The 227,134-nt window shown below is 70.9% G+C and carries 191 protein-coding genes and 3 pseudogenes (2 of these 194 only partly in view); 95 read left to right on the forward strand and 99 right to left on the reverse strand.

Annotation, left to right across the window (positions count from 1 at the left end; all coding sequences use genetic code 11):
• The 4 genes from murC to ACIBLC_RS01200 form a co-directional block, all read left to right on the forward strand.
• Positions 1-1,184 carry the 3' portion of a UDP-N-acetylmuramate--L-alanine ligase gene (gene murC, locus ACIBLC_RS01185; RefSeq protein ID WP_399208497.1) on the forward strand. 211 nt of this gene lie to the left of the window's left edge, so the window shows 1,184 of its 1,395 coding nt (coding positions 212-1,395); its start codon lies beyond the left edge, outside the window; the stop codon is at positions 1,182-1,184.
• Positions 1,185-1,209: 25 nt separating this feature from the next.
• Positions 1,210-1,617, forward strand: coding sequence for a peptide-methionine (R)-S-oxide reductase MsrB (gene msrB / locus ACIBLC_RS01190; protein ID WP_399208498.1), 408 nt, complete (start codon positions 1,210-1,212; stop codon positions 1,615-1,617).
• Positions 1,618-1,857: 240 nt separating this feature from the next.
• Complete coding sequence (locus tag ACIBLC_RS01195; RefSeq protein ID WP_399208499.1) at positions 1,858-2,814, forward strand: MHYT domain-containing protein; 957 nt, start codon at positions 1,858-1,860, stop codon at positions 2,812-2,814.
• Between the two features lie 208 nt (positions 2,815-3,022).
• Positions 3,023-4,363, forward strand: coding sequence for a pectate lyase (locus ACIBLC_RS01200; protein WP_399208500.1), 1,341 nt, complete (start codon positions 3,023-3,025; stop codon positions 4,361-4,363).
• Positions 4,364-4,447: 84 nt separating this feature from the next.
• Here the strand turns inward: ACIBLC_RS01200 and ACIBLC_RS01205 are convergent, their stop codons facing one another.
• Positions 4,448-5,413 carry a sugar ABC transporter substrate-binding protein gene (locus ACIBLC_RS01205; protein ID WP_399208501.1) on the reverse strand — a complete coding sequence of 322 codons (966 nt, stop codon included), beginning with the start codon at positions 5,411-5,413 and terminating at the stop codon, positions 4,448-4,450.
• A gap of 368 nt (positions 5,414-5,781) precedes the next feature.
• Entirely contained in the window at positions 5,782-6,822 is a 1,041-nt protein-coding gene (locus tag ACIBLC_RS01210) for a YbhN family protein (RefSeq protein WP_399208502.1), read from the reverse strand.
• A 408-nt stretch (positions 6,823-7,230) separates the two neighbouring features.
• Between ACIBLC_RS01210 and ACIBLC_RS01215 the strand changes: the two genes are divergently transcribed.
• Positions 7,231-8,520, forward strand: a complete 1,290-nt coding sequence (locus ACIBLC_RS01215; protein ID WP_399208503.1) for a YhgE/Pip domain-containing protein — start codon at positions 7,231-7,233, stop codon at positions 8,518-8,520.
• 31 nt (positions 8,521-8,551) lie between these two features.
• On the opposite strand, the gene ACIBLC_RS01220 is transcribed toward ACIBLC_RS01215, so the two are convergent.
• On the reverse strand, positions 8,552-9,493 hold the full coding sequence (locus ACIBLC_RS01220) for a helix-turn-helix domain-containing protein (RefSeq protein ID WP_399208504.1): 942 nt from the start codon (positions 9,491-9,493) through the stop codon (positions 8,552-8,554).
• A gap of 213 nt (positions 9,494-9,706) precedes the next feature.
• Here ACIBLC_RS01220 and ACIBLC_RS01225 point away from each other — a divergent pair, with 213 nt between their 5' ends.
• The 4 genes from ACIBLC_RS01225 (at position 9,707) to ACIBLC_RS01240 (ending at position 13,250) form a co-directional block, all read left to right on the forward strand.
• Complete coding sequence (locus tag ACIBLC_RS01225; protein ID WP_399208505.1) at positions 9,707-11,062, forward strand: ATP-binding protein; 1,356 nt, start codon at positions 9,707-9,709, stop codon at positions 11,060-11,062.
• Entirely contained in the window at positions 11,059-11,472 is a 414-nt protein-coding gene (locus ACIBLC_RS01230) for a roadblock/LC7 domain-containing protein (protein WP_399208506.1), read from the forward strand. Before ACIBLC_RS01225 ends, ACIBLC_RS01230 begins: the two co-directional genes overlap by 4 nt.
• Complete coding sequence (locus ACIBLC_RS01235; protein ID WP_399208507.1) at positions 11,469-11,828, forward strand: DUF742 domain-containing protein; 360 nt, start codon at positions 11,469-11,471, stop codon at positions 11,826-11,828. The genes ACIBLC_RS01230 and ACIBLC_RS01235 overlap by 4 nt, the downstream gene beginning before the upstream one ends.
• A gap of 69 nt (positions 11,829-11,897) precedes the next feature.
• Positions 11,898-13,250, forward strand: coding sequence for a cytochrome P450 (locus ACIBLC_RS01240; RefSeq protein WP_399208508.1), 1,353 nt, complete (start codon positions 11,898-11,900; stop codon positions 13,248-13,250).
• 61 nt (positions 13,251-13,311) lie between these two features.
• Here the strand turns inward: ACIBLC_RS01240 and ACIBLC_RS01245 are convergent, their stop codons facing one another.
• Positions 13,312-14,247, reverse strand: coding sequence for a lytic polysaccharide monooxygenase (locus ACIBLC_RS01245; protein ID WP_399208509.1), 936 nt, complete (start codon positions 14,245-14,247; stop codon positions 13,312-13,314).
• A gap of 487 nt (positions 14,248-14,734) precedes the next feature.
• Between ACIBLC_RS01245 and ACIBLC_RS01250 the strand changes: the two genes are divergently transcribed.
• From ACIBLC_RS01250 to ACIBLC_RS01290, 9 genes are all read left to right on the forward strand, one after another.
• Positions 14,735-16,534 (forward strand): S8 family peptidase, encoded by a 1,800-nt coding sequence (locus ACIBLC_RS01250; protein ID WP_399208510.1) that lies wholly within the window; start codon positions 14,735-14,737, stop codon positions 16,532-16,534.
• 88 nt (positions 16,535-16,622) lie between these two features.
• Positions 16,623-17,240 (forward strand): hypothetical protein, encoded by a 618-nt coding sequence (locus ACIBLC_RS01255; RefSeq protein ID WP_399208511.1) that lies wholly within the window; start codon positions 16,623-16,625, stop codon positions 17,238-17,240.
• Entirely contained in the window at positions 17,233-18,411 is a 1,179-nt protein-coding gene (locus ACIBLC_RS01260) for a damage-control phosphatase ARMT1 family protein (protein ID WP_399208512.1), read from the forward strand. The genes ACIBLC_RS01255 and ACIBLC_RS01260 overlap by 8 nt, the downstream gene beginning before the upstream one ends.
• Before the next feature lie 144 nt (positions 18,412-18,555).
• The gene (cyc2, locus tag ACIBLC_RS01265; RefSeq protein WP_399208513.1) at positions 18,556-20,739 is read left to right on the forward strand and encodes a germacradienol/geosmin synthase Cyc2; all 2,184 of its coding nucleotides are present in this window, start codon (positions 18,556-18,558) and stop codon (positions 20,737-20,739) included.
• 246 nt (positions 20,740-20,985) lie between these two features.
• Positions 20,986-21,615 carry a PDZ domain-containing protein gene (locus ACIBLC_RS01270; protein WP_399208515.1) on the forward strand — a complete coding sequence of 210 codons (630 nt, stop codon included), beginning with the start codon at positions 20,986-20,988 and terminating at the stop codon, positions 21,613-21,615.
• A gap of 52 nt (positions 21,616-21,667) precedes the next feature.
• Complete coding sequence (locus ACIBLC_RS01275; protein ID WP_399208516.1) at positions 21,668-21,940, forward strand: hypothetical protein; 273 nt, start codon at positions 21,668-21,670, stop codon at positions 21,938-21,940.
• Positions 21,941-22,071: 131 nt separating this feature from the next.
• Positions 22,072-23,643: an MFS transporter gene (locus tag ACIBLC_RS01280; protein ID WP_399209242.1), complete on the forward strand. Its 1,572-nt coding sequence runs from the start codon at positions 22,072-22,074 to the stop codon at positions 23,641-23,643.
• Positions 23,644-24,026: 383 nt separating this feature from the next.
• Positions 24,027-25,142 carry an aminopeptidase P family protein gene (locus ACIBLC_RS01285; RefSeq protein ID WP_399208517.1) on the forward strand — a complete coding sequence of 372 codons (1,116 nt, stop codon included), beginning with the start codon at positions 24,027-24,029 and terminating at the stop codon, positions 25,140-25,142.
• Positions 25,143-25,216: 74 nt separating this feature from the next.
• A complete protein-coding gene (locus ACIBLC_RS01290; protein WP_399208518.1) occupies positions 25,217-26,146 on the forward strand; it encodes an aminoglycoside phosphotransferase family protein in 930 nt (309 codons plus the stop codon).
• 12 nt (positions 26,147-26,158) lie between these two features.
• Here ACIBLC_RS01290 and treZ read toward each other — a convergent pair whose 3' ends face one another.
• Positions 26,159-27,904, reverse strand: a complete 1,746-nt coding sequence (gene treZ / locus ACIBLC_RS01295; RefSeq protein WP_399208519.1) for a malto-oligosyltrehalose trehalohydrolase — start codon at positions 27,902-27,904, stop codon at positions 26,159-26,161.
• Between the two features lie 212 nt (positions 27,905-28,116).
• Here treZ and ACIBLC_RS01300 point away from each other — a divergent pair, with 212 nt between their 5' ends.
• From ACIBLC_RS01300 to ACIBLC_RS01310, 3 genes are all read left to right on the forward strand, one after another.
• The gene (locus ACIBLC_RS01300) at positions 28,117-28,668 is read left to right on the forward strand and encodes an FHA domain-containing protein (protein ID WP_399208520.1); all 552 of its coding nucleotides are present in this window, start codon (positions 28,117-28,119) and stop codon (positions 28,666-28,668) included.
• A gap of 205 nt (positions 28,669-28,873) precedes the next feature.
• A complete protein-coding gene (locus tag ACIBLC_RS01305) occupies positions 28,874-30,199 on the forward strand; it encodes a M14 family zinc carboxypeptidase (RefSeq protein WP_399208521.1) in 1,326 nt (441 codons plus the stop codon).
• Entirely contained in the window at positions 30,196-30,618 is a 423-nt protein-coding gene (locus ACIBLC_RS01310) for an SSI family serine proteinase inhibitor (RefSeq protein WP_399208522.1), read from the forward strand. Before ACIBLC_RS01305 ends, ACIBLC_RS01310 begins: the two co-directional genes overlap by 4 nt.
• A 1-nt stretch (position 30,619) precedes the next feature.
• On the opposite strand, the gene ACIBLC_RS01315 is transcribed toward ACIBLC_RS01310, so the two are convergent.
• Positions 30,620-31,879, reverse strand: coding sequence for a M14 family zinc carboxypeptidase (locus tag ACIBLC_RS01315; protein ID WP_399208523.1), 1,260 nt, complete (start codon positions 31,877-31,879; stop codon positions 30,620-30,622).
• Positions 31,880-32,220: 341 nt separating this feature from the next.
• Positions 32,221-32,712 (reverse strand): hypothetical protein, encoded by a 492-nt coding sequence (locus ACIBLC_RS01320; protein WP_399208524.1) that lies wholly within the window; start codon positions 32,710-32,712, stop codon positions 32,221-32,223.
• Here ACIBLC_RS01320 and ACIBLC_RS01325 point away from each other — a divergent pair.
• Positions 32,681-33,841: a cytochrome P450 gene (locus tag ACIBLC_RS01325; RefSeq protein WP_399208526.1), complete on the forward strand. Its 1,161-nt coding sequence runs from the start codon at positions 32,681-32,683 to the stop codon at positions 33,839-33,841. The two genes, ACIBLC_RS01320 and ACIBLC_RS01325, sit on opposite strands and share 32 nt — an antisense overlap.
• Here ACIBLC_RS01325 and treY read toward each other — a convergent pair.
• Both treY and glgX read right to left on the reverse strand, forming a co-directional pair.
• Complete coding sequence (gene treY, locus ACIBLC_RS01330; protein WP_399208527.1) at positions 33,801-36,203, reverse strand: malto-oligosyltrehalose synthase; 2,403 nt, start codon at positions 36,201-36,203, stop codon at positions 33,801-33,803. The genes ACIBLC_RS01325 and treY overlap by 41 nt on opposite strands.
• A gap of 194 nt (positions 36,204-36,397) precedes the next feature.
• Complete coding sequence (gene glgX, locus ACIBLC_RS01335) at positions 36,398-38,506, reverse strand: glycogen debranching protein GlgX (protein WP_399208528.1); 2,109 nt, start codon at positions 38,504-38,506, stop codon at positions 36,398-36,400.
• 180 nt (positions 38,507-38,686) lie between these two features.
• Between glgX and ACIBLC_RS01340 the strand changes: the two genes are divergently transcribed.
• The 4 genes from ACIBLC_RS01340 to ACIBLC_RS01355 all read left to right on the forward strand — a co-directional run bounded on the left by ACIBLC_RS01340 (position 38,687) and on the right by ACIBLC_RS01355 (position 43,110).
• Positions 38,687-39,499: a Tat pathway signal sequence domain protein gene (locus tag ACIBLC_RS01340; RefSeq protein WP_399208529.1), complete on the forward strand. Its 813-nt coding sequence runs from the start codon at positions 38,687-38,689 to the stop codon at positions 39,497-39,499.
• Between the two features lie 74 nt (positions 39,500-39,573).
• Complete coding sequence (locus ACIBLC_RS01345; RefSeq protein ID WP_399208530.1) at positions 39,574-40,920, forward strand: copper amine oxidase; 1,347 nt, start codon at positions 39,574-39,576, stop codon at positions 40,918-40,920.
• Between the two features lie 115 nt (positions 40,921-41,035).
• Positions 41,036-42,274, forward strand: a complete 1,239-nt coding sequence (locus ACIBLC_RS01350) for an SAV2148 family HEPN domain-containing protein (RefSeq protein WP_399208531.1) — start codon at positions 41,036-41,038, stop codon at positions 42,272-42,274.
• 113 nt (positions 42,275-42,387) lie between these two features.
• Positions 42,388-43,110 (forward strand): 3'-5' exonuclease, encoded by a 723-nt coding sequence (locus ACIBLC_RS01355; protein ID WP_399208532.1) that lies wholly within the window; start codon positions 42,388-42,390, stop codon positions 43,108-43,110.
• A gap of 39 nt (positions 43,111-43,149) precedes the next feature.
• Here the strand turns inward: ACIBLC_RS01355 and ACIBLC_RS01360 are convergent, their stop codons facing one another.
• The gene (locus ACIBLC_RS01360; protein ID WP_399208533.1) at positions 43,150-44,013 is read right to left on the reverse strand and encodes a phosphotransferase enzyme family protein; all 864 of its coding nucleotides are present in this window, start codon (positions 44,011-44,013) and stop codon (positions 43,150-43,152) included.
• Between the two features lie 204 nt (positions 44,014-44,217).
• On the opposite strand from ACIBLC_RS01360, the gene ACIBLC_RS01365 reads away from it, so the two are divergent.
• The 4 genes from ACIBLC_RS01365 to mgt are packed head-to-tail and all read left to right on the forward strand — an operon-like array spanning position 44,218 to position 48,525.
• Complete coding sequence (locus ACIBLC_RS01365; RefSeq protein ID WP_399208534.1) at positions 44,218-45,153, forward strand: carbohydrate ABC transporter permease; 936 nt, start codon at positions 44,218-44,220, stop codon at positions 45,151-45,153.
• Complete coding sequence (locus tag ACIBLC_RS01370; protein WP_399208535.1) at positions 45,150-45,983, forward strand: carbohydrate ABC transporter permease; 834 nt, start codon at positions 45,150-45,152, stop codon at positions 45,981-45,983. Before ACIBLC_RS01365 ends, ACIBLC_RS01370 begins: the two co-directional genes overlap by 4 nt.
• Positions 45,983-47,260, forward strand: coding sequence for an ABC transporter substrate-binding protein (locus tag ACIBLC_RS01375; RefSeq protein ID WP_399208536.1), 1,278 nt, complete (start codon positions 45,983-45,985; stop codon positions 47,258-47,260). The genes ACIBLC_RS01370 and ACIBLC_RS01375 overlap by 1 nt, the downstream gene beginning before the upstream one ends.
• A gap of 56 nt (positions 47,261-47,316) precedes the next feature.
• The gene (gene mgt, locus ACIBLC_RS01380; protein WP_399208537.1) at positions 47,317-48,525 is read left to right on the forward strand and encodes a macrolide-inactivating glycosyltransferase; all 1,209 of its coding nucleotides are present in this window, start codon (positions 47,317-47,319) and stop codon (positions 48,523-48,525) included.
• Positions 48,526-48,571: 46 nt separating this feature from the next.
• Here mgt and ACIBLC_RS01385 read toward each other — a convergent pair whose 3' ends face one another.
• Positions 48,572-50,836, reverse strand: a complete 2,265-nt coding sequence (locus ACIBLC_RS01385; RefSeq protein WP_399208538.1) for an MMPL family transporter — start codon at positions 50,834-50,836, stop codon at positions 48,572-48,574.
• Between the two features lie 264 nt (positions 50,837-51,100).
• Between ACIBLC_RS01385 and ACIBLC_RS01390 the strand changes: the two genes are divergently transcribed.
• Positions 51,101-51,658 (forward strand): DUF1697 domain-containing protein, encoded by a 558-nt coding sequence (locus ACIBLC_RS01390; RefSeq protein WP_399208539.1) that lies wholly within the window; start codon positions 51,101-51,103, stop codon positions 51,656-51,658.
• Between the two features lie 4 nt (positions 51,659-51,662).
• Here the strand turns inward: ACIBLC_RS01390 and ACIBLC_RS01395 are convergent, their stop codons facing one another.
• The gene (locus ACIBLC_RS01395; RefSeq protein ID WP_399208540.1) at positions 51,663-52,508 is read right to left on the reverse strand and encodes an aldo/keto reductase; all 846 of its coding nucleotides are present in this window, start codon (positions 52,506-52,508) and stop codon (positions 51,663-51,665) included.
• Positions 52,509-52,633: 125 nt separating this feature from the next.
• Between ACIBLC_RS01395 and ACIBLC_RS01400 the strand changes: the two genes are divergently transcribed.
• Positions 52,634-53,236, forward strand: coding sequence for a TIGR03086 family metal-binding protein (locus tag ACIBLC_RS01400; protein WP_399208541.1), 603 nt, complete (start codon positions 52,634-52,636; stop codon positions 53,234-53,236).
• Between the two features lie 11 nt (positions 53,237-53,247).
• Here the strand turns inward: ACIBLC_RS01400 and ACIBLC_RS01405 are convergent, their stop codons facing one another.
• From ACIBLC_RS01405 to ACIBLC_RS01475, 15 genes are all read right to left on the reverse strand, one after another.
• Complete coding sequence (locus tag ACIBLC_RS01405) at positions 53,248-53,985, reverse strand: sirohydrochlorin chelatase (protein ID WP_399208542.1); 738 nt, start codon at positions 53,983-53,985, stop codon at positions 53,248-53,250.
• A 7-nt stretch (positions 53,986-53,992) separates the two neighbouring features.
• Positions 53,993-54,898 carry an ABC transporter permease gene (locus ACIBLC_RS01410; RefSeq protein ID WP_399208544.1) on the reverse strand — a complete coding sequence of 302 codons (906 nt, stop codon included), beginning with the start codon at positions 54,896-54,898 and terminating at the stop codon, positions 53,993-53,995.
• The gene (locus ACIBLC_RS01415; protein ID WP_399208545.1) at positions 54,885-55,673 is read right to left on the reverse strand and encodes an ABC transporter ATP-binding protein; all 789 of its coding nucleotides are present in this window, start codon (positions 55,671-55,673) and stop codon (positions 54,885-54,887) included. Before ACIBLC_RS01415 ends, ACIBLC_RS01410 begins: the two co-directional genes overlap by 14 nt.
• 36 nt (positions 55,674-55,709) lie before the next feature.
• A complete protein-coding gene (locus ACIBLC_RS01420) occupies positions 55,710-56,816 on the reverse strand; it encodes an aliphatic sulfonate ABC transporter substrate-binding protein (RefSeq protein WP_399208546.1) in 1,107 nt (368 codons plus the stop codon).
• A gap of 230 nt (positions 56,817-57,046) precedes the next feature.
• Positions 57,047-58,402, reverse strand: coding sequence for a sulfate adenylyltransferase subunit 1 (locus tag ACIBLC_RS01425; protein WP_399208547.1), 1,356 nt, complete (start codon positions 58,400-58,402; stop codon positions 57,047-57,049).
• A 2-nt stretch (positions 58,403-58,404) separates the two neighbouring features.
• Positions 58,405-59,340 (reverse strand): sulfate adenylyltransferase subunit CysD, encoded by a 936-nt coding sequence (cysD, locus tag ACIBLC_RS01430; protein WP_399208548.1) that lies wholly within the window; start codon positions 59,338-59,340, stop codon positions 58,405-58,407.
• Positions 59,337-59,900, reverse strand: a complete 564-nt coding sequence (gene cysC, locus ACIBLC_RS01435) for an adenylyl-sulfate kinase (protein ID WP_399208549.1) — start codon at positions 59,898-59,900, stop codon at positions 59,337-59,339. The genes cysD and cysC overlap by 4 nt, the downstream gene beginning before the upstream one ends.
• Entirely contained in the window at positions 59,897-60,607 is a 711-nt protein-coding gene (locus ACIBLC_RS01440; protein WP_399208550.1) for a phosphoadenylyl-sulfate reductase, read from the reverse strand. The genes cysC and ACIBLC_RS01440 overlap by 4 nt, the downstream gene beginning before the upstream one ends.
• On the reverse strand, positions 60,604-60,783 hold the full coding sequence (locus ACIBLC_RS01445; RefSeq protein WP_383683959.1) for a hypothetical protein: 180 nt from the start codon (positions 60,781-60,783) through the stop codon (positions 60,604-60,606). The genes ACIBLC_RS01440 and ACIBLC_RS01445 overlap by 4 nt, the downstream gene beginning before the upstream one ends.
• Positions 60,780-62,471, reverse strand: coding sequence for a nitrite/sulfite reductase (locus ACIBLC_RS01450; protein WP_399208551.1), 1,692 nt, complete (start codon positions 62,469-62,471; stop codon positions 60,780-60,782). The genes ACIBLC_RS01445 and ACIBLC_RS01450 overlap by 4 nt, the downstream gene beginning before the upstream one ends.
• A 134-nt stretch (positions 62,472-62,605) precedes the next feature.
• Positions 62,606-62,689, reverse strand: coding sequence for a putative leader peptide (locus ACIBLC_RS01455; RefSeq protein WP_309500612.1), 84 nt, complete (start codon positions 62,687-62,689; stop codon positions 62,606-62,608).
• 162 nt (positions 62,690-62,851) lie between these two features.
• On the reverse strand, positions 62,852-63,424 hold the full coding sequence (locus tag ACIBLC_RS01460; RefSeq protein WP_399208552.1) for a GNAT family N-acetyltransferase: 573 nt from the start codon (positions 63,422-63,424) through the stop codon (positions 62,852-62,854).
• 107 nt (positions 63,425-63,531) lie between these two features.
• The gene (locus ACIBLC_RS01465; protein ID WP_399208553.1) at positions 63,532-64,920 is read right to left on the reverse strand and encodes a hypothetical protein; all 1,389 of its coding nucleotides are present in this window, start codon (positions 64,918-64,920) and stop codon (positions 63,532-63,534) included.
• Between the two features lie 393 nt (positions 64,921-65,313).
• Complete coding sequence (locus tag ACIBLC_RS01470) at positions 65,314-66,621, reverse strand: GAF domain-containing protein (RefSeq protein ID WP_399208554.1); 1,308 nt, start codon at positions 66,619-66,621, stop codon at positions 65,314-65,316.
• 285 nt (positions 66,622-66,906) lie between these two features.
• Positions 66,907-68,541 carry an acyl-CoA dehydrogenase family protein gene (locus ACIBLC_RS01475; RefSeq protein WP_399208555.1) on the reverse strand — a complete coding sequence of 545 codons (1,635 nt, stop codon included), beginning with the start codon at positions 68,539-68,541 and terminating at the stop codon, positions 66,907-66,909.
• A gap of 17 nt (positions 68,542-68,558) precedes the next feature.
• Between ACIBLC_RS01475 and ACIBLC_RS01480 the strand changes: the two genes are divergently transcribed.
• On the forward strand, positions 68,559-69,731 hold the full coding sequence (locus tag ACIBLC_RS01480) for a YihY/virulence factor BrkB family protein (RefSeq protein ID WP_399208556.1): 1,173 nt from the start codon (positions 68,559-68,561) through the stop codon (positions 69,729-69,731).
• Positions 69,732-69,747: 16 nt separating this feature from the next.
• Here the strand turns inward: ACIBLC_RS01480 and ACIBLC_RS01485 are convergent, their stop codons facing one another.
• Complete coding sequence (locus ACIBLC_RS01485) at positions 69,748-70,596, reverse strand: NAD(P)H-binding protein (RefSeq protein ID WP_399208557.1); 849 nt, start codon at positions 70,594-70,596, stop codon at positions 69,748-69,750.
• Between the two features lie 80 nt (positions 70,597-70,676).
• Between ACIBLC_RS01485 and ACIBLC_RS01490 the strand changes: the two genes are divergently transcribed.
• Positions 70,677-71,612 (forward strand): AraC family transcriptional regulator, encoded by a 936-nt coding sequence (locus ACIBLC_RS01490; RefSeq protein WP_399208558.1) that lies wholly within the window; start codon positions 70,677-70,679, stop codon positions 71,610-71,612.
• Position 71,613: 1 nt separating this feature from the next.
• Positions 71,614-72,339: a helix-turn-helix domain-containing protein gene (locus ACIBLC_RS01495; protein ID WP_399208559.1), complete on the forward strand. Its 726-nt coding sequence runs from the start codon at positions 71,614-71,616 to the stop codon at positions 72,337-72,339.
• Positions 72,340-72,349: 10 nt separating this feature from the next.
• Here the strand turns inward: ACIBLC_RS01495 and ACIBLC_RS01500 are convergent, their stop codons facing one another.
• Positions 72,350-72,751, reverse strand: coding sequence for a VOC family protein (locus ACIBLC_RS01500; protein ID WP_399208560.1), 402 nt, complete (start codon positions 72,749-72,751; stop codon positions 72,350-72,352).
• Between the two features lie 116 nt (positions 72,752-72,867).
• Between ACIBLC_RS01500 and ACIBLC_RS01505 the strand changes: the two genes are divergently transcribed.
• A complete protein-coding gene (locus ACIBLC_RS01505) occupies positions 72,868-73,500 on the forward strand; it encodes a hypothetical protein (RefSeq protein ID WP_399208561.1) in 633 nt (210 codons plus the stop codon).
• 77 nt (positions 73,501-73,577) lie between these two features.
• Positions 73,578-74,231 (forward strand): ThuA domain-containing protein, encoded by a 654-nt coding sequence (locus tag ACIBLC_RS01510; RefSeq protein WP_399208562.1) that lies wholly within the window; start codon positions 73,578-73,580, stop codon positions 74,229-74,231.
• On the opposite strand, the gene ACIBLC_RS01515 is transcribed toward ACIBLC_RS01510, so the two are convergent.
• A complete protein-coding gene (locus ACIBLC_RS01515) occupies positions 74,209-75,261 on the reverse strand; it encodes a LacI family DNA-binding transcriptional regulator (RefSeq protein WP_399209244.1) in 1,053 nt (350 codons plus the stop codon). The genes ACIBLC_RS01510 and ACIBLC_RS01515 overlap by 23 nt on opposite strands.
• Positions 75,262-75,675: 414 nt before the next feature.
• On the opposite strand from ACIBLC_RS01515, the gene ACIBLC_RS01520 reads away from it, so the two are divergent.
• Positions 75,676-77,274 (forward strand): carboxylesterase/lipase family protein, encoded by a 1,599-nt coding sequence (locus ACIBLC_RS01520; protein ID WP_399208563.1) that lies wholly within the window; start codon positions 75,676-75,678, stop codon positions 77,272-77,274.
• Positions 77,275-77,337: 63 nt separating this feature from the next.
• Here ACIBLC_RS01520 and ACIBLC_RS01525 read toward each other — a convergent pair whose 3' ends face one another.
• The 3 genes from ACIBLC_RS01525 to mmuM form a co-directional block, all read right to left on the reverse strand.
• Positions 77,338-78,909, reverse strand: a complete 1,572-nt coding sequence (locus ACIBLC_RS01525; RefSeq protein ID WP_399208565.1) for an amidase — start codon at positions 78,907-78,909, stop codon at positions 77,338-77,340.
• Entirely contained in the window at positions 78,906-79,190 is a 285-nt protein-coding gene (locus ACIBLC_RS01530) for a hypothetical protein (RefSeq protein WP_399208566.1), read from the reverse strand. Before ACIBLC_RS01530 ends, ACIBLC_RS01525 begins: the two co-directional genes overlap by 4 nt.
• Before the next feature lie 116 nt (positions 79,191-79,306).
• A complete protein-coding gene (gene mmuM, locus ACIBLC_RS01535; protein WP_399208567.1) occupies positions 79,307-80,230 on the reverse strand; it encodes a homocysteine S-methyltransferase in 924 nt (307 codons plus the stop codon).
• Positions 80,231-80,492: 262 nt separating this feature from the next.
• Here mmuM and ACIBLC_RS01540 point away from each other — a divergent pair, with 262 nt between their 5' ends.
• Positions 80,493-81,275 carry a class I SAM-dependent methyltransferase gene (locus tag ACIBLC_RS01540; RefSeq protein ID WP_399208568.1) on the forward strand — a complete coding sequence of 261 codons (783 nt, stop codon included), beginning with the start codon at positions 80,493-80,495 and terminating at the stop codon, positions 81,273-81,275.
• Positions 81,276-81,317: 42 nt separating this feature from the next.
• On the opposite strand, the gene ACIBLC_RS01545 is transcribed toward ACIBLC_RS01540, so the two are convergent.
• From ACIBLC_RS01545 to ACIBLC_RS01555, 3 genes are all read right to left on the reverse strand, one after another.
• Positions 81,318-83,354 (reverse strand): autotransporter-associated beta strand repeat-containing protein, encoded by a 2,037-nt coding sequence (locus ACIBLC_RS01545; protein ID WP_399209245.1) that lies wholly within the window; start codon positions 83,352-83,354, stop codon positions 81,318-81,320.
• Between the two features lie 227 nt (positions 83,355-83,581).
• Positions 83,582-84,346, reverse strand: a complete 765-nt coding sequence (locus ACIBLC_RS01550; protein WP_399208569.1) for a PIG-L deacetylase family protein — start codon at positions 84,344-84,346, stop codon at positions 83,582-83,584.
• A gap of 60 nt (positions 84,347-84,406) precedes the next feature.
• Positions 84,407-84,787 carry a winged helix-turn-helix transcriptional regulator gene (locus tag ACIBLC_RS01555; protein WP_399208570.1) on the reverse strand — a complete coding sequence of 127 codons (381 nt, stop codon included), beginning with the start codon at positions 84,785-84,787 and terminating at the stop codon, positions 84,407-84,409.
• 127 nt (positions 84,788-84,914) lie between these two features.
• Here ACIBLC_RS01555 and ACIBLC_RS01560 point away from each other — a divergent pair, with 127 nt between their 5' ends.
• Positions 84,915-85,322 carry a RidA family protein gene (locus ACIBLC_RS01560; protein ID WP_399208571.1) on the forward strand — a complete coding sequence of 136 codons (408 nt, stop codon included), beginning with the start codon at positions 84,915-84,917 and terminating at the stop codon, positions 85,320-85,322.
• A gap of 595 nt (positions 85,323-85,917) precedes the next feature.
• Positions 85,918-87,327: an RICIN domain-containing protein gene (locus ACIBLC_RS01565; protein ID WP_399208572.1), complete on the forward strand. Its 1,410-nt coding sequence runs from the start codon at positions 85,918-85,920 to the stop codon at positions 87,325-87,327.
• A gap of 7 nt (positions 87,328-87,334) precedes the next feature.
• On the opposite strand, the gene ACIBLC_RS01570 is transcribed toward ACIBLC_RS01565, so the two are convergent.
• Positions 87,335-88,999 carry a rhamnogalacturonan lyase B N-terminal domain-containing protein gene (locus tag ACIBLC_RS01570; protein ID WP_399208573.1) on the reverse strand — a complete coding sequence of 555 codons (1,665 nt, stop codon included), beginning with the start codon at positions 88,997-88,999 and terminating at the stop codon, positions 87,335-87,337.
• Positions 89,000-89,189: 190 nt separating this feature from the next.
• Between ACIBLC_RS01570 and ACIBLC_RS01575 the strand changes: the two genes are divergently transcribed.
• The 4 genes from ACIBLC_RS01575 to ACIBLC_RS01590 all read left to right on the forward strand — a co-directional run bounded on the left by ACIBLC_RS01575 (position 89,190) and on the right by ACIBLC_RS01590 (position 93,961).
• Positions 89,190-90,236, forward strand: coding sequence for a rhamnogalacturonan acetylesterase (locus tag ACIBLC_RS01575; protein ID WP_399208574.1), 1,047 nt, complete (start codon positions 89,190-89,192; stop codon positions 90,234-90,236).
• A gap of 128 nt (positions 90,237-90,364) precedes the next feature.
• Complete coding sequence (locus ACIBLC_RS01580; protein WP_399208575.1) at positions 90,365-92,083, forward strand: DUF2264 domain-containing protein; 1,719 nt, start codon at positions 90,365-90,367, stop codon at positions 92,081-92,083.
• Positions 92,084-92,230: 147 nt separating this feature from the next.
• A complete protein-coding gene (locus tag ACIBLC_RS01585; RefSeq protein WP_399208576.1) occupies positions 92,231-93,064 on the forward strand; it encodes an isocitrate lyase/phosphoenolpyruvate mutase family protein in 834 nt (277 codons plus the stop codon).
• A 30-nt stretch (positions 93,065-93,094) separates the two neighbouring features.
• A complete protein-coding gene (locus ACIBLC_RS01590) occupies positions 93,095-93,961 on the forward strand; it encodes a GyrI-like domain-containing protein (RefSeq protein WP_399209246.1) in 867 nt (288 codons plus the stop codon).
• Between the two features lie 24 nt (positions 93,962-93,985).
• Here ACIBLC_RS01590 and ACIBLC_RS01595 read toward each other — a convergent pair.
• The 3 genes and pseudogenes from ACIBLC_RS01595 to ACIBLC_RS01605 form a co-directional block, all read right to left on the reverse strand.
• Positions 93,986-94,555 (reverse strand): annotated as a pseudogene (locus ACIBLC_RS01595) (TetR/AcrR family transcriptional regulator); the annotation flags it as partial.
• 122 nt (positions 94,556-94,677) lie between these two features.
• Complete coding sequence (locus tag ACIBLC_RS01600; RefSeq protein ID WP_399208577.1) at positions 94,678-96,222, reverse strand: carboxylesterase/lipase family protein; 1,545 nt, start codon at positions 96,220-96,222, stop codon at positions 94,678-94,680.
• 124 nt (positions 96,223-96,346) lie between these two features.
• Entirely contained in the window at positions 96,347-96,808 is a 462-nt protein-coding gene (locus tag ACIBLC_RS01605; protein WP_399208578.1) for a MarR family winged helix-turn-helix transcriptional regulator, read from the reverse strand.
• A 227-nt stretch (positions 96,809-97,035) separates the two neighbouring features.
• Between ACIBLC_RS01605 and ACIBLC_RS01610 the strand changes: the two genes are divergently transcribed.
• From ACIBLC_RS01610 to ACIBLC_RS01630, 5 genes and pseudogenes are all read left to right on the forward strand, one after another.
• Positions 97,036-98,004, forward strand: coding sequence for an alpha/beta hydrolase (locus tag ACIBLC_RS01610; RefSeq protein WP_399208580.1), 969 nt, complete (start codon positions 97,036-97,038; stop codon positions 98,002-98,004).
• 189 nt (positions 98,005-98,193) lie between these two features.
• Positions 98,194-98,370 (forward strand): annotated as a pseudogene (locus tag ACIBLC_RS01615) (ATP-binding protein); the annotation flags it as partial.
• A 337-nt stretch (positions 98,371-98,707) separates the two neighbouring features.
• Entirely contained in the window at positions 98,708-100,432 is a 1,725-nt protein-coding gene (locus ACIBLC_RS01620; protein ID WP_399208581.1) for a PHP domain-containing protein, read from the forward strand.
• Positions 100,429-100,944, forward strand: coding sequence for a hypothetical protein (locus ACIBLC_RS01625; protein WP_399208582.1), 516 nt, complete (start codon positions 100,429-100,431; stop codon positions 100,942-100,944). The genes ACIBLC_RS01620 and ACIBLC_RS01625 overlap by 4 nt, the downstream gene beginning before the upstream one ends.
• Before the next feature lie 264 nt (positions 100,945-101,208).
• Positions 101,209-102,363 carry a low temperature requirement protein A gene (locus tag ACIBLC_RS01630; protein ID WP_399208583.1) on the forward strand — a complete coding sequence of 385 codons (1,155 nt, stop codon included), beginning with the start codon at positions 101,209-101,211 and terminating at the stop codon, positions 102,361-102,363.
• A 47-nt stretch (positions 102,364-102,410) separates the two neighbouring features.
• Here the strand turns inward: ACIBLC_RS01630 and ACIBLC_RS01635 are convergent, their stop codons facing one another.
• The 8 genes from ACIBLC_RS01635 to ACIBLC_RS01670 all read right to left on the reverse strand — a co-directional run bounded on the left by ACIBLC_RS01635 (position 102,411) and on the right by ACIBLC_RS01670 (position 114,737).
• Entirely contained in the window at positions 102,411-104,753 is a 2,343-nt protein-coding gene (locus ACIBLC_RS01635) for a hypothetical protein (RefSeq protein WP_399208584.1), read from the reverse strand.
• Positions 104,754-104,930: 177 nt separating this feature from the next.
• Positions 104,931-105,668: a DUF6333 family protein gene (locus tag ACIBLC_RS01640; protein WP_399208585.1), complete on the reverse strand. Its 738-nt coding sequence runs from the start codon at positions 105,666-105,668 to the stop codon at positions 104,931-104,933.
• Between the two features lie 316 nt (positions 105,669-105,984).
• A complete protein-coding gene (locus ACIBLC_RS01645) occupies positions 105,985-108,861 on the reverse strand; it encodes a glycoside hydrolase family 2 TIM barrel-domain containing protein (RefSeq protein ID WP_399208586.1) in 2,877 nt (958 codons plus the stop codon).
• Positions 108,862-108,887: 26 nt separating this feature from the next.
• Positions 108,888-109,763 carry a carbohydrate ABC transporter permease gene (locus ACIBLC_RS01650; protein WP_399208587.1) on the reverse strand — a complete coding sequence of 292 codons (876 nt, stop codon included), beginning with the start codon at positions 109,761-109,763 and terminating at the stop codon, positions 108,888-108,890.
• Positions 109,760-110,725 carry a carbohydrate ABC transporter permease gene (locus ACIBLC_RS01655; protein ID WP_399208589.1) on the reverse strand — a complete coding sequence of 322 codons (966 nt, stop codon included), beginning with the start codon at positions 110,723-110,725 and terminating at the stop codon, positions 109,760-109,762. Before ACIBLC_RS01655 ends, ACIBLC_RS01650 begins: the two co-directional genes overlap by 4 nt.
• Positions 110,726-110,745: 20 nt before the next feature.
• Positions 110,746-112,011, reverse strand: a complete 1,266-nt coding sequence (locus tag ACIBLC_RS01660) for an ABC transporter substrate-binding protein (protein ID WP_399208590.1) — start codon at positions 112,009-112,011, stop codon at positions 110,746-110,748.
• Positions 112,012-112,173: 162 nt separating this feature from the next.
• Entirely contained in the window at positions 112,174-113,370 is a 1,197-nt protein-coding gene (locus ACIBLC_RS01665) for an ROK family protein (protein WP_399208591.1), read from the reverse strand.
• A 104-nt stretch (positions 113,371-113,474) separates the two neighbouring features.
• Positions 113,475-114,737, reverse strand: a complete 1,263-nt coding sequence (locus tag ACIBLC_RS01670; protein WP_399208592.1) for an FAD-binding protein — start codon at positions 114,735-114,737, stop codon at positions 113,475-113,477.
• A 194-nt stretch (positions 114,738-114,931) separates the two neighbouring features.
• Between ACIBLC_RS01670 and ACIBLC_RS01675 the strand changes: the two genes are divergently transcribed.
• The 4 genes from ACIBLC_RS01675 (at position 114,932) to ACIBLC_RS01690 (ending at position 119,990) form a co-directional block, all read left to right on the forward strand.
• Positions 114,932-115,939 (forward strand): hydroxyacid dehydrogenase, encoded by a 1,008-nt coding sequence (locus ACIBLC_RS01675; RefSeq protein ID WP_399209247.1) that lies wholly within the window; start codon positions 114,932-114,934, stop codon positions 115,937-115,939.
• Positions 115,940-116,128: 189 nt separating this feature from the next.
• Positions 116,129-116,788 carry a pyridoxamine 5'-phosphate oxidase family protein gene (locus ACIBLC_RS01680; protein ID WP_399208593.1) on the forward strand — a complete coding sequence of 220 codons (660 nt, stop codon included), beginning with the start codon at positions 116,129-116,131 and terminating at the stop codon, positions 116,786-116,788.
• Between the two features lie 97 nt (positions 116,789-116,885).
• Positions 116,886-118,220 (forward strand): radical SAM protein, encoded by a 1,335-nt coding sequence (locus tag ACIBLC_RS01685; protein WP_399208594.1) that lies wholly within the window; start codon positions 116,886-116,888, stop codon positions 118,218-118,220.
• Positions 118,221-118,502: 282 nt separating this feature from the next.
• On the forward strand, positions 118,503-119,990 hold the full coding sequence (locus ACIBLC_RS01690; protein WP_399208595.1) for a cellulose binding domain-containing protein: 1,488 nt from the start codon (positions 118,503-118,505) through the stop codon (positions 119,988-119,990).
• Positions 119,991-120,039: 49 nt separating this feature from the next.
• On the opposite strand, the gene ACIBLC_RS01695 is transcribed toward ACIBLC_RS01690, so the two are convergent.
• A complete protein-coding gene (locus tag ACIBLC_RS01695; protein ID WP_399208596.1) occupies positions 120,040-120,285 on the reverse strand; it encodes a hypothetical protein in 246 nt (81 codons plus the stop codon).
• A gap of 317 nt (positions 120,286-120,602) precedes the next feature.
• Between ACIBLC_RS01695 and rsgA the strand changes: the two genes are divergently transcribed.
• A complete protein-coding gene (gene rsgA / locus ACIBLC_RS01700; RefSeq protein ID WP_399208597.1) occupies positions 120,603-121,694 on the forward strand; it encodes a ribosome small subunit-dependent GTPase A in 1,092 nt (363 codons plus the stop codon).
• Positions 121,695-121,845: 151 nt separating this feature from the next.
• Here the strand turns inward: rsgA and ACIBLC_RS01705 are convergent, their stop codons facing one another.
• Positions 121,846-122,214 (reverse strand): PPOX class F420-dependent oxidoreductase, encoded by a 369-nt coding sequence (locus tag ACIBLC_RS01705; RefSeq protein WP_399208598.1) that lies wholly within the window; start codon positions 122,212-122,214, stop codon positions 121,846-121,848.
• Positions 122,215-122,364: 150 nt separating this feature from the next.
• Here ACIBLC_RS01705 and ACIBLC_RS01710 point away from each other — a divergent pair, with 150 nt between their 5' ends.
• Positions 122,365-123,615 (forward strand): SGNH/GDSL hydrolase family protein, encoded by a 1,251-nt coding sequence (locus tag ACIBLC_RS01710; RefSeq protein WP_399208599.1) that lies wholly within the window; start codon positions 122,365-122,367, stop codon positions 123,613-123,615.
• A gap of 111 nt (positions 123,616-123,726) precedes the next feature.
• Here ACIBLC_RS01710 and ACIBLC_RS01715 read toward each other — a convergent pair whose 3' ends face one another.
• Both ACIBLC_RS01715 and ACIBLC_RS01720 read right to left on the reverse strand, forming a co-directional pair.
• On the reverse strand, positions 123,727-124,209 hold the full coding sequence (locus ACIBLC_RS01715) for a DUF456 domain-containing protein (protein WP_399208600.1): 483 nt from the start codon (positions 124,207-124,209) through the stop codon (positions 123,727-123,729).
• A gap of 36 nt (positions 124,210-124,245) precedes the next feature.
• Positions 124,246-125,226, reverse strand: coding sequence for a helix-turn-helix domain-containing protein (locus ACIBLC_RS01720; protein ID WP_399208601.1), 981 nt, complete (start codon positions 125,224-125,226; stop codon positions 124,246-124,248).
• A 529-nt stretch (positions 125,227-125,755) separates the two neighbouring features.
• On the opposite strand from ACIBLC_RS01720, the gene ACIBLC_RS01725 reads away from it, so the two are divergent.
• From ACIBLC_RS01725 to ACIBLC_RS01735, 3 genes are all read left to right on the forward strand, one after another.
• Positions 125,756-127,339, forward strand: coding sequence for a protein phosphatase 2C domain-containing protein (locus tag ACIBLC_RS01725; RefSeq protein ID WP_399208602.1), 1,584 nt, complete (start codon positions 125,756-125,758; stop codon positions 127,337-127,339).
• 64 nt (positions 127,340-127,403) lie between these two features.
• Positions 127,404-129,146 (forward strand): pyruvate dehydrogenase, encoded by a 1,743-nt coding sequence (locus tag ACIBLC_RS01730; protein WP_399208603.1) that lies wholly within the window; start codon positions 127,404-127,406, stop codon positions 129,144-129,146.
• Between the two features lie 426 nt (positions 129,147-129,572).
• Positions 129,573-129,971, forward strand: coding sequence for an ATP-binding protein (locus ACIBLC_RS01735; protein WP_399209248.1), 399 nt, complete (start codon positions 129,573-129,575; stop codon positions 129,969-129,971).
• 110 nt (positions 129,972-130,081) lie between these two features.
• Here ACIBLC_RS01735 and ACIBLC_RS01740 read toward each other — a convergent pair whose 3' ends face one another.
• On the reverse strand, positions 130,082-131,146 hold the full coding sequence (locus ACIBLC_RS01740; protein ID WP_399208604.1) for a DUF2637 domain-containing protein: 1,065 nt from the start codon (positions 131,144-131,146) through the stop codon (positions 130,082-130,084).
• A gap of 311 nt (positions 131,147-131,457) precedes the next feature.
• Positions 131,458-132,300 carry a (2Fe-2S)-binding protein gene (locus tag ACIBLC_RS01745; protein ID WP_399209249.1) on the reverse strand — a complete coding sequence of 281 codons (843 nt, stop codon included), beginning with the start codon at positions 132,298-132,300 and terminating at the stop codon, positions 131,458-131,460.
• A 193-nt stretch (positions 132,301-132,493) separates the two neighbouring features.
• Here ACIBLC_RS01745 and ACIBLC_RS01750 point away from each other — a divergent pair, with 193 nt between their 5' ends.
• The gene (locus ACIBLC_RS01750; RefSeq protein WP_399208605.1) at positions 132,494-133,375 is read left to right on the forward strand and encodes a GntR family transcriptional regulator; all 882 of its coding nucleotides are present in this window, start codon (positions 132,494-132,496) and stop codon (positions 133,373-133,375) included.
• A 429-nt stretch (positions 133,376-133,804) separates the two neighbouring features.
• The gene (locus ACIBLC_RS01755) at positions 133,805-134,116 is read left to right on the forward strand and encodes a hypothetical protein (protein ID WP_399208606.1); all 312 of its coding nucleotides are present in this window, start codon (positions 133,805-133,807) and stop codon (positions 134,114-134,116) included.
• Between the two features lie 24 nt (positions 134,117-134,140).
• Here the strand turns inward: ACIBLC_RS01755 and ACIBLC_RS01760 are convergent, their stop codons facing one another.
• Entirely contained in the window at positions 134,141-134,914 is a 774-nt protein-coding gene (locus tag ACIBLC_RS01760; protein WP_399208607.1) for a hypothetical protein, read from the reverse strand.
• A gap of 135 nt (positions 134,915-135,049) precedes the next feature.
• Positions 135,050-136,723, reverse strand: coding sequence for a PucR family transcriptional regulator (locus ACIBLC_RS01765; RefSeq protein ID WP_399208608.1), 1,674 nt, complete (start codon positions 136,721-136,723; stop codon positions 135,050-135,052).
• Between the two features lie 354 nt (positions 136,724-137,077).
• Here ACIBLC_RS01765 and ACIBLC_RS01770 point away from each other — a divergent pair, with 354 nt between their 5' ends.
• From ACIBLC_RS01770 to ACIBLC_RS01795, 6 genes are all read left to right on the forward strand, one after another.
• A complete protein-coding gene (locus ACIBLC_RS01770; protein ID WP_399208609.1) occupies positions 137,078-137,968 on the forward strand; it encodes an FAD binding domain-containing protein in 891 nt (296 codons plus the stop codon).
• On the forward strand, positions 137,968-138,579 hold the full coding sequence (locus ACIBLC_RS01775; RefSeq protein ID WP_399208610.1) for a (2Fe-2S)-binding protein: 612 nt from the start codon (positions 137,968-137,970) through the stop codon (positions 138,577-138,579). The genes ACIBLC_RS01770 and ACIBLC_RS01775 overlap by 1 nt, the downstream gene beginning before the upstream one ends.
• 2 nt (positions 138,580-138,581) lie before the next feature.
• On the forward strand, positions 138,582-140,966 hold the full coding sequence (locus ACIBLC_RS01780; protein ID WP_399208611.1) for a xanthine dehydrogenase family protein molybdopterin-binding subunit: 2,385 nt from the start codon (positions 138,582-138,584) through the stop codon (positions 140,964-140,966).
• Positions 140,967-141,201: 235 nt separating this feature from the next.
• Complete coding sequence (locus tag ACIBLC_RS01785) at positions 141,202-142,659, forward strand: NCS2 family permease (RefSeq protein ID WP_399208612.1); 1,458 nt, start codon at positions 141,202-141,204, stop codon at positions 142,657-142,659.
• A 72-nt stretch (positions 142,660-142,731) separates the two neighbouring features.
• Positions 142,732-143,889, forward strand: a complete 1,158-nt coding sequence (locus ACIBLC_RS01790; RefSeq protein ID WP_399208613.1) for an XdhC family protein — start codon at positions 142,732-142,734, stop codon at positions 143,887-143,889.
• A 302-nt stretch (positions 143,890-144,191) separates the two neighbouring features.
• Positions 144,192-145,361 carry a glycoside hydrolase family 6 protein gene (locus ACIBLC_RS01795; protein WP_399208614.1) on the forward strand — a complete coding sequence of 390 codons (1,170 nt, stop codon included), beginning with the start codon at positions 144,192-144,194 and terminating at the stop codon, positions 145,359-145,361.
• 81 nt (positions 145,362-145,442) lie between these two features.
• Here the strand turns inward: ACIBLC_RS01795 and ACIBLC_RS01800 are convergent, their stop codons facing one another.
• From ACIBLC_RS01800 to ACIBLC_RS01850, 11 genes are all read right to left on the reverse strand, one after another.
• On the reverse strand, positions 145,443-145,883 hold the full coding sequence (locus tag ACIBLC_RS01800) for an SRPBCC family protein (RefSeq protein ID WP_399208615.1): 441 nt from the start codon (positions 145,881-145,883) through the stop codon (positions 145,443-145,445).
• Positions 145,884-145,973: 90 nt separating this feature from the next.
• Positions 145,974-148,778, reverse strand: coding sequence for a beta-L-arabinofuranosidase domain-containing protein (locus tag ACIBLC_RS01805; RefSeq protein WP_399208616.1), 2,805 nt, complete (start codon positions 148,776-148,778; stop codon positions 145,974-145,976).
• Positions 148,779-148,816: 38 nt separating this feature from the next.
• Complete coding sequence (locus ACIBLC_RS01810; RefSeq protein ID WP_399208617.1) at positions 148,817-150,262, reverse strand: family 43 glycosylhydrolase; 1,446 nt, start codon at positions 150,260-150,262, stop codon at positions 148,817-148,819.
• Between the two features lie 29 nt (positions 150,263-150,291).
• Entirely contained in the window at positions 150,292-151,779 is a 1,488-nt protein-coding gene (locus tag ACIBLC_RS01815) for a family 43 glycosylhydrolase (protein WP_399208618.1), read from the reverse strand.
• Between the two features lie 183 nt (positions 151,780-151,962).
• Positions 151,963-152,796: a heme ABC transporter ATP-binding protein gene (locus tag ACIBLC_RS01820; protein WP_399208620.1), complete on the reverse strand. Its 834-nt coding sequence runs from the start codon at positions 152,794-152,796 to the stop codon at positions 151,963-151,965.
• Positions 152,793-153,860 carry a FecCD family ABC transporter permease gene (locus ACIBLC_RS01825; RefSeq protein ID WP_399209250.1) on the reverse strand — a complete coding sequence of 356 codons (1,068 nt, stop codon included), beginning with the start codon at positions 153,858-153,860 and terminating at the stop codon, positions 152,793-152,795. The genes ACIBLC_RS01820 and ACIBLC_RS01825 overlap by 4 nt, the downstream gene beginning before the upstream one ends.
• 537 nt (positions 153,861-154,397) lie before the next feature.
• Positions 154,398-155,072 (reverse strand): heme oxygenase (biliverdin-producing), encoded by a 675-nt coding sequence (locus tag ACIBLC_RS01830; protein WP_399208621.1) that lies wholly within the window; start codon positions 155,070-155,072, stop codon positions 154,398-154,400.
• A gap of 208 nt (positions 155,073-155,280) precedes the next feature.
• The gene (locus ACIBLC_RS01835; RefSeq protein ID WP_399208622.1) at positions 155,281-155,415 is read right to left on the reverse strand and encodes a hypothetical protein; all 135 of its coding nucleotides are present in this window, start codon (positions 155,413-155,415) and stop codon (positions 155,281-155,283) included.
• A 113-nt stretch (positions 155,416-155,528) separates the two neighbouring features.
• Positions 155,529-156,257 (reverse strand): FAD:protein FMN transferase, encoded by a 729-nt coding sequence (locus tag ACIBLC_RS01840; RefSeq protein WP_399208623.1) that lies wholly within the window; start codon positions 156,255-156,257, stop codon positions 155,529-155,531.
• Between the two features lies 1 nt (position 156,258).
• Positions 156,259-156,711 (reverse strand): FMN-binding protein, encoded by a 453-nt coding sequence (locus ACIBLC_RS01845; RefSeq protein WP_399208624.1) that lies wholly within the window; start codon positions 156,709-156,711, stop codon positions 156,259-156,261.
• Positions 156,712-156,721: 10 nt separating this feature from the next.
• Positions 156,722-158,059 carry a ferric reductase-like transmembrane domain-containing protein gene (locus ACIBLC_RS01850; protein ID WP_399208626.1) on the reverse strand — a complete coding sequence of 446 codons (1,338 nt, stop codon included), beginning with the start codon at positions 158,057-158,059 and terminating at the stop codon, positions 156,722-156,724.
• A 151-nt stretch (positions 158,060-158,210) separates the two neighbouring features.
• Between ACIBLC_RS01850 and ACIBLC_RS01855 the strand changes: the two genes are divergently transcribed.
• Together ACIBLC_RS01855 and ACIBLC_RS01860 are read left to right on the forward strand one after the other, a co-directional pair.
• On the forward strand, positions 158,211-158,900 hold the full coding sequence (locus ACIBLC_RS01855) for a response regulator transcription factor (RefSeq protein WP_399208627.1): 690 nt from the start codon (positions 158,211-158,213) through the stop codon (positions 158,898-158,900).
• Positions 158,897-160,321: a sensor histidine kinase gene (locus ACIBLC_RS01860; protein WP_399208628.1), complete on the forward strand. Its 1,425-nt coding sequence runs from the start codon at positions 158,897-158,899 to the stop codon at positions 160,319-160,321. The genes ACIBLC_RS01855 and ACIBLC_RS01860 overlap by 4 nt, the downstream gene beginning before the upstream one ends.
• Positions 160,322-160,401: 80 nt before the next feature.
• On the opposite strand, the gene ACIBLC_RS01865 is transcribed toward ACIBLC_RS01860, so the two are convergent.
• Both ACIBLC_RS01865 and ACIBLC_RS01870 read right to left on the reverse strand, forming a co-directional pair.
• Positions 160,402-162,717, reverse strand: a complete 2,316-nt coding sequence (locus ACIBLC_RS01865; protein ID WP_399208629.1) for an ABC transporter permease — start codon at positions 162,715-162,717, stop codon at positions 160,402-160,404.
• Entirely contained in the window at positions 162,714-163,460 is a 747-nt protein-coding gene (locus ACIBLC_RS01870; protein ID WP_399208630.1) for an ABC transporter ATP-binding protein, read from the reverse strand. The genes ACIBLC_RS01865 and ACIBLC_RS01870 overlap by 4 nt, the downstream gene beginning before the upstream one ends.
• 139 nt (positions 163,461-163,599) lie before the next feature.
• Between ACIBLC_RS01870 and ACIBLC_RS01875 the strand changes: the two genes are divergently transcribed.
• Positions 163,600-164,508: a sensor histidine kinase gene (locus ACIBLC_RS01875; protein ID WP_399208631.1), complete on the forward strand. Its 909-nt coding sequence runs from the start codon at positions 163,600-163,602 to the stop codon at positions 164,506-164,508.
• Positions 164,505-165,227, forward strand: a complete 723-nt coding sequence (locus tag ACIBLC_RS01880) for a response regulator (protein WP_399208632.1) — start codon at positions 164,505-164,507, stop codon at positions 165,225-165,227. Before ACIBLC_RS01875 ends, ACIBLC_RS01880 begins: the two co-directional genes overlap by 4 nt.
• An 8-nt stretch (positions 165,228-165,235) precedes the next feature.
• Here ACIBLC_RS01880 and ACIBLC_RS01885 read toward each other — a convergent pair whose 3' ends face one another.
• Positions 165,236-166,408, reverse strand: coding sequence for a PucR family transcriptional regulator (locus tag ACIBLC_RS01885; RefSeq protein WP_399208633.1), 1,173 nt, complete (start codon positions 166,406-166,408; stop codon positions 165,236-165,238).
• Between the two features lie 186 nt (positions 166,409-166,594).
• Here ACIBLC_RS01885 and ACIBLC_RS01890 point away from each other — a divergent pair, with 186 nt between their 5' ends.
• The 6 genes from ACIBLC_RS01890 (at position 166,595) to ACIBLC_RS01915 (ending at position 175,952) form a co-directional block, all read left to right on the forward strand.
• Positions 166,595-168,382 (forward strand): FAD-binding dehydrogenase, encoded by a 1,788-nt coding sequence (locus tag ACIBLC_RS01890; protein WP_399208634.1) that lies wholly within the window; start codon positions 166,595-166,597, stop codon positions 168,380-168,382.
• Positions 168,383-168,814: 432 nt separating this feature from the next.
• Positions 168,815-170,104, forward strand: coding sequence for a glycosyltransferase (locus ACIBLC_RS01895; protein ID WP_399208635.1), 1,290 nt, complete (start codon positions 168,815-168,817; stop codon positions 170,102-170,104).
• A 17-nt stretch (positions 170,105-170,121) separates the two neighbouring features.
• A complete protein-coding gene (locus tag ACIBLC_RS01900) occupies positions 170,122-172,380 on the forward strand; it encodes a glycosyltransferase family 39 protein (protein WP_399208637.1) in 2,259 nt (752 codons plus the stop codon).
• 45 nt (positions 172,381-172,425) lie between these two features.
• Positions 172,426-173,169, forward strand: a complete 744-nt coding sequence (locus ACIBLC_RS01905; RefSeq protein WP_399208639.1) for a response regulator transcription factor — start codon at positions 172,426-172,428, stop codon at positions 173,167-173,169.
• Complete coding sequence (locus ACIBLC_RS01910) at positions 173,166-174,704, forward strand: sensor histidine kinase (protein WP_399208640.1); 1,539 nt, start codon at positions 173,166-173,168, stop codon at positions 174,702-174,704. The genes ACIBLC_RS01905 and ACIBLC_RS01910 overlap by 4 nt, the downstream gene beginning before the upstream one ends.
• A 291-nt stretch (positions 174,705-174,995) precedes the next feature.
• A complete protein-coding gene (locus tag ACIBLC_RS01915) occupies positions 174,996-175,952 on the forward strand; it encodes an expansin EXLX1 family cellulose-binding protein (RefSeq protein WP_399208641.1) in 957 nt (318 codons plus the stop codon).
• A gap of 136 nt (positions 175,953-176,088) precedes the next feature.
• Here the strand turns inward: ACIBLC_RS01915 and ACIBLC_RS01920 are convergent, their stop codons facing one another.
• The 5 genes from ACIBLC_RS01920 to ACIBLC_RS01940 form a co-directional block, all read right to left on the reverse strand.
• Positions 176,089-177,267 carry a serine hydrolase domain-containing protein gene (locus tag ACIBLC_RS01920; RefSeq protein ID WP_399208642.1) on the reverse strand — a complete coding sequence of 393 codons (1,179 nt, stop codon included), beginning with the start codon at positions 177,265-177,267 and terminating at the stop codon, positions 176,089-176,091.
• The gene (locus tag ACIBLC_RS01925; RefSeq protein WP_399208643.1) at positions 177,264-178,244 is read right to left on the reverse strand and encodes a glycosyl hydrolase family 32; all 981 of its coding nucleotides are present in this window, start codon (positions 178,242-178,244) and stop codon (positions 177,264-177,266) included. Before ACIBLC_RS01925 ends, ACIBLC_RS01920 begins: the two co-directional genes overlap by 4 nt.
• Before the next feature lie 84 nt (positions 178,245-178,328).
• The gene (locus tag ACIBLC_RS01930; protein ID WP_399208644.1) at positions 178,329-179,153 is read right to left on the reverse strand and encodes a carbohydrate ABC transporter permease; all 825 of its coding nucleotides are present in this window, start codon (positions 179,151-179,153) and stop codon (positions 178,329-178,331) included.
• Positions 179,150-180,142, reverse strand: a complete 993-nt coding sequence (locus tag ACIBLC_RS01935; protein ID WP_399208645.1) for a carbohydrate ABC transporter permease — start codon at positions 180,140-180,142, stop codon at positions 179,150-179,152. The genes ACIBLC_RS01930 and ACIBLC_RS01935 overlap by 4 nt, the downstream gene beginning before the upstream one ends.
• The gene (locus ACIBLC_RS01940; RefSeq protein ID WP_399208646.1) at positions 180,139-181,521 is read right to left on the reverse strand and encodes an ABC transporter substrate-binding protein; all 1,383 of its coding nucleotides are present in this window, start codon (positions 181,519-181,521) and stop codon (positions 180,139-180,141) included. The genes ACIBLC_RS01935 and ACIBLC_RS01940 overlap by 4 nt, the downstream gene beginning before the upstream one ends.
• A gap of 256 nt (positions 181,522-181,777) precedes the next feature.
• Here ACIBLC_RS01940 and ACIBLC_RS01945 point away from each other — a divergent pair, with 256 nt between their 5' ends.
• Positions 181,778-182,806 (forward strand): LacI family DNA-binding transcriptional regulator, encoded by a 1,029-nt coding sequence (locus tag ACIBLC_RS01945; RefSeq protein WP_399208647.1) that lies wholly within the window; start codon positions 181,778-181,780, stop codon positions 182,804-182,806.
• 54 nt (positions 182,807-182,860) lie between these two features.
• On the opposite strand, the pseudogene ACIBLC_RS01950 reads toward ACIBLC_RS01945, so the two are convergent.
• Positions 182,861-183,043: pseudogene (locus tag ACIBLC_RS01950) on the reverse strand (CorA family divalent cation transporter); the annotation flags it as partial.
• Positions 183,044-183,381: 338 nt separating this feature from the next.
• Here ACIBLC_RS01950 and ACIBLC_RS01955 point away from each other — a divergent pair.
• Positions 183,382-184,389, forward strand: coding sequence for a hypothetical protein (locus tag ACIBLC_RS01955; protein ID WP_399208649.1), 1,008 nt, complete (start codon positions 183,382-183,384; stop codon positions 184,387-184,389).
• On the opposite strand, the gene ACIBLC_RS01960 is transcribed toward ACIBLC_RS01955, so the two are convergent.
• On the reverse strand, positions 184,367-185,527 hold the full coding sequence (locus tag ACIBLC_RS01960) for a magnesium and cobalt transport protein CorA (RefSeq protein WP_399208650.1): 1,161 nt from the start codon (positions 185,525-185,527) through the stop codon (positions 184,367-184,369). The genes ACIBLC_RS01955 and ACIBLC_RS01960 overlap by 23 nt on opposite strands.
• A 236-nt stretch (positions 185,528-185,763) precedes the next feature.
• Here ACIBLC_RS01960 and ACIBLC_RS01965 point away from each other — a divergent pair, with 236 nt between their 5' ends.
• On the forward strand, positions 185,764-186,873 hold the full coding sequence (locus tag ACIBLC_RS01965; protein ID WP_399208652.1) for a winged helix DNA-binding domain-containing protein: 1,110 nt from the start codon (positions 185,764-185,766) through the stop codon (positions 186,871-186,873).
• Positions 186,874-186,899: 26 nt separating this feature from the next.
• Here ACIBLC_RS01965 and ACIBLC_RS01970 read toward each other — a convergent pair whose 3' ends face one another.
• The 4 genes from ACIBLC_RS01970 to ACIBLC_RS01985 form a co-directional block, all read right to left on the reverse strand.
• On the reverse strand, positions 186,900-187,547 hold the full coding sequence (locus ACIBLC_RS01970; protein WP_399209251.1) for a LysE family translocator: 648 nt from the start codon (positions 187,545-187,547) through the stop codon (positions 186,900-186,902).
• Positions 187,548-187,781: 234 nt separating this feature from the next.
• Positions 187,782-188,573 (reverse strand): S1 family peptidase, encoded by a 792-nt coding sequence (locus ACIBLC_RS01975; protein ID WP_399208653.1) that lies wholly within the window; start codon positions 188,571-188,573, stop codon positions 187,782-187,784.
• 264 nt (positions 188,574-188,837) lie between these two features.
• Complete coding sequence (locus ACIBLC_RS01980) at positions 188,838-191,672, reverse strand: AAA family ATPase (protein WP_399208654.1); 2,835 nt, start codon at positions 191,670-191,672, stop codon at positions 188,838-188,840.
• A 153-nt stretch (positions 191,673-191,825) separates the two neighbouring features.
• The gene (locus ACIBLC_RS01985) at positions 191,826-192,635 is read right to left on the reverse strand and encodes a response regulator transcription factor (RefSeq protein ID WP_399209252.1); all 810 of its coding nucleotides are present in this window, start codon (positions 192,633-192,635) and stop codon (positions 191,826-191,828) included.
• A gap of 131 nt (positions 192,636-192,766) precedes the next feature.
• Here ACIBLC_RS01985 and ACIBLC_RS01990 point away from each other — a divergent pair, with 131 nt between their 5' ends.
• Positions 192,767-194,446, forward strand: a complete 1,680-nt coding sequence (locus ACIBLC_RS01990) for an AMP-binding protein (RefSeq protein WP_399208655.1) — start codon at positions 192,767-192,769, stop codon at positions 194,444-194,446.
• Positions 194,443-196,050 (forward strand): AMP-binding protein, encoded by a 1,608-nt coding sequence (locus tag ACIBLC_RS01995; RefSeq protein WP_399208656.1) that lies wholly within the window; start codon positions 194,443-194,445, stop codon positions 196,048-196,050. Before ACIBLC_RS01990 ends, ACIBLC_RS01995 begins: the two co-directional genes overlap by 4 nt.
• A gap of 9 nt (positions 196,051-196,059) precedes the next feature.
• On the opposite strand, the gene ACIBLC_RS02000 is transcribed toward ACIBLC_RS01995, so the two are convergent.
• Positions 196,060-196,854 (reverse strand): hypothetical protein, encoded by a 795-nt coding sequence (locus tag ACIBLC_RS02000; RefSeq protein ID WP_399208657.1) that lies wholly within the window; start codon positions 196,852-196,854, stop codon positions 196,060-196,062.
• A 283-nt stretch (positions 196,855-197,137) separates the two neighbouring features.
• On the opposite strand from ACIBLC_RS02000, the gene gcl reads away from it, so the two are divergent.
• Positions 197,138-198,922, forward strand: coding sequence for a glyoxylate carboligase (gene gcl, locus ACIBLC_RS02005; RefSeq protein WP_399208658.1), 1,785 nt, complete (start codon positions 197,138-197,140; stop codon positions 198,920-198,922).
• A gap of 22 nt (positions 198,923-198,944) precedes the next feature.
• Here the strand turns inward: gcl and ACIBLC_RS02010 are convergent, their stop codons facing one another.
• The 5 genes from ACIBLC_RS02010 to ACIBLC_RS02030 form a co-directional block, all read right to left on the reverse strand.
• The gene (locus tag ACIBLC_RS02010; protein ID WP_399208659.1) at positions 198,945-199,313 is read right to left on the reverse strand and encodes a hypothetical protein; all 369 of its coding nucleotides are present in this window, start codon (positions 199,311-199,313) and stop codon (positions 198,945-198,947) included.
• Between the two features lie 178 nt (positions 199,314-199,491).
• On the reverse strand, positions 199,492-199,734 hold the full coding sequence (locus ACIBLC_RS02015; RefSeq protein WP_399208660.1) for a hypothetical protein: 243 nt from the start codon (positions 199,732-199,734) through the stop codon (positions 199,492-199,494).
• A gap of 499 nt (positions 199,735-200,233) precedes the next feature.
• Positions 200,234-201,691, reverse strand: coding sequence for a catalase (locus ACIBLC_RS02020; RefSeq protein ID WP_399208661.1), 1,458 nt, complete (start codon positions 201,689-201,691; stop codon positions 200,234-200,236).
• Positions 201,692-201,884: 193 nt separating this feature from the next.
• Complete coding sequence (locus ACIBLC_RS02025) at positions 201,885-202,802, reverse strand: 2-hydroxy-3-oxopropionate reductase (protein ID WP_399208662.1); 918 nt, start codon at positions 202,800-202,802, stop codon at positions 201,885-201,887.
• A 44-nt stretch (positions 202,803-202,846) separates the two neighbouring features.
• Positions 202,847-203,686, reverse strand: coding sequence for a TIM barrel protein (locus ACIBLC_RS02030; protein ID WP_399208663.1), 840 nt, complete (start codon positions 203,684-203,686; stop codon positions 202,847-202,849).
• Positions 203,687-203,863: 177 nt separating this feature from the next.
• Here ACIBLC_RS02030 and ACIBLC_RS02035 point away from each other — a divergent pair, with 177 nt between their 5' ends.
• The 7 genes from ACIBLC_RS02035 to ACIBLC_RS02065 all read left to right on the forward strand — a co-directional run bounded on the left by ACIBLC_RS02035 (position 203,864) and on the right by ACIBLC_RS02065 (position 209,799).
• The gene (locus tag ACIBLC_RS02035) at positions 203,864-204,115 is read left to right on the forward strand and encodes a hypothetical protein (RefSeq protein WP_399208664.1); all 252 of its coding nucleotides are present in this window, start codon (positions 203,864-203,866) and stop codon (positions 204,113-204,115) included.
• On the forward strand, positions 204,112-204,480 hold the full coding sequence (locus tag ACIBLC_RS02040; RefSeq protein ID WP_399208665.1) for a helix-turn-helix domain-containing protein: 369 nt from the start codon (positions 204,112-204,114) through the stop codon (positions 204,478-204,480). The genes ACIBLC_RS02035 and ACIBLC_RS02040 overlap by 4 nt, the downstream gene beginning before the upstream one ends.
• A gap of 174 nt (positions 204,481-204,654) precedes the next feature.
• Positions 204,655-205,227: a 2-oxo-4-hydroxy-4-carboxy-5-ureidoimidazoline decarboxylase gene (uraD, locus tag ACIBLC_RS02045; RefSeq protein ID WP_399208666.1), complete on the forward strand. Its 573-nt coding sequence runs from the start codon at positions 204,655-204,657 to the stop codon at positions 205,225-205,227.
• The gene (gene uraH / locus ACIBLC_RS02050) at positions 205,224-205,622 is read left to right on the forward strand and encodes a hydroxyisourate hydrolase (RefSeq protein ID WP_399208667.1); all 399 of its coding nucleotides are present in this window, start codon (positions 205,224-205,226) and stop codon (positions 205,620-205,622) included. The genes uraD and uraH overlap by 4 nt, the downstream gene beginning before the upstream one ends.
• Before the next feature lie 5 nt (positions 205,623-205,627).
• Positions 205,628-206,575: a factor-independent urate hydroxylase gene (gene pucL / locus ACIBLC_RS02055; protein WP_399208668.1), complete on the forward strand. Its 948-nt coding sequence runs from the start codon at positions 205,628-205,630 to the stop codon at positions 206,573-206,575.
• Positions 206,576-206,707: 132 nt separating this feature from the next.
• Positions 206,708-208,096: an 8-oxoguanine deaminase gene (locus ACIBLC_RS02060; protein ID WP_399208669.1), complete on the forward strand. Its 1,389-nt coding sequence runs from the start codon at positions 206,708-206,710 to the stop codon at positions 208,094-208,096.
• Between the two features lie 359 nt (positions 208,097-208,455).
• Positions 208,456-209,799 (forward strand): nucleobase:cation symporter-2 family protein, encoded by a 1,344-nt coding sequence (locus tag ACIBLC_RS02065; RefSeq protein WP_399209253.1) that lies wholly within the window; start codon positions 208,456-208,458, stop codon positions 209,797-209,799.
• 143 nt (positions 209,800-209,942) lie between these two features.
• On the opposite strand, the gene ACIBLC_RS02070 is transcribed toward ACIBLC_RS02065, so the two are convergent.
• Both ACIBLC_RS02070 and ACIBLC_RS02075 read right to left on the reverse strand, forming a co-directional pair.
• The gene (locus ACIBLC_RS02070) at positions 209,943-210,758 is read right to left on the reverse strand and encodes a chitosanase (protein ID WP_399208670.1); all 816 of its coding nucleotides are present in this window, start codon (positions 210,756-210,758) and stop codon (positions 209,943-209,945) included.
• A gap of 113 nt (positions 210,759-210,871) precedes the next feature.
• Positions 210,872-212,362: an MFS transporter gene (locus ACIBLC_RS02075; protein WP_399208671.1), complete on the reverse strand. Its 1,491-nt coding sequence runs from the start codon at positions 212,360-212,362 to the stop codon at positions 210,872-210,874.
• Between the two features lie 66 nt (positions 212,363-212,428).
• Here ACIBLC_RS02075 and ACIBLC_RS02080 point away from each other — a divergent pair, with 66 nt between their 5' ends.
• The gene (locus ACIBLC_RS02080) at positions 212,429-212,830 is read left to right on the forward strand and encodes a winged helix-turn-helix transcriptional regulator (protein ID WP_399208672.1); all 402 of its coding nucleotides are present in this window, start codon (positions 212,429-212,431) and stop codon (positions 212,828-212,830) included.
• Between the two features lie 53 nt (positions 212,831-212,883).
• On the opposite strand, the gene ACIBLC_RS02085 is transcribed toward ACIBLC_RS02080, so the two are convergent.
• The 4 genes from ACIBLC_RS02085 to ACIBLC_RS02100 all read right to left on the reverse strand — a co-directional run bounded on the left by ACIBLC_RS02085 (position 212,884) and on the right by ACIBLC_RS02100 (position 216,013).
• Positions 212,884-213,306: an acyl-CoA thioesterase gene (locus tag ACIBLC_RS02085; RefSeq protein WP_399208673.1), complete on the reverse strand. Its 423-nt coding sequence runs from the start codon at positions 213,304-213,306 to the stop codon at positions 212,884-212,886.
• 76 nt (positions 213,307-213,382) lie between these two features.
• Entirely contained in the window at positions 213,383-214,021 is a 639-nt protein-coding gene (locus ACIBLC_RS02090) for a hypothetical protein (protein WP_399208674.1), read from the reverse strand.
• 22 nt (positions 214,022-214,043) lie between these two features.
• Complete coding sequence (locus ACIBLC_RS02095; protein WP_399208675.1) at positions 214,044-214,694, reverse strand: histidine phosphatase family protein; 651 nt, start codon at positions 214,692-214,694, stop codon at positions 214,044-214,046.
• Between the two features lie 110 nt (positions 214,695-214,804).
• Complete coding sequence (locus tag ACIBLC_RS02100) at positions 214,805-216,013, reverse strand: pyridoxal phosphate-dependent aminotransferase (RefSeq protein ID WP_399208676.1); 1,209 nt, start codon at positions 216,011-216,013, stop codon at positions 214,805-214,807.
• Between the two features lie 85 nt (positions 216,014-216,098).
• On the opposite strand from ACIBLC_RS02100, the gene ACIBLC_RS02105 reads away from it, so the two are divergent.
• Positions 216,099-216,725, forward strand: a complete 627-nt coding sequence (locus ACIBLC_RS02105; protein WP_399208677.1) for a winged helix-turn-helix transcriptional regulator — start codon at positions 216,099-216,101, stop codon at positions 216,723-216,725.
• A gap of 127 nt (positions 216,726-216,852) precedes the next feature.
• Here the strand turns inward: ACIBLC_RS02105 and ACIBLC_RS02110 are convergent, their stop codons facing one another.
• The 3 genes from ACIBLC_RS02110 to ACIBLC_RS02120 form a co-directional block, all read right to left on the reverse strand.
• Entirely contained in the window at positions 216,853-217,683 is an 831-nt protein-coding gene (locus tag ACIBLC_RS02110) for a hypothetical protein (protein WP_399208678.1), read from the reverse strand.
• Complete coding sequence (locus ACIBLC_RS02115) at positions 217,683-218,948, reverse strand: VWA domain-containing protein (protein ID WP_399208679.1); 1,266 nt, start codon at positions 218,946-218,948, stop codon at positions 217,683-217,685. The genes ACIBLC_RS02110 and ACIBLC_RS02115 overlap by 1 nt, the downstream gene beginning before the upstream one ends.
• A gap of 84 nt (positions 218,949-219,032) precedes the next feature.
• Positions 219,033-220,544: an IucA/IucC family protein gene (locus ACIBLC_RS02120; protein WP_399208680.1), complete on the reverse strand. Its 1,512-nt coding sequence runs from the start codon at positions 220,542-220,544 to the stop codon at positions 219,033-219,035.
• Positions 220,545-220,687: 143 nt separating this feature from the next.
• Between ACIBLC_RS02120 and ACIBLC_RS02125 the strand changes: the two genes are divergently transcribed.
• Positions 220,688-222,178, forward strand: a complete 1,491-nt coding sequence (locus ACIBLC_RS02125) for an IucA/IucC family protein (protein ID WP_399208681.1) — start codon at positions 220,688-220,690, stop codon at positions 222,176-222,178.
• Positions 222,179-222,209: 31 nt separating this feature from the next.
• Here ACIBLC_RS02125 and ACIBLC_RS02130 read toward each other — a convergent pair whose 3' ends face one another.
• Entirely contained in the window at positions 222,210-223,622 is a 1,413-nt protein-coding gene (locus tag ACIBLC_RS02130) for a hypothetical protein (RefSeq protein WP_399209254.1), read from the reverse strand.
• Positions 223,623-223,902: 280 nt separating this feature from the next.
• On the opposite strand from ACIBLC_RS02130, the gene ACIBLC_RS02135 reads away from it, so the two are divergent.
• Positions 223,903-224,817 carry a HipA family kinase gene (locus ACIBLC_RS02135; RefSeq protein WP_399208682.1) on the forward strand — a complete coding sequence of 305 codons (915 nt, stop codon included), beginning with the start codon at positions 223,903-223,905 and terminating at the stop codon, positions 224,815-224,817.
• Between the two features lie 5 nt (positions 224,818-224,822).
• On the forward strand, positions 224,823-225,146 hold the full coding sequence (locus tag ACIBLC_RS02140) for a SelT/SelW/SelH family protein (protein WP_399208683.1): 324 nt from the start codon (positions 224,823-224,825) through the stop codon (positions 225,144-225,146).
• 3 nt (positions 225,147-225,149) lie between these two features.
• Here ACIBLC_RS02140 and aceB read toward each other — a convergent pair whose 3' ends face one another.
• Positions 225,150-226,784: a malate synthase A gene (aceB, locus tag ACIBLC_RS02145; RefSeq protein WP_399208684.1), complete on the reverse strand. Its 1,635-nt coding sequence runs from the start codon at positions 226,782-226,784 to the stop codon at positions 225,150-225,152.
• 187 nt (positions 226,785-226,971) lie between these two features.
• Positions 226,972-227,134: the 3' end of an NTP transferase domain-containing protein gene (locus tag ACIBLC_RS02150; protein ID WP_399208685.1), read on the reverse strand. Its footprint extends 437 nt past the window's final position; only the last 163 of its 600 coding nucleotides appear in the window; its start codon lies beyond the right edge, outside the window; it ends in the stop codon at positions 226,972-226,974.

Below are 227,134 nucleotides of genomic sequence, written 5' to 3' on the forward strand. Positions count from 1 at the left end.
GCTGCGTCGTCGTCTCCTCCGCGATCCGCACGGACAACCCCGAGCTGGCCCGCGCGGCGGAGCTCGGCATCCCAGTGGTCCACCGCTCGGACGCCCTCGCCCGCCTGATGGACGGGCTGCGTCCGATCGCGGTCGCGGGCACCCACGGCAAGACGACGACGACCTCGATGCTGGCCGTGTCGCTCTCCACGCTCGGCCTGAAGCCGTCGTACGCGATCGGCGGCGACCTCGACGCCCCCGGCTCGAACGCCCTGCACGGCGAGGGAGACATCTTCGTCGCCGAGGCCGACGAGTCGGACCGCAGCTTCCACAAGTACGCGCCCGAGGTGGCGATCATCCTCAACGCGGAGCTGGACCACCACGCCAACTACGCGTCCCTCGAGGAGATCTACGAGTCCTTCGAACGGTTCGTGGAGCGTGTCACCGAGGGCGGCACGCTGGTGATCTCGGCGGACAACGAGGGCGCGCGCGAGCTGACCCGGCGGGTGCGGGCCACCGACGTCGAGGTGGTGACGTACGGAGAATCCGCGGACGCGGACGTCCGGGTGCTCTCCGTCGTCCCCCACGGGCTCAAGAGCGAGGTGACGGTACTGCTGGACGGCGCCGAGCTGACCTTCGCGGTCTCGGTCCCCGGCCGCCACTACGCGCACAACGCGGTCGCCGCGCTGGCCGCGGGCGCCGCGCTCGGTGTCCCGGCCGCCGAGCTGGCCCCCGCGCTCGCCTCCTACACGGGCGTCAAGCGCCGTCTCCAGCTGAAGGGCGAGGAGGCCGGCGTCCAGGTCGTCGACTCCTACGCCCACCACCCGACCGAGATGACGGCGGACCTGGAGGCGATGCGCGCGGGCGCCTCCGGGCGCATCCTGGTGGTGTTCCAGCCGCACCTGTTCTCCCGGACCCAGGAACTGGGCAAGGAGATGGGCCAGGCACTGTCGCTGGCGGACGCCTCGCTCGTCCTGGACATCTACCCGGCCCGCGAGGACCCGATCCCGGGCGTCACGAGCGAGCTGATCATCGAGGCGGCGCGGGCCGCCGACGCGGAGGTGACGCCGGTGCACGACAAGGCGGACGTGCCGTCGGTGGTCGCGGGAATGGCGAAGCCCGGTGATCTCGTTCTCACCATGGGCGCGGGCGATGTGACGGATCTCGGTCCCGAGATCCTGGCGCGCCTGTCGAAGCAGCCGTAACCGTTTGTGCGAGGGGTTGAGCATCATGTCGTACGACATCGAGAAGCCGGACGAGCAGTGGCGCGCGGAGCTGACCCCGTCCGAGTACACCGTGCTGCGCAAGGCGGGCACCGAGCCCGCCTTCACCGGTGAGTACACCGACACCAAGACGACAGGGGTCTACTCCTGTCGTGCCTGCGGCGCCGAGCTCTTCACCTCCAAGGAGAAGTTCGAGTCGCACTGCGGGTGGCCGTCCTTCTTCGACCCGAAGGACACCGACGCGGTCGAGCTGATCGCGGACCGGTCGCACGGGATGGTGCGGACCGAGGTGCGGTGCGCGCGGTGCGGGTCGCACCTCGGACACGTGTTCGAGGGTGAGGGGTATGCGACGCCGACCGATCAGCGGTACTGCATCAACTCCATCTCGCTGCGTCTGGCGCCTGACGAGGGCTGACGTCCTGCGCTCGGACGTCCGACGCCTGGCGCCCGGGCGCTCGGGCGCCTCGCGCTCGGGGCCGCGCCGGCCGGACCGTGATCTTGGGTCTGTGACCGGTGCGGCTGTCTGTGCTGTTCTGCGCGAGACGGCCGTGACAAGAAGTTAATCGTGATTCCGGTCGAAACGTCTTGCCCCCACACACCGATGGCAAGTACACAGGGTCTCCACAATGGCCATGGTCCGGGGGGATGCTGGCGTATGCAGGGGACAGTCGACGGGTTCAGTTACGGCATGGTCACACCGGTGACCGCATATGTCATGGCATGTCTGGGGGCCGCGCTGGGTCTGCGGTGCATCACGCGATCGCTTCGGACCGAGGATTCCTGGAAGCCGGGCTGGCTCGCGCTCGGGGCGGCGTCCATCGGGTGCGGCATCTGGACGATGCACTTCATCGCCATGATCGGCTTCCAGGTCCAGGAATCGCGTATCCGCTACGACGTCGGCCTGACGATCCTCAGCCTCGCGGTGGCGATAGCCGTGGTCGGCATCGGGGTCTTCGCGGTCGGCCACTTCGGGTCCGGCCCGGTGGCCCTGCTCGTCGCGGGTACGTTCACCGGTCTCGGGGTCGCGGTCATGCACTACGTGGGCATGGCGGCCATCCAGGTGAACGGAAGTCTGCGCTACGACGCGGTCACGGTCGGGCTGTCGGTGGCGATCGCCGTCTTCGCCGCGACCGCCGCGCTCTGGGCCGCCGTCAGCATCCGCGGGTTCAGGGCGAGTCTGGGGGCCAGCCTCGTCATGGGCGTCGCCGTGACCGGCATGCACTACACGGGTATGGCAGCCGTCAGCGTGCACCTTCACAGCGGGTCGGGCACCGCCTCGACGGGCGGTTCCGCCTACTCGCTGCTGCTTCCCATGCTCATCGGACCCGTCACCTTCCTGCTGCTGGCGGGGGTGGTGGTGATGTTCGACCCGCTGCTGGTTCTGGGTGACGGGGAGTGGAGCCGTCCCGCGCCGGGGCGACGCGAGGTCGCCGATCCGGTGCGACGGGGTGCGGCCGCTTCGGGCCGACGGGACGGCGCGGCTCCTGGGCGACGGGATGGCGCCGCTTCGGCCGGGTCGGCGTCGGCACAGTCCGGTTCCTTCTTCGGGGCGCCGGACGACAACCGCCCGCGTACCTATGACCCGGGGCCGAGGCCGCCGCGTCAGTGGTGACGAGCGGCGATCTCCGGTGACCACCTGCGACCGGTGCTGAACCGCCGCCTTCGTGGAGAAACGTTTGGGCTGCCCGGCAACCTCTGATCGTCCGGTGACGACAGAAGGGCAGCCCGAACTTCCGAACGAGAGTGACGACGTGAGCGAGAGAGCAGAACCGCGCCGGTCGCGGCGCAGGAGAACGAACCGCCGTCGAGGTGTCCTGGTCGTGGCCCTGGCAACGGCGTTGACCGGTGGCGCGATCACGACGGGGGTCCTGATGTCGGCCTCCGCGGCCGGTCCCGGCGCCGGGACGTACCGGATCGTCAACGGCGCCGACGGCAACTGCCTGACGGTGCCGTCGGGCGGTACGCAACTGGTGGCCACGGAGTGCGCGGACGGCGCCGCGCAGACGTGGGAACTCGCCGACACCGAGGGCGGGTTCACCGTCACGGCCGCGGCGGGTGACCTCTGCGTCGGGGTCAAGGGCGCCTCGACGTCAGCGGGCAAGGCCGTGCAGCGGCAGGACTGCGACGGCAGCGACTCCCAGGTGTGGAAGCTGAGCGAACTGGGCTCCGCTTTCCACCTCGTGAACGCCGGGAGCGCCAAGTGCCTGGCTCTCAAGGGTGAGTTGGCGCAGCAGAACTCCTGTGACAAGGCGAGCGGCAAGAGCTGGACCCTGGAGGCCGCGGACGCCTCCGCCGCACCGGCCGCGTCCGCATCGGCCTCCGCGTCGCGCACCGCTTCCCCGAGCGCCTCGCCGTCGGCGACGTCATCGGCCTCCGCGTCGAAGGCGCCCTCGGCTTCGGCCTCGGCGTCGGTCTCCGCGACCAAGTCCGCCACCGCGTCGGCGACTTCCTCTACCACGGGCGGCACGCTCGGAGCCTGGCCCACGGTCACCGGCGGCAAGGCGGTGACCGCCACCATCGCGGTCTCCGGCACCTATGACGGAGGCCTGGGGCGCTTCTACGGCTCGGGCGACCTCGGCAGCGCCGGTCAGGACGAGGACCAGGGACCGCTGTTCGAGCTCGCCGACGGCGCCGTGCTGGAGAACGTCGTCCTCGGCGCCCCGGCCGCGGACGGCGTGCACTGCCTGGGCAGTTGCACCTTGCGGAACGTGTGGTGGGAGGACGTCGGCGAGGACGCCGCCACCTTCAAGGGGAAGTCGGCCTCGGCCGCGTACGTCGTCGACGGCGGTGGCGCGAAGGGCGCGGACGACAAGGTCTTCCAGCACAACGGCGCCGGCACCCTGACCATCAGGAACTTCCAGGTCGCGGACTTCGGCAAGCTCTACCGTTCGTGCGGCAACTGCAAGACGCAGTACGAACGCCATGTCGTGATCAGCAACGTCAGGGCGACCAGCCCCGGCAAGGTGCTGGCCGGCATCAACTCCAACTACGGTGACACGGCCAGCATTTCGGGCGTGACCATCGTGGGTGACAGCGGCAAGAAGATCACCGTGTGCGAGCGCTTCCAGGGAAACAGCACCGGTGCCGAACCGGCCGCGCTTGGCAGCGGGCCGGACGGCACGTACTGCCGCTACAGCGCGGCGGGGATCACCTACTCCTGACCCGCTCCGGTCGTCGTGCGTGACGTGGGCCTTCACCGGGTTCCTGGCGGTGAAGGCCCACCGCCTCCGAGGGGCGGGGCCTTCTCAGTCGTCCTCCGGGGCGCAGTACATCGGGGCGAGGTCGGTGTTGTCCTTGGTGATGAGACGGATGGGCAGATCCGTGATCTTGTCGACCTGTTTGTACTCGCGGAGCAGGTCGACCGTGTTCTCCATGGCTAACTCACCGATCTTCATGGCCGAGTTGGTGACCGTCGCGGAGAAACGGCCGTCCTTGAGCGCGGCCAGGCCCTCGTCCGTGCCGTTGACCGTCGCGATCCGGACGTCCTCGGCGCCGGCCGCGTCGAACGCCTTGCGGACGCCGAAGGCCATCTCCTCGTTGGCGACGAACGCGTACCGCAGGTTCGGATGCGCCTCGATCATGTCCGCGGCGACGGCCTGTGCCTTGACGGGGTTGAACATGCCCGGCTCGTTCGCCACCACCTTGGCGTTGGCGGGCAGTTCCTCGGTGAACCCGGAGGTGAGCAGGTCGGAGGCGGCTCCTGGCGCTCCGGCGATGACGCCGACCTCCACCTTCTGTCCCGCGGCGTCCCTGGCGAGCCAGTCGGCGTCCAGTTTCCCGACCTGCTCGAGGTCGACGACCACCGCCCCGAGGAGGTCCGACGTGTCGTCGGGGGCGAAGGACGTCAGGAAGATGGGTATCTTCGCGCTCCTGGCCTTGGCGATGTCGTCCTTGAGGGCGTTGACGTCGACCGTCTGCACGATGACCGCGTCGACGTCCTTGGCGATCATGTCCTCGATGTTGGACAGCTCCGTCGCCGGGTTCTGGCGGGAGTTGGCCGTGTAGAGCTCGACGCGCTGGGCGGTGGCCTCCTCTTCGACCGCCTTGTGCAGACAGGTGTGGAACGCGGTGTCGGCGCCGTTCACGAACCCGATGGTCATGGGGCCGGAGTCGATCAGGGACTGCGGCTGTGTTCCACAGCCGCTCAGCACCAGGGCGGTGCCGACGGCCGACGCGGCCAGCGATCTTCGGGGCCGGTGGGACAGAGGCATGGATGTGGCGCCTTTCGTGGCGGACGGGAAGCGGCTCGATTCGCGACAGCCCGGATGCCTGCCGTCCGGTCACGCGAGAGGGAAGCCGTGCGACGGCGGCTGACGGTACCGGCGGGTGGCCGAAGCTCACCCCTCGCGGAACGCAAGGTGATGTTGCGCGATGAGTAACGGACGGTGGTGCGGGGGCTGGTGATGTCACCGGGCCCCGCACCACCGTCCGTTACCGCCGTCGGTATGTCTCCGCCGTGACCGGGCGGACCGCTCCCAGTACGTGCGAGTCAGGGGCTCCGGCGCCTCGGAGCATCGAGGGGGCTGCCCTGGGCGGCGCCGTTTTTCACAGTGCCTGGCCTTTCACAGCGCCGCCCGCTTCACAGCACCTTGCGGCGGACCAGCGCGGAGAGCACGATCGCGCCCGGCAGCAGGGGCAGCCAGACGGTCAGGACGCGAAAACCGATGACGCTCGCCGTGGCGAGTGTCATCGGCGCGCCGAACACCACCAGGGCGATCACCAGCGCCGCGTCCACCGGCCCGATGCCGCCCGGGGCGGGTACTGCTCCGCCCACGGCGCTGGCCGCGAGATACGCGAAGACCACGTGCGGCCAGGGCAGCGGCATTCCGAGCGAGGCCCCGACCGAGGCGAGTACGCCCGCCTGGAACAGGGGGAAGGCGGCCGCGCCGCCCCACAGGGCGAGTACCCGGCTGGGCCGGGTGTGCAGGATCCGCGCGTCGGTGAGGGCGGTGCGGAGGAACTCCAGCAGCGGGCGCCGCACCCGGCGTACGACCGTCACCAGCACGGCGGTCGCGGTGAGGGCGACGAGCAGGCCCGCGCCGGCCAGCAGCAACGTCCGCCGGTCCGGGATGACTTGGCCGATCTGGAGCGTGCCGGGGAAGGCGAGCAGGAACGCGAGGATCAGCACCAGCTTCGCGATCGGTCTGACCAGCGAGTACAGGGCGAGCGAGGCGGTGGCCCGGGCGAGGGATATGCCGCGGCCCTGGAGGAAGCGCAGGGTGACGGCGTGCGCGCCGATCCCGGCCGGCAGTACGTGGTTCGCGGCGCCGGCGGCGAACTGCGACGCGAGCAGGGGGCCCGGCGGAAGCCGCTCGGGGATGGCTCCCTGCCGGGTCACGGAGGCGCTCACCCAGCACAGGCAGGTGAACACCAGTCCGGCCAGCAGCCACCAGGGGTCGGCGGAGGCCAGCCGCGCGGTCCCGTCGTGCATCGCACGCCAGTCAACCGCGGCCCACGCGCCGATCAGCAGCAGCGGGGCCAGGCTGAGCGCCGGCCGGAGGTGGCGCGTGGGGGAGAGGGCGGGGGAGGAAGGGGTGGCGGGGGAGGGGACCGGGCAGGGGGAGGGTGCGAGCGTCAGGGTGAGCGGCCCTGACAACTCGTCGATCCGGATCTGGGACACGTCGCACGTCGTCCTTCCGCGTCGCGTCCCGCGGGGTCACGGGTCGGACGGATACAAGGCGAGGCAAGAGGGGGACGCGGGGAGCGTTCCCCGCCCGCGTGACCACAGGGTGTCCGGAAACCGACGCGGCGTCGGAGCCTGGGCGACTTGGCCACCCCAACCTGTCAATCACGGTCACCACCGCCTGCCGCCGCCCGCTGTCACGGGCCGGCTTCGACGGCTTCGCGTCCCGCCCCGGCGGGTCCGGCCGGCCCGCATCGAGTGGGTGACGGCGGCGCGTCGCTCCGTCGCGTGGCGGCGCGCAAGCGTGGTGTGTGGCGGTCGGCGGCGCGTCGCTGGGCGGGGGGCGCCGGGAGACCCCACATTCTGGCCTGACGCACTCGTGCCGCCCAGAACCCAGGGAGAACCATGGCCGACGACAGCGGACAGCCGCTCCGTGAGAACCCTGCGCAGGCGCGGGCCGGCAGGCTGCTGCGCCTCCCCAAGCTGTGGCTGGTGCCCACCGTGCTGACCGGGCTGCTCGCCCTGCTGCTGTCGCTGCTCTACATGGGCGGCATCGTCAATCCCAACCGTTCCCTGCACGACCTGCCCATCGGCATCGTCAACGCGGACCGGGGCGAGCCGCTGTCCGGTCAGCAGGAGAACCTGGGGACGACCCTCACCAGGTCGGTCACCGAGGGCACCTCCGGAACGGTCGACTGGCACCGGCTCACCAGCGCGCAGGCGCGGGACGAGCTGGCCTCCGGGAAGATCTACGGCGCCCTGGTCGTCCCCGCCGGCTTCACCGACTCGGTCGCCGCGCTCACCACCGCGGACGCCAGGACCCGGCCGACGATCACTGTGCTCACCAACCCCGGCATGGGCAGCTTCGGATCGTCGCTGGCGAGCAGGATCACCCAACAGGCCGCCCAGCAGGCCTCCTTGAACATCGGCAAGGAACTGGTGGCGGCTCCGGCCACGGCGCGGGCCGGCTCCACCGAGCGGCTGCTGCTGGCCGATCCGGTCGGTGTCACCATCAAGGTCGGCCACCCCATCGGCCAGAACACCGGCCTCGGCCTGACCGCGTTCTACTACACCCTGCTGCTCGTGCTGGCCGGCTTCATGGGCGCCAACATCATCGGTACGGGCGTCGACAGCGGCCTCGGCTACGCGGACACCGAGATCGGCCCCTGGCACACCCGCCGCCCGACCGTGCCCATCAGCCGTACCCAGACGCTGCTGCTGAAGATGGCGATGACCGCCGGACTCACCGTCCTCACCACCACCCTGATCATGGTGGCCACCGTGGCGATCCTCGGCATGGACGCCTCCCACCTGCCCCTGCTGTGGATCTACTCCTACTGCGCCAGTCTCGCCGTCGGGCTCGGCGTCCAGGCCATCAACGCCGCGTTCGGCGGGATCGGCCAGCTCGTGGCCATGTTCGTGTTCATCGTCCTGGGCCTGCCGTCCTCCGGAGCCACCGTCCCGCTCCAGGCCGTCCCGGGCTTCTACCGCTTCCTGTCCGTCTTCGAGCCCATGCGCCAGCTCAGCGACGGCGTCCGCGCCATCCTCTTCTTCGACGCACGCGCCGACGCCGGCCTCACCCGCGCCTGGCTCATGATCGTGGTCGGCTCCGCCGTCGCGCTGCTCTTCGGCTTCGCGATGACCCGCTACTACGACCGCAGGGGCCTGCACCGCCTGACTCCGCAGCCCGCCTGAACTCCCGCCGGGTAGTAGTCCTCGCCGCCGCTCACGCCCGCCGCCCGGCGTGCCGCATCTCCCGTGGGCTCACCCCGAAGCGCTGCCGGAACGCCGTGCTCAGCGCGCTGGCCGAGGAGAAGCCGGAGGCGTACGCGAGATCGGTGATCGTCAGGTGTTCGCAGTCGCCGCACCGCAGGCGCTCGCGGACCAGACGCAGGCGTTCCTCCCGGATCAGGTCACGGGGGGTGGTGCCCACGCGTTGCAGGGCCAACTGGACCTGGCGGAGGGACCAGCCGAGGGTACGGGCCATGGACGTACCGGTGAGCGCGGGGTCGGCGGCGTGCTCGCGCACGAAGCGGCGGACCATCGTCTCCACGTCGGTGAGGTGTCCGGGCGCGTCCGGGCGGTCGTCGGAGGCGGCGAACAGGCAGAGCAGCTCGACGACCCGGTCGGCGACGGCGTCGAACTGGAGGTCGGTGAGGTCGTCGCGCTCCGCGTGCAGGTCACTCACCATGGAGCTCACCACGCGTCCGAGGCCGCTGCTCAGGTCGAGGCTGGTGGCCAGCGGTGATCTGCGGTTCAGCGGGCCGTCCAGCTCGCGGGCCGGGATGGTGAGGACGAACGCCTGCGCGGAGGCGTCCTGGAGGCACTCGAAGGGCGCCCCGAAGGAGACGAGCGTGCCCGTTCCCGGTGTCAGCCGGGTCTCCCGGTCGCTCTGCCGGACGACGATCTCGCCGGTGAGCGGGAGCAGTAACCGGTAGCCCTCGTCGGGGTCCTCCCGGACCTGCCGCGCGGTCCTGCTGTACTCGATCTCGTCCGACCGGACGCGGACCAACTGGTAGGCCCCGGTGTACTGACGGACCGTCTCGCCGCGGAAGTTGTCGGTGCGTGCGTAGCGGTAGCCCATCCGGGGTTCATAGGACCCGATGTGCTCGCTCCAGAAGTGGGTCCGCTCGCGCGGGTGCACTTCACCGGTCGTCCGCGATTCCACGACATAACTTCCCGCGGACAACGACGACACCATCAACTCCCGCACAAAAGGCCGTAGTTACTCCTGTTCAGGGTAGTCCACCCGGTCGGTGCGTATGGCGGAAACTTCCGTGCGCGCGGGCACAAGCGCGGGCGTGGGAGCGGGGCTAGCGTTGGGCGCCACGTCACTCGCGCCTCAACCGACTCACGTACGTCTTCAGAGGACTTGAGCCCCATGAGCGAAGCGATACCGGAGGCGGCGTTCTGGTGTCTTGCCGTCGGCCTGCTCGCCGTCAGTGTGCTGTGGGTGCGCCAGCGCGGGATGACTTCGCGGCAGCGTGGCCGGGCCGCCGAGCTGGCCGACGGACTACGGGCCCGGGACGAGGAGTTGCGCCATCTGGTCGAGGTGCGCCTGCCGGCGCTCGCAGACTCCCCGGAGCGGTCGCCGCTGGCCGTCGGTCCGCTCGACGGCCGGCTGGCCGACACGGACTTCGCCAAGTGTCTCGACGGCGTCCTCGACAGCTTCTCCGGTGCGGTGGAGCGCGCGCGGTCCCGTGCCGACCGGTCCGCGAAGGCCAGAACGAAGGCGTCGATGCGCTCGGTCCAGGCGCTGGCCAACGAGCAGCAGGTGTCCATCTCCGCGATGCAGGACCGTCACGACGACCCCGACGTGCTGCGCGGCCTGCTCGAGATCGACCACAGCAACGCCCAGTTGAGCCGCCGCGCACAGGCCGTCGCCGTGCTGTGCGGCTCCTGGCCCGGACGGCAGCGGGAGGCCTCCCCGCTGGTCGAGGTCGTCCGCGGCGCGACCTCACGCATCCGCGACTACCGGCGGATCCGGATCGTCGGGGAGGCCGACCTCGCCGTCGAGAGCCGGGCGGTGGAGCCGGTGGTCCTCGCCGTCGCCGAACTCCTGGACAACGCGGCCCGCCACTCGCGGCCCGGAGCGACCGTCGAGGTCGACATCAGGTCCACGCACAACGGCGCCCGCGTGATCATCGACGACGCCGGGGTCGGCATGGACGTCCGGGCGACGGAGCAGGCCGCCGAACTGCTCTCCGGACGGCAGACGGTGGACGTCACCGGGCTCGGCGACCCGCCCCGCTTCGGCCTGGCCGTCATCGGCGTGCTCGCCGCTCGCTACGGGTTCACCGTCTCCGTGGACACCCGCTCGCCGTACGGAGGCGTCCGCGCGGTCGTGTTCGTACCGGACACCCTGCTCACGCACCTCGACGCGGCCACGGACTCGAACACAGCGACGGACGTGGCCAAGATGCGGGAGTCCCCGGCCACGGTCGAACCGGCGCGTGTGTCCCCTCGTACGGCCGAAGCCGTGTCCGGTGGCGTGACCACCGCCGGGGGTCTGCCCAGGCGGCGGCGCCGCGCACCCCGGGCGGCGGCGACCGCCGAACCCGCGACCGGCACACCGTCCGCACCGGAGGCCGAGGAGACCGAAGGCCGTTCGGCGGCGGAGAAGGCCCGGCGCATGGGCGCGTTCGCCCGCGGTACCCGTTCCGGCCGGGCCGCGCAGGACACCTCCGGCATACCCGAAGAAAGCCCCCACCCGGACGAAGGGAAGACACAGGGATGACCGTTCCCATGGCCAACGAGCTGGGGTGGATGCTCGACGAGGTCCTGAAGGTGCCCGAGACGCGGCACGCGATTCTGCTGTCCGCCGACGGCATGCTCCGCGCCCACTCCGTGGACATCGGCCGCGACGACGCCGAACGGATGGCCGCGGGCCTGTCCGGGGTCCAGGCGATCAGCCGCGGCACGGCCGAGTTCTGCGGCAGCCCGCACACCCCGTGGCAGCAGACCCTGATCGAGTTCGCGCATGGCTACGTCTTCCTCGTCGCCGCCGGTGAGGGCGCCTACCTCGCGGTGTCGACGACCGAGAACGTGGACATGGAGGCGGTCACCTACCGCATGTACAAACTGGTCGACCAGCTCGGCAAGGAGCTGACGAGCCCGGCCCGACAGGACACCGGCAGCCCGGCATGACGCCCGGGCGCCGCTCCGGAGGGCGGCTGGTGCGGCCGTACGTCGTCACCGAGGGCCGCTCCCACCCGTCCCGCAACACCCTGGACCTCGTCACCCTGCTGATCGCCGCCGACGGTCCGCGGCTGACCGGTCTGAGCCCGGAGAAGCGCCGGCTGGTGGAGCTGTGCCTGCCCGGAGCACTGTCCGTCGCCGAGGTGGCCGGGCATCTGACGCTGCCGGTCAGTGTCACCAAGGTGCTGGTCGCCGACCTGATGGACAGCGGTCACCTCGTCACCCGCGCGCCCATTCCCGCCGCGCGGCCGACGGACACCCGCGTCCTCCAGGAGGTGCTCGACGGGCTCCGCGGCCGCCTCTGAACCCATGTGCCCACCTGAGCGGCCTCGGCGGGAGTGTCCGCCGACCCGCACCCGTGAACTGGAGCACGCGTGACCGACGTACCACCGCCCGCTCCGCCACGGGGCTGTCCGTTCCACGAACCGCTGCACGGGCCGGAGTTCGCGGCCGACCCGGCCGCCGTCTACCGGCGGCTGCGCGAGGCGGGACCGACCGCGCCGGTCGAGCTGGCGCCCGGTGTGCGGGCCACCCTCGTCATCGGTTACGACGCCGCACTGCACGTCCTGCGCAGTCCCGAGACCTTCTCCAAGGACGCCCGTCGCTGGAAGGACCTGGCCGACGGCACGGTGCCGGGGAACAGCCCTGTCGTGCCGATGATGGCGTACCGGCCGAACGCGCTGTTCGCCGACGGCGCGGAGCACCGCAGGCTGCGCGGGGCGGTCGTGGACAGCCTGGCCCGCGTGGAGGCGGGCATGCTGCGCGGATATGTGGAACGCAGCGCCGACACGCTCGTCGACCGGTTCGCGCCGCTCGGGACCGCGGATCTGCTCGCCGAGTACGCGCAGGTCCTGCCACTGCTCGTCTTCAACCACCTCTTCGGCTGCCCGGCGGCCCACGGAGTCCGGCTGGTCGAGGGCATGTCCGGGATCTTCGACGGGGTGGACACGGAGAGGGCCGACGAGCTCGTCACCAGCACCCTGCTCGACCTGGTCGCGCTGAAGCGCGCCGAGCCGGGCCAGGACGTGACGACCTGGCTGATGGAACACCCCGCCCGGCTGACGGACGAGGAGCTGGTCCACACCCTCGTCCTGCTGATGGGCGCGGCCACCGAACCCCAGCAGAACCTGATCGCCGGCAGTCTGCGCCTGCTGCTCTGCGACGAACGCTTCGCGGACGGTCTGTCCGGCGGCAGCCTGCCCGTGGACGACGCCCTCGACGAGCTGCTGTGGACCGACCCGCCCCTGGCCAACTACGCCGTGCACTTCCCGAAGCGCGATGTCGAGTACGCGGGCGCGCTGCTACGCGCGGGCGAGCCGCTCGTCGTCAGTCTCGCCGCCGCCAACACCGACCCTGCCCTGACGGAGCATCAGCGGCGCGGCAACCGCGGTCACTTGGCGTGGAGTGCGGGTCCGCACAACTGCCCGGCGCGGGAGCCGGCCCGGCTGATCGCGGGGGCCGCGGTCGAGAAGCTCCTCGACCGGCTCCCCGATGTCGAACTGGCGGTTCCCGCGGCGGAGTTGGTCTGGCGTCCCGGACCGTTCCACCGGGCGCTCGCCGCGCTGCCCGTGCGCTTCCCGCCGACCGCGGCGCTGGTACGGACGAACGGTGCGCGGCCGTCGTACGGGAGCGCCGTACCGGTGGTGAAGGATGAGCCGGCCCCAGGGGTGCCCGACCGGCCGGAAGGTGGCTGGGGCCGACTGGCGGTCTGGTGGCGGGGGGAGTGACCTTCGGGGGTGGCAACTCGCCAGCGTGTGCTGGCAAGTTGCCGGGCTCCACCCGGCCCGGTCAGCGGCGGCGCCAGAGGGTGAGGGCGACGCCCGCAGTGAGGAGGAACGCGGCGGCTCCGCCCGCGACGAGGGGGAGTGTCGTGATGCCTCCGGAGTCGCTGTCGGCGACGGGCGTGAGGTTGTCGGGCGCCGTTTCCCGGGCCGGTGCGAGGGGGGTCCGGGTGGGCGTCTGCTCAGCCGGAGAAGTCGTCTTCCGCGGCTCCGGGGTCTTCGACGCGCTGGGCGAAGGCGTTCGCCGGGCGGCGGCGGCGGAGGTCGTCGGCGCGGCGGGCCCGCCCTTGTCCCCTCCCGTGCTCTTCGTCGGGAAGACCACGTCCGAGCAGGAGTAATAGGTGTCCGAGGTGCTGGAGTTCTGCCAGATCGTGTAGAGCATCTGACGACCGCTCCGGTCGGACGGCAGCGTGGCCTTGACACGGTAGGCGCCGTCGACGAGAGCCGGATCGGTGGCGGTGGCGAAGGGCTGCGCGGGCAGGTCCGACCACTTCAGTGGCTGCTTCGGGTCGTAACCCGGCTTGGACAGAAACAGCTTGAAAGTCCCCGTGTGCGGGATCGTCGAGCTGTACCTGAGAGTGAAGGAACCGCCGGGAGTCAGGCGGGTCGAGGGCCAGTCGGCGCGCGCGAGGTCGAGGCCCTTGTACTCGGGGAGGCCCCCGCTGCACAGCTTCCCGTCGGGGATCACCTCGCGGTCGCGGCCGTTGACACCGGCGACGCGCAGGTTGTCCCAGGCCGTGAAGGGCGCGCCGTTCGCGGCGATCGCCGCCGCGCAGGCCGCCGTGCCCGTGTTGCCGCCGCCCATGGGGGAGCACGCCGCCACCCTGCTGACCGGATCCGTCGGCGCGCCATGTGCGTGGGCGGGTCCCGCCGACAGGGCGGTGAGCAGCAGGGGCAGCCCCACGGCGACGGCGGCCGCGGTGGCGGTGCGGTGTGCGGTCATCCGGTGGGTCTCCTCGGCGGATACAGGAAAGCGGGTGAAGCGGGACTGCGGGTGCCACGGGAAGCGGGCCGAGCGGAAAGCGGGTGAAGCGGGGAGCGGGTGAAGCGGGAAAGCGCGGCGGGAAAAGCCGGTGCGGCCGCACCGCATCACCTGAGCGGCCGCACCCGCACTGTGAAGTACGGGAACCAGGCGCCCCGTGTTCAGATCCACAAGAGTGGTGTAACGCGACATTCGCGGCCAACTGTCTGTATGTGAGGGTCGGTTGTCGGCCAGATCGAGGGTTTCCCCTGTATCTCCCTCACCTGCGGTTTGCCTATTGTTCGACCACAGCCACCCCACAGGAAACCCCTGACCGGGTCGCTCGCGCATGGTCGGCCCCCGCGCCGCTTTCTGGTTTCGCACCCCCCGCCGCTTCGACGACGAAGCGAATCGACCGCTGCTCCGCGTCGCGTCCCGTCGCCCGGAGCCGGCTCCGAAAGGCAAACCCTTGCGTACCTCCCACTCCCGTGACGCCGGACGGAAGCTGATATCCGTCGCCGCGATATCCGCCGCCCTGCTGGCCGGTACGACCACCTCGGTCGCCGTCGCCCAGACCCCCGCGGCCGGTGTTCAGGCCACCCCCGCCGTGCCGGCCGCCGCCCCGGCGGAGCGCCTGATCGTCGGCTACAAGTCCGGTGCCGCCGAGGCCGGTTCCGACAAGGCCGCCGACGCCGACGCCCGGGCCAAGGGCGAGCAGGCGGGTGAGGACCTCGACTTCCAGCGCCGCCTCGGCACCGGCGCGGCCCTCGTCGACCTGGGCGCCGAGCTCGGGAAGGCGGACGTCGCCGACGTCATCGCGCGGTACCGGGCGGACCCGCAGGTCGCGTACGTCGTACCGGACCGCCTCAACAAGCCGCAGGCAGACCCGAACGACACCGAGTACACCAAGCAGTGGGACCTGTTCGAGTCCACCGCGGGCATGAACGTGCCGGGCGCCTGGGCCACTTCCACCGGCAGCGGTGTGACGGTCGCCGTCATCGACACCGGTTACGTCACGCACTCCGATGTCGCCGGGAACATCGTCGCCGGCTACGACTTCATCTCCGACACCGCGGTCTCGGTCGACGGCGACGGGCGCGACAGCAACCCGGCCGACCCGGGCGACTGGTACGCGACCGACCAGTGCGGCACCGGCACGGGCTCCAGCGACTCGTCCTGGCACGGCACGCACGTCGCCGGCACCATCGCCGCCGTCACCAACAACGGCAAGGGCGTCGCGGGCATCGCGTACAACGCGAAGATCTCCCCGCTGCGCGTCCTCGGCAAGTGCGGCGGCTACGACTCCGACATCATCGACGCGATCACCTGGGCGTCCGGCGGCACCGTCTCCGGCGTCCCCGCCAACGCCAATGTCGCCAAGGTCATCAACATGAGCCTCGGCGGCTCGGGCGCCTGCACGTCCGCCACCCAGAGCGCCATCACCGCCGCCGTGAACCGCGGTACGACGGTCGTCGTGGCCGCGGGCAACGAGAACTCCAACACCTCGGGCTACTCCCCGTCGAGCTGCAACAACGTCGTCAACGTCGCCGCGACCAACCGCACCGGCGCCCGCGCCTCGTACTCCAACTACGGCACCCTCGTGGACATCGCGGCCCCCGGCGGCCAGACCAGCACCGGTACCGCGAACGGCATCCTGTCCACGCTGAACTCCGGTACGAAGACGCCGTCCACGGAGTCGTACGCGTACTACCAGGGCACCAGCATGGCCGCCCCGCACATCGCGGGCCTCGTCGCGCTGATGAAGTCGGCGAACTCCTCGCTGACCCCGGCCCAGATCGAGTCGGCCATCAAGACCAACGCCCGTACGCTGCCCGGTACTTGCACCGGAGGCTGCGGCGCGGGTCTGGCGGACGCGACCAAGACCGTGCAGGCGGTGAGCGGGTCCGGCGGCTCCACCGGGGGCACCACCTTCAGCAGCACCTCGGCCGTCGCCGTCCCGGACGCCGGTTCCGCCGTCGAGTCGCCGATCACCGTCAGCGGCCGCACCGGCAACGCGCCCGCCGCCCTCCAGGTCGCTGTCGACATCACCCACACCTACCGCGGTGACCTGGTGATCGACCTGGTCGCCCCCGACGGATCGGCGTACCGCCTGAAGGCCGCCAGTTCCTCGGACTCCGCGGACAACGTCAGCGCCACCTACACGGTCAACGCCTCCAGCGAGACCGCGAACGGCACCTGGAAGCTCCGTGTCCAGGACACCGCCGCCCAGGACACGGGCACGGTCAACAGCTGGAAGCTGACCTTCTGACAGCCGGCTTCCGTCGTACGGTGCCCTGCGGCGCCCCGGGTTCCGGGGCGCCGCGAGGCCTTCGCGCACGCCGGATAGTGTGACGGGCATGGCGAACGAGGCGGCCCAGGGGGCGGTTGGCGTGGTCTGTCCGGGCTGCGGGGGATCATCGGTGCGGACGGTCGAGCGGACCTGCGCCGAGGAGAGAGCCGGCGAGAAGGACGACTGGCGGACCGGCGGGAAACCGCAGCGCGGCAGTCTCTCCGACCGGCTGGCCGCGTCGCCCGGAGCCACGGACACCTTCGACTCGTTCCTGCACTTCGTCGAGGGCCTGGTGATCGCCGGGCTTGGCCTCGGCCTCGCCTACACCGGTACGCAACAGGACAAGCCGCTCTACACGGTCGGCGGGGTGCTGTGGGCGGTCCTTCTGTTCGTCGCCACCATCAGCGTGATCCGCGGCGAGGCGCGGGAGAGGGATGTCGTGAACGTCGGTGAACCGCGCGCCCAGCGGATGTGGCGGGCGGCGTACTACTGCTCCGGTTGCGAGTCGGTCTGCTGTCCGGACGGCTCGGAGTGGCAGGGGGTGCTGACTCCCGAGCAGTTCAAGAAGCTGATGTGGACCAAAGCGGGGTACGCGGACCGGCTTCTCCATGACGACAAGGCCAAGGAGGCTACTGTGCCTGCCGAGGCCTTGCCCAGCCACGGAGGACCGCACCCCCATGCCTGAAGCCGATTCCGATCGCGCGGCCGAACCTGTGATCCTCAGCGACGTGCCGGGTTCGTTCCCGTGGAGCGTGCTGGCCGAGCGGCATCCGGCGCTCATCCGGAAGGTGCGGGACGCCTTCCCGTACGGCCCGGAGCGGCAGCGCGCGCTCGACGCCCTGCTGGAGAACTGCGCCGAGGGCGTCATCGAACCGCTCGGTGCGCGGGCGGCCGACCGTGAGCGCTGGGAGGCGTGGGGCCGGGAGTACTTCGGCCGGTCCTGGTTCGAGGTGCCCTTCCTGTGGTCGGAGAGCTACTTCTACCGCCAACTCCTCGAAGCCGTCGGGTACTTCGCGGACGGCCCGTGGAAGGGCGTCGACCCCTTCCGCCCCTTCAAGCTCGCCGAGCTCGACACTCCGGAGGCGGCCGAGGAACTCGCCGCCCTCGACGAACTCGCACACCGGCCGGTCGAGGAGCAGGAGTCGGCCCTGCTGCACGGCTCGCTGTGGGGCAACCGCGCGGACCTCGGATTCCGCCTGGCCGCCACCACCGCCGGTGAACCGGCCGGCACCTCGCAACTCGTGGCCGACGACAGCGAGTCGCTGCGCTCCCTGTTCGCCGGAGGCACCGTCTGCGTGGTCGCGGACAACGCGGGCCGCGAACTGATCCCCGACCTCCTCCTCGTCGACCATCTGCTGCGGCACGGCCGCGCCGGGCGGGCCGTCCTGCACGTGAAGCCGTACCCGTACTACGTCTCCGACGCCACGACCGCGGACGTGGTCGACGCCCTGCGCCACCTCGTCGCCGCGAAGGGCGCCGCCGGCGAGTCCGGTCACCGCCTCTGGGATGCCATGACGGAGGGCCGTCTCACGCTCCGGGCACACCCCTTCTCCTGCGCGCCGCTGCCGTACGCCGACATGCCGGACGACCTGCGCGAGGAGTTCGCCGGGGCGGACGTGACGATCATGAAAGGCGATCTGAACTACCGCCGCCTCATCGGCGACAGGCGTTGGACCGCCACGACACCGTTCGCCGCCCCCACCGCGTACTTCCCCGGCCCGGTGGCCGCCCTGCGCACCCTCAAGTCCGACGTGACCGTCGGCCTCGACGCCCGCACCGAGGCCGCGCTCGACGCCGCCGAGGAACAGCGCTGGCGCACCGGCGGCACGCACGCGCTGATCCAGGTAAGACGCTGAGCGGGCGGGCCTTCCGACGACGCGCACCGTGACGTCACGCACGACATCGCCGGTGTGCCGTACGTTCTCCCGACGATTCACGCGATGGTGTGATCATGTCCGGGCCGGTGGATGCCCCCGGAGGGCCATGGGTAGGGCCCGGCCATGACGCAGCCGTTCGAACTTCCGCACTTCTACATGCCGTATCAGGCGCGGCTGAACCCGCACCTCGACGAGGCGCGGGCCCACACGGTCGAGTGGGCCCGGGGCATGGGCATGCTGGAGGGCTCCGGCATCTGGGAACAGTCCGACCTCGACGCGCACGACTACGGGCTGCTCTGCGCGTACACGCACCCCGACTGCGACGGCCCGGCACTCTCGCTCATCACCGACTGGTACGTGTGGGTGTTCTTCTTCGACGACCACTTCCTGGAGACCTTCAAACGCAGCCAGGACCGTGACGGCGGCAAGGCCTACCTCGACCGGCTGCCGCTCTTCATGCCGCTCGACCTCTCGACTCCCGTGCCGGAACCGGAGAATCCCGTCGAGGCGGGACTCGCCGACCTCTGGGCACGCACGGTGCCCTCGATGTCCCTGGAGTGGCGCAGGCGGTTCGCTGTCTCCACCGAGCACCTGCTGAACGAGTCGCTGTGGGAGCTCTCCAACATCAACGAGGGCCGGGTCGCCAACCCTGTCGAGTACATCGAGATGCGCCGCAAGGTGGGCGGCGCCCCCTGGTCGGCCGGGATCGTCGAGTACGCGACCCGTGAAGTGCCCGCGGCCGTAGCCGAGTCGAGGCCGCTGCGGGTACTGATGGAGACGTTCTCCGACGGCGTGCATCTGCGCAACGACCTCTTCTCCTACGAGCGCGAGGTCGGGGACGAGGGCGAGCTCAGCAACGGGGTCCTCGTCCTGGAGACCTTCTTCGACTGCACGACCCAGGAGGCCGCCGACATCGTCAACGACGTGCTCACCTCCCGGCTCCACCAGTTCGAGCACACGGCGTTCACCGAAGTGCCCGCGCTGGCCCTGGAGAAGGGACTCACCCCGGACGAGGTCGCGGCGATCGCCGCGTACACCCAGGGACTCCAGGACTGGCAGTCCGGCGGACACGAGTGGCACCTGCGGTCCAGCCGCTACATGAACAAGGGGGCCCTGTCGCAGGGCGAGCGCTTCGGAGCGGCCGGGTTCGGGACGTCCGCCGTCGACGTCGGCGCGCTGCTCTCCGCGGCCGGTGCCGAGCGGCTTCGCTCGTACACCCACGCCCCGTTCCAGAAGGTCGGGCCCTCGCAACTCCCCGACTTCCACATGCCGTTCCAACTGACGCTGAGCCCGCACCTGGCGGGCGCCCGAGACCGGCTCACCGGCTGGATGGACGCCATGGGCATGCTCCGGGAGGGCGTCTGGGACGAGGACAAACTCCTCGCCTACGACCTGCCGTTGTGCGCGGCGGGCATCCACCCGGACGCGGAAGCGGAGGCCCTCGACGTCAGCTCCCAGTGGCTCGCCTGGGGCACCTACGGCGACGACTACTACCCGCTGGTCTTCGGCAACCGCCGTGACCTGGCCGCCGCCAAACTGGTCACCGAGCGGCTGTCGGCCTGCATGCCCATCGACGGCGAGGCGGTCCCCGTCCCCGCCAACGGCATGGAGCGTGGCCTCATCGACCTCTGGCAGCGCACCGCCGCGGACATGAACACCGACGAGCGGCGCCAGTTCCGGGCCGCGGTCGACGTGATGACGGAGAGCTGGCTGTGGGAGCTGTCCAACCAGATGCAGCACCGCATCCCCGACCCGGTCGACTACCTGGAGATGCGCCGCGCCACCTTCGGCTCCGAACTCACCATGAGCCTGTGCCGCATCGGCCACGGCCGGAAGGTACCGCCGGAGGTCTACCGCAGCGGCCCCGTCCGGTCGCTGGAGAACGCCGCGATGGACTACGCGATGCTCCTGAACGACGTCTTCTCCTACCAGAAGGAGATCGAGTACGAGGGTGAGGTGCACAACGGCATCCTCGTCGTGCAGAACTTCTTCGGCTGCGACTACCCGACCGCGCTCGCCGTCATCCACGACCTGATGACCCAGCGCATGCAGCAGTTCCAGCACGTCGCCGCGCATGAACTGCCCATCCTGTACGAGGACTTCAAGCTCTCGGAAGAGGTGCGCGGGATCATGCGGGGCTATGTCGTGGAGCTGGAGAACTGGCTTGCCGGCATCCTGAAATGGCACCAGGACTGCCACCGCTACGGCGCCGCGGACCTGGCCCGCCGCGCCCACGGCTTCGTACCGGACCAGGCACCCGCGCTGCCGTTCGGCTGGTCGGGGAGTCAGGTCTCCGCGTCCGTCTGAGCCGCACACCCGCCGCCCCGGAGAAGCTCGCGGAGCTCTCCGGGGCGGCTTCGGCTGCTCCGGACCCACGTCCAAGGGCGGCTTCGGTCGCGCTGGGCCCGGCTTCGGTCGCGCCGGGCACAGCGTCGCCGGCGGCCTGCCATAGAACGCGCGTGGCAGTCTCACTCGTTCGTGAATCGTCGTGCGGCCGGGCGCCGGGTAGCAACAGCCGGGGGCGATCCACAGAGCATCCGCCGGAGGCGATCCATGGAACAGACCGCGTTGCGTCCCAAGCCGATGCCCGGTCAGGAGCCGGGCGGCGGCCGACCGGGCGCCGGCACTCGGCGTCCGCACGCCGCGCGGCGGCGCGGCAAAAAGCTGATGACCCTCCTCTTCGGGCTCTTCGTCGGGACCGTCCTGGTGCTGTCGGGCGTCGGACTCGGCACGTTGGGTGCCACCGTGATCGGGATGAGCAAGCTGGCGGACCTCCAGAAGCAGACCGCCGGGGCCGCGCCGCCGAGCGGATCCAAGTCGGCGCCGGGCGCCGGGCGCTCGACCCCGGCGAGGGAGCCGGAAGCGAAGGAGCCCCAGGGGAAGCAGCCGCAGGAGCGACCGGAGGAGGAGTCCGCGCGGGCGACGCTCGGCGTCGAGGCCGTCGACGTCCCCGAGGGCACCGGCGCGCTCGTCGTCGGCGTCCACGTCCCCGGGCCGGGTCACACGGCGGGCCTGGTCCGCGGCGACGTCCTGCTCGCCTACGGCGGTACCCGCGTCGACGCGGCCGCCGACCTGGCACGGGCGGTCGCCGCCGCGGAGCCCGGAACCGCCGGCACCCTCACGGTGCGGCACGCGAACGGCGACCGGCAGCAGCTTTCGGCGACTCCCGGGGTCGTGACCTAGTAGTGCTTCGTCGGGTCATGGCGTTTGCGCTGATCAAGAGCATGCCGGGTACGTGGATGCGCCTGAAGTCAACCGATTCAAGCGCGGCCTGGGCCACGTCGAGGGCCGCACCTGGCGCGGCCGGCACCACCACGCCACCCTCGTCACCGCCGCCCAGGCTTTCCTCGCCCTGCGGCGCATGGGAGGCGCTGAACCCCTGATGCCGGCTACCGATGGACCTGGCCGTCCGTGGCGCGACCGGCGGCAGGTGAGCGGTTCGCCCGGGGAGCTACGGAGCCAGGGCTCGCGCGGGCCGCCGCCGGACCCGGAGGCCACCCGGGGGTGAGGGACCGCGCTGGGGATGCGATGCCCGGAGAAGCGGCTGAAAATGAATGAGTGAGTGGCACTCAAGCGGCGCGGGGCGCGGCCGCTGAACCGGCGCCCAGGACTGCGAACCAGACGCTGACTCTGGCGGTCATGCTCTTCGCGGTGTCGATGACGTTCATCGATCAGACAATCGTCTCGATCGCGGCTCCGGACATCGTCAACGAGCTGGGCCTGACCGCCTCGGGCATGCAGTGGGTGGTGAACGCCTATCTGCTGTCGCTAGCGGCGTTCTTCGCCCTCGGCGGTCGCCTGGCGGACCTCTTCGGGCCACGCCGGGTCGTCATCATCGGCACCCTCGTCTTCGTCATCTCCTCCGTGCTCTGCGGCTGCGTCCCCAAGGGGGACTTCGCCCAGACCTGGCTGATCATCTTCCGGGCGACACAAGGGCTGGGAGCGGCGCTCCTGTTCCCGGCGGCCCTGGCCGTGGTGGTGGCCGTATTCCAGGTGGAGCGGCGGGGCAGGGCCCTGGCGTTGTTCTTCGGCCTGTCCGGGGCGCTGACGGCCATCGGACCACTGCTGGGCGGCTGGCTCACGTCCTGGACCTGGCGGTCGATCTTCTGGGTGAACGTGCCCGTCGCCGTCGTGGCCCTCGTCCTGACGATGATGGCGCGCGTCCAGGACCGGCGGCGTGACGAGTCGCTGGACGTCGTCGGTGCCGTCCTCATCGCGGTCGGCATGGGCGTGAGCGTGCTCGGTTTCCAGCAGGCCGCGACCTGGGGCTGGGACAGCGCGGCGACTTGGGCGTGCATCCTGGGCGGTCTGGCGGTGCTCGTCCTGTTCTGGCGCTACGAACGGGGCAGGCGGCACCCGCTGGTCAACCTGGCGGTGTTCCGTGACAAGGCGTTCACCGTGGACGCGCTGGTGCTGTTCTTCGCCATGCTGGCCTTCGTCCCGGTGTTCTTCTTCGCCTCGGTCTACGCCCAGGTCTCGCTCAGCGCTTCCCCCAACCAAGCCGCGCTGTACCTGTTGTACTTCTTCGCGGGCTTCGCGATCGCCTCCCAGTGGGGCGGGCGCATGCTGGACAAGCAGGGAGCCAGGGGACCGATGAGAATCGGCACGGCTCTGGGCGCCGTCGGATTCGCCCTGTGGGCCAACAAGCTCACCGATCTGTCGATGCACGACCAGTGGCCCTACGTGGCCCTCGCCGGCGCCGGCATCGGATTCATCCTGGCGCCCGCCTCCACAGACGCCGTCAACCGGGCGATCGGTGCCTCCTACGGCGAGGTCACCGGCATCACACAGACCGTGCGCAACTACGCGGCGTGTGTCGGCCTGGCCGTCCTCGGGACGATCCTCACCCACCGGACGACCGAGAACGTCGTGTCGACGCTCACCTCCCGCGGGGTGTCGCCGGACACCGCGAACGGCGTGGCGAAGGACATCGCCGAGGCGGTCACAGGTAACGGAGACGCCCGCCTGCCCACCGGTACCGGGCCGGCCGCGAGCGCCGCACGCGACGCGATGCCGAGCGTGCGGATGGACTTCGCCGAGGCCAACCAGTGGGTCTTCTACGGCATGGCTATCGCGCTCGGCATCGGATACCTCGTCGCCCTGCGCCACCCGGGGGGCAAGGGCACCCCGGCGGTCACGGAGGGAGAGACCGAGGCGACCCCGACCGTTCCGGCGTCCCCCTCCGAGGGCGAGCACCCGATGCGTGCCTGACGCGACAACTCGGCCCACCTGCCGTGCGGTGCGGGTGGGTCGGTTCGGCCGGCGCCGACGCGCCGCCCCACTTCTTGCCGGCGCGTCGAGCACGACTGCCGCGAACTCGAACACGGCCTGGGCCCAGGCCACTTCAAAAGGACCTGCGTGTCGTTCGGATCAGCCCGGGCCTGCGATGCACCGCACCAGACGCCGCGGCCTGATCCGGGCCGATCCGAACGGCCCCCCAGGCGACAGCGCCTGGGATCGCGCACTATTGGATATACGTGACCCAACCATGAGAAAGCCGACGCGACGGCGTCAACCGGCTCGCGCCCGCCCCGCCGGAGGGGCAGGATGCTGCCCGTAACCCCCTGGGGAATCCGGGACAGACGGAGGCATGAATGACCGGCACGCCCGCGCCCTTCACCAGCGGCGACTACGAGGCCCGTATGCGGCACGCGGCCGAGGCCGCCGCGGAGGCGGGGCTCGACGGCGTCCTGGTCGCGCCGGGGCCCGATCTGGTGTGGCTGACCGGATACCGCCCCGTGGAGACCGAACGGTTCACCGCGCTGGTGCTCAGGCCCGGTCAGGATCCCGTCCTGGTCGTGCCCACCCTGGAGGCCCCGGACGCGGCGGCGGCGGCCCCCACCCTGACCCTCCGCGACTGGACCGACGGCAAGGACCCGTACGAGGTCACCGGCGCCCTTCTCCCCGACTCCGGCAGTCTCGGCGTCAGCGACAACACCTGGGCACTGCATCTGCTCGGCCTCCAGAAGCGGCTGCCGGCCACCCGCCAGATCGCCCTCACCGAGGCCCTGCCGATGCTGCGGGCCGTCAAGAGCGCGGCGGAACTGGACCGGCTGGCAGCGGCCGGCGCCGCCGCCGACGCCACGTACGAGGAGATCAGGAAAGTTCCCTTCGCGGGCCGCGGGGAGACGGACGTGGCCGCCGATGTCGCCGCCCTGCTGCGGCAGTTCGGACACTCCCAGGTCGACTTCACCATCGTCGCCTCGGGCCCGAACGGAGCCAACCCGCACCACGAGGCCGGCGACCGCGTCATCGAACACGGCGACATGGTCGTCCTCGACTTCGGCGGCCTCAAGCACGGCTACGGCTCCGACACCTCCCGCACGGTGCACGTCGGCGAACCGGACGCCGAGGAGCGCGAGGTGCACGACATCGTGCGCGAGGCGCAGGAGGCGGGCTTCCGGGCGGTGCGGCCGGGCGCCGCCTGCCAGGACGTCGACCGGGCGGCCCGCGCGGTCATCACCGGGGCCGGGTACGGCGAGTACTTCATCCACCGCACCGGGCACGGCATCGGCGTCACCACCCACGAACCGCCGTACATGATCGAGGGCGAGGAACTGCCCCTCGTACCCGGAATGTGCTTCTCCGTGGAGCCGGGCATCTATCTGCCCGGCCGCTTCGGGGTGCGCATCGAGGACATCGTGGCGGTGACCGAGGACGGCGGACGCCGTCTCAACACCACTTCCCGTGAGCTGGTGATCGTCGACTGACCGGCAGTCTCTCTCCCCGGCCGGGAGTTCCGTCCCGCCCGGCGCCCATATCCCCGAACGACAGCGGCGCGACCATGAACCAGGCACCGACACCGACCGCGGACGCCGTCCGCCGACTGGTCCGTTCCCTGCTCGCCGACGCCCGTGCGGACGGCCCGGGACCCGAGGTCCGGCCCGTCGCCGAGGGCGGCGAACACTCCACCTGGTGGGTCGGCGGCCGCCATGTGCTGCGGCTCGCCCCGGACCAGGAGGCCTCCGCGCGACGACGCCGCGAACTGCGGCTGCGTGACCTGGTCCGCCCGCACGTCGGGGTCGCGGTCCCGGTGAGCGTCGCGCACGGCGACTGGGCGGCCGGGCTGGGCTACACCCTCGACACCAGACTGGCCGGCGTCACCGGCGAGGAGCAGGACGTCTCCGCTCTCGGCGAGGCCGACCTCGCCGCGCTGCTCACCGGGCTGCGCGAGGTGCCCGTACGCCAGGCCGAGGCACTCGGCGTGCCGCGCGCCGCGCCGCGCTCCCTGGAGGCGCTGCGGACGTCCGCCGAGCCGGCCGCCGCGCGGCTCGGCGCCGCCGACGAGTTCGACCCCGCCCGGCTCACCCAGCTGACCGCGGCCGCCGCCGTCCAGCTCGGCGCCCAGCCCGGTACCGCCGTCCTCGTGCACCACGGCCTCAGGGGCGAACACCTGGTCGTCAGCGCCGACGGCCGGGTGCGCGGCGTCCTGGACTGGGCCGACGCGGTGGTCGGTGACCCCACCGAGGACATCGCAGGGCTCGCCGTCGCCGTCGGCGCCCCCGCGGCCGTACGCGCCGCCACCTTGTCCGGGTACGGCGCCCGCCCCTGCCTGCGCGGCCTGTGGCTGTCACGCTGCGACACCGTGATCCGCCTCGCCGACCGCCTCCAGGGCCGCGGCGACACCCCCGTCGCCCTGCTGCGGATCCAGCTGCGCCGCGCCTGGGAGGCGATCCTGCTGGAACGGGTCACAGAACTGACGGGCGACGACTGAGCCGCCTCGGGCTCACCCCTGCCGCAGCACCACACACGACTCGCCCGGCACATTCAGCACCCCGTCCTCGCCCGGCGCGCCCACCGGTTCCCAGGCGGCCAGCACGCGCGCGTTGCGGACGCCGAGCGGGATCGCCGCCGTCTCCTTCGCGAGGTTCACGGCCACCCGGACGTCACCGCGCCGCAGGGCGAGCCAGCGGCCCTCCTCGTCGTAGGCGACCTTCACCGCGGCGAGATCGGGGTCGGAGAGGTCGGCCTGGTCGCGGCGCAGGGTGATCAGGTCGCGGTACCAGGCCAGCACGCGCGCGTGGAGTGCCTTCTCGGGCTCCGACCAGTCCAGACAGGAGCGGTCCCGGGTGGCCGGGTCCTGCGGGTCCGGGACGTCCTCCTCGGCCCAGCCGTGCGCCGCGAACTCCCGGCGCCTGCCCCGCCGTACGGCCTCGGCGAGCCCGGGATCGGTGTGGTCGGTGAAGAACTGCCAGGGTGTGCCCGCCGCCCACTCCTCGCCCATGAACAGCATCGGAGTGAAGGGCCCCGTGAGCATCAGCGCGGCGGCGCACGCCACCAGCCCGGGGGAGAGGGAGGCCGACAGCCGGTCGCCCTGGGCGCGGTTGCCGATCTGGTCGTGGGTCTGGGTGTAGCCGAACAGCCGGTGAGCCGAGACGCGCGTACGGTCGAACGGGCGGCCGTGGGCGCGCCCGCGGAAACTCGAGTACGTGCCGTCGTGGAAGAAGCCCGACGTCAGCGTCTTCGCGAGCGCCGGGAGCGGGGCGCGCGCGAAGTCCCCGTAATAGCCCTGCGACTCACCCGTCAGCGCGGTGTGCAGGGAGTGGTGGAAGTCGTCGTTCCACTGCGCGTGCAGTCCGAGGCCGCCCTCCTCGCGGGAGGTGATGAACCGGGGGTCGTTCAGATCCGATTCGGCGACCAGGAAGAGCGGCCGGCCCAGATCGGCCGAGAGGACGTCCACAGCCGTCGACAGCTCCTCCAGGAAGTGCAGCGCACGGGTGTCCCGCAGCGCGTGTACCGCGTCCAGCCGCAGCCCGTCGAGACGGTAGTCGCGCAGCCAGGCCAGCGCGCTGCCGACGAGATACGCGCGCACCTCGTCCGAGCCGGGCGCGTCCAGATTCACCGCCGAGCCCCAGGGCGTCTGGTGGGTGTCCGTGAAGTACGGCCCGAACGCGGGCAGATAGTTGCCGGACGGGCCGAGGTGGTTGTGCACCACGTCGAGGACGACACCGAGGCCGAACTCGTGCGCCCGGTCGACAAAGCGCTTCAGCGCCTCCGGGCCGCCGTACGGCTCGTGCACGGCCCACAGCGACACGCCCTCGTAGCCCCAGCCGTGCCGCCCAGGGAACGGGCAGAGCGGCATCAACTCGACGTGGGTGATGCCCAGTTCCCGGAGATGACCGAGCCGCTCGGCGGCCGCGTCCAGAGTGCCTTCACGGGTGTACGTCCCCACGTGCAGCTCGTACAGGACCGCACCCGGCAGCGGTCGTCCCGCCCACGGGACCCGCCAGTCGTACCGCTCGGGGTCGACCACCGCGCTCAGCCCGTCGGGACCGTCCGGCTGGCGGCGCGAGCGGGGATCGGGCAGTACGGGCCCGTCGTCCACCGCGAAGCCGTACCGCGTCCCGTCCCGGGCCTCCGCGTCACCCGTCCACCAGCCCACCCGCTCGGGATCGCGCTCCAACGCGCGGGTGGCACCCTCGCAATGGAGTGTCATCCGGTCGGCCTGCGGTGCCCACACCTCGAACCGCACAGACGGTTCCCCCTTGTCCGCTCAACCGTGGTCTGCTCAACCGTTGTCTGCTCACCGTGACGTAGCTCGTCCATGGTGCTTGACGCGAGATCAATTCGCTTTCCAATCCACCCTTTCACCGCGTGTTCGCCATCCGAAACGGTATGTCCGGACGCAGTCACCGTTTCCGTGGTTTCTGGACACCTCGCCCGCGCTGCCCGACAATCACGAGCGTGACGTCGTCCTTCGAGTTCCACACGTACCCCGCGCGACTGTCCGACGCGGAGCGCGACCGGGCGCTGAAGGTGCTCCGTGACGGCGTCGCCCTCGGGCGCCTCTCGCACGACACGTTCATCCGCCGCATGGAGCTGGCGCTCACCGCCCGCAGGTCCGACGAGCTGGCCGTGCTCACCGCCGACCTGCCCACCCAGAACCGCTGGTCGAAGGCGCTGTTCGGCAGCGTCGAGGCGGTGTCGGGGTTCTCCGCGCGGCTGCGCAGGGCCTGGCGGGCCGAGCGGCTCCCGAAGCTGCTGCTGCCCCACCCGGCGGGCATGTACCCCCTGCGGATCGGCCGCGACCCCGGCAGCGGTCTGCGGCTCAACCACGAGACGGTGTCCCGGGTGCACGCCGAACTGAGCAGGCAGGGCGGCTTCTGGGTGCTGCGCGACCTGGGCTCGACGAACGGCACGACCGTCAACGGACGGCGCGTCATCGGCGCCGCCGTCGTGCGGGACGGCGACCAGATCGGCTTCGGACGGATGACGTTCAGGCTGTCGTCGGACTGACCGCCCGGAGGGCCTTCCGGGTTCGCCTCCGTCCGACCTCTGGCCTGGGTTTCGCACACCGTTTTCCTCGACTCTCCTTACCTTCCACGGTGTTGACGTACCTCCACGGGCGTGACTGACTGTGCGTACACCATGCACATCAGGTGAACCGACGGCACCACGTAGGTGGAGGTGTGCCCTGCCGCCGCTCCCTCGCTACCCGACCGTGGACGAGCTGGGAGCCCGTGCGGCCGCGCTCGTCGCCCGCCGTCCCCGCGACGCCCGGCTGCGCCGCGTGGGCACCTCGCGGGCGGGCACGCCTCTGTGGCTCCTGTCCGTCGGGCACGGCAGCCGGCAGGCCCTCGTCGTCGCCGGACCGCACGCCAACGAACCGGTGGGCGGCGCCACCGCCCTGCGGCTGGCCGAACGGGCGCTCGCCGACCCCCGGTTGTGCGAGGGCGCGGACGCCACCTGGAACCTGCTGCTCTGCCTGGACCCCGACGGCTCGCGCCGCAACGAGGCCTGGCTGTCGGGCCCGTACACCCTCGGCAACTACTTCAGGCACTTCTTCCGGCCCGGCTTCCTGGAGCAGCCCGAATGGCTGCCCGAGGGCGCGGACGGCGCCACCCTGCCCGAGACCCGCGCCCTCCTCGACCTCCAGGACGAACTGCGGCCCTTCCTCCAGTGCTCCCTGCACGGCGTCGACGTGGGCGGCGCCTTCGTGGAACTCACCCACGAACTGCCCGGAATCGCCCAGCGCGTCGCGCACTCCGCGACCCGCCTGGGCATCCCGCGCGAACTCGGCCCGTACGACACCCTGTACTGGCCGACGCTCGGCCCGGCCGTCTACCGCATCCCGCCGCCGCGCCGGGGAGACCTCGCGGCCGCCATAACGGAGGCGGCGGTCGAGTCCACCTGGTTCCACCCCCACCCGTACGGCACCGTGACCGCGGTCGTCGAGGCGCCCATGTGGGGCGTGGCCGCCGTGGAGGACGCCACGCCGCCCGCCGACGCCGACGCGGTGCTGCGCGCCGTCAGCCACACCCTGCGCCGCGACACCCGCCTCCTGGAGGGGATCCTCGCGCGCGTGCGGCCCGTTCTCGACGGCTCCCCGGACGTGGCCCGCCTCCTCGCCCCCGTGGACGACTATTTACTGGTCGGCCCCGGTCTCGCCGACTCGTGGGACCCCGACCTGTACGACGGCGGAGCGCGCCCCCTGCCGTCGCTCGACACCGCCCGCCTCACCGCCCTGCGCCTCGCCGGACGCCGGGTCGCGCTGCGCACCGCCGGACTGCTCCACCAGCTCGTCACCGGCTCCGGAGCCGACCCGCGGGGAGTCCTGCCTGAGCTCGACCGGCTGATCGACGAGTGGTGCGCCGACTACCGCGACGGCTGCGGGGCGCGCTGGATCCCCGTCGCACGTCAGGTCGAGTACCAGGCACGCGTGGTGCTCGCCGTGTTCGAACTCGCCGGGCGGCACGCGCGCGTGGGCTCTCGTTCGGGTGAGACGGGGTGGGGTTCGCAGGCCGCGGTGCCGATGCACCGGGAATGACGAAAACCTCTCAAGCGGTACGGAGCGGTCTGCTCGCGGCGGTCGCCCTCCTCACCGTGGGCGCGGCCCCGGCCCAGGCCCAGGTGATGCCGCGGCACGCCGTACCGGGCAACTGGCTGTACGTCACGGTCACCACCGGCGACGCCCGCTCCAGCGACACACGCGGCACCCTGCTGCTCTGCGACCCGCCCCAGGGACACACGCACGCGGCACAGGCCTGCGAGGAACTCCGCGCCGCCGAAGGTGACATCGGGCGGATCCCGGTCAGGGCCGAAGTCCTCTGCCCGATGATCTACGCACCGGTCACCGCCTCCGCGCGCGGCGAGTGGAACGGCCGGCCGGCCGAGTACACCCACACCTTCTCGAACACCTGCATGATGGGCGTCGAGACGGGATCGGTGTTCGCCCTCAGGGGCTGACTCAGGCCGACGTGCCGTGGGCGTCCCGCGCGTGGCGGGCCGCCGCGATCACCGTACGGGTCTGGTGCTCGACCTGATGGTCCAGAGGAACCCAGCGGGCCCGGAAACTATCGGCGAAGGCGTCGCTCCAGGCGGCGACGAGCCGTTCCAGGCGCGGTGCGTCGCGGTCGTCGGCCTCCCCGAGGACCCGCAGCAGCATCGCGGCGGCCCGCAGCGGCAGCCGGCGGCCGAACGCGTCGACACTGCCGACGTACGCCATCGTCGTGTTCGGCGGCGGTATCCGGACCCAGTCTTCGGCCAGGCCGGGCACCAGTTCCAGCGCCCACCTGGCGGCGCGCAGGAGCGGCCCTTCGGTGCCCTGGAGCCGGGGCAGCGTCCCGGTGAGCACCGCCTCCACCTGGAGCGTGTCCCGCAGCAGCCTGCGCGCCAGCCGTCGCATCGCCGCCCCGGGGGCCGGGTGCGGCGTCGGGTCGTCCACCAGGTCGCCGGCCCACATCGGCACCTCGACGATCGCGGTGAGACCGCCGTAGCGGTGGGCGTGGTACCAGGTGCTGTGCCGCGCGTCGTCCGGCAGGCTCGGGTACGCCGCGTCCAGGCCGGGAGCCGGCATCACATGCACCCCGGGCCCGGAGGCGGGCCAGCCCGCGGCGTCCGAGGCGGCCGTCTCCACCGGGATGTGCAGTTCCGCGGCGGACTTGGCGAACGGTTCGGCGAGACCGGGGACGTCCTTGGTCAACTGCACCCAGCTACCGCCCAGATCGGTTCCGTGCAGGCTGACCTGGAGGTAGGGCCGCACCTCGTCGATCACCCGGGTGAGGACGCGGGTCTCCGGCGGAAGCCGGTCGGGCGGCAGCACGGACGGGGACCACTCCGGCTGTTCGGGCCCCGCCGGGCGGAAGAAACCGAGGTGGTAGTCGAGCAGGGTGCGCGGCGCCGGTGTCACATGGAGGCTCGCCCCGTCCGGGTCCGCGCAGAGCAGGAAGTGCCAGGAGGTGTCGGCGCGCAACTCCCGCTCGTGCAGCACCCGTTCGGCCACCGCGAGGACGGTCGAGCCGCCGATCGGCTCGTTCGCGTGGGCGCCCGCCACGACGAGGACCGCGCGCCGTGCGTGGCCGATGGACAGCAGCCGCAGCGGTCTGCCCGCGCGCGAGACACCTACCTGGCTGAGCCGGCACAGGCCGGGCCGGTGAGCTGCCAACGCCCGGGCGGACGAGACCGTTTCGGTCACAGTGGGGTAGCGCAACTCCGGCAGGAGACTCACCCCCGACTTGTCCGCCCTGCGTCGCCTTTCGCAGTACTCCACTTACCGAGTGAACTGTCAAGGAGATGAAGGGGCGGCTCCAGGGGGCGCCAATGGGCATTTACCGCTGGCAGGGGGCGTGCACCGACAGATGGCGAACACGGCGCCTGTGCAGGTTGCGCCCGGCTATGGGTGGTGTCGTCACGCCGGGGACCGACTTCACTCGTACGGGTGAGCGCGGCCTGCGGTACGGGCGCCGCGGTGGTCGGCTTGAGACCAGTCGCGCGCGGATCCGGCGCGCGGAACCGAGGCGGGAGGCCGACGGTGCTGTGTCCTCACGGTCCGCCCGGTATTCCCGGTGCTCACGTTCTGCCTGGCGAAGGCACGTCGACGACCCTCCCGGGCGGGCCGGCACGTGCGGGCGGGGCGGGGCCTGAACCCGGGCCGGCCCCTGCGACGGAGCCGGCGCCGACGACAGGATCGGCACCTGTGTCCGGACCGCCGTCCGTGTCCGGACCTCTCCCCGCGGCCGGGTCCGGTGCCGGGCCCGCGCCCTGGAACCCGTGGCCCGCGATCTCCGCCGAGTCACCGGGCCACTGGGCGGAGAGCGCGTGCACACTGACGAACTTGCCGCCGTGGAACAGCCCACCGCCGTGGACCAGCCCGGCGACGAGGACGGGGCTGCCGACGAGGACGGGGCTGCCGACGACGATGGCAGAGGTGCCGGAGACTGCCGGGTCACCGGAGACTGCCGGGCCACCTGAGACGTCGGGGCTACCGGCGACCGCGCCACCGGAGTCCGCCGCGCCGACGGTGACCTTCGTGCCACCGGAGTCCGCCGGGTCACCGGCCACCACCGCGCTCCCCGCCCCGCCCCCGCCGACAGGACCGAGGCCACCACCCCCCAGCCTCCTCGCCCCCGGCACCCAGCGGGACCCGTACCCGCTCTACCGTGTGCTCCGCGAGCGGCACCCCCTGGTGTACGACGGGCGGTTCGGTGCGTGGCTGGTGAGCAGGTACGTCGATGTGCGGGCCGCGCTCGCGGATCCCCGGCTGGTCGCCCTGCCGCCGGGACGCACCCTGGCCCACCTGGAGGGCGGTACGCACAGCGCGCACCGGGCGGTCGTCTCCCCGGCGTTCCGCGGGGCCGCGCTGGCCGCCCTGACGGCCGGTGTCGCCCGCACGGCGTACGTCCTGGCCCGTCGTCTCGCCGCCCGCCAGGAGGCCGACCTCGTCGCCGAGTTCTGCCAGTGGCTGCCGACCGCGGCGGTCGTCGCCGCGCTGGGGCTGCCGTACGAGGACACCGCGCGCGTGCACGCGTGGTGCCGGACCGGCCTGGACCATCTCGGCGGGCACCACCCCGAACTCGACGCCTTCCTGCGCCCGTACATCGTCCGTCGCCGCGCTCACCCGGGCGCCGACCTGTTGTCCGCCCTGTGCACGGCACAGGCCGACGGACGTCCGCTGTCGGACGACGCCGTCGCCGGGCTGGCGGGGTCCCTCCTCGGCGCGGGCGGCGAGGCGACCGCGCGGGGACTGGCGTCGTTCCTCGCCAACCTCCTCGACCACCCCGGCCAGTTGCGGATCGTCCGCGCCCGGCCCGCCCTCACGGCCGGTGCCTGGGCGGAGTCGCTGCGCCGCGATCCGCCGATGCACATCGTGCTGCGGCGGGCCGTCGAGCCGGTCGGCGCGATACCCGTGGGCGCCGCCGTGGCGTGTCTGCTGGGCTCCGCGGGCCGCGACCCCGCACGGTTCGCCGACCCGGACCGCTACGACGCCTTCCGCACCGATTCCGGGCAGCTCGCCCACGGTTCCGGACGGCACTTCTGTCCCGGAGTCCTGCTCGGCCGGCTGACCGCGGAACACGGCCTGCGCGCCCTGCTGACGGTTCTGCCGGACCTCCGGTGGGTTCCGGGCTTCCGGCCCGTCCCGGAGGGACTGGTCAGCCGATCACCGCGGAGCCTCCGGGTGCGTCTGCGCTGACCCGTTCGAGCAGCACCACGGGCACCTGCTCGAAAAGCTCCGCCACGCGCGCGTGCCCGCTGAACTCCCGCCCCGGGGTGAGCACATCGGCCCACCGTCCCTCGGGGAGGACGAGAACCGTGTCGCGCCAGCCGCCCGCCTCCGCGAGCCGCAGCGACAGCCGCGTGACAGCCGTGACCACTTCCCCGGAGCGTACGAACGCCACACAGTGCGCGGCGCCGGGGCCCTCCGCCACCAGCGGCGCGTACGTCGCCGAGTCGCCGAAGACGGCGGGGCGCCGCCCGCGCAGCCGCAGCGCCCCCGCGGTCAGCGCCGCCTTGGCCGAAGCCCGCTCCTGCGGTGCGAACGGCCGCCGGTTGTCCGGGTCCACCAGCGCCAGGTACTCGCCCTCGGTGCCCTGGTAGACGTCGGGAACCCCCGGCATCGTCAGATGGACCAGAGCGGCCCCCAGGACGTTCGCCCGCACATGCGGAGCCAGAGCGGCCCGGAAGTCGGCCACGTGCCGTCCAGGAGCCCCGCACGGCCCCTCCGCGACGAACGCCGCCACCGCTTCCTCGTAGGCAGGGTCCTGCTCGGTCCACGCGGTGTGCAGTCCGGCTTCGCGGATGTGCTTCAACAGGGCCCCCTGGACCCGCTCCGGGTCGGACGGGCCGAGCCCGAACACCGTCTGCCACGCCGCCCACGCCACCTGCGGGTCCGGCACGCCCGCGCCGTCGCGGGTCACCTCGGTCAGCACGTCGGCCCACCGTCCGGGGCACTCGGTGAGCACGGAGAGGGCGGCCCGTACGTCGGCGCTGCGTTTCGTGTCGTGCGTCGACAGGGCGGTTCCGGTGGCAGGCCAGTCGCGCTGCACGCGCGCGCAGTAGGCGTGGAAGTCCTCCCGGGACACGGCCGGGCTCCCCGGGTTCCCGCCCACCTCGTTCGCCGAGAGCTGGGGCACATAGCGGTAGAACGCGGTGTCCTCCATGGACTTGGCCCGCATCGCGGACGAGGTCTGCGCGAACCGGGCCCGGAACTCCGCGTGCCCCGGCCCGTCACCGGCCCGCCCCAGCACCAGATCCCGTACGACGTCCACGGCGTGCGCCTCCTCGGGCACCGTGAAGACCGCCCGGGCCTCGGCGGCGGCCTCCTCGGTGACCACCAGGGCGGCGTCCGAGGAGGGGTAGGGCCGGTACACCTCGAGGCGTACGAGGAGTTCCCGCAGCGCGGCGCCGAGTGCCCAGGGGGCGTGGTCGCGCAGCCCGGGGTCCGGGGAGGCGTCGCACAGCCGGCTCGCCTCGCGCGTGAGGCGTTCGACCTCGGTGGCCAGTTCGTGCGTGACGACCTTGTACGCCGCCCGGCGCACCGTCGCCTCCCACTGGCCGCCCCGGTCGCTCTGCGGGGCCGCGAAACGCCGGTACTGGCCGAGGAGTTCGCCCGCGCCCGCGGGGTCCGTGAAGATGCCGTCGACGTGCCGCAGGGCGTCGTAGCCGGTGGTGCCCGCCACGGGCCACGCGGCGGGCAGCGGTTCGCCGTCGGCGAGGATCTTCTCGACCACCGTCCAGCGTCCGCCGGTCGCCTCGTGCAGCCGGCGCAGATACGCGTCCGGGTCCGCGAGCCCGTCCGGGTGGTCGATGCGCAGCCCCTCCACCACGCCGTCGTCGAGCAGCTCCAGGATCTTCGCGTGGGTCGCCGCGAACACCTCCGGGTCCTCGACGCGCACCCCGATGAGCTCCGAGATGCTGAAGAACCGGCGGTAGTTGAGCTCGGTACGGGCCAGCCGCCACCACACCGGGCGATACCACTGGGCGTCGAGCAGCCGCGGCAGTGGCAGGCCCTCGGTGCCCGCACGCAGCGGGAACACGTGGTCGTGGTAGCGCAGCACGTCGCCGTCCACCTTCAGGTCACCGGTCTGCGTGCCCAGCCGGCCCCCCAGCACCGGCAGCAGCAACTGTCCGCCCTGGGCATCCCAGTCGATGTCGAACCAGCGCGCGTAGGGCGACTCGGGCCCTTCGCGCAGCACCTCCCACAGGGGGCGGTTGTGTCGCGGGGACATCGCCATGTGGTTCGGCACGATGTCCATGACCAGACCGAGACCTTGTTCCCGCGCGGTGCGCGCCAGGGCGCGAAGTCCGTCCTCCCCGCCGAGTTCCTCCCGCACGCGCGCGTGGTCCACGACGTCGTAGCCGTGCGTCGAGCCCGGGACGGCCTCCAGGACGGGGGACAGGTGCAGATGGGAGACGCCGAGCGAGGCCAGATACGGCACGGCGGCCTCGGCGGCCCCGAAGGGGAACTCCGGCTGGAGCTGCAACCGGTAGGTGGCGGTCGGCACGACGGTGGGCTCGGGCTCGGGGAGTACCGGTTCTGGACGCTCAGGTGTCATGGAAACCTACGTACCCGCCCCGCCGCCTTTCGTGTCATCGGAGCACGCAAACGGGCACGCGCGAGCGTGCCCGTGGTCGAACGTGGTTCGGCCGCCGCGCCGGCCGCGCCCCCTCACCGGGGGCGCGACCGACGACGTACGACCGCGAAGACCCGCCACGCGCGCGTGCCCCGAAAGAGCCGCGACCGGGCCGGTCAGGCAGGCCGCTGCAACACCGTCATGCTCCGGTCGACCAGGGGCAGCCGGTCCCCGGCCTCGACCTTCGCGCCCGTTCCCGGCGGCACTCCCTCCGGGAGTGCCGTGTCGACGACCACCTGCCACTGGCGCCCGTGGTCGACCGGGACCACGAACTCCAGGGACTGCGGCGAGGCGTTGAACATCAGCAGGAAGGAGTCGTCGGCGATGCGTTCCCCGCGCGGGCCGGGTTCGGAGATCGCGTTGCCGTTGAGGAAGACGGACAGGGCGCGCGCCGTCGCGGAGCCCCAGTCGCGCTCGGTCATCTCCCCGCCCTCCGGGGTGAACCACGCGATGTCGGACAGTTCGTCGTGCGTGCCCTGGACGGGGCGTCCGTGGAAGAACCTGCGGCGCCGGAAGACCGGGTGGTCGCGCCGCAGCCACACCATCGCGCGGGTGAAGTCCAGCAGTTCGCCGTCCTCCTCCGGCCACGGCACCCAGGACACCTCGCTGTCCTGGCAGTAGCCGTTGTTGTTGCCGCTCTGGGTGCGCGCGAACTCGTCGCCGTGGCTGAGCATCGGCACACCCTGGGAGAGCATCAGCGTGGCGATGAAGTTGCGCTTCTGGCGTCCCCTCAGGGCCAGGACGCCGTCATCGTCGGTCTCGCCCTCGACCCCGCAGTTCCAGGAGCGGTTGTGGCTCTCGCCGTCGCGGTTGTCCTCTCCGTTGGCGTGGTTGTGCTTGTTGTTGTACGAGACGAGGTCGTTCAGCGTGAACCCGTCGTGGCACGTCACGAAGTTGATCGAGGCCAGGGGGCGGCGGCCGTCGTCCTGGTAGAGGTCGGACGAACCCGTGAGCCGGGACGCGAACTCCGCCAGCGTGCGCGGCTCGCCCCGCCACATGTCCCGTACGGTGTCGCGGTACTTGCCGTTCCACTCGGTCCACAGGGGCGGGAAGTTGCCCACTTGGTAGCCCCCCTCGCCGACGTCCCAGGGCTCGGCGATCAGCTTCACCTGGGAGACCACCGGGTCCTGCTGCACCAGGTCGAAGAACGACGACAGCCGGTCCACCTCGTGGAACTGCCGCGCCAGCGTGGCCGCGAGGTCGAAGCGGAACCCGTCGACGTGCATCTCGGTGACCCAGTAGCGCAGCGAGTCCATGATGAGCTGGAGCACGTGCGGGGAGCGCATCAGCAGGGAGTTGCCGGTCCCCGTGGTGTCCATGTAGTAACGGGGGTCCTCCGTCAGGCGGTAGTACGAGGTGTTGTCGAGGCCCCGGAAGGACAGCGTCGGCCCCAGGTGGTTGCCCTCGGCCGTGTGGTTGTAGACGACGTCCAGGATGACCTCGATGCCGGCCTCGTGCAGCGCCCGGACCGCCGACTTGAACTCCAGGACCTGCTGGCCGCGGTCGCCCCAGGAGGCGTACGCGTTGTGCGGGGCGAAGAAGCCGATCGTGTTGTAGCCCCAGTAGTTGTTGAGGCCCATGTCCACCAGGCGGTGGTCGTTCACGAACTGGTGCACGGGCATCAGTTCGAGCGCGGTGACGCCCAGTTTGGTCAGGTGTTCGATGATCGCGGGGTGGGCGAGTGCCGCGTACGTGCCGCGCAGCTCCTCCGGCAGCTCCGGATGCTGCATGGTGAGGCCCTTCACATGGGCCTCGTAGAGCACGGTGTGGTGGTATTCGGTGCGCGGCGGCCGGTCGTCGCCCCAGTCGAAGTACGGGTTGACCACCACCGACGTCATCGTGTGCGGCGCCGAGTCGAGGTCGTTGCGCTTGTCGGGCTCCCCGAAGTGGTAGCCGTACACCTCCTCGCCCCACTCGACCGCGCCGCTGATGGCGCGCGCGTACGGATCGAGCAGTAGCTTCGCGGAGTTGACGCGCTGCCCGCGCTCGGGCGCGTACTGCCCGTGCGCACGGAAGCCGTAGCGCTGCCCGGGCATGATCCCGGGCAGGTAGGCATGCCGGACGAACGCGTCGCTCTCGCGCAGCTCCACCGCAGTCTCCGAGCCGTCGTCGTGCAGCAGACACAGCTCTATACGGTCGGCGGCCTCCGAGAAGACCGCGAAATTGGTACCGGCACCGTCGTACGTGGCACCGAGTGGATATGCCTCTCCAGGCCAGACCTGCATGGATGTGACTCTTCCAGTAGTGCCGTGCCCCTGGGGGCTGCTCCGTGCGGAGTCTCCCCGAAAGTGAGGGAACCTCCTATGACTTACGTCCCTCTTACCCAATGACCAGGCATACCTCGTGTGCCGAACCAGCAGGGCTCGAAACACTCCCGGACTGACCAAGGGGGAGTAGGGGGAAATGTGCGCAACATAGTGCACCGCCATCTCGGCAAGGTAGTGGCGGGTGCGGCCATAGCGGTGGCCGGTACGGCCGTCATGGTCGGTATCACTCTGCCGGGCACGGCGGGGGCCGACGACTCGGGCGGAGCCAAGGGAAGCGCCGGCGGCCAGACATCGCAGGTGGCGGGTCAGCAGGGCTCGGCGGACGTGCAGCCGGGCGTCGTCGAGGAGGCGCCCGACGAGGGCGAGAAGGGCACGGGCCGCGACCCGTTGACCGACGACGAGACCGAGCGGGTCGAACGGATCGCGCTGAACCGGCAACTGCGCCTGTCCTCCGAGGACGTCGAGGGGGAGACCGGCCCGCAGCGGATCGGCGTCGACCTCGCCGAACCCGCCGAGGACGAACTGGACGACCCGAACGCGCCGCGCCGCGCCGAGGTCCGGTTCTACGACTACAAGGACGACACGCTCGTCACCCGGACGGTCAACCTCGACACCGGGAAGGTCGAGCGGACCGACACCCAGCACGGTGTCCAGCCGCCCATCAGCCGCGACGAGATGACCGAAGCCGCGCAGTTGCTGATCGGCGACCCGCTCGGCGCGGGCCTGCGTGCCGACTACAAGGACGCCACGGGCAAGGCACTCACCTCACCCGGCCAGCTGATCCTCAACAGCATGGTCTATCGCGCGATCCCGGGTGTGCCCGCCGTGCTCGCGGACTGCGGCACGCATCGCTGCGTAAGGCTCTTCCCCAAGGTCACGAACGGGCCCTGGATCGACAGCCGTGACGTGATCATCGACCTGAGCGCCCGCAAGGTCGGCAAGGTCGGTTGACCGGGGCTCCGGCCGCTGTCGGTTCCCGTATCCCACTCACCTCCTTTTCCGCGTTCGCAGGGAGTCTCTTCGTCATGCCCATCAAGACCTCGCTCAACGGCCTCCGGCCGCTGGGAACCAGCCGTGCCCGCAGCCGGACGGCGGTGGCCCTCTCGGTCGCCGCGCTGACCGTCGGAGCGGCCACCATCGCGGGACCGGCGGTCGCCGAGCCCCAGGCGGCCCCCGCGGCCGCCGCCACCTGCGGTTTGTCCTACCGGATCGAGCAGAGACTCTCCACCGGCACCACCTGGCGGATGTGCTGGCACTACGAGAGTGAGGCCGGGCTCGTCCTGGAGAACATCTCGTACCAGCCCAAGGGGGAGGCCCGCCCGATCAAGGTCCTCACCAGCGCGAAGCTCGCCCAGATCCACGTGCCCTACGACGACGGCAAGGCCGAGTACGACGACCTCACCGGCGCCGGCTTCGGCCAGGGGCTGATGAACCTGGCCCCCGGCGAGTGCCCCGGCGGCACGATCAAGAAAGTCAAGATCCCCAACGCCTGGGACCCGGCACACCCCACCGCCAACGGCCTGTGCACCACGACCCGTACGCGTGGCCACGCCTACCGCATGCAGGGCGACACGGCGAACAAGGTCTATCAGACCCAGGGCAAGGACCTGCTGGTCTACACCGTCAACCAGGTGGGCTGGTACGAGTACATCACCGAGTGGCGTTTCCAGGACGACGGCACCGTCAACATGAACGTCGGCGCCACCGGCAGCCTCTCGCCCGGTGACTACGACGCGGGTGACGGCCGCGGCTGGCCGATCGGCAAGGGTGCCAAGTCGTACGCCACCAGCCACAGCCACAACGTGTTCTGGCGGCTCCAGTTCGGCCTGGACGGCTCGTCCAAGAACAAGGTCGAGCAGTACGACTCCGTGGTCACCCCGCCCGCGAACGGCAACGAGGGGCCGACCAACAAGACCACCCGCACCAAGATCACCAAGGAACTCGCGGGCGACGCCAAGAACATGCGCTGGTGGCGCGTCGTCAGCGACATCGGGAAGAACAAGGACCTGCACGCGCGCTCGTACGAGATCGTCCCCGGCGCCACCACCAAGTACCCGGGGCGCAGCTTCACCAAGCACGACCTCTACTTCACCGAATACAAGAAGTGCGAGCAGTTCGCCAGCAACAACCCGGCCAACTGCGGTACCGGCGCGGGCAAGTCCGTCGACAAGTGGGTCAACGGACAGACCCTCACCCACCCCGTCGCCTGGGTCAACGTGGGCTTCCACCACGTCGCGCGTGACGAGGACCAGCAGCCCATGCCGGTCCACTGGCAGGGCTTCTCCATCGCCCCGCGCGATGTCACGGCTATGAATCCCCTCACTCCGCCGGCGCTCGCCAATCAGAACGGGCAAGTGGAAAACGGTAGTTGAGAAACGACCTGTCCATCGGGCTGCACCGCTGACCGCTCCCGGAGTACCCTTCCTTGATCGTTGAGTGGGGGCTTGCTCCACGCGAGAGCTCGGGGGAGCGGAAGGCGGTGCGCGGGTGGGCTCGGGAGGGCTGGAGTTGCCTCCTGGTGACGAGGGTCACGAGGGGAACTCCACAGATGTCCCACCCGGTGCGGTGTCCCTGGCACGGCCGATGGAAATGGGATCGATTGGACCGGAACTGGACTGGGGCGCCGACGCCTGGAGCGAGGTGCGTACGCGCGCCCAGCGGGCCGGGCGTGCCTACATCTGGCTGAACCTGGTCGAGCAGCGGCTGCGCGCGGTCGTGGCCGCTGTTCTCCGTCCCATCTACGAACCCGTCCACGGCGACGAATGGGTGGTCGCCGCCGCCGGACCCGCGGGGCAGGAGTGGGTGCAGCGCGCCGTCGCCGTACGCGAAGTCAGCCGCCGCAAGGGGTACTTGCTCGACCCCGCCGACGACAACGTGCTCAGTTTCCTGACCCTGCCGCAGCTCCGCGAGCTGATGGTGCAGCACTGGCCGTGCTTCGAGCCGTACTTCGACGAGCGCCGGGACGTCGAACTCGCCCTGGACGAGCTGGAAGTCACCCGGAACGTGGTCTCGCGCAACCGGGCCCTGTCCGAGGCGGTCCTCGCGCAGGCCGAGCGGGCCGCGTCGAAGCTCCTGGAGATACTCGGCGCCGGCAGCGACGTGCCCTCCGCGCGCAGGCTGCCCGTCGACGCCGTCGAGAACCTGGTCGGCGACCGGTACGCGGACGTGGTCGGGGTGCACTCGGACCGGGTGCGGCTGCTGCGCCAGTTCCCCGCCGAGGACCTCTTCGGCGGCGCCCGCCGGCTCGACGCCATCGGCATCGGCCTGAACCTGCTGGTGCAGAACTTCTCCGGCCGGCGGCTCGTGCGGCTCGCCGAGTCGGGCTGCCGGGTGCGGCTGTTGTTCCTGAACCCCGCGTCCAGCTCGGTGAAGCGGCGCGAGCGGGAACTCGGCATCAAGCGGGGTGAGTTGAGCCGTGCCGTCGAGATGAACATCCTGCACATGCGCCGCGTGCGATCCCGGCTGCGCGACCCGGGAGCCTTCGAGATCCAGGTCTACGACGAGACGCCCCGCTTCACCGCCTACCTCGTGGACGGCGACGGCTCGGACGGCGTCGCGGTCGTGCAGTCCTATCTGCGCCGTACGCGGGGCATGGAGGCGCCGGTGCTGGTGCTGCGCGGCGGAAGCCGGGTGGTCAAAGCGGACGAGATTAACGAAGAGGGGCTTTTCGCTACATACCGCGAGGAGTTCGAGGTGGCCTGGGCGGATTCCCGGCCGGTGTCCTGACGCTCCGGCACGCCGGGAGCCGACCGAAGCGGAACGCGGCCCTCGGATTGTCAGTGGTGCATGGGATCGTGGAGACCACTGGGGGAAAGCACCACACAGAAGGGGGGCCGCCCATGGGCTGGCACCGGGAGCTGCTGATCGGCTTCGACCTGGAGACGACCGGGACGGATCCGCGCGAGGCGCGCATCGTCACGGCGGCCGTGATCGAGGTCAAGGACTCGGAGTCCATGGGGCGCCGGGAGTGGCTGGCCGATCCGGGCGTCGAGATTCCGGCGGACGCGGTGGCGGTGCACGGCATCTCGAACGAACGGGCGGCCTCCGAAGGCCGGCCGGCCGACCAGGTGGCCGACGCGATCGCGGGCGTCCTCGTCACCTACTGGAAGGCGGGCGTGCCCGTCGTCGCCTACAACGCGGCCTTCGACCTGACCCTGCTCTCCGCGGAGCTGCGGAGATACGGTCTGCCGTCGCTGCGCGACCGGCTGGGCGGCGTGGATCCGGCACCCGTCATCGACCCGTACACGATCGACCGCTCGGTTGACCGTTACCGCCGCGGCAAGCGCAACCTCGAAGCGGTCTGCACGGAGTACGGGGTGTCGCTGCACACCGCCCACGACGCCTCGTCCGACGCGCTCGCCGCGGCCCGGCTGGCCTGTGCGATAGCCGACCGCCACCCGAAGGTCGCCGCCATCGGCCCGGCGGAGCTGCACCGCCGCCAGATCGAGTGGTATGCCGAGTGGGCGGCCGACTTCCAGAGCTTCCTGCGTCGCAAGGGCGAGGCGGACGCGGTGGTGGACGGCACCTGGCCGCTGCGGGACCTGGCGGACGAGCGGGTCTGAGCCCGCCTGAGAGGGCGTCGGTTCCAGGGAGGACAGCTTCTAGAAGGGGTGCCAGCGCACGCCTTCGTCGCCGTCCCGCAAGGACGCCACCCTGCGCTCGAACTCGGCCAGGGCCTTGGGGTTCACCGGCGCGTGCTGCGCGACCCAGGCACAACTGGCGGTCTCCCGTGCTCCCCGGAGCACGGAACAGCCCTCCCACTCACGGACGTCCCAGCCGTACGCCTCGGTGAAGGAGCCGTACGCCTCGGCGGGCAGGCCGTAGCGGTCGCGGGACAGGGCCATGACCACCAGATCGTGCTCGCGCAGATCGGCGGAGAAGGTCTCCAGGTCGACCAGGACCGGGCCGTCGGGGCCGACATGGACGTTGCGGGGCAGCGCGTCTCCGTGGATCGGCCCCGGCGCCAGGTGTGGGGTGAGCGCCGCGGCGGCCGTCGCGAAGCCGTCGCGCCGGGACCGCAGATACGCCGCGTCCGCGGGGTCGATCGCGTCGCCCGCCAGCCGCAGCCAGCGCTCCACACCGCCCAGCAGCTCGCGGGGCGGCAACGCGAAGGAGGGGGAAGGCAGCGCGTGCACCACCCGTAGCAGTTCGGCCAAATCGCGGGGCTCCGCGGGGCGTACGGGATCGGGAAGCCGGTGCCACACCGTCACCGGGTGACCGTCGACCAGCCGCGCCTCCGGCTCGGCAGCCCGCACCGCCGGGACGCCCGCGTCGGCGAGCCAGGCCGCGATCTCCACCTCCCGCCGTGCGCGGTCCAGGAGTTCGGCGTCGCGCCCGACCTTGACCACCAGGTCGCCGGCGGCGAACACCGCGTTCTCGCCCAGGGCGAGGAGAGCCGCCTCCCGCACCGGCCCTGGCAGCACCTCCGCGGCGGCCAGCACGTTCCGCGCCTGTGCCTCGTCCATCCCGCGCCTCCCACGGTTCCCGCCGGTTCCCGGCACCCGACGTCACGATCACGCCATTCACGTCGGTCAGTGTGGCATCCGCACAGGTAGGGCGCTCAGGAAGGGGCTGCGCGCTGCCTTGACGCGGAGTCGGCCCCTCAGCACGATGACGGGGGCCGCCTGGGCGGCCAGACCCCTACGAGCCGCCCAAAAGGAGCCGAATCAGTGACACTGGCGACCGCGACGAGGCGGCCGGCGAAGCGTGCGTCCGGCACGGGCGGAGAGCGCCGTCCCGCCGACCATGGCGCCTGGTTCCTGGTGCTGCCCGCGCTGATCCCGATCCTGGTGCTCAGCGTCGGACCGCTGCTGTACGGGATCGCGCTGGCGTTCACCGACTCGCAGTCCGGGCGGACGAGGTCCACGCAGTGGATCGGGGTGCTCAACTTCCAGGACCTGCTGCACGACACGCTGTTCTGGGACTCGTTCCGGATCGGGCTGCTGTGGGCGGTGGGGGTGACCGTGCCGCAGTTCCTCCTCGCGCTGGGACTCGCTCTCCTGCTCAACCAGGAGCTCCGCCTGCGCTGGCTCGCACGCGCCCTCGCGATCGTGCCGTGGGCGATGCCCGAGGTCGTCGTCGGCGTGATGTGGCGGCTCGTCTACAACCCGGACGCGGGCATCCTCAACGAGACGCTGCGCGACCTCGGTCTCGGGGACGGCCGTGACTGGCTGAGCGGCCTGGCGACCGCCCTGCCCGCCGTCATCGTCGTCGGTGTCTGGGCCGGCATGCCCCAGACGACGGTGGCCCTGCTCGCCGGCCTGCAGAACACCCCGCGCGAACTGCACGAGGCGGCCGCGATGGACGGCGCGGGCGCCTGGCGCCGTTTCCGCACGGTCACCTGGCCCGCGCTGAGGCCCGTCGCGCTCGCCGTCACGGCGCTCAACCTCATCTGGAACTTCAACTCGTTCGCGCTGGTCTACGTGCTGACCAACGGCGGCCCGGGCGGCCGCACGAGGCTGCCCATGCTCTTCGCCTACGAAGAGGCTTTCCGCTACGGCCAGTTCGGCTACGCGGCGGCGATGGGCTGCGTGATGGTCGCACTGATCTCGGTCCTCCTCGCCGTCTTCCTCGTCGGCCGTCTGAGGGGAGGTGCGGACGCATGAGGACAAGCAAGGGCGCCCGCGCGGGCCAGTACCTCGCGCTGCTCGGCTATCTCGTCTTCCTCGCCTTCCCCTTCCTCTGGCTGATCTCCACCGCCTTCAAACCCCCGCGCGAACTGGCGAGCCTGCACCCCACCTGGATCCCCAGGAACCCCACGCTCGCCAACTTCCGGCAGGCCTTCGACGAACAGCCGCTGCTCCAGGCCGCGTTCAACTCGCTGATCGCGGCGTCCTGCGCGGCGGTCGTCGCCGTACTGATCGCGACGCCGATGGCGTTCGTCATGGCACGCCACCGCACCCGGCTCGCGAAGGCCGCCACCGGGTGGGTCGTGGTCAGCCAGGCGTTCCCGTTCGTGCTCGTGATCATCCCGCTGTTCCTGGTCCTCAAGAACCTCCGACTGATCAACTCACTGGCGGGACTGGTGATGGTGTACGTGGTGTGGGCGCTGCCGTTCGCGCTGTGGATGCTGGTGGGCTATGTACGGGCCGTGCCCACGGAGTTGGAGGAGGCCGCGGCGGTGGACGGGGCGGGCCGGGTGCGCACCCTGGTGTCCATCACGGCGCCGCTGCTCGCGCCCGGCATCGTGGCGACGGCGCTGTTCGCGTTCATCAGCGCGTGGAACGAGTTCTTCTTCGCGCTCGTGCTCCTCAAGACCCCGGAGAAGCAGACGCTTCCCGTCGTCCTCACCCACTTCATCGGGGCCGAGGGAGTCGCCGACCTCGGCCCGCTCGCCGCCGCGGCGTTCCTCGCGACACTCCCCTCGCTGGTCATCTTCGCGATCATCCAGAAGCGGATCACGGGCGGCATGCTCACCGGGGCGGTGAAGAGCTGATGCGTACGCGCTGGATCCTCGCGCTGGTCATGGGGCTGCTGCTCACCGCCTGTTCGTCGGACGACGGCGCCTCCGACGGAAGGATCACCCTCCGGTTCCAGTCGCTCGCCTGGCAGCAGGAGTCCGTCGACGCCAACAAGGAACTGGTACGGGAGTGGAACGCGGCGCACCCGGACGTCAGGGTCGAGTACGTGCAGGGGAGTTGGGACAGCGTCCACGACCAGTTGCTCACCTCCTTCGAGGGCGGTGAGGCGCCGGACATCATCCACGACGCCTCGGACGACCTGGCGGACTTCGCGTACGGCGGCTACCTCGCCGACCTGAGCGAGCTGCTGCCCGCGCGGCTGAAGTCCGACATCCCGGAGCGCAGTTGGGAGACGGCTACCTTCGGGGGCCGGGTCTACGGAGTGCCGTTCCTCCAGGAGCCGCGCGTCCTGATCGCCAACGCCGAGTGGCTCGGGGAGTCGGGGGTCCGCGTCCCGACGCCGGAGGACCCGTGGACGTGGGAGGAGTTCCGCTCGATCGCGAAGGAGTTGAGCGGCGGGGGGAAGTACGGGGTCGCCTGGCCGCTCAAGGAACCGGTGTCGGCGACGCTCAACCTCTCCCTCTCCACCGGCGGGCAGATGTTCCACCGGGGCGCCGACGGCAAGGTGACGGTCCGTTTCGACGCGGCCGACGAGGTGGTGCCGAGGACGGTCCACGACGGGGTGAACACGGACGGGAGCGCGTCGAGCGTGACGCTCGGCATGGGCGGCTCCGACACACTGCCCGGCTTCTTCGGCGGCAAGTACGCGATGGTCCCGCTCGGCTTCTCCTACCGCCAGCAGATCGTGCAGCAGGCGCCGAAGGGCTTCGACTGGCAGGTGCTGCCCGCTCCGGCCGGCGCGGACGGCCTCACCCAGGGCGTCAGCCCGCAGACCCTCTCCGTCGCGGAGGACAGCCCGCACAAGAAGGAGGCCGCCGAGTTCATCGGCTTCCTGCTCCGGCCGAAGAACATGGTCCGGCTCGCCCTGGGCGACTGGATGCTGCCCACCGGCACCGAGGCCCTCAAGGATCCCGCCCTGCACACCACCGAGGACGACTGGGCGACCGGCACCGCGCTCGCGGCCCAGCTGCGCTCGGCGCCCGCCCAGTCCGTGCGCGGCTATCCGGAGTGGAAGGACAAGGTCGCGACCCCCGCGTTCCAGGAGTACTACAGCGGGGCGATCGATCTCGACGAGCTGAGAAGGCGGCTGGTGGAGGACGGGAACCTGGTGCTGGCCCGCTATCAGAGATGAGGTGCCGGCACCATAACCGATTGCACGAGACGTCTCGTCTCGTTTAGGGTCGTCGCATGACCACTCGACGCGCCCATATCGCCATGTTCTCCATCGCCGCCCACGGGCACGTGAACCCGAGCAGCGAGGTGATCCGGGAGCTCGTCGCGCGCGGGCACCGCGTCACGTACGCGATTCCGCCGGTCTTCGCCGACAAGGTGGCCGCGACCGGTGCCGAGCCCGTTCCCTACACGTCGACGCTGCCGTCGCCCGACGACGACCCCGAGGCCTGGGGGACCACCCTCCTCGACAACGTCGAACCCTTCCTCGCGGACGCGATCCAGGCGCTGCCGCAGCTCGTGAAGGCTTACGAGGGGGACGAGCCGGACCTCGTGCTGCACGACATCACCTCGTACCCGGCGCGGGTCCTCGCGCACCGCTGGGGCGTCCCCGCGGTCTCCCTGTCACCGAACCTCGTCGCCTGGACCGGGTACGAGGAGGAGGTCGCCGAGCCGATGTGGGCGGAGCCGCGCCGCACCGAGCGCGGACAGGCCTACTACGCGCGCTTCGAGGCCTGGCTGGAGGAGAACGGGATCGCGCAGCACCCCGACCCCTTCACCGGCCGTCCCGCTCGTTCGCTCGTGCTGATTCCGAAGGTGCTCCAGCCGCACGCCGACCGGGTGGACGAGACGGTCCACACCTTCGTCGGCGCCTGCCAGGGCGACCGGTCGGCACAGGGCGAGTGGCGGCGGCCCGACGGCGCCGAGCGGGTGCTGCTCGTGTCGCTCGGTTCGAGTTTCACCAAGCAGCCCGGGTTCTACCGGGAGTGCGTCGAGGCGTTCGGTGATCTGCCGGGCTGGCATGTCGTGCTCCAGGTCGGGAAGTTCGTCGACCCCGCCGAACTGGGTGAGGTGCCCGGCAACGTGGAGGTGCACCAGTGGGTGCCGCAGCTCTCGGTTCTGGGCCAGGCCGACGCGTTCGTCACCCACGCCGGGGCGGGCGGCAGCCAGGAAGGGCTGGCGACGGCGACGCCGATGGTCGCCGTACCGCAGGCCGTCGACCAGTTCGGGAACGCCGACATGCTCCAGGCGCTGGGCGTCGCCCGGCACCTCCCGATGGAGGAGGCGACCGCCGAGGCCCTGCGGGAGGCGGTGCTCGCGCTGGCGGACGACCCCGAGGTGGCGCGGCGGCTGACGGAGATCCGGGACGGGATGGCGGCGGAGGGCGGAACGGGGCGGGCAGCCGACCTCATCGAGGCCGAACTGCCCGCCGCCGGTCACGTGTAGCCGTACGACACGGTCACGTGTTGTCGTGCGCGACGGTCACGTGTGTCTACACGCCCACCTTCTCGCCCTCCACGGCGGGCGGCTGGGGCGGTGCCGCGGCCTCGGCGGACTCGTCGTGGGTGAGGTCGGGGAGGCGGTTCATCCACTTCGGCAGGTACCAGTTGCGCTCGCCGAGCAGGGCCATCACGGCAGGCAGCAGCACCCCGCGGATGATGGTCGCGTCGATGAGCACCGCCGCCGCCAGGCCCACGCCCATCTGCTTCATGGACTGCATGGACAGCGTTCCGAAGATCGCGAAGACGGCGACCATGATGACCGCGGCGCTGGTGACGACGCCGGCCGTGGTGACCACGCCGTGCCGGATGGCGTCCGTGGTCTCCAGGCCCCGCAGCCGTGCCTCGCGGATCCGCGAGACCACGAACACGTGGTAGTCCATCGAGAGCCCGAAGAGGATCACGAAGAGGAACAGCGGCAGCCAGGTGATGATGGCGCCCACGCCCTCCGCACCCACCAGCGACGCGCCCCAGCCGTGCTGGAAGACGCCGACCAGGATGCCGTAAGCGGCGGCGACCGACAGGAGGTTGAGGACGATCGAGGTGATCGCGATGGTCAGCGAGCGGAACGAGAGGAGCATCAGCAGGAAGGCGAAGACGACCACGAAGGCGAAGACCGGGGTCACCGAGCCGACCAACTGCTCGTTGAAGTCGGCCGATCCGGCGACCTGTCCGGTGATCGGCGCCTGCACACCGTCGACCTTGCCGAGCGTGTCGGGCCGTACCGTGTCGCGCAGCAGCGTCAGGCTCTTCTCCGCCCTCTCCTGGTCGGAGCCGCCGACCAGCGGTACGTAGACGAAGGCGACGTTCTGCGCGTCGTGCACCTTGATGTCGACCGGGCCGAGCGAGGCGCCCGAACTGATCGCCTCCGTACGGAAGTCGGCGAGCGCGGCCTTCACGTCGGCGGCGTTGATGTCGTTCGCCCTGACGACCACCTCGGCGGGCTCGGAACCGCCGGGGAACGCGTCGTTGACCCGGTTGTACGTGCCCACGATCGGCAGCGAGTCGCCGAACTCCTGGTCCAGGGTGAGGTTTTGGGTCTTCATGCCGAGGGCGGGAGCCGAGATGGCCAGCAGCGCGCCCGCGGCGACGACCAGCGCGAGCGCGGGCCTGGCGAGCACGACCTTCAGTACCGCACCCCAGAAGCGGCTCTCGCCGTTGCCCTTGGGGCCGTTGCCGCGTCGCTTGGCGCGGTGCAGGAACGGGACCCGGCCCTTCTCGACCCGCTCGCCGAGCAGCGAAAGCAGCGCCGGCAGCACGGTCACGGAGCCGACCATGGCGACGGCCACGACCATCAGCGAGGCCAGGCCCATCGCCTCGAACTCGGCGAGCCCGGTGAAGAGCATGCCCCCCATCGCCACGCACACCGTCACACCCGAGACGATGATCGCGCGGCCACTGGTGGCGGCGGCGATCCGCAGCGCGGTCTGCGCGTCCCGGCCCGCCTCGCGCTCCTCGCGTTCACGGCGGAGGTAGAACAGGCAGTAGTCGACGCCGACCGCCAGACCGACCAGCAGCATCACGGAGTTGGCCGTGTCGCTCATCGGCATCACATGGCTGACGATGCCCATCAGGCCCATCGTCGCGATGATCGCGGTGACCGCGAGTGCCACCGGCACCAGCGCCGCCACCAGCGCGCCGAACGCGATCAGCAGGATGCCGAAGGCCACCGGCACGGCCGAGATCTCGGCCCGCTCGAAGTCCTCGCCGAACGCGTCGTCGAAGGTCTTCATCATGCTGGCGCCGCCGATCTCCTCGATCCGCAGCTCCGAGTGCTCCTTCTGCACCCCCTCGACGGCCTTCAGGACCGGCTCGACCCGCTCGCCCGCGGTGTCCGAGGCGCCGCGCATGTCGAACTGCACGAGGACGCTGCGGCCGTCCTTCGAGATGGTCTGGGTGTCGTACGGCGATGTCACGTCGGTGGCCTCGCCGGTGCCCTCGACCGCCTCGACGACGTCCGCGACGGCGCTGCGGAACCCGGCGTCCGTGGCCTTGGTGTCCGCGTCCTTCGCCTGGATCAGGACGCTCTCACTGGCCGGCTCCTCGATGCCGGCGTCCTCGACTATCTTCGCGGCGGTGTGCGTCTCGCCCTTGAGCTGATCGCTGTCCTTGACGTCGACGCGGCCCGCGGCCGAGCCCAACCCCATCGCCAGGACGACGAACAGCACCCAGATTCCGACGGCCGCCCATCGGTGGCGGGCGCTCCAGCCACCCGCTCGGGCGGCGATCCCCCGCACCCTTGTGTCTCCGTTCCGCATGACGGGCAAGCCCCCTCGTCTGTGGTGACAGCCACCTGCCGTCACCTCGCACTTCGAAGGTATGGCTCGGATAAGAGCGTCTCGTCGTGCTGCCCGGTGAGCCGCCGACGCCCGTACTCCTCCGCTCGGACCGGAGGGCCTCCGCACTGCGGAGGATGAGGGCCCCTTACATATATCCGGGCCTCTCGGGGGTCGTGATCAGGGTCGCCGACCTTCCCGCCTCATCGAGTGCGGATCTGCCGTGGCCGGACCTATCGTGAGCGGATGACGACCTATGCGGCGCTGCTGCGCGGAATCAACGTGGGCGGTAGCAAGAAGGTGCCGATGGCCGAGCTGCGCACCCTGCTGGAGGGGCTCGGACACGGTGGCGTTCGCACGTATCTCCAGAGCGGCAACGCCGTCTTCACCGCAGGTCACGGGGACGAGGAATCCCTCGCCGCCGAGCTGGCGGCGGCGATCGAGAGGCACTTCGGCTTCAGGGTGGGCGTCCTGGTGCGCGACCACGCCCACCTCAGGGCCGTCCGCGAGGCGTGCCCGTTCCCGGCCGCCGAACTGGAGGCCAAGCAGCTGCACGTCACGTACTTCTCCGGCCCCGTCGACCCCGAGCGCTTCGACCCGGTCGACCCGGCGGTCTTCCTGCCGGAGGAGTTCCGCCTCGGCGACCGGGTCCTCTACCTGTACGCCCCCGACGGCCTCGGCCGCTCCAAGCTCGCGGAGGCCCTGTCCAGGCCGAGGCTCCTCAAGGGCGTCACGGCCACCACCCGCAACTGGAACACCGTCGTCAAGCTGGAGGAGCTGACCGGTACCGCTGCCGCGGAGTGACCTTTCATACGCCGCCCAGCGCGTCCAGGCGGGACATGTCCTCGTCGGTGAGACGGACGGCCGCCGCGTCGAGGTTCTCCTCCAAGTGCGCGAGCGAGCCGGTGCCCGGCGTCGGGCAGAGCACCGGGGAGCGGCGCAGCAGCCAGGCCAGTGCGACCTTGCCCGGAGTCGCTCCGTGCGCCGCGGCGACCTCGGCGCAGACCGGGTCGGAGGTGAGCGAGCCGTTGCCGAGCGGGAACCACGGCAGGAACGCGATCCCACGCGCCTCGCACAGCTTCAGCAGGGACTCCGAAGCGCGGTCGAGCAGGTTGTAGCGGTTCTGCACGGCGGCGATGTCGGTCGACTCCAGTGCGGACGCGAGCTGTTCGGCGGTGACGGTGTCCAGTCCGATGTGCCGGATCTTGCCCTGGGCGCGCAGTTCGTCGAGTGCGCCCAGCTGTTCGGCCACCGGCACCTCCGGGTCCAGCCGGTGCAACTGGTACAGGCCGATCGTGTCCAGTCGCAGCCGCCGCAGGCTCGCCTCGCACATCGCCGACAGTTGCTCGGGCCGTCCGGCGATGTGCCACGCGCGGTCGCTGGTACGGACGACCCCGCCCTTCGTGGCGATCAACAAGCCCTCGGCGTAGGGGTGCAGAGCCCGCGCCACCAGTTCCTCGGCGATCGACGGACCGTAGTTGTCGGCGGTGTCGATCAGCGTGACCCCGCGCTCGACGGCCCGCCGGAGCACGGCCACCGCATCCTGCGGGTCGCCGCGCGGCCCCCAGTAGCCGGGTCCGGTGAGCTGAGCGGTGCCGAAACCGAGCCGACGTACCGGCGGATCTCCGCCGATCCTGATTCTCTCCTCGACCATTCGGTGGAGGGTACACGCGACTCGGTCGGCGGAGTCCGGCACCACGCGCCGGGCTGTGCGGGTCGCCGACGAGGCTGTCGCGTTTGTTCAAGAGCGGGATGCGGCGCGTCCCTAGCGTGGGGCGTATGAACCAAGAGAGCGTGTACCCGTACATGATCGAATGCGCCGCGGAGGCCGCTCGGGTGGCGCGTGGCGCCACGGCCGGCCGGCTCGCCGGTCCCACCCCTTGCGCGGACTGGGATCTGCGGACCCTGGTCAACCACTGGGTCCTCTACACCTCGCACGGACTGGAACACCGGGCGCTGCGCGAGCAGCTCTCCGAGGAGCTCACCGGCCGGGACTTCGCGGCCGATCCCGGCTGGGCGCCGGCGTACGCCGAGCAGCTCGACCGGGCCGTCGCCGCCTGGGCCGACCCTGTCGTGTGGGAGGGCGAGGTCGACCTGGGGACGGCGAAGATGCCGGCCGGCGAACTCGCCTCGATGATCGTCAAGGAGATGGCGGTGCACGGCTGGGACGTCGCCAAGGCGACCGGCCAGGAGTTCCGGGTCTCGGACGGCGCCGGACGGCTCATCCTGGACGTCGTCGAGACGCACGGCGACCTCTACCGCCAGTACGACGGGTTCGCCGATCCGCTGGCCGTGCCCGCCGACGCTCCCGCCTTCGAACGGGCGCTGGCCGCGAGCGGACGCGATCCGCGACGGGCCCCCGCGGGCCACGTGGAGAGCTGACGCCGCTCGGCTCAGCCCGCCGCCGCCAGGGCGGGCAGCGAGGCCTCGTCGTACCGCTCCAGCAGCACCCGTGCCACTTCGGGGGCGGGACCGAGCACCTCGGCGAGTACGTCCGCCTCGGCGGCGCCCCGAGCGATGCGGTCCGGCAGGAAACCGGGCGCGAGGACGTAGCGGGCCACCGCGACCCGGGCGCAGCCCTGTTGGCGCAGCTCCCGCACGGCGTCCTCCGTGCGGGGCAGCGCGGCGGAGGCGAACGCGGGTCGCACGGCGCACCAGCCGGTCTGCCGCCACTCCCGCGCGAGGCCGGCGATCACCGCGATCGCCTCCGGGTCCGAGGACCCGGCCGAGGCCAGTACGACCCCGGTCGAGGACTTGTCGGCGGGCGTCAACCCGGCCTCGTACAAACGCCGTTCGAGGGCCGAGAGCAGCAGCGGCGAGGGGCCGAGCACCTCCGCCTGGCGGATGCGGAGCTGTCGTGGTGCGGCGCGCAGCACCGCCGGGATGTCCGACTTCGCGTGGAAGGCGCGGGTCAGGAGCAGCGGGAGGGCGACCACGTCGCGTACGCCCTCGGCCGCCAGGGACTCCAACACCCCGTTCACCGACGGGATGTTGAAGTCCAGGAAGCCGGTCTCGACGCGGACGCCGGGACGCTGTGCCCGTACCCGCCGCACCAGGGCGTGCACCGTCGCGGCGTGCCGCGGGTCGCGGCTGCCGTGGGCGATGACCAGAAGGACCGGCTGATGGCGCATGACCGGCTCAGCCCTTCACCAGCAGGCCACGGCTGCGGAGCACCCACCGCTCCACCGGGCTGAAGATGAGCAGGTCGATGGCGATACCGACGAACAGGATGAGCAGGATGGCGAGGAAGACGGTCGCCATGTCGCTGTTGTTGCGGCCGTTCTCCAGCAACTGGCCGAGGCCCACGCCGAGATCGGGGAAGCTCGCGATGATCTCGGCAGCCATCAGCGAACGCCAGGAGAACGCCCAGCCCTGCTTCAGTCCCGCCACATAGCCGGGCAGTGCGGCCGGCATGACCACGTGCCAGGTGCCGCGCAGCCCTGTCGCTCCCATCGTGCGTCCGGCTCGCAGGTACAGCGGCGGCACCTGGTCGATGCCCGAGACCAGGCCGTTGGCGATCGAGGGGACCGCGCCGAGGAGGATCACCGCGTACATCATCGAGTTGTTCAGGCCCAGCCAGATCACGGCCGGCGGGACCCACGCCACCGAGGGGAGAGACTGTAGGCCCGACAGAATGGGGCCGATCGCCGCACGGACGAACTTCACGCGCGCCACCAGGAGCCCCAGCGGGGTGCCGATGACGAGCGCCAGCACGAAGCCGGCCAGGCCGCGCGAGACGCTCGTCCAGATGTAGCCGAGCAGCTTCCCCTCCAGCCAGGCCTGCTGGATCTGGTCCCAGACGGCGCCGGGTGAGGGCAGCTTGCTCGGGTCGGTCACGATCTCGAACGAGACCAGTGCCTGCCACACCACCAGCACCAGCGCGATGGCGATGACCGGCGGCAGGATCTTCTGTACGAAGGTCTGCCGGAAGGGAGTCCGGCCCGTGTGGGTCGTCGTCTCCAGGGCGTCGAGGCCCGCCTCCAGACCGGAGAGGTCGTGCCTGTCCCTGACGACCGCGTCGGTCCTGGTCTCAGTGCTGGCCATGACGGCGGATCTCCCCACGCAGTTCTTCGGTGATCTCGACGGACAGCTCCGCCACGGCGGCGTCCTCGATACGGCGCGGCTGCGGGATCTCCACCGTCCACTCGCGCGCGATCCTCCCGGGGCGGGAGGAGAGCAGGACGACGCGCTCGGCGAGCCGGACCGCCTCGCGCACGTTGTGTGTCACGAACAGCACCGACACGTTCGTCTCGCGCCAGATGCGGGTCAGTTCGTCGTGCAGCACGTCCCGCGTGATGGCGTCGAGGGCCGCGAACGGCTCGTCCATCAGCAGCAGTTGACTGTCCTGCGCGAGAGCGCGGGCCAGCGCGACCCGCTGCCGCATACCGCCGGACAGCTCGTGCACGCGCTTGCCGTACGCGCCGTTCAGGCGGACCAGGCCGAGCAGTTCCTCGGCCTTCTCGCGCCGTTCGGTCTTCGCCACACCCCGCAGACGCAGGGCGAGTTCGATGTTCTTGCCCGCGGTCAGCCACGGGAAGAGGGCGTGTTCCTGGAACATCAGGGCCGGGCGGCCATTCGTCGAGATGCTCCCGGCGGACGGGGCGTCGAGCCCCGCCACCAGGTTCAGCAGCGTCGACTTGCCGCAACCCGAGGCCCCCAGGAGGGTGACGAACTCACCCGGCGCGACATCGAGCGTGATGTCGTCGAGGACCAGTTGCTGCCCGGCGGGCCCGGCGAAGGACTTCGAGACATGCTCGATACGGGCGGCATGCTCCACCGCTTCGGTGCTGTCGGCAGCCTTGGCGAGTGTGGTGGCCATGGTCGTCACCTCCTGGGAACTCATCGGGAACCGGGCTTACTTGGCGCCGAGACCGGCGTCGTCGACCGTGCTCTCGCCCTCGGCCTCGAGGACCTTGTTGAGCAGCGTGAGGTCGTAGATGCCGTCGAGGTCGGGCTTTTCGAGCAGACCTGCCTTCACCGCGTGGTCGGCCTCCGTGCTGAGGGTGGAGGCCAGCGGGTCGTTGAGGATCTGGATGGACTTCCACGCGGGGTCGATCACAGCCGCCGGCAGCTCCTTACCGGAGTCGATCTTGAGCTGCGCGTTCGCCGAGGCCTTCGCCTCGTCCGGGTTGGCGTTGATCCACTTGTTGGTCTCGACCGAGCCCTTCAGCACGGCCTCGACGACGTCGGGGTGCGCCTTGAGGAACTTCTGCGACACGATGATGTTCGTGATCACGAACTTGTTGTCCGGCCACAGGTCCGCCTCGTCCAGCAGCACCTTGCCGCCCTCGGCGACCAGTTTGGACGCGGTCGGCTCCGGCACCCAGGCGCCGTCGATGGAGCCGTTCTTGTAGGCGTCCGGGGTGACCTTGTTGTCCGTGCGGACGACGGACACGTCGCCCTTGCCGCTGTCCGCGTCGACCTTCCAGCCCTGGTCCGCGATCCAGTTGAGCAGCGCGACGTCCTGCGTGTTGCCGAGCTGCGGCGTGGCGATCTTCTTGCCCTTGACGTCCTTCAGGGACTTGATCTTGTCCGGGTTGACCACCAGCTTCACGCCGCCGGAGGCCGATCCGCCGATGATGCGCAGGTTCGTGCCCTTGGACTTGGTGTAGCCGTTGATGGACGGCGAGGGGCCGATCCAGCCGATGTCGATGGAGCCCGAGTTCAGCGCCTCGATCTCGGAGGGGCCGGCGTTGAAGACCGCGTACTCCGCCTTGGTGGCACCGAGCTGCTTCTGGAAGAAGCCCTTCTGGTTGCCGACCAGCGCGGTCGCGTGGGTCAGGTTGCCGAAGTAGCCGATCTTCACGGAGTCGAGACCGTCGATCTTCTCGGCGCCGGCGGCGACCTTCGAGGTGCCCTCGTCCTTGGAGTCGGAACCGTAGCCGCAGGCGGCGAGGGTGAGGAGGGGGAGCGCGGCTATCAGAGCGAGGCTGCGCTTGACGGCGGAGCGGTTGGCAGGCACGGGAGGTGTTCCTCTCGTTGGCCCGGCGGTCACGGTTTCGGTGCGTGGCCGGGAAGGTCGACAGGTCTTCGTCGCATCCGCGACGTCGGGTGGGGGGACGGGGCGCGCAAGCGGTGCGCGTACGTCATCGCGCACATCGCGCGACTCCGCCCTGCCCGCTGCCGAGGGCGCCGCTGCCGACGCGGCCGCCTTCCTTCGCGAACGTGGAGTAGAAGTCCCTGAGGCTCATGTCAGAAGTCCCAACCGTCGTCGTCGGTCTCGGACTTGACCGGCTCCGGCGAGGCGAACGACTCGCCGACCATGCCCGCGGTCAGCGTCGTGCCGTCGGCCGGGTCGATCAGGATGAACGCGCCGGTGCGCCGCGAGTCGGCGTACGAGTCCAGCGGCAGCGGTTCGGCGGTACGGATCTTGACGCGGCCGATGTCGTTGGCGACGAGCTGTCCGGGGTGCGGGTGCAGGGACAGGTCGTCGAGGGTCAGCCGGGACGGGATGTCCTTGACGATCGCCTTGACCGTGCGGGTGCCGTGCTTGAGCAGGACACGGTGGCCGACGACCAGGGGCGCGTCGGCGACGTGGCAGACGGTCGCCTCGACGTCCTGGGTGGTCGGCGGCGCGTCCGTGGTCGGCACGATCAGGTCGCCCCGCGAGATGTCGACGTCGTCATCGAGGAGGAGAGTCACCGACTGCGGGGTCCAGGCCGCGTCGACCGGCGTGCCCAGCAGGTCGATCCCGGCGATCGTGGACGTACGACCGGACGGCAGGACCGTGACCGGGGAGCCGACGCGGAAGGTGCCGGCCGCGATCTGCCCGGCGTAACCCCGGTAGTCGGGGTGCTCGGCGGTCTGCGGGCGGATCACGTACTGCACGGGCAGCCGGGCGTGGCAGCTGGCCAGGTCGTGGCTGACCGGGACCGTCTCCAGGTGTTCGAGCACCGTCGGACCGCCGTACCAGTCCATGTTCGCGGAGGGTTCCACCACGTTGTCGCCGGCGAGCGCCGAGATCGGGATCGCGGTGATCTCGGGGACGCCCAGCTCGGAGGCGTACGCCGTGAACTCCTCGGCGATCGCCGCGAAGACGGTCTCCCTGTACTCGACGAGGTCCATCTTGTTGACGGCGAGGACGACGTGCGGGACGCGCAGGAGGGCGGCGACGGCGGCGTGCCGGCGGGTCTGCTCGATGACACCGTTGCGGGCGTCGACCAGGACGACGGCCAGGTCGGCGGTGGAGGCGCCGGTGACCATGTTGCGGGTGTACTGCACGTGTCCGGGGGTGTCGGCGAGGATGAAGCGGCGTCGAGGGGTGGCGAAGTAGCGGTAGGCGACGTCGATGGTGATGCCCTGTTCGCGTTCGGCGCGCAGGCCGTCGGTGAGGAGGGCGAGGTCGGGGGTGTCCTGGCCGCGACTGGCAGAGACGCGCTCCACGGCCTCCAGCTGATCCGTGAGGACCGACTTGGAGTCGTGCAGCAGACGTCCGACGAGCGTGGACTTGCCGTCGTCGACGGACCCCGCGGTGGCGAAGCGCAGCAGGGTGGTGGCCGACAGCTGCTCGACCGACAGGGGCACGGTGGGTTCGGTGGTGCTGGTCATGTCTAGAAGTACCCCTCGCGTTTGCGGTCTTCCATCGCGGCCTCGGACATTTTGTCGTCGGCGCGGGTGGCGCCGCGTTCGGTGAGGCGGGAGGCGGCGATCTCGGTGATGACGGCGTCGAGGGTGGTGGCGTGGGAGTCGACGGCGCCGGTGCAGGACATGTCGCCGACGGTGCGGTAGCGGACGAGTCGTTTCTCGATGGTTTCGTTGTCGCGGGGGCCGCCCCATTCGCCTGCGGTGAGCCACATGTTGGAGCGTTGGAAGACTTCGCGTTCGTGGGCGAAGTAGATGTCGGGGAGTTCGATGTGTTCGCGGGCGATGTACTGCCAGACGTCGAGTTCGGTCCAGTTGGAGAGGGGGAAGACGCGGACGTGTTCGCCGGGTGCGTGGCGGCCGTTGTAGAGCTGCCAGAGTTCGGGGCGTTGGCGGCGGGGGTCCCATTGGGAGAATTCGTCGCGGAGGGAGAAGACGCGTTCTTTGGCGCGGGCTTTCTCTTCGTCGCGGCGTCCGCCGCCGAAGACGGCGTCGAAGTGTTCGGCCTGGATTTTTTCGGTGAGTGGCAGGGTTTGGAGGGGGTTGCGGGTGCCGTCGGGTCGTTCGCGCAGGATGCCGCGGTCGATGTAGTCCTGGACGGAGGCGATGTGGAGGCGTAGTCCGTGGTGGGCGATGACGCGGTCGCGGTAGGCGAGGACTTCGGGGAAGTTGTGGCCGGTGTCCACGTGCAGGAGGGTGAAGGGGATGGTGGCGGGGGCGAAGGCTTTGAGGGCGAGGTGGAGCATGACGATGGAGTCCTTGCCGCCGGAGAAGAGGATCACCGGTCGTTCGAACTCGCCCGCGACCTCGCGGAAGATGTGCACCGCCTCGGACTCCAACGCGTCCAAATGCGACAGCGCGTACGGGCTGCCGGTCCCCTGGGAGACATTCACGACGGTCGTCATGCGAGACCCCTCTCGGTGAGCAGCGCGTGCAGCGCGGCCGCGGACTCCTGCACGGTCTGGGTGTGCGACTCGATGCGCAGGTCGGGCGACTCGGGCTCCTCGTACGGGTCGTCGACACCCGTGAGCCCCGATATCTCGCCCGCGGCCTGCTTGGCGTACAGGCCCTTCACGTCCCGCTCGCTACACACCTCGACGGGAGTCGCGACATGCACTTCGATGTACGCCGCCCCACTGACCTGGTGACGCTTGCGCACCGCCTCGCGGCTGTCGGCGTACGGCGCGATGACCGGAACCAGGGCCTTGACGCCGTTGCGGGCGAGCAGGTCGGCGACGTACCCGATGCGCTGCACGTTCGTGTGCCGGTCCGCGCGGCTGAAGCCGAGGCCCGCCGTCAGGAACGTACGGATCTCGTCGCCGTCGAGCACCTCGACACGGTGGCCCTCCTCGCGCAGCCGCCCGGCGAGTTCGTACGCGATGGTGGTCTTGCCGGCGCTCGGCAGACCCGTGAGCCAGACGGTGGCTCCGGTCACTTGGTTCTCCAGGGTGTCTGTCGTGGTCATCCGTGCAGCCCGCACTCGGTCTTCGAGCGGCCTGCCCACCGGCCGGCGCGCGCGTCCTCGCCCTCGAGGACCTGCCGGGTGCAGGGCGCGCAGCCCACGGAGGCGTAACCGTCCATCAGCAACGGGTTGGTGAGCACACCGTGCTCCGCGACGTACGCGTCCACGTCGTCCTGCGTCCAGCTCGCGATCGGGGAGATCTTGACCTTGCGGCGCTTCGCGTCCCAGCCGACGACCGGGGTGTTCGCCCGGGTCGGGGACTCGTCGCGGCGCAGGCCCGTCGCCCAGGCGCTGTACTTGGTGAGCCCCTCCTCAAGGGGCTTGACCTTGCGCAGCGCGCAGCACAGGTCGGGGTCGCGGTCGTGCAGCGCGGGGCCGTACTCGGCGTCCTGCTCGGTGACCGACTGGCGCGGAGTGAGCGTGATGACCTTGACGTCCATCACGGCCTCCACGGCGTCCCGGGTGCCGATGGTCTCCGGGAAGTGGTAGCCGGTGTCGAGGAAGACGACGTCCACGCCGGGGAGTGCGCGGGAGGCGAGGTGGGCGACCACCGCGTCCTCCATGGAGGAGGTCACGCAGAACTCCTCGCCGAAGGTGCCGACCGCCCACCGGAGGATCTCCAGGGCGGACGCGTCCTCCAGCTCACGCCCCGCCTGCTCCGCGAGGTTCTTCAAGTCCTCGTCCGTGCGCTCTTCCTGAATCGCCGTCATGTCCCTGCCCCTCCATCGTCATTCCGCTGAAGACCCCGGGAAAGCAGCCCGAGGAACTTCAGCTGAAAGGCCCGGTTGCACGCCGCGCATTCCCACGCGCCGTGGCCCTGCTCGCTCGGACGAAGGTCTTCGTCACCGCAGTAGGGGCAGTAGAAAGGGGCGGCCCGCTCGCTCATGTCAGCGACTCCTCGTCGGCGCGGGTGGCCCAGGCGGCGAAACGCTCGCCGTCCTCGCGCTCCTCCTGGAAACGCTTGAGGACGCGCTCGACGTAGTCGGGCAGCTCGTCCGAAGTGACCTTCAGGCCACGGACCTTGCGGCCGAAACCGGCCTCGAGACCGAGCGCGCCGCCCAGGTGCACCTGGAAGCCCTCGACCTGGTTGCCCTCGTCGTCCAGGACGAGCTGGCCCTTGAGACCGATGTCCGCGACCTGGATACGGGCGCAGGCGTTCGGGCAGCCGTTGATGTTGATGGTGATCGGCTCTTCGAACTCGGGGATACGGCGCTCGAGTTCGTCGATCAGGGAGGCACCGCGCGCCTTGGTCTCGACGATCGCGAGCTTGCAGTACTCGATGCCTGTGCAGGCCATCGTGCCGCGCCGGAAGGTGGAGGGCCTGACCGTGAGGTCGAGCGCCTCAAGACCCTCGACCAGCGAGTCGATCCGCTCCCGCTCCACGTCCAGGACGATCATCTTCTGCTCGACGGTGGTCCGCAGTCGGCCCGAGCCGTGCGCGGCGGCCAGGTCGGCGATCTTCGTGAGGGTGGTGCCGTCCACCCGGCCCACGCGCGGCGCGAAACCGACGTAGAAGCGGCCGTCCTTCTGCCGGTGCACACCGACGTGGTCGCGCCAGCGGGCGACCGGCTGGTCGGGCGCGGGGCCGTCGACGAGCTTCCGCTTGAGGTAGTCGTCCTCCAGGATCTGGCGGAACTTCTCGACACCCCAGTCGGCGACCAGGAACTTCAGGCGGGCGCGGGTGCGCAGCCGCCGGTAGCCGTAGTCGCGGAAGATCGAGATGACGCCCTCGTAGACGTCCGGGACCTCGTCCAGCGGGACCCAGGCGCCCAGGCGCTGGCCGATCTTCGGGTTGGTGGAGAGGCCGCCGCCGACCCAGACGTCGAAGCCGGGGCCGTGCTCCGGGTGGTTCACGCCGACGAAGGCGATGTCGTTGATCTCGTGCGCCACGTCGAGCAGCGGCGAACCGGAGATCGCGGACTTGAACTTGCGGGGCAGGTTCGAGAAGTCCTTGTTGCCGATGATCCGGCGGTGGATCACGTCGATCGCGGGCGTGCCGTCGATGATCTCGTCCTCGGAGATCCCGGCGACGGGCGAGCCGAGGATGACGCGGGGGGTGTCACCGCAGGCCTCGGTGGTGGAGAGACCGACGGCTTCGAGGCGCTCCCAGATCTCCGGGACGTCCTCGATGCGGATCCAGTGGTACTGCACGTTCTGCCGGTCGGTGAGGTCGGCGGTGCCGCGCGCGAACTCCTGCGAGATCTCGCCGATGACCCGCAGCTGCTCGGTGGTCAGCCGCCCGCCGTCGATACGCACCCGCAGCATGAAGTACTTGTCGTCCAGCTCCTCGGGCTCCAGGATCGCGGTCTTGCCGCCGTCGATCCCGGGCTTGCGCTGGGTGTAGAGGCCCCACCAGCGCATCCGGCCGCGCAGGTCGTTGGGGTCGATCGAGTCGAAGCCGCGCTTGGAGTAGATCGTCTCGATGCGTGTCCGCACGTTGAGACCGTCGTCGTCCTTCTTGAACTGCTCGTTGCCGTTGAGCGGAGTGAAGTGACCCACGGCCCACTGACCCTCACCGCGGTGACGGCTCACCTTGCGGCGGGGCGCGGCGGGATTCTGCGGGGTGGCGGCCATGGTGAGTACGTCCTTCGGGACTGCGGGACAGGAAGGAGGGCGGCCCGGACCTGCTTGTAGGGCGCGTACGGAAGTACGCGCGCCGCGTTGCGCAGGTGGAGGCAGACGGGGGAATGCCGGCTGTGCCGGGGCTGTCAGCCCGCCGGACAGATGGCGCTGGACATGCGGCCGAGGTCGACGTGCCGCCGACTCACCAAGGCAATCCCAGTTCCAGACATGACGGAAGCGTGTCACGGGGGTCTCGGGACAGTCCACCGTCGTCCATCATGTGGACACCCTTGTCCCGCATCGCGAGACGCGGGTGTCGCCAGTCACATGACCAGGCCCTTCGTCCCGCTGCGGCCCGGCGACGACGCATGACGTCGCAGCTCAGGGCGTGGTCAGACGGCCCGAGCTCCCGGCCAGGGACCAGGTGCGGCCACCTCCTGCTCCTCCGCCACCTTGGTGTCGAAGAGCCTGAATCCGCGCCGCAGGTAGTTGTCCATCGCATGCTCCCCGTCCTTGCTGCATGTATGCAGCCAGACCCGCTTGGTCTCGGCCCGCCCCGGCAGCCGCCCCGACAGGTCCCAGGCCCGCGCGACGCCGTAGGACAGGAGGTGTCCGCCGATCCGGCGCCCCCGGAAGGCGGGAATCAGCCCGAAGTAGGCGATCTCCACGGCACCGTCGTCCTGCGGGTCGAGTTCGATGTACCCGGCGGGCGTCCCCCGGTCGTATGCGACCCAGGTCTCCACGCCCGGCTTCTCCAGGAGCTCCCGCCACCGCTCGTACGACCAGGCGAGCCGGTCGGTCCAGCGGACGTCCCCGCCGACCGACGCGTACAGGAACCGGCTGAACTCGGGTGAGGGGACCTCGGCGCGGACGATCCGGACATCTCCGGCGGGCGGGCTCGCGGGCAGCAAGTCGGCCGGGGCGGTCTGCTCCAGGGACCACGTGGTCACGGTGAGGGTGCTCATGCGAGCCAGGGAATCACGGGGCGGGGCGGCGTCCAAAACGAGCCCGCGCGGCCCTGAGCTGCCCGGGTCCGTGGCCCTGGGCTGCCCGGGTCCGCCGGGCGTACCCGCTATTCGAGCGAACTGTCGACCGCAGACAGCGGAACGGCGTAGAGCACCCGCCCCGAGGCCGTGTCGGCGGCGGCCGTCCCGGTCAGCGTCCAGAGCTCGTCCGTCTCCTGCCAGTACGACAGGGACGCGGTGCGCAGGCCCCAGCAGGCGCGCGACTGGTCCGCGGTGCAGGTGGCCACATCGGCGCCGCTGTCCGTCTGCCGCCAGAGGGTGCCGTGTCTGCCGTCGCCCGACGGTGCCTGGGCGACGTACCAGTCGGTCTCGCTCGTACCGGCCGGGGTGTGCGAGAGGACGCCGGAGACCCCGGACGCCTTGGTCACGTAGACCTCGCTCGCGCCGACCCGGCCCTGGTAACCGGCGGCGAGCAGGCCCGTACGGTCGGGCGCGGTGCTGTAGGGGTAACGCCAGACGCGGGCGTGGTCCGAACCGCCGGGGGTGGACGCCTCGGTCGCGACCAGGCTGTCCGGTGCCGAGGTGCGGTCCAGGGAGAGGGAACCGAAACAGGGGGCTGCCCGGTCGTCGCCCGCGGTGCAGGTGTCGCCCGTCAGGTCGTACGAGCCGATGGTCGGCAGCACGTACTGGTAGCCGTCCGCGGAGTAGCCGCCGCTCACCCTGCCGATCGCGGCGCTGTTCACGTCGGTCCTGAGGATGCGGCGCAGGTCGAAGGCGAGCAGGGCGGTGCCGTTGCGGGCGGTGACGATCAGCTTGTCCTGATACCAGACCATGCCGCCCAGCTGGGAGCGGACCGCCTCGAAGTTCTTCCCGCCGTCCTTGGGGGCGACGAGCAGGGCATGGCGGTACGTGAGGGCGTGCGGGTCGGTCGCGTCGATGAACGCGACGCGGGCGAGGCCGTCGTCCCGCGTCGGCCCGCCCGTCCGGTGGTCGTCGGCGGCCTGCTGGTTCTCGTGCGTCCAGCCGGCCAGGATCACCCGGTGGTCGCCCCATGTGCTGTCCTCGTACGCGTCCCCGGAGGTGGTGACGGACCTCGGCAGCCACTGCCTGGCCTTGGCGTCGGCGCCGTCCCAGCAGTACGCGCGGGTGGCCGTCGGCTCCTCGGGCAGCGCGGCGCGCTCGGAACCGGCGCAGTCGTCCTCGTTGCGCATCGAGTGGTCGGCGCTGTCGAGGACGGCGGCGACACCGACGTTCCCGCCCATACGACGGGTGAGCGTGTCCAGCGTGCTCGGGGCGACCAGGTTCTCCTGGAGGCTGAGCCGTGCGGTCTGCGAGGAGTCGCTGAGCCGGCTCAGCGCGCCCGGGCTGCCGCTGCTCGTGGCCTGGGAGGTGCTGATCAGGGTGGCTGCCGCGGTGAGCGCGAGGGCGGTTCCGGCCAGTGTGGCGCGCAGCGCCTGACCCCTCCTACGACGACGATGCCTGCCGCGTTGCTTCATGCGTCCTCCCGAGTCAGGCCAACTACCTCTCGCACTCGGTGCGTTGACGAAGAGGCGGGTGGGGTGGCCTGTCAAGGGATGCTACGGCAGAGACCGGCGGGTCAGGTCAAATACCCCGGAAGACACTGACGAAATACGCACAGGGTGGGAAAATCGGCGGCCGTCGACGCCGGGACGACGGCGTCCCCGGACGCTCCGCCGCCGCGCGGTCACGCGGTGCGGTCACCCGGATGGTGGGGCGATCCCCCCGATGCCGGGGGGGGGGTTGGGCTTCCACGGCAGGGTCAATCGCAGACGGACGCGTCCGCGGCCCAACCTGCTCCGCTCGACGCCCACTTGGGTACGCTCCCGCGCTGTCCGCCGTACGGCACGCCCCCCACTCACCCGCACCCCCTACTCACCCGCACCCCCGCCAACCCGCGCCCCCACCACCGCCGGTGCCGTCGACTGCGGTAGCAGGCCGGTCGGGTCGTCCGGGAGGACGACCTCGACCTCGACCTCCTCGCGGAAGCGGTAGGGGCGGTGGTCGAAGAGGCCGGTGAGGCGGCGGCGGAGCCGGGACAGTTCGGCGCGGATCGTGACCGTGCGGGTCGGGTCGCCGAAGAGGTCCAGGGCGAGCTGGGCGGCGCTGCGCCCCTGACGGTGCACGGCCAGCACGTACAGGAGCTCCGCGTGGCGTGGACTCAGGTTCTGGGTCCAACTGCCCGTAGGACCGGCGACGGTGGCGCACGGTCGCCGGAGGTCGCTGAGGTCGAGGACCACTCGGCCGGCGGACCCCGAGGCGTCGGCCTCGGTGACCCGGAGCAGCCAGCCGCCGGGCAGCGGCTCCGCGACGCAGGTCCCGAGGGACGGCAGCCAGCAGCGGCCCGCGCCGAAGGAGTTGGGCAGCGGGACCCGGTCGACGGGCGGCATCCCCGTGACGGCCGCGAGCCAGCCGTGCGGGTCCACGACCAGCGCTTTGCCCTCCAGTCGGCAGAGGACGGGCGCGGCCACCGCGCGCAGCCGCTCGATCGACGCCAGATGACGGCCTCGCAGTTCGCTTTCGGCCAGCCGGGACACCGAGTCGACCAGCGCGAGGATGGCCGGATGGAACGTGCTCTGCGGCCCGCTCACGTCGACGACGCCCAGCAGCCGCCCGTCCCGCGGGTCGTGCACCGGCGCCGCGGCGCAGGTCCAGTTGTGCAGCGTGCGCAGGAAGTGCTCGGCCGAGTGCACCTGGACGGCGGCCCCGGCGGTCAGCGCGGTGCCGATCGCGTTGGTGCCCGTGGTGTCCTCGCTCCAGTCGGCGCCCTCGGACAGGCAGATGGTGTCGGCGCGGCGCAGCACACCGGCGTTGCCCTCGCGCCACAGCACCCGGCCCTCCGGGTCTGTGACCACGACGATCTGGAGGGAGGCGTCGGCGACCGAGCCGAGGCCGCCGCAGAGGACCGGCATGACGCCGGCGAGCGCGGTCGAGTGGCGACGGTGTTCGATCTCCTCCGTGCGTAGCAGGACGCTGTCCGTGCCCTGTTCCGGATTGACGCCGAATCGTTTCACCCGTTGCCAGGACTGACCGATCACGGGGCGGGGTGCGTTCGTGGAGCGTTCTCCTCTGACTGTCGCGGCCCAGGTCTCCTGGAGGCGTCGGGCGGTTTCGGACGCGTCCAGCGGAGCGAAACGGGCGGGGCTGAACGCTGCCGGGCCGGACAAGGTGGTCTTCACTGGGCGCTCCCGAAACCAGTACCGCGTACACACGGTGACGTCACCGTCACCCCCACATCGTGCCTGCTCCCGGCGGCTCACGCCTGGGGTTCGCACAACGTGTCAAAGGAATGCAACGGTCTGCAACCCTCGCCAACGGTCACAAGTTCCCTTGAAAATGACAGGGGCGCCGCCCGTGCGGCGCCCTCGCTCCTTGAACGGGGCCTGAGAGGGGGGTGGTGCCGTGTCGGCGCGGCACCACCCTCGCCTCAGCGGGCACGGGAGACCGGCCGCCGGGGAAGGCGGTCAGGACACCGGCCGCGCCCGCTCCACGATCGTGGCCAGATCCAGACTGTGCGGCAGCGTGCCGAAGGACGAACCCCAGTCACCGCCCAGCCGTGAGGCACAGAACGCGTCGGCGACCTCCGGCGGCGCGAACCGGACCAGCAGCGACCCCTGGAGCACCAGCGCGACCCGCTCCACGACACGGCGGGCGCGGCCCTCGACGCCCTCCAGGTCGGCGAGTTCGGTCAGCAGGTTCTTGATCGCCCCGTCCAGCCGGTGGTCCGCGCCGCGCGCCTGCCCCACCTCGCGCAGATACGCGTCGAGCGCGCCCGGCTCCCGCTGGAGCGCCCGCAGCACGTCCAGGGCCTGGACGTTGCCCGCGCCCTCCCACACCGAGTTGAGCGGCGACTCGCGCAGCAGCCTCGGCATGCCGGACTCCTCGACGTACCCGTTGCCGCCCAGACACTCGAGGGCCTCGACCGCCACCGGCGTACACCGTTTGGTCACCCAGTACTTGGCGGCCGGCACCGCGAGCCGCAGGAACGCCCGCTCCTGCTCGCTCCCGTCGTCGTAGGCGGCGGCCAGCCGCAGTGCGAGTGCCGTCGCGGCCTCGGACTCCAGCGCCAGATCCGCGAGGACGTTCCGCATCAGCGGCTTGTCGACGAGCCTGCCGCCGAACGCCTCGCGGTGGCCGGCGTGGTGCACGGCCTGCGCGACGGCCTGCCGCATCAGCGAGGCCGAACCGAGCACACAGTCCAGGCGGGTGGCCGCGACCATCTCGATGATGGTGCGCACCCCGCGCCCCTCGTCCCCGACCCGGCGCGCCCAGGTCCCGTCGAACTCGACCTCGCTCGACGCGTTCGACCTGTTGCCGAGCTTGTCCTTGAGCCGCTGGATGCGGAAGACGTTGCGCGTGCCGTCCGCCAGCACCCGCGGGACCAGGAAGCACGTCAGCCCCTCCGGAGCCTGCGCCAGCACCAGGAAGCCGTCCGACATCGGCGCCGAGCAGAACCATTTGTGGCCCGTCAGCTCGTACGTCCCGTCCTCGGCGAGCGGTCGCGCCGCCGTCGTGTTGGCGCGTACGTCGCTGCCGCCCTGCTTCTCCGTCATGCCCATGCCGAAGAGCGCGCCGGGCTTCTGTGCGGCGGGGACCATCTCCCGGTCGTAGACGGTGGAGGTCAGCCGCGGCTCCCACTCGGCGGCGAGCACCGGGTCGGTGCGCAGCGCGGGTACCGCCGCGTGCGTCATCGACAGCGGGCACCCGTTGCCGGCCTCGACCTGCGTCCAGACCACGAAACCGGCGGCGCGCCGCACATGCCCGCCCGGCCGCGACCAGGCCGACGTCAGCCCGGCCGACACGCCCTTGCCGAGGAGCCGGTGCCAGGACGGATGGAACTCGACCTCGTCGATCCGGTTGCCGTAGCGGTCATGGGTGCGCAGCTTGGGCGGGTTCTCGTTGGCCAGGACGCCCCACTCCTGGACCTGGGCGGATCCCGAGGTGAGCCCGAGTGCCGACAACTCCCCGCGGGCCTCGTCGAGGAGCGCCGGATCGAGGTGTCGTTCGACCGCCTCCACGAGAGCCCGGTCGGCGGCGAAGACGTCATATCCGACCAGGGGCGGAGGCTGGTTGGTCACGGTGTGGGTGGTGGCTGCCATACAGCTACGGTAAGGATGTGCACCAGGCAAAAGAAACACCTGAACGGCCTCCCTCGGGTCGTCTTCACCGCGCCAGAGCGCTCTACCGGAACGTGTCGAAGCGCAGGACCGCCTGGCTGCTGCTCAAGGACACGGTCAACTCGTGCATGGAGTACCGGATCCTGGGTCTGGCGGCGGAGGCGGCGTTCTTCACGCTGCTCTCCGTGCCGCCGCTGCTGCTGAGCATGATCGGCCTGCTCGGCTACGTGGACGACTGGACCGGCGCCGACACGATCGCCAGCCTGGAGAACAACCTCCTGGAGGCGGCCCGCACGATCCTCTCCGACAAGGGTGTGCACGACATCGCGGAGCCGATCCTGCACGACGTGATGAAGGGCGGCCGTCCCGACGTCATCTCGCTCGGCTTCCTGTTCGCCCTGTGGTCGGGCTCGCGCGCGGTGAACGTCTTCATCGACACGATCACCGTGATGTACGGCCTCGACGGCACCCGCGGGATCGTGAAGACCCGCATCATGTCGTTCCTGCTCTTCATCGTGGCCCTGCTGATCGGTTCGATCGCGCTGCCCCTGATGGTGGCGGGCCCGGACGCGGTGGTGAACATCGTGCCGTGGTCGGAGACGCTCGTGCAGATCCTGTACTGGCCGGTCGTCATCGTCCTCGGGGTGGTCTTCCTGACGACGCTGTACCACGTGTCAGTGCCGGTGCGCTCCCCGTGGGTGGAGGACGTGCCGGGTGCCCTGGTGGCCCTCGCCATGTGGGTCCTCGGCAGCCTCCTGCTCCGCATCTACCTGACCAACACGGTCGAGGGCCCCACGATCTACGGCTCGCTCGCCGCACCCGTCGCCGTCCTCCTGTGGATCGGCGTGTCCGCGTTCGCCGTCCTGGTCGGCGCCGCAGTGAACGCCGCCATCGACCGGGTCTGGCCGGCCGCCGCCACGGCGGCGGCCCGCGCCAACAACGAACGCCTGCGCCAGGCCCAGGTCGCCGAGTACGTCGCCCGCGTCGCCGCGTCCCGCTCGTACGACGCCGAGTCCGAGGACTCCGACGACCCGGACATGCCCTCCGAGTTCCCGGAGCGCTGGTCCCGCTTCCTCCCGCCGGAGGACGTGACCTCGCGGCTCCGGACCCATGTGAAGAGCCCGCATCACCAGCAGCACAAGAACGGGGACGTACCGCCGCCGGGGGAGTGACACCGCGGGGAGGGGCTCAGGCCTTCCAGACCCCGGCCGCCGCGGCCTCCCTGACGAACTCCGTGAAGTCCCGCGGCGCACGCCCCAGGACCTGCTGGACGCCGTCCGAGAGGTGGGCGTTGCGGCCGTCGAGGAGCTCCTCGAAGACCTCGACGAGGAGATCGGCCTCCTGAGCCGGCACCCCGAACCCGGCCAGCGTGTCGCCGTACTGGCGCGCCGTCACCGGGGTGTACGTCAACTCGGCGCCCGTCGCCGCGGAGATCTCCGCGACCGCCTCGCGGAAGGTCAGCAGCCGGGCCCCGGAGAGCGTGAGGTCCTGCCCGGCGTACCGGTCGCCCGAGGTCAGCGCGGCCACCACGACGTCCGCGATGTCCCGTACGTCGACGAAGGGCTCCCGCACCTCACCGGCAGGGAACACCAGTTCCCCGTGGACCAGCCCCTCCACCAGCGGACCCTCGCTGAAGTTCTGCGCGAACCACGCCGCCCGTACGACCGTCCAGTCGGCCCCCGACGTCCTGAGCGCGTCCTCGGTCGGCCGCGCCCGCTCCTCCCCCCGCGCCGACAGCAGCACGAGCCGCCGTACGCCGAGCGCGACCGCCTCCCGCGCGAGGGCGCCGACCGCCTCGGTGGCCGCCGGGGAGCCGACGTCCGTGGGGTGGGCGAGATAGGCCGCGTCGGCGCCGCGCAGGGCGTCCGGCCATGTCGAGCGGTCCGTCCAGTCGAAGCGGGTGCCCTGCGAACGGGACCCCGCCCGCACCGTGAGCCCGGCCGCCCGCGCGGCCTCCGCGACCCGGCTGCCCGTGCGCCCGGTGGCTCCGGTGACCAGTACCGTCATGTCCTTCGTACCCGCCGTCTTCTCTGTCATACGGCCAGTGAACTTCCGTGCGCGGCAAGGAACCATCGCTGAACCGCTCATTCCCATATGTGCGCGTCTAGGCTTGTGCCATGGATGCTCTCGCAGGCCTGCTGGAGGGCCCGCGCGCCCGTGGCGCCTTCATGATCCGAGCGTGCTTCGACCCGCCCTGGGGCATCCGTATCGAGGACCGCGCCCCTCTGACGATCATGTTGCTGGTGCGCGGCGACGCGTGGATCACGGGGGACGACGGAGAGCGGGTGCGGCTGGGTGCCGGAGACGTCGCCATCGCGCGCGGCCCGGACCCGTACACCGTGGCCGACGTCCCGGGGACGGTCCCGCAGGCGGTGATCCTGCCGGGCGGCGAGTGCAGCTACCCCGACGGCCGTTCCATGAAGGGCCACTGGGACCTCGGCGTGCGCAGTTGGGGCGACCGGCTCGACGGCTCCGCGGTGATGCTGATCGGGACGTACATGATGCAGGGCGAGATCAGCGGCAGGCTGCTCGACGCCCTGCCGCCGCTGCTCACGCTCACCGCCGACAGGTGGGACTGCGCGCTCACCGACATCCTCGCCGAGGAGATCGTCCGCGACGAACCCGGCCAGGAGGTCGTCCTGGACCGGCTGCTCGACCTCCTGGTCATCGCCGCGCTGCGGGCCTGGCTCTCACGCCCCGAGGCCGAGGCCCCCGCCTGGTACCAGGCACTCGCCGACCCCGTCGTGGGCCGCGTGCTGCGGCTCGTGCAGGACGACCCGGCCCACCCCTGGACGGTCGCGGCCCTCGCCGCCAAGGCCGGTGTCTCGCGCGCCGCGCTCGCCCGCCGCTTCAGCGACCTCGTCGGCGAACCCCCGATGACCTACCTGACCGGCTGGCGGCTCGCCCTCGCCGCCGACCGGCTGCGCGACACCGAGCAGACCATCGGCGCGATAGCCCGCGAGGTCGGCTACGGCAGCGCCTTCGCGCTCTCCAGCGCCTTCAAGCGGGTGTACGGCGTCAGCCCGCAGGAGCACCGGACGCGGGCGGCGTAGCGTGTCGTACCCGCCCGTCGAGCGTCTCGCGCCGGCCGCCGGATACGCCGAGAGGCCGTCCCGGCTCACCGGCGCGGTGGTGTGGACGAACACCCCGGCCGCGTCCGGAGCGCGGCCCGTGCTGCCCGACGGGTGCATGGACCTGCTGTGGACCGAGGGGCGGCTGCTGGTCGCCGGTCCCGACACCCGGGCGTACGTCCCGGACGGTGCGCCCGGCCGCTGGGCGGGCGTCCGCTTCTTCCCCGGCACCGCGCCCGCGTTCCTCGGCGTACCCGCCCACGAACTGCGCGATCAGCGCGTGGAGTTGGCCGAGCTGTGGGTCGCCTCGGAGGTACGGCGTCTCACCGCGCGGGTCGACTCCGCCGCGGACCCGGTGAGCGCGCTCGAAGAGGTGGCGCTGGCGCGGGCCGCCGAGTCGGAGCCTGTCGATCCGCTGCTGCGGGAAGTGGTGTCGGCGCTGGACGCGGGCCGCCCGGTGGCCGCCGTCGCGGACGAACTGGGCCTCGGCGCACGCCAGTTGCACCGCCGCTCACTGGCCGCGTTCGGGTACGGCCCCAAGACGCTGGCGCGCGTACTGCGGCTCCAGCGGGCGTTGGCCCTCGCGCGGGACGGGGTGCCCTTCGTGGAGACCGCTGTCCGCGCGGGGTTCGCGGACCAGGCCCATCTGGCCCGGGACGTCAGGGAGTTGGCGGGCGCACCGCTGGGTGAGCTGCTCGCCCGCGGGTAGATACGGGCCGCTACCCGGCCTGCGGCAGCCGTGCGAACAGGTCGACGCCGTTGCCGTCCGGGTCCAGCACGACCGCGTACCGCATGCCCCAGACGGCGTCCCACGGCTTCAGCTCGCCGTGATGTCCGGCGCCGACCAGCTCGTCGTACACGGAGTCGACCTCCGCCGGACCGGCGCAGAGGAAGGCGAGCGAGACCCGTCCGCCGTCGGACGAGGGCCGGTGCCCGGCGTGGAAGGACCGGATCACCTCGTCGGTGTCGAGGGCGAGCCGCAGTCCGCCGGGCAGTTCGGTCTCGACGTGCGGCTGGTCCTCGGAGCCGTCGGGGAACGTGAGCCCGAGGCGGCGGTAGAAGGCCAGGGAGGCGGCCATGTCGGAGACGGCGATGCCGATCAGATCGAAACGTGGAGTCATGGAGCCACCGTAGGCGGGGCGTGCGCGGAGGGTCTTGAACGAATCGGACGCGCCCCTGGCACCTCGAACTTTGCGGGGCATATGAAACGCCTGTGCGAGTGCGGCAGGATGATCGCATGATCCGAACCGAGCGTGTGCTGCTTCCGGCGCTGCTGCTCTCCGCGCTGCTCACCGGCTGCGGCACGGAGAAGGCGGGGACCGGGACGACCGATCCCGGTCCCGCCGGTCCCGACCGGACCGAACTCGACGCCCGCGCCCGGGCGTCGCAGATCGCGCCGGAGCTGGTGTACGTCACCGAGGCGCCGGGCTTCACCGTGGCCCAGCAGTCGGTGGGGGTGTACGGCGGCGACGGCTTCTCCGCCGCGTACTGGTCCCAGGAGACCGGCGGCCAGATCCAGCTCTACGCCGACCGGGGCACGGTGACGGCGAAGAGCTGCGCGGAACCGTCCCCCGGTCAGCACGCCGACTGCGAGCGGGACGGACCCGGCTGGTACCGCACCGGGAGCGGACAGCACGAGTACCTGCTGCCCGAGAAGGGGGACGTCGTCGTCCGGGTCGTCGCGGACTCGGCCATGGTCGACCGCGCCGTCCTGCTCGACGCCGCCGAGGCGGTCCACCGCCCGGGGAATACCGAACTGGCGGCCCTCTTCCCGACCCCCGCTCCGACCGCCACCGCTCCGGTCGAGCGCGGGGATCTGCCGCCGGTGGGGGACGGCGCGCCCGACAACGAGGTCGGGACCAGCGGTTGAGGCGAGTCCGTGCGGCTGTCGCAGGCACCCGTCAGGAAGCACCCGTTGGCGATGATCGACTGTCGTAGGCTCGGCCCATGACCTTCCGCGTGCTCGTCTGCACCCGTACAACTGCCTTCCGCCACGACTCCATCCCGGACGCCGTCACCGCCGTACGCTCCCTGGGTGAGGCACATGGCTTCGGCGTCGACGCCACCGAGGATCCGAGTGTGTTCGAGGCGCCCCTCGAGCCGTACGCGGCGGTCGTCTTCCTCTCCACCAGCGGGGACGTGCTGACGCCGGAGGGCCGCACCCGGCTCGCGGCGTACATCGACGGTGGCGGCGGGTTCGTCGGGGTGCACGCCGCGGCCTGCACCGAGTACGACTGGCCGTACTACGGCGAGATGCTCGGCGCGTGGTTCGACCGGCACCCTCACCTCCAGCCGGGGAAGGCCGTGGTGGAGGACCGCGGCCACCCGGCCACCCGACACCTGCCGCCCGTCTGGGAGTTCACCGACGAGTGGTACGACTTCCGGGCCAGCCCCCGCGGTGCGGTGCGCGTTCTCGCCTCCGCCGACGAGTCGTCGTACGAGGGCGGGGGCATGGGCACGGACCATCCGCTGGTGTGGTGCCGTGAGCAGGGCGCGGGGAGGGTCTTCTACACGGCGCTCGGCCACGCGTCCGAGGCGTACGAGGATCCGGACTTCCGGGCGCACCTGCTGGGCGGCATCACCTGGGCGGCCGGGGTCTGAGCGGCACCGGACCCGCGCTCGTCCGCTCCACCAGGCGGGTCGACAACTCCGTACGCCTGCCCTCCGGTTGGTCGCCCGCCATCATCCGCACCAGCAGGCGCAGTGCCGTCGCGGCCATCTCGGACAGCGGCTGGCGCACGGTGGTGAGCGCGGGGCTGAGCCAGCGGGACTCGGGAAGGTCGTCGAAGCCGACCACGCTGAAGTCGCCAGGGACGCTCAACTTCCGCTCGGCCAGGGCCCGGTAGACGCCGAGCGCCATCGTGTCGGAGCAGACGAAGGCGGCGGTCGGCGGCTCGGGAAGGTCGAGGAGTTCCAGTGTGCGGCGGTGGGCGTCGGTCTCGCCGAATCCGCCGTGGCGTACGTACTCGGGGCGGTGCAGGACTCCGGCCGAGGCGAGGGCCGAGCGGTAACCGGCGATCCTGTCTCCGACGCACATCCTGCGGCGGTGGCCGCCGATGACGGCGATACGCCGGTGGCCGAGGGACAGCAGGTGCTCCGTGGCCAGCAGCCCGCCCTGCCAGTTGGCCGCGCCCACCGACACGACGCCCGGCGGCGGTTCGTGCACCGGGTCGATCATCACGTACGGGATGCGGTGCCGGTCCAGCGAGGCGTACTGCGACGGGGTGAGCCCGGCCAGGTTGACCAGCACACCCGACGAGCCGCGGTGGATGAGCTTGTCCATCCAGCCGCGCTCGGGACGTCCGCCTCGGGAGCGGGGGAGACCTGCCGACACCACCACCTCCAGGCCCGCGTCGTGCGCCGCCTGCTCCACGCCGTGCAGCACCGGCCCCGACCGTGAACTCTCCAGGGAGTGCAGCACGAGATCGACGAGGCCCGGCGCCTTCGACGCCTCGCCGCGGGGTCTGCGGACGTAGCCGAGGCGGTCGAGGGCCTCGGTGACGCGCTGACGGGTCTCGGGTGCCACGTCCTCCCGGCCGTTGACCACCTTCGACGCCGTCGGCACGGACACCCCGGCCTCGCGCGCGACGACCGACAGGGTCGGCCCGCCCGCGCTTCCCGTACGGACCATGGAGCCCACCCCTCCGGCCCGCCCGAAGGCCGCCGATCCGGCCGCGAAGGCCATCGAAAGTTTCGCGCAAGGCTGCTCGCGCGACGGAATCCCCGACCGCGTAGCAAGCGCTTCCTATAGTAAGTCCGCCTCAACACGGCGGGAAGAAGCGGGGATTCACGGAATTCCGCGAACGCCGAAACTTTCGAAATGCCGAACACGTGATCCGCGTGGTCAGGACGTGCGAACCCGCCGCCGAATCACCGACGCGAAAACCGGACACGGAATCGGACGTGAAATCAGACAGGGAAATCGAACGTGGAAACGGCGAAAGAGGGTGAATCAGTCGTCTGAAATGCACGCGATAGGGGCGCCCGAGGTGATGTGATGCCCTGACCCGAACGGTTCGGGCACCGGAGTGGAGCTGGTGGGCGGATGACTGTGGACGCGGTGGACCCCGTGGTCGGCACCCCGCACGGAGCGGTGCGCGGCAGGTACGAGAACGGGATCGCCGTCTTCCGCGGCATCCCTTACGCGGCACCGCCGTTCGGCCCTCGCCGCTTCCGGCCCCCGGAGCCGCCCGAGCCCTGGGACGGCGTACGTGACGCGAGCGCCTTCGGGGCGACGCCACCGCAGCCGCCGTACTCCGAGGCGTTCGCCAAGCTTCTCGCCGACCCCGTCGTGCCCGGCGACGACTGTCTCAACCTGAACGTGTGGACACCCGAGCCGGGCACCGGCGCCCGCCTGCCCGTCATGGTGTGGATCCATGGCGGGGCACTGACCCGGGGCTCCTCGGCCGTGCCGGTCTACGACGGAAGCCGCTTCGCCCGCGACGGTGTCGTCCTGGTATCCGTCAACTACCGGCTGGGCGTGGAGGGTTACGGCCTCTTCCCGGACGTGCCCGCCAACGCCGGGCTGCGCGACCAGCTCGCCGCCCTGGAGTGGGTGCGTGAGTCGATCGCGGAGTTCGGCGGCGACCCCGACCGGGTGACCGTCTTCGGGGAATCGGCCGGAGCCATCAGCATCGGGGCACTGCTCGCCAGTCCGCGCGCCGCGGGCCTCTTCCACCGGGCCGTCCTGCAGAGCGGGCCGCCCGAGTCGAGCGACCGGGACAAGGTGCGCCGCATGGTGCGCAGAATGGCCACCCGGCTGAGGATCCCGGCGACGGCCCGGGCGTTCGCCGCCGTCGACCGCGAGCTGCTGCTGCGCACCCAGGCCGACGTGGGCAGGCTCAGCAGCCCGGTCCTCGGCGGGCCCGCCTTCGGCATCGTCGTCGACGGCGACCTCGTGCCGCGCGACCCGCTGGAGGCCCTGGTCGAGGGCGGGGCGGCACCCGGTGTCGGCCTGCTCATGGGCTGGACGAGTGAGGAGTACCGGCTGTGGCTGGTGCCCGGCGGTCTCATGGAACGCATCGACCGGCTCGGCCCGGTCGCCCTGGCCGGTGCCATGGCCCGCTGCCACTGCGGCCACGAGGTGCCCCGCGGCTACCGCGCCATCCACCCGGACGCGAGCACCGCCGACCTGGTCGGCCAGTTGGTCACCGACCACCTGCTCAGAGTCCCGCTGCACCGCCTCGCCGACGCCCGGCCGGCCCAGTCCCCCTCCTACGTGTACGAGTTCACCTGGCCCTCGAACGTCCCCGGCCTCGGTGCCTGCCACGCCCTGGAGCTCGGCTTCGTCTTCGACACCGCCGACGTACCGGCGTCGGCGCAGCTCGCGGGCGAGGGCGCGCCGCAGGAACTGGCCGCCCGGATGCACGCGGCGTGGGTGCGGTTCGCGGCCGAGGGCGACCCGGGCTGGGCCGCCTGGGACGCCTCGCACCCGGTCCGGATCTTCGGCTCCGGGGAGCCGCACACCGTCCACGGACCGCGCGACCGCGAACTCGCCCTGTGGGAAGCCGAGTCGAAGCGCCCGCCCAGGTCCTCCGAAGCGACGCCGACGGCACTCCCCGCCGCCGGTCCGCTCACGCGAGGTACGGCACCACTGTCGGCCGTACGCCGCTTCCGCCGCCCCGGGGGTGCGCGACGGCCGTGACGTCGGTCCACGTCGTCACTCCGGCGGTGTCCGCCGGAGTGACCTGGTCACCGCGGGGTGACGTCAGGCGGAAGCCGCTGCCGCCTCCTCGGCCGACAGCCGTGGCCGGACGGTGGCGGCCTTCAGGCGAGGGGCGGCCTGGCCGGCGGAGACCGGGTCGGCCGGGCGCCGCGTGTGCCAGTCGGTGACCGCCTGATAGGCGGCGGCGACCTCCAACAGCCGGTCCTCCTCGTAAGGTTGACCGCCGAGGATCGCACCGACCGGCACGCCGGCCGCGTCGAAGCCGATGGGGAAGGCGATCTCGGGCAGCCCGAGAATGTCGAACGGCACCGGTCCGGTCTGAAGCAGCACGTCGCAGCGCCCCATGACTCCGTCCAGGACCTCCCGCAGCAGATGGTTCTTGGCCCGCTGGGCGGTGATCCACTCGTCGCCCGAGAGCATCAGCCCCTGGAGCCAACTGAGCAGCGAAACACCGAACTTGGCCGGATCGGCACGCAGCCAGTGCCGGAACGGCTCGGTGCGCTCGGAGAGCCGGGCCGCGTTGAAGGTGCCGGTCAGCAGCGCCCAGTCGGCGGGATAGGTGACGTCGACCAGCGTGATGCCCGAGACCGCGTCGAGCTTGTCGAGGAGCGCGCCGCGCAACTCCTTCTGCGCGCTCAGGAAGTCGGCCGGCACACCGATCCGGGTGGCGCGGCGCATCCGTACCGCACCGCCGCGCGAGACGACAGGCGTCGCGGAGCGGATCAGGTCGGGGACGTCCGGCAGCCCGAGCGTGCGCGGGTCCTGGGCGTCCGGACCGGCCATGACCTGGAGCATGAGCGCCGCGTCCATGGCATCGCGCGCGAGCGGGCCCGCGTGGTCGCGGGTGAAGGAGAGCGGGATGACGCCGTGGATGGACACCCGGCCCATGGTGGGCTTCAGGCCCGTCAGGTTCTGCTGGTTGGACGGCAGCACGATGGAGCCGCCGGTCTGCGTGCCGATCGAGGAGGACGCGAGGCGTCCGGCCACCGAGCAGGCGGGACCCGTCGAGGAGCCGCCCGGATCGACACTCGGATCCTCGGGCGTCCAGGCGTTGACCGTGGTCACCGTCCCGTTCGGCAGCGTCGCCCGCGTGGTGGCGAGCGGCCCCATCTGCCCCTTGCCCAGGACGATGCCGCCTGCCGCCTTCAGCCGGGCGACGGCCGTGGCGTCCTCGTCCGGCACGAAGTCCTCGAAGATGTTCGAGTTGCAGCGCGTCGGCACGCCCTTGGTGAAGTAGTTGTCCTTGATACACAGCGGAATCCCGCGCAGCACGCCGCCGGTGCCCCGCCCCCGGTCCGCCTTCCGCGCCGCCGCGAGCGCCGCGTCGCCGAGCACCTCGGCGTACGCCTGGTAGGTGGTGTCGTACCGCTCGATCCGCTCCAGGTACGCCTCGGTCAGCGTCGCCGACGTCAGTTTTCCGCGCCGCATGAGGACGACGGCCTCGGTGAGGGTCGCCTCGGAGGGGTCCCGCAGGGCGGCCTTCCGTACGTCTATGTCGGGAACGCGGGGTGCGAGGGGGACGGCGCTCGCCGGAGGGGCGCCGTGCAGTGCGAGCCCGCTCGCCACCGCCGCCGAACTCGCCAGGAAGACACGTCTGTTGAGGGCACGGCTCATCGGTCGCCCGCCTTACCGGTCCAGGCCTCGCTGATGGACGGGTAGATGAGGGGTGGCGAGGCCTGCTGCGCGTACGCGGGGCTGTCCGCGGGCGGGGTCCACCCGGATATCGCACCGGGCGTGGACGCCACGAACGACCGCAGTGAGGTGAGCACTTGGGCCCTTGTCGGCACCCCCGTGCCTGCGTCGAACACCTCGGGCAGCAGGGAGAGATCGAAACCCGCCAGCGCGAGGCGGGTCCGTACGTAGGTGTCCAGTTCTTCGGCGGTGGGCTCGCTCAAGGGGGTCTCCGTGGTCGGCTCGTGATCGGCTGACGAGTACGGGGACTTCATCACCCGTCCGTGAAGTCCCCATTGAGCCCGTGATTCACAGGAGTTACACCAACCTCAGCGTGCCCTCAGCTCCCGACCGCCTCATGGATCTTCGCGATCGCTGCCGGTCCCACCCGGCAGCATCCCCCGATCAGCCGTGCCCCGCCCCGGTGCCACCCCTCGACCTGCGCCGCCGTGAACGTGGACCGCCCGCTCCACGCCCGTGCCCGCGCGTCCCACACCTCGCCACTGTTCGGATAGACGACGACCGGCTTCCCGGTCACCCGGGCGGCCGTCTCGACCGCCGCGTCCACGTCCTGCGGGGCGCAGCAGTTCACGCCGACCGCGACGACCTCGTCGGCGTCGGCGGCCAGGGCGAAGGCCTCCGCCAGGGGCTGCCCGGCCCGCGTCCGGTCACCGGCGACGCTGTACGACAGCCACGCCGGTACGCCGAGCCCGCGTACCGCCCGCAGCAGCGCCCGCGCCTCGTCGGCGTCCGGCACGGTCTCCAGGGCCAGCACGTCGGGAGCGGCGGCGGCCAGCACCTCCAGGCGCGGCCGGTGGAACCGCTCCAGCTCGTCGACGCTCAGCCCGTACCGCCCCCGGTACTCCGAGCCGTCCGCGAGCATGGCCCCGTACGGTCCGGCCGACGCGGCCACCCACAGCGGCCGGGTGACGCCCTTCGCGTGTGCGCGACGGGCCGCCTCGCGCGCCGACTCCACGCTGAGGACCAGGAGTTCGGCCGCCCGCCGGTGCGTGATCCCGCGCTTGGCGAACCCTTCGAAGGTCGCCTGGTAGCTGGACGTGATCGCGACGTCGGCGCCCGCCTCGTAGTAGGCGAGGTGTGCCTCGACGATCGCCTCGGGCCGCTCCGCGAGCAACCGCGCCGACCACAGCTCGTCGCTCAGGTCGTGCCCGGCCGATTCGAGCTGGTTGGACATGCCGCCGTCGAGGACGAGCGTGCCGGTGCGCAGGGCGTCGGCGAGGGTGCCGGTGGTGTCGCTGGTCATGTCACGACGCTAGCCGAAGCGGACCCGAACGCCCCGAGAAGTCCACCGAATGGGCATTCCGCCCATGATGTGGGATGCGGGAGCCCAGGGGGTGTCGTTCGGATCGGTCCGGATCAGGCCGCGGCGTCCGGTGCGGTGCGTCGCGAGGCGGAGCGTCGTCCGCGTACTGGGCGTACTCGGGTGATGCGACTACGCGGCGAGGTGCCGTGCCAGGTGTCGCGGACCCGGGCCGATCCGAACGACACCCCCCTAGCCTGGGGGCATGCTCCGTGACACGTTCGACGAGGTCGCCGAAGTCTACGACCGTGCCCGGCCCGCCTACCCGGCCCCGCTGGTCGAGGCGCTGATCAGAGGGGCCGGCCTGACCCCGGACAGCCGCGTTCTCGAGGTGGGCCCCGGGACCGGCCAGCTCACCGTTCCGCTGGCCCGGCTGGGCTGCCGGATCACGGCCGTCGAGCTGGGACCCGCGCTCGCGGCGGTCACCCGGCGCAAGCTGCGGCCGTTCCCGAACGCCCGCGTCGAGCTGTCGGCCTTCGAGGAGTGGAGCCTTCCGACGGAGCCCTTCGACCTGGTGGTGAGCGCGACCGCCTTCCACTGGATCGACCCCGCGGTGCGGGTACCCAGGGCGACGGCCGCCCTCGCTCTGGGCGGCACCCTCGCGCTCGTCACCACCGAGCATGTGGCGGGCGGCAGTTGGGACCAGGACTTCTGCGACCGGATCCAACGCTGCTACGAACGCTGGGACCCCCCCACCGTCCCCGGCCTGCGCATGCCGCAGGAGTCCGAGCTGATCCCCGACACCGGCGAACTGGACCGCTCCGGCCGACTGGACGCGGCGCGAGTCCGGAGCTTCGCCCAGGAGAACACGTACTCGGCTCCCGAATACCTCGATCTCCTGCGCACCTTCTCCAACCACCGCGCCATGGACACCACCGCGCTGACCGGCCTGCTGCACTGCGTCACGGACCTGATCGACAACCACAACGGGGGCAGCGTCACCAAGCGCACACTCCACCACCTCATCACGGCGCGGCGCGCGGCCTGAGCGGTCACCCGGTCACGGCAAGGCCGGCCGGACCCTCGCCGCTCAGCGGGTCGCGGCATGGCGCCGCCCGCCGCCGCGCCGCGTCCGTCCGCGTCTCACCGCGGGCACGGCCAGCAGACCCACGAGCAGCGGTACGAGCAGGAAGGGCCACCAAAGGCGGCTGTCACTACCGGTGTTGACCGGTGCGGCCGTCGTCGCCGACGGTGCCGTCCCGGATGCCGAGGGCGTCGCCGAGGCCGCCTTCTTCTCGACCGTCTTCAGGACCACGTCGTTCCCGTCGCCCCCGCGATAGCTGATCCGGTACGTCGTGTCGGCGAGCTCGAGCTCGGCGCCCTCACGCAGGCCGGTGAAGGCGCCGGTGGTCTTCCGCACACCCGCGTGGTCGAGCACCGTGATCTCACGGCCGGGGTCCGTCCCGGCGGACGAGAGGTCCAGGTCTCCGGCCAGGCGGACCGCGCCGGTCACCTTCAGGGGCTTCGCCCGCAGGACCAGGACGCCCTTCGCGTCCTGGGTGTAGTCGCCGTCGACCGTCAGCGCGCCCACGACCTGGCCCGCGTTCGTCACCGAGCCCGCCACCGTGCCCTTACCGGTGAGAGAGGACCTCACCCGCAGGCCTGCGGCGCGTGCGTCCAGCCGGGCGCCGGCCGAGGTCAGCCGGATCGCCCCGCCGCCCGAGAGCGAGGCCCCTCCGGCGAGGGCGAGTGTGCCCTCGGCGACCGTTGTCGTCCCCGTGTACGACACCTCGCCGCCCGTCAGCGTCGTCGTCGCGGCGCCTGCCTGGGTGAGCGAACCGCTGCCGCTGATCCGCGACAGGGTGAGCGGCTTGTCGGTGTTGCGCAGCACCAACGAGCCGTTGTTGACGACCCGGTAGCGGTCACCCTTGGTGTAGAGCCCGCCGTCACCGCCGGTCCTGCCGCTGCCCAGCCGCAGCACCGCGCCCTTCTCGACGGTCGTGGAGCCGTCGTAGTACTGGACGGCGGCGAAGGTCACGTCGTTGCCCTTCGTTCCCTTGATGACGATGTCCCCGGCGCCGGGCGCGGACAGCGTGTCGTGGAACCGGCCGCCGCCGATGGGAGCGCCCAGGGTCACCGGGCCGTTGTAGTCGAAGGTGAGCAGCGAACGGGACCTGGCCGCGAGGAGGTTGATGTAGACGGTCTCGGCGGTCCCCGGCATGAAGATCCGGTTGGTCGTCCCGTCACCCCATTGCACGTCGGCGCCCTTGATGTTGGTGCCGCGCTTGTTGACGTTCTTCGTCGCGGGCGTCCAGTTCAGGGCGGGGTCGCTGAGCGAGGGGTCGGTGTCGCCGCCCTGATTCGACCAGCTGTACTGGCCGGTGAGCACGACCTTGCTGCCCGGCCGCGACTGGACGTTGATGTCGCTGCCGTACTCCCGCTGGTAGAAGTCCATCCCCATGGTGACGGTCTGGCCGAGCGGGGTGTCCACGGTCCAGGTGCCCTGGTTCAGGACCTTGCGGACGTTCGGCAGCGATGTCGCGAACTCCGGCCGCCCGGCGTTCGCCTGCGTGCCGTTGTCGATCACCCCGGAGAAGGCGTGGGTGCCCGAGAGGTCCCAGGTGCCCCAGAGGAACCGGGGCTGGGTGATCAGCCCGGAGCCGCTGATGGTGCCCAGGTTGTAGGCGCTCTTCAGCGAGAGCCGCAGGGTGCCGTCGACCCGGATGTTGTCCTGGTTGAGCCGGAACGCCGGGGTGTCGTACGGGAAACTGCCGATCAGCCCGGCCGTACCGCCGTCGCCGTACTGGAGGGTGGCGCCCTTCTCGACGGTCACGGCGGGCGGGTCGGGGTCGGCGACGGTGACGTAGGGGTGGTTGCCGCCGGGGATGCTCACCCGCTGCCGCCGACGCGACTCGGGCAGCGTGAAGTCGCTGTCCTTGGTCAGGACCAGGGTGCCGCTACCGCGCACGGTGAGCGTGCCCTCGCCCCGGATCACTCCGTCGTACGTCGTCGTCCCGCCCGGCACGGTCACCACCGCGTCGCCGGTGAGCGTCACGTCCCGGCCCGCGAGAACGTCCGCTGTGACGTCTCCGGCTCCGGCCGCCGTCGCGGCCGGAGCGGTGAGCATGAGGGCGACGGCCGCGAGGACTCCGGCCGAGGCCGCTGTCTTCTTCTGGACACGGATCTGGTTCTGGATATGGGTGCGCACATCACCGGAGACGGGTGGCACGGCGCCGGATAACAGAAACGCGGCGGCGGATCACGGAAACCTGCGGCGGACCACGGAAACCCCGCGCGATCGGCCCGCCGGCCCGCAAGGAGCCGTGTGCCCTGCCGGTCGAGGGGGCGGCCTGTTCAGACGGTCAGGTCCGTCCGTACAGCCCCCGTGGAGACGGCGGGGGAGTGGCGGATGAACCACTCGGTGCCGAGCAGCCGCTCCCGGTCGGACTCCGGGAGGCCGGCGACCAGTGCGGGGGCGGCTCCCCGTGCCACCTCGGTGCGGTGGGCCAGCAGCGCAGCGACTTTCCGTTCCAGCCAGGGGCTCACATCGACGGCCGCGGTGATCCACTCGTCCGGAACGCTGAGCAACGGCTTGCCCGTGGGGGCCAGGTATCCGCCCCATACCCGCAGGGCGGAGTGCGGGTGCGTGGCCAGGTACAGGGCGCTCGGCCGCCAGGGGGCACCGGCCTCCGGGTACAGCCGTTCCAGCCCGGCCGCCTCGACCGCGAGCACGGTCACCCGGTGCGTGTGGACGTGGTCCGGGTGTCCGGTCAGCCCGCCGTACGCGTCATGGGTGACCACGATCTCCGGCCGGAACTCCCTCAGCGGCGCGACCAGTTCCCGTACCGCCTCGTCGAGAGGTGCTTCGCGGAACCGCATCCTGCCGGGGGCCGACCGCGGCACACGGTCGTCGGCGTAGCCGAGCAGCCGCGGTCTGCCCGCGCCGAGGATCCGCAGCGCCTCGGCCAGCTCCGCGGCGCGCGGGGTACCCGCGGCCCAGGTCGCCGTGACCACCGCGGTGCGCGCGCCCGCGGCGGCGTGCCGGGCGAGCACTCCGCCCGCGGACAGGGACTCGTCGTCAGGGTGGGCGAAAACCCCGAGCAGGCTCGGCACGGACACCGGCGGTCACCTCCCGGAGACGGAAGCCCGGATTCCTCGCGAGAGGGAGATGCTCCCGCGTCACCCGTCGAAACGGCGGCGGGACTCCTCGATGTGGCCGAGGTACTGGTGGGTCCAGCCGCACATTCCGTCGACCGTCGCCCGCAGCCCCTGGCCCGGCTCGGTGAGGGTGTACTCGACGCGTGGCGGCACGGTGGGGTGCACGTGGCGGTCGACCAGCCCGTAGCGCTCCAGCATGCGGAGGTTCTGGGTGAGCATCTTGTGGCTGATGCCCTCGACCTCGTTCCGCAGCTCGCTGAAGCGAAGGGTGCGTTCGCCCAGGGCCTCGATGATCAGGAGCGCCCACTTGTTGGCGACGTCGGAGAAGATCTCCCGCGCCAGGGAGTCCGCCCGCCGCAGGTCCGCCTCGTCGCGCGAGCCGCTGAACTGCTTGGTCACCATGAGGTTCCCCAGTCACTGAAAAGTGCGTTCTTCCATGTCAGAGCACACTCTCCTACGGTTCCCGAGTAACCACAAGAGAGCGAGAGTCCCGGCGTGACCGGGCTCGCGCGATGAGGAGGCGGACAGTATGACCATCACCCTGATGAACCCCGAGGGACTTCCGGTGGTCGACGCCATTCGGCAGGTGTCGATCGCGACGGGGACAAAGATGATCTTCGTCGCCGGGCAGGTCTCGTGGGACGCCGACGGGGTCACGGTCGGCGAGGGCGATCTCGTCGCCCAGGTCGAGCGGAGCTACCTCAACGCCGGCACCGCCCTGGCCGCGGCCGGCGCCACCTTCGACGACGTCGTGAAACTGACCATCTACGTCGTCGACTGGACCGCCGACAAGATGCCCCTCTTCCTGGAGGGCGTTTCCCGCGCCGCCGCGAAACTGGGGGTCACCCCGATGGCGCCCGGCTCGCTCATCGGCGTCGCGACACTGGACGTCCCCGACCACCTGGTCGAGGTCGAGGTCACCGCGATCCTCGACTGACCCACTCGCCCGCCCGGCCCCGCCACCGGGCGGGGAATGGCGGATCGGCCGCTCCGTACATGGCCCAGCAGTAGCCGCACGTGCTGTGCCGCGGAGCGGCCGGGCCCGAGGTGTCGCTCGCCGGTGGCCAGGGGCCTCCCAGGGCGGTTCTTCCGCGTGCGGCGGGGCGTGCGCGGGCGACGGCGCGATCTCCGCCGCCGACCGGTCCTCGGCCGCCCGCCGCGACTCCTCCCGGCAGCGCCCGCATCGTCTCGGCGCGGTCCGTGTGCGGCTGCCCGGCCATGGCATCGGTATCCGCCCCTCGTCCGCCACCCGCTCGCAGAGTAGGCGCGACGCCGCCGTCGGGGCATCCCCGAACAGGCCGTACAGGGCGGTCGGGAAAAGGATCGCCCGCGGTCGCTCGGCCCGCGGCCCCGCGGATCCATCCCGTCAGACCCGTTGACCCCACCATGGCAACCGCTTACCTTTTCGGCGGCCGCACGTTCGTCATCGCAGATACCGTTCGATATCCCGGACGAACGGACGGTGGATGGGCAGAGGGATGGACGGGCGGCCGCCGCATGAGCCGCCCGCCCCCTCAAGGAGTGTGTGTGAAATGAGACGTGTGTACGCCGTTCTCGTCGCCCTCTGTCTGGCGTTCGCCGCCGCCCTCGCGACCGCGGGACCGGCCGCCGCGGCACCCCAGACGATCACCAACGGCACCCAGTTCACCGACACTTCGGGCAACCCCGTGCACGCGCACGGCGGCGGAGTCATCAAGGTCGGCAGCTACTACTACTGGTTCGGCGAGCACCGCGACGCCGACAACACCTTCCAGTACGTGGACGCCTACCGCTCCACCGACCTGAAGAACTGGGAGTTCCGCAACCACGTCCTGACCCGGTCCAGCGCGGCCGAGTTGGCGAGCGCCAACATCGAGCGCCCCAAGGTCATGTACAACGCGTCGACCGGCAAGTTCGTGATGTGGATGCACAAGGAGAACGGCACGGACTACGGCGAGGCGCGTGCCGCGGTCGCCGTGTCCGACACCGTGGACGGCAACTACGCCTGGCAGGGCAGCTTCCGCCCGCTCGGCACCCACATGTCACGTGACATCACGGTCTTCGTCGACACCGACGGCACGGGCTACATGATCTCCGCCGCCCGCGAGAACTACGACCTCCAGATCTACCGGCTCACCGCCGACTACACCGGCATCGCCGCCCTGGTAGCCGACCCCTGGCACGGCGGCCACCGTGAGGCCCCCGCCCTCTTCAAGCGCAACGGCGTCTACTTCATGCTGACTTCGGGCGCCACGGGCTGGAACCCCAACCAGCAGCAGTACGCGACGGCCACCAGCATCACCGGCCCGTGGACCGCCATGACGAACATCGGCGACTCCACGGCCTACGGTTCCCAGACCGCGTACGTCCTTCCCGTGCAGGGCACTTCGGGCACCTCGTACCTCTACCTGGGCGACCGCTGGGGCAACGCCTTCGGCGGCACCGTCAACGACTCGCGTTACGTGTGGCTGCCGTTGACCTTCCCGAGCTCGACCACGATGTCCATGAGCTGGTCGCCCGAGGTCACCGTAGACACCACCGCGGGGACGGTCGGCGGGACCAGTGCCACCTACGAGACGCTGATCGCCAGGCACTCCGCCAGATGCGCCGACGTGACCAGCCAGTCGCTGTGGCAGGGCGCCCAGATCAAGCAGTACGACTGCAACGGCGGCAACAACCAGAAGTACTGGTTCAAGTCCCTCGGCGGCGGCTACTACCAGCTCTCCGTCCGCAGCAGCTCCCTGTGCCTGACCGAGGGCGCCACCAACGTCACCCAGGAGAACTGCGCCGGCGCCGCCAGCCAGCAGTGGACGGTCACCACCTCGGGCGGCTACACCACCCTCAGGTCCCGAGCGAGCGGCGAGTGCCTGGACGTGAACGGCGCGTCCACCGCCAACTCCGCCGCGGTGATCACGTACACCTGCAACGGAGCGACCAACCAGCAATGGACGCGCGGAACATGACAGATCGTTAGGCAAGCAGGTCGAGGGCGTCGAAGGACGTTCCGGCGCTGAGATAGGCCGTCGTCCCCGAACCGCTCACCACGTCGATCCTCAGCACGTTGTACTGGCTGGTGTCCGTGAGCCACGCACTCGCCGGAACGCTGTAGGTGAACGTGTGGTTGTTGCCCCGGTACGAACCCACCGTCAGGGAACGGGTGCTCGGCTGGGTGGGCGGGGAGGGGATGGCCGACACCCAGCTGTTGACCGTGACCCGCGGTCGCCCGTTCGCGTAGGCCGTCGTCACCCCGATCCGCAGGGTGTGGGCGGCGGCGGCCTGCGCGGCGGTCAGCCTGAAGTACACCAGCAGACCGCTGTTGACGCCCTGCCAGATGTACGCCGGGAAGGACGCGGTCTCACTGCCGCTGCCGATCACCACGTTGCCGGTCCAGGCGGCGGCCCGCGGATCGGAGGGATGCGCGTACGTCATGAGCGCCGCGTTCTTGAACCCGCTCGGTGTGCCGTCCCAGGCGCCGATCCGCCAGATCGCGCCCGCGTTCGCCGGGTCGTTCGACGAGGGGATCGCGATCGAGTTGAGGGTGGTCGTCGTGCCGCCGGTGACCGTCACCGAGCCGGTGTAGACCGCAAGTTCACCCTTGAAGACCGTCAGCGTGTACGAACCCGGCAGCACGCCGGGGACCGAGAAGTAACCGTCGGACGCCCGCGCCGAACCCCAGTACTGGGCAGCGGAGTTGGCGAGCCCCACGGTGTACGCGTAAGCCGTGTCGCGTCCCGAGATGCCGACGCCCGCGACCCGGCCCCGGCCCCCGGCGGCGACATACCCGGAGATGCCGAGCGAGTCCGCCCAGGAGGTGGTGAGCGTTCCGGGGAACAGCGCCGAGGAGGGCGTACCGCCGTCGGTGAAGGCGATGACGTACGGACCCTGGAGGCCGAAGCGCTGCGCCTCGGTCTGGTTCTCGCCGTAGTACAGGATCTCGTACAGGCCGCCGCCGTCCGCGCTCTGGTGCCGCAGCAGGGAGCGGTAGAAGGGGCCGCCGGAGGCCTTCTCGTGGTTGGAGCGGACGACGTACAGGCCGACGCTTCCCGTCGTCCAGCCGACATAGCTGTAATCGATGACGCGGAGCTTCGAGTAGTGCTTGGAGCGGGTCTGGCCGTCGGACTTCGCGAACACGTCCGCGGCCTCGATGGTGGTGGGCGCATAAGTGTAGGAATCCGGCTCGTCGTTGAGGAAGAGGCCCGCCTTCACGCGCACGATGTAGCGGGTCGCCGAGACCGAGGTGTCGGCCTTGTTGGTCCACACGTAGACGTTGTTCTCGCCGCTGCGGGCCGCGTAGTAGTGCTTGAGCGTGCCGTAGGTGACGGAGATCAGGATCGTCGAGCCGGACTGCGTGATGGTCACCGTGGAGGTGCCGAGGCCTGACTCGACGTGCGAGTTCTTGCCGTCGTAGCCCTGGTACTCGGTGCCGCGGTAGATGAGCGAGGTCAGGTCGCCGTTGGTCTTGCTGACCTTGAAGACCAGGTTCGCGCCGGTGTCGACGACGTAGTTCGAACCGTCGTCCGTGTAGCCGAAACTCGCGGCCCGGGCGGTACCGGAGAGAGCGACTCCGGCGGCGGTGGCCGCGCTGCCGAGAACGAAGGTGCGGCGGCGGACCGCTCTGCGGGCGGATCCGGACATGGGGGTGCCTCCTTCGGGAGGTGTGGGGGTGCGGGTGCCTCGCAGCGTGGCAGTTGAATCGATTTCGCGAAAGGGCTTTCACAGCTACGGAGTTGGCAGTCATGTGAAATCGAGTCGGGTACTAGAAAGCGCTTGCTCGACGCGGTACGGTCCAGCCGCCAGGTCCTGTCGTCCTGTTGGAGGAGCCGCAATGAGACGTTTCAACATCGCCGTGGTGGCGGCGGTGACAGCCGCCACCGCACTGTCGGCCGTACCGGCGGCGGCGTCCGGGGGGCGGCAAGCCCTCGGTCTGGAGAACTGCGCCGCGAACGCCTGCCACTTCGACGTCGAGCCCGGCACGTACGACGTCCGCGTGGTCCTCGGCGGCGACGCGGCCGCGAGCACGAGTGTCAGCGGCGAGACGCGCCGCTCGCTGCTCCCGGAGACCGTCACCGAGGCCGGCAGGCCCGTGGCCCGCAGCTTCACCGTGAACGTCCGCACCCCGGAGGGCGAGCCGACGGGCCCCGCGGGCACCCCCGGCCTCGACCTGGTGCTCGGCGGCTCGGCGCCCGCGCTGGCCGGCATCCGCGTGACGCCGGCCCGCCCGCACACCCGGCAGATCTTCCTGGTCGGCGACTCCACGGTCTGCGATCAGCCGGGCGACCCGTACTCGGGCTGGGGCCAGCAGTTGCCGCTGTACCTCCGCAAGGGCGTCTCGGTCGCCAACTACGCCGATTCCGGGGAGAGTACGGTCAGCTACCTCGCCAACCCCGCGCTCTTCGCGACCGTCCAGCCGCTGATCCGCCGGCACGACCTGGTCCTCATCCAGCTCGCCCACAACGACAAGACGACCGACGAGGCGACCTACCGCGCGAATCTGGAGACGCTGGTGGCGGGCGTCCGCGCACGCGGCGGCCTGCCGGTCCTCGTCACCCCGATCGTCCGCCGCTGGTTCAACGCGGACGGCACCCTCGACAACAACACCGCGCTGCTGGTGAACGGCCTCGGCGTCGACCACCCCGCCGTCACCCGCTCCGTCACCGCCGCCGAGAACGTCCCGCTCATCGACCTCACCGCCAAGACCAAGGCCCTCGTCGAATCCCTCGGAGTCGAGGGCTCCAAGGCGCTCTACCTCTACAACGAGAAACGCGACAACACCCACACCTCCGCGCACGGCGCGACGGTCTACGCGGACCTGGTCCGCGACGAACTCGTCGCCCGGCATCTGGTGCCGAAGGGTCTGTCGAGGGTGGGATGAGCGCCTGGGGCGTTCCGACCGGAACCGGGGCGCCCCAGGTACCCAGGTTCACGCCTCTGTCCTTGTCCCTGTGCAGGTGGACCCCAGCCACGACCGATGACGGCCGTCTCGACAGGAAGTCCCGCCCGATGCCTCCTGAGGAACCCGAGGACCGCACCCTCAGCCCGTACACCGGCTACACGCGCGCCCACTGGGAGGCGGCCGCCGACTCGCTGCTCGCCGCGGTCGCGCCGTACGCCACCGAGGGGGGCGCCCTGTACCAACTCCCCGGAGACCACCCGAGCTCGTCGGGCCGGCTCTCCGACGGTCTGGAGGGCTACGCGCGCACACTGCTCCTCGCCGCCTTCCGCCGCGACGAGAAGACCCTGGAGCGGTACGCGGACGGACTCGCCGCCGGAACAGCCGGGATCTGGCCCCGAGTCGAGGACCGCGGCCAGCCACTGGTCGAGGCCGCCTCCATCGCTCTCGCGCTGCGCCTGACCCGTCCTCTCCTCTGGGACCGCCTGGACGACGGGGTCCGGCAGCGGGCCGCGGAGTGGCTGGGCGACGCGCTGACGGCCGAACCCTGGCCCTGCAACTGGGAGTTGTTTCCCGTCACGGTCGGCGGTTTCCTCCAGGAGATCGGCTTCGAGCCGGACGCGTCCCGTGCGGCGATCGACCGCGGCCTGGAGCGCGTCGAGGAGTGGTATGTCGGCGACGGCTGGTACACCGACGGCGCGATCCGCGCCTTCGACTACTACAACGGTTGGGCGATGCACCTGTATCCGGTGCTGCACGCGTGGCTGGCCGAGGACACCCGGCTGCTGGACCTGTACGGCGGGCGGCTGTCCCGCCATCTGGAGGACTACGCCCGCCTGTTCGGGGCCGACGGAGCCCCGGTGCACCAGGGCCGCTCCCTCACCTACCGCTTCGCGACCGCCGTGCCCCTGTGGCTGGGCGCGCTCACCGGCCGTACGCCCCTGTCGCCGGGCGAGACCCGCCGCCTGGCCTCCGGCGCCCTGCGCCACTTCCTCGACCGGGGTGCCGTGGACGAGCGCGGCCTGCTCACCCTCGGCTGGCACGGCCCCAACAAGGCAGTCCTGCAAGCCTATTCGGGCCCCGCCTCGCCCTACTGGGCGAGCAAGGGCTTCCTGGGCCTCCTCCTCCCACCCGACCACGAGGTCTGGACGGCCCCGGAAGAACCCGGCCCCACCGACCGCACCGACGCGGTCACCCCCATCGCCCCGCCCAACTGGCTCCTCCAGTCCACCACTTCCGACGGCCTGGTCCGCCTCCACAACCACGGCAGCGAGGACACCCGCTACGACCCCTACTACACCCGGCTCGCCTACTCGACGGCGACGGAGCCTTCGGCGTCGTACGACAACAGCGTGATCGTGGGCGGCGATCCGAGCCGCACGGGTATCGAGCCGCTGGGGGTGGGGGAGGGCTGGGCGGCGTCCCGGCACACGGCGGGCGGGGGCGCGAAGGTGACCAGCGTGGTGCTCGCGCACGGAGCGGCGGAGGTGCGGGCCCACCTCGTGACGGGAGCACTGCCGGGCACGTCCGTCCGGATCACCGGCTGGACCCCGAAGCCCGGCACCCGGGCCGAACTCCTCCCGGTCCTCGCCCTGAACGACGACCTCACCGGCGCCACCGCCGACGGCGACACCCTCTTCGTCGCCCTCGCCCGCCTCACCGCCGACCCGAACCCCGCGCCCCTGCGGGAGACGGCGACCGTACGGGCCTACATGCCGGGGGAGTTGGGTCTCCGTTGGAGTGCGGGAGGACCCGAGATACGGATACATCTCGACGAATCCGGCGTGGCGGTCGACGTGCGGCACGGGGAGCTTGATGGAGAAAGGTGAGGCTCATGACGGCTGCTCGGAATCCGGCGTTGCCCGTCGGGGTCATGCGGCGGATGGCTGCGCTGATGTGAGGGTGGCACCGCCGGTGGGGAGGTTGTCTCGTACGGTTCGGCGAGGGCCGAAGTATTCCGTCGCTAGCGTCGGAGTATGAGTGACTCCTCCTTCGCCGTGTTCTCCGGGCTTCACCGCGGTGGCGCTCCTCTTCTGCTGCCCAATGCCTGGGATCACGCCTCCGCGGTCGCACTCGCCGCTCAGGGTTTCGAGGCGGTCGGTACCACGAGTCTGGGTGTCGCGGCCTCGGCCGGTGTGGCGGACGGGGCGGCGGTGACCGAGGGGCTGACGCTGGGGCTCGCGAGGCGGCTTGGGCAGGGGGGCTTTCTGTTGTCCGTTGACGCGGAGGACGGGTTTCATCAGGATCCGGGCGCGGTGGCCGAGTTGGCGTGTGGGTTGGCCGAAGCGGGCGCTGTGGGGATCAATCTGGAGGACGGGTTCGGGTCCGTGCGGCTGCACGCGGCGAAGATCTCCGCCGTCAAGGCCGCCGTGCCGGAGCTCTTCGTGAACGCCCGTACCGACACGTACTGGCTCGGCGACGGCAGCCATGAGGAGACGTGCCGGCGCCTCGACGCCTACCAACAGGCCGGTGCCGACGGTGTGTTCGTGCCGGGGCTCAATGACCCGGGCCGGATCGGCGACCTGGTGAAGAGCCTCGACGTACCGCTCAACATCCTCTACTCGACCGACGGCCTCACCGTTGCCCAACTCGGCGATCTCGGCGTGAGCAGGGTCAGCCTCGGCTCCTTCCTCTACCGGCGGGCACTGGGCGCGGCCCTGGACACCGCCGTAGACATCCGGGCCGGGCGGACACCGCGGGGCAGCGTGCCGACGTACGCCGAGGTGCAGGCGCTGAGCGAACCGGGTGACTCCGGTACCCGACCGGAGCGGGCACAGGATGTCGGGTCCGGCAGGGTGGGTCCTTCCTAACGTGGGTGAGTGAAAGGGAAGGAGTCCGGGGTGCTGGAGCGGTTGAACCAGGCCATGGAGCACATCGAGCGTCATCTCGATCAGCGGATCGAGGTGGGTGAGCTGGCGCGGATCGCGGTGACGTCGGAGTACCACTTCCGGCGGCTGTTCTCCGCGCTGGCGGGGATCGGTCTGGCGGAGTACATCCGGCGCAGGCGGCTGACGGTCGCGGGTGCCGAGGTGCTGGCCGGCGAGCGGACGCTGCTGGAGATCGCGGTGCGGTACGGGTACACCTCCGGCGAGGCGTTCGCACGCGCGTTCCGTGGCATGCACGGTGTCGGTCCCGGCGAGGCCAGGCGGACCGGCGCGAGTCTGCGGTCCCAGCCCCGGATGTCCTTCCGCCTCATCGTCGAAGGGAGTAGCAGCATGCGGTACAGGGTCGTTGAGAAGGACGAGTTCCGGGTCGTCGGCAGGAAGGCACGGGTCCCCCTCGTGCACGAGGGGATGAATCCGGGCATCGTCGCCTTCATCCGGGGGCTCGGCCAGGAGACACTGCGGCGCATCGAGAGCCTGTCCGACCAGGAGCCGAAGGGGATCATCGCGGTGGGCGACAACCTGGACGAGAGTCGCGCCGAGGGAACCGAACTCGACTACTACCACGCTGTGGTGACCGGGGCAGCGGTGCCCGACGACATGGACGCGCTCACCGTCCAGGCCGGCACCTGGGCCGTCTTCGAGAGCTCCGGACCGTTCCCGCTGACGCTCCAGCACCTGTGGCGGGACGTGTTCACCCAGTGGTTCCCGTCCAACCCCTACCAGAGCCGGCCGGGGCCCGAGATCCTCCGGACCCGCCTGTCCCAGGACGGCACCGAGGCGGACGCCGAGCTGTGGATCCCCGTGGAGCGCACGGCGGTCTGAGCCACAGCGCGGGTCACCCCACGGAGACCGCGGCCAGTGCTCCAGGGCGACGTGCACAGCGTCCAACGCCCGCTCCCAGGAAGCCTGTACGTCCCTGGGGTCACCGAATCCGCCGACGGACTCGAGGCTGCAGTAGCCGTGAAAGGTGCTGCGCAACAGCCGTACGGCGTCGGTGAGATCGGGTTCCGACAGCTCGTACGCGCCGAGCATGCCGTAGGTGACCTCGGCGGTGCGGCGGTACAGGTCCGCCCCGGCGGCGAGGGTCGCGGGGTCGAGCTGGGTGTGCGTGGCGCGGTACCGGCCGGGCCGCTCCAGGGCGTACTCGCGATAGGCACCCGCGAACGCGACCAGCGCGTCCTTGCCGGACCGCCCGGCCACGGCACCGGCGATCCGGTCGACCATCTCGCCGGCCGCCAGCACCGCGATCCGGGTGCGCAGGTCCTGCACGTTCCTGACGTGCGAGTACAGACTCGCGTCCTTCACGCCGAACTGCCGTGCCAGCGCGGACACGGTGACGTTCTCGAAGCCGACCTCGTCCGCGAGATCGGCTCCGGCCGCCACGAGCCGGGTGACGGTGAGCCCGACACGTGCCATGAACGACCGCCTCCGCGTGGCTTTTTTGCCTGGATGCCCTAGGCAAAAGGGCAGCATACGTCGACCGTCAGCGGCTCAGCAGCGGCTGGTCACCTGCCGATTACCGGCTGATCGCCCACTCGTCACCGGCCGAGCAGGGGCAGCGCCGGGAACACGTGGTCCTGCCACAGCAGGCGGGACTCGTCCTCCGGATAGGTGGCGACGGTCGGTCGCGTGTCGAGGAGTTGCACGAGGCGCCGGTCGGGGTCGTACGGGGGCCAGCCCGGGTCGCCGTGGGCGGCGAAGGCGGTCCACGCGGAGCGGATGTGCGCGGAGAGCGTCTCCGCCTCCGGGGTGGGGGCTTCGCCGATCAGCATCGCGGCACCGGTGCCGGTCAGGTTGCCGAAGACGAGCGGCACGTCGAGGCCGTGGCAGGCACCGAAGGCACCGCCCATGCCCGGAGCGGGCCAGGTCAGCTCGAAGACGTGCGCACGGCCGCCCCCCGAGACCTGTGCCTGGGCGAGGTGGAGGCTCGGCATGCGGAACAGCCAGTCGGAGTGGACCAGTTCGTACAGCTCGTCGGGGCCGGCGAGCGGGAAGGCGGCGTGGTAGCGGTCGGCGCCGTCCGGACCCGGGGCGAACAGCCGTAGCGCTGCGTTCGCCTGATTCTCCGTCACCTGACCGAGCAGGCCGTCGATCGCGGTGAACAGCCGCTGCTCCTCGCGGGTGTGACCGACGATCAGGTCGATGTCCCGGCCCGCGCCGTCGGCCAGCGCCTGCCAGGGCGTGACCGGCAGGACCTCGCCGTCGACGACGGGTGCGAACGGGATCGACCTGTGCGCGATCCGGCCCCAGCGTTCCGTCCACCGGTCGAGCTTGGCGCTCACCGAGTCACCGGCGGTGGCCAGTTGGGCCGGGACCACCGTGGACAGGTCGGCCACCGTGGGCCGCAGGTCCAGCTCGGCGGCGCAGGCGGTGGCGATGTCACCGGCGAGTTCCGGTGAGAAGAACGTGCCCGGCACGCTCTGGGCGATCGCCCGGCGGAAGAGCCCGGCGGCGCTCGGCATCGCCAGCACGGCCGCGATCGACCCCGCGCCGGCCGACTCGCCGAAGAGGGTGACCCGGTCCGGATCACCGCCGAACGAGTGGATGTTGTCGCGCACCCACCGCAACGCGGCGACCTGGTCGAGCAGGCCCCGGTTGGCAGGCGCCCCCTCGATCCGCGCGAAACCCTCCATCCCCAGGCGGTAGTTGAAGGTCACGACGATCACGCCGCCCTCCCGGGCGAGGCGGGCGCCGTGGTACTCCGGGATGCCGGACGTGCCGATGACGTAGGCGCCGCCGTGGAACCACACCATCACCGGAAGCCCGCTGTCCGGGTCCGGGTCCGGGCCCGGTTGGGGCGACCAGACGTTGACCGTGAGCCAGTCGTCGTCCGAGGTCTCCGGCGACAGGGCATCCATGCCGAACACGTCGGCCTGCGGGGGCGGCGGGCCGTACGCCACGGCGGCCCGGACGCCGTCCCAGCTCCGCGCGGGCCGCGGCGCGGCGAAGCGGTTCGCGCCCACCGGGGGTCCGGCGAACGGGATGCCGCGGAAGACCGCCACTCCGGCCTCACGGGTGCCGCGCACGGTGCCGGCAGTCGTGCGCGCCTCGGGGGAGGAGTGGGACAGGGGCGTCTGGGACACGGCCGCGGGCACCTCGGTTTCCTGTATTTCCTGTGGGACAGGTCAGGGGAGGGCGAAAGATTCCTGCGGCAGATGATTCCGGTGCGCGAAGACGTGGGCCACTCATTTACCGGGCTGTCCGGCGTCAGTCGTCGGCTGTGACGTTGGTGGTGAGCAGGCGGAGGAGCTGCTTGGCCATGGCGTCCTGCTCGGCGGTGAGGCCCATGGCGGCGCCGATGTCGAGGGGGACGCTGCCGGCCCGCTCCTGGAGCCGGACGCCGGCTTCCGTGAGGTGCAGGGCGACGGAACGCTCGTCCTCGGCGCGGCGCTCGCGGCGGATCAGGCCGTTCGCCTCCAGGCGCTTGAGCAGCGGGGAGAGGGTGCTGGACTCGAGCTGGAGGGCGTTGCCGAGCGAGCGTACGGAGATCGAGTCCTGCTCCCACAGCACCAGCATCACCAGGTACTGCGGATAGGTGAGGCCCAGCTCGTCCAGCAGCGGTCTGTAGCGGGCGGTCACCGCCCGTGAGGCGGCGTAGAGGGCGAAGCAGAGCTGGTCGTCCAGGAGCAGCGAACCGGCCTGGGGTGGTGAGGCTTCGGTTGGGTTCACGGTGCGGCTCCTGGTTTCCGTCCCCTGCGCGGCATTCCCGTCCTGAACATGTACATCGATCCCGTGCTGTACATGTCCTCTCAACCCTATCGTTCACGTTTCCTCGATTGTATCGATCCCTAATGAGTTGTGCACGACTTAATCGAGCGCTACTGTCAAGGTGTGCCGCCGCTCCACGGCAAGTCACCGACGGAGCCTGTCCGCGGCACCCGATCGAGGAGATCGTCATGACCGAGAGCACCGCTCCCCGCCCCGTCCTGGAGCCCGCCGCCGCGGCTTTCGCCGAGGCGACCGCGAACCCGCCGTACCTCTTCGACCTGGCCCCGGCCGAGGGCCGCAAGGCCGTCGACGAGGTGCAGTCCGGCGAGATCGCCAAGCCGGACGTCGACGAGGAATGGGTCACCGTGCCCGGCGGGCCCACCGGGCAGGTACGGGCCCGCCTCGTCCGCCCCGCGGGCGTCACCGGCACGCTGCCGGTGATCATCTACATCCACGGCGCGGGCTGGGTCTTCGGCAACGCCCACACCCACGACCGGCTGGTCCGCGAACTGGCGGTCGGCGCGAACGCCGCCGTCGTCTTCCCCGAGTACGACCTCTCGCCCGAGGCGCGCTACCCCGTCGCCATCGAGCAGAACTACACCGTCGCCCAGTGGGTCGTCACCGAGGGCGCGTCCCACGGCCTGGACGCCTCCCGCATCGCGGTGGTCGGCGACTCGGTCGGCGGCAACATGTCCGCCGCGCTGACCCTGATGGCCAAGGAGCGCGGTGACGTCCCGCTCGTGGCGCAGGTGCTCTTCTACCCGGTCACCGACGCGGCCTTCGACACGGCGTCCTACCACCAGTTCGCCGAGGGCTACTTCCTCCGTCGCGACGGCATGCAGTGGTTCTGGGACCAGTACACGACCGACGAGGCGCAGCGCGCCGAGATCACCGCGTCGCCGCTCCGCGCCACCACCGAGCAGCTCACCGGGCTTCCCCCGGCCCTCGTCATCACCGGTGAGGCCGACGTCCTGCGCGACGAGGGCGAGGCGTACGCCGCCAAGCTCCGCGAAGCCGGCGTCGCCGTCACCGCCGTCCGCTACCAGGGCGTCATCCACGACTTCGTCATGCTGAACGCCCTGCGCGAGACCCACGCGGCCGGGGCCGCGATCGCACAGGCGATCAGCGTCCTGCGTACGGCGCTCGGTACGGCCTGATCCCTACGGTCCGTGAGCCCCGGGTCGCCGCGGCCCGGGGCTCACCGCTGCGCGGCGAACTCCACGAGTCCGTCCGTGGCATTGGCAGCCACCCCCGCCCAAGTCCCCGTCACCCTCGGTACCTTCACGCAGCTCTACAGCTCCACCCCACGCGCTGCGCGGCTCGCGCGTCGGCTGGTCGCCAACCGGATGGACGTCCGGGGGTTCGGCTACGACGGCGAGGTCGGTGAGGCGATGACGCTGGTCGTCGCCGAACTCGCGGCGAACGCCGTGCGGCACGGCCGGGTACGCGGCCGGGACTTCCGGGTACGGCTGGCGCTGCGCGAGGACGTCGTACGCGTCGAGGTCGCGGACGGCAGGGCCGACCGGCTGCCCGAGCTCAAGGAGCCCTCGGAGGAAGGCGGTCGCGGGCTGCTGATCGTCGTCGCGCCGGCCGAGCGTGGGGTGTCGAAGCCCGGGAGGACGGGACGTACAAGACCGTGTGGGCGGAGGTTTCCGTGCCGAACGGACAAGGGGGTGGGGGCCCGTGAAGGTGTGGCAACTGCCATGACTTGCGCGGTAGTTGGGGCGGGCCGAGGTGGCTGGTTCAGACCGCCGTACCTGGGTCGCCGGGCGATCACCCGGTGGACCTCCAACGTTCATGTTTCACATCGAGTCTCCAACACGCGTGCCGCATGTGCGGCGCCGAACTCTGGAGGCAGTCATGAGTCACGGACACGCTCACGGAAACGGTCATCACCACCATCACGACCACACCCACGATCACACCGCGGCCGGCGACGGCGCGGCTCTGCCCGCCGCCCTCGACACCTCCGTTCCCGATGAGGCGCTGAGCCCCGAACAGCAGTCGCGCCGCACGATGCTGCGACGCACGGGCTTGCTGGGCGCGGGCCTGGCGGCGAGCGGCGTCCTGGCGGCGGGTGCCGCGGCGGCCCCGGCGTACGCCTCCGAGAACCGTCGGAGATCGGGCGGGTTCCTCTGGCTGGCCGGCGACCACCACATCCACACGCAGTACAGCAGCGACGGCAAGTACCGCGTCTCCGACCAGGTCCGCCAGGGCGCCAAGCACGGCATGGACTGGCTGGTCATCACCGACCACGGCAGCGAGACGCACGCCAAGATCGGTGTCGACAAGGTCAACCCGGACATCAAGGAGGCGCGGGAGACGTACGAGGACACCCTCGTCTTCCAGGGCCTGGAGTGGAACATCCCGGGCGCCGAGCACGGCACGGTCTTCGTGCACCCGGGCAAGAACGAGGTCTCCGTCCTCAAGCAGTTCGAGACCGACTACGACGGCAGCGTGAAGGGCGCGTCCGGCTCCTCGCCGGCGAACGAGGCGCTCGCGATCGCCGGTCTGGCCTTCCTCTCCGAGCAGGTGCAGCGGCGGAAGATCAAGGACGCCCTGATGCTCGCCAACCACCCGGCGCGGCGCGGCGTCGACTCCCCGCACGAGATCCGCGGCTGGCGCGACGCGACGCCCGGCGGCAAGCAGATCGCCATCGGCTTCGAGGGCGCGCCCGGCCACCAGGCCGCCGGTATCGCCGCGCCTAACGGCATGGGCCGCGCCCGTGGCATCTACGACAACAACCCGAGCGCCGACTCCTTCGCGGGCTACCCGCTGGAGAGCTACCGGACCTGGGGCGGCTTCGACTGGATGACCGCCACCGTCGGCGGCCTGTGGGACAGCCTCCTCGCCGAGGGCAAGCCCTGGTGGATCACCGCCAACTCCGACTCCCACCAGGTGTACGCGGACACCGCCGAGCGCGGCGGCCCGGACACCGACTTCAACCTCAACGGCAGGCACACCGACCCGGTGTACGCCGGAAAGCTCGACCTCACGCAGGGCGACTACTGGCCCGGCCAGTACAGCCGTACACACGTCGGCTCCGACGGCTTCTCGTACGCCGCCGTCATGGACGGCATCCGGGCCGGCCGCGTCTGGGTCGACCACGGGCAGCTCATCAGCGGCCTCGACGCGCGGCTCTCGGGCAACGGCCGGTGGGCGACGCTCGGCGGCGCGCTGCACGTCAAGAAGGGCACGAAGGTGACCCTGACGGTCGACATCGCGCTCGCCGACGGCGCCAACTGGGCGGGGTTCGTACCGAAGCTGGCCCGCGTCGACGTCATCCAGGGCGATGTCACCGGACCGGCCGCGGACAAGGACACCATCAGCGCGCCGACGGCGAAGGTCGTCCAGTCGTACGAGGTGAACAAGTCGACCGGCACGGTGCGAGTGACGTACTCCCTCGGCAAGGTGGACCGTCCGCTCTATGTCCGCCTGCGCGGCACGGACGGCAACCGCTCCGCGACCGGCATCAACGGCGCGGCGGTCGACCCGAAGGGCCCCGCCCTCGACGTCGTCGGCGACGCCGACCCGTGGGTCGACCTGTGGTTCTACTCCAACCCGGTGTGGGTCCTGCCGTCGTGAACCAGCCGTACGTGATCGGGGTCGACACGCAGGTGTCGGCCCTGCTCGAAGCCGATCACCTGCTCCAGGCACTGGCCGCCGAACTCGCCCTCCCCGAGGGCTCGTTCGGCTGCACGCACCTGGTGCGCGGTGACCGGCCGCGGGTCGCGCTCTCCTTCGCCGTCCCGTCACGGGCTGCGCTGGACGCCGTCCGCGAACGGCTGGTCGCCAAGGGGTACGAGGTGACGCCCGAGGCCCCGGACGCGGTGGGCCGCGCGGTGCTGTACCCCGGTGTCGCGGAACTCACCGGCACGGTGACGGTCTCGGAGCTGCTGTCCGGCTCCGCGATCGACCGCGTCGCCGTACTCGGCTCACCCGGCGCCCCCGCTCCGGACCAGCCGCTGGTCACCCGCGATCACGTACGCCCGGAGTGGCGCGACGGGGAGCTGGTGCTCACGGCGATGCCCGCGAGGGGCGGGACCCTGGTCCCGTTCGAGGTACCCGACCCGACGCCCTGCTGCGCGGATCACTGAACCGGGTTACCGGGCTGCCGGAATCCGCCCGCGGAAACGGCTGTCCCCCGCATCCCGCGAACGGATGCGGGGGACAGCCCGGGTGCGAGGACGCAGGCGGACGGGCCAGGCCGTTTCGTTCGGCCCCGGCTGCGGGCCGGCCTCACCTGGTGCATCGTGGCTTCGAGCCGATGGGTGCGGTGCGAGCGAAGGGCGCCCCTGCTGATGACTGACGACACGCCCACGGGAGCGGGGCACGGCCGGACGGTGGCTCCCCTTGCCCGTATGAGAGCGCGCAGCCGTGACGAACCGCACCGGGCCGCCACCCCACTGGAACTGCTCTTCGACCTGTGCTTCGTCGTCGCGGTGGCGCAGGCCGGAGCGCGCCTCGTCCACGCCCTGGCCGAGGGCGACCCCGGGCACGGCATCACCGGCTACCTGTTCGTGTTCTTCGCCATCTGGTGGGCGTGGGTGAACTTCACCTGGTTCGCCTCCGCCTACGACTGCGACGACGTCCCCTACCGGATCGCCACCCTGGTACAGATGGCCGGCGTCCTGGTCCTGGCCGCGGGAATCCCGCGCGCCTTCGACGAAGCGCAGTACGCGGTCGCGATCACCGGCTACCTGATCATGCGCGTGGCGCTCACCCTGCAATGGCTGCGCGCGGCACACGGCGAGACCGGAGCGGCGAGAACCGCCGCCCTGCGCTACGCCGCGGGGCTCGTGGTGGTGCAGGTCGGCTGGGTCGTGCTGCTGTTGCTGCCGGACGCCGCCTGGAACTGGGGTTTCATCCCGCTGGCGGCAGCGGAGCTTGCCGTGCCGGCTTTCGCCGAACACCGCCACCGCACTCCCTGGCACCCGCACCACATCGCCGAACGCTACGGCCTCTTCACGATCATCGTGCTCGGCGAGACCATTGCCGCCGCCACGGTGGCCGTGCAGTCGGCCCTGGACGAATCGGCGGCCCTGGACGAACTGCTGCCGATCGCGGCGGGAGGACTCGTCCTCGTCTTCGCCGCCTTCTGGATCTACTTTGCCGTACCGATCCACCAGTACCTCACCTCCAACCGACAGGCCTTCATCTGGGGCTACGGCCACTATCTGATCCTGGGATCCGCCGCGGCGATCGGCGCCGGCATCGAAGTAGCCGTCGAGCAGGCCACCCACCACGCCCACATCTCCACACTCGCGGCCTCCCTCGCCGTCACCGTGCCCACCGCGCTCTTCATGATCACGGTATGGCTGGTCCACGCCCGGCACTTCAAACAGGGCGCCTCTCAGCAACTGGTCCTGCCGATCGGCGCCCTGCTGGTCCTCGCCGCAGGCTTCGCCGGACACTGGTCGGTCCCCCTGGCAGGGCTGGCCGCGGCCTGCACCGTTGCCGCCGGCGTCCGTCTCGCCGCCACAGAGCCCCTGCGGCCGCAGACCCGCCGCGACTGACCCGCCGGACAGCGCGACACCATCGAACGCCGCATCGACCGCTCGGGCTAGCCGCCTGTGGTCCTGCGGCGTCGCATCCACCAGATCAGCGCACCGCCCGCGACGGCGAGCGCCCCGGCCACACCGGCGATCAGGCCGACGGGGGTGTTGTTGCCGGTGCCGGCGAGGTCGCCCTGCGGGTCCTTCGCCGGCGGAGTCGTCCCGTCACCGCCGGACGTGGACGGGTCGGGTGCCGGTGCCGACGCGGTGCCGGTCGGCTTCGGGTCGTCCGGGCCGGTCGGTGTCGGCGTCGGCTTCGGGTCCTCCGGGGTGGTGGGCTGGTCGGAGGCGGATCCGCCGAGGTAGGCGGTCTCGCTGCCCCGGTAGGTCACCTCGGTCTGGACGGATGTCCTGGTGGTCCTGTCCAGGCCCTTGTACTGGGAGTTGAACCGGGTCCGGCCGATGTCCTTCTTCGGCGCCTTGGAGAAGTCGACCCCGCCCATGGACAGGATCCACACCTTGCCGTCGTAGACGCGCTCGAACTCGTAGTCGCCGTTCTTGAACGAGTCGACGTACTTGTCGTAGACGGTCTTCTTGTCCCAGTCCTTGTTCTCGCCCTTGAGCGGCCACCGCTTGACGTCGTTGCTGTTGATGATCGCGCGGAAGTCGGTGGGGCTCACCGCGTCCTGACGACGGACGTACTCGGCGGCCACTCGGGAGGAGTAGACGCGGCGCAGGTCGGCGTAGGACGCGTCGTCGTTGACGCGGCGCTCGAGCTCCGGCCGGATCATCGTGCGGATCAGGGTCTCGGCCTGGTCGGTCTGCGCCTCGGTGAGCTCGCAGCTGTTCGCCGGCACATCGGGCCCGGTGGGGACCTCCATGTTGACCTTCAGCGGCGCGTCCAGGATGTAGATTCCGCCGTCCTGCTCGCGGACCTTCGCCGGCTCCGGAGTGATCCACTGACGGATGATGGGCAGGCAGGGCATGCCCTCCGGGGTGCGCGGGACCTCGCGCCAGAACTGTTCCCCGCGCTCGTACTTGTCGGGGTTCATCGCGTCCGCGTAGTCGTGCTTGAGGGTCAGGTCGGCCTCCAGAAGGACGCGCCCGGCGTCGGTCTTCGCGAACTCCGTGTCCATGATGACGTCGGGGCGGATCGGGTTGAGGTTGACCCAGAACTTGTCCGGGGTCAGGGCGAGCCAGGTGAAGAAGGCGTCCGAGGCGAGCTGGAGCTTCGCGTCACCGCCGTAACCGGGGTCCTCGTCAGGGCTCTTGACGTAGTCGGCCTTCATCGAATAGTCGAGGCCCTTGCCCTTGACGGGCGTGCCCACGTAGTTGATCTCCAGGGTGGAGAAGTCGATGCCGCCCGGTCCGCGGTTGAAGTAACCGCCGCTGTTGTTCTGGTTGTAGATCGCCTGGAGCCGGCGCGCTTCCTCGATCGTCTTCCCGGACCGCAGGGCCTGGTCGATGATGGGCCCCCGGCCGCCCTTCGCGGGATCGGGGTTGAACCGCTTGTCGAAGTTCGTGTAGCTGGTCGGCTTCTGGGTGCGCTCGATGGCGTTCGACCGGCGTTCGTTGACCCCGGCCTGGGTGCGGGCGGTGCCCCGGTCGCGCTTGAGATCCTCGTCGAACTGCTTGATCTTGTCCTTGGTCGACTGCTCGGTGTTCGCGCCGGTCAGGTACCGGAACGTCGACTTCGGCTTCTCCTTGGCGATCTGCCGGTCGGCCCTGAGCTGGTCGTCCTCGATCCGGCCGTTGGACTTGATCTCGACCTTGCGCTCGGTGGGCCGGTGGTGCGCGTCCACGACGCGGTAGCGCTTCTCGCCGGTCTCGGGGTCGGTGTACTCGATCACGTCCTGGCACCACCAGTCGGGACCGACCATGTTGTATTTCTGGATCATGCGGGCCTCGAACGCCTCGCCCCGGTACGGGTTGCCGTAGGCGCCGATGTAGCGCACGTCGAGGAAGCGCTTGAAGTCCTTGTAGCCCGCCGCGTACTGCTTGTTGTAGCGGGCGTAGATCTCCATGACCTTGTCCGCCGGGTTCTTCGTCCTGTTGTACTTGCGCTGCCAGGCGCGGTAGTCCGTTCCCGCGGCCTCGCGCTGGGCGTCGGTCGGCGGCAGCACCCCGTCGTACGCCTTCGCGGGGTTGTCGTAGGTGTAGTTCTCGTCGTTCGGCCACGCGTCGTACGGAAGGCCGTCCGGCGGACCGGAGTTGGCCGGGGTGGCAGGGACCTTTCGCCCGAGGAACTTCTCGTCGCACCGGATCGGCTTGACGTTGGGCGGCTTCGCGGCCTCCGCCTCCTGGAGGCCGGGCAGACCGGTCAGGGTCATGACGGCCGCGGCGGTCAGGGCGAGCGCCGTGCGCGCCCAGACGCGTCGGCGACGTGCGGGCTGGTGTAACTGAATGCTCACTGGTTTCTCCCCGTGGGGAACCCCGTTGGTGGTAACGGAACTGCACGGCGCCGAGGGTTCCGAAGTCATCTGGTCAGGGTGCGCCGGCTGGCCACGCTAGGGGGTGAACCGGATGGGGCTCCGGCGTTCGGTCGGCATGTCCCCGCCAACTTCACATGTGTTTTCGGATTGTTACGGTCAGAATTCGCCGAACCGGTCCAAGTCGCCGATCCAGGTGTCCGCCAGGTCGCCGGTGGTCACCTCGGTGTGCCGGACGCGGAACACCGACAGTTCGCGGCCGGTACGGAGCAGTGGGCTGACGCGTCGGAGGGCGAGCCGCGTGAGGCCTTCCCAGGAGAAGGACCCTGGCCGGGCGTCGAGTTGGATGCCCTTCAGTGCCAGGTCGTCGGGGCGGATACCGAAGGCGTCGACGACGGCTCGGGGGCTGCCTTCGAGGTCCCAGTCCCCTTCTCCGCTCCACCCCGCGGCGAACAGGCGTGTCCCGTCCGGGTGGTGGATCACGTGGGTGCCGTACGTCGTGCTGTGGTCGATCGTCGCCGAGCCGATGACGACCGCTCCCGGGAAGCGGCCGGCCAGTTCGTCCGCCTGCTCCGCGAGAGGGAAGGTCCCTCCGGTGAACACCAGGGCGGGATCGTTGATCTCGGTCACCGTTCCCCAGCATCCGACGCCGACCAGGTCGAGGTCCGCGCGGGTGGCGAAGGGCGGCCGCTCGGTCGCCTCGATCCGGTCGGCCTCCTCCACCACCGTGTCGACGGTGCCGAACGCGGCGGCGAACTCCCGCGCCCGTGCCGGGTCATGAGCGGGCAGAGCACCGTCACCGGCCGGGAAGGGCCGCTCGACGAGGGTGAGCCTGAACTCCCCGTGATGCGCGATGGCCTGCTCCGGCGGGCAGTCCCAGAAGCCGTTGTCGGTCATCGGATACCTCCGTGGATATCAGGAAGGATCACGGCGCGAGCCGTGCGAACTCCCTCCCGGGGGAGGAGAGCGTCAACGGCGCCACGGTAGCGAGACAGCTCGGCGGACCCCCGAGGCGGGGAGCGTGCCGGCCGGCACCGGTACCTCAGGCAGTGCCGGCCGGCACCGGTACTTCACGCGCCGGGTGGTCGGCCGTTCCCACACCGGCGTACGCCACCGGTGCGCCTGGAGCATGCCGATGAGGAGGAATCCGGCGCAGGACGCGACCGCGGCCGGTCGGCCGGCGAGCCGACCGGTCGCAGGCTTCGTGACGGTGTCAGTCCTGGACCTCAGAGAAGACGAACGAGAACTCCGCGGGCTCGGCCCGCAGTTGGTACTGCGGCTGGGTGGCGGGCCCGCACGACTGCGAGCCGATGCCCTGCTGGCCGTGGTCGAGGTTGACCCAGACCGTGTCGCCCGCCTCCAGGTCGGTGAGATGCTCGGCGGCGTCGAGCCGCTCGGTCGTCCAGCGCCGGGCCGTGAACCAGAACGACGGATCGCCCTCCACACGCAGTCCGCCGATCTCCGCCCAGCGGACGTCGGACCGCGCGCCGTTCTCCTGCGGACGGACGTACGGCGTCTGCATCTCGTCCACCGACGAATCCCAACGCCGCACGATCGAGGCCGCCCTGGTGTCCGGGTAGCTCTCACCCGGCCCGCCGCCGAACCACCGCACGCGGTCCGCCGACGCGGGCAGCCCGAGCCGGATCCCGAGCCGCGGCAACGGCAGCTTCCAGTCGCCCTCGGGCACGACGGACACGGTCAGCCGCAGCCGGGTCCCGTCCGACGTCCACCGGTACACCGTGCGCAGGCCCACATCCCCGGCCGCGGGCGCCACCCGGGACCGTACGGTCAAGGCGTCGTCCGCCAACTCCAGCGCGTCCAGGCGGTGTTGCATGCGGTGCAGCCCGAGCTTGCGCCAGAGCGGGCCGTAGCGCGCGTCCGGCTGCCAGGCCGCGCCGTTGTCGTTGTCGGTCGGGGCGCGCCACACGTCGAGGCGCGGGCCGGTCACGTCGACCCCGCCGATCTTCGTCAGCGCGCCGCTGCGGGCGTCGAAGACGGCCGGGCCGAGGGTGATCCGCCGTGCGCCGGGAACCGGCGCCTGCGACTGGGTGACCAGGTCCAACGCCGCTCCGCCGACCGGCATTTGAGCCCAGGCGACCTGATGGCCCCGCGGACCCCACGCCGTCGCCGTCGCCAGCACCGCCGACACGGTCCACCCCGTCTCGGCCCCGCGCCCGTCCGCGGGCGGCGTCGGCAGCTTCAGTTCGGCCGACTCACCCGGTCCGAGCGGGGGTACGGACAGCGTGCCGGCCTCCACCGTCTCCCCGTCGACCTGGTAGGACCACTCGAAGGCGAGCGCCGAGAGGTCCGTGAAGTCGTACGCGTTGGTGACGCGGACCGTGCCGTCCGCGCCGTCGCCCTCGATGCGGACCGGCTCGATCACCTTCTTGAACTCGACGAGCCCCGGCGACGGGGTCCGGTCCGGGAACAGCAGGCCGTCGCAGACGAAGTTCCCGTCGTGCAGCTCCTCCCCGAAGTCGCCGCCGTACGCGAAGCCGTACCGCTCGTCCTTGATGCCGTGGTCGATCCACTCCCAGATGAAGCCGCCCTGGACGCGGGCGTGGGACTCGAAGAGCCGCTGGTAGTCGGCGAGTCCGCCGGGGCCGTTGCCCATGGCGTGCCCGTACTCGCAGAGGATGAAGGGGAGTTGGCGTCGCTTCAGTCCGCCGCCGTCCAGACCGCGCCCGATCTGCTCGACCTCGACGTGCTTGAGGTACATCCGTGAGTACATGTCGGTGTCACGGCAGTTGAAGTCACCCTCGTAGTGGATGAGCCGTGCGCCGTCCCGGTCGCGGATCCACTCGGCCATGGCGGTGAGCCCGCGCCCGGTGCCGGCCTCGTTGCCGAGGGACCAGATGACGACGGACGGGTGGTTCTTGTCGCGCTCGACCATCCGGGAGGCGCGGTCGAGGAGCGCGGGGGTCCAGCGGTCGTCGTCCACCGGGTTGTCGCGCCAGCCCTGTTCGGTGAAGCCGTGGGTCTCCAGGTCGCACTCGTCGATGACCCAGAGGCCGTACTCGTCGCACAGGTCGAGGAAGGCGGGGTGCGGCGGATAGTGCGAGGTGCGGACGGCGTTGATGTTGTGCCGCTTCATGAGCAGCACGTCCTCCCGCATCGTCTCCAGGTCCAGCGCGCGGCCCTTCGTGGGGTGCCACTCGTGCCGGTTGACGCCCTTGAAGAGGATCGCCGTGCCGTTGACCTTGATGACGCCGTCCTCGAGCACGACCGTGCGGAAGCCGATCCGCAGCGGAACCCGCTCGCCCTCCGTCGTCAGCACCCCGTCGTAGAGGCGGGGCGTCTCGGCCGTCCACGGCAGGACCGGCACGGTCACGGACTCGCCGGTGGCGACATCGATGTCCAGGGCGGGGACGGTGACCCGCCCGTCGACGTCGGAGTCGACGCGCAGCGAGCCCTCGCCCGAGCGGTGGTCGTAGGAGGCGTGCACGAAGAAGTCGAGCACGCCGCCCGCCGGACGGTGCAGCAGCGTGACATCCCGGAAGATGCCCGGCAGCCACCACTGGTCCTGGTCCTCCAGGTACGAGCCCGCCGACCACTGGTGCACCCGGACCGCCAGCACGTTGCCGCTCGGCTTCAGGAGGTGCCCGACCGTGAACTCGTGCGGCAGCCGGGAGCCCTTGAACTCGCCGATGTCCGTGCCGTTCAGCCACACCCTGGCGCAGGACTCGACGCCGTCGAAGCGGAGCACCGAGCCGCCGTCCCCGGGCCACCCGTCGGGAAGGTCGAAGACCCGCAGATGGTCGCCGGTCGGGTTCCCGGTCGGCACCCTCGGCGGGTCGACCGGGAACGGATAGAGATGGTTGGTGTAGATCGGCGCGCCGAACTCCCCGTCGCCCTGGAGGACCCAGTGGCCGGGGACCGCGACCTCCGCCCAGTCCCCGGCGTCGTACCCCTCCGCGGCGAAGGAGTCGTCTTCGGTGTCGGCGGCCGGCGAGAGACGGAAGCGCCAACTGCCGTTGAGGGAGTGGGAATCGGCGTCCGAACTCGCGTACCAGGCGCGTGGCGGGAGCGCCCCGCTACCGGGTGAGACGTCTTCTACGTAGTCGACGGAGGCAGTGGTGCGGAAGGACATCGGTCTCCAGATCCTGATCGAGAGTGTCAGCCCTTGATGCCGGTCTGCGCGATCCCCTGCACCAGCCAGCGCTGGAGGAAGAGGAACACGAACACCAGGGGCAGGATGGAAATTGCGGTCGCCATGAAGATCAGATGGAAGTTGACGGTCTGGTTGGTCATGTACGAGGAGAGCGCGACCTGGACGGTCCAGGCCTCCTGGTCCTGGCCGATGACCAGCGGCCACAGGAAGGCGTTCCAGCCGCTGATGAAGGTGATGGTGGCGATCGCGGCGAAGAAGTTCAGCGAGTTGGGCACGACGATGCGCCAGTACGCGCCCCAGTAGCTGAGCCCGTCCACGCGCGCCGCCTCCTCCAGCTCCTTCGGGAACCCCAGGAAGTACTGCCGGAACAGGAAGCAGGTGAAACCACTGAAAAGCCCCGGGACGATGAGACCTTGCAGACTCGACACCCAGCCGAGTGACGAGACCAGCACGAAGCTCGGTACGAAGGTGACGGCGGTGGGGACCATCAGGGTCACCAGGACGACGTAGAAGATCTTGTTGGCGTGCCGGTAGGGGATGCGGGCCAGGCCGTACCCGGCCAGTGAGCACACCAGTAGGGTGCCCACGGTGTGCAGGACTCCGACGACCGTCGAGTTCCACAGCGACTGGGCGAAGGGGACGGTCGGGTCGTCGAACAGTTCGGTGAGGTTGCCCCACTGGATGTCGGTGGGGAACCACTGCCAGTTCTCGCCGGTGATCTCCGCGTCCGTGGACAGCGCGTTGCGGACGATCAGATAGAAGGGGACGAGGAACAGCGCGGCGCCGACGCCGGCCGCGAAGTACAGACCGGCGCTGCTCATGACGCCGCCCCGCCGCTTCGCGGGACGCGTCCTTCTTGTCCGCGGTGCGATGGTGGTCACCTGGCCTCCTCACCCCTTCCGAAGCCCATGAACCTGCCCTGCGCCAGGGTCACGACGCAGATCAGCACGGTGAGGATCATCGCGCCGGCGCTGCCCGCGCCGTAGTCCTGGCTCTCGCCGAGTGCCGTGTAGTACAGCTCGACCAACGGCGGACGGCCCCAGGTGGTTTTGGCGAGGAGGTTGAAGAACTCGTCGAAGGCCTGGAAGGCGGCGACGAGCAGCAGCAGGATCACCGCGGTCGAGGTGGCCCGCAGCTGCGGGAGCGTGATGTGCCGGAAGGTCTGCCAGCCCGGCTTCGCGCCGTCGATCGCGGCGGCCTCGTACAGTTCCGGCGGGATGTTCTGCAGGGCCGCCAGGAAGAGGATCATGTAGAAGCCCGCTTGCAGCCACAGGCGGACACTGACGATGACCAGCCAGTACCAGGGCGGGTTGGGATCGGCGAGCCAGGCGATGTTCTCGACCCCGAACCAGCCGAGGACGGTGTTCATCAGGCCGAAGCGGACCCCGCTGAAGACGGACATCTTCCAGATCAGCGAGGCGGCCACGAAACTCACCGCGGTCGGCAGGAAGAACACCGACCGGAAGAACGCCCGCATGAGGCGCAGCCGGTTCACCATGAGCGCGAGCCCCAGCGAGAACGCCCAGGTGACGGGCACGATGAAGGCGGCGAAGACGGTGAAGGTGACCAGGGATTCGGTGAACCTGTCGTTCGTCAGCATGTACGAGTAGTTGTCGAAGCCGACGAACGTGCTGGGGGTGACCGTGTAGCGCGCCTCGAAGAAGGAGAGGTACGCGCTCCAGCCGATCGGGATGTAGACGAAGACGGTGAGCCCGATCAGGAACGGGCCGGTGAAGAGCCAGAAGCTCAGAGTGCGCCCGCGGACGCCGCGCCGCCCGCGGACCTCGGTGGGGGTCTCGGCGGCGGCGGGTTCTGCGGTGACACTGCTCGTGGTGATGGTCATGTCGTGGTCCGCCCGCCGGCCTATCCGAACAGCTTCTTGAGCTCGCGCCCGACCGTCTTGTCGGCCTTGTCGAGCGCTGCCTGCGGGTCCCCGCCCTTGCGGACGGTGTCGGCGACGACGCCCTCAAGGGCGACGATCATGGCCTGTGTCCAGGCCGGGTTGTCGAAGTGCCCGTACTCCTCGAAGAGCTTCACGCCCTCGGCGGGCAGCCCCGACTTGAGCTTGGCGGCGGACGCGGCCAGCGAGGAGCGCGGCGGGATGTGGAAGCCGTAGGAGAGGGCCCAGTCCTCCTGGTACTCCTTCTGGTCGATCCAGAGCCACTTCACGTACTCCTTCGCCGCTTCGACGTTCTTCGACTTGGCGTTCACGAACATCGACCAGCCGCCGTTGGTGACGGCGGGCTTGCCGGCGTCGGCGGACCGCGGGAACGGGAAGATGCCGACGTCGTCGCCGAGGGCCTGCTGGATCACCGGCATCGCCCACATACCGCACCACTGGATCGCCACCAGGCCCTGGGTGAGGGCGGAGGGATCCCACCAGTCGGCGGGCGCGTCGAGCAGCAGATGGCCGTCCTTGAACATCGTGCGGAGCTGCTCGAGGCCCGCCGCGACCTCGTCCGTGTGGTACGCGATCTTGTTGTCGTCCGTGAGGGTGTTGCCTCCGGTCGACCAGATCAGCGGGTTCATGACAGGCGTGATCGTGTTCCCCAGGAAGACGCCCTTGACCTTGCCCGTGGTGAGCTTCGCCGCGGCCTCGACCAGCTCGTCGAGCGTGGCAGGCGGCTCGATGCCCGCGTCCTCCAGGAGCGACTTGCGGTAGAAGAAGAACTGGGGATCATCGATCATGCGGATGCCCCAGATCTTCCCGTCGATGGTGTGGGACGCGATGTCGGCCTGGTTGAAGTCGTCCTTGACCGGGGCGATGAGATCGGTCAGATCCGCCACCTGACCGCTCTCGACGAGCTGGATCTGTGGGTGGAACTCGAACACGTCCGGCGCGTTGTCGGTGAGCAGTGCCGAGAACAACTTGCTCTCGAACTTGTCGCCCGTGATCCACTGCGTGGTCACGTTCGCCCCGTCATAGGCCTTCGCGTACTTCTTGATGGCCTGCTCGGTGCCCGCCTCGCCGTACGCGTGGAAGTACTGCGTCAGGTTCTTGCCCGAACTCCCGCCCCCGGAGCGCCCGTTGTTGCTCCCGCAGGCGGCCAGCGGGCCCAGTGCGGCGAGACCCGCGGCCGCTCGCAGTACGGATCGACGGTTCCAGTTGCTGCTGCTCATTGCCGACATGGTGACGTCCTTGTCCTCTAGCACGGCTACGGCTCAAATCCCTGTGCGGTGCCGGACGTTAACCTTCTGATAAGGCTTCGGCAAGGGGTCGGACGAAGCCCGCGCGAAGCGTTGCGGAGGGTTCGGGATACCGGACGTCGCAGGGGGAGAGGCAGCAGTGGACTACTGCTTGAAGACGGACTGGAGCGCCCCTTCCAGGGCGAACGTGGCAGCTCCGAGGCAGACCGGATCGGAAGGAATGGGGGAGAGGACGATCGAGGTGGCAGCGAAGGGCCGCCGCAGCGCGTGCCGGGCGACCGCCTCACGGACCTCCCCGAGCAGCGGCTCGCCGAGCGTCGCCGCGACCCAGCTACTGAGCACGACCACCTCGGGGTTGAGCAGGTTCACCAGGTCGGAGATCCCGGCACCGAGGTAACAGGCGGTGTCCCGCACGACCTTGACCGCCACCGGGTCCCGCTCGGCGACGCCACGGGCCAGCGCGTCGATCGTGGCGGTCTGGTCCCCGGGGTGCAGCAGCGCGCTGCCCGGGCTCAACTCCCGCAGATTCACCATGATTCCGGGCGCCCCGACATACGTCTCCACACACCCGTGGTTCCCGCAGTGGCACAGCCGCCCGTCCATGACCAGCGTCGTGTGGCCCCATTCGCCGGCGCTGTTGCTGACCCCGCGGTGCAGCCCGCCGCCGAGCACCAGACCGGCGCCGACCCCGGTGCCGAGGTTGACGACCACGGCGTCCCCGTGCCCGCGGGCCGCGCCGAACCACAGCTCGGCGACCGCGCAGGCGCGCAGCGGATTGTCCAGATGCAGCGGGTACGTGATGTGCTCGGCGAGCAGGTCAAGGAGCGGCACGTCGTGCCAGTCCCAGTTCGGGGCGTACTCCGAGATCCCGCTCTCGCGGTCGACCTGGCCCGGCACGCTCACGCCGACCCCGAGGACGCGTGAGCCCTCGATCCCGGCCTGCGCGACCACCGAGCCGACGGCCGCCGCGACATGCCCGACGACCTGCTCCGGACGGCTCTCGCCGGGGCGCATGTCCTCGGCGGCGCGGGCGAGCACGTTCAGCCCGAGGTCGAACAGCTCCACCCGTACGTACGTCTCCGCGATGTCGACGCCGATCAGCGCGCCGCCCGACGCGTTGACGGCCACGAGGCCCCGCGGGCGGCCACCCGCGGAGTCCTCGAAGCCGACCTCGGTCAGCATGCCGCGTTCGAGCAGCTCACCGACGAGGGTGGCGACGGTGGCCAGACTGAGCCCGGTGGTCGCCGTCAACTCCTGCCGGGAAGTGGGGGACCGGGCGATAATCTGGCGCAGCACCTCATAGCGGTTCGCGGTCCGGATGTCCCGTGATGTGCGCCTCACCGATCGTGCCCCCTCGATCCTTCCGGGCCTTTCGGGCCCGGGCCGGGCAGGGCCGCCACGGCGCGAAGCAAGGCTATGGCCTGGTACGGACTTTCGACAAGGGGTTAGGAAAGGGGCTGGAGAAAGTCCCCCACGAAGGTGTTGGTGAACTTGCCCGCCGGGTCCAGTGCCCCGGCCAGCGCCCTGAACTCGCCCAGTCGCGGGTACCGTTCGCGCAGCACCGCCGACGGCACGGTGAACACCTTGCCCCAGTGCGGCCGTGCGTCGAAGGCGTCGAGCGCGGCCTCGACCCGGCCCACCACCGGCAGCACCGCCACGGTGTCCTCGACCCAGGTGAAGTGCAGGGCGACGGTGTCCCGCCCGTACGCCGGGCTCAGCCACTGGCCGTCGGCGGCGACGGTCCGCACCTCGCAGACCTGGAGCACCGGGGCGATCGTCTCGCGGATCGCGTCGAGCGCGTGCAGCGCGGTCAGGGCGTCCGACCGGGGCAGCAGGTACTCGGACTGGAGCTCGGCCCCGCTGCTCGGCGTGAACTCGGCCCGGAAGTGCGGGAGTCGCTCGTGCCAGGGCCCGGGGACGCCGAACTGCTGGGTGCAGTTCCGCGCGGGCATGCCCGGCACCGGGTGTGCCGCCTCGGTGGCGGGCCCCGCCCAGGGGAAGTCCCACTCGGCCGGAGACACAGGCCAGTCGGTGCGCTGCTTGAGCCACACCTGCCTGAAGCCCGGCCGCCCCCAGTCGGTGAACAGACTCACGCTGTACGCCGACGCCGCGAGGGCCTCGAAGTCCAGTCCGTCCAGCGGGAGTTCGTTGAACACATGCTGGCTCACCCCGAAGTCCGGCTCCAGGTCGAGGGTGAGCGCGGTGACGACACCGAGTGCGCCCAGCGAGGTCACGGCACCGTCGAAGCGTGCCTCGCCCCGGCCGATCGTCACCGTCGAGCCGTCCGCGGTGACCAGCTCGACCTCGCGCACGGCGGCGGCCAGCGAACCGTTCGTGACCCCGGAGCCGTGCGTGCCGGTGGCCACCGAACCCGCCACGGAGATGTGCGGAAGGGAGGCCATGTTGTGCAGCGCGAGGCCGTGCTCGTGCACCTGGCGGGCGAGCTCGGCGTAACGGACGCCGCCCGCGACCCGTACGGTGCGGGCCGTCGTGTCGACGTCCACCGCCGGGGGCATCGCGGTCAGCGAGAGCAGCACGCCGTCGTCGCCCGGCTCGGCGATCCGGTTGAAGGAGTGCCCGCTCCCCAGGACACGCACCTTCGCGCTCTCCGCCACCAGCCTCGCGAGTTCGTCGGGCGAGTGCGGCCGGTGCAGCTCCTTGGCGGTGTACGTGATGTTGCCGGCCCAGTTGGTCAGGGTCTCTGTCATCCCTGTGATCCCTCCCCGGGAAGTAGCTGTCCACGGCCGATGTGCCGGACCCGAGGAAACTACCCCGCCCGGTCACCCCACCTCACGGCCCGTCCCCCCGGCCCGGCCGCCGGTCCATTGCCGCGCCCGCTCGGCGACGCCTACCGTGAGAGCGCTTGCTGTCCGTGAAGCCGCCGAGCCGGAAGGTCGCCGCCTTGCCCGAGCGTCCGTTGGCCCTGTTCGCCATGACCGCCGAGAACGTGCCGCGGATCTTCCCTCCGGAGACGCTGGCCCGCCTGCGTGAATCCGTGGAGATCGATCCCGGGCTCGTGGCCGGGGACTTCACCGGTCCCCGGGTGCGCGAGGCGCTCGCCGAGACCGAGATCCTGATCACCGGCTGGGGCTGCCCGCCGCTGGACAGGGCCACCCTGGACGCCGCACCGAAACTGCGCGCCGTGCTGCACGCCGCGGGCTCCGTCAAGAGCATCGCCACGCCTTCGGTCTGGGAACGCGGCCTGGCCGTGTCGTCGGCGGCCGCCGCCAACGCGCTGCCCGTCGCCGAGTACACCCTCGCCATGATCCTGCTCGCCGGCAAGGACCTCTTCGCCCACCGGGACCGGCTCCGCTCCCAGCGCGCCTTCCCCTACTACGAGATCCTGCCCGGCATCGGCAACTTCGGCCGCCGCGTGGGCGTCGTCGGGGCCTCCCGCATCGGCCGGCGGCTCATCCAGTTGCTGCGCCCCTTCGACCTCTCGGTGAGCCTGACCGATCCGTACGTCGACGAGGCCGGGGCCGCCGCGCTGGGTGTTCCCCTGCTGCCGCTGGACGACCTGCTGCGCACCAGCGACATCGTCACCGTCCACGCCCCGGAGACCCCCGAGACCCGGCACCTGATCGGCCGCCGTGAGCTCGCCCTGATGCCCGCCGGAGCCGCCCTGATCAACACCGCGCGCGGGTCGCTCCTCGACCATGACGCGCTGACCGACGAACTGCGCGCCGGGCGCCTCTCCGCGGTCCTCGACGTCACCGACCCCGAGCCGCTGCCCGCCGGCTCCCCGCTCTGGGACCTCCCGAACGTCTTCATCACCCCGCACCTCGCGGGCTCCCAGGGCAACGAGGTCGCCCGGCTCGGGCTCACCGTCGTGGAGGAGACCGAGCGGCTCGTGGCGGGGCGGGAGCTGGTCTTCCGGATCGACCGGGACGGGCTGGAGCGGGTCGCGTGACCGCGCGCCCCGACGGATGCGCCGGCCCGTAAATGCGCCTTGCCGGTGAACGCGCCGGCCGGACCGCCGTATCGCCGTTGCGTGAGCGACCGAGACGGGCGTTGCGGATTTCGCAGTCGGAAGCTCCATTCACAACTGATTCGGTGGAAAACTAGTGCTGTACGTGTGATTTCGATAGCCTCCTGCCTCATGGTGCGTAACCTTCCGGAAACCGACCTCACCCGCCACCGCCGCCTGCGCGAACAGGGCAGCCTCGATCGTGCCGACCTCGACGCGATCCTGGACGCTGGGTTCGTCTGCCACCTCGGAGTGGTCGTCGAGGGGCGGCCCATGGTCGTACCCACCGTCTACGGGCGGGACGAGCGGCAGCTCTACGTCCACGGCTCGGTGGCCAGCCGTAGCCTCGCGGCCGGCAGCCCGGTCTGTGTCACCGTCACGCACATCGACGGGCTCGTCCTCGCGCGATCCGTGTTCGAGCACGGCGTGAACTACCGGAGCGCGATGATCCACGGCGTCCCGCGGAAGGTCACCGACCCGGAGGAGAAACTCGAAGGCCTGCGGCGGCTCACCGAGCACGCCACGCCGGGCCAGTGGGAGTACGCGCGCAGCCCCAACCGCCGGGAACTGGCGGCGACCACCCTTCTCGCCCTGTCCCTCGAAGAGGCCTCGGTGAAAATCCGTGCCGGCGCCCCGGACGACGGGGACGGACCCGATGCCGAGCTGGGCCTCTGGGCCGGCGTCCTGCCGCTGACCTCGGCCTGGGGCCCGCCCGCGCCCGACCCGCTGCTGGCGCCGGGCATCGCCGCCCCGGCCCACATCGCGCGGCGCGAGGGGACCCGGCACGGCTGACGCGCAGGCGGGGGCATACCGTGAGGAGTCGAGCACGGGGCTCGAACACGGGGCTCGAGTGCACCACCTGAAGTGAGCCGGGAGCGAGGAGATCGGAATGGGCGGCAGCCGTACCGCGCTGGTCGAGGATCTGATGGAACGGTTCCCGCACGTGCCAAGGGAAGCCGTCTTCAAGGAGGACCTCCTGCGGGGAGGCCTGGCCTTCGACCCGTCGGCTCTCTCCGACAACGAGGGCGGTGACGTCAAGCCGAAGTCGTACTTCATCTTCTCCTTCGACCACGGCACCCTGCCCGAACTGGGCGAGGCCGCGCTCAGGCGCCCGCCCGAGGAGATCATCCTCACCGGCGGCCCCTACGACCTGCGCCGCACCGTCGTCTCCGTACGCGTGAACCCGTCCTCGCCCTACCGCGTCGCCGCCGACGACGAGGGTGTGCTCGGGCTCTACCTCGACGGGAAGCGGATCGCCGATGTCGGCGTGCCGCCGATGCCCGAGTACTACAAGCACACCCTCGCCAACGGGAAGTCCGTGATGGAGGTGGCCCCGACCATCCAGTGGGGATACCTGATCTACCTCACGGTCTTCCGCGTCTGCCAGTACTTCGGCGCCAAGGAGGAGTGCCAGTACTGCGACATCAACCACAACTGGCGCCAGCACAAGGCGGCCGGGCGCCCGTACACCGGTGTGAAGGACGTCGACGAGGTCCTCGAAGCGCTGGAGATCATCGACCGGTACGACACCGCCAAGACGTCCACCGCCTACACGCTCACCGGCGGCGCCATCACCTCCAAGCTCCAGGGCCGTGACGAGGCCGACTTCTACGGCATGTACGCCAAGGCCATCGAGGAGCGCTTCCCGGGCCGCTGGATCGGCAAGGTCGTCGCACAGGCGCTGCCGCGCGACGACGTGCAGCGCTTCAAGGACTACGGCGTGCAGATCTACCACCCCAACTACGAGGTGTGGGACCAGCGGCTCTTCGAGCTGTACTGCCCGGGCAAGGAGCGCTACGTCGGCCGCGCCGAGTGGCACAAGCGCATCCTCGACTCGGCGGACATCTTCGGCGCGCGCAATGTCATCCCCAACTTCGTGGCGGGCGTGGAGATGGCCGAGCCCTTCGGTTTCACCACCGTCGACGAGGCCATCGCGTCGACGACGGAGGGGCTGCGCTTCTTCATGTCGCACGGCATCACCCCCCGCTTCACCACCTGGTGCCCGGAGCCGACCACCCCGCTGGGCAAGGCCAACCCGCAGGGCGCGCCGCTGGAGTACCACATCCGGCTGCTGGAGGCCTACCGCGCCACGATGGACGACTTCGGCCTCTCCTCGCCGCCCGGATACGGCCCGCCCGGACCGGGCAACGCCGTCTTCTCGGTGAGCTCCTTCATGGACAGCCTTCCCGCGCGGGAGCCCGTGACGGAACCGTCCAGCCTGTAGAACAGCAGTCCTGCCCGTAGAACAGCCGTCCCGCCTTCGGAACAGCTGTCCGGCGGACAGGTAGTCAGCGGATCGCCGCCGGACCGCGGCCGGGTGCCTCCCGGCCGCGGTCCGGCGTGTGCGCCCGGGCCTCATTTGAATACGTGGCTTGTCAGTTGTGCGGAAATCGTGAAAGGCTCGGGCCCCGTCGTGGAGACGGACCCCAACTCCATTGATAGTCAGGCGAGTTGGCGTTGCATTGTCTGACTTGGCAGATGGACGCAGTTGATGCAGGAGCCCCCCATGCCCGACCTGCCGACCCCCCAGGACGCCGCCGAGGCCGCGATGTTCTCGGAGTGCTGGGACGTGGTCCTCTCGTACGCCGATCTGTGTACGTCCGGATCAGCCGCGGCCACCCAGCTCGCGACCGAGGCGTTCACGCACGGCATCAGTGAGTCGCGCGCCGCCGTTTCCGGAACGAAGGGTACCGGGCGAAGGACTCCCCGGCTGCCCCGGATTCCCCTGCTGCTGACGTCGGTTCGGACCACCGCCGCCGCCTGGGAGGCACACGGACAGGGCCACCGGCTCGACCCCGACCTCAGACTGTGGCTCAACTCCGATAAGGCGGCCCGCTATACGGGCCCGCCGCTGCACCGTCCCCTGGCGCTGCGCGGGCTGCGCGACATGCAGGAACCGGACGCCGCGCTGCTGTGGCTGGCCGAGGTCGAGGCACTGCCACTGCCGGCGGTGGCCCGGCGGCTCGGCCTCGACCCGGCGGCCGCGGCCGACGAACTCGCCCAGGTGCGGGCGCTGTTCAGGGACCGCTGCCACCGCAACCACCTCGACACCCCGATGGACGCGAACTGCCGCAGCTACGCCCGGCTCCTGGACGCGGTGACCCGCTCGCCCGGCTCCGAGACGCCCGAGGACCTCTCGCGGCATCTCTCGCGCTGCGTGGAGTGCGCCGAGGCGGCGGCCTGCCTGCGGCTGCACGGCGGCGGGCTGCCCTCCGCGCTCGCCGGCGGGGTGATCGGCTGGGGCGGCCTCGCGTATCTGGAGCGCCGGCGCCGGGCGGCGGACGCGGGCCTGCTGGGCGGGCGCTGGGAAGCGGCCGTGGACACGGGCTTCCTCGAGGGCCGGCTCGTGGTGCCCCGGATCGGCCGGACCGCCATGCTGGTCACCGCCGTCGTGGTGTCCGCGCTGGCGCTCACGGTCTCGCTGATGCCCTTCGGTGATGCCGCGGGAGGTGACACCGCGGCGGACGGCGACTCGGCGAACCGGCAGCCCGTGGCGGCCCCCGGTGCCGCGCTCCCGTCGGCCACCACCCGCCCCCCGGGCTCGCTGGTGTCGCCGGATCCGTCGGAGTCGGATACCCGCGCCGGGACGACCGCGAAGCCCGACACCGAACCCCAGGGCAAGTCCTCGTCCCCCGCCGACGTGACGGACAAGGCGGATCCCACCAAGCGCGCGGTGCCGGACTGCGAGGTGCGGTACCAGATCGACAACGAGTGGCCGGACGGCTTCCAGGCCACCGTCACGGTCACCTCCACCAAGGCACTCGACTCCTGGCGGGTCTCCTGGACCTTCCCGGACGGCCAGCGTGTCGCCCAGATGTGGGACGGCACCTTCGTCCAGAAGAGCTCGCGGGTGACCGCCACCGCCGCCGACTACAACAAGTCGGTCTCCGCGGGCGGCACCTTCGCCGTCGGCTTCCTCGCCTCCTGGCAGGGCGGCAACTCCGCCCCGCACGACTTCGCGCTGAACGGCGGGAAGTGCGCGAGCGCGGGCTGACGTGCCTGACTGATCCCGGCGAGGCGCAGAGACGCCGAGGCGCCGGGATCTACGGCCCGGATGAGCCGTCGGCGCGGATCGACTCCCTCTCCCAGGCCTCTCCGCTCCGCTCATAGCGAGGCGAGGCGGTGACCACGGCCTGGGTGTCCGCCGAGCCCGGCCTCAGGCGCCGGCGGTCCGTTCCCGTCACCCGGGCGGCACAGGAATCCACGAACGGCCGGCTCGCCAGCCGCAGTTCGCCGAGCCGGCGCCCTTCGAGCGCCCCGCGGACCCAGCTCGGCTGTCTGCCGGCCACCACGGGGATGCTGGACGGCGAGGACAGACGGCGCCGTACTCCGCCCCGTCGACGGGACCGCACCTCGGCCCGTAATTCCGTGGCGCCCGTGGGAGTGCGCCTCTAGGGTGTGTACGAATCGAGCGGTGGCCGGTGTCCGGTCGCCGCCGCAGGCCGAGTCAAGAGCAGGAGGTGTGACCCGATGGCTGTCTTTGCGAAGGGCGCTGCCCGCATCCGGAAGTCCATCAAGTCCACCTCTGTGGCCGCCGGCTGACCTTCCTCTTCTTCCCGCGCGACTGAAGCGCGCGTGCCGGGGCCGCCCTTGTGAAGGGTCTCCCTTGTCTTCCTCCTCTCTCCCTCTCCACCCCCTCACGTCCTACGGCTGGGACGACGCGTGGGCCGACGAGTTCACCCGCTTCGACTCCGAGGGGCTGCTGCCCGGGCGGGTGATCCGGGTCGACCGCGGCCAGTGCGACGTGGTCACCGCCGACGGGGTGCTGCGCGCGGACACCGCGTTCGTGACCCCCAACGACCCGCTCCGGGTCGTGTGCACCGGCGACTGGGTCGCCGTCGAACCCGCGGGCAACCCGCGCTACGTACGGGCGTATCTGCCACGCCGTACCGCCTTCGTGCGCTCCACCTCCTCCAAGCGCTCCGAGGGGCAGATCCTCGCGGCCAACATCGACTACGTGGTGGTGGCCGTCTCACTCGCCGTCGAACTCGACCTGGGCCGCGTCGAACGCTTCCTGGCGCTGGCCTGGGAGTCCGGCGCGCAGCCCGTGGTCGTCCTGACCAAGGCCGACCTGGTGCCGGAGCCGGCGACGCTCGGGCATCTCACGCAGGACGTGGAGCAGACCGCGCCGGGGGTGCCGGTGCTGCCGGTGAGCGCCGCGAGCGGGGAGGGCCTCGACGTACTGGGGGCCGTCCTCTCCGGCGGCACGACCGTGCTCCTCGGACAGTCCGGCGCGGGCAAGTCGACCCTCGCCAACGCGTTGCTCGGCGAGGACGTCATGGAGGTGCGGGCCGCGCGTGACGTGGACGGCAAGGGCCGCCACACCACGACGACCCGGAACCTCCTCGCCCTCCCCGGCGGCGGGGTGCTCATCGACACGCCCGGCCTGCGCGGTGTCGGCCTCTGGGACGCCGGGACCGGCGTCGGCCAGGTCTTCGCCGAGATCGAGGCACTCGCCGCGGACTGCCGCTTCCACGACTGCGCACACGTCGCGGAACCCGGCTGCGCCGTCCTCGCCGCCTTCGAGTCCGGCTCCCTCCCCGAACGCCGCCTCGAGAGCTACCGCAAGCTCATCCGCGAGAACCAGCGCATCGTCGCGAAGACGGACGCCCGGCTGCGGGCGGAGATCCGCAAGGACTGGAAGCGGAAGGGCGCGGAGGGACGCGCGGCGATGGAGGCGAAGAGGGGACGGTGGTAGGCGAGGTGTCCCGCCTCAACGCCGGCGTCAGCTGATTTTCAGCCCCTCCGGCGTTTGAGGAGCGGGGTCCGGGGCGGAGCCCCGGGAACAAGGGACGGGTAGGGGCGGAGGGGGCGAAGAACCCCCTCTACCCCCACCCCGTCCTCAGCCCTCAGTCCTCCAGCCCCCAACTGTGGATCCGCCGCGGATGCACGCGGATCAGTTCCTCACTGAAGTGCGGCCCCAACTCATGTGGCCCGGTCAGGAGTTCGGCATCGCCCCGGATGTCGACCCCTCTCACCCGCCACGGATGAACGCTGACGATGTCGTCGACGACCAGCGCGATCTTCGGGTTCTTCTGTAGGTTGCGCCACTTCTTGGTGGACCCCATCGAGTACCCGCCGATCAGGATCGTCCCGTCGTCCTGCGGGAAGAAGCCGACGGGGTTCGCCTGCGGCTGCCCGTGAGCGTCGACAGTGGCCAGCCGCCCCAACCGCTGCGACTTCAGGTACGCACGCTCGGCCTCGCTGAATTCGGTCATGCCAACAGCCAAACAGCCGAAGGCCGGTACCGCATCGGATCAAGGGCTTAGGGCCACGGATGTAGTACGCGTGTACGGCTGTGCGCCCAATGGCGTGCAATGGGGCGAGAGTGTGTTGACGGGGCCAACCGCTCGGGAATCCTTGGGCCCATGACCCGCGCGATCAAGGTCCGGCATGTCCTCGCGGCCCTGGTGACGACCCTGCTGCTCACCCCGCCGTCCGCGAGCGCCGAGGCGGGCCCGCTCCTCGGCCCGTTCGTCCTCGCCCCCACCCCCACCTGGACCGGAACGTGGGAGGGCGCCGCCTCCGGCACCGTCCCCGCGCTGCCCGGCGCCACGATCCGCAACGTCGTGCACACCAGCGTCGGCGGCAGCGCCGCCCGCGTCCGGATCTCCAACCGACTCGGCACGCGGCCGCTCCAACTCGGTTCCGTCACCGTCGCGTTGCAGGAACCGGGCGCACCGCGCAGCGCGAAGGCCGTGGCGGGTTCGATGCGTACCGCCACCTTCGGCGGCGTCGGCGCGGTGACGATCCCGGCGGGCCGGGACCTGGTGACCGACCCCGTGTACCTCCCGATCCCCGCCGACGGCAACCTCCTGGTCTCGGTGCACACCCCCCTCGACTCGGGCCCCGCGACCTACCACCGCTCGGCGCTCCAGGCCAACTTCCTCGCCCCCGAAGGAAACCGGACCACCGAGGAGAGCGGCACCGCGTACACCACCGGCATCGGAAACTGGTATTACGTGACCGGTGTCGACGTACTCGGCACCTCAGCCGCGGGCAGCGTCGTGACGCTCGGCGACTCCATCACCGACGGCACCGGCTCCGCGTTCAGCGCCAACCGCCGCTGGCCCGACCGTCTGGCCGACCGGCTGAAAGCCCTCCCACCGCCCCGCCGGCTCGGTGTGCTCAACGCGGGGATCTCCGGAAACCGTCTCCTGCTCAAGGGCCGCGGGCCCAGCGCCCTGGACCGCTTCGACGCCGACGTCCTCTCCCGGACAGGCGTACGCGTGGTGATCGTGATGGAAGGCATCAACGACATCAAGGGCGCCCCGGAGGAGACGGACCCCGCCGTCATCGAGGACGCGTACCGCCGCCTGGTGAGCCGCGCGCACGCCCGTGGGATCCGCGTCATCGGGGCGACGCTCACCCCGTACGGGGGACACGGCGCCTACACGCAGGCCCGTGAAGCCGTACGCCAGGAGGTCAACGAGGTGATCCGCACCAGCGGCCTCTTCGACGCGGTCGTGGACTTCGACGCCGTCGTCCGCGACCCGGCCCGCCCGAGCCGCATCCTCCCGGTCTACGACCCCGGCGACCACCTGCACTTCAACGACGCCGGCATGAAGGCGATGGCCGACTCGATCGACCTGGCCGAGCTGGCACCCTGGGCTCCGTGACCGGCCTGGCCGAGCCGGCACCCGGCGCTCCCTGACCGACTGGCCGGGCTGCCCCTCCCCGGGCTCCCCGAGAGAAGGGCCTCAGCCCCGGACTGCTCAGCCCGGGACCCCTCACCCCCAGACCACCGCCCCCAACCACGCCCCCATGATCAGCAGGCACGCGAACAGCTCCGTCAGGACGCTCCAGCCGCCCGCCCGCATCGCCGTCCGTACCGAGGTCACCGCCTGCCCGTGGCCGCCCAGGCGCAGCCGCTCGGAGAGATAGATTCCGCAGAGGAAGCCGGGTATCGCGCCGGCCACCGGCACCAGGAAGAAGCCGAGCAGCGCCCCGGCACCGGCGTATACCGCCATTCGGGGGGTCGCCCCGCTCTCCCGCAGCCGTCGGGCGGGCAACGCCCACCGGACCGCCTGGGACAGCAGCAGGACCGCCGTCGCGCCCACGAGCACGCCCCAGGCGAGGGCCCGGTTGTCCTCCAGCGCCCACCACAGGACCGCGGCCCATACGAGCCACGACCCCGGTACGCCGGGCACCAGTACTCCGGCCAGGCCGAGCAGTATGACCACGCCGACCAGCAGGAGTTCCCACGCTCCCATCTGCCCAGCGTGCCGGAGCGAGCGGGAAACCGCAGGTCAGTCCCGGGCCACCCAGCCCTTCTCGTACGCGTGCCAGCCCAGCTGGAGCCGGGTCGTGACCCCCGTCAGTTCCATCAGCCGCTTCACCCGGCGCTGCACGGTCCGCAGGCCCAGATCGAGCTGCTTGGCGACGCTCGCGTCGGTCAGCCCGGCCAGCAGCAGGGACAGGATCTCCAGATCGGTGCCGTCCGGGCCGTCCGCCCCCTGTTCCAGGACACCCGCACCGCCCAGCCGCAGCGGCAGCGCGTCGCGCCACACCGACTCGAACAGCCCGGAGAGCAGCTCGAGCAGCCCGCTCTCGTGGACGACCAGTGCGGAGGGCTCGGAGGTGTTCGAGGTGAGCGGCACCATCGCGAGCGACCGGTCGGCGATCACCAGCTTGGTCGGCACTTTGTCTACGACCCGTACGCGTTCGTCCCGGCCGAGGGCGGCGGACAGCTCGGTGATCCCGTCGGGCAGGTCCAGCACGGCCCGCTCGACGACCACGCGGTAGCGGACGCCCCGGCCCGCGGCCTGCTCCTCCGCGTCGTTCTCCATCCCGGTGACGACCACCGGATTCCCGGTGACCAGCGCGCACACCTCCTCGGCCGCGCCGAGCTGGAGCTGGAGGAACCGCTGTGAGACCGCCGCCGCGCCGATCACCACCTCGATCAGGTCGTGCACGGCGGGCTCGGCGGCCTGCCCCCGGTACTCCTCGGCGAGCAGCGCGGCCGCCAGCTCCGCCTTCTCCAGCTCGTGCCGCTGCTGGGTGAGCAGCGCGCCAAGCGCCACACCGGGCGGAGCCGCGACCCAGCGTCCAGGGCGCCCCGAGGACTGCGCCGCGAGTCCGTGCCGCTCCAGGCGGCGCAGGGCGCGCTCCGTGTCGTACTCGCCGAGCGTGAGCCGCCGCGCGAGATCGGGCACGTCGGCGGCGCCCACGGACACCAGTGCGCGGTACGCCGTCTCGTGTGTCTCATCCAGACCTATCGCTCCGAGCATGCGGCGACATCCCTCCCCAAGGAATCGTTTCAGCAGGTCGGTGGCGCTGATGGCGGAAAACAGCCACGGCGCAAACCCGCCTCGGCACATCATCGCCGTACCCCCCGCCTTTCTGACAAGCTCACGCCACCGCGGTACCGAATGCCGACCGCTATGCCCTGCTTGGGTTCGTTGTGGGCAGGTCAAGTGGGTCCGCGAGTCACAGCTGGGCTTCAGGAAGGCGAGTCACGCTCGGCCGAACCGACCGACAGCGGTGGCAAATCGGTCATCCAGACCGTGACCAGGGCCTACGGCGTGCGGGTGCGCGTGCGCCGGGCCCGGTCACTCCGGCGCCGCCGGGCGGTTCTCCCGTGGGGGGTGGAACCGCCCGGCGGTATGCGTCCGGCCTCGGACAGGCCCTCGCGCGTGCCGACTTGTCCCGTATCGCCGTTCGACGGTTCGTCCGACACGCCGTTCGATGACCAGTCCCTTGGCCGGTTTTTCGGGATGCCTCGTTTTCATCCGGCTCCGGCGGTGGACAATTACGGGCATGAGCCAGCAGGGGGAGAAGCCCACCGGTCACCAGGACGACTGGTGGGGGCAGTTGTACGACGACTCGACCGAGGACACGGGCCCCGCGGCCGTGGCCGATTCCCTCGACGACCGGTTCGCGTCGGCCGTGGGGACGGTGGGTCTTGAGCCCGGGTCCGCTCCGGAAGCGTGGCGGGCGCCCGAGTCCGGCGTCCGGCCGCAGCCGGAGCGGCCTGCCGCCGTACCGGAGCAGCCTCCCGCCGTACCGGAGCAGCGCCCAGGCCGCTGGGAGCGCGGCAACGCCCTCGGGCCGGGCGCCGTCCCCGGTCCGGGGCCGCTCGCCGGCCCCGGACCTAGCCCCTCACCGGGGCCCTGGCAGGCACTGCCCGCGGGGCCGCCCGCCGGAGCGCCCACGAGCCCGTCTCCCGACCCGTCCGTTCCCGCCATCTTCCCGCCGGGGCCGACCCCGCCCGGGTTCCGCCCGCAGGAGCCCCCGAGCCGTACGTCCACGGAGTCACCCGGCGTGGCCGTGCCCGTCTCGACAGGTCCCCTCCCCAGCGCTTCCGCGCCGAAGGACGCCCCGCCGCCTCCCGCCCGCCAGAACCGCGAGCCCACGCTCTCCGTTCCGCACCAGCCCCCCGCCGTCGGCTACGTCGGCTCGGGCCCGCCCACCTACGACCCCGAGCCCGCCACCCTCCCGCCCGCCGACCCGGACGGGCTCGAGGACCTGGTCGCCGACACGGTGCTGGACGGCGCCCGCTATGGGACCAGCACGCTGCGGGCCGTCTCCGTGCGCGGGGACTCCGCGCGCTACCGGGGCGAGCCGCGCCGGGACTCGCTGCTGACCGCCCGCTTCGGGACGGGGGAGCAGGCGCTGGTGCTCGTCGCGATGGCGACCGGGGCGCGGGCGACGCCCGGCGCGCACCTGGCGGCCGCCGAGGCCTGCCAGTGGATCGGGCGGGCCGTGGGGCGCAGCCACGCGCGGCTTGCCGAGGACATCAGGGCCGCCCGGCGCGGCGACCTGAAGTCGGGGCTGCACCGGCTCACCGACCGCAGCCTGGGCAAGCTGCGGGCGAGCGCGGCCGAGCAGGGCATCGAACCCGAGGAGTACACCGCCAGCCTGCGCTGCCTGCTGCTGCCCGCCGATCCCGAGTGCCGTACGCGCGTCTTCTTCGGTGTCGGGGCCGGGGGCCTGTTCCGGCTGCGGGACGGCGAGTGGCAGGACATCGAGCCGCGGGTCGCCGACGCCACCGGCGAGGCCGTGGTCGGCTTCGGATCGCTGCCCCACGAGACCCCGGAGGGCGACCGGCTCACCATGGACCTGGGGATCACGACGCCTCCGAGCCCGTACGAGGCGATCGCCGAGCCGCCCCGCGCCCCGTTCCGCTTCCGGGCCTCCGTCGCCCGCCCGGGTGACACGCTCCTGTTGTGCACCGGGGGCCTGGCGGAGCCGTTGCGCGGCGAACCCGAGCTCGCGGAGCATCTGACGGCACGGTGGTCGGGTGCGGAACCGCCCGGTCTGGCGGTGTTCCTCGCGGACACCCAAGTGCGGGTCAAGGGATATGCCGATGATCGGACAGCGGCGGCCGTTTGGGAGGCGTAACGCCTGGCCTTGTGAATTCATGGAACCCAGAGGGATCTCCGGATACCGAAGGGCACGTGAAGTCATGGCCAAGCAGAACGTCGCCGAGCAGTTCGTCGACATCCTCGTCCGCGCGGGAGTGAAGCGTCTGTACGGGGTGGTCGGCGACAGCCTCAACCCGGTCGTGGACGCGATCCGGCGCAACTCCGCCATCGACTGGATCCATGTCCGGCACGAGGAGACCGCCGCCTTCGCCGCGGGCGCGGAGGCCCAGGTCACCGGCAAGCTCGCGGCCTGCGCCGGCTCCTGCGGCCCCGGAAACCTGCACCTGATCAACGGCCTGTACGACGCCCACCGCTCCATGGCACCGGTGCTCGCCCTCGCCTCGCACATCCCCTCCAGCGAGATCGGCCTCGGCTACTTCCAGGAGACCCACCCCGAGCGGCTGTTCAACGAGTGCAGCCACTACAACGAGATGATCTCCAACCCGAAGCAGATGCCGAGGCTGCTCCAGACCGCCATCCAGCACGCGGTGGGCCAGTCCGGCGTCAGCGTCGTCTCGCTCCCCGGTGACATCGCCTCCGAGCCCGCTCCCGACAAGGCCCTGGAGACCGCCCTCGTCACCTCCCGGCCCAGCGTCCGCCCGGGCGACGCCGAGATCGACAAGCTCGTCGCGATGATCGACGCGGCCGACAAGGTCACCCTGTTCTGCGGCAGCGGCACCGCGGGCGCGCACGCCGAGGTCATGGAGTTCGCGGAGAGGATCAAGTCCCCGGTCGGGCACGCGCTGCGCGGCAAGGAGTGGATCCAGTACGACAACCCGTACGACGTCGGCATGAGCGGTCTGCTCGGATACGGCGCCGCCTACGAGGCGACCCACGAGTGCGATCTGCTGATCCTGCTCGGCACCGACTTCCCGTACAACGCCTTCCTCCCCGACGACGTCAAGATCGCCCAGGTCGACGTCCGCCCCGAGCGCCTGGGCCGCCGCTCCAAGCTGGAACTGGCCGTGTGGGGCGATGTGAAGGAGACCCTGCGCTGTCTCACCCCGCGGGTGAGGCCCAAGGAGAACCGGCGCTTCCTCGACAAGATGCTGAAGAAGCACGCCGACGCCCTCGAAGGAGTCGTCAAGGCGTATACGAGGAAGGTCGAGAAGCACGTCCCGGTCCACCCCGAGTACGTCGCCTCGCTGGTCGACGAACTCGCCGCCGACGACGCGGTGTTCACCGTCGACACGGGGATGTGCAATGTGTGGGCGGCCCGCTACATCACGCCCAACGGCCGCCGCCGCGTGATCGGTTCGTTCTCGCACGGCTCGATGGCGAACGCGCTGCCGATGGCCATCGGCGCCCAGTTCACCGACCGCAGGCGGCAGGTCGTCTCGATGTCCGGGGACGGCGGCTTCTCCATGCTGATGGGCGACTTCCTCACCCTCGTCCAGTACGACCTGCCGGTGAAGGTCGTCCTCTTCAACAACTCCTCCCTGGGCATGGTCGAGTTGGAGATGCTGGTCGCGGGGATGCCCTCGTACGGGACGACGAACAAGAACCCCGACTTCGCGGCCGTGGCCCGGGCCTGTGGTGCCTATGGTGTTCGCGTCGAGAAGCCCAAGGATCTCGCCGGTGCGCTCAAGGACGCCTTCAAGCACAAGGGCCCCGCCCTGGTCGACATCGTCACCGACCCCAACGCCCTGTCCATCCCGCCGAAGATCAGCGCCGAGATGGTGACCGGCTTCGCGCTGTCGGCCTCGAAGATCGTGCTGGACGGGGGAGTGGGGCGGATGGTGCAGATGGCCCGCTCCAACCTGCGGAACATGCCGCGCCCTTGAGTGATCGCGCCGGCCCGAAGGGTGTTCTCGTCCGACGCCGGCCGGGCCGCGTACGGCCGGATCGGCAGCACCGGCTCAGTAGTCGGGCCGATCGCCGGTGGTCGGCGTGTCCCCGCGGAGGTCGGTCCGCGGGCGTGCTGGACCACCGGGTTGTGCGCCGTCCCGAACGGCAGACGCACCGCCGCCACCAGAGCGCCCTTCCCGACGGCGAGGGCGCCCATCTGCCGTCGTACTGCGGCTTGTTGACGATTCGACATGACTGTCGTGTTTCCCTACGGGGCATGGTTCCCCGTGAACGTGTTCGAGCGGGAGGTAACCGACATCGGCGCGCAGGCGGGGGACATGAAAAGGCAGTCACGCGGAGGCAGACCGTTGGCCATCTGGGTCTCCTCCGGAAAAGCGGTGGAGAAAGCGACCGAGAGGGCGATGGACCAGCCGGGCGGAGCACAGCTGAGGCGCAGGCTGGGCCGGGCAGACCTACGGGCGGTGCCCGAGGCCCGTAAAGCGCTGCGGGAACTCTTACGTCACTGGGGGAGGCCGGGAAGGTCGGAGACAGCGGAGCTGCTGACCAGCGAGCTGGTCACCAACGCGCTCATCCACACCGACCAGGACGCGGTTCTGACAGCCACCCTGGGACCGCGTGTACTCCGCGTGGAGGTAAGGGACTTCGTAGGACGCAGACCCACGCTGCGGGTACCGAACGCCGACGACGGTACGCATGGCAGAGGTCTCGTCCTCGTCCAGTCCCTCGCCGACGCGTGGGGGGTGCGGACGCACGGCGTGGGCAAGGCGGTGTGGTTCGAACTGGACGGCGGCGCGGTGTAGAGCTACCGCGCCGCCGTCCCAGTGTTCGCGGCCCTGGTCGAGCAGCCGCGCTCCCGGTCCTGTCTCAGGCATGGGTCAGGACCGAATCGTGCCTAGTGCCGTGACAGGTACTAGCCGAACTGCTGCTCGAGATCCTTGAGCTTGCGCTCCAGGGAGTCGAGTCGCGGCAGGGCCATCGTGTCGTCCTCCGCGGTGAGATCGACGGTGAACGGCTCGGCGCTGCTCTTGCGGACGGGCTGGAGAGAGGGCCGAGAGCGGACGGGCAGCGGCTCCCCGGACGATATGGCAGGCTCCGTGGAGGCCTGGGCGGAGGTCCGCTCCAGGGTCGCGGTCTCAAGCTCCCGTCCGCCACCGCCACCCCCACCGGGGCCGCGGCCCGGCAGGCCCTTGTGACCACGGCTGAGCGCCTTGAGGTGCGCTCGCTCGACGCGCTCCTCATTGCGCCGGCGCAGCCGGGTCTGCTCCTTCTGGCGCTTGTCCTCGCGCACCTCGTCCACGGCCTCGTCAAGGGTGCGCACGTTCTCGAGCAGCATCAGCGACCAGGCGCTGTACGTCTCGCGGGGCGCGCGCAGCCAGCGGACGATCCGGATCTGGGGCAGCGGACGCGGGACCAGACCCTGCTCACGCAGCGCGGCACGGCGGGTCTGCTTCAGCGCGCGGTCGAACAGCACCGCGGCCGAGAGGGACATGCCGGCGAAGAACTGCGGAGCGCCCTCGTGCGAGATGCCCCGCGGCGCGTGCATCCAGTTGAACCAGGCGGCCGCACCGGCGAACGTCCACACGAGTATCCGGGAGCCGAGCGCAGCGTCACCGTGGCTGGCCTCACGCACCGCGAGCACGGAGCAGAACATGGCCGCGCCGTCCAGGCCGAACGGGACGAGGTACTCCCAGCCGCCGGAGAGGCCGAGGTTCTCCTCGCCGAAGCCGACCAGTCCTTTGAAGGAGAGCGCGGCCGCGACCGCGGCGCAGATGAAGAGCAGCAGGTAGGAGGCGGTGCCGTAGAGGGCTTCCTTGCGCCTGCGGCGCTCCTCGCTGCGCTCCCACGTGTCTTCCGTGCTCGCCGCTTTCTCCCCGGACCGCTTGCCGCGCGCGAGCACCGCCACCGCCGCCAGCAGGCCCAGGAGCAGAACGGCGCCCGGAAGCAACCAGTTCAGCGATATGTCGGTCAGTCTCATCTGGGGTCCCTTGCATTGGGATAGGGCGTAACGCCCGTCATAGTGGCCCAATCCCATCGGCCCTCAGGGGTTTTCGGGGCAAGAGGCCGCCAACGGAGTGCAAGGGGATGCGCAAGGCGACATTCTGCTCGAACTGCCGCGCGAGGGACGGGAGTTGAGTGCGATTAACACTACCCGTACGGATGGTTCGACGGAAAGTTCCTGCGACAAGTGAGGAAGTTGTGAAGCACCTGTAACCTACGGGACGCCCCGAGGGGGGACCGCTCGAGTTGATCTTACGGCATGTGCGCGGGTGGATTGCTCCGGGTGCCTCAACTGGTGGCGGCGGCCGTCAACTTGGTGAGGCGGTCGGCGTCGCAGGTGCGCGGGCAGGTGGCGCAGGTGTCCTCGGGGCGCAGTGTGTAGAAGAGGCAGCAGCTCACCCGGTCGCGGGTGGACAGCGACCTGCCGTCCTCGCCGGTCAGTTCGCGAAACGCGGCGGAACCGGCGTAGGGCCGGGTGGATCCCGGCAGGAGCAGCTTCAGCTCGCTCATCGCGCGCCGCTCCTCGCCGAGAAGGCCGGCGACGTACCAGAGGCTCTCGACGATCTCGTCGGTCGCCATGCCCCACAGGGCCCGGCCGCGCCGCCGCATGCGCGGGCCGAAGCCGCCGAGTACCGGTTCCAGGTGCTCGGCCAGGGCGGACCGCACCTCGGCCCGCAGGGCCTCCTCGTCCGGTACGACCCGGGCGCCGGGCAGACCCGCCGCGGGGTCGTCGGGCAGGCAGGTGAACTCACCGGTCCGCACCGCCAGGCGGCCGAGGGTGCGCTGGAATGTGACGTGCTCCACAGGGAAGCGGGGTACGCGGCGCTGGAGGAACCACGGCACGGTGATCAACAGGCAGGCCGGCCAGGCGTAGCGGTGCAGCCCGAAGCTGGCCACCACGTCGGGGCGGGCCCGCTGTCCGTAGTCCTCGATCACCTGTGCCTCGTCCCACGCCAGGAACGCGTCGAGGTCGGCCCCGCCCGCCGCGAGCCCCGCGACGGCGACCCAGCCGCCGCCCTGAGGGGCCGCTTCCCCGGGCTCGAGTTCCGTGACGCTCAGGTCGGGGAAGGCCTCGGTCAGCCGGGCGTACGCGTCCGCGACGGCCGAAGGGGCCGGGCGGGTGCGGGTCATGGTGGAGGTGTCTGCGGTCAGGGCGGGAGCGTGCATGCGGGGACCATCGCTTCGCGATCGCTGACAGGTAAGCCTAACCTTACCCGGCTTGGCCGGTGTTTGAACTGGCGGCAACTGGGCCTATGGTGCTTGACGGACGAGTAACAACCACCGCATTGGCCCCCAAGTGCCGACAAGCCCGGAGGAGGTTCCTGTGGAGCAGTCCGGTCCGCGCGGCACGCACGGCTCCGCCGGGGCGGGAATCCCGGACGTCCGCACGGCTTCCGTCCGGGTGCCCGCGCAGCCGCAGGCCGCTGACGTGGAGCGGGAGCGGAAAATCGCCCCGGGTGTCCCCCCAAGTGCTCCCTCGGGTGCGGCCGCCGACGCCGAGGTCCGCGGCTCGGCCGCCCGCGGTGAGCACACGCACAGCGAGCCGCCGCCCATCCCGACCCCCCGTGCCGAGACCGCGCGTCCCGTCGTACAGCGCGCCTCCGTACGCGGGCAGATCCTGGACGCGCTGCGCACGGCACTGGTCGCGGGCGAGCTCGCGCCCGGGGAGGTCTACTCGGCGCCGCTGCTCGGTGAGCGCTTCGGGGTGTCCGCGACGCCCGTACGCGAGGCGATGCAGCAACTCGCACTCGAGGGCGCCGTCGAGGTCGTCCCCAACCGGGGGTTCCGGGTCGTCGAACGCGGCACCCGCGAGCTCGCCGAGCTCGCGGAGATCCGCGCCCTGATCGAGGTCCCGGTGATGCTGCGACTGGCTCGCACGGTGCCCGCCGCGCGCTGGGCCGAGCTGCGCCCGCTCGCCGACGCGACGGTACGGGCCGCGTCCCTCGGCTGCCGCGCGACCTACGCCGAGTCCGACCGCGTCTTCCACCGCGCGGTCCTCGCCCTCGCGGGCAACAGCCAGCTCGTCCGCATCGCCGACGACCTCCACCGCCGCGCCCAGTGGCCCCTGGTCGGCGGCCCCGCCACCCGAGGCCGAGCCGACCTCGTCGCCGACGCCGCCGAACACACGGCCCTCCTGGAGGCGTTGACCACCCAGAACCTGCCGGTGGTCCAGTCCCTGGTACGGGAGCATTTCGCGGGCGCGTAGCGGCTGTCCCGGGCGCACGTGCCGGTTGTACGTCGGTGTGGCCGCCGTCCGGCGATCCTTTCCCTCGCTGATGCTCCCGAACACACGGCCCGTCGACCGCCCAGGACCTACCCGGTCGTGCGGAGCGTTTCGCAGACGCGTAGCGGTGTTCCGGGCGTGCGCGCCGCCGGTGGGTCCCCCTGGCCGCCGCGGCCGGTGATTCGGCTCCCCTCGTGTCCGAGCCGAACACGCCACCCCCCCTGGCGGCGTTGACCGACCAGGACCCCCGATCCCGCCCGCACCCGTCGCCGGTATGTCCCCTTCCTCCGGTCCGTGTCACGGCCGCGTGCGGGCCGCGCTACGTGTTCCCGGGGTCGGGAACCCGGGACGCCCGGTCCGCGTGGCCCCGCGTACACGGCGAGAGCCGGAACGAACCCGGAGGTGAGACCCATGCCCGACCCGTCCTGGACGGCACAGCAGCAGGCTCAGCAGGCCTCGCAGCACGCGCAGCGGATCCATCAGGACCATGTGCGACAGCACCGAGACATGAGCGGGCCGGGCCGGGCCCACGCCCGGCACGGCGGCGGGGCCCAGCACTACCACCCGGCGTCCGCCCACCACGGTCAGGGCGGCGGTCTGCGTGGTTTCCTGACGCTCCTGGTGCTCGTGGCCGCCGCCGTCCACCTGGCCCGCGACCCCGAACTCCGCACCACCGCCGAGACGTTCGCCCACGACCTCTGGACGCGGATCCAGAACGGCTAGGCCCGAACCGTCAGGCCCCTACGACTAGGCAGTAGCCGCCGGCGGGTTCAACTGCTGGGCCAGCCACGTCGGTACGCCGCCCAGGAGTCGGAACAGCCGGGCGGCCTCGGCCCGAAGCCGGGACGCCTCCGGCTCGGTCTCGGCGTCCGCGAGTGACGCCAGCGCCGGGACCGTACCGACGAGGAAGCCCAACTCCTCGCGGATCCGCAGGGATTCGGCGAAGCCGTGCCGGGCCTCCGCCAACTCGCCCTCCTGGAGGGCGAGTCCGGCGAGGTGGCGCCAGGTGAAGGAGAGCAGCAACGGGTTGTTCTGCGCCGTCGCGCCGGCATGGGCGCGACGGTAGGCGGCCCGGGCCGACTCCGGCGAGTGCGCCAGGTTCTGGGCGAGCAGACCGCGCCGGAAGTCCAGCAGCGCCCGCGCCGGCGCCCCCGGCGTGATCAGCGCGGCGGCCCGGCTCAGCGCGGCCCGCGCCTCGTCCGCCCGGTCCCGTACGCCCAGCAGCGTGGCCGCGTACGCCAACTGCCCCCGCTCACACGCCGCCGCGCCCCGCTCGTCGTCGCTCTGGGCCACCGCCTCCGCCGTCCGCAGCGCGTCCTCCGCCTGGGCCCAGCCCTGCTCGGTGTAAAGGCACCCCTCGACGAGAAGCGACGCTCTCTGGAGCGCCGGCTCCGCCCTGCCCGGATCGAGCAGCGCCGCCGCGTCGCCCCAGCAGGCGCGCGAGCGCAACCGCCACACCGCGGTCTGGAGTGGATCGTCACCTGCGGTCGTTCCGGAACCAGACATGGCGGAATGCGCCACGTTGCCCTCCCCGAGCACACCATTGAGCTGTTGAGTGGTGGCATCTCAGCACGGATCGCGGGGCCCGGCCAAGGGGGTGGGTGAAGGATTTCACAAAGTCATAGATGTCTCGCCGCACATCCCGGCAGCCAGAAATCAGCTCATTCGCAGTGCCAGGAAGAAGTCCAGCTTGTCCTCCAGGCGGGAAAGGTCACGACTCGTCAACTGCTCGATTCGGCCAACCCGGTAGCGCAGCGTGTTGACGTGCAGGTGGAGACGGGTGGCGCAACGGGTCCAGGAACCGTCACAGTCGAGGAACGCCTCCAGGGTGGTGACCAGCTCCGCGCGATGGCGCCGGTCGTAGTCCCGCAGCGGATCGAGCAGCCGGGCCGTGAACGCCCGTCGCACGTCGTCCGGCACGAAGGGCAGCAGCAGCACGTGCGAGGCCAGCTCCTGGTGGCCCGCCGCGCACACCCGCCCGGGGCGCGCCGCGGCGACCCGGCGGGCGTGCCGGGCCTCCTCCAGCGCCCCGCGCAGCCCTTCCGCCGAATGCACGGCCGCGCTGACACCGAGCGTGAGCCGCCCGTCGTCGTTCAGTCCGGCCGTCAGCGGGTCCCGTACGGCCTCCAGCAGCGTGTCCGCGAGCAGCCCGCTCTCCGAGCCGTCGTGCTCCGAGGACACCGCGGGGAGCGCGAGGAGGGCGATCGCCTCCTCACCGGTGTGTGCCACGGCGATGCGGTCGGAGTGCTCGGGGCCCGCCGTCAGCGGGTTGACGAGGATCTCCTCCAGGAGCGCCTGGGCGACCGGCCCGCCCTCGATGTCCCCGCCGTCCCACTCGACCCGGGCCACCACCACTTGCCAGTGCGGGGCCGCGCCGAGCCCGGGCAGCAGCACCGGAGCGGCCACCCGCAGGCGCGCCGCGATCTCGGCGGGCGCGGCGCCCGTCTGCACCAGCTCCAGGACCTCCTGCGCGAGCCGCCGCCGCACCGTGCGCGCCGCGTCCCGCCGCTCCCGCTCGACCGAGATCAGCTGGGTGACGCCCTGGAGGAGATCGAGCCGCTCATCGGGCCAGTCCCCGGCGTCCGCCTCGACCGCGAGCAGCCAGTCGGAGAGCACCGTCTCGCGCACATCCCGGGACGCGCCCGTGGAGCGGCCCGAGGAGGGGATCGGGAAGAGCGAGTACGTCGCCGTGCCCACCGTGACCCGGTGCGGCCCCCGGCGCCCGGTACGTGCCGCCGCCAGATGTTCGGCGGCCAGCCTGGCGCAGACGTCCGCGGGCAGCGCGGCCCCCGCGAGTTTCGAGCCCGCGATGGGCCGGCCGGTGGGGGAGAGCACCCAGGCCCGCAGATCCAGGTCGGAGCCGAGCAGATCGAGCACGACGTCGGGGCCGCCGCCGGCCGGTCCCGACGTCATCATCCGCCGGTGCCGGTCCACCACGGCCGCCAGATCCCCGGCCCGCTCACCCGAGACCTGCCGTACGACGTGCTCGGTGATCGTCGCGAAGGCCACCGACTCGTTCACCCCGAACAGCGGCAGCCGGTGCCGGACGCAGGCCCGGATCAGGTCGTCCGGTACGTCGCCGAGCTCCGCCTCACCGGCGGCCAGGGCCGCGACCCCGGCGCCCGCGAGGATCCGTACGAAGGGCTCGGAGTCCGCGGCGTCGTGCCGCCAGGCGAGACCGGTGAGGACCAGCTCACCGCCCGAGAGATAGCGGCTGGGGTCCTTGAGGTCCGTGGTCATCACACCGCGTACGGTGCGGTCAAGCTCGTCCTCGCCGCCGAGCAGCCGCAGGCCCAGCGCGTCGGTGTCCAGCAGTGCGCGCAGCCGCATTCTCGTCGCCGCCGATCTTTGTCTCGAAATCTACGATGGATCTGGATGGCTCCGGGGTGCGAATCCCGCGGGAGGGGTTTCCGCCCGCCCGAGCCTGTGTCCTGGGCTTTCGAGAGCTGTGCTCACTGTTTCCAGGGAAAAACAGAGAGGTTACTGATGACCTCCGTTCATACGAATCTACAAGATGCACCCCCTGGCCAGCCAACTCCTTCATGGTTTCAGTGACTGACCCCCATGGAGCACGGCGCTGTGTACTGGCCCCACTCCGCGTAAACAACTCATGAACGAGCCGGCCCCGCCGCACACGATCTGGCTTGATCAGAACCACCACGACACGAATGAAGAGAGCCACTCATGGACTTCCTTCGCCCCGCCAGTTGGGAGGAGGCGCTCGCCGCGAAGGCCGAGCACCCCACCGCTGTGCCGATTGCGGGTGGCACCGATGTGATGGTCGAGATCAACTTCGACCACCGCAGGCCCGAGTACCTCCTCGATCTGAACCGCATCGGCGAGCTGAGCGACTGGGAGGCCGGCGAGGAGAGCGTGCGCCTGGGCGCCTCCGTCCCCTACACCCGGATCATGGAGCACCTGCGCGGCGAACTGCCCGGCCTGGCCCTCGCCTCCCACACGGTGGCCTCCCCGCAGATCCGCAACCGCGGCGGCGTCGGCGGCAACCTCGGCACCGCCTCCCCGGCCGGCGACGCCCACCCCGCCCTCCTCGCGGCGGGCGCCGAGGTCGAGGCCGAGTCCGTACGCGGCACGCGGCTGATCCCGATCGACGAGTTCTACACCGGCGTGAAGCGCAACGCGCTCGCCCCCGACGAGCTCATCAGGGCCGTACACATCAAGAAGGCGGACGGCCCGCAGCAGTACTCCAAGGTCGGCACCCGCAACGCCATGGTCATCGCGGTCTGCGCCTTCGGCCTCGCGCTGCACCCGTCCACGCGCACGGTCCGCACCGGCATCGGCTCCGCCGCGCCCACGCCCGTCCGCGCCAAGGCCGCCGAGGAGTTCCTGAACGCGGCGCTCGAGGAGGGCGGCTTCTGGGACAACGGCCGGATCATCACGCCGTCGGTCGCCAAGCAGTTCGCGGACCTGTGCGCCGCCGCCTGCAACCCGATCGACGACGTCCGTGGCACGGCGAGCTACCGCCGCCACGCGGTGGGCATCATGGCCCGCCGCACCCTGACCTGGACCTGGGAGTCCTACCGCGGCGCCGCCGCAGGCACGGAGGGAGTCGCGTAATGCGCGTCAATTTCACGGTCAACGGCCGTCAGCAGGAAGCCGACGACGTGTGGGAGGGCGAGTCCCTTCTGTACGTACTGCGCGAGCGGATGGGCCTGCCCGGTTCCAAGAACGCCTGCGAGCAGGGCGAGTGCGGCTCCTGCACGGTCCGCCTCGACGGCGTGCCGGTGTGTTCGTGTCTCGTCGCGGCCGGCCAGGCCGAGGGGCGCGAGGTCGTCACGGTGGAAGGGCTCGCGGAGTACGCCAAGCAGCGGGCCGAGCAAGCCGGTTGTGGAACGGGCGCCTGCGGTACGTCACTTCAGGACGCCCAGCAGTGGAACGCGCACGGGTCCGACAGCGGGCTCCGTCCCCGGGCCCAGGACTCGCACACCGGAGAGGGTGGCGAACTCGCCCCCATCCAGCAGGCGTTCATCGACGCCGGCGCCGTCCAGTGCGGCTTCTGCACCCCGGGTCTGCTGGTCGCGGCCGACGAGATGCTGGAGCACAACCCGACCCCGAGCGACGCGGACATCCGCGAGGCGCTCTCGGGCAACCTGTGCCGCTGCACCGGCTACGAGAAGATCATGGACGCGGTCCGCCTCGCGGCCGCCCGGCAGTCCGAGGCGGTCTGACCATGGGAACCACAGGCACACCCACCAACATCACCCAGGGCTCCAGGACCAAGGGCGGCATCGGCGAGTCGACGCTGCGCCCGGACGGCACCCTCAAGGTCACCGGCGAGTTCGCGTACTCGTCCGACATGTGGCACGAGGACATGCTCTGGGGCCAGATCCTGCGCTCCACGGTCGCCCACGCCGAGATCGTGTCGATCGACACCTCCGAGGCACTCGCACAGGCCGGTGTCTACGCCGTCCTGACGTACGACGACCTGCCGACCGAGGTGAAGAACTACGGCCTGGAGATCCAGGACACGCCCGTCCTGGCCCACGGCAAGGTCCGCCACCACGGCGAACCGGTCGCGATCGTCGCCGCCGACCACCCGGAGACCGCGCGCCGCGCCGCCGCCAAGATCAGGGTCGAGTACCGCGAACTGCCGGTCATCACGGACGAGGCGTCCGCGACCGCGCCCGACGCGATCCTCATCCACGAGGACCGCGACGACCACCACATCGGCCATGTGCCGCACCCGAACATCGTGCACCGCCAGCCGATCTTCCGCGGTGACGCCGAACAGGCCGCCAGGAAGGCCGACTTCGTCGTCAGGGGCGAGTACACCTTCGGCATGCAGGACCAGGCATTCCTCGGCCCGGAGTCCGGTCTCGCGGTGCCCTCCGAGGACGGCGGCGTCGACCTCTACATCGCCACCCAGTGGCTGCACTCGGACCTCAAGCAGATCGCGCCCGTCCTCGGCCTGCCCGAGGACAAGGTCCGTATGACGCTCTCCGGCGTCGGCGGCGCGTTCGGCGGCCGCGAGGACCTGTCGATGCAGATCCACGCCTGCCTGCTCGCCCTGCGCACCGGCAAGCCCGTCAAGATCGTCTACAACCGCTTCGAGTCCTTCTTCGGGCACGTCCACCGCCACCCCGCCAAGCTCTACTACGAGCACGGGGCGACCAAGGACGGCAAGCTCACCCACATGAAGGCGCGGATCGTCCTGGACGGCGGCGCGTACGCCTCCGCCTCCCCGGCGGTCGTCGGCAACGCCGCCTCGCTGGGCGCCGGCCCGTACGTCATCGAGGACGTCGACATCGAGGCCATCGCGCTCTACACCAACAACCCGCCCTGCGGCGCCATGCGCGGCTTCGGCGCGGTACAGGCGTGCTTCGCGTACGAGGCCCAGATGGACCGGCTCGCCGACAAGGTGGGCATGGACCGGGTCGCGTTCCGCCAGCTCAACGCGATGGAACAGGGCACGCTCCTGCCGACCGGCCAGGTGGTGGACTCCCCGGCGCCCGTCGCCGAGATCCTGCGCCGCGTCAAGGCCATGCCGCTGCCGCCGGAGCGCCAGTGGGAGAGCTCCGAGGGCCCGGACGTACGCCAGTTGCCGGGCGGCCTCTCCAACACCACGCACGGCGAAGGCGTCGTACGAGGCATCGGCTACGCGGTCGGCCTCAAGAACGTCGGCTTCTCCGAGGGCTTCGACGACTACTCCACCGCCCGTGTCCGCATGGAGGTCGTCGGCGGCGAGCCGGTGGCCACCGTGCACACCGCGATGGCGGAGGTCGGGCAGGGCGGCGTCACCGTCCACGCGCAGATCGCCCGCACCGAACTGGGTGTCGCGCAGGTGACCATCGCCCCGGCCGACACACAGGTGGGCAGCGCCGGTTCGACGTCCGCGTCGCGCCAGACGTACGTCACCGGTGGCGCCGTCAAGAACTCCTGCGAACTCGTTCGCGAGAAGGTCCTGGAGATCGGCCGCCGCAAACTCGGCACCTACCACCCGGCCTGGGCCACCGCCGAACTCCTTCTGGAGGGCGGCAAGGTCGTCACCGACGGAGGCGAGGTCCTCGCCGACCTGGTCGACGTCCTGGAGGACGAGGCCGTCGAGGTCGAGGCCGAATGGCGGCACCGGCCGACCGAGCCCTTCGACCTGCGCACCGGCCAGGGCAACGGGCACGTCCAGTACTCCTTCGCCGCCCACCGTGCCGTCGTCGAGGTGGACACCGAACTCGGCCTGGTCAAGGTCATCGAACTGGCCTGCGCCCAGGACGTCGGCAAGGCGCTCAACCCGCTGTCCGTCATCGGCCAGATCCAGGGTGGCACCACCCAGGGCCTGGGCGTGGCGGTCATGGAGGAGATCATCGTCGACCCGGTCACCGCGAAGGTGCGCAACCCCTCCTTCACGGACTACCTGATCCCGACCATCCTCGACACGCCGACCATCCCGGTCGACATGCTCGAACTCGCCGACGACCACGCCCCGTACGGGCTCCGTGGCATCGGCGAGGCCCCGACCCTGTCGTCCACCCCGGCCGTCCTCGCGGCGATCCGGAACGCGACGGGTCTTGAGCTCAACCGGACGCCGGTACGGCCCGAACACCTCACCGGCACCGCCTAGCACTCTCCGGGCGGCGCAGGGAACGTCACACTTCGCCGCGCCGCCCGGAGTACTCAAGTGCCGCACCGCTCGCGGGACTTGAAGCACAGCCACGCACCGATCCCACGTTCGCCTCGGGCCGTCCCCCGGGTCGTGCGGCCGAAGAACTTCCCAAATCCCGCAGCCACCCAAGTGGCTGACCGGTCGTCAGGGCGGCCGGCACGGGTGTCCCTTTGAACCTTGGGAGCAGGCCCACATGACCCAGCAGTCACTGGAGCCGAAGACCGTCGCGGAGGACGCGGGCGCGGGTAGCCGCGTCCCGGCCGGACGGTCCTGGCTCGACCGGTACTTCCACATATCCCAGCGGGGAAGCTCCGTCGCGCGTGAGGTGCGCGGCGGCACCACCACCTTCATGGCGATGGCGTACATCCTGCTGCTCAACCCACTGATCCTGTCCGGCAAGGACGCGGCCGGAAACACCCTCGGACAGCAGGCGCTGATCACCGCGACCGCGTTCGCCGCGGCCTTCAGCACGCTCCTCATGGGCTTCTTCGGCAAGGTGCCGCTCGCCCTCGCCGCCGGACTCTCCGTGTCCGGCGTGCTCTCCTCGCAGGTCGCCCCGCAGATGACCTGGCCGCAGGCGATGGGCATGTGCGTGATGTACGGCGTCGTCATCATGCTCCTGGTCGTCACCGGACTACGCGAGATGATCATGAACGCGATCCCGCTGGCGCTGAAGCACGCGATCACCATGGGCATCGGCCTGTTCGTCGCGCTGATCGGCCTGGTGAAGGCGGGCTTCGTCCACCAGGGCCAGGCGACTCCTGTCTCCCTCGGCCCGGCCGGTGAACTCGCCGGCTGGCCGGTGCTGCTCTTCGCCGCGACACTGCTGCTGATCTTCATGCTCCAGGCCCGCGCCATCCCCGGCGCGATCCTGATCGGCATCGTGGCGGGCACGGTCCTCGCCGTCGTCCTGAACGCCCTCGATGTCATCGACCCCAAGCAGTGGGCGAGCGGCGCCCCCGAACTGCACGGCAGCGCGGTCTCGATGCCCGACTTCTCGCTCTTCGGCGACGTCGAGTTCGGCGGCTGGGGCGAGGTCGGCGCGATGACCGTCGGCATGATCGTCTTCACCCTGGTGCTCGCCGGGTTCTTCGACGCGATGGCCACGATCATCGGCGTCGGCACCGAGGCCGAACTGGCCGACGCGCAGGGCCGGATGCCGGGCCTGTCCAAGGCGCTGTTCATCGACGGCGCGGGCGGAGCGGTCGGCGGGGTCGCCGGCGCCTCGGGCCAGACGGTCTTCGTCGAGTCGGCGACGGGCGTCGGGGAGGGCGCCCGTACGGGCCTGTCGTCCGTGATCACCGGCCTGTTCTTCGCGGCCTGCCTGTTCTTCACCCCGCTCACCGCGATCGTCCCCGGCGAGGTCGCCGCCGCGGCCCTCGTCGTCATCGGCGCCATGATGATGATGAACGCCCGGCACGTGGACTGGGCCGACCGCGCCACCGCGATCCCGGGCTTCCTGACCGTCGTGATCATGCCGTTCACGTACTCCATCACCGCGGGTGTCGCGGCCGGGGTGATCAGCTACGTCGCCATCAAGATCGCCCAGGGCAAGGCCCGGGAGATCGGGGCGTTCATGTGGGGCCTGACGGTGATCTTCGTCGTCTTCTTCGCCCTCAATCCGATCGAGAGCTGGATGGGCGTGCACTGACACGCCCTCCTGATCCCTCCACGCAACCGCCGCCACGTCGTCTTAGCCACGTCGTCGTAAGGAGAACGAGAGATGCTGGACATCGCCGAAGAGCTGCACCGGTGGGTCGAGCAGGGACGCGACTTCGCCGTCGCCACCGTGGTGGAAGTCGGCGGCAGTGCGCCCCGCCAACCGGGCGCCGCACTCGCCGTCGACTCCGACGGCACCGCGATCGGCTCGGTCTCCGGCGGCTGCGTGGAGGGCGCGGTCTACGAACTGTGCCAACAGGCGTTGGAGGACGGGGAGCCGGTCCTCGAACGCTTCGGCTACAGCGACGACGACGCGTTCGCGGTGGGGCTCACGTGCGGCGGCGTCATCGACATCCTGGTGACGCCGGTCCGCTCGGGGGATCCCGCCCGGCCCGTCCTCGCGGCCGCGCTGGCCGCGGCGGCGGGCGGGGAGGCGGCCGCCGTCGCCCGGATCGTGAGCGGATCCGCCGAACTGCTCGGACGCGCCGTGCTCGTGCGCCCCGACGGGTCGTACGAGGGCGGCTTCGGCGCCCATCCCGAGCTGGACCGGACCGTGGTGGGCGAGGCGGGGGCCTTTCTCGACGCCGGCCGCACCGGCACCCTGGAGATCGGAGAGCAGGGCTCTCGTTGTGGAGCACCGCTCACTGTTCTGGTGGAGTCGTCGGTTCCGCCGCCTCGCATGATCGTCTTCGGCGCGATCGACTTCGCGTCGGCGCTGGTAAGTATCGGCCGCTTCCTGGGGTACCGCGTGACGGTGTGCGACGCCCGCCCCGTCTTCGCCACGGCCGCCCGGTTCCCGGACGCCGACGAGATCGTCGTCGAGTGGCCGCACAGGTACCTGGCGCGCACGGAGGTCGACTCCCGGACGGTGCTGTGCGTCCTCACCCACGACGCCAAGTTCGACGTACCGCTCCTTCAGCTCGCGCTGCGGCTCCCGGTCGCGTACGTGGGGGCGATGGGGTCCCGCCGCACCCACCTGGACCGGAACGACCGTTTGCGGGAGGTCGGCGTCACCGAGCTGGAGTTGGCGCGGCTCAGGTCTCCGATCGGGCTGGATCTGGGGGCGCGTACGCCTGAGGAGACGGCGCTGTCGATCGCTTCGGAGATCGTGGCCAACCGGCGTGGGGGGAGCGGGGGCGCGCTTACCGGGGCGCATACGCCGATTCACCATGAGGCGGCGACGTCTTCGGCGTCGCTGGGGCGGATCGGGTCGGTGGCCTGAGGGGCGGGTGGCGTGTCGGGTGTGACCCGGGGGCCGCCGGCGTGACCGACACGGCTGTGGGGGCCGGTCGGGGCCGACGGGTGCGAGCGGGTCCCGTCATGGCCCGTAACCGGCCCTGTCGTGACACGAAGCCAGCCCCGTTCATGGCGCGAGGTCGGCCTCGTCGTGGCACGGGCGGGCCACTCACTCGTACTCGTTAATCTCCTGCGCCGTGTATTGACGCGGGCATGCCGCTCAACGAGTCTCCTGTGGGAGCGCTCCCGCAAGTCTCCAGCGACCGCGCGACCCAGGAGTGAACCCGGATGAGACGCACCTCAGCATGGCTCGCCGCTCTCTCGCTCGGACTGGCATCCCTCTCCCTCGCGTCAGCCGAAACACAGGCGGCGGAGTCTCTCGGCCGTGGCCCTTCGCTGTACGTCCCCGACGCCAACCCGGCGGCGTACCGGCAGGCCCTGGATCTCGCCCGTGAGGGTCAACTCCTGGACGCCGCACGGATCGTGGCCATGGTGAACACCCCGCAGGCCGTCTGGTACGGCGATCAGACTCCGGCCCAGGTGGAACGGCTGATCCGGGGGGTGACCCGGGACGCGGACCGGGAGGGCGCGACCCCTGTGTTCGCGCTCTACAACATCCCGGGACGCGACTGCTCCAACTACTCGGGAGGCGGGGCGTCCGACACGGCCGAGTACAAGGAGTGGATCGACGCGGTCGCACGCGGCATCGGGGGCCGCGACGCCCTGGTCACCCTCGAACCCGACGCCCTCGCCCTGTTGCCCGCGGACTGCGGCCAGGACGACGCGCAGGGCACGAAGACCGCGGCCCGGTACACCGAGGTCGCCTACGCGGTGTCCGCGCTGGAACCGCTGCCCGGAACGCGCGTGTACCTCGACACCGGCCACCCCGGCTGGCACACCGTCAACTCCATCGTGCCCCGCCTGATCAAGGGAGGCATCGCGCGCGCCTCCGGCTTCTACACCAACGCGTCGAACTACAACACGGACGACGCCAACTCCTGGTACGGCAAGCTGATTTCGTCATGCCTGGCCTATGTCGACGCGGGCGGCGACGTAGCGGCCTGCCCGCACCAGTGGTGGCCGCGAGCCGACGCGCAGGCCTGGCTCGACTCACACGTCCACCTGCCCGCGTCCCGGATGAAGCACTTCGTCACGGACTCCAGCCGCAACGGCCAGGGCCCCTGGACACCGCCCGCGGGCAAGTACCCGGACCCGCAGGACTGGTGCAATCCGCCGAACCGAGGTCTGGGCGCCCGCCCGACCCTGCGTACCGGCGATCCGTTGCAGGACGCCCGCCTGTGGATCAAGACACCGGGCGAGTCGGACGGCCTGTGCCTGCGCGGAACCCCGGGCCCCGAGGACCCGGAGCGCGGGATGACCGATCCCGACGCGGGCGACTGGTTCCCGGAACAGGCCCTGGAACTCGTACGGTTCGCCAACCCGCCCATCCTGGGCTGACGTTCACATGGCGGGCTTGCGCGGGCTCACCGGGCCCGCGCAAGCCCGCGTACGGACTTGTGCCCCCTGTCGGCCCGGCCGTCAGTCCCCCCGCAGCAACCCCTCCACCGCCCGCCCGAACATCCACCGCCCCGCGCGCGCCAGTACCGGGTCGAGGAACCCGGGCAGCCACCGCACCCTGATCTCCTCCCGCCACACCACCCGTGAACCCCCGCCGTCCACCGGACGCACCTCGATCTCGGCCCACCCCGTGACGAACGAGCCGCGCTTGACCAGCCGGCACATCCCCGGACCGCCGTCCCCCGGGGGTTGCCACACGACCACCTCCATCGGGTCGTCGAAGGCGACGGGGCCCACGCCCGAGCGGGCCACGAAGACGGTGCCCACCCGGGTCGGGGGCGGAGTGGGCACGGTGACGCGGGTCAACGGGACCACATCGGCATGCCGCCGCCACTCGGTCAGCCGTCGCCAGCTCAGGTCGACGGGGTACGGGGACACGCGCTCCAGCAGGACAAGGGCCACGCGATGATCGTAGGCAGCGGGACGCGAATCGCACGCGACCGAACCGGCGTGAATTCACGGACCGCCTCGACCGAGAAGGAGCACAGCGGCTCAGGGTACGTACGACGCGTTCTGGGCCGTGTCCACCACCCGCGAGCCGTCGGCGGAGCTGAGCAGGCCCGCGGAGACCCACGTGTTCACTACGCTCCGCACCTGCGAGACCAGCGCGGTCCTGCTGACGAACGGGGCGCCTGCCCAGATCTCGTCGAGGAGCGTGGTGCCGTTCGGGCGGGACGGGTTGGTGACGCCGGAGTCCGTGTTTCCGAAGGTCACGCGGGGTTCGGTGCGCCGGAAGTAGGCGTGGGTCGGGTCCTCGGTGCCCTCGGAGAACGGGGCGAACTCGCTGCCGTCGAGGGTGTAATGGAGGGGTTTGGCCGACACGGGGGTGAGGGTCGGCAGCAGGTCGCCGGAGAGGGCGGCGTTGCGATAGAGGCCGAACGGGAGGTAGGACGTGGCGCTGTTGCGGGCCACCAGGTTGACCGGGCCGTAGAACAGGGTCTGGAGGGACGGGTCGTCCAGGGCCTTCTCCACCCGCAGGCGGAACGGGACGCTCACGCGTACGACGTCACCGGCGCGCCAGGTCCGGGAGACGGAGAAGTAGCTCCCGGCGGCCGGAGTCCCGCTCACCGCGGCGCCGTTGACCGTCACCCGGAAACCGGCGGTCGCCCAGGACGGCACGCGCAGCCGGAGCTCGAAGGCGGCGCTGCCGCCCCCGACGGTGATCGTGGTGCCCTGCTCACGGGGGTAGTCCGTGGCCTGCGTGACGGTGACACCCTTCTCGGCCCAGTTCAGCGTGGTCGGGCTGTAGAGGTTGACGTACAGCGCGCTGCCGTTCGCCGTCTTGAAGTACACCGAGTCCTGGTACTTGGTGGCGCTTTCCATGCCCGTGCCCTCGCAGCAGGTCGTCCCCTGCTTCGGGGTGTAGTCGCGGACATGGCCGGGCGTCAGGCCGATGAAGTACGTGACGAGCGGCTTCTCCGCGTCCGCCCTGTCCTGCTTGGAGCCGAGCACCTGGTTGTAGAGGGCCCGCTCGTAGTAGTCCACGTACTTCGGGTCCTGCTCGTGGAGGAACAGCATCCGGCTGAGCTTGAGGAGGTTGTACGCGCAGCAGGTCTCGGCGGTGGTGTCGCTGATCGTTCCCGCGACGACCCCGCGGGCCCGCCAGAACTCGGCCGAGCTGGTGCCGCCGATGCCGTACATCCGTACCGGAACGACCATGCCCCAGAAGTTCCGCGCGGCCGTCAGATAACGCTGCTCGCCCGTCGCGTCGTACAGCCGCAGCAGTCCGGTGAAGATGGGGATGTGCTGGTTGGCGTGCAGGCCGTCGAGGGTGTCGGTGTTCGCGGCGCAGGCGTCGATGAGCTTGTCGAGGTCGAACAGGCGCGCCAGCGCGAGGTGTTCGGCCTTTCCTGTGAGCGCGTGCAGATCGCAGATCGCCTCGACGATGCCGCCGAACTCGCCGCTGGAGAAGATGCCCCACATACGTTGCAGGGTGGCGTCGGGCAGCTTGGAGAGCCGCGAGTACATCCAGTCGCACAGGCCGGAGGCCAGGTCGAGGGCGCGGGCGTCGTCGACGTGCAGATACGCGTCCAGCAGACCGCGGAGGATCTTGTGCGCGGTGTAGTAAGGCGCCCACACTCGGGTGTAGTCGCCGCTGGTCATCGACTCCAGCGCGATGAACTGCGTCTCGGGGTAGGCCGCGAGGAACCCGGGGTGGCTGGGCGCACCCCAGGTGCGGCGCAGGGTGGCGGTCAGGCCTCGGCCGGAGCCGTCCGCGAAGCTGCCGCCGGTGGTCTCGTCGAAGGCGTACGAGGCGAGATTGCCGCGGCCCGAGGACGAGTTGGCGGCGGACACGGATTGCAGAGCGGTGATCTCGGCGGAACTCAGCGCCCTCGACCAGGCGTTGAACTCGTCGTAGACGCCCGCGAACACCGGGTCGCCGGCGAAGTTCGAGCGGCCGAGCCAGTTGTTGGCCAGGGTGCCCAGCGCCGCCGGGGTGAGGGTCAGCGCGGTGCTCCGGGCGACGGCCGCGCCGTTGACGTACAGCGTGCCGGTGGAGCCCGTGAGCGTCACGGCCAGATGGCTCCACTGGTTCAGCGGCAGCGCGGCGGTGCCGTTGAGGCCCTGCTCGCCGCCCGGGCCGCTCGTCGTGATCGCGAAGCGGGGTACGCCGGTCGCGTTGCGCGCCGCCAAGTACATATAGCGGGTGGTGTCGTTGCCGAAGTCGAAGACCCGGGTCCAGTCGGCGTCGTGGGTGGGCTTCACCCAGGCCGACAGGGTGATCGCGGAGGCCCCGCCGAGCACGCCGGCCGGCAGATCGACGTACTGGTGGGAACCCCGTACGTTCTCCGCGCCCCGGCCGAACCTCCCGGACACGCCGAGCACCGCCGGGGCACTCCGCAGGGCCGCCCGAACCTCGGTCAGCGCCCCGGTCATGGCGCGGACCTTGTCGGCGTACGTCTGCTCCCCGGTGCTGCCGTACGCCTGCGCGAGCATCGTCAGGAAGTGCCCGGTGTAGTGGCCGCGCAGGTTGCCGTTGGCCTCCCCGTCGAGCCCTTCCCAGCCGCCGGGGGCGACCGCTCCACCGGTGGACAGGCCGGCGTTCGCGCGGAACACCTGGAGCAGCCGGTTGACGTCGTACCCGCGGCCGTGGTCGAGCATCAGCTGCCGCTTGGCGGCGAAGACGCCCTGGCCGAGCTTGACGTCCTTGAGCTCGAAGGGCCGGAGCGTCCAGGCGGCCGGTGCGGGCAGCGTGGCGGCCGCGGCCCGGCCCGATCCGGCGTGGGCGAGTACCGGTGCCGCCGCGGCCAGCGCCGCGCTCTGGAGCAGGAACCGTCTGGAAAGGTGCGGAGCCATGCGTTCCTCGTCTCTGCGGGGGTGAGGTGCGAACAGGGCTACTCGGCGTAGAAGGTCGCGTCCTGCCGGTCCAGGGCCGTGCTCACCGGCTGGAGTTGGACGAGGTTGGCGTAGTGCCGGAGGTAGCGGCCGGGGAAGTTGTACGACTCGAACGAGACGCCGGTCGTGGTGTCCGCGAGCCCCGCGCGCCGCTGGAAGGAGGCGTCGGACCGGAAGGCCGTGGTGCCGTCGTTCTTCTCCACCCACAGCTCGTAGTTCTTGTGGCGGAGGTAGTAGCCGGGGAAGTTCGCGGACTCGAGCGAGACCGTGCTGCTGCCCGCGAGACCGGTCACCACCCGGAACTGCGAGTCGGCGAGGTTGGTGACGTTCGCCTCGAGCCTGGCGCGGAACTCCCAGTGCCGGATGAACCGGTCCGGGTAGTTGTAGGACGAGAGGCGGACCGGGGTGAGGCCGTCGGCGACCGGGATGCCGAAGTTCGGTGTGCCGTCCGCGTTCCAGTACAGCTTCTGGTAACGGGTGCGCCGGTTGGGGTCGTTGAGCGGATCGCCGGTGATGTCCTTGTAGTTGCGGTCGTGGTAGACGAGGACGTCGCTCCTGCCGTCCTCGGACGTGGTGAACGTGTTGTGGCCCGGCCCGTACTGGCCGGTGGCCGCGTTGCTGGTGAAGACCGGCGTCGAGGTCTTGGTCCAGGCGGCCGTGTTCGTCAGGTCGGCCGAGGCGGAGGCGGTCAGCAGGCCGAGGCAGTAGTTGCTGTCGGTGGCGCTGGCCGAGAAGGTCATGAAGACCTTGCCGTTCCGCTGGATGACCGCGGGCCCTTCGTTGACGGTGTGACCGATCGTCTCCCAGGCGTTGGTGGGCCGCGAGATCATGGCCGGACTCCCGCTGATCGTCCATGGGTTGGACATTCTGGCGAGGTAGATGTTGGTGCCGTCGCCGACGGCCGGGTCGTTCTGTGCCCAGCTCAGATAGCGGGTCCCGTTCACCACGAACGTCGTGGCGTCGAGCGAGAAGGTGTCCAGCGGCAGCGCGATCCGGCCCCGCTCGGTCCAGGTGCCGGTCAGCGGGTTCGCGGAGCTCGACTCGAGGACGTACGGCCGGATCTTCCAGATGTCGTTGGTGGCTCCGGCGGCGAAGTAGACGTACCACTTGCCGTCGATGAGGTGGATCTCCGGCGCCCAGATGTGGGCGCCCATCTCGCCGCTCGCGTGCTTGGTCCAGATGGTGGTCTCGGCGGCGGTGGACAGGCCCTGGAGCGTGGTGGCGCGGCGCAGCACGATCCTGTCGTACGCGGGGACGGTCGCCGTGAAGTAGTAGTAGCCGTCGGTGTGTCTGAAGACGTGCGGGTCGGCGCGCTGCTCGGCGACCGGGTTGGTGAAGGTCACGGCGGGGGAGGCCGGGGCGGCGGCGTGGGCGGGGGTGGCGGTGGTGCTGACGGCCAGGGCGGCGAGGCCCGTCAGCACCGCCCGTCGGCTGGGACGGCTCATGGAGGTACTCACTCCTGGGTCGGTGGTGGTCAGGCGGTCGTGGGCTGGAGGCGCCACTGCTGGCAGGTGTTGTTCAGCCAGGTCCACTGGCGCACGTCGGCGCCGTCGGCTGTCGAGCAGTTGGCGACGTCGGCGACCTTGCCGCTGTTGGCGTTGACGATCCGGACGTAGTCACCGCCGGTGTAAACAAGCCTGAACTGCTGGCAGTTGTTGTTCAGCCAGGACCACTGGCGGAGGTCGGCGCCGTCGGCGGTGGAGCAGTCGGCGGTGTCCGCGACCTTGCCGGTGGCCACGCTGACGAGCCGGCTGGTGTCGTTGCCGAGATCCTCGATCCGCCACTTCTGGTTGGCGCCGCCGCCGCACGTCCACTGGGCGATGTTGGTGCCGTCGGCGGTGCTACCGCCTGCCACGTCGAGGCACTTGCCGCTGTTGCGGTTCACCAGGGTGTACGCGGTCGGTGTGGTCGCCGTCTCGCCTGCGGGTCCCGGGAGGGTGGTGCCGGTCGCCACCGGGGCGCCGAAGTTCGGGGTGCCGTCCGCGTTCCAGGTGAACTTCTGTGCCCGCGTGGTGCGTCCGTTGCCGCAGCCGCCGCTCGCCGAGCTGTTGGCGTGGTAGACGAGCCAGTTCTCGTTGCCGTCCGGCGAGGTGAAGAAGCCGTTGTGGCCCGGTCCGTAGACCCCGGCGGCGTCGTTGCGCTGGAAGACCGGCGTCTGCTTCTTCGTCCAGGAGGCGGGGGAGAGCGGGTCACTGCCCGTCAGTTCCAGTTGCCCCAGCTTGTAGTCGGCGGTCTGGCAGTAGCTCGCGGAGAAGGTCAGGAACGTCCTGCCGCCGTGATACAGCGGTTCGGGGCCCTCGTTGACCGGGGCGCCGGACGTCTCCCAGCTCAGTGTGGGGCTGGAGATCACCGTGAAGGCGGAACTGCTCAGGGTGTACGGGTTGCTCATCGGCGCGATGACGAGGCTCTGCGTACTGCCGTTGACCGAGCCGCTGCCCACCAGGTAGAGCCTGCCGCCGTGTTCGAGAACGCTGGCGTCGATCAGCCAGCCTCCGGGGTTCAGATTGGAGCCGGTGAGACTGTTCTTGTAGGTGTACGGGCCCAGCGGGTCGGTGCCCGCGCTCTCCAGGACGTGGGTGCGCTGGGTGTCGCAGCAGGCGGCTCCGCTCTGCGCGCCCGAGTAGTACAGGTACCACTTGCCGTTGAGGAAGTGGATCTCCGGTGCCCAGAAGTTCGCGTTGCGGCCGGAGGTGGTGTCCGACCACACCTGGACGCTGGGCGCGGTGGAAAGTCCCGCGAGAGTCGGGGACTTGCGCATGGTCAGCTCGTTGGTGAACGAGGTCGTCACCAGGTAGTAGTTGCCGTTGTAGTACTCCAGCCAGGGGTCGGCGCCCTTCTGTGCCTTGACCGGGTTGGTATACGGCCGTCCCTCGGCCGCGGTCGCGGGCTGAGCTGTGACCAGTGACGCGAGGAGGGCCAGCAGTACGGCTCCCAGGGCGAACCAGTGACGGGTACGGAACACGGCAAGTCCCCTTTGACGGCCGGAATGTTCGACATTTCGAACGCTGTGCGGAGGTCCGACCAGAAGATAAGTTTCCGACAAGGACACGTCAACGCTTCCGACACGTTTCGCTCCCGTTCGACGAACTCGCCCGCCCGGGCTGTCCTGAACCCCGTGCTCCGGACGGCGAGTTGAGCCCCTTGCTCAGAGCGTGCGATCGGGCAGGACGAGCGGCGCGCCGGTGCGCGGGTGGGGCAGCACCTCGACGGGCTGGCGGTAGACGCGGGTGAGGAGCCCGGCCTCGAAGACCTCGGCCGGGGGCCCGTCGGCGGCGGTGCGGCCGTCGTGCAGGACGGCGACGCGGTCCGCGTACGCGGCGGCCAGGCCCAGGTCGTGCAGGACGACCACGACGGCGTCGCCGGCCGCGGCCCGCTCGCGGCAGACCCGCAGGACGAGTTCCTGGTGGCGCAGGTCGAGGGCGGCCGTGGGTTCGTCCAGGAGGAGCAGCGGCGTGCGCTGGGCGAGTACGCGGGCCAGCGCGACCCGGGCCTTCTCGCCGCCGGAGAGCGCGGAGAAGGGGCGGGCGGCGAAGCCGGTGGTCTCGGTGGCGGCCTGGGCCTGGGCGACAGCGGCGTCGTCCTCGTCCTCGCGCGGTGTGCCGGCCCACGGGGCGCGGCCCATCCGTACGACCTCCTCGACCGGGAACGGAAAGGCGAGCGCGGCGGCCTGCGGCAACACCGCTCGGCGCAGGGCCAGTTCGGCGGGCGGCCAGTCGCGGGCGGCCCGACCGCAGATCCGTACCTCGCCCTCGTCCGGTGCCAGGTCGGCGGCGAGGGCGGCGAGCAGCGTGGACTTGCCCGCGCCGTTGGGGCCGACGAGGGCCAGCACCTCGCCGGTCCGGACGGTGAGGTCGATGCCGGTGAGGACGTCGCGGGAACCGCGCCGCACCCGGAGGCCGCGTGCTTCGGCGATGGTGCTGCCGGGCTCGTACGGCTCGGGAAGCGAACGGTGCCGGGTGACGGCGAAGAGGGATCTCATGCCCAGCCTCCTTGCGTACGGCGGGTGCGGCGCAGCAGCCAGAAGAAGACCGGGCTGCCGAGGAACGCGGTGAGCACGCCGAGCGGGAGTTCGGCGGGTGCGGCCAGGGTGCGGGCGGCCAGGTCCCCGGCGAGCAGGACGACCGCGCCGCCGAGGGCGCTGCCCGCGATGAGGAACCGGTGCCCTGGACCCGCGGCCATCCGCAGCAGATGCGGGACGACCAGGCCGACGAAGCTGATGATCCCGGAGACCGCGACGGCGGCGGCCGTCAGGAGCGCGATCACCAGGACGAGGACGAGGCGCAGCCGTTCGACGTCCACGCCCAGGTGCCGGGCCGGGCGTTCGCCGAGGGAGAGCAGGTCGAGGCGGCGGGCGTACAGCGGGGCGGCGGCCAGGCCCAGGAGGGCGCACGGCAGGACGGCGAGGACCTTGGGCCAGGTGGCCTGCGAGAGGGAGCCGAGCTGCCAGAAGGCGATCTGGTTCACGGCGGCGGTGTCCGCGAAGAAGATGAACAGGCCGATCATCGCGCCCGCGAAGGCGTTGACGGCGATGCCGGTCAGGATCAGCGTGACGACCTCGCTGCGGCCCCCGGACCGCGACATGCCGTACACCAGCAGGACCGTGGCGAGTCCCGCGACGAACGCGGCGGCGGAGACGGTCCAGTTGCCGAGGAAGTTCAGCCCCAGCGAGATGCAGCAGACGGCGCCGACGGCCGCGCCGGAGGAGATGCCGATGACGCCGGGTTCGGCGAGCGGGTTGCCGAAGACGCCCTGCATGAGCGCGCCCGCGCAGCCGAGCGAGGCGCCGACGAGCAGAGCGAGGACGATGCGGGGGAAGCGGACGTTCCACAGCACCGACTCGGCTACCCGGTCCAGGGAGGCTCCGCCGAGTCCGGTCCGGTGCTGGATCGAGCCGAGGACGTCCCCCACCGGAATGGGGTAGGCACCCAGCGCGCCGGAGGCCAGGACGAGGGCGACGAGGGCGACGATCAGGCCCGTGGTCAGCAGCCAGGCCGCGCCGCGCCGGCGCCGGGCGGGGGGTGCGGGCTCGGCGCCGGTTCCCAAACCGGGCTCCGCGGCAGTCCCCGCCCCGGGGCCGGTCCCCGCGGGCTCGGTCCCGGTTCTGGGCCCCGGCCCGGCGGCTTCGCCGGACTGCGCGGGGGTGTCGAGGGCGGTCACTTCGCCTCCTGGCTTTCGTGGGCGTCGTAGAGCTGGTCACTGATCGGTGGGGGATGGGGCGCCCTGGCCGGCAGCCCCGGAGTCCTCGACGCCGGCGCCGACGGGCCCGGAGCCCAGCCGACGATTCCGCCGGTACGCCTACTCCGGCGCCCGGCCGCAAGCCCCTTCGGCCGGACGGCCCGTACGTTCTCGGGCGCCCGGCCCCAAGTCCCTTCGCCCGGCGGGCCGTGCGCGCTCCGGGGGCCGGTCTCAGCCCTTCGGTGGGACGGCCCGGACGTGTTCCGGGTCCGGGCTCAGGCCCTTCGGCCGAGTGACCCGGAAGGTGTTCCGGGGCCTGGTCTCAAGTCCTCGGCCGGGGCCCGTACGCGCTCCGGGGCCCGGCCCCAAGTTCCTCGGCCCGGCGGATCCGTGCGCGCTTAGGCCTCAGGCGGTAGGGCGGAACTCCTCGCCCAGTTCCCGGAAGACCGCGCCGTTGAGGACGAAGGCCCGGTTGCACTCCTCGATGACGCGCTGCTTCTCCCGGTCGTCCACGGCTATCGCGTCGAGCAGCGCGCGGTAGTCCCGCTTGAACTCGGCCGGGTTCGCGACGCCCTCGAAGACGTAGAAACGCACCCCGTCGCCCTTGCGGGCGAAGCCCCAGGTCTTCTCCGCCGTGCCGCGGATGATCTGGCCGCCGGAGAGATCGCCGAGGTAGCGGGTGTAGTGGTGCGCGACATACCCGGCGGTCCACGTCCGCGCGCACTCCTCGACCCGCGCCGCGTACTCCAGCGTCGCCGGCAGCGCGCTGACCGTCTCGCGCCAGTCGGAACCCCGCAGATGCGCCAGGTCGCGCTCGATCTCCGCCACCCGGAAGAGCTCGGGCCGGATGAACGGTCCGGCCACCGGGTCGTCCGCGAGCGCCTCGGCCGAGGCTTCCAGGGCGCGGTAGACGTACCAGAGCTGCTCGGTGTAGCGCGCGTACGCCTCGACGCCGAGCCGGTCGCCGAGCAGGTCGCTCATGAACCCGGAGTTCTCCGCCTCGGTGTGCTGGTCGTGCGACGCGGTGCGGATCAGCACCGAGAACGGTGTCGCGTCGGCGGTGACGGCACGGGCATTCAAGGGGACCTCCAGGACATGGAAAAGCACAAAAGGGAGCAAAAGGCTGCGCAGAAGCGAGTGGCGGCCACACGTGATGCCGCGCCGACAGCTCAGATAATCCTTCTTAGGCTTACCTAAGTCAACCTGTTGCCGACAGCCTGTCGGCAACGGCACGGACGGAGGCGGCACCGACGGCGGCGACGGACGCCGGGACCAGCGGCACCGGCGCCTAGACGAGTTCCGGTTCCGGTTCGACCACCTCGGGCACGACCACCACCGGCGGCAGCCTCGCCTCCACCGGTGTCACCGTCCTGGGCATGCGGCGCTGGCCGCGCTGCTCACGGTGGGCGGCTGGTTCGTCCACCGGCGCGCATAGGCCGGGGGAGCGGACACCCCGTAGCGCTACGAGTACGAGGGCTCCCCGCAGAACGCGGGGAGCCCTCGTACTCGTAGGAACAGCAGGCGACTTGGAGTCTCTCAGGCGGCGACCGGCAGATTCGGGCTGCGGAAGACCCGGTGCTCGGCGTCGACCGCGAACACCTCGCAGCCCTCCCGCGCGGCGGCCCACCCGACACCCTCCGCGCCCATCGCGAACGCGGCGGTCGCCGTGGCGTCCGCCTCGGTCAGCGACGGGGCCACGACGGTCATGCTGAGCAGTCCGGTCGCCGGACGGCCGGTGCGTCCGTCGACGATGTGGTCCCCGCGTTCGTACCGCGCGGACGTCGCCACCGCGCCGTCGGCGATCTCCAGCACCGCGCACAGCCGGTCGGCCCGCTCGGGGTGCCGGACGCCCACCCGCCACGGGCCGCCCGCCGAGGCCACGTCACCACCGGCGTTCAGGCAGAACCTGCGCGTTCCGCGCGCCGTCAGCAACTCCGCGGCGCGCTGCACCGACCAGCCCTTCACGACCGCGCAGGGGTCCAGTCCACGACCGGGCAGCCGCACCTGGAAGGCGCCCAGGGTCGCGACCCGGTAGTCCTCGCACAGACCGAGGACCTCGGCCAGATCGGGGCTGAGATCGTGCGGTGCCAGCTCGCCCCGGTCCAGCCGGGACACCTCGCTGTCCGGCTTGAACGGGCTGAACCGGGCGTCGACCTCGCGCAGCCAGGCGAACACCGCGTCCGCGGCCTCCCCCTGGGTGTCCCCGTCCCCGTCGTCGATCCGCAGCGACACCGGGAACCCCATGACATGCTCGACCCGCCGCACGTCAGGCGCCCTTCGAGTCGATCGCGGCCTGGAGCGACTCCTTGTAGCCGTCGCTGGTGATAGTGGCACCGGACACCGTGTCGATGTCGGCGCTCTGTGCCGCCAGGGTCTCCTGGATCAGGACCGGCACGGCGGCGGTGGTCTGCGGATGGTTGGGCTGCAGCAGCATCCGCACGGAGGCGATCTCGTCGCCCTCGAAGGTCACCTCGACCCGCACGTCACCCTTCTCGGTGGCGACGGTCGAACCCGCGACGACCTTCGTGGAGGTGCCGGAGGACGCGGCTGACTCGGAGGGGTCCGCCGAGGGGGATCCCGAGGAGGAGGACGCGGAGGGTGTCGGGGCGGGCGCGGCGACCTCCGTCGCGGCGGACGACGTGTCGGCGGACGGTTCGTAACGCCACACCGTGATCAGGCCCAGAGCGGACAGGGCGACGACAGGCAGTACTCGCTTCACGGTGTTCCCCTCATCCGGCCAGGCTGAAGCGCTCGGAATGGATCTGCGGTTTGGGCACACCGAGCTCGCGCAGGGTGCGCAGGACAGCGCCGGTCATACCGGGCGGGCCGCACACGTAGACGTCCCGGTCGGCGATGTCGGGCACGACCTTGACGAGTTCCGGGGGCGCCAGCCGGTCGGGCACCGGCGGTCCGGTGACCAGGTGCAGCTCCGCGCCCCTGACGTGGGCGAGCTCGCGCAGTTCGTCGTAGAGGACGGCGTCCTGGTCCCTGGCGACCCGGTAGATGAGCACCACATGGCCCTGGAGTTCCTCGAGGAGCGCCCGCATCGGGGTGATGCCCACACCGCCCGCGATGAGCACGGCGTCCGGCCGCGTCCGGTGCATCGTGGTGAAGGCGCCGTAGGGGCCCTCGGCGAAGACCCGGGTGCCGACCTTCAGATGCCGCAGGGCGGCGGTGCCGTCGCCGGCGGTCTTCGCGGTCAGACGCAGGGTGCGGCCGTCCGGCGCCGCCGACAGCGAGAACGGGTTGGCCTGCCACCACCGGTCCCGGGTCAGGAACCGCCACAGGAAGAACTGGCCCGCCCGGGCGGGCAGCCGGTCCAGGTCGCGGCCGGTCATGTAGACGGACACGACGTTGTCGGACTCGGGCACCACGGCCGAGACCCGAAGCTGGTGCCGCAGGTTCCGCCACAGCGGGAGCACCACCCGGCCCAGGAACACCGAACCGAGCGCCGCGCCCCACAGGCCCCACCAGTACGCCGTCGCGGTGGACGAGGTGGTGAAGGTCGTACCGACCCCGACCTGGTGCGTGAACGCCAGCACCACGGCCACGTACGTGTAGAGATGTATGAAGTGCCACGTCTCGTACGCCAGCCGGCGCCGGGCGAACCGCGCCGACACCGTGCCGATCCCGAGGATCAGCACCAGCGCGACGACCGCCCGCAACACGCCCTCGACGGTCTCGGCGAGGTTCACCAGCTGGTCCACCGGGCCCATCGACGAGGACTCGGCATAGCCGAAGGTGATGAACGTGGCATGCCCGAGGAGCGTCCACAGCAGGCCGAAGCCGACCCAGCGGTGCCAGGAGGTCAGCCGGTCCATGCCGATCCGCCGGTCGAGCCACGGCAGCCGGGCGACGAGCAGCAACTGGAACGCCATCAGAAGCGCGCCGTACAGCCCGCACAGCCGCCCCAGCAGGATCAGGGCGTTCGTGTCGAGCGGGGACTGGAGGAAGAAGACGGCCACCACGCCCACGTTCACGGCCAGCAGGGCGTACAGGCCCGCTCGGGCCACCACCTTGGGCCGCACCGCCGTGGGGGGCGGCTGGAGTCGTTCGACAGTCGTCACGGACGGGAGCTCCTCGTTCGGGTCCGGGGATACCGAGCCTGCCGGGTGGGAGCTGTCGTTTCCCTGTCGGTCAACTTTCAAGTTCTTACCGATGTGGATCTGGCGAGCCCGCGGGTATGGCGTCCGGCCGCAGGTGAAGCACTATGGGCTCGTGGAAAAAGTACGACTTCTCGTCGTGGACGACGATCCTCCCATCGCCGACCTGGTCGCGACGGTCGCCCGCTACGAGGGGTGGGAGGCCGTCACCGCCAACACGGGCGAAGAGGCGCTGGCCCGCGCCGCCGAGTTCCATCCGGACATCGTGGTGCTCGACCTGATGCTGCCGGGACTCGACGGCTTCGGCGTCCTGGACCGGCTTCGGCAGTCCGGCACGATGGTGCCCGTGGTGTTCCTGACCGCGCGGGACGGGGTGGCCGACCGGGTCGCGGGCCTCACCCGGGGCGGAGACGACTACCTGGTCAAACCGTTCGCCGTGGAGGAGCTCATGGCCCGGCTGCGGACTGTGCTGCGCCGCGCCGCGGGGCCCGGGTTCCAGCGGTCCGTGCTCAGGGTGGCCGACCTGACGATGGACGAGGACACCCGCGAGGTGCGTCGCGACGAGAAGCTGCTCACGCTCACACCCACCGAGTACGAGGTGCTCCGCTACCTGATGCGCAAGTCACCCACCGTGCTCACCAAGGCCCAGATCATCGACCACGTCTGGGAGTACGGCTTCGGCGGCCGCTCCAACGTCGTCGAGCTGGTCGTCAGCCGGCTGCGCCGCAAGCTCGACGACGTCGGCGAACCGCTGATCCACACCGTGCGGGGTGTCGGGTACGTGGTGCGGCAGGTCGCCGAGTGATCCGCCGGTTCCGGGGGACCTACCGCAGGATGCGCCTGGGCACCCGGCTGGCACTCGGCCTGGGCGTGCTGTCGCTGGTCGCGTTCGCCGTCGTCGGCACGGCCCTGTCGACGTACATGAGGGACTACCTGGAGAACCAGCTCGGCGACCAGATGAAGCTCGTCCAGGTCACCCAGACCGAGGACGTCAAGGCGGAGGGCAACGTACGGGGAGAGCCGTACTGGGGCTGGTACACGGCCTCCTACCAGGTCTCGGACGGTACGGCCGAGATCCGCAGGCCCGCCGACGTGCCGGCCGACGACGACGCGCTCGTCGCCGCCGCCAGGGCGCTGGCCGAGTCGGGCACGGAAGACCTCGTCCGGACCGCCCACATCGACGGCGAGGGCACCTATCAGCTTCGCGCCTGCGCCGTCGAACCCGGCGTGGTCCTGGTCACCGCGGCGCCCATGAAGGACATCGACAACACCATGCGGCAGCTGGTGACGGTCCAGGTCGTCGCGTTCACGTTCGCGCTCCTCGCCCTCGTGGTGATCGGCCGGGCGGTGCTGCGGCGCGGCCTGAAACCGCTGAGCGACATGGCGCACACGGCCCGCGGCATCACCTCGCACGACTTCACGGAGTCGGCCCGGCTGCCGGTGCGCGCCGACCAGGGCAACGGCGGCCCCGAGGTCGAGGAACTGCGCACCGCGTTCAACACCATGCTGGAGCACATCGACAACTCCCTCGCCGTCCGCACCGAGGCCGAACAACGGCTCCGCCGGTTCGTCGCGGACGCCTCGCACGAGCTGCGCACCCCGCTGATGTCCGTACGCGGCTACGCGGACCTCTTCCAGTACGCGGCGGCCAACGAGCCCGGCGAACGCGAGAAGCACCTGGCCCGCCTGCGCGCCGAGGCGGCCAGGATGGGCGTACTCCTGGACGATCTGCTGCTGCTCGCCCGGCTGGACTCCGCCGAGGCGGAGGCACCGCCGCGACTGGCGGACGCGGACCTGGCGGAGCTGGCCCGCGAGGCGGCCGACGCCTTCCGCGCCGGACACCCCGGCCACGAGCTGACCCTGACCACCGGCCCCGAACCGGTCCGGCTGCGCCTCGACACCCTGCGCATCCGGCAGGTCCTCGACAACCTCCTCACCAACGCCGCCGTGCACACACCGGCCGGTACGCGGGTGTCCGTCGACGTGTCCGTCGCCGCGGGCGCGGCGGTGGTGCGGGTCGCCGACACGGGTCCTGGCATTCCTGTCGCCGACCAGGAGCGGGTCTTCGACCGCTTCTACCGCGTCGACAAGGCCCGCAGCCGCGACCGGGGCGGCAGCGGTCTTGGCCTGGCGGTGGTGCGGTCACTGGTGCGGGCGCACGGCGGCACCGTCGAACTGACCAGCCGGCCGGGCGCGACGGCCTTCACCATCAGGCTTCCGCTCTGATCCTGCGGCGCCCCCTTGGACCGGGCTTCCCTCCGACCCGGGCCGGATCGTGCGCCGACCCGGGTGCGGTGTCCTTGGCCTCACTCGTTGTGCAGCACCTCCGCGATCGTGAGCCGTGCCGCGCTCCTGGCCGGGACGAACGCGCCGAGGACCGCGATTCCGATGCCGGCCAGGGCCATGCCGGTCAGCGCCGGGGCCCGCCAGACGTCCGTCATGTACGCGGGCAGCGAGATGGACACCGCGTCCGCCATGCGCGGCACCACCAGGTGGTAGCCGGCGATGCCCAGCGGGATACCGAGCAGTGAGCCGACCGCGCCGAGTACCGCCATCGACGTCACCATCATCGCTGTGACCTGCCGTGGCGTCATACCGATGGACTTGAGCATGCCCAGGTCCCGGCGTCGGTCACGAGTGTTCAGGACGACCGTGTTGAAGACGCCGAGCGACGAGACCAGGGCGAGCATCAGGGTGAGCACCGTCGCTGAGCCGATGATGGTCCGGGTGACGGTGTCCGGTCCGGTCACCGCGGTGCTGACCCCGGGATCGGCGGCCCGCGCCGCGCGTGCGTAGGCGGCCGCGTCCGCGCCGCCGTCGAGCCGCACGTGGTACGCGATCGGCTCTTCCCGAGGTGCCAGCGCCCTCATCGTCGGCCAACTCGTGGCGATCACATCGCTGTTGCTCTCCATGAACTCCCCGACGACGGTCACCTGTTCCTGCCGGTCGCCCTTCTCCAGCGCGAACCGGTCCCCGACCGCGAGCCCCTGTTGGCGCAGGAAGGCCGATCCGGCCACGACCTCGCCGTCCCGGTGCATCCAACGCCCGCCGGTGAGGACGTTGTTGAGCTGCGGCCGGTCACCGCGGCGGCCCTCGAGCATCACCTTGCGGGCGGTGCCGGCGAGGCGCAGGTCCGCGTACCCCCGCGCGGTGACCTCGGTCGCGCCCGGCAACGAGCCCAGCAGCGACTGGAGTTCGAGGTCGCCGTGCACCGGCTTGATCTCCTTGCCCTGCTGGTAGTTGGTCGCGTAGACCGTCACCTGGAAGGCGTCCCGGCCCGCCTCCCCGAACCTCGTCATCGTCGTGGCGAGACCGGTCGCGAAGGTCACTGTCGTCACCCCGACGACCACGGCGGCGAGCGTGAGCGCGCTGCGGCCCGGCCGCGCGAACGGCAGGCCCACCCCCAGGCTCACCGAGCGCGGCAGCGAGCTGCCGGCCAGTCTGCGCTGGATGCCGAGCGCCCGGCCGGACCGCGGGGCGCTGCCCGCGCTGATCGCCCGCGCCGCGGACATCCGGTGCGCGCGCGCCGCGGGGGCGAGCGCGGCGAGGACGCACACGGCGGGCATGCCGAGCAGGGTGAGCGCGTTCACCCAGGCCGGGACGGAGACGCTGCCGTGGAACACCCCCGCCTCGGGCCCGGTGAACACGAACTCGAAGAACGGGCGGGCCAGCGCGTTGCCGAGGACCGTGCCGAGCACGCAGCCGGCGAGCGCGGGGACGGAGATCATCGTGAGGTAGACGGCGACCACCTGCCCCGGCGTGAACCCCAGGGCCTTGAGGATCCCTATGTGCCGCAGGCCCGAAATCACCGCGCCGCCCACCACGTTGGCGACGATGAGCACCGCCACCACGATGCCGAGCACGCCGAAGGCCATCAGATAGGGGGCGTACGCCCGCGCCGCACTGCCTATCTCCTGCTTGAGTGTGAGATACGACTGCGGAGTGGTCAGCGCGCCCTTCGGCAGCCCTTCGGTGACGGAGGCCAGATTCGCGCGGAGTCGGCTCGCGGAGGGCGCGCCCGTGAAGCGGAAGAGCATCTGGGCGGCGGTCGGACGCAGGGCGGCCATCTGGGCGGGCGCGACCCAGGCGTCGGCGGTCCGGCTCAGGTCGAAGGCGAACCCGACGATGGTCAGGGCCGGCCCGGACGGCACTTGGATCTTCCTGCCCAGGTCGTCGGGGGTCCAGTCCGACTGACGGTTCAGCACGACCTCGCCGGGCCGGGTGGCCCACCTGCCCGCCCAGAGGTCCAACCGGTCCACCGGGCCCCCGGGGCTGGAGCGGCCCACGACCGTGATCGTGCCGTCGAGGGCGTAGCCGTCGGACTTCCCCTCCGGCAGGTCGACCGTGGCCTGGGCAAAGGGCCCGGCGGCGGCCTCGACCCCGGGTCGGCGGGCCGCCCGCGCCAGTTGCGCGTCCGACACCTTCGCGGGATCGAACGCGGCGACGACATGCGGGCCGCGCTGCTCGGCGAAGGCCCTGTCGAACGGCGCGGAGGCCGCGTCCACCAGGCCGAGTGCGACGACCATCGCCCCGGTCGAGGTCAGCGTGACCAGCGCGATGACGAGCGTCTGGAGTCTGCGCCGCCGCACCGCCGCGCGGGCGGCCCGCCACACCGCCCTCACGCGGACCGCGCAAGCGTGTGCTCGCCGGTCACCCGGCCGTCGGCGACCTCGACCAGCCGGCTGGCGCAGCGCCGGGCGAGATGTTCGTCGTGGGTCACCAGGATCAGCGTCTGGCCGATCTGGTTGAGGTCGAGCAGCAGGTCCATCACCTGCTCGCCGGCCCGGCTGTCCAGCGCGCCGGTCGGTTCGTCGGCCAGCAGCAGGGCGGGGCGGTTCATCAACGCCCTTGCCACGGCGACGCGTTGCCGCTCACCGCCGCTGAGCACCGCCGGGTAGGCGTTCCGGCGGTCCGCGATGCCGAGTTCGTCGAAGAGCTCCAGTGCGCGACGGCGGGCCTGCCGGGCGGGGGAGCCGGTCAACTGCGCCGCGAGCGCGACGTTGTCGAGCGCCGACAGGTCGTCGATCAGGTTGAAGAACTGGAAGATCATGCCGATACGACGCCGCCGGTACAGCGCGAGCCCTTTCTCGCTCAGCCCGCCCACGTCCTCGCCGTGCACCACGACCGAGCCGCCCGTCGGCCGGTCGAGACCGGCGATCATGTTCAGCAGGGTCGACTTGCCGCACCCCGAGGGCCCCATCACGGCGACCGCCTCTCCGGCATGGATCTCCAGTGACACACCGTCAAGTGCGGTCGTCTCGCCGAACTCCTTGCGTACGCCGTCCAGTCGTACGACTGCTTCGTCCCTGCCGCTGCTCTCGGCGGCCCTGCCGCCCTGGGCGACCCTGCTGTCCTCAGTGACCATGCACAGGACGCTAGGTCGGCGACCGGGCAGGGGACATCCCTCTCCGGGTGGCAAACCGGCCCGCCCGTCATCCCGGAGATGCAGCGCCTGCGCCCACAGGCCGATGCGGGTCGGGCGGCCGTCTGCGAAGGTGAACACCGTGGGGACCTGGGAGTTCGACGCGCTGATGGCGGCGCTCGGGGTGGCGTGCGTGACCGCCGGATGGCTGGCGGTGGCGCTGGTGCGCACCCGGCGCCGGTGGCACACGGCCTTGGGGGAGCGCGGCTGGCTCCTCGAGCGGGAGAGGCAGAACGCGGCCGAGGACGCGGTCGCGGCCGAACGCGACCGCATCGCACGGGAGTTGCACGACATCGTCAGCCACAACGTAAGTCTGATGGTCGTCCAGGCCGGGGCCGCCCGAGAGGTGCTGGGCACGATGCCCGACGAGGCCGAGATGGCGCTGGGGGCCGTCGAGGACGCCGGGCGCGGCGCGATGACCGATCTGCGGCACCTGCTGGGCCTGCTGGCGCCGTCGCAGAACGGCGAGGACACGGACCGGGAGCCGGAGGCGGACGGTGGGAGAGGCGGCTTCGGCGGTACGGCCGGACTCGCGCCCCAGCCCGGTCTCGGCCGGCTGGGCCGGCTCGTCGACCGGATATCGTTCGCCGGGCTGCCCGTCGAGGTGCGGATCTCCGGCGAACAGCGCCCGCTGCCGGAGGGAATCGACGTGACCGCGTACCGGATCATCCAGGAGGCCCTGACCAACGCGCTCAAGCACGGTGACGGCGGCAAGGCCGAGGTGACCGTGCGGTACGCGGACCACGCGCTGCGCGTAGAGGTGCTGAACAGCGGCCCGAGCGTGCTGACCGGAGGTCCGAGCGGGCCGACCGGCGGCGGTGCGGCCGGGCAGTCGGTGCGGGTGCCGGTGCCGAGACATCGGGAGGGCGCGGGCCGCGGACTCCTGGGCCTGCGCGAGCGGGTCGCGGTGTACGGAGGGGACCTGGACGCCCGGCGCCGGCTCGGCGGCGGCTACCGGGTCCGGGCGCGCATCCCGCTGGACCGGCCGTGACGACGGGCGCGGACACGGCCGGGCGCGCGGGCCTGGACGGGCGGGCTCCCCGGGTGCTCGTCGTCGACGACCAGACGCTGATCAGGACCGGCTTCCGGCTGATCCTCACCGCCCGCGGCATCGAGGTCGTGGGCGAGGCGGCCGACGGTGTGGCGGCCGTGGCGGCGGCGCGTGAACTCCGGCCGGACGTCGTGCTGATGGACATCCGGATGCCGAACATGGACGGCCTGGAGGCCACCCGCCGCATCCTGGCGCGGAGTCCGGACTGCCGGGTCCTCATGCTGACGACCTTCGACCTGGACCGCTATGTGTACGCCGCGCTGTCACTCGGAGCCAGCGGGTTCCTCCTGAAGGACGTCACGCCCGAACACCTGGCGGCGGCCGTACGCCTGGTCGACACCGGTGACGCCCTGCTGGCCCCGTCGATCACCCGACGCCTGGTGGAGCGCTTCGCCTCGTCCCCCGCCCGCCCGCCCGCCCCGCCCGCCGACCTCGCGTCCCTGACACCCCGCGAGCTGGAGGTCCTCACCCTGCTCGGCCGAGGCCTGTCCAACACGGAACTGGCCGGCGAACTGACCCTGAGCGAGGCCACGGTGAAGTCGCATGTGGCCCGGATCTTCGCCAAGCTCGCCCTTCGCGACCGCTCCCAGGCCGTGGTCCTCGCGTACGAGACAGGGCTGGTCAAGGCGGGCGACCCGGGCGCGAACGGCTCACGCTGAGGGACGCCTCAGGGGGCCGAGTCCCCGCCGGGGCCCAGCCACGTGGTCAGCGCCCACCACCAGTGCAGGGTGCTCAGCGGCCCGGAGCGGCTCTCCGGCGGGGTGTCGGTCAGCGATCTGCCGGTGATCTGCTGGAGTCGGCCGAGCCGGTAGCGGACGGTGTTGGGGTGGGTGAACAGAGCTGTCGCGGTCTGGTCCAGACGGCGGCCGCTGTCGAGGAAGGCCAGCGCGGTGAGCGCGAGTTGGCGGTGGAAGGTGTCCGACCGATCGAGGCCTGTCAGGAACCGGCCGCTCAGGCAGGAGCCCAGCAGCGGTTGGTCCGCCAGGGCGATCTCGGCGGCGAAGTCGGTGAGGTCGTGCGGTCCGCGCCGGCCCTGTCGACGGCCGATGTCCACCGCCCGTACGCACAGCCGGTAGAGCGGGCGGAGCTCGTCCACGGGAGCCGCCGGGGAGACGACGACAAAGGCTGTCGCGTCGATCTCCTGGGGAGTGGGCACGCGGGGACACAGACCGACCAGCCGCCCCTCGACCGGTCCGAAGGTCCCGCGAAGCGCGGCGGCCCCACTCGCGGGCGGACGCGCGTGCGCGGGATCACCCATGTCCCAGACCAGGCAGTGGTGTCGACCGCCGGAGTGGATTCCGGCCCTCGCCAGCTCCTCGGCGGACGGGACGACCCCGCCGACCAGTATCTGCCGCAGGACCCGCGTGAGTTCACCGAGCGGTTCGTGCCGCGTGCCCTGCTCCGCGGCACGGTATCCGTTGATCACGTGACGCTCGACCGCGTCCCCGTACTCCTTCATGCGCATGACCATCGTGAGCAGCGCGCCGTCGGACACCCCGCCGGACCGGCAGCGGACGACCATGATCTCCGCGGTGCGCGTGAACGCCGCCTGCAGGCCCCGCAGTACGGCGGTCATCGGGATGCCCTGGCCGGCGCGGTCGGCGCCGAGCAGCAGGGCGGCGGCGAAGTCCTGCTCCTCGACCCGGTCGAAGGTGTCGAACCAGCTCTCGGCCGCGCGGATCATGGCCGAGACGTGCGAGCGGGTCTCCACCTCGGCGAGCCGGGCCAGTTCGGGGGACCGGTCTCTCGCCGCGTCGACGAGGGCACCGCACACGTCCACGTCGTCGGCCATGCTCCGCAGGACCTCGGCGACCGAGTCGTGTTCGTCCGCGACGTTCACGGTCCCCCTCTCCGTCCGGGCTGTCGCCGGACCACAACGAAGCGGTGTCGCTTTGGAGCCGGGCTCCTACCACACCGCTGTCATCGACTGGTTTCCTGAGGGCTACCGAAGGTAACAGCGTGGCTGTCGCAGTAACAGCCTTCGCGTCCCGCGTGCCCCGCGCATCTCTTCAGGAAGGCAGCGCCCATGGAGAACTCGGCTTCCCCGTCGGTCGTCAGCCGCCGTCAGGCCCTGACCGTGGCGGGAGGCGTGCTGGCCGGTGCCGCCCTCGCGTCGAACGCGTCGCCGGCCTCCGCGGCCGGGCCGTCGGACGCGGACGCGATCGTCGTCGGCGGCGGCCTCGCCGGTCTGGTCGCGACGGCGGAACTGGCGGCGGCGGGACGCAGGGTGCTGCTTCTCGACCAGGAACCGGAGAGCAATCTGGGCGGGCAGGCGTTCTGGTCCTTCGGCGGCCTGTTCCTGGTCGACTCCGACGAGCAGCGGCTGATGGGCATCAAGGACTCCCGTGAACTCGCGTGGCAGGACTGGCTCGGCGCGGCCGGCTTCGACCGGGGCACGACCGATCCGGGCGGCCAGGACTACTGGGCCCACAAGTGGGCCGAGGCGTATGTGGACTTCGCCGCGGGCGAGAAGCGGTCCTGGCTCCACGAACTGGGAGTGCGCTGGTTCCCGGTCGTCGGCTGGGCCGAGCGGGGCGGCGGCCTCGCGGACGGGCACGGCAACTCGGTGCCCCGCTTCCACGTCACCTGGGGGACCGGTCCCGCGGTGGTCGAGCCGTTCGAGAAGAAGGTGCGGGCCGCGGTAGCGGCCGGAAAGGTGACGCTCAGGTTCCGGCACCGTGTCGACGAGGTCGTACGGACCGGAGGCGTCGTGACCGGCGTACGCGGGGCGGTGCTGGAGCCGAGCTCCGCCGCTCGCGGCAAGGCCAGTTCCCGCACGGTGGTGGGGGACTTCGAGCTCAGTGCGCCGGTCGTGATCGTCACCTCCGGCGGCATCGGCGCCAACCACGACCTCGTACGGCAGAACTGGCCGGCCCGGCTCGGTACCCCGCCCAAGACGATGATCAGCGGTGTGCCGGCGTATGCGGACGGCCGGATGCTCGCGATCACCGAGAAGGCGGGCGGGCGGATCGTGAACCCCGACCGGATGTGGCACTACACGGAGGGCCTGAGGAACTACGACCCGATCTGGGCCAACCACGGCATCCGCATCCTGCCGGGGCCGTCGTCCATGTGGTTCGACGCCACCGGCAAACGCTTCTCAGCCCCCGATCTCCCCGGCTACGACACCCTCCACACCCTCAAGTCGATCACCGACACCGGCTACGACTACTCCTGGTTCGTCACGACCCAGAAGATCATCGCGAAGGAGTTCGCGCTCTCCGGCTCCGAACAGAACCCGGACCTCACGAACAAGGACGTCCTGATGCTGCTCTCACGCATCTGGCAGACGCCCGAGCCGATCGAGAGGTTCAAGAAGAACGGCGCCGACTTCGTCGTCGCCTCGACGCTGTCCGAACTGGTCCGGGGCATGAACAAGCTGACCGGCGACGGCCTCATCGGACTGGCCGATCTCCAGCGGCAGATCGTCGCGCGGGACCGGGAGATCGACAACCCGTACACCAAGGACGTTCAGGTCATGGGAATCCGCAACGCCCTGTCCTACCCCGGGGATTCGCTCAGCCGCACCGCGTCGGCCCACAAGATCCTTGACCCCGCTGCCGCGCCGCTGATCGCCGTACGTCTCAACATCCTCACCCGCAAGACCCTGGGCGGCCTGCAGACCGACCTCTCCGGCCGCGTCCTGGACGCCACCGGCGCCCCCGTACCCGGCCTGTACGCGGCCGGAGAGGTCGCCGGATTCGGCGGCGGCGGAGTTCACGGATACCGCTCCCTGGAAGGCACCTTCCTCGGCGGCTGCCTGTTCTCCGGGCGCCAGGCGGGACGAGCGGCGGCCGCGGCCACGGCGTCCTGAACGCGGGGTGCGCTTCCGGCCGTCCCCGACGGCGGCCCCACGTGCGGACTCCAGCCGCAGCGGCGGAGGGGTCGTCGGTAGATCGCCCAGGCAGCGGCCGGGCAGGGAGGGGGCCGCTCCCTGGCCGGACCGGTCGCGCCTGGCGCGTTCCGGGCGGGGGACGGTCACCGCCGTCGACCACGCGTGGATGGGTGGCCGCGGCTTGAGACGCGGGTGACCAGCGTGGTCGGAGGCGCCGGTGAACTCCGCGACGCCGCGCCGCGGCCGGGCTCGCGATGAACCGGGGGAGTGCTTTCAGCCACTGATCTGACTACCCGTCAGTTCTCGGTGTTCTCCCCCCGCCCCCACAGGCGGGGCGGCAACAGTGGGGCCGCGGTCCTGGACCAGTGCCGGTCAGCCGCAGTCTGCCGTCCCCTCATGCCTGAGGAAACCATGACTCCCACCCCCCACCTCACCGAAATCGCCGTCCGCCTGGAGCGGCCGGCCCCGTTCCAGCCCGACGACCGTTCCCTTCTCCCGGACGCCGGCAACGCGACGGTGGACATCGTCGTGCCGGTCCACAACGAGGAACGCGCCCTGCCCGGGTGCCTGCGGACCCTCCACGCGCGTCTGTCCGGGGGTTTCCCCTTCCCCTGGCGGATCACGGTCGCCGACAACGCCAGCACCGACGAGACCCTCGCCACCGCCCGCCGACTGGCCGACGAACTGCCCGGGGTAGGCGTCGTCCACCTGGACCGTAAGGGTCGCGGGCTGGCCCTGCGCACCGTCTGGGGCGCCAGTGACGCGGACATCGTGGCGTACATGGACGTGGACCTGTCCACCGGCCTCGACGGACTGCTCCCGCTGGTCGCCCCACTGGCCAGCGGCCACTCCGATCTCGCGATCGGCTCCCGGCTGGCACCCGGCGCGCGTACGCTGCGCGGTCCGCGCCGCGAGTTCATCTCCCGCTCCTACAACAGTGTCGTCCGGCTCACCCACGGAGTCCGCTTCACCGACGCCCAGTGCGGGTTCAAGGCGGCCCGCACGGAGGTACTCCGGCCGCTGCTGAAGGTGACCCGCGACGACGCGTGGTTCTTCGACACCGAACTGCTCCTGCTCGCCGAGCACAACGGACTGCGCGTCCACGAGGTCCCGGTCGACTGGGTCGAGGACGTCGACACCCGGGTGGACGTGGTGAGCACCGCCATGGACGACCTGCGGGGCCTGTGGCGCATGGCGCGTCTCAAGGCTTCCGGCGGTGCCCGTGTCGACGTACGACCGCGCCCCGCACCGTCCGCCGAGCACCCCGACGCCGTCCTCGCACCGGCCACGGGACGTGGCGTGCTGTCGTGGGAGGTCGGCTGCTTCATCGCGATCGGCGTCGTCTCCACGGTCGGGCAGGCACTCCTGTACTGGCTGGCGCGCGGCTGGTGGAATCCCGCCGTCGCCAACCTGGTCTCGCTGTCCGTCCTCACCGTCCTCAACACCGAGGCGAACCGGCGCCTCACCTTCCGGCACTCCACCACCCCGCCCGCCCGTGCCCACCTCGGCGCCGGGGGCCTGTTCGTCCTCGGCTACCTGGTCACCTCCGGGGCGGTGCTGTGGTTCAAGTGGCTCGATCCCGGCGCCTCACCGGCCGCCGAGACCGCGGTCCTCGCCGCGGCGTCCGTCGCCGTCACCGGCGTGCGCTTCGCCGTCCTGCGGCTGGCCGTCTTCGCCGGCCCCCGCAGCCGTACCAGCTGACGAGAGCGAATCCAGACATGAGCAACCACGCGCACATCAAGCCCGTCCCGGCGGTTCCGGCGCTCGCGGGGAGGCGTACGTCCCTCCGCCCGCTCCCCGCCTGGGCGGCACCCGCGGCACTCGCAGCCGTCCTGGCGCTCGCGGCGGTCCTGTACGGATGGGCACTGGGTTCCCTGGGATGGGGCAACAGCTACTACTCGGCGGCCGTGAAGTCGATGGGGACGAGCTGGACCAACTTCCTCTTCGGGTCCTTCGACCCTGCCGGCGTGATCACGGTCGACAAGCCGCCGGCCTCGCTGTGGCCTCAGGTGATCAGCAGCAAGATCTTCGGGATGCACGGGTGGGCACTGCTCCTGCCACAGGTGCTCGAAGGAGTGGCCGCGGTGCTCGTGCTGCACCGCACCGTGCGCCGCTGGGCGGGAGAGGGCGCGGCGCTGGTCGCCGCCCTGGTCCTCACCCTCACGCCCATCACCGTGGCCATCAACCGGGACAACAACCCCGACACGCTGCTGGTGCTGCTGCTGGTGGCGGCGGCGTACGCGCTCACCCGCGCGCTGCAGGCGGAGGGCAGGGCCGCGACCTGGTGGCTGTGCGCCGGCGGCTTCCTGATCGGCTGCGGATTCCTCACCAAAATGCTCGCCGCCTGGATGGTCGTCCCCGCGTTCGCCGTCGCCTGGCTCGTGGGAGCGAGCGGCCCCTGGATACCGCGAGTGCGGCGTCTGTTGGGCGCGGGAGCCGTCCTGGCGGCGTCCTCCCTGTGGTGGGTCGTCATGGTCGCCCTGTGGCCGGGCGACCGCCCCTACATCGGCGGCAGCGAGGACGGCTCGGCCTGGGACCTCGTGATCGGTTACAACGGGCTGGGGCGGGTCTTCGGCTCCAGTGACGGAGCACCCCAGGGAATGGGTGGCGGAGGTGGCGGTGGGTTTGCCGGCGGGTTCGGCGGTGAGTCCGGCCTGACCCGGATGTTCGACACGCAGGTGGGTGGTCAGATCAGCTGGCTGCTGCCCCTCTGCGCGCTGGCTCTGGCCGTCGCCGTCGTCGTGGCGGTACTGCACCGACGCGGGAAGCTGTCCGCCTCCGCCCTGCTGCCTGCCTCCGGCTGGCTGCTGTGGGGAACCTGGCTGGTGGTCTGCGCCGCCGTGTACTCGACCCAGCAGGGCATCTTCCACCCCTACTACACCACCCAACTCGCCCCGGCCATCGCCGCGTTGTGCGGCGGGCTGACGGCCGCCCTGGTCCGCGTGCACCGTGCGGGCCTCCGTTGGGCGCCACTGGCCGGCGTGGCCGGGGTCGTGGTGAGCGTGGTCTGGGCGGTGGTGCTGGTCCGCCGTGTTCCCGACTGGAACGGCTGGCTGGTGTGGCCGGTGCTGCTCGTGGGCTGCGCCGCCGTCGTCCTGCTGGTGCTGGCACGACGGCACTCCCGATTGCCTGCGGCTGCCGTGGGCGCGGCGGTGGCGTCGGTTCTGGTGGCCCCGGGAGCCTGGGCGTTGAGCGTGCCAGGCTCCACCAGCATGGGCGGCACCAACCCGACGGCCGGACCACTGACCGTCGGCTTCGGTGGAGGCGGCGGCATGCCCCAGCAGGGCGGGAACGGGGGAGGCCTTCCGTCGGGCATGCCGTCCGGGATGCCGTCGAACATGCCGGGCCTCCCCGGCGGTGACGGGTCCTCGGGCCGGCCCGGTGAACCCCCGTCCGGCGGGATGCCTTCAGGGATGCCCTCCGGCATGCCCACGGGGGGAACGAACGGCATGCCCGGTGCACCCGGAGGCTCGGGCTCGGAGGACCCCGACACGCAGTCACCCCCCGGTGCCGGCTCGGGAAGTCCCCCGAGCGGGGGCGGCGGTTTCGGCGGCGGTACGGAACTCACCGCCGACCAGCGCAAGATCCTGACGTACGCCGTCGAGCACGCACCCGACGCCCGCATCAAGCTCGCCGTCGAGGGCGGCGCCATGTCCGCCGGCACCTTCATCCTGCACACGGACGAGACCGTCATCGGCATGGGCGGCTTCACCAACAGCGACAACGCTCCGTCGGTGGCCCAGCTGAAGGAGTGGACCAAGGACGCCGAACTACGCTACGTCCTGGGCTCCGACGCCAACGGCGGCGGCCGGCCGGGCATGCCAGGCGGATACACCGAGCAGCGCTCCGACTGGATCGCCGACAACTGCACGAAGGTTCCGGCGTCGTCGTACGGCGGCACGTCCTCCCGGACGAACGACGGCGCCGCGATGGGACTCGGGGGAGGCGACGTGCTCTACGACTGCGCCGCCAAGTAACCCGGACCGAGCGCCGTCGGACGGCAGAACGGATCAGCAGACGTCATGCCCGAGCAGACCGCAGCAGCGAGGCCGGGATATCGGCTCCTCGTGGTCGAGGACGAGCCCAGCATCCGCACCCTGCTTGAGGCGACGCTTCGCCTGACCGGATACGTGGTGAGCAGCACCGACACCGGACGGTCGGCCCTCCTGGAGGTCGATCGCCTGGAACCGCACCTGGTGCTGCTCGACGTGATGCTGCCCGACCTGGACGGCTTCGAGGTGACCCGCAGGCTGCGGGCGGCGGGCAACGACTGTCCGGTCCTGTTCCTGACCGCCCGCACCGGCACCGACGACCGCATCAGCGGCCTGAGTGCCGGCGGAGACGACTATGTCTCCAAACCCTTCGACATCGAGGAGGTCCTGCTGCGCATCGAGGCCATCCTGCGCCGCACGGCGCCGGCCATCACGGCGCAGACGGTGCCGAGCGTCCTGAGCTACGCCGACCTGGAACTCGACGAGGGCGCCCACGAGGTGCACCGCGCGGGGGAGTACATCGCGCTGTCGCCCACCGAGTTCAAGCTCCTGGCCTACCTCCTGGCGAACGCCGGACAGGTGGTGAGCAAGATCCAGATCCTCGACCACGTCTGGAGCTACGACTTCCAGGGCGATGTCCGGATCATCGAGACGTACGTCCGCTATCTGCGCAAGAAGATCGACTGCTTCGATCCACCGCTCATCCAGACCGTGCGCGCTGTCGGCTACAGCCTCCGTCTCTCCCGCGACCACGCAGGGACACCGGAGCAGTGACCCACCTCCTGCCCCGGCCGCCCATATCACTGAGACGGCGCCTCGTCCTCGCCGTCACCGTCCTCGCCACCGCGGCCGTCCTGGCCTCCCAGGCCATCGGCTACGTAGTGCTCCGGTCCTGGCTGCTGGAGCGCGTCGACGAGCAGCTCGTCGAGTTCCACCCACCGGCACCGGCCTTCTACGACGCCCTCGACGGCAGACTCCCGACGCCGGGGGACCGCCCGGACGTACTGCCCTCGGATTTCCACATCTATTTCTACGACGCTTCCGGGCACCGTCTGAACGACTCTCTCGGCTCTGAAGCAAAGCCAGGACCCCGGTTGGCTGAGGACGCACAGGACCTCGGCCTGCGGGACGGGCATCCGGAAACCGCGCCGGCCACGAGCGGTGACGGCCGCTGGAGAGTGCTGCTCAACCCCGGCCCGGAGGGGACGAGCGCGGTGGTCACCCTGCCGCTCGACACCGTCGACGGCGCGGCCTCGAAGACCTTGTGGCTGAACGCGGTCCTGTTGGCCGTCACGATCGTCGCCCTGCTCGCCCTGGGCCGGTGGGTGGTCCGGCTGGGCCTGTTGCCGTTGACCAGAATGGAAAGCGCCGCCCAGGACATCACCGCGGGCCGGGTCAACCTGCGGCTGCCCGACACCGATCCGCGCACCGAGATCGGACGGCTCGGCCGGGTCCTGAACTCCATGCTCGACCGCCTCCAGAAGGCGCTGCTGGCCGGCGAGGCCTCCGAGGCCCGGCTGCGTCGGTTCGTCGCCGACGCGGGGCACGAACTGCGCACCCCGCTCACCGTCATCCAGGGCTACGCCCAACTCGCGCTCCGCCCGGAGCGACGCCCGGCGCAGGAACTCCGGGAGGCCAACCGGTTCATCGCGCAGAACGCGGAACGCATGAGCCTGCTCGTCGACGACCTCCAACTGCTCGCCACCCTGGACAAGGAACCCTCCTACCGGAGGGAACGGGTCGATCTGCTCTCCCTGGCGGCGGACGCCGTCACCGCGACCGCCGTCCACAGCGCGTCCCACCCCGTCGACCTCGGCCCGCTGCACACCCTGGCCGATCCCACCGGAGCGGAGGAACTCGACGTCGCGGAGACCGTCGGCGACCCGCACCGGTTGCGCCAGATCCTCGAGAACCTGCTCTCCAACGCCCGCATCCACACTCCACCGGGCACCCGCGTCCACGTCCGCGTCGGCAAGACCGAGGCGGGTCCCGGAACCGGCGGCACGGACCGGTCCGGACGCACCACCGCTTCACCGCCCCTGCCGGAGCGCCTGCCGATCAGCGTGATCGAGGTGGCGGACGAAGGGCCGGGCCTTCAACCCGTCGAAGCCGAGCTCGTCTTCGAGCGCTTCTACCGCGCCGACCCCGCCCGCTCCCGCATCCACGGCGGCAGCGGCCTCGGCCTGGCCATCGCCGCGACCATCGCCGAGGGCCACGGCGGCCGCCTCGAACTCGACACGACCCCCGGCCGGGGCTGCACCTTCCGCCTGGTCCTCCCCGCAGCCGACTCCGGCCAGGAACCCCGCTGACGAGAGCGGCTGGGCTCAGGGGCACGGCCGGAGTGCGGGTCGGGCGGAGTCCGCGAGAGTCCTCCCGGTCCGGCACTTCACCTTCACCCGCGGGTGCGGCCCCGGCAGGCGGTCCCACGCCGGAACCCGACACCCGAGGAACCCGCGAGGGACGGCACAGCGATCGCGCCCAACGCTCCCTGGCCGTCGGTTCCCCGGGGCTCAACGCGGCCGGCGGATCGACGGCAACCTTTTCGCCACCCGCGGCCACTGAGTGGTGCAACACCGACTCGCTCTTCCGAACGGATGGACATGCAAGAAACACGCCGGGCCGCGCGGCAGCGCAGGCGCAGACGCGGGCTGATCGTGGGCACCACCACGGGGCTGGTCGTCACAGGTCTTCTCGTCTGCCTGGTCATGACGATGCAACCAGACCGCGACGAGGAAGCCGGGCGGGCCCCGGCCACGGCCGTCGCCGACTCCCAGGAGACTCTCCCGCCGGCACTCCCGAGCAAGAAGCCCTCCGCCACGGCCTCTCCCTCCGCCGCCTCCGCCTCCCCGTCGGCCGGCGCCACGACCCCGAAGGCTTCCGCGACGCCGTCGGCGACGCCGTCATCGGCCTCTCCGCGGACGGCTCCTGCCACGTCGTCCCTGGCCGGACGGATCCGGCCCAAGGGCACCGTCCAGGGAGTCGCGACTGTCTACGAGGCCGGGGTGGGGGACGGCGCCTGCTCGTACGGCCCGAGCGACGACATGATGATCGCGGCGATGAACACCACTGACTACGAGGCGTCCAAGGCATGCGGGGCCCACGTGCTCGTCCGCGCGGCGAACGGCGCCTCCGTCACGGTCCGGATCACCAACGAATGCCCACTGCCGTGTGCACCGGGGCAACTCGACCTCAGCGAACAGGCCTTCGCCAAACTGGCCCCCATCTCGACCGGCCGGATCGCGGTCACCTGGAGCCTGTTGAGCCCCAGCACGTCCGACACGATCTCGATCCGCTACAAGAACGGATCCAGCCCCTACTGGTGCGGCATCCAGGCGATCGGCCACCGCAACCCGCTCGCCCGGCTGGAGGTCCGCACCGGCGGCGGCTGGCGCCAACTGGCCCGCACCGACTACAACTACTTCCTCTCCCCCGACGGCAGCGGGTGCGGCGGCGCGATCAGGCTCACCGACATCTACGGAGAACGGCTGACCATCGACGGGATCGCGTTGCGTCCGGAAGCCGTGCAGTCGACGCGGGTCCAGTTCGCACAGCACTGACCCCGTCCCCAGCCATGTGCCCCTCCGAACGGGAACGTTGGGAGGGGCGGCGACAACTGGCTCATGGCTCGGCGGGGGCGTACGGGTGGCGTGCACCGGACTTCACGTTCCCCCGCCCGCGGGTTCCGCGGGGCTCTCATGAGTGCGGGCGAAGCGTTCGGCGCAGTTCGTCGATGACGGACGTGGCGCGCGGGTCCGGGCCTGCTTCCATGATGTTGGTGAGATAGGCGAATCCGACCTGGTGGGCCGGGTCGGCGAAAGCGACCTGCCCGCCCGCTCCGTCGTGCCCGAAGGATGTGGGTCCCAGGTATTCCCGTGCGAGTGAGGGCAGTTGGAATCCCATTCCCCACCGAGGGAAGGGGGCCTGTCCTCCGAACACGGGTGTCCCCTCAGTCTGAGGCCGGATGGCGTCCTGGACGGTGCCGGGATCCAGCAGCCGCACTCCGTCGGTTTCCACCACGGTGGATGACCAGATCGAGGCCAGTGCGCGGGCAGAGGCGATACCGCCGGCTCCCGGCAGTTCCGCCGCCTGCACCCGGGGGTCGTTGAAGCCGCCGTTGTCGTCGACGAGTTCCGGGGGAAACGCCTTCCCGAGGGTCATGGACCGATCCGACCAGTCGATTTCTCCGGAGGGTCGCGCGGCGGCCTGCTGAGCCACCAGGGCGGTGAGGGTCTGCCCGGCGCGCATGTGCGCGACGCGGTGCCGCGCCCCCGGGGGGAGGCCGATCCACGCATCGGCGTGCAGGGGCTCGGCGACGAGCTCCGCGAAGTACTGGCCGACCGTCGCGCCGGTCACGCGGCGGATGACCTCGCCGATCAGCCATCCATGAGTGAGGGCGTGGTAGGCGTGACCTTCGCCGACCTCCCACAGGGGCTCCTGCGCCGCGAGGCGCCCGGTCACCAGGTCCCATTCGACGGCGTCCTCGAGGGTGAGGACGTCGCGCGGTGCCGCGAGGCCGGACCTGTGGGCGAGGAGATCCCTGACGGTGATCGCGTCTTTGCCGGAGGCCCCGAACTCGGGCCAGTACGCGACGACGGGTGTCCCGTAGTCGAGACGGCCTTCCGCCACGAGACGGGCCGCGAGTATGGAGGTGAGGCCTTTGGTGCAGGAGAAGATGACGCTGATGGTGTCCTTCGTCCAGGGGGCGCGTTCGCGTTCGTCCGCGGTGCCGCCCCACAGGTCGAGGACCGTTTCGCCCGCCACCCGTACGCAGAGCGCCGCTCCCATGGCGTCATGGCGGGTGAAAGTCGCGGCGAAGGCGTCTGCGACGCGTTCGAATCCGGGGGCCGTGAAGCCGTCGATGGGCGCGTTCATCGGGGAGTTCTTTCGCTCGGGAGGCTGAGGGGGACGATGCCCGGGTGATCCGGGGAGCGGCCCACGGGGAAGGGATCACAGACCGAGCCCAGGAATGTGCCGTCGGCGTCCGTGGCGTCGAAGGCGAGCATCACCGTCCGGCCGGCCCGGTCCTCGATGACACGGCCGCTGTAGAGGGATTCGCCGACGACGAGCCGGGCGTCCCGCACGGGGTACGGGCCCAGGGCGGAGGGTGCCTGGACGCTCCAGACGCCACCGGTCTGCCCCGCCTCTCGCCGTGCGGCGGACAGCCGTGGGGTGTCGCAGGAAAGGAGCAGTACGTTCTCGCCCCGCACGGTGGCCAGTTGCGGGACCTCGAGGTGGGCGAAGCCCGCCCCCACCGAGCTGAGCGGTGGCTGAACCGTCCAGGTGCGCAGGTCCGGTGAGGTGGCGTGAGCGATGACGCCGCGGTCCTCGACAGCGCCGTGGTTGGCCCGCGCCGTCACCAGCATGTGCCAGCCCCGCGCGTCCGGGTCGGAGAACACCCAGGGGTCGCGCCATGCCTCTTCCGGCCAGCTCGAATCTCCAAGTTTCTCGTACCAGCGGTCGTCCGCTTCGGTGACGGGTCCGGGTTGCCTGGCCCAGGTGTGCAGATCCGTGGAGGTGGCCACACCGATCGCCTGGGTGTTGCCACCGTCGACGGCGAAGCGGGCGCCGGTGTAGTACATCCGCCAGACCCCGTCAGGTCCGCGGAGCACGCTGCCGGTCCAGACGGCGGTTTCGTCGAAGCCGCCCGCCGGTCCGGGGTGAAGTACGGGCCCGTGGTCCTGCCAGTCGGTCAGATCCGTGGAGGTGGCGTGGCCGATGCGGGCGTTGCGGTGCCGGAGTTCGGGGTCCCCGAGGCTCTTGGGCGCGTGGAGGTAGTACATGTGGAACGTGCCGCCGTCGTCGGCGAACCAGAAGTCCCACACCCAGGAGTGGTCCAGGTGAAATGGCATACGGCGTCCTTGTGGCGTCGGCCGCTTCGCGGCAGGGGCGACCGGTGGGATGACAGCGGGGGAGGACAGTGGAGGGGCGGGACGTCAGCCCTTGACGGCCCCTTGGAGCAGGGCCTTGATGAACTGCCGCTGGAAGATGACATAGATGACGATCGTGGGCAGCATGATGATCAGCGCGGCGGCGAACATCAGGGGGAGCTGGTTGAGGTACTGGCCCTGGAACGCCCCGAGTGCCCCGGCCATGGTGCGTTTGTCCGGATCGTCGACCAGGACCAGCGGGAGCAGGAACTGGTTCCACGTCCACAGGAACAGCAGGATCGCCAGGGAGGACAACGCGGGGGCGGCCAGGGGAAGCTGGATACGGCGGATCTCCTGGAAGGTGCTCGCCCCGTCGATGCGGGCCGCCTCGGACAGCTCGGCGGGCACTCCGATGAAATGAGCGCGCATCCACACGACGCCGAACGGCATGTAGAGCCCGATCAGCGGAAGGATGATCGCCCAGCGGGTGTTGAGCAGCCCCATGTCGGTGATCTGGTAGTAGAGCGGGATGATGATCGCCTCGAAGGGGATGGTCAGCCCCAGCACGAACACGAGGAACACGACCCTGCCGCCGCGGATGCGCAGGTTTCCCAGCGCGTAGCCGGCCAGCGTCGCCATCACCAGACTGAGCGGTACCACGCCAAGGACGATGAGGGCGCTGGAGCCGAGCAACTGCCAGACATGTGCCGTCCGGAACGCGTCGGCGAAGTTGCCCCACTGTGGATCGGCGGGCCAGGAGATCCCGCCGGGAATACGGTCCGCGGGCTGTAGCGCGCCGGAGAGGAGGCCGACGAGCGGCAGCACGGTGAGAACGAGGACGACGACAAGGACGACGCGTCCGATGACCACCTCGGCCTTGTTGACGATCATCGGACTCTCTCCTTTGCCAGCAGCTGGATGGGGAGTACCACCGCGAGGACGAGCGCCAACAGGACGATGCCGAAGGCGGACGCCAGACCGACCTCGCTCTGGGTGAAGGCGAGCCGGAAGATCGAGATGCCGGGGACCAGCGTGCTCGTCCCCGGGCCGCCCTTGGTGGTGGTGTAGATGATGTCGAAGCTGCTCAGCGCCGCGATGACCGTGAGGGTGACCAGTACGGCGATCTCCTGCCGCAGCCCCGGAACGGTGACGGTCACGAACTCCCGCGTCCAGCCCGCGCCGTCCAGCCGCACCGCCTCGTACAGCGACGTGTCGATCTTCCCGATGCCGGTGAGCAGCAGGATCGTGCACAGCCCTGTCAGCACCCACGAACCGATCAGACCGACGGCGGGAAGGGCCGTCCCGAAGCCCGCCAGCCATGACCGCGCCAGGAACCCCAGGCCCACGCTGTCCAGGATGGAGTTGACGGTGCCGGTCTGCGCGTACATCCATGACCAGGCGATACCGGCGGCCACCAGCGGAATGATCTGGGGAAGGAACAGGACCGTACGCGCGGTGGTGGAGAACGCGCCGGGCCTCATCGTGCGGATCAGGGTGGCCAGGACCAGCCCGCTGCTGACCGGGATGACCGTGAAGAAGACGATGAGGATCAGCGCGTTGACGATCGAGATCAGGAGCTCCCGGTCGGTGAACACCCGGGTGTAGTTGGCGAAGCCGACCCAGGTGGAGGCGCCGATGCCGTTCCAGTCGTAGAACGAGTACTGCACGGCCGTGATCAGTGGATAGATCACGAAAGCGGAGAAGAAGGCCAGCGCGGGCAGGACGAAGAGCCAGCCCAGGGTGAGTCTGCGCCGGGCCGCACCACGGACGGGCCGCCGAGGGTGATTCCCCGGACCCGCGGCACGAGCGACCTGGCCGGGGCGCGGCACCGCGGCGGTGGTCGGCTTCGAGATCCCGCGCCGGCGGAGGTCGCCGCTCATGAGCCGGCCAGTTCCTTCTCGTAGTACTGCTGGATGGCCTCGACGAACGCCTTGGGCTCCATGCGGCGGGTCAGCAGGCGCTGCTCGTAGGGCTGGAACGCGCCTGCGTAGATGCCTGCCGTGGTGTTGGCCATGAAGTCCACGAAACCGTTGTCGGAGCCCACTTTCGCGGAGATGTCGAGCGCCTGGGAGATCAGCGAACCCGCCTTGGCCGTCGGCATCTTCTGGGCGGGGTCGCCGCCGGGCGACGCGCCGGTGACGTCGACGACGATCTGACGGGCCTTGGTGTCGGTGTGGATCCAGTTGAGGAAGAACGCCGCCGCGTCGGCGTTCTTCGCCTTGGCCGGGATGGAGAACGAGTTCGCGGCGCCCATGGCGACGTACTTGCCGCCGGCGTCGGCGGGCGGCACGGGCACGAAGGAGGCGGCTCCGTGGCCCATGGCCTTGTCTGTTCCCGCGGCGTCCCAGTTCCCGTCGAACATCAGCAGGCCCTTGCCCGCCTGGAAATTGGCCACCATCGTCGTGTAGTTGATCGCGTTCACGTCGGAGGGGAAGTACCCGGCGTCCGCCCACTTCTTGAACGCCGTGGTGCCCTCGAGGCCGGCGGCCGTGTCGAACGTGGCGCCCGACTTGTTGAACATCCAGTCGACCAGGTCGCTCTTGTTCCCGTACTGGTTGATCAGTGCCTGCAGCGCGAACGTGCCCACGCCGTCCTGCATACCGATCTGCACCGGAAGAATGTCCGCGGCCTTGGCTTTGGCCATCCACTGCTCCAGTTCGCCGATCGTGGCCGGAGCCCCGGAGAGCCCCAGGCGCTTGGCGTACTCCTGGTTCACGTAGATACCGGTGACGCTGTAGCCCAGGCCCAACTGGTAGAGCGACCCCTCGCCCCGCACGCCCTTGCTGCTCATCCGGGACGGAGCCAGCTGTCCGGCGGAGAACTTGTCCCACCCGAAGCCCTTGTAGTACGGGTCGAGGTTCGTCAGAAGCCCGTCCTTGACCGTGTCCCCCAGTGTCGGCAGACGGATCAGGTCCGGTGCGTTGGCGCCGGCCATCAGCCGCGGCGCGTTCGCGGTGAGGTTCGCGAAGCTGTCACGAACGACTTTGAAGGTGACGTTCGGGTGCTGCTTGGTGAATTCCTCAGCCAGGTCGCCGGATACGGGGAAGCCCGTCTCGTCCTGGATTCTGATCGTGATCTTGTCGGAGGTGAGCTTCAGGCTCACATCGCCGGAACCGGTCGGGCTCCCCGCCGGTGATCCCGGCGAGCACCCGGCCAGGGTGAGCGCACCGGCGGTGGCGGCGGCCGTGAGGGCCGCCCGCCAGACCGTGCGTGATGGGGCGCTGCGTCCGTGAAGGGAAAGCTGCGGCTCGTTCGGCATCTACAAGACTCCGTTGTCCGTGTGCGCGTCCGTGGAAGGAGGCCTGGCAGGGCGCAGGCGGGCGTCTCCGGCATCTCGACGGTCACGGCGCGCTGGTACGCCCCGACTCGAAACGAGCCAAACCGCTTGCTAAACCCTTTTAGCATGGCCATAATCAGCCTGGGGATGGATGCTGTCAAGGAATAGGTCGCAGCGGATCGGGCGGCGTGCTTGGCTTCGGACCCGCGCCCGCGCCGACCACCGGAGGAGAGATGTCATGCCGGACAAGCGCGTCACGCTCGCCGATGTCGCCCGGCGCGCGGGGCTGTCCACGGCCGCCGCTTCGATGATTCTGAACGGCAGGCCGGACACCCGCCTGTCCGCCGAGGCGCACGCCCGGGTCAACGACGCCGCCGCTGAGCTCGGTTACCGGCCGAACGTGGCCGCCCGCGGTCTGCGGACCCGCAAGACCTCCACCATCGGATTCATTTCCGACGTGGTCGCCACCACCCGCTTCGCGGGCGGACTGATCCAGGGAGCGCTGGACGCCGCGGAGAAGGCCGGCCACGTCCTGCTCGTGCTGGAGACCGGGGGAGACCCGGCGCGCGAGTCCAAGGCGATCGCGGCCGTCCTCGACCGCCAGGTCGACGGCATCATCTTCGCCGTGATGCGAGCCCGCGAACTCTTCGTACCCGACATCCCGCAGGCGACCAACGTGGTCATGCTCAACGCCACCAACAAGAAGCACCCCGTCTCGGTCCTCCCCGACGAACTCGGCGGCGGGAGAGCGGCGGTCGCACTCCTCGCCGACGCCGGCCACCGGAACGGGATCGCCCTCATCGGCCACAACGAAGAGGTCGAGAAGAACCTCTTCCGCTCGGCGACCGTCGGGCAGCGCATCGCCGGGATCCGCGCGGAGATGGCCGAGCGCGGACTGCGGTTCGCCGCCGAGGAGTCATGTTGGGAATGGGAACCCAGCCAGGGCTACGACACGACCCGCGCCCTCCTGGAACGTCGCGGCGGCATCCGCGCTCTGGTCTGCATGAACGACCGCCTCGCATTCGGTGCGTACCAGGCGCTGGGCGACCGCGGCCTCTCCGTCCCGCAGGACGTCTCGGTCGTGTCCTTCGACAACGACGAGATCGCCTCCTATCTCAGGCCCGGCCTGACAACCGTCGGACTGCCCCACGAAGCCATGGGCCGCACCTCCATCGAACTCCTCCTCGACCGCAACCGACGCCCCGACTGTCACCTGATCCCCATGCCGGTCGTGGAGCGAGGCTCGGTACACCCTTCCGCCGACTGACCCCAATGCCAGGTGATCGCCCGTCGCCGACGGAGTCCCGGGCTCAGCGGGTGCTCATAGCCAGTCCCGCCGCTTGAAGATGACGTACAAACTGGCACAGAAAACCCCCATCAAGCCGATGGCGAAGGGGTATCCGAAGCGCCAGCCGAGCTCCGGCATGTTGTCGAAGTTCATGCCGTAGATGGTTCCCACGAGTGTGGGGGCGAAGAGGATGGCCGCCCAGGACGAGATCTTGTTGAAGTTGTCTATCTGGGGGCGCTGACCTGCGGTTGAGGACTCCGGTGGACTTCTGACCTGTGTGAACGCGTCTTTCAGGGGCTTTCGGCTTCATCCGGTGTTACGCGGTTCGTTCTCCCCACGCGCTTCCCAGCGGCCGTCGTAATTCAGCCTCAACTGGGCACCGTCGCCCTGCGGGACATCAGCCCGGCGGTACTGCGCGGCTACATCGCCACGCTGGAGAGCGAACTGTCACCGCGATACGCCCGGCAGATCCTCGGCTCGCTCTCGAACATCTTCGAGACCGCCATCGACGACAAGCGCCTGGTGCGCAATCCGATGCGGGCCAGGTCCGTGCGGTGGCCCAAGGCGCCGGAGGATCAGAAACCAGCCTGGCCCCTGGAGACCGCGTAGCGCGTACGGGAGGCGATCAAAGCGCGGTACCGCATCGCAGTCGTGCTCGCGCTGGGCTGCGGCTTCGGCAGGGCGAGGTCTTCGGGCTGTCGCCGGAGGACGTCGACTTCGCTCGTGGAGTCCTGCGCATCCGCCGGCAGGTCCAACTCCTGCGCGGGCGGCTGTACTTCACCTTGCCGAAGGGTGGCAAGACCCGTGTCGTCGACATGCCTCCGTCGGTCGCGGCGGCCCTGGCCCAGTACTTCATGGAGTACCCGGCGGTCGAGGTGGAGCTGCCGTGGGGTGGCCCGGAGCCCGACCGGGAGACGAAGAAGTTCCTGCTCGTCATCACCACGACGTACGGCAACGCCCTGCGCGCGAACATCTTCAACGTCGAGGTGTGGAAGTCGGCCCTGGCGGCCGTCGGTGTCATCCCCACGCGGCAGAAGGGCGAGCGGTGGAAGGCGTCGCGCAAGGACGGTTTCCACGTGCTCTGGCACACGTACGCCTCGGTCATCCTCGAAGCGGGCGAGTCCGTCGTGACCCTCACCCGCTGGCTCGGCCTTCGAGCCCGACGATCACCCTGGACTACTACGCCCACTTCATGCCGGAGGCCGGAGGGAAGGGGCGCGGGGCCATCGACGCTTTGCTCGGCCAATCTGTACTGGACGAGTAGACGTCCTCTTCACACGACCCACGAAACGGGTGGGCACAGCGATCTGCTGTGCCCACCCGTTTCGGCGTTCCACAGAGGAAGTTCTCTACTCTCCGTGCTGGTCACTGCTCCCCGCCTGCGCCTCAGCGCTGAGGCATCCGCAGTCAACGCCCGCGATCGCGAGAATCGGAACGCGGCTCATTCTCCCCAGATTCTCCCCAGCGACCTCGAAGGCATCGTCGGAGCCAGCGATCGGAGCCGTACTGCCGCGCAGCAGCGTCTCGTCGGGCTATTACTCAGAGCCAGTCCCTCCGCTTGAAGATGACGTACAAACTGGTACAAACAACCGCCATTAGAAGAATCGCGAAGGGGTATCCGAGCACCCAGTGCAACTCCGGCATGTGATCGAAGTTCATCCCGTAGATCGTGCCGACCAGCGTCGGAGCAAAGAGAATCGCCGCCCAAGAAGAAATCTTCTTGATCTCCTCGTTCTGTTCGAAGCCCGCCTCCGCCAACGCGCGCATCTCGGCGTTCTGTTGCTGGGTGACCAGGGTCGCGTTGACGGTGAGGATGTCGGTGAGGGCCTGGCGGAAGCCGTCGACGCGTTCGCTGGTGTGGGTGACGTGGTCGGCGACGTCGCGGAGGTAGCGCTGGAGCTCCTCGTCGGTGCGGTACTTGGCGAAGCCGGCGATCAAGGCGTGCAGCATGCCGACCAGCGGGCGGGTGGCGCGCTGGAACTCGACCATTTCCCGGGAGAGTTCGTAGATACGGCGGGACACCGCGGGGTCGCCGCGGAAGACCTCGGTCTCGATCTCGTCGATGTCGTTCTGGACGCCGGACACGACCGGGACGTAGCCGTCGACCACGGAGTCGAGGATCGCGTAGAGGACCGCCTCGGGGCCGAGCTTCAGCAGCTCGGGAGTGTCCTCCATGCGGCGGCGCACCGCCGATAGGTCCGGCGCCGCGCCGTGCCGGACCGTGATCACGAAGTCGGGGCCCACGAACACGTGCAGCTCGCCGAAGTCGACCTCCTCCAGCGCGTCCAGATAACGCGCCGCGCTCAGGACGACGAACAGCGTCTCGCCGTAACGCTCCAGCTTCGGGCGCTGGTGCGCCTCCATCGCGTCCTCGACCGCGAGCGGATGCAGGTCGAACTCGGCCGCCAGGGACAGGAGTTCGTTCTCCGTCGGGCGGGCGAGGCCGATCCACGCCATGCCGTCCGGCTGCTCTCGCAGCTCGCGGAAGGTGTCGGCGAGGGTCTCCGGTGTCGCGACGCGTACGCCGTCACGGTAGAGCGCCGCCTGTACGACGCTGCCGTCCTCGGCGGGGTCCGGCGGCGACGGGTCGGGCCGGGGCGTCGGCGCCGGGGCGGGCGGCCCGGCCGGTGGGGTCAGGGCCCGTCGCCAGACGGACTTCCTGGCGCCCCTCGAGGCTGGGCGAGCACGTCGCTCGGACATCGAGGCTGCCTCCGCTGTCGTCTGTCGTCGTGTGAAGCGTGCGGTGTGCGGTGTGGAGCGTGAGGTGTGAAGCATGACGTACGAGGCGCGTATGCGATCGAACGTACGTCTTGGTGATCACGGAGCAGGATATACGGGTCAAAAGTCCTCGGCGCGGGGGTGGGACACCGCCGAGGTACGGATTCCCCAAGAAATGAGGACAGAACCTGTCCGCAAGTCCCGTTAACGTGCGGAGCATGACGACGAAGACCTCCGCGGCCCCCGTGCTCGGCACCCGCGCCCTGAACCGCGCGACCCTCGCCCGGCAGCTCCTGCTGCACCGGTCCGAGCTCGGGACCAAGGAGGCCGTCGGGCACCTCCTCGGTCTCCAGGCGCAGAACGTCAAACCGCCGTACTACGCGCTCGCCGCCCGACTGGACGGCTTCGCCCCCGAGGCGCTGTCGCGGCTCATGGCCGACCGCGAGACCGTCCGCCTCGTCACCATGCGCTCCACCATCCACACCCACACCGCCGACGACGCCCTGACCCTGCGCCCGCTGGTGCAGGCGGCGCGCGAGCGGGAGCTCAACCAGTTCCGCAAGGGGCTCGAAGGCGTCGACCTGGACCGGCTCGCCTCGATCAGCCGGGAGCTGGTGGAGGCCGAGCCGCGCACGATGAGGCAACTGCGCGAGGCGCTGCTCGCCGAGTGGCCGGACGCCGACCCGTTCGCGCTCTCCGTCGCCGCCCGCTGCCGGCTGCCGCTCGTCCAGGTCACCCCGCGCGGCCTGTGGGGCAGGAGCGGCCAGGTCGCGCTCACCACCGCCGAGCACTGGCTCGACCGCCCGTCCGAGCCGACGCCCGCCCCCGACGCGACCGTCCTGCGCTACCTCGCCGCCTTCGGCCCCGCCTCCGTCAAGGACATGCAGACCTGGGCGGGCCTGACCCGGCTGCGCGAGGCTTTTGAACGGCTCCGCCCTCAACTCCTCACCTTCCGCGACGAGAACGGCGTCGAGCTCTTCGACCTCCCCGACGCGCCCCGCCCGGACGCCGACACCCCGGCCCCGCCGCGCTTCCTCCCCGAGTTCGACAACCTGCTCCTTTCGCACGCCGACCGCTCCCGGCTGGTGCCCGCCGACCTCAAGGGCCGCACCTGGAAGGGCAACCAGGCGTACTGCGTGCTGCTCGTCGACGGATTCGTGGCGGGCCTGTGGCGGCAGGAGGAAGAGGCGCTGACCATCGAGCCCTTCGGCACACTCACGAAGGCCCAGCGGAAGGAGATCGTGGCGGAGGCCGCGCGGATGGCCGGGGTGATGGCCGGCACGTCGGCGTCCGCCGGCGACATCCGGTTCGGGACGGTCCTCGGGTAGGGCCTGAGAGCCCGTGCCGTACGGCCTCAGTCCCGTCCCGTGACCGCCACCGTCACACCCAGGCCGATCATCGTGCAGCCGCCCGCGCCGCCGATCAGCGCGAGGCGGCGGTCCGACCGGGCGAACCAGGTGCGCGCGGCCGACGCGGTCAGGCCCCACAGGGTGTCCGTGACGAGGCCGATGGAGATCGGCACCAGGCCCAACAGGAGCATCTGCAAGGGAAGTCGGCCCGCCGAGTGGTCCACGAACTGGGGGAGTACCGCGGCGAAGAAGACGATGCCCTTGGGGTTGGTGACGCCGACGAGTACGCCGTCGAGGACCGTACGGAGATCCCCGCGGGCCGGGGCGGTGGCGGTCCCCGGGGTGATCGCCGAGACGGTGAGCTCCCGGCGGTGCCGGAACGCCTGCACGCCGAGCAGGACGAGGTAGGCGGCCCCGGCCAGCTTCACGGCCAGGTAGACCGTCACCGAGCGCTCGACCAGTGAACCGATGCCGACAGCGACCGCGACGACCAGCAGATACGAGCCGACGACGTTGCCGAGGGCCGTCGCCACGGCGGTGCGCCGGCCGTGCGCGAGTGCCCGTCCGATGACGAACAGCACACTCGGGCCCGGGATCGCGATCACCAGCAGAGACATCGCGGCGAAGGCCAGGAAACGGTCCGTGGACACCATGGAGGCCATTCAAGCAGCCTGTCCGCGGTGGCACTCGCCGAAGGAGGGGCCTGTCGCGGGCGTCCCGACAGGGGTGTGCCCGTCGGCGGTTGGGGCTGTGGGGGAAGCCGACCGCCGACGGGCAGGTAGTGGAGAGGGGGCGCTGCGGGCCGCTCGTGGAGGCCCGCAACGCCCCCCGGCTTGCACCTGAGGGGTACTCAGGAGTTCATCGGTGAGGGCGGGTTGACCTGCGGATCAGGAGTTGACCTGCGTGGTCACCAGGCTGGAGAAGGTCGTCAGGCGGGTGTAGACGCCCGGGTAGCCGGCCTCGGCGCAGCCCTCGCCCCAGGAGGTGATGCCTGCCAGGACGCCGCCGATGAGCAACGGGCCGCCGCTGTCGCCCTGGCAGGTGTCGACGCCGCCGGAGGAGTATCCGGCGCAGACCATGTCGCTGGCGATGAAGTCGGAGCCGTACGAGCTCGCGCAGCTGGTGTTGGAGACGATCGGGACGGTCGCGGTCCGCAGTTGGTTGGAGGAGCTGCCGCTCTCGGAGGTGGTGCCCCAGCCCAGCACGCGGGCGGTGGCGCCGGTCGCGTACACGCTGGTCTGCGAGGAGGTGACGTACGACGCGGGGGTGTACGACATCGCCGTCGACAGGGTCAGTACGGCCACGTCGTCGCCGTTGGTGGCGTCCGTGTAGCTGGGGTTGATCCAGATCTTGCTGACTCTGCTGACCGTGCCGTTCGTGCCGTTGAGGTACGTGCGGCCGCCGACGACGCGGACGCTGCTGGTGGTCTCGCCGACCATGCAGTGGGCGGCGGTGACGACCTTCGTGGCCGAGACGAGCGTGCCGCCGCAGAACTGGTTCTGCGAGGCGTCCGTGATCTGCATGACGAACGGGTACGCGGTCGTGGTGGTCGTCGTACCGCCGACGATCGGCTGGGGGGCGGCGACGGCACCGGGTGCGCCGAGCAGTGCCGTCGTGGCGGCGGCGGCCGTCGCCACACACAGCGCGGCGGTCTTCTTGGCGCGGTTGAGCCCGAACATGGTTCTCCTCGGAGGTTGCCGGTGGGGGGACGCGCGGGTGTGGGGGGTGCTGCACGGTGTCGGTGGGGCCGGCGCCGTGTGCCCGGGCGAGCGGCACTGGGATCAGGCTAGAAGCGGAAGCCCTCCATCTCCAATGAGGGAACCCCCTAGTGGAGTCGGGGGAGGGATAACCCTTGCTGTGGGGCAGCTGGGTTTAGCTTGTGTTGCCGTCCGGTTGGTCCGGTATCCGGGGGAGGGGGCGCGGCCCCCGGACACGACTGGACGTCAGCCCGGCCGGTGCCCGACCGCCAGCCGGACTATGTCCACCCGCGAGCGGATCCCCAACTTCCGGTACACCCGGGTCAGTGTGGCCTCCACCGTCTTCACACTGATGAAAAGGCGCGCGGCGATCTCGCGGTTGGTGGCGCCCTCCATGACGAGCGCGGCCACCTGCCGTTCGGTCGCGGCGAGGCTGTCGAGCGCGGCGGACGCGAGGCCGTCGAGGTCGCCGGAGGCGAGCAGGGCGGGCGTGGGAAGTGCCGCGACAGCCACCTCGATCTGCCGCAGCCACGGCAGGGCGCGGCAGCGGCGGAAGAGCCGGGTCGCCTCCTCGTACGAGGTGGGCCCGGGGGTGAGGATGCGCAGCCCGGCCAGCGCGTACGCGGCCCGGGCCTCCTCAAGTCCGTAGCCCAGCTTGCCGAGCCGGTCCTGAGCGGCGGTCAACTGCCTTGTGGCGGGGCCCTGTTCGCCGCGTGCGGCGCGTACGAGTGCCTCGGCGCGGTCGAGGACGGCGAGCACGCTCTCCCGGCCGAGCCGCAGCGCACGCTCCCGGGTCGCGTCGACGACGTCCTGCGCCTCGACGTGTTCGCCGATCCGCACCAGCGCCTCGGCGAGATCCCCGTGCCAGCGGCCCCGCGCCGGATCGACGACCCCGAGGCCCTCCTCCAACTCCCGTACGCGGCGCAGTGACTGGACCGTCGCCGGCGCGTCCCCCGCCACGAGCTGGGCGTGCCCGAGGGCGCCGAGCGCGCGCGACAGGTACATCAGGTCGCCGTCCTCCTCGGCCCGGTCCACGGCCTCCTGGGCGAGCGTGAGCGCCTGGTCCACCTCGCCGCCCGCGGCCTCGGCGAGTGAGGTCAGCATCGCGGTGGCCGCCTCGCCGATCCCGGTGTCGCGGGCCAGCCGCAGGCTCTCGCGGGCGAGGTCGAGAGCCCGGCCGCAGTGTCCGGAACGCAGTTCGGTCTCCGCCAGGGCACGCAGGAAGTGCACCTCGCTCTCGACCATCCCGCGCCGGCGCACCTCGCGCAGCAGCGCGGTGAGGGTCGTGCGGGCCTCGGCGAGCTGGTCGCCCATGATCAGCCAGCGGACGCGGGCGGCACCGGCGCCGTTGTGGTCGCACGCGACCCGGGGATCCTGCGGCTCGCGCATCGCCCGCTGGATGGTCGCCGGGGCGCCGGGATGCCCCATCAGGGTCTCCATCTGCGCCTGGAACGCCAGCGCGAGAAGTTCGGTGGGCCGGTCCCCGGCACGGGCCGCGAGCCCCGCGGCGCAGGCGGCCTCCTCGCGGGCCTTGCTCATCTCGCCCTCCACGAGCAGCGCCCGCCAGGCCAGTTGGTAGCGGACGAGGGCGAGCAGCCGCGGGTCCTGGCCCGCGTCGGCGAGCGCCTGCGGGAAGACGGCGTCGACCTCGGCCATGGCCTGCCCGGCGGCGTCGACGACGATCATCCAGGCCCGTACCCGGTCGGCGGGTGCGGTGGCACGCGTCAGTACCTGGCGCGCGATGTCCCGCGCGAGGTCCGTCTCGCCGGCCGTGAGCGCGTCCTCGGCCGCCTGGAGTCTGCGCTCGTCCGGGCCGGGCACGGTGTCCGGCGGGGTGTGCCGGGCGGCAAGGAGCCCGAGCCCCGCCGCGACCGAGGGCGCGCCCCGGTCCCGGGCCGCCGTCGCCGCCTCGCCGAGCCGGGCGGCGACCGCCGGGTCCGTACCCGTGGCGGCCAGGGCGAGGTGCCGGGCCCGCTCGATGGGATCGGAGGCCGCCGTGGACAGCGCGGCGTGGGCGGCGCGCCGCTCCTGCGCGCTCGCCTCCGCGTACAGGGCGGCGGACACGAGGGGGTGCGCGAAGCGGATGACCGGTGCCTCGCGCTCTGTCGCCAGCAGGCCGAGCGAGGCCGCCGACGCCGTCTCCGCCTCGGCGTTCGCGCGCCCCGCGGCGTGCAGCAGTGCCAGCGTGGGCCGCGCTCCGGCGCTGGCCACCAGCAGGGTGCGGCGGGCCTCCAGGGACAGCATCTCCAGCCGGTTGAGGACGAGCGCGCTCAGCGAGGTCGGCACCGGCAGGGGTTCGCCGGGGCTTGGCGGGGTCGGACTCTCGGCGAGGGCGCGGCCCAGCTCCAGCGCGAAGAGCGGATTGCCGCCGCTGGTGCGGTGGATGTCCCGCACGATCGAGCGGGGCAGACCGGTGTAGCCGCGCCGGCCCAGGAGTTCGGCGATGTGCGCACGGGAGAGCGGGCTGAGCCGCACGGCCAGGGTCTCCGGTGGGGACGCGCGTAGATATCGGTCGTGCTGCTGCCCTTGCGGTTCCGTTTCGGTGCGTACGGCACACAGCATCCGTACGGGCATGCCGCCGAGCCGGCGGGCGGCGAAGCCGAGCAGTTCCGCGCTGGCCGGGTCCAGCCACTGGAGGTCGTCGGCGACGATCAGTACGGGTCCCTGGGCGGCCAGCGCCCGGAACGCCGACAGGACCGCGAGGCGCAGCGCCAGTCCGTCGCGTTGCAGGGTGGATTCGCCGCGGCCGGTGAGCGCCGACTCGAGGGCGGTGCGCTGCGGTCCCGGCAACTGCTCGGAGACCTCGTCCACGACCAGACCGAGGAGGTCGGCCAGTGCGAGGAAGGGGAGATGGGATTCGGACTCGGTGGCGGAGCAGCGCAACACAGTCCGTGCGGATTCGGTGTATTCCGCGACCAACGCCCGCAGGACGGTCGACTTTCCTATTCCCGCGGGACCGTGCACCAGCACACTGCCGCCGCCGGAGAGCTGTTCGCGCGCCCCCGTGAAGAGCTCCTCCTGGCCGATGACCAGGTCGGGGCGGGGTCTCGCAGGTTCCTTGAAGTCCCCTCGCACGGTCACCGCTCCCCTCGTGTGTCGTGTCCTGACCAATATTAGGCAATGTCCCATTGAATTTCGGACGGTCGGGACGGTGAGGGAAATAACAAGCTCGCGGTATAAGGCATTTCAGAGTGCCGCCGCTTGAATGAGAAAGCGCCAGGAATCCGCCGGAGGTTACGGCAGCAGCCCGGCCCGGCGTGCCGCGACCACCGCCTCCCACCTGGTGTGGGCGCCCAGCCTGCGCATCGCCGACCGCAGATATCCCTTCACGGTCTCCGGGCGCAGCCCCAGCCGCCGCGCCGCCGCCGCGTTCGTCGCACCGGCCGCCACACACGCGAGGACGTCCAGCTCACGGGGTGCGAGACCGACGGGCGGAGCGTCCGTTTCCGGTGCCGCCGCGTCGGCCAGCCGCCCGCAGACGGAGAGGAGTTCGCCCCGCAACGCCGGGTCGAGGATCCGCGGCGCCAGCGCGCGCAGCGCCCCGTGTGCCTCCCGCACCTCCTCCCACGCGGCGTCGCCCACCGCGGGGCCGGGATCCCGCGCGACCGCCAGCAGCGCCCGGGCCTCGTCCCGTACGACGAGCGCCTGCTCCACGTCCCGGGCCGCCTCGACCGCCGCGCCGAACGTGCGGTCACCCAGCGGCTGGGCCGTGCGCAGGGCGCCGTACAGCACACCGCGCACCCGGCGCCGTACGACGACGGGGACCGCGAGCACCGAGCGCAGCCCTTCCATGGCGACCGCCGTGTCGTACTCGTGGCTGATCTGCCGGGACGACGAGTAGTCGGTCACGGCGCAGGGCCGGGCGAGCGCGATCGACTTGCCGCCCAGGCCGTTGCCCGTCGACACCGCCAGCGCGCTGAGCGCGGCCGTCGCCGTGCCGCTGAGCTGGCTGATACGTACCTGTTGGCGCCCGGGTTCGACCAGGCCGCCGAAGGCGACCGGCAGTCCCGTGGCGCGCCGCAGACGGACCAGCGCGCCCCGCATCTCCACCGCCTCGGCTGTGTCGGCTTCCACCTGTTCGCCCCTTCGTCGCGGCGCACCCCCGTTCGGGGGTGGTGAGACCTGCATCACGGCGTACACGATGGTAGGCGGCTGTCCGGTGACGAGGAGGACACATGACGGTGACGACGAGCGCGACGGACCAGTTCCGCGGCGCACGGGACTTCCTGCTGGCGCACCGCGAGGACTACGCCACGGCCTACGAGGGCTTCGACTGGCCCCGGCCGGAGCACTTCAACTGGGCGCTCGACTGGTTCGACGTCATCGCCCGGGACAACCTCCGCACCGCCCTGCACATCGTGGAGGAGGACGGCGCGTCGACCCGGATCTCCTTCGCCGACATGTCCGAGCGGTCGAACCGGGTCGCCAACTGGCTCGCCGCACAGGGCGTCCGCGCCGAGGACCGCGTCCTCGTCATGCTCGGCAACCAGGCCGAACTGTGGGAGACGGCCCTCGCCGCGATGAAGCTGCGCGCCGTCGTCATCCCGGCGACCACCCTCCTCGGCCCCGCCGACCTGCGCGACCGCGTCGAACGCGGCCGTGTCCGGCACGTGATCGCCCGCGGGGAGGACACCGGGAAGTTCGAGGCGGTACCGGGCGAATACACCCGGATCGCGGTCGGCCCCGGTCGGCCCGGCTGGCTTTCGTACGAGGAGGCGTACGCCGCCGACGCCACCTTCGAGCCCGACGGTGCCACCCATCCGGACGACCCGCTGATGCTCTACTTCACCTCCGGTACGACGGCCCGCCCCAAGCTCGTCGAGCACACCCATCTCTCCTACCCGGTGGGCCATCTGGCGACCATGTACTGGATCGGGCTCAGACCCGGCGACGTGCATCTGAACATCTCCTCGCCGGGCTGGGCCAAGCACGCCTGGTCCAACCTCTTCGCGCCGTGGAGCGCGGAGGCGACCGTCTTCATCCACAACTACACGCGGTTCGACGCGGGCCGGCTGATGGCGGAGATGGACCGGTCGGGCGTCACGACGTTCTGCGCCCCGCCCACCGTGTGGCGCATGCTCATCCAGGCCGACCTGTCCCGACTGGCCGCGCCGCCGCGCGAGGTGGTGGCCGCGGGTGAGCCCTTGAATCCCGAGGTCATCGAGCAGGTGCGGCGCGCCTGGGGCGTCACCGTCCGGGACGGTTTCGGGCAGACGGAGACCGCGGTCCAGGTCTCCAACAGCCCCGGGCAGCCGCTGAAGACGGGCTCGATGGGGCGGCCGAGCCCCGGCTTCCGCGTCGTGCTGCTCGACCCGGTCTCCGGCGCGCCTGGCGTGGACGAGGGCGAGATCGCGCTCGACCTCTCCACCCACCCCGTGGGCCTGATGACCGGCTACCACGGCGACCCGGACCGAACCGCCGAGGCGATGGCCGGCGGGTACTACCGCACCGGCGACATCGGCTCCCGGGACGCCGACGGCTACATCACCTACGTGGGCCGCGCCGACGACGTGTTCAAGGCCTCCGACTACAAGATCTCCCCCTTCGAGCTGGAGAGCGCCCTGCTGGAGCACGAGGCGGTGGCCGAGGCGGCCGTCGTGCCCGCGCCGGACGAACTGCGCCTGGCGGTCCCCAAGGCCTACGTCGTCCTCGCCGCGGGCTGGGAGCCGGGCCCCGACACCGCCAAGGTCCTCTTCGAGCACTCACGCACGGTCCTCGCGCCCTACAAGCGCCTGCGCCGCCTGGAGTTCGGCGACCTCCCCAAGACCGTGTCCGGCAAGATCCGCCGCATCGAGCTGCGCGAGGCCACGGCCGCGGGCTCCGACGCCGAGTACCGCGAGGAGGACTTCCGGTGAGCGAACCGTCGTACACGCACGGCACGAGCACGACCGCGTTGCTCGGGGACACGATCGGCGTCAACCTGGACCGGGCCGTCGAGGCCTGGCCCGACCGGGAGGCGCTCGTCGACGTGCCGTCCGGTCGACGCTGGACGTACGCCCGATTCGCCGCGGACGTCGACCGGTTGGCGTGCGCGCTGCTCGCCGAGGGTGTTGCCAAGGGTGACCGCGTCGGCATCTGGGCGGTCAACTGCCCGGAGTGGGTGCTCGTCCAGTACGCCACCGCCCGCATCGGCGCGGTCATGGTCAACATCAACCCGGCCTACCGCACCCACGAGGTCGAGTACGTACTGCGGCAGGCCGGGATCTCGGTGCTGTTCGCCTCCCTCAGTCACAAGTCGAGCGACTACCGGGCGATGGTCGGGGAAGCGCGGCGCTCCTGCCCGGACTTGAGGCAGACCGTCTACATCGGCGACCCGGGCTGGGACGCGCTGATGAGCCGTGGAGTACCCGGCCTGCGGGACGAACTCCGTTCCCGCGCGGGCGAGTTGTCCTGCGACGACCCGATCAACATCCAGTACACCTCGGGCACGACCGGCTTCCCGAAGGGAGCCACCCTCTCCCACCACAACATCCTCAACAACGGCTACTTCGTGGGTGAGTCGATCGCCTACACCGAGCAGGACCGGATCTGCGTCCCCGTGCCCTTCTACCACTGCTTCGGCATGGTGATGGGCAACCTCGCGGCGACCTCGCACGGCGCCTGCCTGGTCATTCCCGCGCCCTCCTTCGACCCGGCGGCGACCCTGCGCGCGGTCCAGGAGGAGCGCTGCACGTCCCTGTACGGCGTACCGACCATGTTCATCGCGGAGTTGAACCTCGCCGACTTCGCGTCGTACGACCTGTCGTCGCTGCGCACCGGCATCATGGCGGGCTCGCCCTGCCCCGTCGAGGTGATGAAGCGGGTGGTCGCCGAGATGCACATGGCGGAGGTGTCCATCTGTTACGGCATGACGGAGACCTCGCCGGTGTCCCTCCAGACCCGCCGGGACGACGACCTGGAGCACCGCACCGGCACCGTCGGCCGGGTCCTGCCGCACATCGAGGTGAAGGTGGCCGACCCGGTGGACGGGGTGACGCTGCCGCGCGGCTCGGCGGGCGAACTGCGCACCCGCGGCTACAGCGTCATGCTCGGCTACTGGAACGAGCCAGAGAAGACCGCGGAGGCCGTCGACGAGGGGCGCTGGATGCGCACGGGCGACCTCGCGGTGATGCGCGAGGACGGGTATGTCGAGATCGTCGGACGCATCAAGGACATGATCATCCGGGGTGGCGAGAACATCTACCCGCGCGAGATCGAGGAGTTCCTGTACGCCCACCCGAAGATCGCCGACGTCCAGGTGGTAGGCGTCCCCCACGAGCGCTACGGCGAGGAGGTCCTCGCCTGTGTCATCCCGCGCGACCCGGCCGACCCGCTGACGCCGGAGGAGCTGCGGGCCTTCTGCGAGGGGCGGCTGGCGCACTACAAGATCCCGAGCCGGCTGCGGATCCTGGAGTCCTTCCCGATGACGGTGTCCGGAAAGGTGCGCAAGATCGAGCTGCGGGAGTCGTACGCGGAGTGAGAGGGGTGGTCAGGCGCCGGCCGCGATGAGCTCGTCGGCCGGACTGTTCACCGGCTGGGGAGTGCCCGTCAGGTCGAGGACGAAGAGGGGGACGCCGAGGGTGTCCGCGCGGGAGCGGGCGTCGTCCGCGAAGCCCGAGAGGGAGAAGTACACGCATTCCGCGGACTCCGTCATCGCCGTCAGCCACAGGCACTCCACGTCGCGCAGCGAGGCGGGGCGGACCGTGGGATCCACCTGGGCCAGGATCCCGTGGGCGGCCAGCCCGATCCCCGTCGGGGGCCGCTGGTCCGCCCGCCTGATGTCCCGGTAGCCGAGCCAGCGCAGATACAGCGCGGCGGCCGTGACGGCGTCCCGGGCGGTACGGATGGTGACCGGCTGGAACGCCGGGCGCGGCACGGGTGAGGTCTCCTCGGCGCTGCGCTCCGGGGTGTCGGGCTGGTGCGTGGGGGTGTCCGGGCTGGCAGCGACGGAGGTGTCCTCGTCCGTTTCGGGGCTCGCCTCGGCGACGGTGCCCGGTGTGAGCGGCGCGCGCAGCGGGCGGCGTATCCCTCGAACCGGAATCCGCAGCTCGGTCCCGCAGGCGCAGCCCAGCTCGGGAGCGGGCCACTGGTCCTCGCGGCCGCAGGCGGCACAGCGGACCGTGACCCAGTCCTCGTCCCAGCTGCGGTGCGTGATGGCCGCCGGTTCCGCGAGGCGGTCGAGCGGGGGCGTGACGGGTGCGCCGCACACGCAGGGATAGGACAGCGCCGCGAACAGATGCTCTCGGCGGCAGGCCGGGCACCGCACCGGCACGCTTTCGGGCATGGCCCACTCCAGGACGTCACGTCACTCTCGGACACCGCGTCCATCGTCCTCCAGCGAGGGGACCTCCGACAGGGAAACGGCCGGACAGCCGCCCGCCGGATCCGGCCGTACCCACTCTTGACGGTTCTCGGCGCTCCGGCCTACATTACTTCCAGATAGTAGAAATTAGTTTCCGCAATACGGAATTCGGACAGGGAAGCCGCTGCGGAACCGCAAACGGAATCACCAGCTCTCCGCGGGCGCGACGGGAGCGCGAATCCGACAGCCGAAGCAGGAGTACTCCATGGCTCGTATGACCGCTGCCCGCGCGGCAGTCGAGATCCTCAAGCGCGAGGGCGTCAGCAACGCGTTCGGCGTCCCGGGTGCGGCGATCAACCCCTTCTACGCGGCCCTCAAGGCCTCCGGCGGGATCAACCACACCCTCGCCCGCCACGTCGAGGGCGCCTCACACATGGCGGAGGGCTACACCCGGACCCACCCGGGCAACATCGGCGTCTGCATCGGCACCTCGGGGCCGGCGGGCACCGACATGATCACCGGGCTGTACTCCGCCACCGGCGACTCGATCCCGATCCTCTGCATCACCGGCCAGGCTCCGACCGCCGTGATCCACAAAGAGGACTTCCAGGCCGTCGACATCGCCTCCATCGCCAAGCCGGTGACGAAGATGGCGATCACCGTCCTTGAGCCGGCCCAGGTCCCCGGCGTCTTCCAGCAGGCCTTCCACCTGATGCGCTCGGGACGTCCGGGCCCGGTCCTCATCGACCTGCCCATCGATGTCCAGCTCGCCGAGATCGAGTTCGACCCGGAGACCTACGAGCCGCTCCAGGCGTACAAGCCCGCCGCCACCCGCGCCCAGATCGAGAAGGCGATCGCCCTCCTGAACGAGTCGGAGCGCCCGCTGATCGTCGCCGGCGGTGGTGTCATCAACGCCGACGCCGCCGAACTCCTCGTCGAGTTCGCCGAGTTGACGGGCACGCCGGTCGTCCCGACCCTCATGGGCTGGGGCATCCTCCCCGACGACCACGACCTGAACGCCGGCATGGTCGGCCTCCAGACCTCGCACCGCTACGGCAACGCCACCTTCCTGGAGTCCGACTTCGTCCTCGGCATCGGCAACCGCTGGGCCAACCGGCACACCGGCAAGCTGGACGTCTACACGGCCGGCCGCACGTTCGTGCACGTCGACATCGAGCCCACCCAGATCGGCAAGATCTTCGCCCCGGACTTCGGCATCGCCTCCGACGCCAAGGCCGCGCTGAAGCTGTTCGTCGAGGTCGCGCGCGAACTCAAGGACGAGGGCAGGCTGCCGGACCGGAGCGAGTGGGCCGCCTCCGCGCAGGAGAAGCGGGCGACGCTCCAGCGCCGTACGCACTTCGACGACATCCCGATCAAGCCGCAGCGCGTCTACGAGGAGATGAACAAGGCCTTCGGCCCGGAGACCCGGTACGTCACCACCATCGGGCTCTCGCAGATCGCCGGCGCCCAGATGCTGCACGTCTACCGTCCGCGGCACTGGATCAACTGCGGGCAGGCGGGCCCGCTCGGCTGGACCATCCCGGCCGCGCTCGGCGTCGCCAAGGCCGACCCGGAGGCCCAGGTCGTGGCGCTCTCCGGCGACTACGACTTCCAGTTCATGATCGAGGAACTGGCCGTCGGCGCCCAGCACCGGATCCCGTACGTCCATGTCCTGGTGAACAACGCCTACCTGGGCCTCATCCGGCAGGCGCAGATCGGCCTGGACATCAACTTCCAGGTCAACCTGGAGTTCGAGAACATCAACTCGCCGGAGCTGGGCGTCTACGGCGTCGACCACGTCAAGGTCGTCGAGGGCCTCGGCTGCAAGGCGATCCGCGTCACCGACCCCGGCGAGCTGGGTGCCGCCTTCGAGCAGGCCAAGAAGATGGCCGCCGAGTTCCGGGTCCCCGTCGTCGTCGAGGCGATCCTCGAGCGTGTCACCAACATCGCGATGAGCAAGACGAACGACATCAGCAACGTCGTCGAGTTCGAGGAGATCGCGACCGAGCCGGGCCACGCGCCCACCTCGGTCAGGACACTGAAGGTCTGACGCGGGGCCCTCGGTCCGCGCGTCAGACCGTCAAGGGGCGGCTCACCCATCGGGTGAGCCGCCCCTTCCGCATGCCATGGCTTCCCCCGCCCATGGCATCCCCCGTACGAGGCCCCGTCGCCCCGGGGGTCGTCCTGGTGCTCAGAGGGCCGCCCAGCAGCCCCGCGTCCTGGGCCAGGCGCGGCGCGAGGACGTTGAGCGCCCCGACGCCGTGGAGGGCGACCGCGAACAGGATGTCGTCCGTCGAGAGTCCCTCCCGCCAGCCAGGAACGGGCAGTTGGGCACGGAGTTCGTCAAGTGTGCGCCGGGCGGGCCGGGTCCGGCCGCGCGGAAAGCCGCGCGGCAGCGCGAGTGCGTGCGGCTTCAGTCGGGCCGGCGTGGCACTGTCCATGGTGTCCCCCTGGAGTGAGGCCCGCCGCCCCCGTGCCGGCGGGCCTCATGTGCCGAGAATGTCCCCACACCCGGGGAGAGTTGAAGCCCCTGGGACAGTGTTCAGAGCTCGATTTGAGGTTCCGTACGCCCCCTACGCCCGGACGCGTACGTATCGGGCGGTCCGGCGCCGCGGTGGCTCACCGCTCGGGGTGCTCCGACAGGCCGGGCCATTCGTCGGGTCCGCCGCCCTGCCAGTCGATGATGTCGCTCTCCTCGACCTCGATCGCGTCGAGGTCGAGGCCGAGGCCGACGTCCGCGCGGCGCAGAATGTCGACGACGTCGTCGAGGTGACAGGCGACACCGAGCGTGTCGTTCCCCCTGGTGACCCGCCGCGAGCCGTCCAGGCCAGGGGTGTGCACGACGATGCTGGGATAGTCCATGCCCCCAGGCTGCTGCGCGCCGGCCCGATCCGCACCCCGAGTGCACGGCGGAGCGCCGGGTACGGGACCGTCCGTACCCGGCGCTCCGGCCCGGTGAGCTGTGAGGTTGTTGCCGTCCGACGGCGCGAGGCTGGGCGCGACAGGACATTCGCGCCGCCGGACGGAGCCGGTGGTCCGGACTTGGCCGGTGGTCCGGCCGGTCCGGTGCTCGTACTGATCCGGTGCTCGTACCGGCACGGTGCTCGTGCTGGTCCGGTGTCGTGCTGTGGGACTGGGACCGCGGCGGATGCGAGGGAACCGGGGCGGCCCTCACTCAGGTCGAGAGGGAAGCCCCGGGACCTTTACCACCGCACTGGCTCACACACCGCCGCGGTCCTCGGCCTGCCCGCCCTCCGACCGTGTGGCCACCCCTCATCCGGGTCCACACGGTCGGCGCCGGGCGCGCGCGTACAGGATCAGACGTCCCGTCAGATCCCGTACGCAGCCTTTGAGTTGGAGGTCAGTCCTCGCGCAGGGCGTGGACCGCCTCCGCCACGCGCCTGCCGTACTCCGGGTCGGCGGCGTGGAAGTGGGCGAGGTTCTTCTCGATCACGTCGTCGCGGGAGACCTGCGAGAGGCCGCCGGCGATGTTCGCGACCAGCCGCGACCTCTCCTCCGCGGACATCAGGCGGTACAGCTCGCCCGCCTGGAAGAAGTGGTCGTCCTTGGTGTGCTGCGGGGCCTCGTGCGTGCCCGTGTGGCCGTTCACCGCGAGCGGGGACGACAGCGGGCGGCCGGTCTCGGCCGGGCCCGCGTACGAGTTCGGCTCGTAGTTCTTGGCGTAGCGGCCCTGGGAGTTGGCGGCCATGAGACCGTCACGGCCGTAGTTGTCCGCGGTCGTCGCCCTCGGGGCGTTCACCGCCAGCAGGGTGTGGTTGACGCCCAGGCGGTATCGGTGCGCGTCCGCGTAGGCGAACAGGCGGCCCTGGAGCATCTTGTCCGGCGAAGGGCCGATGCCCGGCACGAAGTTGTTCGGGGAGAACGCGGCCTGCTCGACCTCGGCGAAGACGTTGTCGGGGTTGCGGTCGAGCACCAGCCGGCCCACCCGCCGCAGCGGGTAGTCCTGGTGCGGCCACACCTTGGTGAGGTCGAAGGGGTTGAAGCGGTAGTCGGCCGCTTCCGCCGCCGGCATGATCTGCACGTGCAGGGTCCAGGACGGGTTCATGCCCCGCTCGATGGCCTGGAGCAGGTCCGTCTGGTGGGAGTCGGGGTCCTTGCCGGCGAGCTCGGCGCCCTGCTCGCTGGACAGACTGCGCACGCCCTGGTTGGTCTTGAAGTGGTACTTGACGAAGAAGGCCTCGCCCTCGGCGTTCGTCCACTGGTAGGTGTGCGAGCCGTAGCCGTTCATGTGGCGGTAGGAGGCCGGGATGCCGCGGTCGCCCATCAGGTAGGTGATCTGGTGCGTCGCCTCGGGGGCATGCGCCCAGAAGTCCCAGACGTTGTCCGGCTCCTGGCGGCCGGTGAACGGGTCGCGCTTCTGGGAGTGGATGAAGTCGGGGAACTTGATGGGGTCCTTGACGAAGAAGACCGGGGTGTTGTTCCCGACGAGGTCGTAGTTCCCCTCCTCCGTGTAGAACTTCAGCGCGAAGCCGCGGGGGTCACGGACCGCGTCCGCCCCGCCGAGGTTGTCCGCCACCGTCGAGAAGCGCAGGAAGACCTCGGTACGCCTGCCGACCGACTCGAGGAAGTCGGCGTGGGTGAAGTCCGTGACGTCGTCGGTCACTTCGAAGTAGCCGTACGCCCCGGAGCCGCGGGCGTGCACCACACGCTCCGGGATGCGCTCACGGTTGAACCGGGCGAGCTTCTCCAGGAGGTGCTGGTCCTGGAGGAGCAGCGGGCCGCCGACGCCGGCGGTGGCGGAGTTCTGGTTGTCGGCGATCGGAGCGCCGGACTCGGTCGTAAGCACGCGCTTCGACATCGTGACCTTCCGTACGAGGAGCAGCGGAAATCTTCTTCCGCCTGGTGGAGCTTCCGCTGGGTGGAGCCTAGGTTCGGGGCGAACCGGACGTCAACAGTTTGTTGAATCGGTGGGCATGGATCCGGGCCACGGCGGCGCATGGGCGCGACAGGACAGGTGTCAGCGCCGCCGTGGCCCGGAAGTTCTCGAGGGGTCAGACCTGTGCGCCGGACAGGCGCTCCACGCCCCGCAGCAGGGCCGAGTGGTCCAGGCCGCCGTCACCCTGCGCGCGCAGGCCGGCGACCAGCTGGGCCACCACGGCGCCGACCGGCAGGGCCGCACCGACGTTGCGGGCGGCGTCCGTGACGATGTCCATGTCCTTGTGGTGCAGGTCGATACGGAAGCCCGGCTTGAAGTCGCGGTTGAGGAAGTTGTCCTTCTTCCGCGTCAGTACGGTCGAGCCGGCGAGGCCGCCGCCCAGGACGTCCAGCGCGGCCGTCAGGTCCACGCCCGACTTCTCCAGGAAGACCACGGCCTCGGCGCACGCCTGGATGTTCACGGCGACGATGAGCTGGTTGGCGGCCTTCACAGTCTGGCCCGAGCCGTGCGGCCCGCACAGCACGATGGTCTTGCCGAGGGCCTCGAAGACGGGCTCGGCCTCGTCGAAGTCGGCCCGCTCACCGCCGACCATGATCGACAGCACGGCCTCGACCGCGCCGGCCTCGCCGCCGGACACCGGGGCGTCCAGAACCCGGATGCCCTTCTCGGCGGCGGCCTTCGCGAGGTCCACGGAGGTCTGCGGGGTGATGGAGGACATGTCGATCAGGAGCGCGCCGGACCGCGCGTTCTCCAGGATGCCGTCGGGACCGTACGCGATCGCCTCGACGTGCGGGGACGCGGGCACCATGGTGATCACCACGTCGGCGTCCCGCACGGCCTCGGCGATCGAGCCCGCCGCGGTGCCGCCGGCGCCGGCCAGCCGCTCCAGCTTGTCCTGCTCCAGGGTGAAGCCGGTGACGTCGTAGCCGGCCTTGATCAGGTTCTCGGACATGGGGGAGCCCATGATGCCGAGACCGATCCAGGCAACCGCCGGACGGGTCGGGTGGGAGGAAGCTGCGGGATTGCTGCTCATGAGGGTGCCTCTCTGACTGCTGCGATACGTCGGTGAGTTGCCGCTCAGCGGGCGGCTCGGGCCGCCCGGGGCAGCCACTCGAAGGACTCGGCGCTCGGCCGGTCGCCCGGCTTGTACTCCAGGCCGACCCAGCCCTCGTAACCGGCCTTCGTCAGCTGGTCGAGGAGGTCCGCCAGCGGGAGCGAGCCGGTACCCGGCGCACCGCGGCCCGGGTTGTCGGCGATCTGCACATGGCCGGTCTTGGCGGCGAACCGCTCGATGACCGACGGCAGGTCCTCGCCGTTCATGGAGAGGTGGTAGAGGTCCATGAGGAACTTGGCGTTGCCCAGGCCGGTGGCCTCGTTGACCTTGTCCACGATGTCGACGCCGGCCGGGGCGGTCACCAGCGGGTAGCGCGGCGACTCGGGCTTGTTCAGGGTCTCGATCAGCAGGATCGCGCCGACGCGGTCGGCCGCGCGGGCTGCCAGTACCAGGTTCTCCAGGGCGAGTTCGTCCTGCTCGGCCGGGTCCACGCCCTCGACGCGGTTGCCGTACAGGGCGTTGAGCGCCCGGCAGCCGAGCGACTCGGCGAAGTCCGCGGCCACCTCGATGTTGGCGTGGAACCGCGTGGACTCCTCGCCGGGGATCGACAGGGCGCCGCGGTCCGGGCCGGGCAGCTGTCCGGCGTAGAAGTTCAGGCCCGTGAGCTGGACGCCCGCGTCCTCGATCGCCCGCTTGAGGGCGTCGAGCTCGGACCGCTCGGGGGTGGGGGAGTCGACCCAGGGCCACCAGAGCTCGACCGCCGTGAAGCCCGCCGCGGCGGCGGCCGCGGGGCGCTCCAGGAGCGGGAGTTCCGTGAAGAGGATCGACAGGTTGACGTTGAAGCGCTGGTCCGCGAATCCCATGGGGGTCGGCGCTCCCTTCCGTATCAGCGGGTCGGTGTGCTGGCGGTTCCTGGCCGATTCCGCATTGATTCCGTATTGCGGAAGTTCGTTTCTGCCTAATGGAAGATTGCCGCCGTGTGTCGTGGGTTGTCAAGAGGGGGCTGCCGGAAAATCGACACCGCGCAGTAGGTTGAGCGCGTGCGATTGAGAGTGGAGTTCACGACCGAGCCCTTCGACCTCGACGAGGCGCCGCCGCACGCGCTGGTCGCCCGTGAGGTCGTCGAGGCGGCCGAGCTGGACGCCGTGGACGTCGGCCCGTTCGGCAACACCGCGGAGGGCGGCGCGGACGCGGTGCTCGGCGCGGTCGACGCGCTGCTGCGCAGGACCCTGGAGGCGGGTGCCACCCGGGTCTCGTTGCAGGTGAACGTCGTCGAGGAGGGGGAGCGGTGACCGGATTCGGGGACGACCCCTTCGTCTCGGCCGTCAAGCCGCTCGTCGACGCCATGGGGGGCGAGATGCTGCCGCCGGACCAGGCCGGCGCCGACGACGTCGTGCTGTCCTGGGAGGGTGCGGACGTCGTCGCCGTACGCCTGCCCCAGCTCGCCGACTCGCTCGACCACATCCTGGCCGCCCTGGAGCGCAAGCGGGGCAGGCCGCTGGCCGACCTCGACCGCAAGGCCAAGCAGGAGGTCGTACGGATACTGGAGGCGCGCGGCGCCTTCTCCGTCCGGCACGGCGTGGAGACGGTGGCGAGCGCCCTCGGGGTGAGCCGCTTCACCGTCTACAACTATCTGAACCGAGAGAAGGGCGTCTGACCAGGAGCAACGCACCTGGAGGCGGCCGAGTTCGGTCCGTCGTCGGTCACCGCCGCCCGGAACGCCCGGGCGGCGGTTTTTGTTACCCGAAGTTTTCAACAAAGTGTTGACGTGATGTTTTCGAGGGCGTTAGCTGTCCGCAGCCCGTCCAGCAACAAGGCCACGGAGGCTCCCGTGACTTCGAGTTCCTCGACACCGGGCCTGGCCCGGTTCAACACCCTGGAGGAGCACGCGGCAGCCGCCGCCCTCCACGAGGCGTGCGCCTCATCGGCATGGGGGAGCGGACTGCTCGCCCACCGCCCCTTCGCAAGTCTCGCCGACCTGCTCGCCGCGAGCGACGCCGTCATGGCCGAGCTGACCGCGGCGGACCTGGCACAGGCGATGGCCGGGCATCCGCCGATCGGCCGCCCCAAGCCAGGAGACCCGACCTCCTCGCGGGAGCAGCGCGGTATGGCCGGCGCCTCCGAGCAGCTCAAGGAGGAGATGCTCGAACTGAACCTGGCGTACCAGGAGCGGTTCGGCCATGTCTTCCTCATCTGCGCCACCGGCAGGACCGGCGAGCAGATGCGCGACGCGGTCAAGGAACGGATCGGCAACTCGCCGGAGCAGGAGCGTGAGATCGTGCGCACCGAGCTGGGCAAGATCAACCGCATCCGCCTGGCCGGTCTCGTGCAGAGCGAGAATCCGGCGGATCCGGCACAGCAGGCGGATCCGGCCAGTCCCGTACAGCAGGAAGATGACGCATGAGCACCGACCGCACAGCCTCCGTGTCCACGCACATCCTGGACACGAGTGCCGGGCGCCCCGCCGAGGGTGTCCCCGTCGCACTCGCGGCCCGCGCCGGGCGTGCGGCGGACTGGCAGGCACTCGGCGGCTCCGCGACCGACGCGGACGGCCGGTGCAAGGACCTTCCGGCGCTGCCGGAGGGGACGACCCACGTGCGGCTCGACTTCGAGGTCGAGGCGTACTTCGAGAAAAAGCAAGCCGATGCGCAGCAGGACGCCCCCGCGAATCGGGACAGCGGTGCGACCGGAGCGTTCTTCCCCGAGGTGGCGATCACCTTCGCCGTCAGGCCGGGCGAGCACTACCACGTACCGCTGCTGCTCAACCCGTTCGGCTACTCCGTTTACCGAGGGAGCTAGCAGACATGACCGAGAATTCCCGCCCTGGGCGTCCTGTGATCCTGGGACAGAACCAGTACGGCAAGGCCGAGAACCGCGTCGTCAAGATCACGCGGGACGGCGACACCCATCACATCAAGGACCTGAACGTGTCGGTCGCGCTGAGCGGCGACATGGAGGAGGTCCACTACTCGGGCTCCAACGCGAACGTCCTGCCGACGGACACCACCAAGAACACGGTGTACGCCTTCGCCAAGGAGCACGGCATCGAGTCCGCCGAGCAGTTCGGCATCCACCTCGCCCGGCACTTCGTGACGAGCCAGGAGCCGATCAAGCAGGCGCGGATCCGGATCGAGGAGTACTCCTGGGAGCGCATCGAGACCTCGGACGCCAACTCGAGGTTCATCGGCGCCGACGAGGTCAAGCACTCCTTCGTGCGCAAGGGCCAGGAGACCCGGGTCACCCAGATCACGTATGACGGTTCGTCATGGGAGGTCATCTCGGGGCTGAAGGACCTTGTCGTGATGAACTCGACGAACTCCGAGTTCTGGGGCTACGTCAAGGACAAGTACACGACGCTGCCCGAGGCCTACGACCGCATCCTGGCCACCCAGGTCTCCGCCCGCTGGCGCTTCAACTGGTCGGGCGACGACCAGCAGATGCCCAACTGGGAGAAGTCCTACGACCAGGTCAGGAAGCACATGCTCCAGGCCTTCGCGGAGACGTACTCGCTGTCCCTGCAGCAGACCCTGTACCAAATGGGTTCGCGGATCATCAACAACCGCGGCGAGATCGACGAGGTCCGCTTCTCGCTCCCGAACAAGCACCACTTCCTGGTGGACCTGAAGCCGTTCGGACTCGAGAACGACAACGAGGTCTACTTCGCGGCGGACCGCCCGTACGGCCTCATCGAGGCCACCGTCCTGCGCGACGGCCTCGAGCCGCGGATCCCGGTCGACCTCACCAATCTCTGACCCCTGCCCGGTGTCCCCGTCCGGCCGGCCGGGGGCACCCCCCTCCTTCGGCACCCGTGGCCTCCCCGCCGCGGTACTCAAACCTCCCAGGGTCCTGCCGTGCCCACCCCCGAGAACGAAGAAGGACGCACCATGGCAGCATCGGCGGAAGTCCAGCGGATCGTCATCGAGAACTGTGCGATCGCGACGGTGGACGCGGGTGACACCGAGTACACGTCGGGCCACGTCGTCGTCGCGGGCAACCTCATCGAGTCGGTCGGCGCGGGCAAGGCCCCCGAGGGCCTGGAGAACGTCGTACGCCGCGTCGACGGCACCGGCCATCTGGTGACCCCGGGCCTGGTCAACACCCACCACCACTTCTACCAGTGGATCACCCGGGGCCTCGCCACCGACCACAACCTCTTCAACTGGCTGGTCGCGCTCTACCCGACCTGGGCGCGCATCGACGAGCGGATGACGTACGCGGCGGCGCAGGGCTCCCTCGGCATGATGGCCCGCGGCGGAGTCACCACCGCCATGGACCACCACTACGTCTTCCCGAAGGGCTCCGGCGACCTGTCCGGCTCGATCATCCGGGCCGCGCGCGAGACGGGTGTCCGCTTCACCCTGGCCCGCGGCTCCATGGACCGCAGCGAGAAGGACGGCGGGCTGCCGCCGGACTTCGCCGTCGAGACCCTCGAAGGAGCACTCGCGGCCACCGAGGCGACGGTCGACGAACACCACGACCCCTCCTTCGGCGCCATGACGCAGGTGGCCGTCGCGCCCTGCTCGCCGTTCTCCGTCTCCACCGAACTGATGCGGCAGGGCGCCGAGTTGGCCCGCCGCAAGGGCGTACGGCTGCACACGCACGGTTCGGAGACCGTGGAGGAGGAGCAGTTCTGCAAGGAACTGTTCGGCATGGGCCCCACCGAGTACTTCGAGTCGACGGGCTGGCTCGGCGAGGACGTGTGGATGGCGCACTGCGTCCACATGAACGACTCCGACATCGCCGCCTTCGCCCGTACGAGGACGGGAGTCGCCCACTGCCCGTCCTCCAACGCCCGTCTGGCGGCCGGGATCGCGCGCGTCCCCGACATGCTCGCGGCCGGCGTCCCGGTCGGCCTCGGCGTCGACGGCACCGCGTCCAACGAGTCCGGCGAACTGCACACCGAACTGCGCAACGCGCTCCTCATCAACCGCCTCGGCGCACACCGCGAGGCCGCCCTGAACGCCCGTCAGGCACTGCGCCTCGGCACCTACGGCGGTGCCCAAGTCCTGGGCAGGGCAGCCGAGATCGGCTCCCTGGAACCCGGCAAGCTCGCCGACCTCGTGCTGTGGAAGCTGGACACCCTGGCGCACGCCTCGATCGCCGACCCGGTGACCGCGCTGGTCTTCGGCGCGGCGGCCCCGGTCACCCTCTCGCTCGTCAACGGCCGACCGGTCGTCGAGGACAGCCGGCTCCTGCACGTCGACGAGGACGCCATCGCCCGCTCCACCCGGGAACAGGCACAGCGCCTCGCGGCGATCGCCGCGCGGGCCTGACGGTTCGGCTCGACACACCTCGCCGTACAGGCCTGAACAGTTGAAGATCTCCGGCCGAGGGGGACGGCCCCCGGCCGGTAGCCGTGGACCCGAGCGGGGTCCATGGCGGCCGTCGCCGGGGCGCGCATGGACGTGCGCGCCCCGGAACGGTCTCCGTCCCGGTCCCTCCCCCACGCTCGGCTTCGCTCGCGCGGGGGACCCCCATGACCGCGCATCACCTCCCTGAACACCGCGTCAACGCCGACGTGTAACCGACCGGAGGAGCCGCCGTGGCCGCCCAGCAGCCCGAGCCCAGCACCGATGCACAACCAACTGGACAGCCCAAGCACCCAGTTGACGAGACACTCCCGCCCCTGAAGATGGCCACCAGCGGCCTTCAGCACGTCGCCGCCATGTACGCGGGCGTCGTCGCCCCACCACTGATCGTCGGCGCCGCCGTCGGTCTCTCCGCCACCGAGCTGACCTTCCTCACCGGCGCCTGCCTGTTCACCGCGGGCCTCGCCACCTTCCTGCAGACCCTCGGCATCTGGAAGATCGGCGCCAGGCTGCCGTTCGTCAACGGCGTCACCTTCGCGGGCGTCGCCCCGATGACCGCGGTCGTCGCCTCCACCGACGACAAGAGCGACGCGCTGCCGGTCATCTTCGGCGCCGTCATCGTCGCGGGAGTCCTCGGGTTCATAGCCGCCCCCTTCTTCAGCAAGGCGGTCCGCTTCTTCCCGCCCGTCGTCACCGGCACCGTCATCACCCTCATCGGCGTCTCGCTCCTCCCGGTCGCCTTCGGCTGGGCGCAGGGTCCCGACCCCGCCGCGCACGACTACGGTTCGCGGACCTATCTGGGGCTCGCGGGCGCCACCCTCCTCATCGTGCTGATCCTGCGCCGCTTCACCCGCGGCTTCGTCAAGCAGATCGCCGTACTGCTCGGCCTCGTCATCGGCACGCTCGTCGCGATCCCGTTCGGCGTCACGGACTTCGGACCTGTCGCCGACGCGGACGTCGTGGGCTTCCCGACCCCGTTCCACTTCGGCGCGCCGCAGTTCCAGATCGCGGCGATCGTCTCGATGTGCGTGGTGATGGTGGTGTCGATGACCGAATCGACCGCGGACATGCTGGCGTTGGGCGAGATCGTCGAGCGCCCCGCCGACGAGCGGACCATCGCGGCGGGCCTGCGCGCCGACACCCTCGGCTCGGCGATCAGCCCGCTCTTCAACGGCTTCATGTGCAGCGCCTTCGCGCAGAACATCGGGCTGGTCGCGATGACGAGGATCCGCAGCCGGTACGTCGTCGCCACGGGCGGCGGTTTCCTCGTGCTGATGGGCCTGTGCCCCATGGCCGCGTCCCTGATCGCCGTCGTACCGCGTCCCGTGCTCGGCGGCGCGGGCGTCGTCCTCTTCGGCTCGGTCGCGGCCAGCGGAATCCAGACCCTCGTACGGGCCGGACTGGAGAAGGACAACAACGTCCTGATCGTCGCCGTGTCGCTGGCGGTCGGCATCATTCCGATCACCGCGCCGGAGTTCTACCACGCGTTCCCGGAGACGGCGAAGATCGTCCTGGACTCGGGAATCTCGACCGGATGCGTGGCCGCCGTACTCCTCAACCTCGTCTTCAACCACCTCGGCAAGGGGCAGGACGCGGACGACGTGACCCATCCCATGGAGGCGGGCGAGGAGATCGCCGGGCAGCGCATCGGGGCGCCGGCGCACTGAGCCGGTTCGTGGATCCACCCGGCTGACGCCGCGCGTCAGCCGGGTGGACCCGTCACGGCCCGCCGCCCCACCGGCCGTGACGCGCGCCCGGGTTCAGGACCGGGCCCGCGTCTCACCGACGGTGCGGTACGGACGGACCGGCCTCAGCCGATGTGGAAACTGTCGCCGTACACCTTCCAGTCCAGCGGCGTGTTCAGGTTCAGGTTCCGGTTCCGCACGAAGACCCGCTGCGCGGTGTCGACCCGGCTGGTGTCCTCGTGCGCCTCCTCCTGCTTCATCGCCCAGACGCGCGCGTCGAGGAACGCGTTCAGGTACGTCACCTCGTCGCCACCCCTGGCGGGCGGCTGCGCCTTGGTCAGCGCCCGCCTGCGGATGCTGCTGAAGCTGGTGCTGTCGCCGCCGTCGCCGTGCATCACGATGGCGTCGTAGTAAGTGAACTGGCCTAGGACGCCGATCCCGTCGGCCTTGCCCTGCCCGACGGCCGGGTTGAAGTAGACACGGTCCCGCTCGTCGTTCTGGGCCTGCTGGAACGCCGAGTCCTGGGCCGCCCTCGCCCAGTCGCCCGGGAACCCGGGGTCCAGGCCCTGGTGCGAGTCGGTGCCGTCGACCTGGCGCAGGGCGGGCAGGTACTTGGCCAGGACGTTGCCGGGCCTGCGTTGCGCGTACAGCTCGACGAGGTCGAGCATGTCGCCGGTGCCCGAGCAGAATCCGATGATCCCGGCCGTGTAGCCGCGCCCGTCGTTGATGTCCTCGATGTAGCGGTACTGCGCCTTCCAGTCCAGCGAGGAGTTCTCCGCGCTGGACACCAGCTTCATGGCGATCTCCTTCTTCGCCGGGTCGTCCAGACCGATCGCCGCGGCGGTCGCGGACTGGGTCGCGAGGACGGGACCTGCCACCAGTGAAGCTCCGATCACCGCGAGCAGGGTGCGTCGTGACGTGCGTATGTGGGGGGTGTGCACGGTACCTCCGTTGGGGGGTGTGTCGCTTCCGCGTACTGTTAGGAAAGTTTCCTACCAGAGATTGGGGTTGACGTATACCCGTCAGGAAGTAATGGAGGCCGGCGCGGTCCCGGTCAGGCGCGGGTGGCGACCCGGACCGCCGACGTGTCCTCATCGGTGGCGGAAAGTCGTCGCGTTCGCAAAAGAACCGCTGCCAGCACCAGCGCGGTCGCGGTGATTCCGGTGGCCACGGTGAACGCCAGCCGATAGCCGTCCGCCGTCGCGGTGACGAGTGGCGCGCCGCCGCCGAGCAGCCGCTCCGTGCGGCTCGCCGCCAGTGTCGTGAGGACCGCTAGGCCCAGTGAACCGCCCACCACCTGTGTGGTGTTGAAGAGTCCGGAGGCCAGGCCCGCGTCCTCCTCGCGGGCGCCCGACATGGCGAGCCCGGTGACCGCGGGCATCGCGGCCGCGAATCCGGCGGCGAGCAGAAGCAGCGGCGGCAGGACATCGGCGAGGTAACCGCCGTCGGCCGGGGCCCGGCTGAGAAGTGCCATGCCCGCGGTGATGAGGACCAGTCCGGCGAGCAGCACCCGGTAGGGGCCGAAGCGGGCGATCGTCCGCGCCGACAGGGTCAGCATCAGCACTCCGATCGCGACCGGCGCGGGCAGGAAAGCCGTACCGGTGAGCAACTCGTCGTAGCCCAGCACGCGTTGCAGGTAGAGCGCGCCGATGAACTGGAAGCCGTACATCCCCGCGATCAGCAGGATCTGGACGCCGTTGGCACCCGTCAGGGCGCGGGAGCGGAAGAGCCGCAGTCGCAACAGCGGCCGGGCGGCCCGCGTCTGCCACAAGGTGAAGCCGGTGAAGAAGGCGAGCGACATGGCGGCGAGGGCGAGCGTGCCGACCGGCGAGCGGTCGCCGGCGCCGATGATCGTGTACACGGTCAGCATCAGCGCGCCGGTGACCAGCGCCGCCCCGGGATAGTCGGCGCCCTCTCCGAGACCGGCTCCCTGATCGGGAGCGAGGATCCGGAGCGCCGCGAACAACGCCAGCACCCCGATCGGCAGGTTGATCAGGAAGATCCAGTGCCAGCCGGCCGCCTGCGTCAGCGCCCCGCCGAGGAAGGTGCCCAGTGCGCCGCCGCCCGCGCCGACCGCGCTGAACACCGCGATGGCGCGGGCCCGTTCACGGGGCTCGGGGAACAGGGAGACCAGCATGCCGAGGACCACGGCCGAGGTCATCGCCCCGCCGACACCCTGAAGTGCGCGGGCGGCGACCAGCATGCCCTGGCTGGTGGCGACTCCGCACAGGACGGACGCCGAGGTGAACACGGCGAGCCCGGTGACGAACATCCGCTTGCGGCCCACCAGGTCCCCGAGCCGCCCCACGAGCAGGAGCAGCCCGCCGAAGGGAATCAGGTAGGCGTTCACGACCCAGGCGAGACCGGGGCCGGAGAAGCCGAGGTCGCCCTGGATCGCGGGCATCGCGACCGTGACGATGTTCCCGTCCAGGATCGTCATCAGGGTGCCCGCGCACAGGACGGCCAGGGCCGCCCAGCGGGAGTACGGTCGTTGGACGGGCGGCGCGGTACGGAACTGCATGGCGATGACCTCGGCGTTCTCCATAGGTGCACGACTTGTAACGGGGTACATCGTGAGTGACCATGGAGACCGGCATAAGGAGGCACTTCGATGTCCCAGGGGAACACCGGTGTTACCCCGCAGGCAGTGCACGCGCAGGCGTGCCCGGTCCGCGAGGTTCTTGACAGGGTCGCCGGAAAATGGAGCGTGCTGATCATCGTGGCCGCCGCGCACGGCCCGATCCGGTTCACCGAACTGGAGCGCAGCGTGGAGGGCATCAGCCGCCGAATGCTGTCCCTCACCCTGCGCAATCTGGAGCGCGACGGACTTGTCACACGCACCGTCCATCCCACGGTGCCGCCGAAGGTGGAGTACGAACTCACACCGGTGGCCCATGAGTTGTACGAGACGCTGCTGTCCCTCACGGACTGGGCCGAGCGGCACCGCGGCACCATCGCCGAGTCACGCGCGGCCTACGACGCCGAGCACCGGCCCGAGCTGCTGGACGCGTAGGCCGCCTGCCCTCGCCGGGCGGGCGGGCGAGGAGAGCCGGTCCGCGGGGTCCCTCAGAAGTCGAACCACCGCGGATCGTCGGCCAGCGCGCGGAAGCACTCCCGGGGGTCCGTCAGAAGTCTGCGCTCCTTCAGGTCCAGCAGTCCGCCGACGCCCGTGAGTTCGGCGGAGACCGTGCCGTCCGTCTTGCGTATGGTCTGCTCGATCCGGAAGGTCTTTCCCTCCCCCCAGGAGAAACCGCAGGTCACCTCGACCTCGTCACCCGCGCGCAGTTCCCGCAGATAGCGGATGGTCGTCTCCAGCGCCACCGGGCCCACGCCCTTGTCCATCAGCTTCCGCTGGCTGATCCCGGCCGCCTGCAACAGCGACCAGCGGGCGTGCTCCGCGTACTGGAGATAGACGCTCTGGTTGAGGTGTGCCTGCACATCGGTCTCGTACCCGCGGACGGTCACCGGGACGGAGAACTGCTCTGCCACGACTGCTCCCTAAACGACGGTCAGGTCTGATCCAATCGAGTCCAACTCCCTTCTACAGCAAGCCATTCCGCCCTCCTCACGCACGCCGGGGTGAAGCCAGTACATAGCGGGTCCCGGTGCGCGGCTCCGTGTGCTCGCCGGCCTGCCAGCCCGCCTTCTCCAGCGTGGCCGCGCACGCACGCAGCGCCCCGGGGTCCGGCTCGCGCACGGCGACGGCCTCCGGCTGCGGTGTCGCGCGCACCCGATAGCCCCCGCTCGCGGCATCCGCGTCCGCGGGCCGGTGGCCGGCCGCCTCCAGGGCGAGCGCGGCCGCCCGCACCAGATGGGTCCGCTCCCACCCGCACGGACGGTCCGTGGCGCCGTCCGGATTGGTCATCCGGCGCATCTCGAGGAGTCCCTGCCAGGCGCTGTGCACCTCGCGCAGCCGGGCGGGCCCGGTGTCGGCCGCCTCCTCACCGCCGATGCGCGCGGCGAACACGCCCGAGGCTTCGGCCTCGGGCTGTTCGATCGCCGGTTCGGTTTCCGGCTCGGGGGCCTCTCGTACACGGTGTCCGGCAGGCGTCAGGAAGTGGGCGTGCGGCGGTCTGGGATGCCGAAAGGCGAGCCCTCGCTTCACCAGTGCGGCGAGCTGGGCCTCCGTGCCCTTGAGCCGCCCGGTCACAGGGTCGGCGGCGTCGATGACACGCCGCTGTGCGGCGGTCGGCGCTGGTGTCACGGCACGCTCCCTCCGCCGTCGGTCAGTGCTCCTCGGGCCCCTGTCCCGCCGGGGAGAGCGGCCCATGAGAACAGTACGAGTCGGGTCTGACATTCCAGCCGGCCACCACATGGCGCCGGTGCTCGGTGCTCAGCCGGCTCATCGTCCCGGTGGCGAGCTGGAACAGGGCGCCGTCCCCGGCGGGCAGTCCCAGCCGCCGTGCGGTCAGCACCCGCAGGAAGTGCCCGTGGGACACCACCACCACGCTGCCCTCCGACTCGGCGAGCGCCGCGTCGATCTTGGCCAGCATCCGCTCCGCGCGGGCCCCGACCTCGTCGGGGCTCTCCCCGGGGTGCTCGGGCGGACCGGCGGTGACCCCGTCGGTGAACAGGAACCAGTCCGGCCTGGTCCGGTGGATGTCGACCGTGGTGATTCCCTCGTACCCGCCGTAGTCCCACTCCGACAGGTCCGCGTCGACCCGCGCACCGCCGATCCCGGCCAGCCTTGCCGTCTCCTGGGCCCGCCGCATCGGGCTGACGAACGCCGCCGCGATGTGGTGCCGGGCGATCAGCGGGGCGATCCTGCGTGCCTGCTCCCGTCCGTTGTCGGTCAGCGGGATGTCGGTCGAACCCGTGTGCCGTCCGGACAACGACCACTCGGTCTCACCGTGCCGTACGAGGAGAAGGTCACCCATCGCCGAACCCTTTCCGCCGCTTGCGCTCTTCGCGCTCTTCGCGCGTGACTGTCCCTCCGTACGGTGTCACCGCCGGGCGGTGGCCGCACACCCTGCTGAGCCGGTCGGCGCTACTGCCGGTACCCGCTCAGGAACCGCCCGATCCGGCTGATCGCCGCGTCGAGGTCGTCGGCGTAGGGGAGGGTGAGGATGCGGAAGTGGTCGGGTCTGGGCCAGTTGAAACCCGTGCCCTGGACGACCTGGATCTTCTCGCGGAGGAGGAGGTCCAGGACGAACTTCTCGTCGTCGTGGATCTTGTGGACCGCGGGGTCGATGCGCGGGAAGGCGTACAGCGCGCCCTTCGGTTTCACGCACGAGACGCCGGGGATCTCGTTGAGCTTCTCCCAGGCGCGGTCGCGCTGTTCGTGCAGGCGGCCCCCGGGAGCGGTGAGTTCGTGGATGGACTGACGGCCGCCGAGCGCGGCCTGAATGGCGTACTGGGCGGGGGCGTTGGCGCACAGCCGCATGGAGGCGAGCATCGTCAGGCCCTCCAGATAGCTGCGCGCGTGCTGCTTGGGGCCGGTGACGACCAGCCATCCGGAGCGGAATCCGGCGACGCGGTAGGTCTTCGACAGTCCGCAGAAGGTGAGGACGACCAGGTCGGGGGCGAGTGCGGCGGCCGTGTGGTGCACGGCGTCGTCGTACAGGATCTGGTCGTAGATCTCGTCGGCGAACACCATCAGACCGTGGCGGCGCGCGAGGTCCAGGATGCCCTCGATGATCTCCTTGGGATACACCGCTCCGGTCGGGTTGTTGGGGTTGATGATGACCACGGCGCGCGTCCGGTCGGTGATCTTCGCGGCCATGTCGGCCAGGTCCGGGTACCAGTCGGACTGTTCGTCGCAGAGGTAGTGCACGGCCTTGCCGCCGGCGAGTGTGGTCACCGCCGTCCACAACGGGAAGTCCGGTGCGGGGATGAGGACTTCGTCGCCGTCCTCGACCAGCGCCTGTACGGCCATCGACACCAGTTCGGAGACGCCGTTGCCGAGGAAGACGTCGTCGACGCCGACCTCCAGGCCGCGGTCCTGGTAGCGCTGGGCCACCGCGCGGCGGGCGGAGAGGATGCCGCGCGAGTCCGTGTAGCCGTGCGCCTGGGGGAGCATCCGGATCATGTCCTGGAGGATCTCGTCCGGCGCCTCGAAGCCGAAGAGCGCGGGGTTGCCGGTGTTCAGGCGCAGCACGCTGTGGCCCGCCTCCTCCAGCGCGTTGGCCTGCTCGATCACCGGGCCCCGGATCTCGTAACAGACCTCGCTGAGTTTGCTCGACTGCCGGAACTCCATGCGCTGTGCCCTCCGGTTCGTTGTATCGCTTGGTTTTACCAAGTGGGCGCTTGGAAAGTCCAATGACATGTCTAGACTGCGTCACATGTCACCTCGCCGAAGCTACGACCAGTACTGTTCCGCCGCCCGGGCGCTCGACGCCGTCGGGGACCGCTGGACCCTCCTGATCGTCCGCGAACTCCTCGGCGGGCCGCGTCGCTACACGGATCTGCACGCGGACCTGCCCGGCGTGAGTACGGACGTCCTCGCGTCCCGGCTCAAGGACATGGAGCGCGACGGGCTGACGACGCGGCGGCGCCTTCCGCCGCCCGGCGCGGCGTACGTGTACGAACTCACCTCCCGCGGGAGGGAGTTGCTTCCGGTGCTGCAGGCCCTCGGGGACTGGGGCACCGCCGAGCTGGGCGAGCGGCGGCCCACCGACGCCGTGCGGGCGCACTGGTTCGCGTTGCCGCTGCTGCGGGGACTGGAGGGGGTGGGGCTGGTCGAAGTCCGCCTCGACGAGGGGGAGTTCCATGTGTGGCTCGGAGCCGACGGCGGGCCCGTGTACGGGGACGGGCCCGCCCGGGAGGAGCCGGACGCCCGGCTGTCCCTCGACACGTGGACCTGCGAGGCCGTGAGCCGGGGGGAGTTGACCCTGCTCGACGCGGTGCGGGAGGGGCGGGTCGTGGTGGCGGGGGAGGGGGCGCTGGCGAAGGGGTTGCGGGAGGGTTGAAAATCTTTCAGCCCGTCCGGCGTTTGAGGACGAGCGCGGAGCGCGAAAGGGGGGTCTGGGGGCGCAGCCCCCAGGGACGGGACGGGTAGGGGCGGAGGGGGCGAAAAAACCCACCCCCGCCCACAGGTCAGACCCCCCGCGGCACCCGCGGAGGCCGACCCGCCCCCCGGGTCAGCGCGTACCCGCCGATACCCGCCAACGCGGCGAGCACGCCACCGATCGCGGTCCAGACCCAACGGTCGGACCACCACCCGGAGGCCCAGCCGTCATCGGGCTCGAGGGACGACAGGGTCGCCGTGTCCGAGTCCGAGTCCGAGTCCTCGGACTCGTCGGACGAGGTGTCACCGGTCGTCGCGACGCCGGGAATCAGCGGCTGTGCGAGCGACCCGTCCACCGCGCCCGCACCGCCGACGTCCTTGGAGGACACCCGAACCTCGGTGCTGAGCGGCAGCCCGAGCTCGGCGGCCGGCAGCCCGGTGGCGGTCAGCCGGATGTAGTACGTCCCCGGCAGCGGGTCGTTGGCCCATGTCTCCGACCAGGCACGGACGTTACGCAGCGTGCAGGACAGCTCGACGGACGCCGCGTCCCGCGCCGCCGTCCGCGTCTGCGCCCCGTACTGGCACGCCTGGCGCCGTCGCAGCCCGTCGTACACGTCGAGCTGCCAGGTCTGCGCGGCGGTCCGCGCCGAGGCGTCCGGGAGCTTCACTGTCGCCTTCACGGTGGGCCGTTGGCCGGCGTCCGCGGGGAACGACCAGTACAGGTAGTCACCCGAGGACCCGCTCGCGGTGGCCTGCTGTCCCTGCTCGATCTCGGTCGCCGTACGGAACGAGGTGCCGGCCTGGGTGGGCGCGGCACTGTCGTCCGACGCGCTCGCCGAGGGCGAGGAGTCGGCGACGGCGGGAGAGGCGGCCACCCCGAGCAACAGCAGGGTGGCGGTCAACACTCGTCGGACACGCATCAGTTGGTCCTCCAGACCGCTACCCGCAGACGCGAGATCCAGCCCCACAGCACACCCGCGAGGAAGCCGGTGAGCACGAGGGCGCCGAGCAGCCACCAGCCGCGGCCGAGGCCGAACGAGGCCACGTCGGAGGCCTGGTCCGGCGCGTCGACGACGTCGACCGTCAGCTCCAGCGGCAGACCGGGTGTGGTCTTCACGCCCGTGGCGGGCGAGAAGGAGTTGGCGACCTGGAGACACACCGTCTCGGCGGCGGCTTCCTCGTCGTCGCTCTCGGCCTTTGGATAGCGCAGACCCGTCGAGATGGCATCGGTCCGGCCGGTGCCCGCGGCCTCACCGCGGACGATCTCCCGACCGCTGAGCGTGACGGCACGCAGCAACACCCCATAGTCCGGGCGGACTTCGCGGTCCGCCGCCACGCTCACCGAGGCGCGCAGTTCCTGACCCGGTTTCACGTCCACCCGGTACCAGCGGTGCTGGGCGAACTCCTCGCGGTCGGTGAAGAGCCCCGATTCGATCGTGGGCGCCTTGGCGCACGTCTCGGCGCCCACAACGGCCTGCGGAACCACCACCGGATCGGCGGCGCGGTCCACCAACTGGTTCACCTTGTCGGTGAGTTCGTCGGTGTGCTCCACCGACGTGTACGTACCGCCGGTGGCTTCGGCGATGCAGCTCAGCTGTTCACGCATCTTGGTGTTCGGCACCAGGCCGAGCGTGTCGATGGTGAGACCGATCCCCTTGGCCGCGATCTCCCGGGCCACCTCGCACGGGTCGAGCGGGGCGCAGGTGTCCTCGCCGTCACTGATGAGGACGATGCGCTTGGACCCGTCGCCGCCGTCGAGATCCTCGGCCGCCTTGAGCAGCGCGGGTCCGATCGGGGTCCAGCCGGTGGGGACGAGCGTCGCGACGGCGGTCTTCGCCTCGGTCCGGTCCAGCGGGCCGACCGGGTAGAGCTGCGCGGTGTCCTTGCACCCCGTCTTCTGGTTGTCGCCGGGGTAGTCGGCGCCGAGTGTGCGTATCCCGAGCTGGACCTCCTCGGGTGTCGCGTCGAGCACCTCGTTGAACGCCTGCTTGGCCGCGGCCATACGTGACTTGCCGTCGATGTCGGTGGCCCGCATCGAACCGCTGACGTCCAGTACGAGGTTGACCTTGGGAGCGGCCTGCTCCGCCGTTTCGTCGGCGATCGCGCCGGCCGGATGGGCGATTCCGGCCGTCAGGGCGGCGAGCAGGGCGCAGAACCCTGTCGCCAGCCGTTGTCTTGTGATCATCGGCGGATCCTATTGACCAAAGGTGCCGTGCTTCAAAACGAGACCTCAAATCGAGACCTCGGACAGAGATGTGAGATCGAGACCTCAAGAGGAGGCGGTGACAAGCGGGTTGGGAAGCCGCGCCCAGCTGTCCCCGGGCGTCTCGGGGGACAGCCGCATCAGGGTCAGCGCCTTGGTGGGCAACGGTTCGCTCCGCAGGGCCGCGAGGTCCGGGGTGTACGGCAGTTCGGGTACGACCGTCTCCAGTGCCTCGCGCAGAGCGGGCGTCGATCCCGCTGTCGCGCCCAGCGTGCCGCCGACCAGGGCGCCGAACAGCTTGCGGCGCAGGACGGTCTCGTCGTCCGTGACGATACGGCCGGCGAGGTCCGGCACCGGAACGCCGTGACGGGCCAGGCGGGCCGGGCTGACCCGGATGTCGGCGAGGTCGCGGTAGACGAGCCGCAGAGGTGCGCCCGAGGGGGAGAGGACCACGAGGAGGTTCTGGCCGTGCGCCTCCAGGGCCACACCCAGGTCGAGCAGACGCAGGCAGACGGTGAGGGCGAGCCGGGTGAACTCGGCCAGCCAGGCGGCGGACCGGGGCAACCCGGTGGTGGCGAGGGCCGCCACCGGGACGACCCGCTCGCCGGGGTTCGCGTACATGTCCGGCGACTCCCTCAACACCGCCGCCAGATCGGGACTGTTGGCGGTGGCGGCGCCGAGCGTCCGGGTGATGTGCAGCGGTTCGTCCAGCCGCTTCACCATCGTCTCCATGAACGCCGAGACGGTCGCGGCCGTCCCGATCGAGTACACCGAGATGTCCCGCACGGAGGAGGTCAGCCGGGCGCTCAGCGCCGTCTTGACGTGCGGGCCGTCCGGCAGGGCGAGCGTGCGCAGGGACATCAACGGATGCGCGGCGAAGCCCTCTTGGGATCCCTCGGCCGCACCCTTGAGCACATGTGCCGCCTGCCACGGATGGACCGGGATCAGCACCCGTTCCCCGTCCCGCAGCCACTTCGGCCACTCGCCCGTGACGAGGAAGTCGTCCGCGGGCACCAGCCCCAGCTGCACCAGCGGCCGGTGCTCCGGCCCGTACGCGAGCTGCTCGGCCGCCGAGAACCCCGGCCGCGAACGGCAGTTGGGGTGATAGGGATGCCCGTCGACGACCCGCTGTTCCCACTCCCAGCCGGTGACCGGCTCATCGCCGGAGGCGGGCTGACCGGCGCGGGACAACGCCAACGAGGCGACGCTGTTGGCGAGTTCGGCGGCGAATTCGGCAGCGTGCGGAACGGCGAGGTCCAGGACGAGCCGGTCGGGACGCTCGTGCGGCGTACCGTCGAGCCGCACCTCCGTGACGTACGCGGCGGTCGCGTAGGGATCCGCAGGGGGCCCGTGCAGCCGGCGGCCGTCGGCCAGGTGCAGCGTGAGCCCCTCGTGCCCCCTCTCGCGGCGCGCGACCCACGGCATCGGCTCGTACGCCAGCGCACGCCAGAGGCGGGTCAGCACGGCCGCCCGCGCGCCGGGCAACTCGGCGGCATACGGTGCCGAGAGGCCGGGCCGCACGACGCTCAGTTCGTCCGCGAGCGCGGCTTCGGCCTCGGGGGCGGGGGGACGGTGCACGGTGCGGCTCCTTCGGTACGGGGACTGTCGTCGCGCGGTCACCCACGACGAGGGACTGTCGTCGCGGTCGCCGCCGACGACAGACATAATGATCACCAGAGCACCGTATGGAACGAACGGATCGCACGGACCCGATGCCCCCCATGTTCCCCCCGCCCGAGGCGGAAGAAGCGGCCGACGCCTACGCGGCGGCGCCGCTGCTCAACTGCCTGCTGCGGGAGGTCGGGGAGCCCGCCGAGGATCCCGGGCACTACCGACTCCGTGCGAGTGGCCGTCTGATGAGGGTCCGTGGCCCGCGCCGGCCGACCCGGCCCGAGGTGTACGCCGATGGCGCCTGGCACCCGCTCACCCACACCGAGTTGGTCGAACTCACCGCCGGGGAACTACGCGCCCACACCGGTGTGTGCAACCCCGGGCTGCCCGCCGAGATGACCGAGAGCCGGGACGTGGTCGCCGCGATCCTCGCCGCCCGCACCCGCGCCACCGCGCCCCAGGACCCGTATCTGCGCTCCGAACAGTCCCTGATCACCGGGCATCCGCACCACCCCGCGCCCAAGGCCCGCGGCGGCGGACCGGTGACCGGCTGGCTGCCGTACGCGCCCGAGGCGTACGCCCGCTTCCCGCTCGAACTGCTCGCGGTGCGCGAGGACGCGCTCGTCGAGGAGGGCGACACGACAGCGCTCGACGGCCTCGGCAACCCGCCGCCCGGCTACCGGACGCTCCCCGCACACCCCTGGCAGCTCGACCTGGTCGCCGCCCGCCCGGAGATCCGGGACGCCTTCGCGGACGGCCGGCTCCTGCGGCTGGGGCGCACCGGGCACCCGCTCTGGCCCACGGCCGCGATCCGCACGTTGTACGACCCCGTGGACGACCTCTTCCTCAAGTTCAGCCTCGACGTGCGCATCACCAACGACATCCGCCGACTGTGGCGACACGACCTGCTGAGACTGCGCCGCACGGACGAGGCGACCGCCACGGCCTTCGCGGCCCTCCCCGGCCCCGCCGCCTGGCTGAGCGACCGCGGCTACCGCACCGCCGACTTCGCCTTCGAGGAACTCGCCGTCATGGTCCGCGACGGACTGCGCGCCCACGTCGTCCCCGGGGCGACCCCGCTTCTCGCGGCCGCCCTCGTGGAAGGCTTCGACGGCAGCCCCCTCGACCACCTCACCGACCCCGCCGCCTGGTGGGCGGCGTACCTGCGCGAGGTCGTGCCCCCGGTGCTGGAGGTGTTCGCGCGCCACGGTGTCGTGGTCGAGGCGCACCTGCAGAACACGGTGCTGGCGGTGGACGCAGACGGCACGCCCGTGCAGGCACTCTTCCGGGACGCGGAGGGGGTGAAGCTCCTGGAGGACGTGGACCGGGCCGCCGGGTGGGAGCGGCTCGTCTACTGCCTGGTCGTCAACAACATCACCGAACTCGCGGCCCTCCTCGCGGAGCAGCACCCGGGCTGGGACCCGTGGCCCGCCGTACGCACCGAACTGGCCCGCCACGACCTCCCCGAAATCGCGGAGTTGCTCTCCTCGCCCTCGCTCCCCGGCAAGACGAATCTCCTGCTGCGCTGGACAGGAGCGGACGGCGCGGACGCCAGATACGTGCCGCTGCCGAATCCGCTGGCCGGGGCCCGGCTGCACTGACCCGCACGGCGTGGCGCGGCGGGGGCCGCACTCATGGGGCGATTCCCACCCCGTCGATCCGGCTCCAGGACCTCTCCTGGGAGGCGGTCATGGCCGGCCACGACAGCCTGCCCGGCCGCGGCAGGACACGAGAGGCGTACGGCGACGGGTGGAAGCCGGGGTCGTAGAAGCACCCCGTGCCGTAGGCGCGGTCGAACGCGGCACACGACGCCGCGATGGACCGAGGTGTGGGCTTCTTCCCGGTACGCACCCAAGTGGCGAGCGAGGTGATGGAGTTGGCGTACTCGGCGTTGCTCAGCTCGCTGTGCTCGGTCTCCGTGGTGAAGGTCTGCACGAGGTTCTGCTCGCGGTGGGCGCCCCTGAGGCTCGCCAGGTAGGCGGCCTCGTGCTCGACGAACGCGGTGGGGTCGTCGATGGCGTGCATGGTGAGGACGGGGATCGACACCTGCCCCGTGAGGTCGCTGTCGTAGCCCAGGTCACGTCGGGCGGCGGGGTCCGCGGAGAAGCGCTCGACGCCCGCGTTCAGCGCCGCGTCGTCGTGCGAACCGGAGTACCGCACCCCGACGTTGGAGAAGGGATTCCGGTCGCCGAGCCGGTTGTGCACGATGTCGCGGAAGGTGAACACGGAGAAACGCAGGTGCGACTCCAGCGTCCGCTCCGGGATGCCCGTGACCGCCAGGATGTCGTCGAGGTCGCGCTGCTGCGCCGCGGTGCGCGCCTCCGGGGCGGAGGCGACCCCCGTGCACTCCTCCAGACGGGCCTTGAGACCCGCCGACGTCAGGGTCGACGAGGGCCGCAGCCCCTGCCACAGCGGGTACTGCGGCTCGCTGGGACGCGGCAGGTTCTGGCAGTAGTACTGGTACACGACGCGAAGGTCGACACGGTAGTCGTAGCCACGGGAGCCGCCGGCCATGACTCCGTTGGTGAGCAGCGCGCCGTCGTACGGGCCGTGCTTCTTGCCGTAGACCTCCACGACCTTGGCGGCCACGTTCCCGCCCCACGACTGACCGTGCACATAGGTCCGCTTCGGCCTGCCGAACTCGTCGACGAACAGCCGGCGCACGTTCTCCGTGTCGGCGGCCGCCATCCGGGTCCCGTAACCACCCCGCCGGTAGGACGAACCTGCCCACGCGTAGCCCTGGTCCACCATCACCGACCAGCGGTCCAGGTCACCGACGCTCCGCCCGGGATCCGACCCCTCGCCCAGGTCGGGACCGCCGTGGGCGTGCACCACCAGTGAACCGTTCCACCGCTTGGGAACGGCGATCGCGTAGTAGGCCCCGTTGCGGTCCTGGCCGGTGTAGCAGGTGGCCTTGTCGCCCACGTTCGCCGGACAGGCGACCGGTTCGGGCCGCGCCTGGACGGCCTGGGCGGTGCCGCCACCGCCCAGCGACCCGACGAGGAGGCCCGCGACACCGGCAGCCACCGCCAGGCCCCGCCGCACGCCGGCCCGCGCAGGCCGTGGAAGGGCCCTGTTCTGCCAGGGGAAGAGGCTGTTCCGGCGTGAGCTGTGCAAGGCGACGCTCCTGGATTCAGCGGCGCACCGTCGCGCCGAGTGCTGCGATGCTAGGAACGAGCGAGCTCACACACCATTGACCTGGCAGTTCTGTTCATACTGTGCGTGGATCTCCGGGCGATCCGGCTCGGGGGACGTCCCACGGGGGGCGTATCACGCTCGGTTACGATGCTCATCTCATGTCGGGAGAGCCGGGGAGTCGGGGCGCATGCTGAACGAGGTCTCCGCGACCCGCTACCTCACGCCCCTGCGCGAAGGCGGCTCACTGCCCGGCCTGGTCGAGGCCGACGACCTCGGCACCTACGTCGTCAAGTTCACGGGCTCCGCGCAGGGCACGAAGGCGCTGGTCGCCGAGGTGATCGTAGGAGAACTGGCGCGCGCCCTCGGGCTGCGGTTCCCCGAGCTGGTCCTCGTGCACTTCGACCCGGAAGTGGCCGCGCACGAGCCCCACCAGGAGGTCCAGGACCTGCTGCGCGCCAGCGCCGGGCTCAACCTCGGCATGGACTACCTGTCGGGCGCGAAGGACTTCACCCCGGAGATCGCCAGGACGTTCGCCGTGGACCCGCTGGAGGCGGGCAAGGTGATCTGGCTGGACGCCCTCACCGTCAACGTCGACCGCACGGTGCACAGTTCGAACCTGATGATCTGGCCCACGCTCGGCGTCGCGCCCCCGCGCCTGTGGCTGATCGACCACGGCGCGGCTCTCGTCTTCCACCACCGCTGGGACACCTCGGCGCCGGAGAAGGCGTACGACTTCAAGCGCCACGCTCTCGGCGGCTGCACCCCGGACACCCGCGCGGCGGACGCGGCGCTCGCGCCCCTCGTGACCGAGGAGCTGCTGCGCGGGATCACGGCGGAGGTGCCCGACGCCTGGCTCGCCGACGAGCCGGGTTTCGCGACCCCGGACGAGGTGCGTGACGTGTACGTCCGCTATCTCCTCGCCCGCGTGCGGGCCTCGGCACTGTGGCTGCCCACGGACTTCCCCACCAGGGAACAACTCGCCACGGAGGACGCGGACCGCGCGGCGAAGACCCGGCGAGACCGGCCGGACTGGCTCAAACAGGTCCCCGACCTGCACGGCAAACCGGCGGCGGAACAGGATTGGTCGGTACACCTCGAATGACCACGATGCCCCCAGAGAACACAGAGAACACAGGCAACCCGGCGGGGAGCGCGGGCGCGGACGCCCATCGCGTCCAGATCGAGTACTGCACCCAGTGCCGCTGGCTGCCCCGCGCCTCCTGGCTCGCCCAGGAACTCCTCACCACCTTCGAGACCGAGCTGACGGAACTCGCCCTCAAGCCCGGCACCGGCGGTGTGTTCGTCGTACGTGTCGACGACGAGGTCGTCTGGGACCGCCGCGAGCAGGGGTTCCCGGAGCCGACGGCCGTCAAGCGTCTCGTACGCGACCGAGTGGCCCCGGAGAAGACCCTGGGCCACTCGGAGCGGTGAGCGTCAGCCGCGCAGCTGCTCGTACGCGGGCAGCGTCAGGAAGTCCGCGTAGTCCTGGTCAAGGGCGACCTTGAGCAGCAGGTCGTGCGCCTGCTGCCAGTTGCCCGCCGCGAAGGTCTCCTCGCCGAGCTCGGCGCGAAGGTTCGCTAGCTCCTCGGCGGCGATCTCGCGCGCCAGCTCCGGAGTCGCCGTCACGGTCTTTCCGTCGTGCTCGAACACGACACCCGCGTTGATCCACTGCCAGATCTGCGACCGGGAGATCTCGGCGGTGGCCGCGTCCTCCATGAGGTTGAAGATGGCGACCGCGCCGAGGCCGCGGAGCCAGGCCTCGATGTAACGGATGCCGACCTGGACCGCGTTGACCAGGCCGTCGTACGTCGGCCTGGCGTCGAGGGAGTCGACGGCGATCAGGTCACCGGCCGCCACCGAGACGTCCTCGCGCAGCCGGTCCTTCTGGTTGGGCCGGTCGCCGAGGACCGCGTCGAAGGAGGCCATGGCGATCGGGACGAGGTCCGGGTGGGCGACCCATGAGCCGTCGAAACCGTCGCCCGCCTCGCGGTCCTTGTCCGCCTTGACCTTCTCGAAGGCGACCTTGTTGACCTCTTCGTCGCGCCGCGAGGGGATGAACGCCGCCATGCCGCCGATCGCGTGCGCGCCCCGCTTGTGGCAGGTGCGGACGAGGAGTTCGGTGTACGCGCGCATGAAGGGAGCGGTCATCGTCACCGCGTTGCGGTCCGGCAGCACGAACTTCTCCCCGCCGTCACGGAAGTTCTTGACGATGGAGAACAGGTAGTCCCAGCGGCCGGCGTTCAACCCGGAGGCGTGGTCGCGGAGTTCGTAGAGGATCTCCTCCATCTCGTACGCGGCCGTGATCGTCTCGATCAGGACGGTCGCGCGGACCGTGCCCTGCGGGATGCCGACGTAGTCCTGCGCGAACACGAAGACGTCGTTCCACAGCCGCGCCTCCAGGTACGACTCCGTCTTCGGAAGGTAGAAGTACGGACCCTTGCCGAGGTCGAGCAGCCGCTGCGCGTTGTGGAAGAAGTAGAGGCCGAAGTCGACGAGCGCGCCGGGGACGGGAGTGCCGTCGGCGTCGACGAGGTGTCGCTCGTTGAGATGCCAGCCGCGTGGCCGCATGACGACGGTCGCGAGTTCACCGGCCTCCTTGAGCGCGTACGACTTCCCGGTGCGCTCGTCCGTGAAGTCGATGTTCCGGGTGTAGGCGTCGGCCAGGTTGACCTGTCCGAGGACCACGTTCTCCCAGGTGGGCGCCGAGGCGTCCTCGAAGTCGGCGAGCCAGACCCTGGCACCGGAGTTCAGGGCGTTGATGGTCATCTTGCGGTCGGTGGGGCCGGTGATCTCGACGCGGCGGTCGTTCAGCGCCGCGGGGGAGGGGGCCACCTTCCAGGAGTCGTCCGCGCGGACGGCGGCGGTCTCCGGGAGGAAGTCGAGTGTGGAGGTGCGGGCGATCTCGGCGCGGCGCTCGGCGCGGCGGGTGAGGAGCTCGTCACGCCGGGGCGTGAACAACCGGTGCAGCTCGGCCACGAAGGCGAGGGCCGCGTCGGTGAGGACCTCCTCCTGCCGGGGCAGGGGCTCGGCGTCGACGATGGCCAGCGGGGACGGCGCTGGTGCGGACATGAGCTGTCACTTCCTTCAGCGGGCGTGGCACCGGGTGCCAGTCAATCCGAGTACGGCTGCGGGCGCCCGCGGAGCAGGAGGGCGCTTCTGAACAGTGGATACTAGTTTCCTCATGGTGGAAGTTCAATGGTTTGTTGATGTCGAGATTCTCTGAGTCGAGGAAAGCTGGCGCTCAGTGCCACCCCGTTCACTCAAGGTGGACCAGGTCCTGTTCCGTGTCGATGTCGTACGGCCGCGCGATGTCGCCGCACTCGACGAGCGTGATCACCTCCTCGTGTTCCCTCAGGTAGGCGCGTGCCCCTCGATCCCCGGTCGCAGTCGCGGCGATGGCCGTCCAGTGGGCGGCGCCG

The organism is Streptomyces sp. NPDC050535 (assembly GCF_044457665.1).
GTDB lineage: Bacteria > Actinomycetota > Actinomycetes > Streptomycetales > Streptomycetaceae > Streptomyces.

What these genes read in the sequence shown, in the direction of transcription:
- ACIBLC_RS01685 (WP_399208594.1), top strand. Translation starts at nt 116,886, where the DNA reads ATGGGCGGCAGCCGTACCGCGCTGGTCGAGGATCTGATGGAACGGTTC.
- ACIBLC_RS01215 (WP_399208503.1), top strand. Translation starts at nt 7,231, where the DNA reads ATGGCCGACGACAGCGGACAGCCGCTCCGTGAGAACCCTGCGCAGGCG.
- ACIBLC_RS01310 (WP_399208522.1), top strand. Translation starts at nt 30,196, where the DNA reads ATGACGAAAACCTCTCAAGCGGTACGGAGCGGTCTGCTCGCGGCGGTC.
- cysD (WP_399208548.1), bottom strand. Translation starts at nt 59,340, where the DNA reads ATGACGACCGTCGTGAATGTCTCCCAGGGGACCGGCAGCCCGTACGCG.
- ACIBLC_RS01415 (WP_399208545.1), bottom strand. Translation starts at nt 55,673, where the DNA reads ATGGCCACCACACTCGCCAAGGCTGCCGACAGCACCGAAGCGGTGGAG.
- msrB (WP_399208498.1), top strand. Translation starts at nt 1,210, where the DNA reads ATGTCGTACGACATCGAGAAGCCGGACGAGCAGTGGCGCGCGGAGCTG.
- ACIBLC_RS01235 (WP_399208507.1), top strand. Translation starts at nt 11,469, where the DNA reads ATGACGCCCGGGCGCCGCTCCGGAGGGCGGCTGGTGCGGCCGTACGTC.
- ACIBLC_RS01705 (WP_399208598.1), bottom strand. Translation starts at nt 122,214, where the DNA reads ATGACCGAATTCAGCGAGGCCGAGCGTGCGTACCTGAAGTCGCAGCGG.
- ACIBLC_RS01610 (WP_399208580.1), top strand. Translation starts at nt 97,036, where the DNA reads ATGACCGAGAGCACCGCTCCCCGCCCCGTCCTGGAGCCCGCCGCCGCG.
- ACIBLC_RS01255 (WP_399208511.1), top strand. Translation starts at nt 16,623, where the DNA reads ATGGCGAACGAGGCGGCCCAGGGGGCGGTTGGCGTGGTCTGTCCGGGC.
- ACIBLC_RS01500 (WP_399208560.1), bottom strand. Translation starts at nt 72,751, where the DNA reads ATGACTCCACGTTTCGATCTGATCGGCATCGCCGTCTCCGACATGGCC.
- ACIBLC_RS02075 (WP_399208671.1), bottom strand. Translation starts at nt 212,362, where the DNA reads ATGGAGAACGCCGAGGTCATCGCCATGCAGTTCCGTACCGCGCCGCCC.
- ACIBLC_RS01465 (WP_399208553.1), bottom strand. Translation starts at nt 64,920, where the DNA reads ATGAAGCAACGCGGCAGGCATCGTCGTCGTAGGAGGGGTCAGGCGCTG.
- ACIBLC_RS01690 (WP_399208595.1), top strand. Translation starts at nt 118,503, where the DNA reads ATGCCCGACCTGCCGACCCCCCAGGACGCCGCCGAGGCCGCGATGTTC.
- ACIBLC_RS01425 (WP_399208547.1), bottom strand. Translation starts at nt 58,402, where the DNA reads ATGACCAGCACCACCGAACCCACCGTGCCCCTGTCGGTCGAGCAGCTG.
- ACIBLC_RS01280 (WP_399209242.1), top strand. Translation starts at nt 22,072, where the DNA reads ATGCTCTTCGCGGTGTCGATGACGTTCATCGATCAGACAATCGTCTCG.
- ACIBLC_RS01925 (WP_399208643.1), bottom strand. Translation starts at nt 178,244, where the DNA reads ATGCCATTTCACCTGGACCACTCCTGGGTGTGGGACTTCTGGTTCGCC.
- ACIBLC_RS02115 (WP_399208679.1), bottom strand. Translation starts at nt 218,948, where the DNA reads ATGATCACAAGACAACGGCTGGCGACAGGGTTCTGCGCCCTGCTCGCC.
- ACIBLC_RS02125 (WP_399208681.1), top strand. Translation starts at nt 220,688, where the DNA reads ATGTTCCCCCCGCCCGAGGCGGAAGAAGCGGCCGACGCCTACGCGGCG.
- ACIBLC_RS01810 (WP_399208617.1), bottom strand. Translation starts at nt 150,262, where the DNA reads ATGAGCCGTCCCAGCCGACGGGCGGTGCTGACGGGCCTCGCCGCCCTG.
- ACIBLC_RS02135 (WP_399208682.1), top strand. Translation starts at nt 223,903, where the DNA reads ATGCTGAACGAGGTCTCCGCGACCCGCTACCTCACGCCCCTGCGCGAA.
- ACIBLC_RS01940 (WP_399208646.1), bottom strand. Translation starts at nt 181,521, where the DNA reads ATGCCGAACGAGCCGCAGCTTTCCCTTCACGGACGCAGCGCCCCATCA.
- ACIBLC_RS01900 (WP_399208637.1), top strand. Translation starts at nt 170,122, where the DNA reads ATGAGCAACCACGCGCACATCAAGCCCGTCCCGGCGGTTCCGGCGCTC.
- ACIBLC_RS01645 (WP_399208586.1), bottom strand. Translation starts at nt 108,861, where the DNA reads ATGTCCTTCCGCACCACTGCCTCCGTCGACTACGTAGAAGACGTCTCA.
- ACIBLC_RS01870 (WP_399208630.1), bottom strand. Translation starts at nt 163,460, where the DNA reads ATGGTCACTGAGGACAGCAGGGTCGCCCAGGGCGGCAGGGCCGCCGAG.
- ACIBLC_RS01260 (WP_399208512.1), top strand. Translation starts at nt 17,233, where the DNA reads ATGCCTGAAGCCGATTCCGATCGCGCGGCCGAACCTGTGATCCTCAGC.
- ACIBLC_RS01440 (WP_399208550.1), bottom strand. Translation starts at nt 60,607, where the DNA reads ATGACGGCGATTCAGGAAGAGCGCACGGACGAGGACTTGAAGAACCTC.
- ACIBLC_RS01960 (WP_399208650.1), bottom strand. Translation starts at nt 185,527, where the DNA reads ATGTCCGAGCGACGTGCTCGCCCAGCCTCGAGGGGCGCCAGGAAGTCC.
- ACIBLC_RS01740 (WP_399208604.1), bottom strand. Translation starts at nt 131,146, where the DNA reads ATGAGACTGACCGACATATCGCTGAACTGGTTGCTTCCGGGCGCCGTT.
- ACIBLC_RS01670 (WP_399208592.1), bottom strand. Translation starts at nt 114,737, where the DNA reads ATGACAGAGACCCTGACCAACTGGGCCGGCAACATCACGTACACCGCC.
- ACIBLC_RS01680 (WP_399208593.1), top strand. Translation starts at nt 116,129, where the DNA reads ATGGTGCGTAACCTTCCGGAAACCGACCTCACCCGCCACCGCCGCCTG.
- mmuM (WP_399208567.1), bottom strand. Translation starts at nt 80,230, where the DNA reads ATGACCAGCGACACCACCGGCACCCTCGCCGACGCCCTGCGCACCGGC.
- ACIBLC_RS01585 (WP_399208576.1), top strand. Translation starts at nt 92,231, where the DNA reads ATGAGTGACTCCTCCTTCGCCGTGTTCTCCGGGCTTCACCGCGGTGGC.
- ACIBLC_RS01725 (WP_399208602.1), top strand. Translation starts at nt 125,756, where the DNA reads ATGAGCCAGCAGGGGGAGAAGCCCACCGGTCACCAGGACGACTGGTGG.
- ACIBLC_RS01370 (WP_399208535.1), top strand. Translation starts at nt 45,150, where the DNA reads ATGAGGACAAGCAAGGGCGCCCGCGCGGGCCAGTACCTCGCGCTGCTC.
- ACIBLC_RS01805 (WP_399208616.1), bottom strand. Translation starts at nt 148,778, where the DNA reads ATGGCTCCGCACCTTTCCAGACGGTTCCTGCTCCAGAGCGCGGCGCTG.
- ACIBLC_RS01545 (WP_399209245.1), bottom strand. Translation starts at nt 83,354, where the DNA reads ATGCTCACCGCTCCGGCCGCGACGGCGGCCGGAGCCGGAGACGTCACA.
- aceB (WP_399208684.1), bottom strand. Translation starts at nt 226,784, where the DNA reads ATGTCCGCACCAGCGCCGTCCCCGCTGGCCATCGTCGACGCCGAGCCC.
- mgt (WP_399208537.1), top strand. Translation starts at nt 47,317, where the DNA reads ATGACCACTCGACGCGCCCATATCGCCATGTTCTCCATCGCCGCCCAC.
- ACIBLC_RS02065 (WP_399209253.1), top strand. Translation starts at nt 208,456, where the DNA reads ATGGCCACCAGCGGCCTTCAGCACGTCGCCGCCATGTACGCGGGCGTC.
- ACIBLC_RS01935 (WP_399208645.1), bottom strand. Translation starts at nt 180,142, where the DNA reads ATGAGCGGCGACCTCCGCCGGCGCGGGATCTCGAAGCCGACCACCGCC.
- ACIBLC_RS01540 (WP_399208568.1), top strand. Translation starts at nt 80,493, where the DNA reads ATGCTCCGTGACACGTTCGACGAGGTCGCCGAAGTCTACGACCGTGCC.
- ACIBLC_RS01205 (WP_399208501.1), bottom strand. Translation starts at nt 5,413, where the DNA reads ATGCCTCTGTCCCACCGGCCCCGAAGATCGCTGGCCGCGTCGGCCGTC.
- ACIBLC_RS01970 (WP_399209251.1), bottom strand. Translation starts at nt 187,547, where the DNA reads ATGGTGTCCACGGACCGTTTCCTGGCCTTCGCCGCGATGTCTCTGCTG.
- ACIBLC_RS01230 (WP_399208506.1), top strand. Translation starts at nt 11,059, where the DNA reads ATGACCGTTCCCATGGCCAACGAGCTGGGGTGGATGCTCGACGAGGTC.
- glgX (WP_399208528.1), bottom strand. Translation starts at nt 38,506, where the DNA reads ATGCAGGTCTGGCCTGGAGAGGCATATCCACTCGGTGCCACGTACGAC.
- ACIBLC_RS01580 (WP_399208575.1), top strand. Translation starts at nt 90,365, where the DNA reads ATGCCTCCTGAGGAACCCGAGGACCGCACCCTCAGCCCGTACACCGGC.
- ACIBLC_RS01345 (WP_399208530.1), top strand. Translation starts at nt 39,574, where the DNA reads ATGCCCATCAAGACCTCGCTCAACGGCCTCCGGCCGCTGGGAACCAGC.
- ACIBLC_RS01785 (WP_399208612.1), top strand. Translation starts at nt 141,202, where the DNA reads ATGACCCAGCAGTCACTGGAGCCGAAGACCGTCGCGGAGGACGCGGGC.
- ACIBLC_RS02000 (WP_399208657.1), bottom strand. Translation starts at nt 196,854, where the DNA reads ATGCCCGAAAGCGTGCCGGTGCGGTGCCCGGCCTGCCGCCGAGAGCAT.
- ACIBLC_RS01765 (WP_399208608.1), bottom strand. Translation starts at nt 136,723, where the DNA reads ATGCGGCTGCGCGCACTGCTGGACACCGACGCGCTGGGCCTGCGGCTG.
- ACIBLC_RS01730 (WP_399208603.1), top strand. Translation starts at nt 127,404, where the DNA reads ATGGCCAAGCAGAACGTCGCCGAGCAGTTCGTCGACATCCTCGTCCGC.
- ACIBLC_RS01375 (WP_399208536.1), top strand. Translation starts at nt 45,983, where the DNA reads ATGCGTACGCGCTGGATCCTCGCGCTGGTCATGGGGCTGCTGCTCACC.
- ACIBLC_RS02060 (WP_399208669.1), top strand. Translation starts at nt 206,708, where the DNA reads ATGGCAGCATCGGCGGAAGTCCAGCGGATCGTCATCGAGAACTGTGCG.
- treY (WP_399208527.1), bottom strand. Translation starts at nt 36,203, where the DNA reads ATGACACCTGAGCGTCCAGAACCGGTACTCCCCGAGCCCGAGCCCACC.
- ACIBLC_RS01225 (WP_399208505.1), top strand. Translation starts at nt 9,707, where the DNA reads ATGAGCGAAGCGATACCGGAGGCGGCGTTCTGGTGTCTTGCCGTCGGC.
- ACIBLC_RS01770 (WP_399208609.1), top strand. Translation starts at nt 137,078, where the DNA reads ATGGACTTCCTTCGCCCCGCCAGTTGGGAGGAGGCGCTCGCCGCGAAG.
- ACIBLC_RS01505 (WP_399208561.1), top strand. Translation starts at nt 72,868, where the DNA reads ATGATCCGAACCGAGCGTGTGCTGCTTCCGGCGCTGCTGCTCTCCGCG.
- ACIBLC_RS01820 (WP_399208620.1), bottom strand. Translation starts at nt 152,796, where the DNA reads ATGAGATCCCTCTTCGCCGTCACCCGGCACCGTTCGCTTCCCGAGCCG.
- ACIBLC_RS01745 (WP_399209249.1), bottom strand. Translation starts at nt 132,300, where the DNA reads ATGACCCGCACCCGCCCGGCCCCTTCGGCCGTCGCGGACGCGTACGCC.
- ACIBLC_RS01570 (WP_399208573.1), bottom strand. Translation starts at nt 88,999, where the DNA reads ATGTCCGGATCCGCCCGCAGAGCGGTCCGCCGCCGCACCTTCGTTCTC.
- gcl (WP_399208658.1), top strand. Translation starts at nt 197,138, where the DNA reads ATGGCTCGTATGACCGCTGCCCGCGCGGCAGTCGAGATCCTCAAGCGC.
- ACIBLC_RS01915 (WP_399208641.1), top strand. Translation starts at nt 174,996, where the DNA reads ATGCAAGAAACACGCCGGGCCGCGCGGCAGCGCAGGCGCAGACGCGGG.
- ACIBLC_RS01715 (WP_399208600.1), bottom strand. Translation starts at nt 124,209, where the DNA reads ATGGGAGCGTGGGAACTCCTGCTGGTCGGCGTGGTCATACTGCTCGGC.
- ACIBLC_RS01965 (WP_399208652.1), top strand. Translation starts at nt 185,764, where the DNA reads ATGACGACGAAGACCTCCGCGGCCCCCGTGCTCGGCACCCGCGCCCTG.
- ACIBLC_RS01565 (WP_399208572.1), top strand. Translation starts at nt 85,918, where the DNA reads ATGAGACGTGTGTACGCCGTTCTCGTCGCCCTCTGTCTGGCGTTCGCC.
- ACIBLC_RS01355 (WP_399208532.1), top strand. Translation starts at nt 42,388, where the DNA reads ATGGGCTGGCACCGGGAGCTGCTGATCGGCTTCGACCTGGAGACGACC.
- ACIBLC_RS02095 (WP_399208675.1), bottom strand. Translation starts at nt 214,694, where the DNA reads ATGGGTGACCTTCTCCTCGTACGGCACGGTGAGACCGAGTGGTCGTTG.
- ACIBLC_RS01655 (WP_399208589.1), bottom strand. Translation starts at nt 110,725, where the DNA reads ATGACCATCACCACGAGCAGTGTCACCGCAGAACCCGCCGCCGCCGAG.
- ACIBLC_RS02025 (WP_399208662.1), bottom strand. Translation starts at nt 202,802, where the DNA reads ATGAGCAGCAATCCCGCAGCTTCCTCCCACCCGACCCGTCCGGCGGTT.
- ACIBLC_RS01475 (WP_399208555.1), bottom strand. Translation starts at nt 68,541, where the DNA reads ATGGCAGCCACCACCCACACCGTGACCAACCAGCCTCCGCCCCTGGTC.
- ACIBLC_RS01795 (WP_399208614.1), top strand. Translation starts at nt 144,192, where the DNA reads ATGAGACGCACCTCAGCATGGCTCGCCGCTCTCTCGCTCGGACTGGCA.
- ACIBLC_RS01555 (WP_399208570.1), bottom strand. Translation starts at nt 84,787, where the DNA reads ATGGTGACCAAGCAGTTCAGCGGCTCGCGCGACGAGGCGGACCTGCGG.
- ACIBLC_RS02105 (WP_399208677.1), top strand. Translation starts at nt 216,099, where the DNA reads ATGTCACCTCGCCGAAGCTACGACCAGTACTGTTCCGCCGCCCGGGCG.
- ACIBLC_RS01905 (WP_399208639.1), top strand. Translation starts at nt 172,426, where the DNA reads ATGCCCGAGCAGACCGCAGCAGCGAGGCCGGGATATCGGCTCCTCGTG.
- ACIBLC_RS01360 (WP_399208533.1), bottom strand. Translation starts at nt 44,013, where the DNA reads ATGGACGAGGCACAGGCGCGGAACGTGCTGGCCGCCGCGGAGGTGCTG.
- ACIBLC_RS01710 (WP_399208599.1), top strand. Translation starts at nt 122,365, where the DNA reads ATGACCCGCGCGATCAAGGTCCGGCATGTCCTCGCGGCCCTGGTGACG.
- ACIBLC_RS01270 (WP_399208515.1), top strand. Translation starts at nt 20,986, where the DNA reads ATGGAACAGACCGCGTTGCGTCCCAAGCCGATGCCCGGTCAGGAGCCG.
- ACIBLC_RS01660 (WP_399208590.1), bottom strand. Translation starts at nt 112,011, where the DNA reads ATGTCGGCAATGAGCAGCAGCAACTGGAACCGTCGATCCGTACTGCGA.
- ACIBLC_RS01285 (WP_399208517.1), top strand. Translation starts at nt 24,027, where the DNA reads ATGACCGGCACGCCCGCGCCCTTCACCAGCGGCGACTACGAGGCCCGT.
- ACIBLC_RS01450 (WP_399208551.1), bottom strand. Translation starts at nt 62,471, where the DNA reads ATGGCCGCCACCCCGCAGAATCCCGCCGCGCCCCGCCGCAAGGTGAGC.
- uraH (WP_399208667.1), top strand. Translation starts at nt 205,224, where the DNA reads ATGAGCACCGACCGCACAGCCTCCGTGTCCACGCACATCCTGGACACG.
- ACIBLC_RS01385 (WP_399208538.1), bottom strand. Translation starts at nt 50,836, where the DNA reads ATGCGGAACGGAGACACAAGGGTGCGGGGGATCGCCGCCCGAGCGGGT.
- ACIBLC_RS01755 (WP_399208606.1), top strand. Translation starts at nt 133,805, where the DNA reads ATGCCCGACCCGTCCTGGACGGCACAGCAGCAGGCTCAGCAGGCCTCG.
- ACIBLC_RS02010 (WP_399208659.1), bottom strand. Translation starts at nt 199,313, where the DNA reads ATGGACAGTGCCACGCCGGCCCGACTGAAGCCGCACGCACTCGCGCTG.
- ACIBLC_RS01515 (WP_399209244.1), bottom strand. Translation starts at nt 75,261, where the DNA reads ATGGTCCGTACGGGAAGCGCGGGCGGGCCGACCCTGTCGGTCGTCGCG.
- ACIBLC_RS01460 (WP_399208552.1), bottom strand. Translation starts at nt 63,424, where the DNA reads ATGAGCACCCTCACCGTGACCACGTGGTCCCTGGAGCAGACCGCCCCG.
- ACIBLC_RS01640 (WP_399208585.1), bottom strand. Translation starts at nt 105,668, where the DNA reads ATGACCGACAACGGCTTCTGGGACTGCCCGCCGGAGCAGGCCATCGCG.
- ACIBLC_RS02100 (WP_399208676.1), bottom strand. Translation starts at nt 216,013, where the DNA reads ATGGAGTTCCGGCAGTCGAGCAAACTCAGCGAGGTCTGTTACGAGATC.
- pucL (WP_399208668.1), top strand. Translation starts at nt 205,628, where the DNA reads ATGACCGAGAATTCCCGCCCTGGGCGTCCTGTGATCCTGGGACAGAAC.
- ACIBLC_RS01790 (WP_399208613.1), top strand. Translation starts at nt 142,732, where the DNA reads ATGCTGGACATCGCCGAAGAGCTGCACCGGTGGGTCGAGCAGGGACGC.
- ACIBLC_RS01990 (WP_399208655.1), top strand. Translation starts at nt 192,767, where the DNA reads ATGACGGTGACGACGAGCGCGACGGACCAGTTCCGCGGCGCACGGGAC.
- ACIBLC_RS01410 (WP_399208544.1), bottom strand. Translation starts at nt 54,898, where the DNA reads ATGGCCAGCACTGAGACCAGGACCGACGCGGTCGTCAGGGACAGGCAC.
- ACIBLC_RS01400 (WP_399208541.1), top strand. Translation starts at nt 52,634, where the DNA reads ATGAACCAAGAGAGCGTGTACCCGTACATGATCGAATGCGCCGCGGAG.
- ACIBLC_RS01985 (WP_399209252.1), bottom strand. Translation starts at nt 192,635, where the DNA reads ATGCGGGGCGCGCTGGTCCGTCTGCGGCGCGCCACGGGACTGCCGGTC.
- ACIBLC_RS01390 (WP_399208539.1), top strand. Translation starts at nt 51,101, where the DNA reads ATGACGACCTATGCGGCGCTGCTGCGCGGAATCAACGTGGGCGGTAGC.
- ACIBLC_RS01490 (WP_399208558.1), top strand. Translation starts at nt 70,677, where the DNA reads ATGGATGCTCTCGCAGGCCTGCTGGAGGGCCCGCGCGCCCGTGGCGCC.
- ACIBLC_RS01720 (WP_399208601.1), bottom strand. Translation starts at nt 125,226, where the DNA reads ATGCTCGGAGCGATAGGTCTGGATGAGACACACGAGACGGCGTACCGC.
- ACIBLC_RS01775 (WP_399208610.1), top strand. Translation starts at nt 137,968, where the DNA reads ATGCGCGTCAATTTCACGGTCAACGGCCGTCAGCAGGAAGCCGACGAC.
- ACIBLC_RS02080 (WP_399208672.1), top strand. Translation starts at nt 212,429, where the DNA reads ATGTCCCAGGGGAACACCGGTGTTACCCCGCAGGCAGTGCACGCGCAG.
- cyc2 (WP_399208513.1), top strand. Translation starts at nt 18,556, where the DNA reads ATGACGCAGCCGTTCGAACTTCCGCACTTCTACATGCCGTATCAGGCG.
- ACIBLC_RS01620 (WP_399208581.1), top strand. Translation starts at nt 98,708, where the DNA reads ATGAGTCACGGACACGCTCACGGAAACGGTCATCACCACCATCACGAC.
- ACIBLC_RS01445 (WP_383683959.1), bottom strand. Translation starts at nt 60,783, where the DNA reads ATGAGCGAGCGGGCCGCCCCTTTCTACTGCCCCTACTGCGGTGACGAA.
- ACIBLC_RS01510 (WP_399208562.1), top strand. Translation starts at nt 73,578, where the DNA reads ATGACCTTCCGCGTGCTCGTCTGCACCCGTACAACTGCCTTCCGCCAC.
- ACIBLC_RS01455 (WP_309500612.1), bottom strand. Translation starts at nt 62,689, where the DNA reads ATGTCTGGAACTGGGATTGCCTTGGTGAGTCGGCGGCACGTCGACCTC.
- ACIBLC_RS01405 (WP_399208542.1), bottom strand. Translation starts at nt 53,985, where the DNA reads ATGCGCCATCAGCCGGTCCTTCTGGTCATCGCCCACGGCAGCCGCGAC.
- ACIBLC_RS01575 (WP_399208574.1), top strand. Translation starts at nt 89,190, where the DNA reads ATGAGACGTTTCAACATCGCCGTGGTGGCGGCGGTGACAGCCGCCACC.
- ACIBLC_RS01735 (WP_399209248.1), top strand. Translation starts at nt 129,573, where the DNA reads ATGGACCAGCCGGGCGGAGCACAGCTGAGGCGCAGGCTGGGCCGGGCA.
- ACIBLC_RS01485 (WP_399208557.1), bottom strand. Translation starts at nt 70,596, where the DNA reads ATGACAGAGAAGACGGCGGGTACGAAGGACATGACGGTACTGGTCACC.
- ACIBLC_RS01290 (WP_399208518.1), top strand. Translation starts at nt 25,217, where the DNA reads ATGAACCAGGCACCGACACCGACCGCGGACGCCGTCCGCCGACTGGTC.
- ACIBLC_RS01895 (WP_399208635.1), top strand. Translation starts at nt 168,815, where the DNA reads ATGACTCCCACCCCCCACCTCACCGAAATCGCCGTCCGCCTGGAGCGG.
- ACIBLC_RS01920 (WP_399208642.1), bottom strand. Translation starts at nt 177,267, where the DNA reads ATGAACGCGCCCATCGACGGCTTCACGGCCCCCGGATTCGAACGCGTC.
- ACIBLC_RS01780 (WP_399208611.1), top strand. Translation starts at nt 138,582, where the DNA reads ATGGGAACCACAGGCACACCCACCAACATCACCCAGGGCTCCAGGACC.
- ACIBLC_RS01195 (WP_399208499.1), top strand. Translation starts at nt 1,858, where the DNA reads ATGCAGGGGACAGTCGACGGGTTCAGTTACGGCATGGTCACACCGGTG.
- ACIBLC_RS02015 (WP_399208660.1), bottom strand. Translation starts at nt 199,734, where the DNA reads ATGGACTATCCCAGCATCGTCGTGCACACCCCTGGCCTGGACGGCTCG.
- ACIBLC_RS02110 (WP_399208678.1), bottom strand. Translation starts at nt 217,683, where the DNA reads ATGCGTGTCCGACGAGTGTTGACCGCCACCCTGCTGTTGCTCGGGGTG.
- ACIBLC_RS01245 (WP_399208509.1), bottom strand. Translation starts at nt 14,247, where the DNA reads ATGACCGCACACCGCACCGCCACCGCGGCCGCCGTCGCCGTGGGGCTG.
- ACIBLC_RS01930 (WP_399208644.1), bottom strand. Translation starts at nt 179,153, where the DNA reads ATGATCGTCAACAAGGCCGAGGTGGTCATCGGACGCGTCGTCCTTGTC.
- ACIBLC_RS01945 (WP_399208647.1), top strand. Translation starts at nt 181,778, where the DNA reads ATGCCGGACAAGCGCGTCACGCTCGCCGATGTCGCCCGGCGCGCGGGG.
- ACIBLC_RS01975 (WP_399208653.1), bottom strand. Translation starts at nt 188,573, where the DNA reads ATGTTCGGGCTCAACCGCGCCAAGAAGACCGCCGCGCTGTGTGTGGCG.
- ACIBLC_RS02030 (WP_399208663.1), bottom strand. Translation starts at nt 203,686, where the DNA reads ATGGGATTCGCGGACCAGCGCTTCAACGTCAACCTGTCGATCCTCTTC.
- ACIBLC_RS02020 (WP_399208661.1), bottom strand. Translation starts at nt 201,691, where the DNA reads ATGTCGAAGCGCGTGCTTACGACCGAGTCCGGCGCTCCGATCGCCGAC.
- cysC (WP_399208549.1), bottom strand. Translation starts at nt 59,900, where the DNA reads ATGACCACGACAGACACCCTGGAGAACCAAGTGACCGGAGCCACCGTC.
- ACIBLC_RS01560 (WP_399208571.1), top strand. Translation starts at nt 84,915, where the DNA reads ATGACCATCACCCTGATGAACCCCGAGGGACTTCCGGTGGTCGACGCC.
- ACIBLC_RS01395 (WP_399208540.1), bottom strand. Translation starts at nt 52,508, where the DNA reads ATGGTCGAGGAGAGAATCAGGATCGGCGGAGATCCGCCGGTACGTCGG.
- ACIBLC_RS01525 (WP_399208565.1), bottom strand. Translation starts at nt 78,909, where the DNA reads ATGAGCCGTGCCCTCAACAGACGTGTCTTCCTGGCGAGTTCGGCGGCG.
- ACIBLC_RS02140 (WP_399208683.1), top strand. Translation starts at nt 224,823, where the DNA reads ATGCCCCCAGAGAACACAGAGAACACAGGCAACCCGGCGGGGAGCGCG.
- ACIBLC_RS01520 (WP_399208563.1), top strand. Translation starts at nt 75,676, where the DNA reads ATGACTGTGGACGCGGTGGACCCCGTGGTCGGCACCCCGCACGGAGCG.
- ACIBLC_RS01890 (WP_399208634.1), top strand. Translation starts at nt 166,595, where the DNA reads ATGGAGAACTCGGCTTCCCCGTCGGTCGTCAGCCGCCGTCAGGCCCTG.
- ACIBLC_RS01630 (WP_399208583.1), top strand. Translation starts at nt 101,209, where the DNA reads ATGAGAGCGCGCAGCCGTGACGAACCGCACCGGGCCGCCACCCCACTG.